The sequence below is a fragment of the Amycolatopsis azurea DSM 43854 genome (assembly GCF_001995215.1).
Classification (GTDB): Bacteria; Actinomycetota; Actinomycetes; order Mycobacteriales; family Pseudonocardiaceae; genus Amycolatopsis; species Amycolatopsis azurea.
In genome coordinates this window covers 1-230,686 of record NZ_MUXN01000001.1, presented here as the reverse complement: position 1 = coordinate 230,686, position 230,686 = coordinate 1, and the positions used below count along the sequence as shown (strand labels likewise).

General features: G+C 68.6%; 216 protein-coding genes, 3 tRNA genes and 1 riboswitch (1 of these 220 cut by a window edge). Of the genes, 97 read left to right on the top strand and 122 right to left on the bottom strand.

All coding sequences use genetic code 11. The annotated features are described in order from the left end of the window. Positions 1–1,137, bottom strand: partial view of an RNA polymerase sigma factor gene (locus tag B0293_RS01105; protein WP_005165197.1) — the 5' portion only. Its footprint begins 132 nt before the window's first position; 1,137 of the gene's 1,269 nt are visible here — the first part of the coding sequence; the start codon lies at positions 1,135–1,137; its stop codon lies beyond the left edge, outside the window. Between the two features lie 30 nt (positions 1,138–1,167). Continuing rightward, positions 1,168–1,584 carry a YciI family protein gene (locus B0293_RS01100; protein ID WP_005165199.1) on the bottom strand — a complete coding sequence of 139 codons (417 nt, stop codon included), beginning with the start codon at positions 1,582–1,584 and terminating at the stop codon, positions 1,168–1,170. Positions 1,585–1,736: 152 nt separating this feature from the next. Here B0293_RS01100 and B0293_RS01095 point away from each other — a divergent pair, with 152 nt between their 5' ends. Next, positions 1,737–2,726, top strand: a complete 990-nt coding sequence (locus tag B0293_RS01095) for a small ribosomal subunit Rsm22 family protein (protein ID WP_005165201.1) — start codon at positions 1,737–1,739, stop codon at positions 2,724–2,726. Here B0293_RS01095 and B0293_RS01090 read toward each other — a convergent pair. The 4 genes from B0293_RS01090 to B0293_RS01075 form a co-directional block, all read right to left on the bottom strand. Then, entirely contained in the window at positions 2,708–3,622 is a 915-nt protein-coding gene (locus B0293_RS01090; RefSeq protein ID WP_005165203.1) for a LysR family transcriptional regulator, read from the bottom strand. The genes B0293_RS01095 and B0293_RS01090 overlap by 19 nt on opposite strands. A gap of 53 nt (positions 3,623–3,675) precedes the next feature. After that, positions 3,676–4,389, bottom strand: coding sequence for a GAF and ANTAR domain-containing protein (locus B0293_RS01085; protein ID WP_005165205.1), 714 nt, complete (start codon positions 4,387–4,389; stop codon positions 3,676–3,678). 31 nt (positions 4,390–4,420) lie between these two features. Beyond that, positions 4,421–5,167 carry a GAF and ANTAR domain-containing protein gene (locus B0293_RS01080; RefSeq protein ID WP_245192079.1) on the bottom strand — a complete coding sequence of 249 codons (747 nt, stop codon included), beginning with the start codon at positions 5,165–5,167 and terminating at the stop codon, positions 4,421–4,423. 346 nt (positions 5,168–5,513) lie between these two features. Continuing rightward, positions 5,514–6,137, bottom strand: coding sequence for a sigma-70 family RNA polymerase sigma factor (locus B0293_RS01075; protein WP_005165209.1), 624 nt, complete (start codon positions 6,135–6,137; stop codon positions 5,514–5,516). A gap of 302 nt (positions 6,138–6,439) precedes the next feature. On the opposite strand from B0293_RS01075, the gene B0293_RS01070 reads away from it, so the two are divergent. Then, positions 6,440–7,627: a beta-1,3-glucanase family protein gene (locus B0293_RS01070; protein WP_005165211.1), complete on the top strand. Its 1,188-nt coding sequence runs from the start codon at positions 6,440–6,442 to the stop codon at positions 7,625–7,627. 8 nt (positions 7,628–7,635) lie between these two features. Here the strand turns inward: B0293_RS01070 and B0293_RS01065 are convergent, their stop codons facing one another. The 4 genes from B0293_RS01065 to B0293_RS01050 form a co-directional block, all read right to left on the bottom strand. Further along, positions 7,636–9,792: a terpene synthase family protein gene (locus B0293_RS01065; RefSeq protein WP_005165213.1), complete on the bottom strand. Its 2,157-nt coding sequence runs from the start codon at positions 9,790–9,792 to the stop codon at positions 7,636–7,638. A 104-nt stretch (positions 9,793–9,896) separates the two neighbouring features. After that, positions 9,897–10,682: a DUF3800 domain-containing protein gene (locus B0293_RS01060; RefSeq protein ID WP_005165215.1), complete on the bottom strand. Its 786-nt coding sequence runs from the start codon at positions 10,680–10,682 to the stop codon at positions 9,897–9,899. A 41-nt stretch (positions 10,683–10,723) separates the two neighbouring features. Further along, on the bottom strand, positions 10,724–11,515 hold the full coding sequence (locus tag B0293_RS01055; RefSeq protein ID WP_005165216.1) for an ArsR/SmtB family transcription factor: 792 nt from the start codon (positions 11,513–11,515) through the stop codon (positions 10,724–10,726). 71 nt (positions 11,516–11,586) lie between these two features. Next, positions 11,587–11,994 (bottom strand): MarR family winged helix-turn-helix transcriptional regulator, encoded by a 408-nt coding sequence (locus B0293_RS01050; protein ID WP_005165218.1) that lies wholly within the window; start codon positions 11,992–11,994, stop codon positions 11,587–11,589. An 89-nt stretch (positions 11,995–12,083) separates the two neighbouring features. Between B0293_RS01050 and B0293_RS01045 the strand changes: the two genes are divergently transcribed. The 6 genes from B0293_RS01045 to B0293_RS01020 all read left to right on the top strand — a co-directional run bounded on the left by B0293_RS01045 (position 12,084) and on the right by B0293_RS01020 (position 15,684). Continuing rightward, on the top strand, positions 12,084–12,833 hold the full coding sequence (locus tag B0293_RS01045; protein ID WP_245192081.1) for an alpha/beta fold hydrolase: 750 nt from the start codon (positions 12,084–12,086) through the stop codon (positions 12,831–12,833). Between the two features lie 122 nt (positions 12,834–12,955). Next, positions 12,956–13,309 (top strand): hypothetical protein, encoded by a 354-nt coding sequence (locus tag B0293_RS01040; RefSeq protein ID WP_005165222.1) that lies wholly within the window; start codon positions 12,956–12,958, stop codon positions 13,307–13,309. Further along, positions 13,302–14,477, top strand: a complete 1,176-nt coding sequence (locus B0293_RS01035; RefSeq protein ID WP_039919365.1) for a putative T7SS-secreted protein — start codon at positions 13,302–13,304, stop codon at positions 14,475–14,477. Before B0293_RS01040 ends, B0293_RS01035 begins: the two co-directional genes overlap by 8 nt. A gap of 35 nt (positions 14,478–14,512) precedes the next feature. Beyond that, the gene (locus tag B0293_RS01030) at positions 14,513–14,944 is read left to right on the top strand and encodes a contact-dependent growth inhibition system immunity protein (RefSeq protein WP_039919366.1); all 432 of its coding nucleotides are present in this window, start codon (positions 14,513–14,515) and stop codon (positions 14,942–14,944) included. 116 nt (positions 14,945–15,060) lie between these two features. After that, on the top strand, positions 15,061–15,183 hold the full coding sequence (locus tag B0293_RS01025; protein WP_005165227.1) for a divalent-cation tolerance protein CutA: 123 nt from the start codon (positions 15,061–15,063) through the stop codon (positions 15,181–15,183). A gap of 129 nt (positions 15,184–15,312) precedes the next feature. Continuing rightward, entirely contained in the window at positions 15,313–15,684 is a 372-nt protein-coding gene (locus tag B0293_RS01020; RefSeq protein ID WP_005165229.1) for a hypothetical protein, read from the top strand. 106 nt (positions 15,685–15,790) lie between these two features. Here the strand turns inward: B0293_RS01020 and B0293_RS01015 are convergent, their stop codons facing one another. Next, a complete protein-coding gene (locus B0293_RS01015; protein WP_245192082.1) occupies positions 15,791–18,028 on the bottom strand; it encodes a DEAD/DEAH box helicase family protein in 2,238 nt (745 codons plus the stop codon). Between the two features lie 391 nt (positions 18,029–18,419). Next, entirely contained in the window at positions 18,420–19,985 is a 1,566-nt protein-coding gene (locus tag B0293_RS42855) for a hypothetical protein (RefSeq protein WP_005165233.1), read from the bottom strand. 549 nt (positions 19,986–20,534) lie between these two features. Here B0293_RS42855 and B0293_RS00995 point away from each other — a divergent pair. Next, positions 20,535–21,194, top strand: coding sequence for a hypothetical protein (locus B0293_RS00995; RefSeq protein ID WP_143254454.1), 660 nt, complete (start codon positions 20,535–20,537; stop codon positions 21,192–21,194). 382 nt (positions 21,195–21,576) lie between these two features. Here the strand turns inward: B0293_RS00995 and B0293_RS00990 are convergent, their stop codons facing one another. The 3 genes from B0293_RS00990 to B0293_RS00980 all read right to left on the bottom strand — a co-directional run bounded on the left by B0293_RS00990 (position 21,577) and on the right by B0293_RS00980 (position 28,034). Then, positions 21,577–25,308 carry a KAP family P-loop NTPase fold protein gene (locus B0293_RS00990; protein ID WP_245192083.1) on the bottom strand — a complete coding sequence of 1,244 codons (3,732 nt, stop codon included), beginning with the start codon at positions 25,306–25,308 and terminating at the stop codon, positions 21,577–21,579. 1,028 nt (positions 25,309–26,336) lie between these two features. Next, positions 26,337–26,409 (bottom strand) — tRNA-Thr (locus B0293_RS00985). A gap of 44 nt (positions 26,410–26,453) precedes the next feature. Further along, entirely contained in the window at positions 26,454–28,034 is a 1,581-nt protein-coding gene (locus tag B0293_RS00980; protein ID WP_039919371.1) for an alkaline phosphatase D family protein, read from the bottom strand. A gap of 150 nt (positions 28,035–28,184) precedes the next feature. Here B0293_RS00980 and B0293_RS00975 point away from each other — a divergent pair, with 150 nt between their 5' ends. From B0293_RS00975 to otsB, 3 genes are all read left to right on the top strand, one after another. Beyond that, positions 28,185–29,750, top strand: coding sequence for a threonine/serine exporter family protein (locus tag B0293_RS00975; protein ID WP_005165240.1), 1,566 nt, complete (start codon positions 28,185–28,187; stop codon positions 29,748–29,750). Positions 29,751–29,844: 94 nt separating this feature from the next. Next, entirely contained in the window at positions 29,845–31,284 is a 1,440-nt protein-coding gene (locus B0293_RS00970) for an alpha,alpha-trehalose-phosphate synthase (UDP-forming) (protein WP_052014574.1), read from the top strand. Between the two features lie 39 nt (positions 31,285–31,323). Further along, entirely contained in the window at positions 31,324–33,852 is a 2,529-nt protein-coding gene (otsB, locus tag B0293_RS00965; RefSeq protein WP_005165243.1) for a trehalose-phosphatase, read from the top strand. A gap of 440 nt (positions 33,853–34,292) precedes the next feature. Here otsB and B0293_RS00960 read toward each other — a convergent pair whose 3' ends face one another. Together B0293_RS00960 and B0293_RS00955 are read right to left on the bottom strand one after the other, a co-directional pair. Beyond that, on the bottom strand, positions 34,293–35,249 hold the full coding sequence (locus B0293_RS00960; protein ID WP_039919394.1) for a glycoside hydrolase family 6 protein: 957 nt from the start codon (positions 35,247–35,249) through the stop codon (positions 34,293–34,295). Between the two features lie 115 nt (positions 35,250–35,364). Next, complete coding sequence (locus B0293_RS00955; RefSeq protein ID WP_005165246.1) at positions 35,365–36,030, bottom strand: C39 family peptidase; 666 nt, start codon at positions 36,028–36,030, stop codon at positions 35,365–35,367. Between the two features lie 158 nt (positions 36,031–36,188). On the opposite strand from B0293_RS00955, the gene B0293_RS00950 reads away from it, so the two are divergent. Together B0293_RS00950 and B0293_RS00945 are read left to right on the top strand one after the other, a co-directional pair. Beyond that, positions 36,189–36,830, top strand: coding sequence for an RNA polymerase sigma factor (locus B0293_RS00950; RefSeq protein WP_005165247.1), 642 nt, complete (start codon positions 36,189–36,191; stop codon positions 36,828–36,830). Between the two features lie 10 nt (positions 36,831–36,840). Beyond that, complete coding sequence (locus B0293_RS00945; RefSeq protein ID WP_005165248.1) at positions 36,841–37,971, top strand: CU044_5270 family protein; 1,131 nt, start codon at positions 36,841–36,843, stop codon at positions 37,969–37,971. On the opposite strand, the gene radA is transcribed toward B0293_RS00945, so the two are convergent. Next, positions 37,968–39,326, bottom strand: a complete 1,359-nt coding sequence (gene radA, locus B0293_RS00940) for a DNA repair protein RadA (protein ID WP_005165249.1) — start codon at positions 39,324–39,326, stop codon at positions 37,968–37,970. The genes B0293_RS00945 and radA overlap by 4 nt on opposite strands. A gap of 136 nt (positions 39,327–39,462) precedes the next feature. After that, on the bottom strand, positions 39,463–40,194 hold the full coding sequence (locus tag B0293_RS00935; protein WP_005165250.1) for a copper chaperone PCu(A)C: 732 nt from the start codon (positions 40,192–40,194) through the stop codon (positions 39,463–39,465). A gap of 297 nt (positions 40,195–40,491) precedes the next feature. Between B0293_RS00935 and B0293_RS00930 the strand changes: the two genes are divergently transcribed. The 10 genes from B0293_RS00930 to B0293_RS00885 all read left to right on the top strand — a co-directional run bounded on the left by B0293_RS00930 (position 40,492) and on the right by B0293_RS00885 (position 48,129). Further along, the gene (locus B0293_RS00930) at positions 40,492–40,983 is read left to right on the top strand and encodes a CarD family transcriptional regulator (protein WP_005165253.1); all 492 of its coding nucleotides are present in this window, start codon (positions 40,492–40,494) and stop codon (positions 40,981–40,983) included. A 59-nt stretch (positions 40,984–41,042) separates the two neighbouring features. Beyond that, a complete protein-coding gene (locus tag B0293_RS00925) occupies positions 41,043–41,705 on the top strand; it encodes an IspD/TarI family cytidylyltransferase (RefSeq protein ID WP_407640091.1) in 663 nt (220 codons plus the stop codon). Then, positions 41,702–42,172, top strand: a complete 471-nt coding sequence (ispF, locus tag B0293_RS00920) for a 2-C-methyl-D-erythritol 2,4-cyclodiphosphate synthase (protein ID WP_005165257.1) — start codon at positions 41,702–41,704, stop codon at positions 42,170–42,172. The genes B0293_RS00925 and ispF overlap by 4 nt, the downstream gene beginning before the upstream one ends. Positions 42,173–42,200: 28 nt before the next feature. Continuing rightward, positions 42,201–42,596 carry a PPOX class F420-dependent oxidoreductase gene (locus B0293_RS00915; protein WP_005165259.1) on the top strand — a complete coding sequence of 132 codons (396 nt, stop codon included), beginning with the start codon at positions 42,201–42,203 and terminating at the stop codon, positions 42,594–42,596. A 22-nt stretch (positions 42,597–42,618) separates the two neighbouring features. Then, positions 42,619–43,014, top strand: a complete 396-nt coding sequence (locus B0293_RS00910) for a PPOX class F420-dependent oxidoreductase (RefSeq protein ID WP_005165261.1) — start codon at positions 42,619–42,621, stop codon at positions 43,012–43,014. 107 nt (positions 43,015–43,121) lie between these two features. Continuing rightward, entirely contained in the window at positions 43,122–43,808 is a 687-nt protein-coding gene (locus B0293_RS00905) for an HAD family hydrolase (RefSeq protein ID WP_039919396.1), read from the top strand. Between the two features lie 46 nt (positions 43,809–43,854). Continuing rightward, complete coding sequence (gene cysS, locus B0293_RS00900) at positions 43,855–45,246, top strand: cysteine--tRNA ligase (protein WP_039919374.1); 1,392 nt, start codon at positions 43,855–43,857, stop codon at positions 45,244–45,246. Between the two features lie 35 nt (positions 45,247–45,281). Continuing rightward, on the top strand, positions 45,282–46,238 hold the full coding sequence (gene rlmB / locus B0293_RS00895; protein WP_005165266.1) for a 23S rRNA (guanosine(2251)-2'-O)-methyltransferase RlmB: 957 nt from the start codon (positions 45,282–45,284) through the stop codon (positions 46,236–46,238). Between the two features lie 100 nt (positions 46,239–46,338). After that, positions 46,339–47,772 (top strand): MBOAT family O-acyltransferase, encoded by a 1,434-nt coding sequence (locus B0293_RS00890; protein ID WP_005165267.1) that lies wholly within the window; start codon positions 46,339–46,341, stop codon positions 47,770–47,772. 12 nt (positions 47,773–47,784) lie between these two features. Continuing rightward, positions 47,785–48,129 carry a hypothetical protein gene (locus B0293_RS00885; RefSeq protein WP_005165269.1) on the top strand — a complete coding sequence of 115 codons (345 nt, stop codon included), beginning with the start codon at positions 47,785–47,787 and terminating at the stop codon, positions 48,127–48,129. A gap of 44 nt (positions 48,130–48,173) precedes the next feature. On the opposite strand, the gene B0293_RS00880 is transcribed toward B0293_RS00885, so the two are convergent. Both B0293_RS00880 and B0293_RS00875 read right to left on the bottom strand, forming a co-directional pair. Further along, complete coding sequence (locus tag B0293_RS00880) at positions 48,174–49,037, bottom strand: alpha/beta hydrolase (protein WP_039919375.1); 864 nt, start codon at positions 49,035–49,037, stop codon at positions 48,174–48,176. A 136-nt stretch (positions 49,038–49,173) separates the two neighbouring features. Next, a complete protein-coding gene (locus B0293_RS00875) occupies positions 49,174–49,902 on the bottom strand; it encodes an alpha/beta fold hydrolase (RefSeq protein WP_005165276.1) in 729 nt (242 codons plus the stop codon). An 87-nt stretch (positions 49,903–49,989) separates the two neighbouring features. Here B0293_RS00875 and B0293_RS00870 point away from each other — a divergent pair, with 87 nt between their 5' ends. The 5 genes from B0293_RS00870 to B0293_RS00850 all read left to right on the top strand — a co-directional run bounded on the left by B0293_RS00870 (position 49,990) and on the right by B0293_RS00850 (position 53,768). Further along, positions 49,990–50,550 carry a TetR/AcrR family transcriptional regulator gene (locus B0293_RS00870; protein WP_005165277.1) on the top strand — a complete coding sequence of 187 codons (561 nt, stop codon included), beginning with the start codon at positions 49,990–49,992 and terminating at the stop codon, positions 50,548–50,550. Next, complete coding sequence (locus tag B0293_RS00865; protein WP_039919376.1) at positions 50,547–51,134, top strand: transglutaminase-like domain-containing protein; 588 nt, start codon at positions 50,547–50,549, stop codon at positions 51,132–51,134. Before B0293_RS00870 ends, B0293_RS00865 begins: the two co-directional genes overlap by 4 nt. 149 nt (positions 51,135–51,283) lie before the next feature. Then, positions 51,284–52,330, top strand: a complete 1,047-nt coding sequence (locus B0293_RS00860) for a hypothetical protein (RefSeq protein ID WP_005165281.1) — start codon at positions 51,284–51,286, stop codon at positions 52,328–52,330. A 40-nt stretch (positions 52,331–52,370) separates the two neighbouring features. Next, entirely contained in the window at positions 52,371–53,009 is a 639-nt protein-coding gene (locus B0293_RS00855; RefSeq protein ID WP_005165283.1) for a hypothetical protein, read from the top strand. 66 nt (positions 53,010–53,075) lie between these two features. After that, complete coding sequence (locus B0293_RS00850; RefSeq protein ID WP_005165285.1) at positions 53,076–53,768, top strand: HD domain-containing protein; 693 nt, start codon at positions 53,076–53,078, stop codon at positions 53,766–53,768. 11 nt (positions 53,769–53,779) lie between these two features. On the opposite strand, the gene B0293_RS00845 is transcribed toward B0293_RS00850, so the two are convergent. Genes B0293_RS00845 through B0293_RS00820 form a run of 6 tightly spaced genes read right to left on the bottom strand, consistent with a single transcriptional unit; the run spans position 53,780 to position 59,774 of the window. After that, positions 53,780–54,430 carry a class II aldolase/adducin family protein gene (locus B0293_RS00845; protein ID WP_005165287.1) on the bottom strand — a complete coding sequence of 217 codons (651 nt, stop codon included), beginning with the start codon at positions 54,428–54,430 and terminating at the stop codon, positions 53,780–53,782. Positions 54,431–54,432: 2 nt separating this feature from the next. Then, on the bottom strand, positions 54,433–55,881 hold the full coding sequence (locus B0293_RS00840; protein ID WP_005165288.1) for an FGGY-family carbohydrate kinase: 1,449 nt from the start codon (positions 55,879–55,881) through the stop codon (positions 54,433–54,435). Next, entirely contained in the window at positions 55,878–56,912 is a 1,035-nt protein-coding gene (locus tag B0293_RS00835; protein WP_005165290.1) for a 2-hydroxyacid dehydrogenase, read from the bottom strand. Before B0293_RS00835 ends, B0293_RS00840 begins: the two co-directional genes overlap by 4 nt. Positions 56,913–56,949: 37 nt before the next feature. Next, complete coding sequence (locus tag B0293_RS00830; RefSeq protein WP_005165292.1) at positions 56,950–57,405, bottom strand: ribose-5-phosphate isomerase; 456 nt, start codon at positions 57,403–57,405, stop codon at positions 56,950–56,952. After that, on the bottom strand, positions 57,406–59,091 hold the full coding sequence (locus tag B0293_RS00825) for a dihydroxyacetone kinase family protein (RefSeq protein WP_005165293.1): 1,686 nt from the start codon (positions 59,089–59,091) through the stop codon (positions 57,406–57,408). Further along, entirely contained in the window at positions 59,088–59,774 is a 687-nt protein-coding gene (locus B0293_RS00820) for an HAD family hydrolase (protein WP_005165295.1), read from the bottom strand. The genes B0293_RS00825 and B0293_RS00820 overlap by 4 nt, the downstream gene beginning before the upstream one ends. 77 nt (positions 59,775–59,851) lie before the next feature. On the opposite strand from B0293_RS00820, the gene B0293_RS00815 reads away from it, so the two are divergent. From B0293_RS00815 to B0293_RS00800, 4 genes are all read left to right on the top strand, one after another. Further along, positions 59,852–60,469, top strand: a complete 618-nt coding sequence (locus B0293_RS00815) for a histidine phosphatase family protein (protein ID WP_005165298.1) — start codon at positions 59,852–59,854, stop codon at positions 60,467–60,469. A 5-nt stretch (positions 60,470–60,474) separates the two neighbouring features. Beyond that, a complete protein-coding gene (locus B0293_RS00810) occupies positions 60,475–61,269 on the top strand; it encodes a DeoR/GlpR family DNA-binding transcription regulator (RefSeq protein WP_005165299.1) in 795 nt (264 codons plus the stop codon). A gap of 339 nt (positions 61,270–61,608) precedes the next feature. Then, the gene (locus B0293_RS00805) at positions 61,609–62,943 is read left to right on the top strand and encodes an MFS transporter (RefSeq protein WP_039919377.1); all 1,335 of its coding nucleotides are present in this window, start codon (positions 61,609–61,611) and stop codon (positions 62,941–62,943) included. Further along, on the top strand, positions 62,940–64,379 hold the full coding sequence (locus B0293_RS00800; protein WP_005165302.1) for an FGGY-family carbohydrate kinase: 1,440 nt from the start codon (positions 62,940–62,942) through the stop codon (positions 64,377–64,379). The genes B0293_RS00805 and B0293_RS00800 overlap by 4 nt, the downstream gene beginning before the upstream one ends. Positions 64,380–64,397: 18 nt before the next feature. Here the strand turns inward: B0293_RS00800 and B0293_RS00795 are convergent, their stop codons facing one another. Continuing rightward, on the bottom strand, positions 64,398–65,393 hold the full coding sequence (locus B0293_RS00795; protein ID WP_005165303.1) for a coiled-coil domain-containing protein: 996 nt from the start codon (positions 65,391–65,393) through the stop codon (positions 64,398–64,400). Positions 65,394–65,516: 123 nt separating this feature from the next. Here B0293_RS00795 and B0293_RS00790 point away from each other — a divergent pair, with 123 nt between their 5' ends. The 4 genes from B0293_RS00790 (at position 65,517) to B0293_RS00775 (ending at position 70,738) form a co-directional block, all read left to right on the top strand. Then, positions 65,517–66,746 carry a DUF445 domain-containing protein gene (locus tag B0293_RS00790; RefSeq protein ID WP_005165304.1) on the top strand — a complete coding sequence of 410 codons (1,230 nt, stop codon included), beginning with the start codon at positions 65,517–65,519 and terminating at the stop codon, positions 66,744–66,746. Between the two features lie 48 nt (positions 66,747–66,794). Next, the gene (locus tag B0293_RS00785; RefSeq protein ID WP_005165305.1) at positions 66,795–68,021 is read left to right on the top strand and encodes a DUF445 domain-containing protein; all 1,227 of its coding nucleotides are present in this window, start codon (positions 66,795–66,797) and stop codon (positions 68,019–68,021) included. Positions 68,022–68,071: 50 nt separating this feature from the next. Beyond that, positions 68,072–69,295 carry a DUF445 domain-containing protein gene (locus tag B0293_RS00780; protein WP_005165306.1) on the top strand — a complete coding sequence of 408 codons (1,224 nt, stop codon included), beginning with the start codon at positions 68,072–68,074 and terminating at the stop codon, positions 69,293–69,295. Between the two features lie 129 nt (positions 69,296–69,424). After that, positions 69,425–70,738 (top strand): alginate O-acetyltransferase AlgX-related protein, encoded by a 1,314-nt coding sequence (locus B0293_RS00775; protein WP_039919379.1) that lies wholly within the window; start codon positions 69,425–69,427, stop codon positions 70,736–70,738. Here the strand turns inward: B0293_RS00775 and B0293_RS00770 are convergent. The 3 genes from B0293_RS00770 to B0293_RS00760 are packed head-to-tail and all read right to left on the bottom strand — an operon-like array spanning position 70,735 to position 73,383. Further along, positions 70,735–71,616: a metal ABC transporter permease gene (locus B0293_RS00770; protein WP_005165312.1), complete on the bottom strand. Its 882-nt coding sequence runs from the start codon at positions 71,614–71,616 to the stop codon at positions 70,735–70,737. The two genes, B0293_RS00775 and B0293_RS00770, sit on opposite strands and share 4 nt — an antisense overlap. Positions 71,617–71,620: 4 nt before the next feature. Further along, on the bottom strand, positions 71,621–72,454 hold the full coding sequence (locus tag B0293_RS00765) for a metal ABC transporter ATP-binding protein (RefSeq protein WP_005165313.1): 834 nt from the start codon (positions 72,452–72,454) through the stop codon (positions 71,621–71,623). Continuing rightward, positions 72,454–73,383: a metal ABC transporter solute-binding protein, Zn/Mn family gene (locus B0293_RS00760; protein ID WP_005165315.1), complete on the bottom strand. Its 930-nt coding sequence runs from the start codon at positions 73,381–73,383 to the stop codon at positions 72,454–72,456. Before B0293_RS00760 ends, B0293_RS00765 begins: the two co-directional genes overlap by 1 nt. 200 nt (positions 73,384–73,583) lie before the next feature. On the opposite strand from B0293_RS00760, the gene B0293_RS00755 reads away from it, so the two are divergent. The 4 genes from B0293_RS00755 (at position 73,584) to B0293_RS00740 (ending at position 77,179) form a co-directional block, all read left to right on the top strand. Beyond that, complete coding sequence (locus B0293_RS00755) at positions 73,584–74,684, top strand: LacI family DNA-binding transcriptional regulator (RefSeq protein ID WP_005165317.1); 1,101 nt, start codon at positions 73,584–73,586, stop codon at positions 74,682–74,684. 51 nt (positions 74,685–74,735) lie between these two features. Then, positions 74,736–75,227 (top strand): beta-class carbonic anhydrase, encoded by a 492-nt coding sequence (locus B0293_RS00750; protein WP_039919380.1) that lies wholly within the window; start codon positions 74,736–74,738, stop codon positions 75,225–75,227. A 22-nt stretch (positions 75,228–75,249) separates the two neighbouring features. Continuing rightward, on the top strand, positions 75,250–76,125 hold the full coding sequence (locus B0293_RS00745) for an HhH-GPD family protein (protein ID WP_005165321.1): 876 nt from the start codon (positions 75,250–75,252) through the stop codon (positions 76,123–76,125). A gap of 88 nt (positions 76,126–76,213) precedes the next feature. Continuing rightward, on the top strand, positions 76,214–77,179 hold the full coding sequence (locus B0293_RS00740) for a peptidoglycan recognition protein family protein (RefSeq protein WP_085939736.1): 966 nt from the start codon (positions 76,214–76,216) through the stop codon (positions 77,177–77,179). Here B0293_RS00740 and B0293_RS00735 read toward each other — a convergent pair. Continuing rightward, entirely contained in the window at positions 77,124–78,278 is a 1,155-nt protein-coding gene (locus B0293_RS00735) for an MFS transporter (RefSeq protein WP_005165325.1), read from the bottom strand. The genes B0293_RS00740 and B0293_RS00735 overlap by 56 nt on opposite strands. 166 nt (positions 78,279–78,444) lie before the next feature. Here B0293_RS00735 and B0293_RS00730 point away from each other — a divergent pair, with 166 nt between their 5' ends. Next, positions 78,445–79,884 (top strand): M1 family metallopeptidase, encoded by a 1,440-nt coding sequence (locus tag B0293_RS00730; RefSeq protein ID WP_005165327.1) that lies wholly within the window; start codon positions 78,445–78,447, stop codon positions 79,882–79,884. A 244-nt stretch (positions 79,885–80,128) separates the two neighbouring features. On the opposite strand, the gene B0293_RS00725 is transcribed toward B0293_RS00730, so the two are convergent. The 3 genes from B0293_RS00725 to B0293_RS00715 are packed head-to-tail and all read right to left on the bottom strand — an operon-like array spanning position 80,129 to position 83,124. Next, positions 80,129–81,109, bottom strand: a complete 981-nt coding sequence (locus B0293_RS00725) for a LysR family transcriptional regulator (protein ID WP_005165329.1) — start codon at positions 81,107–81,109, stop codon at positions 80,129–80,131. Then, positions 81,106–82,419 carry a purine-cytosine permease family protein gene (locus tag B0293_RS00720; protein ID WP_005165331.1) on the bottom strand — a complete coding sequence of 438 codons (1,314 nt, stop codon included), beginning with the start codon at positions 82,417–82,419 and terminating at the stop codon, positions 81,106–81,108. Before B0293_RS00720 ends, B0293_RS00725 begins: the two co-directional genes overlap by 4 nt. 3 nt (positions 82,420–82,422) lie before the next feature. Further along, a complete protein-coding gene (locus tag B0293_RS00715) occupies positions 82,423–83,124 on the bottom strand; it encodes a tRNA-dependent cyclodipeptide synthase (RefSeq protein WP_039919381.1) in 702 nt (233 codons plus the stop codon). 226 nt (positions 83,125–83,350) lie between these two features. Here B0293_RS00715 and B0293_RS00710 point away from each other — a divergent pair, with 226 nt between their 5' ends. From B0293_RS00710 to B0293_RS00700, 3 genes are all read left to right on the top strand, one after another. Continuing rightward, positions 83,351–84,277 (top strand): LysR family transcriptional regulator, encoded by a 927-nt coding sequence (locus tag B0293_RS00710; protein ID WP_245192084.1) that lies wholly within the window; start codon positions 83,351–83,353, stop codon positions 84,275–84,277. Positions 84,278–84,368: 91 nt separating this feature from the next. Next, positions 84,369–84,719 (top strand): rhodanese-like domain-containing protein, encoded by a 351-nt coding sequence (locus B0293_RS00705; protein WP_039919383.1) that lies wholly within the window; start codon positions 84,369–84,371, stop codon positions 84,717–84,719. Positions 84,720–84,746: 27 nt separating this feature from the next. Next, positions 84,747–85,187: a thioredoxin family protein gene (locus tag B0293_RS00700; protein ID WP_039919399.1), complete on the top strand. Its 441-nt coding sequence runs from the start codon at positions 84,747–84,749 to the stop codon at positions 85,185–85,187. Here the strand turns inward: B0293_RS00700 and B0293_RS00695 are convergent. Continuing rightward, the gene (locus B0293_RS00695) at positions 85,169–85,966 is read right to left on the bottom strand and encodes an alpha/beta fold hydrolase (RefSeq protein WP_085939737.1); all 798 of its coding nucleotides are present in this window, start codon (positions 85,964–85,966) and stop codon (positions 85,169–85,171) included. The genes B0293_RS00700 and B0293_RS00695 overlap by 19 nt on opposite strands. Here B0293_RS00695 and B0293_RS00690 point away from each other — a divergent pair. Further along, positions 85,965–87,407 (top strand): M1 family metallopeptidase, encoded by a 1,443-nt coding sequence (locus B0293_RS00690; RefSeq protein WP_039919385.1) that lies wholly within the window; start codon positions 85,965–85,967, stop codon positions 87,405–87,407. The two genes, B0293_RS00695 and B0293_RS00690, sit on opposite strands and share 2 nt — an antisense overlap. 111 nt (positions 87,408–87,518) lie before the next feature. On the opposite strand, the gene B0293_RS00685 is transcribed toward B0293_RS00690, so the two are convergent. Then, positions 87,519–88,721 (bottom strand): FAD-dependent monooxygenase, encoded by a 1,203-nt coding sequence (locus B0293_RS00685; RefSeq protein ID WP_005165347.1) that lies wholly within the window; start codon positions 88,719–88,721, stop codon positions 87,519–87,521. Between the two features lie 62 nt (positions 88,722–88,783). Here B0293_RS00685 and B0293_RS00680 point away from each other — a divergent pair, with 62 nt between their 5' ends. Continuing rightward, a complete protein-coding gene (locus B0293_RS00680; RefSeq protein ID WP_005165349.1) occupies positions 88,784–89,092 on the top strand; it encodes an antibiotic biosynthesis monooxygenase family protein in 309 nt (102 codons plus the stop codon). Beyond that, entirely contained in the window at positions 89,085–89,897 is an 813-nt protein-coding gene (locus B0293_RS00675) for an SIR2 family NAD-dependent protein deacylase (protein WP_005165351.1), read from the top strand. Before B0293_RS00680 ends, B0293_RS00675 begins: the two co-directional genes overlap by 8 nt. On the opposite strand, the gene B0293_RS00670 is transcribed toward B0293_RS00675, so the two are convergent. Continuing rightward, positions 89,894–90,721, bottom strand: a complete 828-nt coding sequence (locus B0293_RS00670; protein ID WP_039919386.1) for a hypothetical protein — start codon at positions 90,719–90,721, stop codon at positions 89,894–89,896. The two genes, B0293_RS00675 and B0293_RS00670, sit on opposite strands and share 4 nt — an antisense overlap. Before the next feature lie 25 nt (positions 90,722–90,746). Next, positions 90,747–91,772: an endonuclease/exonuclease/phosphatase family protein gene (locus tag B0293_RS00665; RefSeq protein WP_005165354.1), complete on the bottom strand. Its 1,026-nt coding sequence runs from the start codon at positions 91,770–91,772 to the stop codon at positions 90,747–90,749. A 126-nt stretch (positions 91,773–91,898) separates the two neighbouring features. Between B0293_RS00665 and B0293_RS00660 the strand changes: the two genes are divergently transcribed. Both B0293_RS00660 and B0293_RS00655 read left to right on the top strand, forming a co-directional pair. Then, a complete protein-coding gene (locus B0293_RS00660) occupies positions 91,899–92,873 on the top strand; it encodes a daunorubicin resistance protein DrrA family ABC transporter ATP-binding protein (RefSeq protein ID WP_005165355.1) in 975 nt (324 codons plus the stop codon). Further along, on the top strand, positions 92,870–93,670 hold the full coding sequence (locus tag B0293_RS00655; RefSeq protein WP_005165356.1) for an ABC transporter permease: 801 nt from the start codon (positions 92,870–92,872) through the stop codon (positions 93,668–93,670). The genes B0293_RS00660 and B0293_RS00655 overlap by 4 nt, the downstream gene beginning before the upstream one ends. Before the next feature lie 62 nt (positions 93,671–93,732). On the opposite strand, the gene B0293_RS00650 is transcribed toward B0293_RS00655, so the two are convergent. Continuing rightward, positions 93,733–96,918 (bottom strand): BTAD domain-containing putative transcriptional regulator, encoded by a 3,186-nt coding sequence (locus B0293_RS00650; RefSeq protein WP_005165357.1) that lies wholly within the window; start codon positions 96,916–96,918, stop codon positions 93,733–93,735. A 195-nt stretch (positions 96,919–97,113) separates the two neighbouring features. On the opposite strand from B0293_RS00650, the gene B0293_RS00645 reads away from it, so the two are divergent. Next, positions 97,114–98,529 carry a M1 family metallopeptidase gene (locus B0293_RS00645; RefSeq protein WP_005165358.1) on the top strand — a complete coding sequence of 472 codons (1,416 nt, stop codon included), beginning with the start codon at positions 97,114–97,116 and terminating at the stop codon, positions 98,527–98,529. Between the two features lie 27 nt (positions 98,530–98,556). Continuing rightward, entirely contained in the window at positions 98,557–99,192 is a 636-nt protein-coding gene (pcp, locus tag B0293_RS00640) for a pyroglutamyl-peptidase I (protein ID WP_005165360.1), read from the top strand. On the opposite strand, the gene B0293_RS00635 is transcribed toward pcp, so the two are convergent. From B0293_RS00635 to B0293_RS00620, 4 genes are all read right to left on the bottom strand, one after another. Continuing rightward, a complete protein-coding gene (locus tag B0293_RS00635; RefSeq protein ID WP_005165362.1) occupies positions 99,193–100,989 on the bottom strand; it encodes an Hsp70 family protein in 1,797 nt (598 codons plus the stop codon). A gap of 60 nt (positions 100,990–101,049) precedes the next feature. Beyond that, a complete protein-coding gene (locus B0293_RS00630) occupies positions 101,050–101,388 on the bottom strand; it encodes a helix-turn-helix domain-containing protein (protein ID WP_005165365.1) in 339 nt (112 codons plus the stop codon). Position 101,389: 1 nt separating this feature from the next. After that, positions 101,390–101,755: a type II toxin-antitoxin system RelE/ParE family toxin gene (locus B0293_RS00625; protein ID WP_005165368.1), complete on the bottom strand. Its 366-nt coding sequence runs from the start codon at positions 101,753–101,755 to the stop codon at positions 101,390–101,392. 348 nt (positions 101,756–102,103) lie between these two features. Then, entirely contained in the window at positions 102,104–104,662 is a 2,559-nt protein-coding gene (locus B0293_RS00620) for an ATP-dependent Clp protease ATP-binding subunit (protein ID WP_005165370.1), read from the bottom strand. 359 nt (positions 104,663–105,021) lie between these two features. On the opposite strand from B0293_RS00620, the gene B0293_RS00615 reads away from it, so the two are divergent. Next, entirely contained in the window at positions 105,022–105,840 is an 819-nt protein-coding gene (locus B0293_RS00615) for a (2Fe-2S)-binding protein (RefSeq protein WP_039919387.1), read from the top strand. Here the strand turns inward: B0293_RS00615 and B0293_RS00610 are convergent. After that, the gene (locus tag B0293_RS00610) at positions 105,837–106,418 is read right to left on the bottom strand and encodes a TIGR03086 family metal-binding protein (RefSeq protein WP_005165375.1); all 582 of its coding nucleotides are present in this window, start codon (positions 106,416–106,418) and stop codon (positions 105,837–105,839) included. The genes B0293_RS00615 and B0293_RS00610 overlap by 4 nt on opposite strands. A 66-nt stretch (positions 106,419–106,484) precedes the next feature. On the opposite strand from B0293_RS00610, the gene B0293_RS00605 reads away from it, so the two are divergent. After that, positions 106,485–107,330: an AraC family transcriptional regulator gene (locus B0293_RS00605; protein WP_005165377.1), complete on the top strand. Its 846-nt coding sequence runs from the start codon at positions 106,485–106,487 to the stop codon at positions 107,328–107,330. A gap of 6 nt (positions 107,331–107,336) precedes the next feature. Here the strand turns inward: B0293_RS00605 and B0293_RS00600 are convergent, their stop codons facing one another. After that, the gene (locus B0293_RS00600) at positions 107,337–107,690 is read right to left on the bottom strand and encodes a histone-like nucleoid-structuring protein Lsr2 (RefSeq protein ID WP_005165380.1); all 354 of its coding nucleotides are present in this window, start codon (positions 107,688–107,690) and stop codon (positions 107,337–107,339) included. Positions 107,691–107,841: 151 nt separating this feature from the next. Continuing rightward, complete coding sequence (lysS, locus tag B0293_RS00595) at positions 107,842–109,353, bottom strand: lysine--tRNA ligase (RefSeq protein ID WP_039919389.1); 1,512 nt, start codon at positions 109,351–109,353, stop codon at positions 107,842–107,844. 95 nt (positions 109,354–109,448) lie between these two features. Here lysS and B0293_RS00590 point away from each other — a divergent pair, with 95 nt between their 5' ends. Together B0293_RS00590 and B0293_RS00585 are read left to right on the top strand one after the other, a co-directional pair. After that, positions 109,449–110,222, top strand: a complete 774-nt coding sequence (locus B0293_RS00590) for a class I SAM-dependent methyltransferase (protein ID WP_005165384.1) — start codon at positions 109,449–109,451, stop codon at positions 110,220–110,222. Beyond that, complete coding sequence (locus tag B0293_RS00585) at positions 110,219–110,980, top strand: class I SAM-dependent methyltransferase (protein ID WP_005165387.1); 762 nt, start codon at positions 110,219–110,221, stop codon at positions 110,978–110,980. Before B0293_RS00590 ends, B0293_RS00585 begins: the two co-directional genes overlap by 4 nt. Positions 110,981–111,254: 274 nt before the next feature. On the opposite strand, the gene B0293_RS00580 is transcribed toward B0293_RS00585, so the two are convergent. The 7 genes from B0293_RS00580 to B0293_RS00550 form a co-directional block, all read right to left on the bottom strand. Further along, complete coding sequence (locus tag B0293_RS00580) at positions 111,255–112,034, bottom strand: type III pantothenate kinase (RefSeq protein ID WP_005168053.1); 780 nt, start codon at positions 112,032–112,034, stop codon at positions 111,255–111,257. A 4-nt stretch (positions 112,035–112,038) separates the two neighbouring features. Then, positions 112,039–112,533, bottom strand: a complete 495-nt coding sequence (gene panD / locus B0293_RS00575; RefSeq protein WP_005168051.1) for an aspartate 1-decarboxylase — start codon at positions 112,531–112,533, stop codon at positions 112,039–112,041. Positions 112,534–112,545: 12 nt separating this feature from the next. Further along, a complete protein-coding gene (gene panC / locus B0293_RS00570; protein ID WP_005168050.1) occupies positions 112,546–113,454 on the bottom strand; it encodes a pantoate--beta-alanine ligase in 909 nt (302 codons plus the stop codon). Continuing rightward, positions 113,451–114,386: a Rossmann-like and DUF2520 domain-containing protein gene (locus B0293_RS00565; protein ID WP_407640093.1), complete on the bottom strand. Its 936-nt coding sequence runs from the start codon at positions 114,384–114,386 to the stop codon at positions 113,451–113,453. Before B0293_RS00565 ends, panC begins: the two co-directional genes overlap by 4 nt. A gap of 134 nt (positions 114,387–114,520) precedes the next feature. After that, positions 114,521–115,690 carry a PrsW family intramembrane metalloprotease gene (locus tag B0293_RS00560; protein WP_005168047.1) on the bottom strand — a complete coding sequence of 390 codons (1,170 nt, stop codon included), beginning with the start codon at positions 115,688–115,690 and terminating at the stop codon, positions 114,521–114,523. Between the two features lie 28 nt (positions 115,691–115,718). After that, positions 115,719–117,797, bottom strand: a complete 2,079-nt coding sequence (locus tag B0293_RS00555) for a DUF6779 domain-containing protein (RefSeq protein WP_039920002.1) — start codon at positions 117,795–117,797, stop codon at positions 115,719–115,721. 69 nt (positions 117,798–117,866) lie between these two features. Continuing rightward, positions 117,867–118,328 (bottom strand): DUF3180 domain-containing protein, encoded by a 462-nt coding sequence (locus B0293_RS00550; protein WP_005168043.1) that lies wholly within the window; start codon positions 118,326–118,328, stop codon positions 117,867–117,869. 60 nt (positions 118,329–118,388) lie between these two features. Between B0293_RS00550 and B0293_RS00545 the strand changes: the two genes are divergently transcribed. Beyond that, entirely contained in the window at positions 118,389–119,330 is a 942-nt protein-coding gene (locus B0293_RS00545) for a MerR family transcriptional regulator (RefSeq protein ID WP_005168041.1), read from the top strand. Positions 119,331–119,436: 106 nt separating this feature from the next. On the opposite strand, the gene folK is transcribed toward B0293_RS00545, so the two are convergent. The 13 genes from folK to dacB form a co-directional block, all read right to left on the bottom strand. Continuing rightward, positions 119,437–119,928: a 2-amino-4-hydroxy-6-hydroxymethyldihydropteridine diphosphokinase gene (gene folK / locus B0293_RS00540; protein ID WP_005168039.1), complete on the bottom strand. Its 492-nt coding sequence runs from the start codon at positions 119,926–119,928 to the stop codon at positions 119,437–119,439. After that, a complete protein-coding gene (gene folB / locus B0293_RS00535) occupies positions 119,925–120,284 on the bottom strand; it encodes a dihydroneopterin aldolase (protein WP_005168036.1) in 360 nt (119 codons plus the stop codon). Before folB ends, folK begins: the two co-directional genes overlap by 4 nt. Then, on the bottom strand, positions 120,277–121,119 hold the full coding sequence (folP, locus tag B0293_RS00530; protein WP_005168035.1) for a dihydropteroate synthase: 843 nt from the start codon (positions 121,117–121,119) through the stop codon (positions 120,277–120,279). Before folP ends, folB begins: the two co-directional genes overlap by 8 nt. Beyond that, positions 121,116–121,730 carry a GTP cyclohydrolase I FolE gene (gene folE / locus B0293_RS00525; RefSeq protein ID WP_005168033.1) on the bottom strand — a complete coding sequence of 205 codons (615 nt, stop codon included), beginning with the start codon at positions 121,728–121,730 and terminating at the stop codon, positions 121,116–121,118. Before folE ends, folP begins: the two co-directional genes overlap by 4 nt. Then, complete coding sequence (ftsH, locus tag B0293_RS00520; protein ID WP_039920001.1) at positions 121,699–124,116, bottom strand: ATP-dependent zinc metalloprotease FtsH; 2,418 nt, start codon at positions 124,114–124,116, stop codon at positions 121,699–121,701. The genes folE and ftsH overlap by 32 nt, the downstream gene beginning before the upstream one ends. Before the next feature lie 201 nt (positions 124,117–124,317). Next, positions 124,318–125,151: an ESX secretion-associated protein EspG gene (locus B0293_RS00515; RefSeq protein ID WP_005168030.1), complete on the bottom strand. Its 834-nt coding sequence runs from the start codon at positions 125,149–125,151 to the stop codon at positions 124,318–124,320. Between the two features lie 119 nt (positions 125,152–125,270). Further along, positions 125,271–126,065: an ESX secretion-associated protein EspG gene (locus tag B0293_RS00510; protein WP_005168029.1), complete on the bottom strand. Its 795-nt coding sequence runs from the start codon at positions 126,063–126,065 to the stop codon at positions 125,271–125,273. A 237-nt stretch (positions 126,066–126,302) separates the two neighbouring features. Further along, positions 126,303–127,700, bottom strand: a complete 1,398-nt coding sequence (locus B0293_RS00505; RefSeq protein ID WP_005160134.1) for a WXG100 family type VII secretion target — start codon at positions 127,698–127,700, stop codon at positions 126,303–126,305. A gap of 17 nt (positions 127,701–127,717) precedes the next feature. After that, positions 127,718–128,083 carry a hypothetical protein gene (locus tag B0293_RS00500; RefSeq protein ID WP_005160136.1) on the bottom strand — a complete coding sequence of 122 codons (366 nt, stop codon included), beginning with the start codon at positions 128,081–128,083 and terminating at the stop codon, positions 127,718–127,720. Positions 128,084–128,227: 144 nt separating this feature from the next. Next, complete coding sequence (hpt, locus tag B0293_RS00495) at positions 128,228–128,791, bottom strand: hypoxanthine phosphoribosyltransferase (RefSeq protein ID WP_005160138.1); 564 nt, start codon at positions 128,789–128,791, stop codon at positions 128,228–128,230. A gap of 13 nt (positions 128,792–128,804) precedes the next feature. Beyond that, entirely contained in the window at positions 128,805–129,779 is a 975-nt protein-coding gene (gene tilS / locus B0293_RS00490; RefSeq protein ID WP_005160142.1) for a tRNA lysidine(34) synthetase TilS, read from the bottom strand. After that, complete coding sequence (locus tag B0293_RS00485; RefSeq protein ID WP_039918822.1) at positions 129,776–130,804, bottom strand: zinc-dependent metalloprotease; 1,029 nt, start codon at positions 130,802–130,804, stop codon at positions 129,776–129,778. The genes tilS and B0293_RS00485 overlap by 4 nt, the downstream gene beginning before the upstream one ends. A gap of 109 nt (positions 130,805–130,913) precedes the next feature. After that, the gene (dacB, locus tag B0293_RS00480) at positions 130,914–132,992 is read right to left on the bottom strand and encodes a D-alanyl-D-alanine carboxypeptidase/D-alanyl-D-alanine endopeptidase (protein ID WP_085939690.1); all 2,079 of its coding nucleotides are present in this window, start codon (positions 132,990–132,992) and stop codon (positions 130,914–130,916) included. 151 nt (positions 132,993–133,143) lie between these two features. On the opposite strand from dacB, the gene B0293_RS00475 reads away from it, so the two are divergent. Continuing rightward, positions 133,144–133,662 (top strand): inorganic diphosphatase, encoded by a 519-nt coding sequence (locus tag B0293_RS00475; RefSeq protein ID WP_005160148.1) that lies wholly within the window; start codon positions 133,144–133,146, stop codon positions 133,660–133,662. A gap of 103 nt (positions 133,663–133,765) precedes the next feature. Here B0293_RS00475 and B0293_RS00470 read toward each other — a convergent pair whose 3' ends face one another. The 4 genes from B0293_RS00470 to B0293_RS00455 all read right to left on the bottom strand — a co-directional run bounded on the left by B0293_RS00470 (position 133,766) and on the right by B0293_RS00455 (position 137,736). Continuing rightward, positions 133,766–135,034: a serine hydroxymethyltransferase gene (locus B0293_RS00470; protein WP_005160151.1), complete on the bottom strand. Its 1,269-nt coding sequence runs from the start codon at positions 135,032–135,034 to the stop codon at positions 133,766–133,768. 21 nt (positions 135,035–135,055) lie between these two features. Continuing rightward, positions 135,056–135,134: riboswitch (ZMP/ZTP riboswitch) on the bottom strand. Between the two features lie 68 nt (positions 135,135–135,202). Continuing rightward, entirely contained in the window at positions 135,203–135,724 is a 522-nt protein-coding gene (locus B0293_RS00465; protein ID WP_005160154.1) for a gamma carbonic anhydrase family protein, read from the bottom strand. A gap of 82 nt (positions 135,725–135,806) precedes the next feature. Further along, a complete protein-coding gene (locus B0293_RS00460) occupies positions 135,807–137,033 on the bottom strand; it encodes a M14 family metallopeptidase (protein ID WP_039918826.1) in 1,227 nt (408 codons plus the stop codon). Positions 137,034–137,148: 115 nt separating this feature from the next. After that, positions 137,149–137,736 carry a TetR/AcrR family transcriptional regulator gene (locus B0293_RS00455; RefSeq protein ID WP_005160156.1) on the bottom strand — a complete coding sequence of 196 codons (588 nt, stop codon included), beginning with the start codon at positions 137,734–137,736 and terminating at the stop codon, positions 137,149–137,151. A 123-nt stretch (positions 137,737–137,859) separates the two neighbouring features. On the opposite strand from B0293_RS00455, the gene B0293_RS00450 reads away from it, so the two are divergent. Then, on the top strand, positions 137,860–138,324 hold the full coding sequence (locus B0293_RS00450) for a GreA/GreB family elongation factor (RefSeq protein ID WP_005160157.1): 465 nt from the start codon (positions 137,860–137,862) through the stop codon (positions 138,322–138,324). A 489-nt stretch (positions 138,325–138,813) separates the two neighbouring features. Here B0293_RS00450 and B0293_RS00445 read toward each other — a convergent pair whose 3' ends face one another. The 6 genes from B0293_RS00445 to B0293_RS00420 all read right to left on the bottom strand — a co-directional run bounded on the left by B0293_RS00445 (position 138,814) and on the right by B0293_RS00420 (position 145,052). Next, entirely contained in the window at positions 138,814–140,346 is a 1,533-nt protein-coding gene (locus B0293_RS00445) for a PstS family phosphate ABC transporter substrate-binding protein (protein WP_005160159.1), read from the bottom strand. Positions 140,347–140,418: 72 nt separating this feature from the next. Further along, a complete protein-coding gene (locus tag B0293_RS00440) occupies positions 140,419–141,906 on the bottom strand; it encodes a flavin-containing monooxygenase (protein WP_005160160.1) in 1,488 nt (495 codons plus the stop codon). Beyond that, a complete protein-coding gene (locus B0293_RS00435; RefSeq protein ID WP_005160162.1) occupies positions 141,903–142,388 on the bottom strand; it encodes an NAD(P)/FAD-dependent oxidoreductase in 486 nt (161 codons plus the stop codon). The genes B0293_RS00440 and B0293_RS00435 overlap by 4 nt, the downstream gene beginning before the upstream one ends. Then, entirely contained in the window at positions 142,385–143,314 is a 930-nt protein-coding gene (locus B0293_RS00430) for a hypothetical protein (protein WP_005160164.1), read from the bottom strand. Before B0293_RS00430 ends, B0293_RS00435 begins: the two co-directional genes overlap by 4 nt. Further along, positions 143,314–144,129, bottom strand: coding sequence for an SDR family NAD(P)-dependent oxidoreductase (locus B0293_RS00425; protein ID WP_005160166.1), 816 nt, complete (start codon positions 144,127–144,129; stop codon positions 143,314–143,316). The genes B0293_RS00430 and B0293_RS00425 overlap by 1 nt, the downstream gene beginning before the upstream one ends. Then, a complete protein-coding gene (locus B0293_RS00420; RefSeq protein WP_245191993.1) occupies positions 144,126–145,052 on the bottom strand; it encodes an alpha/beta hydrolase in 927 nt (308 codons plus the stop codon). Before B0293_RS00420 ends, B0293_RS00425 begins: the two co-directional genes overlap by 4 nt. 44 nt (positions 145,053–145,096) lie before the next feature. Here B0293_RS00420 and B0293_RS00415 point away from each other — a divergent pair, with 44 nt between their 5' ends. Further along, on the top strand, positions 145,097–145,723 hold the full coding sequence (locus tag B0293_RS00415) for a TetR/AcrR family transcriptional regulator (protein ID WP_005160170.1): 627 nt from the start codon (positions 145,097–145,099) through the stop codon (positions 145,721–145,723). 95 nt (positions 145,724–145,818) lie between these two features. Here the strand turns inward: B0293_RS00415 and B0293_RS00410 are convergent. Continuing rightward, positions 145,819–145,892, bottom strand: a tRNA-Thr gene (locus B0293_RS00410). 141 nt (positions 145,893–146,033) lie between these two features. On the opposite strand from B0293_RS00410, the gene B0293_RS00405 reads away from it, so the two are divergent. After that, positions 146,034–147,731 (top strand): hypothetical protein, encoded by a 1,698-nt coding sequence (locus tag B0293_RS00405; protein ID WP_085939691.1) that lies wholly within the window; start codon positions 146,034–146,036, stop codon positions 147,729–147,731. Between the two features lie 494 nt (positions 147,732–148,225). Here B0293_RS00405 and B0293_RS00400 read toward each other — a convergent pair whose 3' ends face one another. From B0293_RS00400 to B0293_RS00375, 6 genes are all read right to left on the bottom strand, one after another. Then, positions 148,226–149,437, bottom strand: a complete 1,212-nt coding sequence (locus B0293_RS00400; RefSeq protein WP_039918828.1) for a DNA polymerase III subunit delta' — start codon at positions 149,435–149,437, stop codon at positions 148,226–148,228. Continuing rightward, on the bottom strand, positions 149,434–151,488 hold the full coding sequence (locus B0293_RS00395) for a bifunctional MFS transporter/dTMP kinase (protein WP_039918829.1): 2,055 nt from the start codon (positions 151,486–151,488) through the stop codon (positions 149,434–149,436). The genes B0293_RS00400 and B0293_RS00395 overlap by 4 nt, the downstream gene beginning before the upstream one ends. Before the next feature lie 144 nt (positions 151,489–151,632). After that, positions 151,633–152,247, bottom strand: a complete 615-nt coding sequence (locus B0293_RS00390; RefSeq protein ID WP_245191994.1) for a hypothetical protein — start codon at positions 152,245–152,247, stop codon at positions 151,633–151,635. Between the two features lie 13 nt (positions 152,248–152,260). Further along, positions 152,261–153,481, bottom strand: a complete 1,221-nt coding sequence (locus B0293_RS00385) for a hypothetical protein (RefSeq protein WP_005160185.1) — start codon at positions 153,479–153,481, stop codon at positions 152,261–152,263. Positions 153,482–153,502: 21 nt separating this feature from the next. Beyond that, the gene (locus tag B0293_RS00380; protein ID WP_005160187.1) at positions 153,503–154,276 is read right to left on the bottom strand and encodes an ESX secretion-associated protein EspG; all 774 of its coding nucleotides are present in this window, start codon (positions 154,274–154,276) and stop codon (positions 153,503–153,505) included. Then, on the bottom strand, positions 154,269–155,060 hold the full coding sequence (locus tag B0293_RS00375; RefSeq protein ID WP_039918832.1) for an ESX secretion-associated protein EspG: 792 nt from the start codon (positions 155,058–155,060) through the stop codon (positions 154,269–154,271). The genes B0293_RS00380 and B0293_RS00375 overlap by 8 nt, the downstream gene beginning before the upstream one ends. A gap of 112 nt (positions 155,061–155,172) precedes the next feature. Between B0293_RS00375 and B0293_RS00370 the strand changes: the two genes are divergently transcribed. Genes B0293_RS00370 through B0293_RS00360 form a run of 3 tightly spaced genes read left to right on the top strand, consistent with a single transcriptional unit; the run spans position 155,173 to position 157,924 of the window. Continuing rightward, complete coding sequence (locus B0293_RS00370; RefSeq protein ID WP_039918834.1) at positions 155,173–155,766, top strand: TetR/AcrR family transcriptional regulator; 594 nt, start codon at positions 155,173–155,175, stop codon at positions 155,764–155,766. Next, complete coding sequence (locus tag B0293_RS00365; RefSeq protein WP_005160208.1) at positions 155,763–156,398, top strand: VC0807 family protein; 636 nt, start codon at positions 155,763–155,765, stop codon at positions 156,396–156,398. The genes B0293_RS00370 and B0293_RS00365 overlap by 4 nt, the downstream gene beginning before the upstream one ends. Before the next feature lie 11 nt (positions 156,399–156,409). Next, positions 156,410–157,924: a carboxylesterase/lipase family protein gene (locus B0293_RS00360; protein ID WP_005160210.1), complete on the top strand. Its 1,515-nt coding sequence runs from the start codon at positions 156,410–156,412 to the stop codon at positions 157,922–157,924. A 66-nt stretch (positions 157,925–157,990) separates the two neighbouring features. On the opposite strand, the gene topA is transcribed toward B0293_RS00360, so the two are convergent. After that, complete coding sequence (topA, locus tag B0293_RS00355; protein WP_209437306.1) at positions 157,991–160,888, bottom strand: type I DNA topoisomerase; 2,898 nt, start codon at positions 160,886–160,888, stop codon at positions 157,991–157,993. 268 nt (positions 160,889–161,156) lie between these two features. Here topA and B0293_RS00350 point away from each other — a divergent pair, with 268 nt between their 5' ends. Next, on the top strand, positions 161,157–161,969 hold the full coding sequence (locus tag B0293_RS00350; protein WP_005160215.1) for a S1 family peptidase: 813 nt from the start codon (positions 161,157–161,159) through the stop codon (positions 161,967–161,969). A gap of 450 nt (positions 161,970–162,419) precedes the next feature. On the opposite strand, the gene B0293_RS00345 is transcribed toward B0293_RS00350, so the two are convergent. The 4 genes from B0293_RS00345 to B0293_RS00330 all read right to left on the bottom strand — a co-directional run bounded on the left by B0293_RS00345 (position 162,420) and on the right by B0293_RS00330 (position 166,725). After that, positions 162,420–163,031, bottom strand: coding sequence for a hypothetical protein (locus B0293_RS00345; RefSeq protein WP_005160216.1), 612 nt, complete (start codon positions 163,029–163,031; stop codon positions 162,420–162,422). 34 nt (positions 163,032–163,065) lie between these two features. After that, on the bottom strand, positions 163,066–163,650 hold the full coding sequence (locus tag B0293_RS00340) for a hypothetical protein (protein ID WP_005160218.1): 585 nt from the start codon (positions 163,648–163,650) through the stop codon (positions 163,066–163,068). 103 nt (positions 163,651–163,753) lie between these two features. Then, entirely contained in the window at positions 163,754–164,317 is a 564-nt protein-coding gene (locus B0293_RS00335; RefSeq protein WP_245191995.1) for a hypothetical protein, read from the bottom strand. A gap of 113 nt (positions 164,318–164,430) precedes the next feature. After that, on the bottom strand, positions 164,431–166,725 hold the full coding sequence (locus tag B0293_RS00330; RefSeq protein WP_005160222.1) for a sodium-translocating pyrophosphatase: 2,295 nt from the start codon (positions 166,723–166,725) through the stop codon (positions 164,431–164,433). A 319-nt stretch (positions 166,726–167,044) separates the two neighbouring features. On the opposite strand from B0293_RS00330, the gene B0293_RS00325 reads away from it, so the two are divergent. Beyond that, on the top strand, positions 167,045–169,507 hold the full coding sequence (locus B0293_RS00325) for a DEAD/DEAH box helicase (protein ID WP_077241202.1): 2,463 nt from the start codon (positions 167,045–167,047) through the stop codon (positions 169,505–169,507). A 54-nt stretch (positions 169,508–169,561) separates the two neighbouring features. Here the strand turns inward: B0293_RS00325 and B0293_RS00320 are convergent, their stop codons facing one another. The 8 genes from B0293_RS00320 to ssd all read right to left on the bottom strand — a co-directional run bounded on the left by B0293_RS00320 (position 169,562) and on the right by ssd (position 175,013). Beyond that, on the bottom strand, positions 169,562–170,188 hold the full coding sequence (locus B0293_RS00320) for a bifunctional DNA primase/polymerase (RefSeq protein WP_005168552.1): 627 nt from the start codon (positions 170,186–170,188) through the stop codon (positions 169,562–169,564). A gap of 414 nt (positions 170,189–170,602) precedes the next feature. Then, the gene (locus B0293_RS00315; protein WP_005168551.1) at positions 170,603–170,959 is read right to left on the bottom strand and encodes an Rv3654c family TadE-like protein; all 357 of its coding nucleotides are present in this window, start codon (positions 170,957–170,959) and stop codon (positions 170,603–170,605) included. Next, complete coding sequence (locus B0293_RS00310) at positions 170,956–171,300, bottom strand: TadE family type IV pilus minor pilin (protein WP_039920146.1); 345 nt, start codon at positions 171,298–171,300, stop codon at positions 170,956–170,958. The genes B0293_RS00315 and B0293_RS00310 overlap by 4 nt, the downstream gene beginning before the upstream one ends. Further along, positions 171,300–171,473 (bottom strand): DUF4244 domain-containing protein, encoded by a 174-nt coding sequence (locus B0293_RS00305; protein WP_005168547.1) that lies wholly within the window; start codon positions 171,471–171,473, stop codon positions 171,300–171,302. Before B0293_RS00305 ends, B0293_RS00310 begins: the two co-directional genes overlap by 1 nt. Positions 171,474–171,491: 18 nt before the next feature. Continuing rightward, positions 171,492–172,100 carry a type II secretion system F family protein gene (locus B0293_RS00300; RefSeq protein WP_005168545.1) on the bottom strand — a complete coding sequence of 203 codons (609 nt, stop codon included), beginning with the start codon at positions 172,098–172,100 and terminating at the stop codon, positions 171,492–171,494. Further along, positions 172,064–172,804, bottom strand: coding sequence for a type II secretion system F family protein (locus B0293_RS00295; protein ID WP_005168543.1), 741 nt, complete (start codon positions 172,802–172,804; stop codon positions 172,064–172,066). Before B0293_RS00295 ends, B0293_RS00300 begins: the two co-directional genes overlap by 37 nt. Continuing rightward, positions 172,801–173,943 (bottom strand): TadA family conjugal transfer-associated ATPase, encoded by a 1,143-nt coding sequence (locus B0293_RS00290; RefSeq protein WP_005168542.1) that lies wholly within the window; start codon positions 173,941–173,943, stop codon positions 172,801–172,803. Before B0293_RS00290 ends, B0293_RS00295 begins: the two co-directional genes overlap by 4 nt. Beyond that, a complete protein-coding gene (gene ssd, locus B0293_RS00285; RefSeq protein WP_039920143.1) occupies positions 173,940–175,013 on the bottom strand; it encodes a septum site-determining protein Ssd in 1,074 nt (357 codons plus the stop codon). Before ssd ends, B0293_RS00290 begins: the two co-directional genes overlap by 4 nt. Before the next feature lie 596 nt (positions 175,014–175,609). Here ssd and B0293_RS00280 point away from each other — a divergent pair. The 7 genes from B0293_RS00280 to nicT all read left to right on the top strand — a co-directional run bounded on the left by B0293_RS00280 (position 175,610) and on the right by nicT (position 185,279). After that, the gene (locus B0293_RS00280; protein ID WP_005168538.1) at positions 175,610–176,407 is read left to right on the top strand and encodes an HAD family hydrolase; all 798 of its coding nucleotides are present in this window, start codon (positions 175,610–175,612) and stop codon (positions 176,405–176,407) included. A 576-nt stretch (positions 176,408–176,983) separates the two neighbouring features. Further along, on the top strand, positions 176,984–178,798 hold the full coding sequence (locus B0293_RS00275; protein ID WP_039919724.1) for a glycoside hydrolase family 3 protein: 1,815 nt from the start codon (positions 176,984–176,986) through the stop codon (positions 178,796–178,798). Next, entirely contained in the window at positions 178,795–180,063 is a 1,269-nt protein-coding gene (locus tag B0293_RS00270; RefSeq protein WP_005166878.1) for an exo-beta-N-acetylmuramidase NamZ family protein, read from the top strand. Before B0293_RS00275 ends, B0293_RS00270 begins: the two co-directional genes overlap by 4 nt. 139 nt (positions 180,064–180,202) lie before the next feature. Further along, the gene (locus B0293_RS00265) at positions 180,203–182,011 is read left to right on the top strand and encodes a serine hydrolase (RefSeq protein ID WP_407640092.1); all 1,809 of its coding nucleotides are present in this window, start codon (positions 180,203–180,205) and stop codon (positions 182,009–182,011) included. 210 nt (positions 182,012–182,221) lie between these two features. Then, the gene (locus B0293_RS00260; protein ID WP_378245008.1) at positions 182,222–183,220 is read left to right on the top strand and encodes a MurR/RpiR family transcriptional regulator; all 999 of its coding nucleotides are present in this window, start codon (positions 182,222–182,224) and stop codon (positions 183,218–183,220) included. Between the two features lie 17 nt (positions 183,221–183,237). Further along, a complete protein-coding gene (locus tag B0293_RS00255) occupies positions 183,238–184,167 on the top strand; it encodes an N-acetylmuramic acid 6-phosphate etherase (RefSeq protein WP_005166885.1) in 930 nt (309 codons plus the stop codon). Positions 184,168–184,175: 8 nt separating this feature from the next. After that, a complete protein-coding gene (gene nicT, locus B0293_RS00250) occupies positions 184,176–185,279 on the top strand; it encodes a Nickel transporter NicT (RefSeq protein WP_039919725.1) in 1,104 nt (367 codons plus the stop codon). 137 nt (positions 185,280–185,416) lie between these two features. Here the strand turns inward: nicT and B0293_RS00245 are convergent, their stop codons facing one another. Then, positions 185,417–186,586 (bottom strand): MFS transporter, encoded by a 1,170-nt coding sequence (locus B0293_RS00245; protein ID WP_005166889.1) that lies wholly within the window; start codon positions 186,584–186,586, stop codon positions 185,417–185,419. 52 nt (positions 186,587–186,638) lie between these two features. On the opposite strand from B0293_RS00245, the gene B0293_RS00240 reads away from it, so the two are divergent. Next, complete coding sequence (locus B0293_RS00240; RefSeq protein WP_005166891.1) at positions 186,639–186,944, top strand: ArsR/SmtB family transcription factor; 306 nt, start codon at positions 186,639–186,641, stop codon at positions 186,942–186,944. On the opposite strand, the gene B0293_RS00235 is transcribed toward B0293_RS00240, so the two are convergent. Then, a complete protein-coding gene (locus B0293_RS00235; protein WP_039919726.1) occupies positions 186,921–187,775 on the bottom strand; it encodes an extracellular catalytic domain type 1 short-chain-length polyhydroxyalkanoate depolymerase in 855 nt (284 codons plus the stop codon). The genes B0293_RS00240 and B0293_RS00235 overlap by 24 nt on opposite strands. 118 nt (positions 187,776–187,893) lie before the next feature. Between B0293_RS00235 and B0293_RS00230 the strand changes: the two genes are divergently transcribed. Both B0293_RS00230 and B0293_RS00225 read left to right on the top strand, forming a co-directional pair. Beyond that, positions 187,894–189,165 (top strand): tannase/feruloyl esterase family alpha/beta hydrolase, encoded by a 1,272-nt coding sequence (locus B0293_RS00230; protein ID WP_209437362.1) that lies wholly within the window; start codon positions 187,894–187,896, stop codon positions 189,163–189,165. A 4-nt stretch (positions 189,166–189,169) separates the two neighbouring features. Next, positions 189,170–189,754, top strand: a complete 585-nt coding sequence (locus tag B0293_RS00225; protein WP_005166896.1) for a nitroreductase family protein — start codon at positions 189,170–189,172, stop codon at positions 189,752–189,754. On the opposite strand, the gene B0293_RS00220 is transcribed toward B0293_RS00225, so the two are convergent. The 5 genes from B0293_RS00220 to B0293_RS00200 all read right to left on the bottom strand — a co-directional run bounded on the left by B0293_RS00220 (position 189,732) and on the right by B0293_RS00200 (position 195,061). Next, positions 189,732–191,576 carry a helix-turn-helix domain-containing protein gene (locus B0293_RS00220; RefSeq protein ID WP_005166898.1) on the bottom strand — a complete coding sequence of 615 codons (1,845 nt, stop codon included), beginning with the start codon at positions 191,574–191,576 and terminating at the stop codon, positions 189,732–189,734. The two genes, B0293_RS00225 and B0293_RS00220, sit on opposite strands and share 23 nt — an antisense overlap. Further along, complete coding sequence (locus B0293_RS00215) at positions 191,573–192,901, bottom strand: MFS transporter (RefSeq protein WP_407640090.1); 1,329 nt, start codon at positions 192,899–192,901, stop codon at positions 191,573–191,575. Before B0293_RS00215 ends, B0293_RS00220 begins: the two co-directional genes overlap by 4 nt. Positions 192,902–192,918: 17 nt before the next feature. After that, positions 192,919–193,677, bottom strand: a complete 759-nt coding sequence (locus tag B0293_RS00210; protein ID WP_005166901.1) for a 3-hydroxybutyrate dehydrogenase — start codon at positions 193,675–193,677, stop codon at positions 192,919–192,921. A 158-nt stretch (positions 193,678–193,835) separates the two neighbouring features. After that, the gene (locus B0293_RS00205) at positions 193,836–194,567 is read right to left on the bottom strand and encodes a Fic family protein (RefSeq protein WP_005166904.1); all 732 of its coding nucleotides are present in this window, start codon (positions 194,565–194,567) and stop codon (positions 193,836–193,838) included. Next, the gene (locus tag B0293_RS00200; protein ID WP_005166906.1) at positions 194,564–195,061 is read right to left on the bottom strand and encodes a phosphoribosyltransferase; all 498 of its coding nucleotides are present in this window, start codon (positions 195,059–195,061) and stop codon (positions 194,564–194,566) included. The genes B0293_RS00205 and B0293_RS00200 overlap by 4 nt, the downstream gene beginning before the upstream one ends. A 115-nt stretch (positions 195,062–195,176) precedes the next feature. Between B0293_RS00200 and B0293_RS00195 the strand changes: the two genes are divergently transcribed. From B0293_RS00195 to B0293_RS00185, 3 genes are all read left to right on the top strand, one after another. Continuing rightward, on the top strand, positions 195,177–195,755 hold the full coding sequence (locus tag B0293_RS00195; protein ID WP_005166908.1) for a GNAT family N-acetyltransferase: 579 nt from the start codon (positions 195,177–195,179) through the stop codon (positions 195,753–195,755). A gap of 100 nt (positions 195,756–195,855) precedes the next feature. Further along, the gene (gene acs / locus B0293_RS00190) at positions 195,856–197,826 is read left to right on the top strand and encodes an acetate--CoA ligase (protein WP_005166909.1); all 1,971 of its coding nucleotides are present in this window, start codon (positions 195,856–195,858) and stop codon (positions 197,824–197,826) included. Between the two features lie 165 nt (positions 197,827–197,991). Next, positions 197,992–198,486 carry a DUF6319 family protein gene (locus B0293_RS00185; protein ID WP_005166911.1) on the top strand — a complete coding sequence of 165 codons (495 nt, stop codon included), beginning with the start codon at positions 197,992–197,994 and terminating at the stop codon, positions 198,484–198,486. A 56-nt stretch (positions 198,487–198,542) separates the two neighbouring features. Here the strand turns inward: B0293_RS00185 and B0293_RS00180 are convergent, their stop codons facing one another. After that, complete coding sequence (locus tag B0293_RS00180) at positions 198,543–198,878, bottom strand: cupin domain-containing protein (protein WP_005166913.1); 336 nt, start codon at positions 198,876–198,878, stop codon at positions 198,543–198,545. Continuing rightward, a complete protein-coding gene (locus B0293_RS00175; RefSeq protein WP_005166915.1) occupies positions 198,875–200,182 on the bottom strand; it encodes an MFS transporter in 1,308 nt (435 codons plus the stop codon). Before B0293_RS00175 ends, B0293_RS00180 begins: the two co-directional genes overlap by 4 nt. A 107-nt stretch (positions 200,183–200,289) precedes the next feature. Here B0293_RS00175 and B0293_RS00170 point away from each other — a divergent pair, with 107 nt between their 5' ends. Beyond that, positions 200,290–200,970, top strand: coding sequence for a DUF2848 domain-containing protein (locus B0293_RS00170; RefSeq protein WP_005166917.1), 681 nt, complete (start codon positions 200,290–200,292; stop codon positions 200,968–200,970). On the opposite strand, the gene B0293_RS00165 is transcribed toward B0293_RS00170, so the two are convergent. Beyond that, the gene (locus tag B0293_RS00165; protein WP_005166919.1) at positions 200,967–201,710 is read right to left on the bottom strand and encodes a tRNA(His) guanylyltransferase Thg1 family protein; all 744 of its coding nucleotides are present in this window, start codon (positions 201,708–201,710) and stop codon (positions 200,967–200,969) included. The two genes, B0293_RS00170 and B0293_RS00165, sit on opposite strands and share 4 nt — an antisense overlap. Then, the gene (locus tag B0293_RS00160) at positions 201,697–202,164 is read right to left on the bottom strand and encodes an ATP-binding protein (protein WP_005166920.1); all 468 of its coding nucleotides are present in this window, start codon (positions 202,162–202,164) and stop codon (positions 201,697–201,699) included. Before B0293_RS00160 ends, B0293_RS00165 begins: the two co-directional genes overlap by 14 nt. A 112-nt stretch (positions 202,165–202,276) precedes the next feature. On the opposite strand from B0293_RS00160, the gene B0293_RS00155 reads away from it, so the two are divergent. Next, positions 202,277–202,996 carry a VIT1/CCC1 transporter family protein gene (locus B0293_RS00155; RefSeq protein ID WP_005166922.1) on the top strand — a complete coding sequence of 240 codons (720 nt, stop codon included), beginning with the start codon at positions 202,277–202,279 and terminating at the stop codon, positions 202,994–202,996. 85 nt (positions 202,997–203,081) lie between these two features. Here the strand turns inward: B0293_RS00155 and B0293_RS00150 are convergent, their stop codons facing one another. Continuing rightward, positions 203,082–204,542: a peptide MFS transporter gene (locus tag B0293_RS00150; RefSeq protein ID WP_005166924.1), complete on the bottom strand. Its 1,461-nt coding sequence runs from the start codon at positions 204,540–204,542 to the stop codon at positions 203,082–203,084. Between the two features lie 206 nt (positions 204,543–204,748). Here B0293_RS00150 and nhaA point away from each other — a divergent pair, with 206 nt between their 5' ends. Genes nhaA through B0293_RS00130 form a run of 4 tightly spaced genes read left to right on the top strand, consistent with a single transcriptional unit; the run spans position 204,749 to position 207,822 of the window. Next, a complete protein-coding gene (gene nhaA / locus B0293_RS00145) occupies positions 204,749–205,951 on the top strand; it encodes a Na+/H+ antiporter NhaA (RefSeq protein ID WP_005166926.1) in 1,203 nt (400 codons plus the stop codon). Between the two features lie 48 nt (positions 205,952–205,999). Then, on the top strand, positions 206,000–206,488 hold the full coding sequence (locus tag B0293_RS00140; protein ID WP_085939762.1) for a phage holin family protein: 489 nt from the start codon (positions 206,000–206,002) through the stop codon (positions 206,486–206,488). Next, positions 206,489–207,412 carry an alpha/beta fold hydrolase gene (locus B0293_RS00135; RefSeq protein ID WP_005166930.1) on the top strand — a complete coding sequence of 308 codons (924 nt, stop codon included), beginning with the start codon at positions 206,489–206,491 and terminating at the stop codon, positions 207,410–207,412. Further along, entirely contained in the window at positions 207,409–207,822 is a 414-nt protein-coding gene (locus B0293_RS00130; RefSeq protein WP_005166932.1) for a DnaJ family domain-containing protein, read from the top strand. Before B0293_RS00135 ends, B0293_RS00130 begins: the two co-directional genes overlap by 4 nt. 40 nt (positions 207,823–207,862) lie before the next feature. On the opposite strand, the gene B0293_RS00125 is transcribed toward B0293_RS00130, so the two are convergent. From B0293_RS00125 to nth, 4 genes are read right to left on the bottom strand one after another with little or no spacing between them, the layout of a single operon-like run. Continuing rightward, positions 207,863–209,047 carry a MarP family serine protease gene (locus B0293_RS00125; RefSeq protein WP_005166934.1) on the bottom strand — a complete coding sequence of 395 codons (1,185 nt, stop codon included), beginning with the start codon at positions 209,045–209,047 and terminating at the stop codon, positions 207,863–207,865. A 6-nt stretch (positions 209,048–209,053) separates the two neighbouring features. Then, complete coding sequence (locus tag B0293_RS00120) at positions 209,054–209,761, bottom strand: NUDIX hydrolase (protein WP_005166936.1); 708 nt, start codon at positions 209,759–209,761, stop codon at positions 209,054–209,056. Continuing rightward, complete coding sequence (locus B0293_RS00115; protein WP_005166938.1) at positions 209,758–210,354, bottom strand: TlpA family protein disulfide reductase; 597 nt, start codon at positions 210,352–210,354, stop codon at positions 209,758–209,760. The genes B0293_RS00120 and B0293_RS00115 overlap by 4 nt, the downstream gene beginning before the upstream one ends. Then, positions 210,351–211,034, bottom strand: a complete 684-nt coding sequence (gene nth / locus B0293_RS00110; RefSeq protein ID WP_005166940.1) for an endonuclease III — start codon at positions 211,032–211,034, stop codon at positions 210,351–210,353. The genes B0293_RS00115 and nth overlap by 4 nt, the downstream gene beginning before the upstream one ends. A 237-nt stretch (positions 211,035–211,271) precedes the next feature. Here nth and B0293_RS00105 point away from each other — a divergent pair, with 237 nt between their 5' ends. The 4 genes from B0293_RS00105 to dnaN all read left to right on the top strand — a co-directional run bounded on the left by B0293_RS00105 (position 211,272) and on the right by dnaN (position 215,357). Beyond that, complete coding sequence (locus B0293_RS00105) at positions 211,272–211,523, top strand: hypothetical protein (protein ID WP_005166943.1); 252 nt, start codon at positions 211,272–211,274, stop codon at positions 211,521–211,523. Positions 211,524–211,682: 159 nt separating this feature from the next. Further along, complete coding sequence (locus B0293_RS00100) at positions 211,683–212,357, top strand: Crp/Fnr family transcriptional regulator (protein WP_003081747.1); 675 nt, start codon at positions 211,683–211,685, stop codon at positions 212,355–212,357. 663 nt (positions 212,358–213,020) lie between these two features. Then, a complete protein-coding gene (locus B0293_RS00095; protein WP_209437364.1) occupies positions 213,021–214,283 on the top strand; it encodes an MFS transporter in 1,263 nt (420 codons plus the stop codon). Between the two features lie 9 nt (positions 214,284–214,292). After that, positions 214,293–215,357 carry a DNA polymerase III subunit beta gene (gene dnaN, locus B0293_RS00090; RefSeq protein WP_005166959.1) on the top strand — a complete coding sequence of 355 codons (1,065 nt, stop codon included), beginning with the start codon at positions 214,293–214,295 and terminating at the stop codon, positions 215,355–215,357. Between the two features lie 140 nt (positions 215,358–215,497). Here the strand turns inward: dnaN and B0293_RS00085 are convergent, their stop codons facing one another. From B0293_RS00085 to B0293_RS00055, 7 genes are all read right to left on the bottom strand, one after another. Beyond that, entirely contained in the window at positions 215,498–215,749 is a 252-nt protein-coding gene (locus B0293_RS00085) for a glutaredoxin family protein (RefSeq protein WP_005166961.1), read from the bottom strand. Further along, entirely contained in the window at positions 215,746–216,516 is a 771-nt protein-coding gene (locus B0293_RS00080; protein WP_005166962.1) for an MBL fold metallo-hydrolase, read from the bottom strand. Before B0293_RS00080 ends, B0293_RS00085 begins: the two co-directional genes overlap by 4 nt. Then, positions 216,513–217,325, bottom strand: a complete 813-nt coding sequence (locus B0293_RS00075; RefSeq protein WP_005166964.1) for an NUDIX hydrolase — start codon at positions 217,323–217,325, stop codon at positions 216,513–216,515. The genes B0293_RS00080 and B0293_RS00075 overlap by 4 nt, the downstream gene beginning before the upstream one ends. Before the next feature lie 89 nt (positions 217,326–217,414). Beyond that, a complete protein-coding gene (locus B0293_RS00070) occupies positions 217,415–218,575 on the bottom strand; it encodes a hypothetical protein (protein ID WP_039919729.1) in 1,161 nt (386 codons plus the stop codon). Between the two features lie 38 nt (positions 218,576–218,613). Next, entirely contained in the window at positions 218,614–219,243 is a 630-nt protein-coding gene (locus B0293_RS00065; protein WP_005166968.1) for a hypothetical protein, read from the bottom strand. Next, the gene (locus B0293_RS00060; RefSeq protein WP_005166969.1) at positions 219,244–219,699 is read right to left on the bottom strand and encodes a RidA family protein; all 456 of its coding nucleotides are present in this window, start codon (positions 219,697–219,699) and stop codon (positions 219,244–219,246) included. It abuts the gene before it with no gap. Between the two features lie 12 nt (positions 219,700–219,711). After that, complete coding sequence (locus tag B0293_RS00055) at positions 219,712–219,873, bottom strand: DUF4177 domain-containing protein (RefSeq protein WP_005166970.1); 162 nt, start codon at positions 219,871–219,873, stop codon at positions 219,712–219,714. Between the two features lie 129 nt (positions 219,874–220,002). On the opposite strand from B0293_RS00055, the gene B0293_RS00050 reads away from it, so the two are divergent. The 4 genes from B0293_RS00050 to B0293_RS00035 are packed head-to-tail and all read left to right on the top strand — an operon-like array spanning position 220,003 to position 223,379. Beyond that, the gene (locus B0293_RS00050; protein ID WP_005166971.1) at positions 220,003–220,947 is read left to right on the top strand and encodes an esterase/lipase family protein; all 945 of its coding nucleotides are present in this window, start codon (positions 220,003–220,005) and stop codon (positions 220,945–220,947) included. 23 nt (positions 220,948–220,970) lie between these two features. Beyond that, positions 220,971–221,219 carry a hypothetical protein gene (locus tag B0293_RS00045; protein WP_039919730.1) on the top strand — a complete coding sequence of 83 codons (249 nt, stop codon included), beginning with the start codon at positions 220,971–220,973 and terminating at the stop codon, positions 221,217–221,219. A gap of 22 nt (positions 221,220–221,241) precedes the next feature. After that, positions 221,242–222,246: an ArsA-related P-loop ATPase gene (locus tag B0293_RS00040; protein ID WP_005166973.1), complete on the top strand. Its 1,005-nt coding sequence runs from the start codon at positions 221,242–221,244 to the stop codon at positions 222,244–222,246. Then, the gene (locus B0293_RS00035; protein WP_039919732.1) at positions 222,246–223,379 is read left to right on the top strand and encodes an ArsA family ATPase; all 1,134 of its coding nucleotides are present in this window, start codon (positions 222,246–222,248) and stop codon (positions 223,377–223,379) included. Before B0293_RS00040 ends, B0293_RS00035 begins: the two co-directional genes overlap by 1 nt. Before the next feature lie 64 nt (positions 223,380–223,443). Here the strand turns inward: B0293_RS00035 and B0293_RS00030 are convergent, their stop codons facing one another. After that, positions 223,444–223,761: a WhiB family transcriptional regulator gene (locus B0293_RS00030; RefSeq protein WP_005166974.1), complete on the bottom strand. Its 318-nt coding sequence runs from the start codon at positions 223,759–223,761 to the stop codon at positions 223,444–223,446. A gap of 351 nt (positions 223,762–224,112) precedes the next feature. Here B0293_RS00030 and B0293_RS00025 point away from each other — a divergent pair, with 351 nt between their 5' ends. The 3 genes from B0293_RS00025 (at position 224,113) to B0293_RS00015 (ending at position 227,616) form a co-directional block, all read left to right on the top strand. After that, positions 224,113–226,290, top strand: coding sequence for a transglycosylase domain-containing protein (locus tag B0293_RS00025; RefSeq protein WP_005166975.1), 2,178 nt, complete (start codon positions 224,113–224,115; stop codon positions 226,288–226,290). Positions 226,291–226,572: 282 nt separating this feature from the next. Then, a complete protein-coding gene (locus B0293_RS00020) occupies positions 226,573–227,514 on the top strand; it encodes a metallophosphoesterase (protein ID WP_039919733.1) in 942 nt (313 codons plus the stop codon). A 28-nt stretch (positions 227,515–227,542) separates the two neighbouring features. Then, a tRNA-Pro gene (locus tag B0293_RS00015) sits at positions 227,543–227,616 on the top strand. Positions 227,617–227,944: 328 nt separating this feature from the next. On the opposite strand, the gene B0293_RS00010 is transcribed toward B0293_RS00015, so the two are convergent. Next, a complete protein-coding gene (locus tag B0293_RS00010; protein WP_039919735.1) occupies positions 227,945–228,637 on the bottom strand; it encodes a methyltransferase domain-containing protein in 693 nt (230 codons plus the stop codon). Between the two features lie 39 nt (positions 228,638–228,676). On the opposite strand from B0293_RS00010, the gene B0293_RS00005 reads away from it, so the two are divergent. Next, positions 228,677–230,521: a prolyl oligopeptidase family serine peptidase gene (locus B0293_RS00005; protein WP_005166978.1), complete on the top strand. Its 1,845-nt coding sequence runs from the start codon at positions 228,677–228,679 to the stop codon at positions 230,519–230,521. Positions 230,522–230,686 lie beyond the last annotated feature (165 nt).

Genomic DNA, 230,686 nt, shown 5'->3' with positions numbered 1-230,686 from the left:
CACGCTCGGCAGCAGGTGATACGCCTTCAGCGCGGGCTCCGACGTCAGCTTGTCGACGACCTCCAGCCCCGCCTCCGGCCCGACGGCCATCGACAGCGCCACCGCGCGGTTCAGTTCGATCACCGGCGACGGGTTCAGCTTCCCGAGCCCTTCGTACAGGACGGCGATGCGTCCCCAGTCGGTCTCCTCGCCCGTCCGCGCCCGCGCGTGGCAGGCGGCGATCGCGGCCTGTGCCGCGTACACCCCGAAGGCCCCGCCGGTGAGCGACTCGGCGAGTTCCAGTGCGGCGAGGCCGCGGCCGATCAGGAGCCGGTTCCATTTGGTCCGGTCCTGGTCCATCAGCAGCACGGGTTCGCCGTTCGGCCCGACGCGCGCGGCGGACCGCGAGGCCTGGATCTCCATCAGCGCGACGAGCCCGTGCACCTCGGGTTCCTTCGGCATGAGCCCGGCCAGGATCCGGCCGAGCCGCAGCGCCTCCTCGCACAACGCCGGCCGCATCCAGTCCTCGCCCGCTGTCGCCGAATACCCCTCGTTGAAGATCAGGTAGATGACTTCGAGCACCGACGAGAGGCGCGCGACCCGGTCCTCGCCCTCAGGCACCTCGAACGGCACCTTGGCGTCGCCGAGCGTCTTCTTCGCCCGGACGATCCGCTGCGCGATGGCGGTTTCCTTGGCGAGGAACGCCCGCGCGATCTCGTGGGTCTGCAGCCCGCCGATCATCTTCAGCGTCAGCGCCACCCTGGCCTCGGTCGAAAGCACCGGGTGGCAGGCGGTGAACACCAGCCTCAGCAGATCGTCCTCGATGTGGTCGTCGAGGCCCGCGGTGAAGTCGGGCTCCTCCTCGGTCTCCTGCTCGCGGCCGATCTCGCCGAGCTTCTTCTCGTACCGCTCGTTGCGCCGGAAGGTGTCGACGGCCCGGCGTTTGGCCGTGGTCATGAGCCAGGCTCCCGGATTCCTCGGGACGCCCGACTCAGGCCACTGTTCGAGCGCGGCGACCAGCGCGTCCTGCGCCAGCTCCTCCGCGAGTCCGACGTCGCGCGTCATCCGCGCGAGGCCGGCGATGAGGCGGGCCGATTCGATCCGCCACACCGCGTCGATCGCCGAACGAGGGTCTGCTGTAGCCGTCACGCCGACCAATCAACCTCGTCGGCGCGACGACCGCAACCACTAGTTGGCCTCGGCCTGTTCCCGCAGCTTCTTCTCGTGCTCGACGATCTCCGGGGTGGCGTTGTCGAAGTCCTCCATCTCGGCGATCTGGCGGATCTCGATCTCCCCCTCGCGGAACGGCGCGCGCTTCATCCACTCGACGACCTCAGCCCGGTCCTTGACCTGCAGGATCCAGAAACCCGCGATGAGTTCCTTGCTCTCGGCGAAGGGACCGTCGACGACCCTGGCCTCGGTGTCGCCGGAGTACTGGATACGGAAGCCCTGGGCGCTCGGGAGCAGACCTTCACCCGCGAGCATGACGCCGGCCTTCACCAGTTCCTCGTTGAACTTCCCCATCTCCTGGAGGTCCTCGGCGCTCGGCTGCGCGCCGGCCACGTCGGTCTTCTCATCGCTCTTGACGATCACCATGAACCGCATCTGAAGTCTCCGTTCCCGGCGGGGCTCGTCCCTGCCACATCTACGCGTCGAACGGGCTCCCCCGGTTTCGACACGCTCCCAGAAGTTTTTTCCGCGAATATTCGAGCAGCCGGAAAACCCCAGGTCAACCACCCGTGGAAGAATCCTGAGCCGTGTCCGCTCTCCCCGAAACCCTCCGCTCAGCCCTCGACGAGGAGCTGGGCAGGTATCCGCAGAACAGGCTGACCCAGTCCGTCGAGCGGCTCAGCACGCGCTACCGCGAAAACTCCCCCGCGAGCGCGCCCATCCTCGCCTCCGAGGCCGACATCGCGGCGTACGCGGGCTACCGGATGCCTGCCACCTACGCGGCCGTACACGCCGTTCTCGCCGAAGCCGCTCTCCGTACCCCCGGGTTCGCTCCGCGCACGCAGATCGACATCGGCGGCGGGACCGGGGCCGCGATCTGGGCGGCGGCCGGCGTCTGGCCGTCGCTGGAGGAGAGCACCGTCGTCGAGCAGGTCCCGGGCGCGATCGAGCTGGGACGGCGGCTCGCGGGCAGCGCCGCCGAGCGGGCGGTCCGGACCTCGACCTGGCGGCGCGGCCTGATCGACCCGGCCGCCCCGGCGCCGGACGCCGATCTGGTGACCCTCTCCTATGTCCTGGGAGAGTTGCCCGAGGCCCGCCGGGCCGACGTCGTCCACTGGCTGTCGGCGAAGGCCGGGATGCTGGTGCTGATCGAGCCCGGCACACCCGCCGGCTACGAACGGATCGTCGAAGCGCGGGACCGGCTCGTCGAGCTCGGCCTCTCCCTGGTCGCGCCCTGTCCGCACGAAGGCGCCTGCCCGATCCCTCGCGGCAAGGACTGGTGTCACTTCTCCGCGCGGCTCCCGCGTACGGGCCTGCACCGCCAGCTCAAGTCCGGGACGCTCGGCTTCGAGGACGAGAAGTTCTCCTACGTCGTCGCCTCGCGCACGGTGCCGGAACGGGCCGGGAGCCGGATCCTGCGGCATCCGGCCAAACGCAAGGGCATGGTCAGCCTGTCCCTGTGCGCCGGCTCCGGGCTCACCGAAGCGATCGTCACCAAACGGCATGGCACGGCCTACCGCGACGCCCGCGACGCCGAATGGGGCGACGCCTGGCCCGCTCAGTCCACAGTGGACTGACGGGCCCGCCGCGCCAGATTGCCGATGACGGTGAGCAACGCGCCGAGCGCCGGATTGTCGTTGCCCCGCCGCCACATCAGTTCGAGTTCCACCGGACGGCTCTCGACCCCGTCCACCGGACGGAGCACGACACCCTCGAACCGCAGCGCGGCGGCCGCGGCGGGCACCAGCGCGACCCCGAGGTCCGCCTTGACCAGCGCGAGAACGGTATGCGCCTGACTGGCGTACTGCGTGTAGTCCGGCAGCACCCGGGCCGTCCGGAAGACCGCGACCAGCACATCGTGGAAATACCGGCACTCCGACGGCGAGTACATGATGAACCGCTCGCCGTCGAAGTCGCGGACGTCGGGATTCTTCTTGCGCCGTGCCAAAGGATGCGCCGACGGCAACGCCGCCAGGAGCGGTTCCCGCCACAGCGGCAGGGTCACGATGTCGCCACCGGTCACCGGCGGCCGGACCATGCCGAGGTCGACCCCGCCGGCCAGCAGCTCCTCCACCTGCGCCGCGGTCACCATTTCCCGCAGCACCAGATCGATGCCGGGCACTTCGGCGTTCGCCGCGGCGAGGACGCGTTCGAGGTAGGAATACGCCGCCGTGGCGGTGAACCCGAGCGTGACCGCGCCGACCTCACCCTTCTTCGCCCTTCGGACATACAGCGTCGCCTCTTGCGACGAACGCAGTATTTTCCTTGCCTCGGCGAGAAAAACCCGCCCGGCGGGAGTCAGCCTGACCGTGCGGTGCGTACGGTCGAAAAGCTCGACGCCCAGTTCGCGCTCCAGCAACTGGATCCGCCTGCTCAACGGCGGCTGGGTCATCGAGAGCCGCTCCGCCGCCCGGCCGTAGTGCAGTTCCTCGGCCACCGCGACGAAACTCACCAGCTGTTCCAGGGAGAACACCCACCCAGTTTTGGGTATCGCCGGAGGGCGGACAAGCGCCGAAGCGGTATCGTTCAGCGCGGGATTTCCACTGTGCGGTCTATGATCCCGGTCGCGACGACGAGGATCCTGAGGTTGTTGCTCCGCGCGTGGGCGCGCAGTACGCCGAACGCTTCGTCCACCGAAATCCGGAGACGTTCGGCGAGCACACCCTTCGCCTGCTCGATGACCACCCTGCTGTTCAACGCGGTCTGCAGCTGCGCGGTGATTGTTTCCTGCCGCTGCAACAGACGGTTGTGCAGGATGCCGATCGTGGCGACGTCCGCGAGCGCCTGCCCCAGGCGCACCCCGTCGTCGTCGAGCAGGGCGGGCCGGCTGCCGAACAGGTTCAGCGCGCCGATCACCTCCTCCCGCAGCCGCATCGGCAAGGCGTAGACGGAACGGAATCCCGCGTCCTCCGCCTCTCGCGTGAACTTCGGCCATCTTCCGCGCGCACGCACCAGATCCGGGCAGACCACCGGTTCGACATTCCGGTAGCAGTCCAGGCAGGGTCCCTCGGAGTTCTGCAACTGGAACAACTCGAGCAGCCGGGTCGGTTCGTCGGACGCGGCCGCCATGGTGAGCGTGCCGCGCGCGTCGGCGAGCAACAGCCCGGCGGTGCAGACGCCGAGCAGTTCGACACACCGGAGCACGAGCTGGTCGAGGAACTCGATGAGATCGAAATCGTCCACAAGAGTGTCCGCCAGCTGTACGAAGGTTTCCCGCAAGCCGGTCGCCGGATCGGTCATCGTTCTTGGATCTCCTTCGGCACACGTCCCGTCAAGCGTCGGGCCGGAACGTTAACCGGCGTAGCACCACGTCTCTCGCGACCTCGTTGAGCTTCCGATCGCTGGCGTAGGCGTGGGCACGCAGACGGGCGAACGCTTCCGGAAGCCCGACGTCGAGCTGAACCGACACGATGCCCGTCGCCTGATGGACCTGGGCACGGTGCTCGGTGAATTCGAGATCGATCAGTTCGGCCAGCCCAGGCCTCCCGGTGTCGGCGACGGCGAGCGCGATCGCGGTTTCGGCGCAGACGAGCGCTTCCGCCTGGCCCTCCTTGGAAGGGAATCCGGCGAGCTCGCGATAGCAGTCGACAACGCCCATTTTGATCGCACCGGCCTGAATCGGCACCGCGATGATCGATTTCACGCCTCGGTCGATCGCCTCTGGCGTGAACATCGGCCAGCGAAGTGTCGCCTCCGAACTGGTCACATCGGTAACGACGACGAGCATACCGCCGTGAAGCACCTCCAACGCAGGTCCTTCGCCGAAAGTGAATTGCAGATCCTCCAATTCCCGGCTGCGTTCGTCGGTGGCGAAGACCGGCTCGACGTCACCGCCGTGCGTGGCCAGCGTGAGCCCGGCACCGGCGGCTTCGAGCACGTCACCGCAAACGACACAGACATGTTCGACGGTCACCACCGAATCGGTTTCCGACGCGACGGAACGCAGTTTTTCCCAGATACGTGCTATGCGATCGAGCCGCTGTGGCCTCATGGTGTGCCTTCCGGCTTTGTCCGGCATCGGACGAGCCCGCCGGGGCCAGGGCGAACAGCGCGGCCAGCTCGGCCGGGCCGTCGTTCATTGTCGCACGCTCGCGCCCCTTCGCCATGACCACAACGACTTCTTTGGCACCAATGCGGTAGCCCGAAAAGCGGAGCGGTGATCGTCGGAACGGCTCACCCGATCGCCGATCGGCCGTTCAGCCGGTTCCCGGTCCCCGTTCCGCGCCTAGGGTGGAACCCGCGACCGCTCGCTCTGGCCCTCGGTGACGGCGCTCGTCGGCGAACTCTGGAGGGGCCATGTGCGTTCGCATTCTCGAGACCCGGGCCAAGCGGGAGAATCCTTTACTCCGGCTGCTGGTCCGTATTCAGCTGAAAGCGTCCTGGCGCTGAGCGCAGGCGCGCAGCCTGCTGATAGCCCGGTGTTTGGTCACCCGCACGCGTGACGACGTGGTCCCGAGCGCCGCCGCGGTCTCGTTCGACGTCAGTTCGCCGATCACCCGCATTCCCAGCACTTCCCGGTGGGACACCGGCAACATCCGCATCAGCCTGCCGAGCCGGACCCCGAGATCGGTCCGCAGCGCGCGCTGCTCCGGTTCTTCCGCGGCCACCGCGGGGCGCTCGGGGAGTTCACCGGTCAGCACCTGCTTGTTCCGCGCCGCCTTCCGGTAGACGTCGGCGACCTTGTTCGCCGCGATCGCGCGCATGAGGAACAGGAAGGACCCGCCGCGCAGGCCGTAACCGGGGACCGCGACGAAGACCGCGAGGCAGATCTCCTGCGCGACGTCCGCCGGTTCGAGATAGGTGAGGTCACGGCCGCCGAGGCGGGCTTCGGCGTACTGCCGCGCCCACGGCACGAGGGCGGCCATGAGGTCGTCCATGCCGTGCGGCGCGCCGTCGGCCGCCGCCATGGCCAAGTCGTCCCAGCAGGCAGGGGAAATCCACGTCTCACCACCGCCGGTTCTTCGCACCGGAAACCCGTCGCCGTCCATGCCCCGCTCCCCACGGATGAAAAAACCCGGCCGCCGGGGTCCAGGACGGAACGCGGACAACGGTAGTCGAGAAATCCGGCCACCTCAATCACGAAGGTCCGTCACGAAGTGTCCATACGGGCAAGAAATCGGACAGATTCCCACCAGTGGTCTGGACACGTTGTCGGCCGGGACGTAACTTCCCGTGCTGAGACCCCTCGCCAAGGTCACGTCCAGGCCGGGAACGCGCCCCCGGCCGACATCCGCAAGCATCGCCGCGGCGCGTTCGCGTTCCGCGGCGGGATTCCGCCGAGGAGACAACTGTGCGCATCCGTAGGAAAGTCCGGCGCGTTTTGACCGCGTTGGCGGTCACCCTCCCCCTGGTCACCGGGGTTTCGGCGCTTTCGGCGCCCACCGCCGTCGCCGCCGGCCCCGATCCGCTGCCGCTGACCGTCACCAACAATTCGGGCCGCTCGGACGCGGTCCACCTCTACGTGCTGGGCACGAACCTCAACACCGGCAAGCTCGGCTACGTCAACGCAGGCGGTGCCTTCACCGCGTGGCCGCCGGGCGCGAACCCGCCGAGCCCCGCGCCCGACGTCTCGATCGCGGGCCCCGGCAACGGTGGTTCGACCACGCTGAAGATCCCGCGGATGCTTTCGGGCCGCGTCTACATGTCGTTCGGGCAGAAGATCAAGTTCTTCCTGACCCCGGACGGCCTGGTGCAGCCGGCGCCGTGGGCCGACGGCGACCCGAACCGGAACATCCTGTTCGACTGGAGCGAATTCACCTACGACAACGGCGGGCTGTTCATCAACAGCTCTCAGGTGGACATGTTCAGCGTGCCGCACGCCGTCGGGCTGACCAACGGCGCCGGTGCGAACAAGGAAGCGGGACGCCTCAAGCCGGGCGGCCGGGCGAACATCTTCAACGGTGTCAAGGGACAGTCCGGGTTCTCGAACCTGGTGTACAACGACCTGCGGGTCCTCGCGCCGGGCAAGGGGCTCGACACCGGCAAGTTCAGCGGGAGCTACCTCGACGGCTACGTCACGAGCGCCTGGAACACCTACAAGTCGACGCCGTTGACCGTGGTCCCGTTCGAGGCCGAACCCGGCAAGAAGTTCACCGGCAAGACCGGCGGGGACGACGTCATGCGGTTCACGAACACGTCGGGCGCCGAGGTGGCGTCGTTCAGCAAGCCGAGCACCCGCGACGTCTTCAACTGCGATGGGCGGCTTCAGGCACCGAACGACCAGGTCGTCGGCCCGATCGCGCGGACGCTGTGCGCGGCGCTGCACCGGTCGACCCTCGGCACCCTCCACACGCAGCCGACCTACGACGCGGGCCCGTTCTACAAGCAGCCGGTGACCGACCACTACTCGCGGATCGTGCACGAGCAGATGGTCGACGGGAAGGCGTACGGCTTCGCGTTCGACGACGTCGGGCACTTCGAGTCGCTGGTGCACGATGGCGACCCGAAGACCGCGAAGATCACCCTGACGGCTTTCTAGGCCGCTGCTCAGCGCGCCCCGCTCCCGATCCGCCACGCCGACATCCCGAGCCCACTCGGCTCCAGGGAGAACGACGGCGGCTCGGGAGTGCGGGCGCGCTCCAGTTCCTCCGGCGTGTATCGCGCGCACTTCCGGTGCCATTCCAGGATTCCGGCCATCCAGTCCTTCAGGTGATCCGCGTACCTCGTGACGACCGCGCGGACCTCGTCGTCGAGCCCGAGGTCGTCGCACATCCGCGGCAGGTCCTCGTCGGCGAGTTGCTCGAACTGGTCCATCCGCGCGTTCATCAGCCGGGCGGTGATGTCGCGGGCCTCGATCCGGTCCACGGCGAGGAACCGCTCGGCGACGTGGACGAGGTTGTGCGTCTCGCCCTCGTACTCGATCTCCTTTTGGTAGGAGAACAGGTCGTTGGCGAAGGCCGCGCAGTCCTGGGCGGCGGTGTCGAGCTCGAACAGCACACGGTTCTGGAACAGCTCCGGCGGCACGACATCGCCGAGTTCCAGGAGGGCGAGGCTCTTCGTCAGGTCCGACCCGAACGTCCGCCGTCGCATCTCCACGTAGTCGACCGGGTCGGGGACACGGTTCTGCGCCCGGTTCGCCACCTCCCAGACCCAGCTCGCGGTCATGCTCTCGATCGCCCGCCGGAGCCCGGCCCGCGCGTACGGGGTCAGCGGTCCGGCGGTGCGGTTCCACAGGTCCACGAGCCCCCGCTCGATCGGACCGGCGGGCTCGGGCACCGGCTCGCCGTCGAGCGGCATGAAGAGGGAAAGGCGGTCATTGCACAGCTTCGCGGCCACTGGGTCGCGCTTCGTCCCGAACACCAGCGGGAAATAGTCGTCGGCGTAGGTGCCCCAGGTGAGCCAATCGGTCGACAGTTTCAACCGCTCGAAGTCCGCGTCCGCGTCGATCATCGCGGCGCAGTACGCCAGGTCGATGCCGCGGAACAGGCGTTCGTCCCAGATCCCCTCCTCGAACATCCCCCTTTCCCGCGCCCATCCCGGCGCGTACTCGCGGGCGGCGGCGAGGTGCGGACTGGTGCGAACGGGGTAGGGCATCCGGAATTCCGGCAGCGGCAGCGGTCCCACCTTCGCGAACGGCGCGGGCGCCTGCTGCCGGATCCGCTGGACCAGCCCCAGCCGGTTCGGGGAAAGCCGCGGCGACTCGGTGCCCTCTTTCATGTACCGGCTCGACCGCCGGTGCCATTCGTGACCGCCGGACTGCCAGTCCTGCAGGCCCTTGACGTACAGGCCGACCGCGACCTGCTCGGACAGCGAGACGTCGTACTCGGCCAGCAACGCGGGCACCTCGACGAGCGCGGTGTTCTCGAACTGCTGCAACCGCGACGTCAGCAGGTCGTTGGTGAGCTCGGCGGCGTCCTGCGTCGAACGGTCGAGGAACTTCTCGAAGACGAGGACGGCGTTGGAGTTCTCGCCTTCCTCACGTACTTCACGTTGGTAGGAAAAGAGATCGTTGCGCAGGTGGACGGCGTCGGCGAAGGTGTCGCGCAGCACCTCCATCGGCCTGGTCGCCGCGATCCTGTCCGGCACTTCGGCGCCGACGGCGTACTCGATCAGGTTCGCCGACCACGGTGCCCCGCCGACGCGACGGCGCATCTGGATGTACTCGATGGGGTTCGCGATCCGGCCGCGGTCGATGTTGTCCAGTTCCCAGAGCGATTCGACCATCAGATTGTGCGTGCTGGTGACGAAACGCCGTCGCCAGGCTTCCGACATCGAAGGAATGGTGCGCGCCCAAAGGTCCTTGAGCCCGGCTTCGGCGGGATTCCCCGGTTCCGGCGACGTTTCCCCGGGCCCGGTCATGAACAGTTCCAGCCGGTCCAGATAAGCCTTCGCGCCCTCGGTGTTCCGCGTGTATTTGAATTGCGCCAGGAAATCGTCGTCGAAGAAGAACACCCACACGTACCAATCCGTGACCAGATCGAGGGACGGCCTGTCACAGTCCGGATGGGTGTGCGCGCAGAGCAGCGCGTAATCCATTTTCGCCAGCGCCTGCTCGGTCCAGACGACGTCACCGGACGGAGCCGGCGAATCGAGCATGCCCATCTTCCTCGCCCAAGCCATACTGTGCGCCCGCGCCGCTTCGAGGTGCGGATTCATCCTGGCCGGATGCGGCACGTAGAACTCGGGCAAGATGAAAGCCTGCATCTGCGATTGCCTCCCGGGCCGGCGTCGGATACGTCTCGACGTTTCCAGCCCGCCGCCGCGCGGGGCTACGGCCACCCGAGCGATTCGGTGTGCCAAAGGGTGAATCAGTCCCAGAGCGACGCCGGGTCGACATACGGTGCGAGCAATGCGGTCAATACCTCGTCACCGTTTCCGTTCAATTCGTCCTCGGCGATGCGCCGCGCGACGCCGACCAGGAAATCGGCGACCTGCACCCGCGGATCCGTTCGCGAATCCACGAATTTCAGCCCGGCCAGCCCCGGGCTCGATTCGATCCGGGCGAGCCGTTCTCCCTTGAGCGACGGTTGTTCGTCGTGGACGAGGAAGACCTGCTCCCCGCCCGCGCTCCAGTACGCGACGGCGCGGAGGATCGCGGGCACGAGCGGATCGAGGACCTTGGCCTCGCGCACCTCGGCGACCCTCGCCCGCAGCTCCGCAGTGTCCCCGGCGATCGTGTCCGCGGCCATCGCGAAGAACGACCCCGCCGCCGGATCCCGGCGATTGCGGGTCCGCAACACGTCGTTGAACGCGGCCAGGGTCGCGTCGTCCGGCCGGGCCTCCGGACCGAGGAGCGCGCGGAGCTCGTTCGCCAGCAGCAGTTTCTTGTCCACGAGGTGTACGTGCGCACGACCGTGGACCGGACCGCGCGGGCCGAGGAACCATTCGAGGACCCGGCGGTGTTTCGTGCGGAGCAGATGGTTCGCCTTGTACTCGACCGCCGGCGAGCGGATCCTGCGCCGCAGTTCCGTCAGGCAGCCCGCGGCCTCTTCGACGCTCAGCCGGACCCCCGCGTGCGCGAAGACGTCCGTCTGCCCGCCGATCAGTTTCTCGCCCTCGGACCCGGACTCGTCACAGGCGATCTCCAGGGGCACATGGGAGATCGTGCCCGATCAAGGCGGCGCGGTCGACCTGGTTACGCGGGTTCGGACAGCGGCTCGCCGGTCTCGAGCAGCGTCTTGAGGCTCGACAGGATCGACGGCCAGCCGCCCTTGACCATCTCCAGCGCCGTGCTGCCCTCGTCGAAACCGTCGTGGACCACGGTGAGCTTCACCGTGTCGCCGACGGGTTCGAGGTCGAACGTCACCTTCGACCGCGACTCGGCCTGGAGCTTCGCCGACACGTCGTCGTCGAGCCCGACCGACTTGCCGAACTCCGGGGTGAAGGTGTGCCACGTGTAGGACAGCCGCCGGTACGGGTCGGATTCGAGCACGACCTGCTCGGCGTCCTCCAGCCGCACGCCGAGCTGGTCCCAGGCCATCGTCGACCCGGGCTTCCAGTCCGAAGTGAACTCGCAGCCCCAGTACCGCTTGGTGAAGACCGGATCGGTCAACGCCTTCCAGAGCCGCTCGGGCGTCGTCCTGATGTAGCTGGTGTAGACGAATTCGTTGGTACCCATGGGTTCCTGCTCCAATGCGTGCTTGAGATCGGCGAGCGCGTCGACCCGGCCCTGGTGGTACCGGTCGATCCAGCGCTCGGCGATCGCGTTGATCGGCTCCGCGTTCACGTAGTGCAACTTCTCGCGGCCACGCCACACCGTGGTCACCAGATTGGCGGCCTCCAGCACGGCCAGATGCTTGCTGACCGACTGCCGCGCCATTTCCAGCCCCGCACACAGCTCGCGCAGGGTCTGCCCGTTGCGGGCGTTCAGGTCGTCGAGCAACCTGCGGCGGCTGGCGTCGGCCAGCGCCTTGAACACCTCGTCCATGTCGCTCTCCCCGATATGCAGCCTCTTGGCTGCCTTTGTAGATTAGGCAGCCCGATGGCTGCATGTCAAGTTCAGCGCAGGACGACGTCCAGCAACTCACCCAGTTGATCGACCTGAGCGGCCGACAACGACCCGAACGAGGCCTCGACGACACCGTCGACAAGGCTCTGACCAGCGGCCCGCAGCCGCTCGCCTTCGCCGGTGAGCCGGTGGCGCACGGCCCGCCCCGGCCCCGGAACGCGTTCGATCAGCCCGCGGTCGACCATCCGCGAGGCCAGCGACCCGAAGGACTGGTCGGTCTGGAAGGTCAGCATCGCGAGGTCGTGCAGCGACGCCTCCGGCACACGATGCAGATGCCGCAACGTGTCCCACTGCACCAACGAGATCCCCAGCGGTGTCAGCGCCTGGGTCAGAGCGCGGTGGTGGCGATGTTGCAGGCGCTTCACGGCCAGGGCGACGTCGGCGGGGCGGTGACTCATGTCCGGCAGCCTACCTCCCCAAGACAGCTTGCTTACCTAAGGATACTTATCTAAGGTTCCTTAGATAGATGCGACGAGAGAAGGTCCCGATGCCTCACACCCTGCGAGTCGGCCCGGCCGAAATCACGTTCCAAGACCGCGGCGGCGCCCGCCCGTTCCTGCTCCTGCACGGCGGAGGCGGCGTCGCGACGATGACCGGCTTCGCCGACCTGCTCGCCGAACGCACGTCCTCCCGAGTGCTGCTGCCCACCCACCCCGGCTTCGGCGGCACACCGAAAGCCGTCGAACTCACCGATGTCCGCGCCTTGGCCGAGACCTACGTCGCGATGCTGGACCAGCTCGACCTCGTGGATGTCACCGTGCTCGGCAACTCCTTCGGCGGCTGGCTCGCCGCCGAAATCGCCCTGCTGGGCAGCCCTCGCGTCAGCGGCGCGGTGATCGTGAACGGAATCGGCGTCGTCGTGCCGAACCACCCGCTGACCGATGTCAGCCGCCTTTCCCGCGCCGAACTCCTGGCGCACTCGTATCACGACCCGAGCAAGGCCCCCGTGCCGCCGGCGGGCGCCACCGGCCCGAGCCCGGACATCCGCGCGCTGATCGGGTACACCGGTCCGGCCATGGAGGACCCGACGTTGCCCGATCGGCTGAACGGCCTCGATCTGCCCGTCCACGTCGTCTGGGGCGAGAGCGACCACGTCGCCGATCTGGAGTACGGCAAGGCCTTTGCCGCGGCCATCCCGGCGTCGACGTTCACCGCGCTTCCCCGGAGCGGCCGCCTGCCGCAGCTCGAAACGCCCGAGGAGCTACTCAGCACTTTGCTCGACGTCGGCGTTCGTTGATCTCCGGCCGGATATGACACGGCCTTGAAGTAATCCATTGCCAGGCCTTTCGTTGTTCCCTTTGAAGCAAGTCCACTCCATATCGGCGATTGCCCCGCGACCGGTCCTCGGGGACCATGTCAGTGTCGACCGTGGCCGAGGGGACGGGATCCGCGATGGATGGACCGGGTTTTCACGTCGATGTCGGCAAGCTCGAGGAGGCCGCGTCCGGAATCACGAAAAGTGTGGACGATCAGTCGAATTTCGAGCTGCGTGACTTATGCGGAGATTCGGCACAGTACGGACATAACGGCATACATGACGCGTTGATGAATTTCTGCGTCCGCTGGAGTGACGGCCTTGACACACTGACCGATGACGCCGATTCAATCGGCGAGGTACTGACCAAAGCGGTCGCCGCGTACCGGGCTGTCGATGAAGCCGCGGCCAAGACCCTCACCAGCGATCCGGCTGAGCACGTGGTCGAGGATGACTGAACTCGGGGAGAGCTCCGACCCTACGGCACTGATTCCGGGGAAACCCGAGGCGATCCACGAAAATGCCCGGGTATTGAAGAGCCGCGGTGATTCGGCCGCCGCGGCGGCCGAGGGGTTGCGCGCCATCGACACAGGGGCTTGGGAAGGCCCTGCCGGCCAGGCCTTCCACGAGAAGTTCAGCTACGAGCCGAACAAATGGTTCGATGCTGCCGATGCGCTGCACCGGGCGAATGAGCTTGTCGTCGGCTTCGCCGGCACCCTGCAATGGGCCCAGGGGCAGGCCCGTGAGGCGATCGCGGCATGGGACAGGGCACAGCAGGTCAGTCAACGAGCGAAGGCCGAGCATGAGGCAGCCGCGAAGGCCGCGGCGGAGAACCAGCAGCCGATACCGCCCTTCTCCGACCCTGGCGAGGCAGGTCGCCAAGCGGCTCGTGACATCCTGAACGCCGCGCGAGCCCAGCTCGATAGCGCGGGCACCAGTGTGAGCGGCTTTCTCAACGGGGAAGCCGAGGGTGCGCCGCAATCGTCGAGCTGGCTGGACGATGCGGGCAACTTTCTCGCGGACATGGGCGGGCACGCGGTGAACGCCTTGGCTTCGTTCGGGAACGCGATGCTGAACAACCCGGCTGACGTGGCGCTCGCCGCCGCGGGCGCGGGCCTGACCTACATCAGCGCGGCAGGCGAAGGCCTGGGCATCGCCTTGGACGCGACGGGCATCGGCGCTGTCGCCGGCGTACCGTTGAATGCCGTTTCGGCCGCAGGCATGGCCGTGGGCGGCACCATGGTCGTCGGCGCGGTGGGTGACCTTGCCAAGCACGCCATGACGGATGACAAAGCCACCCCGGTGAAGGCGAGGACGAGCCCGTCCAAGCCCACCAAAACCGATCGCATGAAAGAACACCTCACAGAGAAGGACCTCGATGGCGCCAAACGGGAGTTGAACGGCGAGGTCGTGGCCCGGAAATCCAGTGGCCAGCCGTGGGACCACGTCGACGAAGTGAGCAACGCTCAAAAGGGCTTGGTGAACCAGATCAATCGTCTCAAACGCCAACTCGGCGACTCACGACTCAGCGCCGAAGATCGCCCTGGCATTGAAGCCGAGTTGTCCGAAGCCAGTAAAATCCTTGACTACACTGTTCAGCGTGTCGGCCGGCTATGGGACCGGTAAGACGTGGCCGGACGACGACCAAAGAGAGAGAACCTGTGCCCACCCCGAGTTCACCGGAAGCATCGTCGCTGGAGCAGATCGAAAACAGCTACTGGGGCGATGCTCCCGCCGACGCGACTCGCCTTGTCGCGACCGCACACGAGCTCAGGCGCAAGCCTGTCGGCACGCTGGACGTCGAAGACTTGCGTTTGCTGTTGGGTCAACAGGAAGGCGTCGAAGTACTCACCCCCTTGGCACTGACCAAGCTCGAAGCCGATCCTCTGGCGGAGGGCGACTACTACCCTGGCGACTTGTTCGAGGCAGTCCTCAAGAACCCGGCCCAGTACTGGCTCGACCATCCGGACCAGCGCGCGCGGGTGGCGCGAATCATCGAGGGCATCAAAACGCTGGGAAACCTCGAAGATCACGATGCGCCGCATGATTCCATCTGGAAGACGATCAATCGTTTCTTGTCTGCCACCGAGTGACGAGGTCAAGCGGCGCCGCCGAACGATGAACTGGTTCGAGTAAGGGAGGTCACGCAGTCCTCCGCGATGCGGCCCGACGAGGCCGAACTGGGCGACCAGGTCGGACCCATTTGAAAGTGATTGGAAGCGCACGCATCGAGCAGCATCCGTGGGACAAGCCCGAAGTGACTGCCGTCGAGCTGGTCCGCGGCTCGGCCGCCTACCTGGCGTGGGCGGGGGAGTCGACCCGGCCCCGCTAGACCTTCCGCTGGACTCCCGTGCCCGTGGGCGGTCTTCGATACCGCTGCGGTTTGGTCCTCGTTGTTCGCTGTCACCTTTCCGGCGGCTCCCTCGTCGAAGTGGTGACACGATCACAGAAGGAGCTTCACATGCCGATCCCCCTGCGCATCGCGATCGCCGTGCAGACCGTCGCCGTCTTCCTCACCCCGATCACCGCCGGTCTCCTGCTGACCGTGCCGAACGGCCACACACTGCACAGCGCCACGGCCTACACGCTGTTCGTCGTGGCGATGCTGCACGTGGTCACCGCGATCCTCGTGTGGCGACCGGGCGGCGCCTCACCCAAGCCGATCCTGCCCGCCGTCGTCTTCCTCGGACTCACGCTGGCGCAGGTATTTCTCGGCATCGCGCACGTGTCGGCGGTCCACGTTCCGCTCGGCGTCCTGCTGTTCGGCTTCAGCCTCTTGCAGCTGAGCCGAATTCGCCCGGCTCGGGAAGTGGCTGACACAGCGGCGGCCTGACTGTCCTTTCGGGCCGCTGGGCGCGAGGGCCTGGCGGGCGCTCGCGCATCGCGGGTTCCAGTACGGATCAAGTTGATCAACGGTCTGTCCCGATAGTCGCTGTACTTCAGCCGAGAGGCCGTCCATCCCGTCGCGAGCGGCCGAACAAGCCACCCGCGATCTTGCGGAGCCTACCGCCCTGTTCTGGTTGTTCCGGTTGTCGCTCTGTTGCCTGGAACGCCCGGTAGTGCTGTTTGGTAACGCACAAGATGACGGCGTGCATGAACCTTTCGCGGTCCGGCACTTGCACCGCCCAGCGTTCGTCGGTGCGCGTGTTCCATAGCACCCCCGTTTGGTGGCCGCTCATGACAAGGTAGAGCGCCAACTGGAGGAACATGGGACGGTCGAGTTCGGAGACAAACTTGAGCTCGAAGACCTGGCCGTCGTGCACGGCGTCGGCGACACCCACGAACGTGATCGGTGTCGCTACCGGCGATGCGACAGCCGTGCCGGACAGGTCCATCGGCACCTGCGCCGCGCAGTCGCGGGGAAGCTGTGTCGCCAGTCGTCTGGTCAGTGCGTCGCGAACGTCGCCGCTGACTTTCCGGGTAACCTGTTCCGCGTAGCGCATCTGGTCTGTGTCGACGGCGGTCAGCAGCAGCGAGTTGTGCCAGGGGTCCTCGGTCAGCTTGCCACTCAGCTGCTTCGCGATCGGTTTGGGGTTCAGTATCACCTCGAGGGTGGGGTTGTACCTGTCGAAGAACACTGCTTCCTGGTAGTGCCCCACCACGGGAGAAAGGTCGATCAACCCGTCGACGCGGTCGATGTTGATCTCCTCGCCCGCGCCATCGTCGAGGCGTCGCCTGTCGAGCAGGTCGACACAGGCCTGGAGGTTCTCCGCGTATGTGAAGTCGAAGCAGTCCGATGCCAGCATCGGTTTGTCGTATTTAGGTTGTTCATCAGCCGCAAGTTGCGTGAACCGCTGCACAGGGATGAAGCCGATACTCTTGGGTTGCCGCTGAGCATTTCCTGATCGTACGAAGACGACTTCGTGCTTCCCGCGGGAAGCTGCCACCAGGAACACGTTGCGCATGACGGTTGTGTCCACGTTCGGAAAGCTGCAGCGCATGTCCCACATGTCTTCGTCGTAGTCGAACACCACGCTCGCTGGTCGTTCGAGCCCCTTGCTGGAGTCGAACGTCGTGAACACCGCGGTGTCGTCGCTGTAGGTCACCGAGGTGTCGCTGTCACGAATGGAGGCGTAGACGGTTTCCTTGTTGAAGACGTCACCATGATGGCGTTCCAGGTGATTCAAGGCCTCGGCCATCTGGCCGTTGCGTCTCCCCAGGCACAGGAGGTCGCCGGGATTCTTCGCTCTCATGAAGTCGAGCGCCTCGTTGTAGGAGACGTACCGAATCGTCTGGGCGGGATTGGCGCCCATCACCGGCTTGTTCCATGCCTCGCTGAGCAGCGCGCCGAGTTCCTGACCGGCACGGAAGGACTGCGTGAAGGGCATCAGTTCGGCTTGCCGGGTGATCTCTCTGGTGAACCGCTGCACGTCCAGCGTGGTGTTCGAGTGCACTTTCTGAGCCAGGTCACCGACCAATACGGTCTGCATGGACGGGTTCAATGACTTGATGTTGCGCAGCAGCTGCGCGTACTCCTCGTTGATGTCCTGGTACTCATCGACCACGAGCAGGTCAAACCTGGGGAACTGTGCAGAGAGGCTGGTGAACGCCGCGTTGAACCGTCTGATGGATTCATCAAGACCGCACTTGATTCCCGCCTTGATCAACGAGGGATACACGATGCCGTGGTAGTTCTGCACTTTCGCGTGTTTCACACGGCGTTGTGCATCGGCTTTCAACAGCTTGCTGTAGGTCAGATACAGCACCCGCCGGTCCCGGCCCACTTCGGTGCACAGCGCCTGAATCGCCGTGGTCTTGCCCGATCCCACCGTCGCATCGACGATCACATCCTGCCCCGACCGCACCGCGTCAATCATCCGCCGCTGTTCGCCACTCAACGACACAGGTGACACCGTGGCGTCACGGACACGACTCCCGCGTCGGCCTGATGTTTGGCTCGGGCTCGTGGCGGCAGCGAAATTTGGGTCGACCGCTAACTGCCGGCGCAACACCGCCTCAGCATCAGCGCGCAACGCCGGGCGAAGATGCGACGGCAGCAAGACCTTGCACCGCGCCTGCAGCGCACCGGGAGTGCGCTGCAACGTCCCTGCCAGCGCTTCAAGCCCGACACCGCGCCGGAGCCCGTCCAGCAGCGTCGCGGTGTCCGTCTCCGACCAAGCCGCGCCCGCACGGCGCGGTGCGGATCCAGCACCCTCGTTTCGGCTCTCAGTAGTCACCTCGTCACGTTATCGACAACCAGCGACAAAATTTGCCGGTTTCGCGAACAGATGGCCCACCGCGCTATGCGTCAAAGCGACAACGAGTCCTGAGGCGAGGGATCGCCGCGAGTTCGCCTGGTCGAACACAAGTCCTCCACCGACGGGCGCGGCGTGCTAGCGCTTTACCTCAGAAAGTGTGGAGGAGTCGTTCCGCGGACGTCACAGCCTGAACAGTACGGACGTGAGGTGGCGTATTCCCGTGTCGCCCCCGGACACCTTCATGATGGCGCGAAGGTTTGACCCATGCGGCGGCACGAGCTTGTGATCAACTCTGAGGCCCTCGAACACGTCCCGGAGCTCCACGTCTAGCGAAAGCACACCAAGGCTTCCGCTAGACGTGAAGCCCTTCCTAGTCTTTTCTCCCAAAGACGCGCATCAGATCAGCGGCATGAAGGGCCCGCGAATACCGAATCAAGCTGCTGTTCACAGGCATGAACTCGGCCCTCAGGTAGCGTTCCGCTTCGGCAAGCTCATCCTCGTCCAGCGGAGTTGCAGCCATTGCCGAGAGCATGGCGCGCATCTCCGCCACCACCTTGTCCGCAGTCGGCTCCGAAAAGTCCTTGCCTCGTCGCCGCGGAGTCAGTGGCGACCGTACGTGTTCCGGCCCGAACATGCGGTAATAACGGTTCGTGCCGTGAGGTGGTTCGCTTTCACCTGACCAGATCCTGTAGCGATTTCGCACCGCGTCCCCCTCCCGCGGAAGCAGCGAAACCCGCGAGAAGACATCACCGCTGGCCAGCTTGAGTACCCTGGCGAACCGCTCGTCCGCGCCGTGATCCACCAGCAGCAGGCGTCGCCGCCCAACAACGCCCTGGGCGGCCGGCTCACTAGCCCACGCCGGCAGGTTGTGTTGCGCGTCCATCTCCGGGTCATACGTTAACTCGGGGATGTCCGCAGCGGCGAGGCGCTGGTCGAGAATGACGGCGCCGCGAACGTCCTCGACACGGACTACCAAGTCCTCGCGACGCACGTCCAACAACACGACCAGCACGGTCTCCGGGTCGTCGAGGACATGTCGAGCCCAAACGGCACTCACCGCGCGGCCCCGGGCTTGTTCGGCTCGCTTCACACGTTCGACAGCGGCGTCGAGATGCGCATCGCAGTAGTAGTGGCCGTCGCGAGCCGTGCGGAACGGTTCAGGCGAAATTGCATTACAGGTCGAGCACGTTCGCGAACGTTGGATAGCCTTGGCCTGCCGCGGCGACGCCGCCTGGATAGGGACAGCGTCAGCCGTAGCGTAGAGAGGCGCCGACCGCCCTGAACTCGATCGCAGAGTCGCGATTGGCGCCTGGCCAAGTGCCGGGAGCAGTCGCCGGCGACGTAGTTCAGGGACCGGAGCAAGGATCTCGACCGGCAGGCTCTGTTCCGCGTATATCGGTCGCCCCGCGGTGCAGCGCGTCCGCCGCGACATCGTGGCCTCTAGTTGGCCGGGGCTCGGGTCGATGTTCCACCGGCGCATATCCAAGGTCACAACCTCCCCGGGTTTCCGACCGCGGGCCGACGCGGTCAAGGCAATGCGCAACCGGTAGTCAGGCTGGCCGGCCACAGGAGTAAGGACAAGTCCGGTCAAAGACCTGGCAAGGTCGCCACAGTGACGTTCGCACCTCACGTGGACACCATGCAGGAGGGACCAGGCACTGTCATCGGCATGCTGACAAGGGAAGGCGTTGTCGCCGGGGAGCAGTTCGCGGTCAAGCAGCACGCTTTCCTTGGCCGACCGCACAGACTGGCCGGTCTTCATCGCGCGTTCACGAGCGGCTTGATGAAGTTCCTCAACGATGCGACGCGCCTCGTCCGCGAGGTCAGTATCGCCGACTCCCGCCAGGCGTTTAGAGGCTTCGCTGTATGAGAGATCCGCGAGTAGAACCAGGTGGTGCACGTCCTGGCGTCGCGCGGAGTGGCCGTTCTTGGGCATAATCGTCGCCTGTTCCCGCAGGGCTTCCCACGCACACCCTGCCGTGACGAGACCCGTACGGACATGAGGTGTTCAACAACTTCTACGCGGGACCGCAGGGCCCTTTGGTCGACATCGTCACCAAGCCGACGTGGGCGGCGGTGACAGCGACGGAGAACGTACGCGCCTTGACTCGGCACTAACAGTAGTCGAACCGCACCCGCGGTGACAATTCGGGGCACCACCTTGGCCGTGGAGGGCGTTCGGCCCCCGTTCCGCTCTACCTGGCCGCCGACGGAGACATCCTGAACGGGACATGGGATCTCCCCGCGCTCCGCCGGCTCACGCGTCGGTCCGGCCTTCTCGATCGCGCCGTGGTACGCGCCTTGACCAGACGGCACCACTATAGCAACGACACCCTGTTCACCGTCACGGCGATGCTGACCGAACGAGCGACGGACCCGAAGTTTCACCGCCGGTTCACCGAGCTGCGGCTCCAAGAACGGCTAGCGTCGTGCTCGTATGCTGTTCTGTTCAGCTCCGCTCTACCTGGAGCAGAAAGGAACCTTTGTGAGTACAGACGCCACGGCGCAGCCTCTGGATGACAAAACGCGTGCGGCCATCACCAGACATCTGGTTGATGTACCGGCTGTGAACGGCCGACAGTACCGCTCGAGTTTCAATGCCCTCCTTCAAGACGCCCGGCACGCAGCCGGTCGAGACGCCTCGGGAAGGCTAGTGGGGCTAAGCGCAACGTTGTGGCTGGGAGCAACGGCCTACCTGGTGCTGCTTGACCAGGTAGGCAAGACCTTCACGCTCATCGACTTTTCGATCGACCAGACGCGTCCGGCCATCCATCAGGCCCTTACTTGCTTCACCAGTCTTGACTCGGCTTCCATCGAAGCTCTATACGCGCTGCGATGCTCGCTGGCGCACGACTACTCGCTGGCGAGTCCGTCCGGACATCCAGAGCGAACCCATCTCTTCAGGCTTGCCCACGACGAGCACACACCGCTGATCTCGTTCCCGCAGGAACAATGGCCAATCGACTACAGCGTCATCCAAGGCCACGAAACCTTAGTCAACCTGCGGAAAATCGGTGATCTCGTTGAAGGCGTCGTCGATCGCCTGCGTCGCGAACACGCGTCCGATCGATTGCGGCTGTACCCTCGATTGAGCATCGTCGAGTTCGAGACACGTTACGGGCTTTACTATCAGATCAACACCTGATCGCCACCAGCGGTCGGCCCCGTTCGCAGACCGAACGGGCCGAGACGAATGAATAGGCTACGTCGTCCCGCGCCGGGCCTGGTGGTGGTTAACGTGGCGCGTAGCGCACCCAGATCTCCACCGTCCATCGAACCTGGCAACTCGACAATGGCACCAGTATGAACCCCGTGGCGGCATCTGCGGGAGTCGAATCAACGCCAGCCTATCTCGACGAGGTTCTACTTGGACGGGAGCGCGAAACCATCACCACGGCGCGCTGCTGGACCTGCAACGCGCCATAGACACCGGCGGTCGGCGCTAGCACCCAACCTATACAGGTACGCCATATGAACATGGGCATCGAGTCCGACGTGAAGTCGTCGGCATTCCGCCTACTCTGACATTACTTGGTGAAGTCAATCACTTGGCGGGCGGTGAAGCGGCCAGCCAATTTCGTCGCGTACCCCAGCGGTTTGAGGCCTTGAAGAGCAGCATTTTCCAGATCTTTTTTACCGTCGACCGCTCGTTGTGCTGCGGTGTTGAAGGCGCTGCGTACTTTTCTCGGCGGGGGCCCGATCTGTGGCATGACGCGGAAGACAGCTTTGATCGCTTCGGCGTTGGGGCTGCCGTTGGACCTCAGCTCCAGCATGACGATCGCTACTTGCTTGAAAAGCTCGACTCGTTCGGGATCCTTCCTGATCGAGGCGGCCGCCCATAAGTTCAGCACCGCGATGCGCATGGAGTTGTTTGTGCTCGCGTTGTATCGCTCGACCAGTGTTTCGACGACACCGCCTTCGTTCGCTCCGGTGAGGTCGATCGCGGTGATTATCTTCGTGTCCGGTATCGATGACTCAGGCTTGCCCACAAATGCCCGAACGAACTCGAGGTGCTCTTCGTCGTTCCAGCCGGCGGTGATCTGCTTGAAAGCCGCCACGACGTCCGGTGTTAGGAGCGGTGTCCCGGCTGCGGTCGAGAGTAACGCCCGGGCGTCGGCTGGAGTGACCATCGCGAGCCGCAGCCAGGAGGCCAGCGGCTCCGCGGAGCGGTCTACGAGCTCGTCGGCCAATGTCGTCATTGTGTCGGCAGTGGGCAGCAGCAGGGAAAACGCGGGCAGATGTTGTCCGGCGTGGTCCAGTGACCGGAGCAGGAGGTGCACGCGGCCGAAACGCGTCATCCAGTGTTCTTCGGTCAGGGCGGTCATCAAGTCGATCGCCGGCGTGGTGGCGCCGTCTCGCTCGACCTCGTTCTTGAACACTTCCGGAACGGTCTCGAAGAGGTACAACCTCAGGGCGTCTCCGCGGTCGTCCTCGGCGATGTCAGCGCGTAGGGTCTTCGTCAACGAGTCCATCAAGGTTGTGGTCAACAATGTGGCGTCCACGAATCCGTGTGCAGCCAGCACGTGCGCGGCAATGACGGCGGGCTGCCTTGAGGCCGCATCGGAGTTGGTCTCGACCGTTTCTCCGACGGTCTTCACGACCTCATCGGTGATGTCGGGCCGAGCTTGAGGTAGCGGCTCGATCTGGGTGAGCAGTGCCGATGCGGCGCGCTCGACGTCGGCGACGCCTGGTGACTGTTTGCTCGTGGCGCTGTTCCACAGCGTGGTGACGAGTCTTGCCCAGAGCTGATCGGCGTCGGTGACGCGGCAGCCGGGAGTGATCGCCGCCAACCATCGGGGCCATGCCTTCACGGAACGGAGCTCAACCGAACGGAGTATCTGTCCGGCCAAATCACTGTCCGATGTGGGTGGCAGGTCAGAGATGATCTTGTCGATCTGCGTGCGTCCGTACTGGTTATCGATGGCGAGAACCAGCTCCACGATCGCGTAGGCCGAGTTTGGGTCGTCACTGCGCAGGTCGTGAGCCAGAACTGCGAGGCTTTCAATGGCCTGCTTTGCGACTGTCGCCTGCTTGGATTCGACCGGCTGAGGCACTGCGGTCGCAGTGGAAGCCGTAGTCGCGGGGGCGGCAGCAGTGGCGGGTTGGGCTGGTTCCGTGTCAGGCGGGGTGTTCAGCGCCTCGGCCAGCAGACTCGGCAACGTCCGGACAAGCCGCAACAACTCAAGCCTGGCGGAGGCGTCCAATGCGCGAAGCGTCGCGAGTGTCGTCTCGCGGTCCGGGCTGCACAAACCACGGACCAGAAGTGCGCTGGTACCCGCGCCATCGGCGGCTGCGGCCCGTGGCTCCTGCAGGATGAACTGGGCATCCGCGTCCTTATCATCTCGGGCGATCTGGATGATCCGCCGTCGAAGCCTGTCCGTGTCGCCTGTCGCGCACAGCGCCAGATGCCAGGCACCCGAAGCGTTGCTCGCCGTCAAGATGTCGGTGCCGGACTGTGCGAGGTTGGAGATCGAGGCGAGGACCTCGTCTGCCACGATCTGGTATGACAGGTCAGGCCGCTGTTTGACCAGGTCGACGAGGACGCTGGCGATATTCTGCTCCGCGACACCGAAGGAATGACGCATACGCGTCGTGAGATAGCGCAACGCGGCGTCACACTGGTCCTGAGGCACGTCCTCCGCGCCGACCGTATCCACAACCGCCTTGGTGTCACCATCCTCGGCGGACGCCACGAGCCGCTTCGCGGACGCGGTCTCGAGACCGAACAGACTCTCCTCGCTCCGCAGGAATACAAGATCGCGGGACGGCCCCTCGACGGTGCGCGTCCGCCGCAGGTAGTTGAGCAGCTGGCGATGATGGGTATGACGGGTGTCAGTGACCCGTTTGTCTCCGGCACCATCCACGCCTTCGCCGTTTTCGTCACCCTCCCCGACCATCAGCGGCGCTAGCTTGGCCTCCGGCTTGTTGTAACCCTGGGCGAGCTCTTTCACGTCAGGGGCGAGGTTCTCCGGCAGGGATCTGGAATCCTGTAACTCCAGCACATGCGAGGGAAGGTCTGGGTCGATGATCAGGTCCCGGCCGAACAGGGGGAACTCCACTCGAAGGCACACCAGTTTCGCCAGCGCGGTCGCCGACTGCACGGGGTTCTCGTGGAGATGCCCGGTCCGGTGTCGATCCTCGGCGAGCCGGTAGGTCAGGGCGAACGTGTTGAGCAGGTGCTTCACCCGGCGCGGGCTGGTCACGTGGCTGGGAATCAGGACTGAGATGACGAGCGGAAGGTTGGTCAGTTCCTTCCAGACGCCGGACTCACGAGTCTGCACCAGGTTCAGGGCGAACTCGCCGATATTGGGAGCAAGCAGGGCGGGCAGGCTGATCTGGTACTGGAAGACCTTGTCGAGGTAGGCGCTTCCGGTGCTGTAGTAGGGATTGTGTGCCGTCACGGGGGTGGGTTGCTGCGATTTCCGTGACAGGGCCTCTTCGAGTACCTGCTGATCAGCTGCAACTATGAAGACACACTGGTTGGTTCCGAGGAAGGTTCGCACGGCATCCAACGTGGCGACTACATCTTCCGAGCTGCATCGATCGAGCTCGTCGACGAAGATCACCACACGGTCCGCTTTCGAGTCCTTCACCAGATCGGCGAGGAGAGCTTCGAACTGCTCGTCGCTGTCCGGCTTGGACAGGCTGCGTTCGGCCGCGAGGTTCTTGCCGACTAGTGCGATCAACCCCGACAGGAGCGTCGCAGGCACCAGTCCAGCCGTGACGGCGGTGCCGGACATTTTAGCGAAGTTCTCACCGAAAGGACCGGCCTGGAACAGGGCGATGACGGCAATGGCGCCCACGATAAGGGCTACCATGACGACAAGCAGTATGGCGAAAACCTCGACAAGCTTCCGGATACTCGTGGCAGGGACACGAATGTCGGTGCGGGTACGACCCGAGTACAAGTCTTCATGATACTTCGCATCGGTCACACCGAGCTCTTTCGCCGCGGCTGTCACGAAGTTCCGACGTAGGGGATTTTCCGCGTACTTGAACGCGTCGAAACGAATAAACCGCACCCCTTTAACCTGCTGAAGCTTACCTTTCACGAGATTCGCGATACCAGACTTCCCCGAACCCCAAGGACCGTATAAAGCGATGTTCGTCGGAGCCTCCACGCTCGTCGCGAGCTCGACAAGTTGATCGGCTATGCGCTGATGCTCGAACCGATCCTCGTTGGCATCAGTGAGTTCTCGATCCTCAATCAAGTCCTCGTGTCCGAGCAGTCCGGATCTCACCGCGACATCTGCATCCAAATTAACCACCCCTGCCGCCTACCGTCCACACTGCACCCCTCAGCGCACAGCAGACAGTCCAACTGACACTTTAGACCTAAAACAATGACTTTCGCTCATAGCGATATCCACCAGTGATCTGAAAAGCCTTCCACTTAATACGGTAAATGGTTGCAAAATAACAACTGCGCCGCGGGTCTGGGCAGCGCGTCGGAGACACGTCCTCCGAAGTCGAGTCGCGCAAAGTTGCCACCAAGGAGCGCCTGAAGCTCACGCAGTGAGCAGCAGCACCGAACACCGCCTTAGGCATCCACAAAGGACAACAGCTAGCTGCGACCGGGCCTCCGACCTGAGGATCGCCGGTGCCATCGAGTGAAGACATGGAGACCACCTGAAAGCTCGGACGACCCACAAAACGGTCCGCCGGCCCCACTGCGCCGCGCGCGGGCTTACCCCTGCCGCAGCGGCAGACCGCTCCGGCGCTATGCCGGACTGTTAAGCGCGTTTCCGGACGACGACGCCGACGTCTACAACTTCGACAAGTCGCCGACACAACGCGAGACGCTGCACTATGTCTATCGACTGGCCCGATTCGAGCATGGGAGCGAATTGCCTCGAAACAGACAGAAGGGATCAAGAGGAGGCCGTAGCAGTTCACGTCCGGCGGACACCTGGCGACGCCCCCAGGCGGCGCCACCTCGGGTTCTCCGTCGAACCGCTGTTCCAGCCACACGGCAACGAAGGCTGGTCCCGACAGAGACGCGGTCAGACGACGACCCTCAAGGCAGCCTGCGTTACGGCGGCGACGCACCGAAGGGAACGCTGGCAACGGCGGGGGACCGCACGTCCAGCCCCTGAGCAGAAACCTCAAAACCGACAGATCCCGACGAACCGAATGAAGTCATCACCCGACTCGACGCCCCAGTGCACGCAGACTTCGGCACAGCAGTGAAAACGGAGACGAAACGGAGCCCAACCAGCCCAAACCGAACATGAATCCTGATCGCATTTCATGTCATATCAGCAGGTCAAAGGCTATTTTGATCTTGAGCCGCCAAGGGGGCTCGAACCCCTGACCTTCTGTTTACAAGACAGATGCTCTACCAGCTGAGCTATAGCGGCCTTGCCCAGGGCAGCCCGGGCGAGCCCAGTATATCGGCGCCCCCTCAGCCGTCCGCAGGCCGCACCCAGGGCTCCCCTGCCACCGTCCGGAAGGCGTGCGCGAACGTCACGGCGGTCGCCGGGTCTCGGCGGTCGGCGACGTAGTGCCAGTTCATCCGGACGGCGTCCGGGGTCACTTCGAGGACGCAGGGGCCGTGCGAGTCGAGTTCCACGAAGCGCACGTGCGGGTTCAGCGCGCGGAGCGCCGCCTCGACCTTGAGCGAGCCGGTCCGCGGCGGGACGCCGAGCTGTTCGTCGATGTTGTCGGAGGTGACCGACGGGCAGACGAACTCCACCGCGACGCTCGTCCCGTCCCGCGGCACGTCGTTCGCCCAGGACGAGTGGACGTCGCCGGTCAGGAACACCGTGTTGCCCCGCCCTTGCGCGGCGATGGTGTCGAGGACCTGGCGGCGGTCGGCGGTGTAGCCGTCCCACTGGTCCGTGTTCACCGTGGTCGGCTGGCCGTCGAGCAGGCCGTCCAGCGCGAGTTTTTCGCGGCTGGGCAGCGCGGGAATCTTGATCGGCGTGACCATCACCGAATTCCCGATCAGGTTCCACGACGCCGTCCCGCGCGCCAGGCCCTCAAGGAACCATCGCCGCTGCTCGTCGCCGAGGATCGTGCCCTCCCCGGAGGCCGCAGCCGGACCCGGACCCGGCTGCTGGGTCCGGTAAGTCCGCAGGTCCAGCATGGTGAGGTCGGCCAGCTTCCCGAACTTCAGCCGCCGGTACAGCCGGTCACCGCGATGCCGCACGGGCATCCATTCGAAGTACGCCTGATGCGCCGCCCGCATCCGGTCGAGCCAGCCGCCCTCGGTCGCCGGGGCGTGTGACGGCGAGCCGCCGGACCAGGCGTTGTCGGCCGCCTCGTGGTCGTCCCAGGTGGCGATCATCGGATGCCGGGCGTGCAGCCGCCGCAGCCGCTCGTCGGTCTTGTACATCGCGTGACGTTGCCGGTAATCCGCGAGGGTGATCAACTCGTTGGGCGGTACCGAGGGCCGAAGATCACCAGCAGGGTTGGGATTTCCCTCGTAGAGGTAGTCACCCAGGTGAATGAAGGCGTCCAGATCGTCGCGGCCGGACAGATAGCCGTAGGGGGCGAAGTGACCGACAGCCCAGTTCGCACACGAGACCACGCCGAACCGCAGCCTCGCGACGTCGTCGTCGTGCGCAGGCGCCGTCCGCGTGCGCCCGGTCGGCGAGACCGCCCCTTGGGACGTGAACCGGTACCAATACGCGGCCGACGGGCACAGCCCGCCGGCCGTCACCTTCACCGTGTGGTCGCGTTCCGGTCCGGTCCGGAGGTGACCGCGAGCGACGACGTCCGCGAATCCGGCGTCCTTCGCCACCTCCCACCGGACGTCGACCGCCAGGCCTTTTCCGGATCCCGGAACGGCCTCGGCCGAGGGCGTGACCCGGGTCCAGAGGAGCACCGAATCGGGCATCGGGTCACCCGAGGCGACGCCGTGCCCGAAAACCGGGGTCCCCGCCCCGCTCGATGCCCCCGAAAGGGTGAATGTCGCCGCTGTACCGGCTGCGGTGACACCGGCCGCGCGAAGGATGGATCGCCTGCTCACAGAGGACGCCATGCCCTGCAGTGTGCCGCAGATCGACGACGTCGCGATGATCTTCCCCGGACGTGGCGGACGCCACTTCGGGTTTCCTGCAACAGTCGGGGCGCCGGCCCCGATGGTCCTCGGGAAAGTCCCTCGAACCAAGAGTGAGGAGGTGGATCGATCATGAAGATCAACGAGCACACCAAGAGGGCCCAGCGCGGCGAACGCGGTGTCGGAAAGAACCAGGACGAAACACCCGAACGTGGCGAATGGCTGCTGGAAGCGCCGCGCCAACGTGACGGAGAGCGATCGATCCACCAGGCTCGGTCGCACCGGCCGAACCTCCTGCGCCGGCGCGCCTGGCAGATCCTCGAAGCCCCGACGGCCGAGCAGCCCGCCGTCGACGGCGAAGAGACGATGGGCCCGAAGCCGCCCGACGACACGACGGTCAACTTCGTCCTGGATCTCGTCCTGCGCATCGGCGAGGTCCAGATGTCCAGCGGCGCCGGCGCCTCCGACGTCACGGCGACGATCATCGCGCTGACCTCCGCGCTCGGTCTCCCGCACTGCGAGGTCGACGTGATCTTCACGTCGATCACGGTGACCTGCCACCGCGGCACCGACATGGCGCCGGTGACGGCGCTGCGCGTGGTCCGCTCACGCAGCCTCGACTACACGCGGCTCACCCAGACGGAGACGCTGGTCCGACGGATCGTGCGCGGGAACATCGGGGCCGAAGAGGCCCAGCAGGAACTCCAGCGGATCACCACCGCGCCGCACCCGTACCCCCGCTGGGTGGCCACGGCCGCCTGGGGCGGGCTGGCCGGGTTCATCACCCTGATCCTCGGCGGCAGCATCGACGTCGCGCTGGTCGCGATGGTGATCAGCGCCGTCATCGACCGGCTCGGCCGCTTCCTGAACCGCTACGCGCTGCCGTTCTTCTTCCAGCAGGTGATCGGCGGCCTGGTCGCGACCCTGTCCGCGATGGCGATAGTCAGCAGCGGCCTGCTCACCACGGACAAACCCACGCTGGTCGTCGCCGCGGCCGTCACCGTGCTGTTGTCCGGGCTTTCCACGGTTTCGGCCGTGCAGGACGCCATCACCGGCTACTACGTCACGGCGGCCGGGCGCACGATGGAAACCGCGCTGATGAGTGCCGGGCTGATCGCGGGCGTCGTCCTCGCCCTGAAGATCGCGAAGCTGATCAAGATGCCGCTCACCCCGCTGCCCGAGGTCGTCTCCTCCACGCCGCAGGACCTGCCGATCATCATCATCGGCAGCATCGGCGCTTCGGCCTGCTTCGCGTTCGCCTCGTATTCGACGATGCGCGCGATGATCGTCGCGGGAGCGGCGGGCGCGGTCGGCGGCGCGGTCTACGGCGCCTTGATGGTGACCGGCTTCGAAGGCGTGAGCTCGTCGGCGATCGCCGCCACGCTGGTCGGTTTCTGCGGCGGCGTGCTCGCCAGGCGGCTCAAGGTGACGCCGCTCGTGGTGGCTGTGTCCGGCATCACGCCCCTGCTCCCCGGTCTCTCCACCTATCGTGGTCTATACCAATTGGGTGTCGAGCCCGGAGGCAACATCTCGACGCTCATGACCGCGGTCGCGATCGGGCTTGCCCTGGCCGCGGGTGTGGTACTCGGCGAATACCTCGCGCAACCGGTGCGCACGGGCCTCGGGAGGCTCGAACGCAAATTCGCCGGACCGCGGATGGCGGGTCCGATGGAACCCGCCGAACGACGCTTGGAGTGATCGCTCGGCGACCGGCCGCGACCTCCTCGCGCGATAGGGTTTCCCCTTAGGGCAGCGACCCGCGAGTTTGAGGGAGCGGCTGGTGGACGAAGCAATGGCCGAGACGAGCAGAACGGCCTCCGCGGATTTCGTGGTGGTGGCGAACCGGCTTCCGGTGGACCTCGAACGGACCGCCGACGGGAGCAGGCGCTGGACGGCGAGCCCCGGTGGCCTGGTGTCGGCGCTCGAACCGTTCCTCCGGTCCCGCAAGGGCGCCTGGGTCGGGTGGCCGGGTGTGCCCGACGTCGAAGTCGAGGAATTCGACGACGACGGTCTGGTCCTGCACCCGGTCTCCCTGACCTCGGACGACGTCCGCGACTACTACGAAGGCTTCTCCAACGCGACGCTCTGGCCGCTGTACCACGACGTGGTGGCGCGGCCGGTGTTCGACCGGAGCTGGTGGGAGTCCTACGTCCGGGTGAACAAGCGCTTCGCCGAGGCGAGCGCGCAGGTCGCCGCCGAGGGCGCGACCGTGTGGATCCAGGACTACCAGCTTCAGCTGGTCCCGGCGATGCTCCGCGAACTGCGCCCGGATCTCCGGATCGGGTTCTTCCTGCACATCCCGTTTCCCCCGGTCGAGTTGTTCATGCAGATGCCGTGGCGGACCGAGATCGTCCGCGGCCTGGTCGGCGCCGACCTCGTCGGGTTCCACCGGCCGGGTGGCGCGCAGAACTTCCTCTGGCTGGCGCGGCAGCTGGCCGGTCTCGAGTCCAGCCGCGGCGCGGTCGGCATCCGCACCCGCCCCGGCCTGATGCAGGTCGGCGACCGCACGGTCCGGGTCGGCGCGTTCCCGATCTCCATCGACGCCATCGGCCTCGACAAACTCGCCAAGACCAAGGGTGTCGCCGAACGCGCCGCCCAGCTGCGGCGTGACCTGGGCAATCCGAAGAAGGTCCTGCTCGGCGTCGACAGGCTCGATTACACCAAGGGCATCGACCTGCGGTTGCAGGCGTTGCACGAGTTGCTGCACGAGGGCCGCGTCCGTCCGGAGGACGTCACGTTCGTCCAGCTGGCCACGCCGAGCCGCGAGCGCGTCGAGCACTACCAGCGAATGCGCGGCGACATCGAGCAGATGGTCGGAAGAATCAACGGTGAATTCGCCCGCGTGGGTCACCCGGTCGTGCATTATCTGCACCAGTCCGTGAACCGGACCGAACTGGCCGCGTTCTTTTCGGCGGCCGATGTCATGGTGGTGACCCCCCTGCGTGACGGGATGAACCTCGTCTGCAAGGAGTACGTCGCCTGCCGCCACGATCTCGGCGGCTCGCTCGTGCTTTCGGAGTTCGCCGGCGCCGCGGCGGAGCTGACCAGTGCGCTACTGGTCAACCCACATGATCTGGACGGGGTGAAGAACGCCTTGGAGACAGCCATTACGCTCGACCCCGCAGAGGGCCGCCGCCGTATGCGCGCCATGCGTCGCCAAGTCCTCACGCACGACGTCGACCGCTGGGCGCGCTCGTTCCTCCAGGCGCTCGGTGCCGAACCGGCCGACTGAGACTTCCCCCATACCCCGCATAGCTCTCGAGGAGAATCGTTGACCGCCGAGGCACTGCCCGCCGAGCTGCGGCGAGCGATCGTTCAGGTCGCCCGCACGCCGCGGCTGCTGGTCGCCTGCGACTACGACGGCACGCTGGCTCCGATCACGGCCAACCCGGACGAAGCCCGGCCGCTGCCCGAATCGGTAGGCGCACTCAGGTCGCTGGCCGGCCTGCACGAGACGACCACCGCGGTCATCTCCGGCCGCGCGTTGCGCGATCTCGCCACCCTGTCCCGTCTCCCGGCCGAGGTGAACCTCGTCGGCAGCCACGGGTCCGAGTTCGACATCGGCTTCATCCACGCTCTCGACGACAAGGCCCGCGAGCTCCACAGACGGCTCGAGGCCGAGCTCGAGAACCTGGTGCTCGACGTGCCGGGTGTCTCGCTCGAGGTCAAGCCCGCGAGCATCGCGGTGCACGTCCGTCGTGCCGAGCACGAGGCGGGCCGCCGGGTCCTGCGCGATGTCCACAATGGACCTTCGAAGTGGGAGGGCGTGTCCACGACCGACGGCAAGGAGGTCGTCGAGCTCGCGGTCGTCCAGACGGACAAGGGCCGCGCGCTGGACACCCTGCGCCACCAGGTCGGCGCGACCGCGGCGATCTTCCTCGGCGACGACGTCACCGACGAGAAGGCGTTCGCCCGGATCTCCGGTCCGGACCTCGGGGTGAAGGTCGGCGAGGGCGAAAGCCTCGCGCAGTACCGGGTCCCGGACACCGTCGACGTCGCGATGGCGCTCGCCTTCCTGCTCGAAGAGCGGCGCAACTGGCTCTACGGCGAGCAGGCGCCGCCGATCGAGCGGCTTTCCCTGCTGGCCAACGAACGTTCGGTCGCGCTCGTCACGCCGGACGCCCGGCTGACCTGGCTGTGCCACCCCGGCCCCGACGCGCCCGCGGTGTTCGCGGACCTGCTCGGCGGCGCCGGCGCGGGACACTTCTCGATCAAGCCGCACCGCAACGGCCTGCCGCTCGGGCAGCGCTATCTGCCGAACACGATGACGGTCGAGACCCGCTGGTCCCGGCTGCTCGTCACCGACTACCTCGAACCGGAGAGCCCCGCGCACCGCACGGATCTCGTCCGGGTGATCTCGGGCGAGACGGCGGCGGAGATCGTGTTCGCGCCGCGGCCCGAATTCGGTGGCGTGCCGGTGAAACTGGTCGCCGAGGGCGACGGCATCCTGGTGCAGGGCACCTCGGAACCGTTCGCGCTGCGCTCGCCCGGCGTGCAGTGGGAGATCACCTCCGACGGCATGAACGACACCGCGTCGGCGCTCGTCACGCCCACCCCGGAGAACCCGGTGGTGCTCGAACTCCGTTGCGGCACCTCGGATCTCGGCGCGCACGAACTGTCCGAAGTGGAGCGACGCTCCCGGGCGGGCGACTACTGGAGCACCTGGGCGCAGACGCTCAAACTGCCCAGCGTCCAGACCGACCTAGTCGGCCGCTCGGCGCTGACGCTGCGCGGGCTGGTCAACACCGACACCGGCGGCGTGCTCGCGGCGGCGACGTCGTCGCTGCCGGAGGAGATCGGCGGCGTCCGCAACTGGGACTACCGGTACTGCTGGATCCGTGACGCGGCCATGACCGTGCGCGAGCTGGTCCACCTCGGCTCGACCGAGGAGGCGGAGGGCTACCTCCGCTGGCTGCACGGCGTGCTGTCCACTTTGGCCGGTCCGGAACGGCTGCACCCGCTGTACACCTTGGCGGGCAGCGTGATCGGCGCCGAAGCGGTCATCGAATCGCTGCCCGGGTACGCCGGTTCGCGGCCGGTCCGCGTCGGCAACCTGGCGAACCACCAGGTGCAGCTGGACGTCTTCGGCCCGGTCGTCGAACTCGTGCAGACGCTGGCGGAGGCGCGCGGCGAGCTGCGCGACGAGGACTGGCAGCTGGTGCGCGCGATGGCCGAGGCCGTCACGCGGCGCTGGAACGAGCCGGACCACGGCATCTGGGAGGAGCGGCACGTGCCGCGCCACCGGGTGTACTCGCGGGTGATGTGCTGGGTGACCATCGACAGGGCGATCAAGCTCGGCGACGTCTACGGCCGGGCGGTGCCGGGCGCGTGGCCGTCGCTGCGGGACGAGATCGCCGCCGACGTGCTGGAGAAGGGCTGGAACGAAGAGGTCCAGGCCTTCACCACCGCCTACGACGGGACGGACCTCGACGCCGCGTCGCTGTTCGTCGGGCTGACCGGGCTGATCGATCCGGCCGACCCGCGTTTCCAGTCGACGGTGACCGCGATCGAGGCGGAACTGCGCAGCGGGTCCACCGTGTACCGGTACCGCCGCGACGACGGCCTTCCCGGTGGCGAGGGCGGTTTCCACATCTGCGCGGCCTGGCTCATCGAGGCGTACCTGCTCACCGGGCGGCGCACCGAGGCCGAGGAACTGTTCACGCAGATCGTCGACGCCGCGGGCCCGACCGGCCTGCTGCCCGAGCAGTACGACCCGATCGCGGAGCGCTCGCTGGGCAACCACCCGCAGGCGTACTCGCACATCGGGCTGATCCGCTGCGCGAACCTGCTCGCTCAGTAGAGAAGTACAGGAAGGCCCCCTTGCTCGCGCCTGACGCGAGCAAGGGGGCCTTCACGCGTGGCGGAGTGTGGCGGGGGCGTCGCGCCGGTCCGGCGGTCTCAAGTGTTGCGAAAGTGGCTTTCACAACGGTCAAGGTTGCGAAAGTGGCTTTCACAACGCGACCCGGCCGGCCTCTGACTCCCCAGCACCCCCTCTACCGGCACCACCGCATGCCGTGAAAGCCACTTTCGCGACGTCTGACGTCCCGAAAGTGCCTTTCGCGACACCGCGACCTCTCGGGGCCGCACCGAAGGGGCCCTTCACCGCATCGCATGCGATGAAGGGCCCCTTCGCTGTCGTGGAGGCGTCGCGCCGGCTGCTGTCCAAGGGGTCGTGGCCTTCGCCTTCTCGGGAGAACGAAAGTCACAGACGAACAGCCGGCGCGACGGGCCTGGGGCGGGTCAGGTCCCGCTGATCAGGCGCAGGGCCAGATCGGAGCTGAACTGACCGGCTTCGACGTTCGGCGCGATCCCGCACTTGCCGTCGGAGTCACCGGGCACCTTGACCCACAGCAGCATCTCGGCGCCGCCACCGGTCTGCGAGGGCGTCCCGAGCTTGCGACCGGCCGGGTTGCACCACTCGGAACCCTTGGGGCCGTTGCCGTTGCGGCTCGTGTCGATGACGAACGGCTTGGTGTAGCCGTACTTGCTCGACAGCGCGGCGCTGACCGCCTTGCCGTAGTTCGCCGAGTCGGTGGTGGTCTTGTAGTTCGACACGTTGATCGCGAGACCGCGGATCGACTTCACCCCGACGGCGTTGAGCCGGTCGGCCATGGTGGCGGCGGGGATCCAGGTCGAGTTGCCGCCGTCCATGTACGCCCAGGTGTTCGGGGCCTTGGCGGCGAACTGCTCGGCGGCGTACTTGAGCAGGTCGAGGCGGGTCTGACGCTCACCGGTGGGCAGGCAGTCGACCTGCGCGAGCGCGTCCGGCTCGATGACGACGACCGCGGGCTTGCCGCCGATGCCGTCGGCGAAGTTCGAGATCCAGGTGCGGTACGCCTCCGGGCTGCCCGCGCCGCCACCGGAGTGACCGCCGCAGTCGCGGCCGGGGATGTTGTAGGCGACCAGGATCGGCAGCTTGTCGGCGACGTCGGCGGCGTAGGTGTAGCCGTCGACGGCCTTCTTGACGTCGCCGCTCCAGTTGCCGAACCAGCGCGCGCCCGCCTTCGTGGAGATGGCGGCCTTGATCTTGTCGGCGGTGCCGCCCGGGTGGTCCTTCACCCAGACCGCGGGGTTGGAGTTCGGGTCGACGTAGAAGCCGTTGGTCTTCTCGAGGGGGTTGCCGTCGGCTGCCTGGGCCGGCGTGGCGACCAGCGCCAGCAGCGAGGCGGCCAGCAGACCGAGCGTCTTGATGCGCATGCCCGCCAGCTTCTCGATCATTTGTACAAGATTCGTACAACTCACGCGTTTCGTCCTCTGCTTGCGGTCCTTGCGCGTGCAAGGACCGCAAGCAGAGGACTAAACGCGAAGCGGATCAGGCCGAGTAGCCCTTCGGCGGGATCAGCGTGGCGAGCTGGTTGAAGGTGAGCCAGTAGATCTGGTTGCCGCCGAAGTTGGCCGGGTCGGCGATCTTCACGGTCATGTTGTCGCTGTTGTAGCCGATGATCGTGAAGTAGTGGTAGATGGTGTAGTTCGGGTAGCCCGGCGGGTGGTTGTTCGCCGGGGCGACGATGTTCGCGACGAGCGCGTAGCCCTTGTCGACGTCCAGCACGATGTCGCGCCAGAGAAGGTCACGCTGCGCCTGGGTCGGCGGGTCGTTCGGCATCTCCTTGGTCTCGTACCAGCCGCCGCCGATGTGGGCGTTGAGGACGCGGGTGACCTGGCCGATCCAGTCGGTGCCGTTGGTGGTGGTCGGGAGCTCGTTCGCGAGCTGCTGCTGGCTCGGCGGGTTGCCGTTCTTGGCGGAGATGGCGATCCGGGTGGCGGCCGGGCCGCACCAGTACCCGGTCTCCTGGATCTGGTACTGGATGTTGAGTTCGGCGGCCGCCCGGACCCCTTCGACCTTGGCGGGTGGCGCCATCGACTTCACGAAGTCGGGCGCGGGTACTACGTTCTCGGATTGAGCGACGGCCACCGCCGGAGCGGTGATCAGTGCGGACACCGCCAGCGCGGCGACGACCGCGGTCCTGAGTCGACGCATGGTAATCCTTCCCCAGTTTCACTTTTCAATGGTGAATACTGAACAGAATTGCCCGTCCGGCCGCTTTTGTCTTGATCTCGACCTGCGTCTTCCCCGATCGGCCCACGACGAAAGTAGGATCCAATGAACGCACCGGGCGTCTTCGGCCAATAGAGATCGTGCAGGTGATGAAAGACGATCACGAGCAGGCCGGCTCGCGCGGGCCGGACAGACCGGATCTCGGCGGACCCGACCCCGCGCCCGTCTTCGGCATGCTCTTCGACGCCCACGCGGCCCCGCTCCAGCGCTACCTCGCGCGCCGCGTCGGCACCGAGACCGCGCACGACCTCGTCGCCGAGACGTTCCTCGTGGCACTCCGGCGGCGGGAGACGTACCGCCCGGACGCCGGGACGGCGCGGGCGTGGCTCTACGGCATCGCGACCAACCTGCTCCGCCACCACGTCCGCACCGAGACCCGCGCGCTCAGCGCGACGGCCCGGCTCGCGGCCGCCGACCAGGTGGTCTCGGCCGGGCACGACGGCCGCGTCGTCGAACGGGTCGACGCGCAGTCCCGCGCGGCCCAGCTGGCGGGCGCGCTGGCCGAACTGAGCGTCGCGGACCGCGACACCCTGCTCCTGGTCTCCTGGGCGGGCCTGGATCCCGGCGAGGTGGCCGAGGCGCTGGGGATCCCGGCCGGAACCGTCAGATCCCGGCTACACCGGATCAGAAGATGGTTGCGCGCCAACGCACCGGAGATCACCACAGAGTCCACAAAGGACGATTCGAGGCATCAGGAGGAGGGCGAAAGTGCACGGCGATAGCATCAGGAAGGTGTGGTCCGAAGCCGAACTCGACGAGGCCCTCGCCGACCTCCATTCCGGACCGGAAACCCGGCAGGACGAACTGTCCCGGGCAAGGGCCGCGCTCCTGCGCGCGGCGGGCGAGGTCGAGGACGACCTCCTCCCGGCGACGGCTCCACCGGTAAAAAAACGCCCGGCCGCGTGGCGATGGATCGCGGCCGCGGCCGCCGCGGCGCTGGTGTCCGGCGGCGGGATCGTGGCGACGAACGTCTTCACCGGCGACAACGGCCCGGCCCCGGCCGCCCCCGTGACACTCGCCCCGGCCGATGACGTGCTCAAGGACCTCCACAGCTCCGATCTCCCCTTGGCGGGCAGGCAGTACTGGCTCTCCACCGAGTCGGTCTGGACGACGCGGATCGGCAAGAAGAGCGGGGTGATCTACCAGACGCACGAGATCCACGAGCGATGGTTGCCCTCGGACTGGTCCCTCCGGCACATGACGCGGTTCAGGAGGACCGGCGAGGTCCGCTGGATCAAGGGTGACTACGAGACGGCCAGGTCAGCAGGCGACCTGATCCCCGGCGCGGAGGTCGTCACCGGTTGGGAAGGCGCCCACCCGCCGCCGGTGGGTGGACCGGCTTCGACCTCGGAAGCCCCGCCCAAGCCGAGTTCGACCACGACGAGTTCGCCGCCGGAAGCACCTGTCTCGACCCAACGGGACAACCCTACGGGGACCAGCTGGATGATTCTGGACAAGGAATTCCTCGACGCGCTTCCCACCGACCCGGCGAAGCTGCTCGAACGGCTGCGCGGCGACAACCCGGACGGCGAGGCGAACACTGCGCCCGAGATGTTCCGCATGGCACTCAGCGTCCTGCGTTCGTCGCACGGCTACGGCGATCTTCGAGTGGCACTGTGCAAGGCGCTCGCGAAGGTCCCGGGGATCACGGTCGAGACGAACGTGATCACCCCCGACCGCCGTCCGGCCATCTCGTTCTCGGTGCGGGAGCCGGACCAGATCAAGACATTCGTCGTGGACCTGGCCACAGCACACCTCACGAGCTACGGCGCCGCCCGGAACCGGACCGACCCCGACTTCCCGGGGCTGACGCTGTTCGACACGACGGTGACCACCCAGGTCACCGACCGAGAAGGGCCCTAACGCGCGTGCTTGGCGGCGTTGAGCGCGCTTCCGACGTCGCCGACCTCCAGCACCCGGATGCCCGGCGGGATCTTGCCGGAGTCCGGCGGCACCAGCGCGTAGGTGAAGCCGAGCCGGGCGGCCTCCGCGAGCCGCCGCCCGACGCTCGGTACCCGCCGGACCTCGCCCGACAGCCCGACCTCGCCCATCGCGACGAGCTTGGGTGAGAGCGGGGTGTCCCTGGCGGACGAGATCAGGGCCAGCACGACCGCGAGGTCGATGCCGGGTTCGGTGATCTTCATGCCGCCGACGGTCGCGACGTAGACGTCCTTGTCCCCGACCTTGATGTTCGCCCGCTTCTCGACCACGGCCAGCACCATCGCCACTCGCGCCGAATCGAGACCGCTCACCGCGCGCCGGGGCTGCGGTGACTGGGTCGCCGAAACCAGCGCCTGGACCTCGCCCAGCAGCGGGCGCTTGCCCTCCATGGTCACCGTGACGGCGGTGCCCGCGACCGGCTCGGAGGTGTGACTGAGGAACAGGCCCGACGGGTCGGGCACGCCGACGATGCCCTCTTCGACGAGTTCGAAGCAGCCGATCTCGTCGGCGGCGCCGAAGCGGTTCTTGATCCCGCGCAGCATCCGCAGCGTCGAATGCTTGTCGCCTTCGAACTGGAGGACGACGTCGACCAGGTGCTCCAGCACGCGCGGCCCGGCGACCGAGCCGTCCTTCGTGACGTGACCGACCAGCACGATCGGCAGCCCGCGTTCCTTGGCCAGCGCGACCAGCCCGGAGGTGACCGCGCGGACCTGGGTGACCCCGCCCGGCGCGCCCTCCACCTGCGGCGAGGCCATGGTCTGGACCGAGTCGACGATCAGCACACCCGGTTTGACCGCGTCGACGTGGCCGAGGATCGCGGACAGGTCGCTCTCGGCCGCGAGGAACATCTCGTCGTGGACGTTGCCGGTGCGTTCGGCGCGCAGGCGCACCTGCCCAGCCGACTCCTCGCCGGTGACGTACAGCGCGCGGCCCGCGGTGGCCGCCCATTGATAGGCGACCTCCAGCAGGAGGGTCGATTTGCCGACACCGGGCTCCCCGGCGAGCAGGATGACCGCGCCCGGCACGAACCCGCCGCCGAGCACCCGGTCCAGTTCGGAGACTCCGGTGGGCTTGGCCCGCGCCGTCTCGACGTCGACCTGGCCGATCGGGCGCGCGGGAGCGCTGGGCGCGCCGGCGGCGACCCTGGCTATCGCGGGGCGGGCGTCGCCGCGTTCTTCGAGGGTTCCCCACGCCTGACATTCGGGGCAGCGCCCGACCCACTTCGGCGCCTCGTACCCGCACTCGCCGCAGCGGTAGGTACTGCCTTTCTTGACCACTCCGCGAGGCTAGCGGCCACCACCGACAAACCCCGGCAGCCCTGCCGAAGGGAACTTTCCCCGCATCGGACGCAGCGAAGGGGCCCTTCACCGCATCGCATGCGGTGAAGGGCCCCTTCAGCCCGTCTATGGAAGCTTAGTGCCCGCCGCCCTCGGCCTTGGGCTTCTCCGGCGCCGGGGCCCGGCTGCCCGGGTGCGACGGCGCGGCGACCGGCAGTTCCAGCGTGACCGAGCCGGAGTTCTTGAAGACGAAGGTGACCTTGATCGTCTGACCCGCCCACACCGGCTGCTTCAGGCCCTGCAGCACGATCGTGGCCTTGCCGACCTCGCCCGGCGCGGCGGACGACTCCGGGCCGGCGGACGGCGTGACCGTCCCGGCGACCTCCGACGACGACGGGGCGCCGGACTGGCTGCTCGAAGGAGCGCCCGAGGAAGACGGGGTACCCGAAGACGGCGGCGCGGACGAGGGGGCGCTCGTCGGAGCGGCCTCCTTCGTCGACTCGACCGAGTCGGACGGGCCGATCACGAGAGCGTGGCTCGCGACGACGGTCTTGGCGCCGGTGATCTTGGCGTCACCGGTGGCGGCCTCGGAGGAGACGGAGACGAGCTCGTCGTCCTGCTTGCCCTGGTTCACGATGGTCAGCGTCAGCGGCACGGCGGCACCGGCCGGGTACGCCTGGCCTTCGGTCGGGAACTGGAGCGCGGCGTTCCGCAGCACCAGCTCCTTAGCCTGCGCGTACGTCCCGTTGACCGCGGGCTGCTGCGAGTCGGTCTGGGTGATCTGACCAGCACCGCAGCCGGCGAGCACGAGCGCGGCGCCGAGCGCCAGCACACCTGCGCCGAACACGCGACGATTCTGCAGCCTCACGTCGGAGTCCTTCCATCTCACGGCCTCTTCACCGCGAAGACTAGCCGGGCGGCTTCGCGGGCGGAGAACCCGGTGCGTGTTGACACGCCACCAATGCGGTGACGTGCCCAAGATCAACCGTCCACAAAGGATTTGGAAAACGTTCGCTTCTCACCTGCATGAGCACGGGCGAATTGGGTTTGTCAACCCCCGGGCGGACCACCGTCAGGCCGCTGACCTGCGACGACGATCGCGGGCCGCTAGGTGGGCCTCGTCGGCACGTGCTAAGATGAATTCAGCGAAAGGGGCAGAGGACACATGGTTTTCAAGGTCGGAGAGACCGTCGTCTACCCGCACCACGGTGCCGCACTCATCGAAGCCATCGAGACCCGCGTGATCAAGGGCGAGGAGAAGAAGTACCTCGTCCTCAAAGTCGCGCAAGGGGATCTTACGGTTCGCGTGCCCGCTGACAACGCCGAGATCGTCGGTGTTCGTGATGTCGTCGGGCAAGAAGGACTGGACAAGGTTTTCGACGTTCTGCGTGCTCCGCACACCGAAGAGCCCACCAACTGGTCTCGTCGGTACAAGGCCAACCTCGAGAAGCTCGCCTCCGGCGATGTGAACAAGGTGGCTGAAGTGGTGCGCGACCTCTGGCGGCGAGAGAAGGACCGCGGACTTTCAGCCGGCGAGAAACGCATGCTGGCGAAGGCGCGGCAAATTCTGGTCAGCGAGCTCGCGCTCGCGGAGGGCACCGACGAGGACAAGGCTGAAGTCCTCCTCGACGAAGTTCTGGAAACCGCGGCAGTCTGAACCGGCGGATCTCCCACGCCAGGTGAGGCTGCGCGGGATACCACTACGATCGCGCACATATGAGCACCGTCCATATGAGCACAATCGTGTTCGTCACTGTCGTTCGACACCATGCCTCCGACGCGGAGCTCGCTCTCGCGCCGGTCAATGGTGAAGCTCTACTCACGCACACTGTGCGGGGGCTGCTCGCTCTGCCGGATCTCGATCTGGTGGTCGTGGCGGCCCCCGAGCGGTGTGCTGATTTGTTTTCGGCCGCTCTCGGCGGCTTGGAGAACAGCGGTTCCGATCGGCGATGCCGGATAGTACCCGGGCGGTCACTCAAACACGCATTCGACACCGTCGAAAGGGAAATCGCCGGGAATCCGGTCTTCCTCGTGCACGACGCCTTGCGCGCTTTCACTCCCGCGGACACGGTCCGTGCCGTCGCGGACGCGGTCCGTGCGGGTTCGTCTTTCGTGGTTCCCGTACTGCCGATGGCGGACACCGTGAAGGTGACCGATGCGGCGAAGGTGATCACCGGAACCGAAGACCGCGCACACCTGCGTACGGCGCAAACCCCGCTCGGCTTCACCCGTGAGACTTTTCTCTCGTATGCCGATAAACCGTCTCTGGACGGCGCGCACACCATCGCCGGGCACCCCGACGCGATGCGCGTCACCACTTCGTTCGAACTGACGCTCGCGGAAGCGATCGCAGTGGCAGGAAAAGAGGATGTGCTTTGAGGATCGGCAACGGCGTCGACGTCCATCCGATCGAGGCGGGCCGCGAGTGCTGGATCGCCGGTCTCCTCTGGCCCGGCGTCGACGGGTGCGCGGGCCATTCCGACGGCGACGTCGCGGCGCACGCGTTGTGCGACGCGCTGCTGTCCGCGGCCGGGCTCGGCGATCTCGGCGCGGTGTTCGGCACGGGCGATCCGCGCTGGGCGGGCAAGCACGGTGTCGAGTTCCTCGCGGAAGCACGGCGCCTGGTCGAGGCGGGCGGCTGGACCGTCGGGAACGCGACCGTTCAGATCGTGGGCAACGCGCCGCGCGTCGGCAAGCGCCGCGAAGAGGCGCAGAAGGTGCTGAGCGAGGCTGTCGGCGGACCGGTGAGCGTCTCCGGGACGACGACCGACGGGCTCGGCCTGACCGGACGCGGCGAGGGCATCGCGGCGTTCGCGACGGCGTTGCTGCTGCCGTCACAGGAATAGCCCGGGCCGGGAGCCGGTTCGGGCTGTCATGGCAGTCACACTTCCCGAACCGGTCCGCGAACTGGTGGACGGCAAGAACTTCGCGACCGTGGCCACACTGGACGCCGACGGCGGCCCGCAGACCTCGGTCATCTGGGTGGGCCTCGACGACGGCGATCTGGTCTTCAGCGCCACCGAAGACAGGTTGAAGGTGCGAAACCTCCGTCGCGATCCTCGCGCGAGCGTGTCGATCACCGACGCGGAGAACCCGTACCGGCACACGCAACTGCGCGGCACGGTCACGATCACCCCGGATCCCGGAAAGACGTTGCCGAAGACGCTCAGCCACAAGTACCTCGGCAAGGACGCCCCGCCGGAGGGCCCGGAGGTCGAACGGGTGATCGTCCGCCTGCGGGTCGATCGGATCGCCGGGAACGTTCGTTGATCAGGCCGATTAGGATTCGGACATGGGTGTGACCTTCAACGACGCGACCAAGAAACTCCTCGACGGCAACAACTTCCCGGTCCTCGCGACCATCAACGCCGACGGCTCCGCGCAGACGTCCGTGCTGTGGGCGAAGCGGGACGGCGACACGCTGATCTTCGCGACCGTCCGCGGCCGTCTCAAGGAGCGGAACATGGCCAGGGACCCGCGGGTGTCCGTCTCGGTCTTCGAGCAGGAGAACCCGTACAACTACGTCGAGATCCGCGGGACCGTGGAGATGACCGACGAGGGCGGGCGCGAGCTGATCAACGAGCTCTCGCACAAGTACCTCGGCAAGGACTACCCGGACGAGCCGGCGGAGGTCGTCCGCGTGCTGGTCCGCGTCACGCCCACCAAGATCACCGGCAACGCCGCCTGACCCGTTCCGCGAAAGGTCCTTTCCCCGCGAAACCCGCCGGGAAAGGACCTTTCATCTCACACGCGGAGAGAGGCGAGAACCCCCCGATCGTGGCTAATGTGGACCACGTGACCTTTCGCGCTGTGTTGTTCGACTTCTCCGGCACGGTCTTCCGGCTCGAGCAGGACGAGACCTGGCTCGCCGATCTCACCGACCACGACGGCGAAAGCCTCGACCTCGAAGCCCAGACCGAACTGATGCGCCGGATGACCGCGCCGGTCGGCCAGGTCGTCGATCTCGACGAGGAACACCTGCACGCCTGGCACAACCGCGACCGCGACCCGGTGCTCCACCGCAAGGTGTACCTCGAGGTCCTCAAGCAGTCCGGGGTGCCGCACGCCGACCAGGCCGTCGCGCTCTACAACCGGCTGATCGATCCCACCCAGTGGACGCCGTACCCGGACACCGAAGCCGTCCTCAAGGGAGTCTCGGGCAAAGGCGTGAAGCTCGGGGTGCTGAGCAACATCGCCTTCGACATCCGGCCGGCCTTCGGCATCCGGGGCTGGGACGCCTTCGTCGACGAGTTCATTCTGTCGTTCGAGGTCGGAGCGGTGAAGCCGGAGCCGGAGATCTTCCGCACCGCGATCGAGCGGCTCGGCGTCGACCCGGCGGAGACGCTGATGGTCGGCGACAGCGAGGAGGCCGACGGCGCCGCACGCGAGATCGGCTGCGCGTTCGCGCTGGTAGAGCCGCTGCCGACGACCGAGCGGCCAGATGCCCTGCTGAGCGCCCTGCGTACCCATAACCTGCTGTAATACGGTCACTGCGACACCGCTCACGCCGACCCCGTACCCTTTTAGGGTGGCACTACACCTCTATGACACCGCGACCCGAAGCGTGCGGGAGTTCCATCCTGCCCGTAGCGGAACGGCGTCCATGTACGTGTGTGGTGCCACCGTGCAGGGCATCCCGCATATCGGCCACGTCCGCGGCGCGCTGAACTACGACGTCCTCCGTCGCTGGCTCGTCCACAGTGGACTCGACGTGCTGATGGTCCGCAACGTCACCGACATCGACGACAAGATCCTCACCAAGGCCGCCGCGGCGGATCGTCCCTGGTGGGAGTGGGCGGCCACGCACGAGCGCGCCTTCGAGTCGGCGTACGAGTCGCTGGGCTGCTTGCCGCCTTCGATCGCCCCGCGGGCGACGGGCCACGTGACGCAGATGGTCGAGCTGATGCAACGGCTGATCGACGGCGGCCACGCGTACGCCTCGGGCGGCGACGTGTACTTCTCGGTCAAGGCGTTCGACGGCTACGGCGATCTGTCCGGCCAGAAGCTCGACGAGGTCCAGCAGGGCGAGAGCCTCGGCGAGGGCAAGCGCGACCCGCGCGACTTCACGCTGTGGAAGAGCGCGAAGCCGGGCGAGCCGTCGTGGCCGACGCCGTGGGGCTCCGGTCGTCCCGGCTGGCATCTCGAATGCTCGGCGATGGCGACGGCGTACCTCGGCGCGGAGTTCGACATCCACGGCGGCGGCGTCGACCTGGTGTTCCCGCACCACGAGAACGAGCGCGCCCAGTCCAACGCGGCGGGCGATCCGTTCGCGCGATTCTGGCTGCACAACGCGTGGGTGACCATGTCCGGCGAAAAGATGTCGAAATCGCTGGGCAACACGGTGTCGATCCCGGAGATGATCAAGAACTACCGGGCGCCCGAACTGCGGTATTACCTGGTCCAGCCGCATTACCGGTCGACGATCGAGTACTCCGACGGAGCGCTCACCGAGGCCGCACAGGGCTACCGGAGGATCGAGCAGTTCCTCCGGCGCACGGCGGGCATCGCGGGCGAGGTGCGGATCGGCGAGGTCCCGGCCGGATTCGCCGCCGCCCTCGACGACGACCTGGCCACCCCGCAGGCGTTCGCAGTGCTGCACAACACGGTCCGCGACGGTAACGCGGCCCTCGACGCGGCCGACAATTCCAAGGCACTCGAAATCGCCGCCTCCGTGCGCGCGATGACCGACGTGCTCGGCCTCGACCCGCTCTCCGCGCGCTGGTCCGAGGCGGGCGGCAATGAGACGCCCACCCGGCAGGCGCTGTCCGATCTCGTGGAAGGGCTGCTCACCGAACGGCAGCAGGCCCGCGCCGAGAAGGACTTCGCCCGTGCGGACGCCGCGCGTGACCGCCTCCAGCAGGCGGGCATCGTGGTGGAAGACACCCCGAACGGTCCACAGTGGACCGTCAAGGACGTCTGACACTTACTCGGTTTCTAGCTCAAGGATTCTCACTCATGGCAGGCAACTCCCGGCGCCAGGGCGCTATTCGCAAGCCCGGCACGAAGAAGGGTCAGGTCGTCGGCTCCGGCGGCCAGCGCCGGAAGGGCCTCGAAGGCAAGGGCCCGACGCCCAAGGCCGAAGACCGGCCCGGGCACAAGGCGTACCGGATCTCGAACGCGCGTGACCGCAAGGAACAGGCCCGGCAGAAGAAGGCCGACAAGCCGGAGCTGATCGCCGGGCGCAACCCGGTGGTCGAGGCGCTGCGCGCCGACGTCCCGGCCACCGCGCTGTACGTCGCGATCAACATCGAGATCGACGACCGCGTCAACGAGGCCGTCCGGCTCGCCGGCGACAAGGGCATCTCGATCCTGGAGATCCCGCGCGAGGAGCTCGACCGCAAGACCAACCGGGCCATGCACCAGGGCCTCGGGCTGCAGGTCCCGCCGTTCGTCTACGCCGACCCGCGCGACCTGATGTCGGTGGCGAAGGACTCGGGCCAGACCCCGCTGTTCGTCGCGCTCGACGGCGTCACCGACCCGCGCAACCTCGGCGCGGTGATCCGGTCGGCCGCCGCGTTCGGCGCGCAGGGCGTCCTGCTGCCGGAGCGGCGCAGCGCGGGCATGACCGCGGTCGCGTGGCGGACCTCCGCCGGTACCGCCGCCAAGCTGCCGATCGCCGTCGCGACCAACCTGACCCGTCAGCTGAAGGCGTGGAAGGACGACGGCCTGATGGTCGTCGGCCTCGACGCGGACGGCTCGGTCGACATCGACGAACTGGACCTCGCGGCGGACCCGCTGGTCATCGTGCTCGGCTCGGAGGGCCGCGGCCTGTCCCGGCTCGTGCGCGAGACCTGCGACGCGACCGTGTCGATCCCGATGTCCGCCGGTGTCGAGTCGCTCAACGCCTCGGTCGCCGCCGGGGTGCTGCTGGCCGAGGTGGCGCGCCGCCGCCGTATCGCGGGACGTGTCTGACCCCGCACTTCGTCACACGTAGTTCATCGACACCGGGCGGGGCTCGCAGGCTAAGGTCACCAGCGGATAACGCGTAACCGCCCTGGGGGACCCCGCACCGATGTCGTTCATTTCGCCACTGTTCCTGTGGTACTTCATGCCGGCGGTACTGCTCGCCGTGCTGCTGTGCCCGCGCAGCTGGCGGAACGGCATCGTCGCGGTCGGCAGCCTGGTCTTCTACGCCACCGGCGCCGGGCCGTACACGCTGGTCCTGCTCGGCTGCATGGTGGTCAACTTCCTGGCCGGGCCCGCGCTGGAGCCGAACGCGTGGGACCTGCAGAACAAGCGGCGCAAGCGGCTGCTGCTCGGGGTCATCGGCCTCAACGTCGGCATGCTGCTGATCTGGAAGTACGCGGGCTTCGCGACGCAGCAGATCGCGGCCGTGACGCATTGGTTCGGCGGCGGCTTCCCGGTCGCCGACCTGGTCATCCCGATCGGCATCTCGTTCTACACGTTCCACCACATCTCGTACGTGGTGGACATCTACCGCGGTGAACGCCGCGCGCTGCGCAACCCGGTGTCGTTCGCCGCGTACATCGCGATGTTCCCGCAGCTGGTGGCCGGGCCGATCGTGCGGTACCGCGAGATCGCCGACCAGCTGCCGCAGCAGCGGTCGCACCGCCTCGACGACATCGCCGCCGGCTTCCCGCGCTTCGCGCTCGGGCTGTGCAAGAAGACGATCATCGCGGACTCGCTCAGCCCGATGGTGGACGCCTGCTTCAACACGCCATCGGACCAGATGACCTTCGCGATCGCCTGGCTCGGCGCGATCGGGTACACGCTTCAGCTGTTCTTCGACTTCTCCGGGTACTCCGACATGGCGATCGGGCTCGGGCGGATGCTCGGCTTCCGGCTCCCGGAGAACTTCGCGCGGCCGTATTCGTCGGTGACCATCACCGAGTTCTGGCGGCGCTGGCACATGTCGCTGTCGCGCTGGTTCCGCGACTACGTCTACATCCCGCTGGGCGGCAACCGGACCGGCGCCGGGCACACGTACCGGAACCTGTGCATCGTGTTCGTGCTGACCGGGTTCTGGCACGGCGCGCAGTGGACGTTCCTGATCTGGGGCATCTACCACGGCGCGCTGCTGATCGTGGAACGCGCCTTCGGCTACGACGTCACGCCGAAGACCCAGGTCGCCCGCATCGGCCGCCGCGTGCTGACGCTCGTGCTGGTGGTGTTCGGCTGGGTGTTCTTCCGCGCCAAGGACCTGCCGCACGCGCTCGGCATGATCGGGCACATGGTGCTGCCGGACTTCACCGGCCTCACCGACGTCGTCGAAAGCGCGGTGACCAACCAGCGGCTGCTCATCCTGCTGTGCGCGCTGGCGATCGTGTTCCTGCCCGCGCATCCGGTGACCGGGCCGCTGCTGGAGTCGTCACGCAGCCGCCCGGCGACGGCGCTGCGGATCGGCGTGATGACCGTCGGGCTGGTGTACGCGGCCATCCTGATCGCGACCGGCACGTTCAGCCCGTTCCTCTACTACCAGTTCTGAGGGAGCCCGCGAATGAGCGATCTGGCCAGCCGGCCCGGGGTGATCCCCTACGTCGACAACCACGACGGCCCGCGCCGCCTGCTCACCGTCGAGATACGCCCGTTCGGCACGTTGGCAAGGATCTACGTGCCTTTCGTGAGCATCGACGGCAGGCAGTACGTGGTCTCGTGGGGTGCGATCACGTTCGAGGTCCCCGCCGACCGGAACGTCCACGTCAGCGCGCACCTGAGCACCAACTACGGGGACGGCGTGTCCGCCAGCCCGTACGCTTCGATCGTCTTGGCTCCCCACCACGGTCCGGTCCGGCTGGACACCCAGTTCACCTCGACCGGCGGTTCGATGTTCCCGGTCGGCTAGCTCGCGGTAGTGCCCTGGCGCCGGGAGGGCGCCAGGGCACCAACTCAGACGAGACCTGTCAGCAGGTCGGCGAAGTCCCGCGGCCTACTGAAGTAGCCGACGTGTGACGAGGCCAGGGTGTGCACCTCGAACGGGTTGTCCGGCGTCAACTCGTCGGCCTTGCGGATCATGTAGTCCTGGACCGCCGGGGTGATGCTGCGATCCGAGGCGAGGCGCACGTAGGTGTGCGGGACACGCCCCCATCCGTCAGCCTGAACCAACGCCCCCGGTTCGAGCACCGTGTAGCTCTCATCCGGGTCCAGGGAGTCAAGCAGCAGCCGGAACTGGTGGTCGGTCGAGTCGGCCATGATGGCGGCCTTCAACTCGGCGAACAACGCCGGGTCGCCGTGGGCGCCGCGCCAGTTCAGCCGGGCCACACCGGGTTCGTCCACGTCCGGCACGGTGATCCGCGCCGCCAGGTCGTCCAGCAGGTTGTCGTCGACCACGTCCCATGGCTCGGTGAGCATGGCCGGGTCACTGAGACAGAGTGCGGAGAGGTATACGACACGGTCGAGAAGTTCCGGCGCGGCATTGGCGACGGCACTGATCGTCAACCCTCCGAGACTGTTGCCCACCAGGACGAGCGGTCCCCCGTCGGCAAGCAGTCGCAGGGTGTCCACCACGTGCTTCACGTTGTCCTGCAACGTGACCCCGCGCAGTGGGGAAGGCGCGGCCGCCAGTGCCGCGAGATCCTGGGGTTGCCGGTAGTAGGCGGACGGGCTGTCCGCACGGTCGCCGTGACCGGGCAGGTCCACGGCGTGCGAGCGGTACCCGAGCAGAGCCAGTTCGTTCTGCAACGGGCCCCATGCCCGTGCGTTACTGGAGCCGCCGTGAACGAAGACGAAAATGGGGCGCGAAAGTGCGCGCATAGTGAAGTTCCTTGTCATCCCTTGGTGAACGGTGGACGAGGACCTTGACGTCGGCGAGAGCCGGCACCAGGGTCAGCGCGTCGACCGCAGGCGAAAGGCCTGCCAGGTGTGGATGACAGAACACATGGCGATCAGCTTAGCGAACAACACCGCCGGACGCCCCTGGTTTACCGGTGCCCGAGATCGACAGGCTGCGGGCCGCGTCGAGCACCAGCTGAGCGAATTCCTCGCCGCGCGTCATCGGCAGGTAGTGACCCGCCTTGGGAACATTGATCAGCCTGCCGTCGGCGCAGGCGTCGAGGAAGCGGCGTTCGTGGCGGCGGAAGTGGTCGCGTGAGCCGTTGATCAGCCAGGCCGGGCCCGGATAGCCGCCGAGTTCCGCGAGCACGTCGAAGCCGGCGAGGGCCTTGGCGACGTCCGGGATCACCTCGGTCGCGATGCCACCGCCGAGCACGGCCTCGGCGACCTTCCGCGGCAGCACGGTCCGGAACTGGCGGCGGCTGAGCCCTTCGCCGCGATCCGGAAGCCGCATCAGGATCCTGTGTGCGAGCCTGAAGAGACCCTCCAGCGCCCTGTCCGGCAGGTAGGTGGAGCCCGCGACGACGAGCCCGGCCACGCTTTCCGGGTGCCGCGCGGCCGCGGCCGTCGCGACGTACCCGCCGAGAGAGTGCCCGACGACCAGAGCGGGCTCGTCGATGGCGTCGACGACGGCGTCCACCGCGCCCTTCAGGGTGAAGCGCTCGCCGCGGCGGCTGCCGTGGCCGGGAAGATCGACCGCTTTCGCGGGAGGGCCCAGCAGGTCGAGTTGCTCGGACCAGGCGGCACCGCTGAGCCGGATGCCGTGGACGAAGACGACGGGGACCATGGACTACCTCCAGAATGCAACGCACCGTTGCGTTGCAAATTACCTCCACTTTCGACGCAACGCAACGGTGCGTTGTATTCTCTGGCCGTGAGCACGCAGACCGGCCCGCGCAAGGCCGAGGCGATCTTCGCCGCCACTCTCGAACTACTGGCCGAGCACGGCTACGACAGGCTCGCCATCGAGGCGGTCGCGGCCCGGTCCGGTGTCAACAAGACGACCCTGTACCGGTGGTGGCCGTCGAAGGACGCGCTCCTGGCGGCGGCGCTGCGCGATTCGGGACTGTTCGCGCTCGAAGTCCCGGACACCGGCAGCCTGCGCGGCGATCTTCTCGCCGTGGCGACCCACATCCTCCGGCTGCTCACCTCGGAGCGCACCTCGCCCGCCGTGATCGCGACGCTCACCGCCGGGCCACGCCGTCCGGAACTCGGCGAGGTCGCCCGGAGTTTCTTCGCCGATCGCATGACACGAGAGGAACCGATCTTCGAGCGAGCGGTCGCGCGGGGCGAGCTGCGCGACGACGTCGATCCGGTCCTGGTGATGGATCTGCTCGCGGGGGCGATCTGGTTCCGGCTGCTGCTGCGCGGCGGCGAAGCCGATCCGGAATTCCTCGAACAAGCCGTCGACACCGTACTGGCCGGTGCCGCGTGAAAATCCCGCTGAAGATCGAATCCGAACGGCTCGAAGATTATCTCGTCGCCGACGCGGTGATCGATCACGATCATCCGCTGATCCGCGAAACCGCTGACGGACTGTCACCGACCGGCGGCACCGAAGTCGACGTGATTCGTTCGATGTTTCACTTCGTGCGCGACGAGATCGCCCATACGGTGGACGCCGCCGATCCCCGGGTCACTCTTATGGCCTCGGAAGTCCTCAGCGAGCGGGTCGGCCTCTGCTATGCGAAGTCGCATCTGCTGGCCGCTTTGCTGCGCAGCCAAGGCATCCCGGCCGGGTTCTGCTATCAGCGGATCGGCGTCCTGCACGGGCTCAACGGCGTGTACCTCGCCGGCCTCGGCCGGTGGATCCGACTCGACTCGAGAGGCAACAAAAACGGTGCGGACGCCCACTTTTGCCTCGATGATGAACGACTCGCGTGGACACTGGACCCCGCCAGGGGCGAGATCGACTTCCCCGTCGTGTACACCGCACCGTCTTCGGCCGTCGTCGCATCACTGTCGTCGGCGACGCCCGGACCCGCTTGGTACGAAGGGATACTTCCGCACTCTCCGTGAGCGGTTTTACCGTGTTCCAGGAAAACCCCGGCACCGAATAAGGTATAGCCGTGCGTTACGTTCGCTGTTGGTACCTTTCCCCCGAATTTCTTATTTCGGCATTGTCACGATGCGCGTAGAGTAACTCCCCGCACTCGAACAGATACGCAATGCGTTCGTCCGTTCGGGTGCGGATCAAGGAGGTGAACCCCGTGCCCGCGGAAGCCGACCGGCTCCGCCGTACCCCACTGCAAGAGATCTTCTGGACCAGGACGAGCCTGCTGCTCACCGTACTGGTCGTCGTGGCGGGCCTCAGCCTGTGGATCTCCAGCAAGATGGACCCCGGTGCCGGAAAGACACTGCTCACTTCACTGGGCACCGGCACCCTGATCTCCGCGGTGGTCGGCTTCGGCCAGACCCTGATCACGGCCACCGCGTCACAACGCGCGATGGTGACCCCGGTGATCGAGGAAAGCCGCCGCGCGCTGGAAGCGCTCAGCGCCGAATACCGGTCGCTCAACAAGGAATTCTTTCCCACCCACGTCTTCGAGGCGACCACCGAACCGGATCCGATGTTCAACCGGATCCTGACCGAGGACCTCGACGTGACCCGGCACTACTTCTTCCGCGGGTTCTCCGGCAGGCACGCCGCGGCCCGTTTGCTGTTGTCCCGCACCGAAAGAGAGCTTCGCGTGGTCATCGCCGACCCGCGCGACGAGGGCGCCATCAGTGGCAGGGCGCGCTATCTCCTTCGCAGCGAAGAAGCGGGAATGGACTACGAGACGATCCAAGCCAGGCTCGACGACGAGATCAGCATCGGCCTGGTCGGGCTGTTCCTGGCCCGCGTCCGCTGCTCGCTGGTGGACATCACCGTCGTCGCCGACCCACCGCTGGACCGGCTCGAAGTGTTCGACGAGAGCGTTTGGGTGACCTTGTACAGCGACATCCGCGGAGCGACCACGCTGTATCCGCGAACGCTGCGGTTCAGCGAAGGTTCCTTTCTGTACAACAAGGAACGCTCCGAGTTCCTGCGCGTGTCCCAGTCCCGTTCCGGACGACACTTCCGCATCTCCGCCACCACGACGAGGGCCGATTTCCTCGCCCTGTACGAAAAGATCACCGGATCCCCACTGTCCGAAGAAAACTTCCTGGAGCTGGAAGGGAAATTCCACGCCTTCCGGAAGGAGTTCACCAAACTCGCCGAGTTGAACCCCTGACCTCTCGGCGTCGCAGAGCACTAGATTTGAGGAGCTGAAGTTGCTCACTCGCTTGTCCCCCCTCACCCGGCTCTCCGCGCTGCTCCGGACCACGGACCTGCCGCTGGCGCAGCACTGGCAGATCGTCGACGAGATCTTCCGTGACTGGACGTGCAGACCCGGCCTGCGCGACGATCTCCGCCGGCATCTGGATTCGCTGAGCCCGGACGAGGCGAGCGCGGTACTCGAACGGTCCCGGGAGACCACCACCCATTTCGCCTGGTGCCTGCTCGATTCCCCGACCGACCCCTTCTCGGTCTGGTTGCACGAGTACAAGGCACCCGAAGACTGGCGTGAGGGCTACGCCGATTCCGTGCACAACCACAGATATCACTTCTGCACCACGATCCTCCGTGGCAACTACGTCCACGAACGGTATTCGACCCTGCGCGACCAACTCTCCGGATTGATCACATCAGTTCGGTTACGACGTAGCACGCTGTGTCAGACGGGGTCGGTAGGCGTCATGTACGCGGACGAGTTCCATCGGATTCCCGAAGCCACCGAAGGGACTATGACGTTTTTGGTGAAATCACGCCCTGTAAGCGAGTTCAGTCTTTCCTATGACCCGAAGACCGGAATAGGGCACCGTCACGTTCCGGTGGAGGTCCGATTGGGGGACCTGGCAGGCCGCATCTAACTACACACCGCCGTCGAAGGCGCATACCATTACTCCACCCGTCTGTAAACGGGATCGGAGAGGTGTATGCGCGCGCGAAAGAGCACGATTCCTTCCCAGACCATCGACGCCGTCGAGCATCGTGTCCGGCAACTGTGCTGGCGCTATGCGGACAAACTACAGTTCCACGGCTGGCACCACGTGAGTTTCGTCCGGGCCAAGGCCGCGGGGTTCGCCGAGCACAACGGTGCGGATCGCACCGTCGTCGAGGTGGCGGCACTGGTGCACGACGTGAACTACATCGTGCTCCGGAACTCCCCCGCGGCCGCCGGGCGAGACCTCCGGATGGACATCCTGCGGGAATGCGGGGTCGAGGAGACCGTCGCCCGGTGGATCGACGAACTCGTCGACGAAGCCGAAATGGCCACCAGGGGCCGGCACATCTCGCTCGAGGCACAGGCCTTGAGCGACGCCGACACGCTGTTCAAGGCATTGCCGGTGACGCCCGTCGTACTCGCCCACCGTTATCTGCGGGAGAACGGGTTGAGCCTCCGCGAACTGGCGCACAAGATCGTCGGCGAACAACGCGACGTCCACGACAGCGGCTATTACTTCTACAACCCCAAGGCCGCGGAGAACTACTCCCGGTGGGCGTTGGCGAATCTTCAGTTGTGGCAGTGCATCAAGGAAGCCGTCGACGATCCGACGGTCGTCGAACTCCTCGACGCGGTGCACGCCGTGGACGTCACGGACTTCGAAGCCGAGCCCGCGGCCTCCTAGTCGTCGGTGTCTCAGCGTTGTCCGTAGCCGCGGAGTTTCTCCACGACGTGCTCGATCTCGGTGGGCGGGAGCAGATTCGGTGTTCCCGCCGCCCGTGCCGTCAGCCAGACCTGACAGACCCATTCGAGCTGCTGTGCCCGGCTGTACGCGGCGCCGAGACTGTCGCCGAAGGTGGTGGTGCCGTGGTTGGCCAGCAGGCAGCCTCGGCGGCCCTCCAAGGCCTCCAGCATGGCTTTGGCGAGTTCTTCGGTGCCGTACGTCGCGTAGGGCGCGACGCGGGCTGTCGGGCCGATCGCGGCGAGCATGTAGTGGATCGGCGGCACCTCGGTGACGAGAGTGGAGACGGCCGTGGCGTGCACGGAATGCGTGTGCACCACGGCCGAGATCGCCTTGCCGTCCGGATCCGCCCCCTGCCGGTACACCGTGAGGTGCATCGGGAGTTCGCTGGTGGGTTTGAGGGAGCCCTCGACGATCTCGCCGTCGAGGCGGACCACCGGTACGTCCTCCGGCCGCAGCCCGGCGTAGTCGACCCCGGTCGGAGTCACCGCGATCAGCTCGCCTTGCCTCGCGGAGACGTTCCCGGACGTGCCGACCACGAGTCCGTCGGCGGTCATCCGACGAGCGAATTCGCAGACCGCCAGGCGTTCTTTGGCCAGGATCACCCTTACAACCTCCACAGTCCACGAGCCGCGGCCAGTGAGGCCTGGTAGTCGGCGTAGCCCTGCTCGTAGAAACTTACGTTCTCGGGGCGGACCTCGACGACGCGGGCGCTCTCCGCCCACAGTTCCCTGTCGACCGGTTCACCGAGCGCGTCCGCCGCGACGATCACCGCTCCCCGGGCGCCGACCCCGGGATCACCGGGGATCACGATGGGCCGCCCGAGAACGTCGGCGAAGATGCGGGTCCACTCGAGTGAGCGGACTCCGCCGCCACAGGCGTACAACGTGCCGGTGAGCCCGGCCGCGTCGAAGCAGTGCTTTGCCGCGTACGCGATCGACTCGCACAGCGCGCGGACGACGTCACCACGTTCGCTCTCCAGGCTCAGTCCGGAGAACTGAGCCCTCGCCGAGGCGTCGACGAACGGCGCTCGCTCACCCGACGCGGAGAGGAACGGCAGCGCGCGAACGCCACCCGCGCCCGGTTCGCTCGCGTCGAGCAGAGCGCCGATCTCCTCGACCGCGATACCGAACAGACGGCACACCCAGTCGATTCCCGCGGTGCCGACCATCGCGGGCATCGCCCGCAGGAACTCGCCTTCTTCCGGGGTGCAGAGGAACATCCCCGCGGGCTCGCCCTCCGGATCGAACACCGCCGAATCCGTCAGGACCTGGCAGGCGAGCGTGGTCCCGGCGGTGAGGATGCCGTCACCCGCCCGTCGCACACCGGCGCCGATGGCACTCGCGGGCAGATCGAACGGCCCCGCCGTGACCGGCAGCCCGACGGGAAGACCGAGTAGCGCGGCCCCGCGCTCGTCCAAGCGGAACACGGTCTTCGGCGCCGCCGGCTCCGCGAAGAGGTTTCGGCGATGGGAGAGACCGACGGCCGCGATGGCGTCTTCGTCGTAGTGGCGGGTGGCCGGGTTCAGGAACGGCAGGGATGCGTCCGACGCGTCGACGGTGATCTCGCCGGTCAGTCGTTGAAGTACCGCGTCGACGCAGTAGCCCGCCACCGCCGCCTTGTCGAGCGAATCCGGTTCACGAATGTCCAAAAAGGACATGATCGCGGCGGCGCTGCCCGGGAACATGCCCGACGCGGTCCGGCGGAACACTTCTCTGGTCACTCCGGCGGCCTGCCACTCGGCCAGCAGCGAGTTCGCCCGCCCGTCGAGCCAGGAGATCGCGGGACGCACGGCCTCTCCGGCTTCGTCGCGCAGCCACAGTCCATCGCCCTGACCGGTGAGCGCCAGCGCGGTGACCGGACCGTCGAGTCCGGCGGCGACCTCGCGCACCACCGTCGCCACGGTGCCGAGCACCTGGTCGAGGTCTTGTTCGACCAGCCCGCCCGGCAGGTGGTGCACCTCGGACGTGGTGCACGCGCTCGCCACGGACATCCCGGCCTTGTCGAAGACGACCGCCTTGGTCAGTGACGTGCCGATGTCGACGCCGATGATCATGGCCGCGGAACCTCGGGATTCGCCAGGTTCGCGAGTGCCTCCCCGCGGGCGTACCGGCCGACCTCGGCGGCGACGATGCTCGCCGCCCGCTCCGCGGTCTGCCTGCTGGCTCCGGCGAGATGCGGGGTCGCGATCACGTTCGGCGCGTCCCGCAAGGCCCAGTCCGCGGGCGGCGGCTCGACGTCGTACACGTCGAGCGCGAGCGCGCCGAGCCGTCCCGAGCGCAGTGCCTCCGGCAGCGGGGAGTAGTCCAGGAGGCCACCGCGCGCGGTGTTGACCAACACGGCACCCTGCGGCAGCAGCGCGAGCTTGTCGGCGTCGATCAGGTGGCGGGTCTCTTCGGTGAGCCGGGCGTGCAGGCTCACCACGAAACTGCGGCGCAGCAGATCGTCCAGCTCGACGAGCTCCGCACCGTCGGCGGCGATCCGGGCGGGGTCGGCGAACGGGTCCGCGACCAGCACCTTCGCGCCGAACGCGACGAGCACCTTGGCCACTCGCGCACCGATCGCGCCGTAGCCGACCAGTCCGACGGTGGTCCCGTCGAGTTCGAGACCGGTCTGGTCGTAGGCGTAGTAGTCGCCGCGCCAGGTCCCGCCCAGCAGTTCGGCCGACGAGGTCGAGATCCGGCGCATCGCGGCCAGGATCATCCCGACCGCGAATTCGGCGGCGGCGCCGGCGTTGCGACCGGGTGCGTAGGTCACCGCGACACCGGCCTCGGTGGCCGCGGCGAGGTCGACGTTGACCGGACCTCCCCGGCACACCGACACGAGCTTGAGGCCCGGCGCGGCCGCGAACACCTGTTTGGTGAAGGGCGCCATCTGGGTCACCGCGACCTCGGCGCCGGCCAGCGCCTCGATCACCTGCTCCTCGGTGCCGCTGGCCTCGTGCACGTTCGCGACCGGGCCGAACGGCTCCACCGGCCACGGCAACGTCAGTTCCGAGAACTCGTGCCCGGCGCCGATCTCGGCACGGACGGCGTCGGCCAGCAGGTCGGTGCCGACGAAATGGTCTCCCGCAGCGAGTATCCGCAACTCTGCGTCCTCTCTCCGTGCCCGGATGGGGGCATGTTCAGTGAGCTTGCTCGTATTCGGTGATGTGCGCGACCTTGCTCGCGCTGGCCGAGGCCGGGTCGAAGCGGTAGCCGACCCATTCGGCGACGATCTTCTTCGCCAGTTCCGGGCCGATCGCCCGCGCACCGAAGGTGATCACCTGGCAGTCGTTCGACTTGACCGAACGCTCGGCCGAGTACGAGTCGTGCGCGACCGTGGCCCGGACACCGGGGACCTTGTTCGCCGAGATGGCCATGCCGATCCCGGTGCCGCAGACCAGGACGCCGCGATCCGCCTCGCCCCGCGCGATCGTCTCCGCCGCCGCGAGTCCGAGCAACGGGTACGCCTTGTCGTCCGATCCGTCGGCCACGCCGAGGTCGGTGACCTCGTCCACCCTGTCGTCGGCGAGGAGCAGGTCACGCAGCTGGTCCTTGAGCGCCACCCCGGCGTTGTCCGCCGCCACCACGATCCGCATTCAGTCTTCCTTTCCCAGCGCCTGGCCGACCGCGGTGACGAGCAGCGCGAACGAGGTGGCCCCGGGATCGGGGTGCCCTTTGCTCCGCTGTGCCAACCGCGCCGCCCGTCCCTTGGCGGGCAGCAGGTCCGCCGTGGCCTCGGCCGCGCTCACCGCGACCTGGGCCGCCTTCTGCCAGGCCTGCGGGACGTCGGCGCCCGCCTCGGCCTGTTCGCGCAACGCCAGCCGGAACGGCTCGATGGCGTCGAGCATGGTCTTCTCACCGGGCTCGGCCTTGCCCAGTTCGACGAACGCCGTCACGGCGCCGTCGACGGCGTCCGCGAGGACTTCCGCGGTGACCTCGTCGCCGGACCGGCCCTGGACTCCGGCGCCGGTTTCGGCCAGCAGGACTCCGTACAGCGCCCCGGACGCGCCGCCCGCCGCGTCGGCGAAGGCCGTCCCCGCCGCCAGAAGCGCGGTGGACAGCGAATCCCCGGCACGCCTCGCGGCGGCCACCGCGGCTCGCATTCCCCTGGTCATGCCCAGGCCGTGGTCACCGTCGGCGGCGACCGCGTCCAACCTGCCGAGTTCGGCTTCGTTGGCTTCGATGACGTGCAGAGCCGCCGTCAGCGCGCGGTCCACGATGCCTTGCCCCGGCTCGGTCTCCGCCAGCAGTGAGTCCACTGTGGACTCCAGCGGCACCTGGGCCAGTTCGGCGCCGGTGCTCCGGTAGCCCGGGGTGTCGCAAGGTGCGGCGTAGAGCTCGGCGAGTTCGTCGTCGAGCACCAGGATCGACAGCGAGACACCGGCCATGTCGAGCGACGTGACGAATTCGCCGACCTCGGTGTGCAGCGGGCTGAGCCCCGCCTCGGCGAGCCGTTCGTGCACCCGGGTGTAGGTCGCGAACATCTCTTCGTATTTGGTGCGGCCCAGCCCGTTCAGCAGGACCACGACGCGGCCGTCGCCCTCCGGCAGTTCCGGCAGGAGGCCGTCGACCAGTTCGTCGGCCAGTTCCCGGGCACTCAGCCTGCCGGCGGTGCGCACGCCGGGCTCGCCGTGGATGCCGAGCCCCAGTTCCATCTCGCTCTCGCCGACGGTGAACAGCGGGGCGGACGCACCGGGCAAAGTGCAGCCGCCGAAGGCCACCCCGAACGTCCGGGTGTTCGCGTTCGCCTTCTCCGCGAGCGCGTGCACGGCGGCCAGGTCGTCACCGCGTTCGGCGGCGGCGCCCGCGACCTTGAAGACCAGGAAGTCGCCCGCGACCCCGCGACGCCGTTCCGGTGCGTCGGCGGGACCGCTGGCGATGTCGTCGGTGACCAGGATGGTGCGGCTCTCGACGCCCTCGGCCGCCAGCCTGCGCGCGGCGAGCCCGAAGTGCAGGACGTCGCCCTGATAGTTGCCGTAGCCGAAGAGCACTCCAGCACCGCTCTCCGCCGCCCGCGCCGTGCGGTAGACCTGCTCGGCGCTCGGGCTGGTGAACACGTCGCCCACCACCGCACCGTCGGCGAGGCCGGGACCGACCAGTCCGGCGAACGCGGGATAGTGCCCGCAGCCACCGCCGATCACCACCGCGACCTTGCGCTCGGTCTCTTCCCGGCGCAGCACGCCATAGGCGCCGGGAACCTTGCGCACCGAACGCCCGTAGGCGGTGACGAACCCGTCCAGCCAGTCGCGTTTGAACGTCTCCGCGGCACCCAGGACCGTCATCGCCCGCTCGCCTCCGCGAACTCACCGGACAAGTAGGCGAGCAGCTTGCGGCGCACGTCGTCATTGTTCTCCGCGACCGCGGCGGCCAGTTCGAGCGCGTCCGGCTTCGGCGGGTACACCGGGTTCGGCAGCGCGATCACGGTGAGCCCGGCCGCGGCGGCGGCGCGGATGCCGTTGCTGGAGTCTTCGACGCCGAGGCATTCCTCTCCGGACCGGCCGAGCCTGGCGGCCGCCTCGAGGTAGACGTCCGGACTCGGTTTGCCCCTGGCGACCTCGGCACTGGAAACGGTCGCGCTGAACTCACCGGTGAGACCGTGCTTGTCCAGGACCGCGTCGATCACGCGGCGGGCGGCCGACGACGCCAGCGCGACCGGCACCTTCGCGCTCACCTCGCGGACCATTTCGCCGGCGCCCGGCAGCAGGGGCGCCTCTCCCGCCTCGATCGCGGCGATCATGCCGTCCACCACGGCACGCTCGACCTCGGCCGCGCTTTCCGGGGTGCCGGACCGCTTCGCGAGGTAAGCGGCCCATTCGGGCGCGCTCATCCCCTGTACGGACGCGGTGTCCTCAGCGGTCCACTCGGTCCGGTGCCGGGCGGCGTACGCCACCCAGTTCTCCTCCCAGAGGTGTTCACTGTCGACGAGGACACCGTCCAGGTCGAACACCACCGCGGCGAGTGCCATCCGGCGTCTCCTTTCACATCGATGCTGTTAAATTAACATCGATGATGTGATCTGAGCAAGCTTCGAGGAGGGACCCCGTGGTCACACGGTTGTTGTTGGCTCGGCACGGCCAGACCGAATGGCATGCCGAGAACAGGTACGCGGGCAGCAGCGACGTCGCGCTGACCGAGGAGGGACTCAGGCAGGCGGACGAGCTCGCCGGGTTCGCCGCGGCGGCCGGGCCGACGGCCGTGTTCTGCTCGCCGCAGAGCCGGGCACGTCGCACCGCGGAGCCGTCGGCCGAGGCGCTGTTCCTGCCGCTTCGAGTGGTCGACGAACTGCGTGAAGTCCACTTCGGACTAATGGAGGGCCGCACCAGGGACGAGCTGGCGGCGACGGATCCCGATGCGGTCACGAGGTTTCTCGCCGATCCCGTGACCGGCGCCTTCCCCGGCTCGGAGCCTCCAGCGGACGCGGCCGCCCGCGGCGCGAAGGCCCTGCGCGGGATCGCCGCCGAGGCGCCGGGCGAGACGGTGCTTGTCGTCGCGCACAACACCCTGATCAGGCTGACCTTGTGCGCACTGCTCGGAATCCCGGTCGAGACCTATCGGACGGTGTTCCCGCGACTGGACAACGCGGCCGTCACCGAGATCGCGATCGACGGCGCACGCACCGGCCTGCTGCGCCTCAATCAGCCGGCCCGCACGCGATACTGAACCCCATGAGCGATGAGAAGACGGCCGGTGCGAGCGCACACTCTCGTAACACGCGGCAGCGGCAGATCACCGAACACGTCTTCGCGTCCGGCTCCGCCACCATCTCCGACCTGGTGGAACTCACCGGTGTCAGCACCATGACCGTGCACCGGGACGTCGACGAACTGGCCAGGCAGGGCCTGCTGCGGAAGTACCGGGGCGGCGTCTCGGCCATGCCGTCGACGGTGTTCGAAAGCAACGCCGACTACCGGATGAACGTGCATTCGGAGGAGAAGGCGGCGATCGCCGCGCACGCGCTCGCGCGCGTCGAACCGGGGATGTCGATCCTGCTCGACGACTCCACGAGCGCGCTCGCGCTGGCGAAGATGCTGCACCGCGTCACACCGCTGACCGTCGCGACGAACTACCTCGGCGCCATCGAACTCCTCAAAGGCGTTCCCGACCTGCGGCTCATCTGCATCGGCGGCGACTACTCGGCGACTCACGACTCGTTCCTCGGCATGCAGAGCCTCGAAGCGATCGAACGGATCACCGTCGACGCGACCTTCGTTTCGACCTCGGCGATGAACACGCGGATGACCTTCCACCAGGAGCCGGAGATCGTGATGCTGAAGCGCGCGATGCTGGCCAGCGCCCGGACGAAGGTGCTGCTGATGGACCACAGCAAGACCGAACGCGCGGCGCTGCACCGGCTGGCGCCGCTGAGCGATTTCGACGTGCTGATCGTCGACGACGGGGTCGAGGACCACCTGGCCGAGGAGATGCGGAGCCAGGTGGAAGTGGACATCGCGGAAGCCTGAGGCACGAGCCCGAGTACATGAAGGCCCCCTTCCTTGCGTCTAGCGCAAGGAAGGGGGCCTTCATGTACCGCAAGCGGCCGAGGCAGCGATGAACGGCGGGCTGGGTTGGTCGTGCCGAGCCGGGCTTTCGTGTGACCGAGTGGACGGCACGTGTGATCAGACGGACGACACGCGTGACTGGCCGGACGACACGCTTGGCTCAAACCCGAATCGCCACTCACGACCAACCCAGCCCCGTCCAAGCGCGCGAGGCTAACACGAAAACCCATCGATGTAACATCTTGAAAGTTAAGTTAACACGATCCATGATACGCTGAACACGACGTCATGGAGGCGTGCATGAACCAGGTAACACCGCCGTTATCGCGATCCGGGAGCGGGTTCGCCCGTGTATTGAACCGCTGGGGCCTGCCCGCCCCGCTGTTCCTCGGCTACGCCGGGCTGCTGCTGTTCATGATCGGCGACGGGGTCGAGTCGGGCTTCATCGCGCCGTTCATGGCGGACAACGGAGCGGGCACGGAGATCAAGGCCTCGTACGTGATCACGGTGTACGGCGTCGCCGTGATGCTGGCTTCGTGGCTGTCGGGCGCGCTGTCGGACCTCTGGGGCCCGCGTCGCGTGATGATGATCGGCCTGGCCATCTGGCTGACGTTCGACGTGCTGTTCCTCGCGATCGCGGTATCCGGTGAGAACTACCCGCTGATGCTGGTGTTCTACGGTCTCCGCGGGTTCGGCTACCCGATGTTCGCGTTCGGTTTCCTGGTCTGGATCACCGCGGTGGCGCCGGTCGCCAGGCTCGGCGCGGCCGTGGGCTGGTTCTACTTCGCCTTCACCGGCGGGCTTCCGACGCTGGGCGCGCTGGTCGCGAGCTTCACGAACCCGGTGCTGGGCCAGTACGGCACGCTCTGGGCGTCGGTGGCGCTGCTCGCGCTCGGCGGGTTGCTGGCGATCTTCGGGGTCCGGCAGCGGACGGGGTACACCCGGCTCGCGCCGCCGGACGTGAAACCGGTGCAGAGCCTGGTCTCCAGCGTGTCGATCGCGTGGAAGAAACCCCGCGTCGGCGTCGGGATGCTCGTCCGTGTCATCAACACCGCGCCCGAGTTCGGCATGCTCGTGTTCTTCCCGACGATCTTCATCGAGGGCATCGGATTCGGGGAGAGCCGCTGGCTGCTGCTGGTCTCGGTCATCTACGGCACGAACATCTTCTTCAACCTGATCTTCGGCGTACTGAGCGACCGGATCGGCTGGCGCACCACGATCTTCTGGTTCGGCGCGATCGGCTGCGCGATCTCGATCCTGTTGCTCTACTTCGTCCCGGTCGCGATGGGCGCCGAGTACTACTGGCTCGCCCTGCTCGTCGGCGCGCTGTACGGCGCCACGCTCGCCGGATTCGTGCCGATCTCGGCGCTGCTCCCCTCGCTCGCCCCGGAGAACAAGGGCGGCGCGATGGCCCTGCTGAACCTGGGCGCGGGCGCGGCGGCGTTCGTCGGGCCGGCGATCGTCAGTGTGTTCCTGGGTCCGCTGGGCGCGGCCGGCGTGGTGATCGTCTTCGCCGCGCTGTACCTGGTGGCGGCGGTCATGGTGCGCTACCTGAAGTTGCCCGAAGAGACGGCGAAGGCGATCGAAGAGGACAAAAGCCTGCAGGAAGTCGGAGAGAAGGTCGTCACCACGTGAACCAACCCGTCACGATCGGCATCGACGTCGCCACCGCGGGGGTCCGTGCCCTCGCGGTACGCGGCGGCACCGTCCTCGCTTTGGCTGCCGAGCCACTGCCCGCACCGGTCCGCGACGAACGCGGGCACAGCGAGCAGGACGCCGGGTCCTGGTGGCCCGCGGTGAAGACGGTGCTGGCGAAGGTCACCGGCGAGCTGCCGGGCAGGGGCGGCGAGGTCGCCGCAGTGGCCGTCGCCGCGACGTCGGGGACGATCGTCGGGGTCGACACCTCGGGTGAGCCGGTCACGCCCGCGCTGATGTACGACGACAGGCGCGGAGCGGAGCTCAACCGCAAGGCCACCGAACTCGGCGAGGATCGCTGGCGGCGACTCGGTTTCGGCGTGTCCGCCACGGCCGCGCTCGGCCGGATCGCCTGGCTGTCCGAGCACGTCCCCGACGTCGCCGGGGTCCGGCACACACCCGATCTGATCGCCGCGAAGCTCACCGGCGGACAAGTGGCGAGCGACTGGTCGCACGCCTTGAAGAGCGGGTACGACCCGCTCGCCCGCGAATGGTCACACGAGGTCTTCGAGGCCTTGGCGGTGCCTGAGGCCCTGCTCCCGGCGGTGGTCGCGCCGGCCACCGTGCTGGGCACGGTGGCCGAGCCGATCGCCGGGCTCCCGGTGGGCTGCGCGGTCGTGGCAGGGATGACCGACGGCTGCGCGGGCCAGCTCGCGGCCGGGGCGGTCACCCCTGGGAGCTTCGTCGGGATCCTCGGCACGACGTACGTGCTCAAAGGGGTCACCGAAGAACTCGTGCCGGATCCGACAGGGGCGGTGTACAGCCATCGCCATCCGGACGGCTGGTGGCTGCCCGGTGGCGCGTCGAACACCGGCGGCGAGGCCGTCGCCGGGCAACGGAACCTTCCCGAACTCGACGCGGCGGCGGCCGCGCTGGGGCCGGCGAAGGTGATCGCGTATCCGTTGCGTCGCAAAGGCGAACGTTTCCCGTTCGCCAACGCGGACGCCGCGGGTTTCGTGTCCGGCGAAGCCGACGAGGTGGAACTGCACCGGGCCAGGCTGGAGGGGGTCGCGTTCCTCGAGCGGCTGGCACTGGACCATCTGCGCCGGCTCGGCGTCACGATCACCGAACCGCTCCTGGCGGCGGGCGGCGGCAGCAAGAGTCCTTTGTGGACGCGGATCAGGGCGACCGTCACCGGTCTCGGTCTGCGAGTGTCACCGCAGGCCGAAACGGGGTACGGCGCCGCTCTGCTCGCCGCGGCGGGGGTCTTGCCGGGAGGGCTCGGCGAGGCGTCCGAAGGGCTCGGCAGGGGAACGCTGGTCGAACCCGACGAGCGCGAAAGTGCCGCGCTCACCGAGTCCTACCTGCGGTTCTGCACCGAGCTGCACACCAGGGGCTGGATCGACGACGAGCTGTTCGCCGTCGTCCGGCGTTGAGAGATCAAGACCGAGAGATCAGGAAGGACGTGGGCCGTTGGACTTGGTAGGAGCCGGCTTCGGCGCGGCCTCCGGTTTGGCCGCTTCCGGTTTGGCCGCCCCGGCATCAGGACCGGCAACAGGACCAGCGTCGGGCGCGGGAGCCAACAGCCGGATGGCCTCCTGGACGGCGACGTCCGTGGCGGAAAGCCGATCGGCGACCTTCGACCGGAGTTCCAGCGCGAGCTTCCGGGCCTGCTGAGCCTCGGCCTGCTGAGTCTTCGTGTCGGTGAGAGCCTCCGCGACCTGCTCCTGCTTCGCGGCGATGTCCTCCGCCGAAGACTTCTCCGACTTGGCGATCTTCTCCGCGGAGATCCGCTCGGCTTCGGCGCGTTTGTCCGCCGAGACCCGGTCGGCTTCCGCGATCTTGTCCGCGGACGCCTTCTCCGCTTCCGCACGACGGGCGGCCGAAGCCTCCTCGGCCTTCTTGTCCGCGGCGGCGCGGGTCCGGACGCTCTCCATGTCCAGTTCCTTGCGCTTCTGCGCCGCCTCGGAGTTCAGCCGCTCGATCTCGGCTTTGGCGTCCGCGAGCAGCTTCTCCCGCTCGGCCTGCGCGTCCTTGGCCGCTTTTTCGGTCGCGCGCTGCGTCTCGTGGGCGTACTTGTCCGCTTCGGTCCGAGTCGACTTGGCGTCGGCCTCCGCGGCGGCCTTGAGGTCGGCGATCTCCTCTTCGGCGAGCTGCATCATCATGCGGACGCGTTCGGCCATCGCGCCGGCGCCGGACGGGCTCGCACTCATCCGCACGAGGGCGGCCTTGGTCTCGTCCAGTTCCTTCTGGGCGTGGCCGAGCGCCTTGGTGAGTTCACCGGCGGTTGCCACGGCCTCGTCGCGGTTGCGTGAGGCCTGCTTGAGTTCGGTCGACAGCTCGGCGAGCCGCTCGTCGACCTGACGCTTGTCGTAACCGCGGACAGCGCCCGCGAACTGGGACGATTTCGCTGAGGGCGCCTGAGGCGCCGTCTTCTCAGGAGCGACCATGGCGGACACCTTAATGAGCTTGGGCCCGTCAGGCAGTACCGCCAAACGGCTGCACTCGGCGTGCGGTGGGCCGGTCACATGGCATCCTGCATTGTTGACAGGTGGTAAGCAGAGGAGGACCGGTTGGACATCTCGGCGATCCTCGAAGACATCCGCGAGCATTGGCACGTCTACGCCACGATGCCCTTCATCGCGGCGCTCATCGGCTACATCACGAAACGCGTCGCCATCGAGATGATGTTCCGGCCGCTGGAGTTCGTCGGGATCAAGCCGTTCCTCGGCTGGCAGGGGGTCATCCCGGCCAACTCGCGCCGGATGGCGACCACCGCCGTCGACCTGCTCACCAAGAACCTCGTCGATCCGCAGGAGATCTTCTCCCGGCTCGATCCCGACGAGGTGGTCAAGGAACTCGAAGAGCCGCTCCTCAAGGCCGTCGAGGACGTCACCCGCGAGGTGATGGAGCAGTACCAGCCCCGGCTGTGGGAGCTGCTGCCGACGCGGGCGCAGCGGATGCTGGTCGACCAGGTCCGCGCGCAGGCGCCGAAGGTCGTCGCGCGGCTGATGCGCGAGGTGTCGACGAACATCGACGAGGTCCTCGACGTCAACGAGATGCTGATCAACGCGATGGTCCGGGACAAATCGCTGACCTGCCGCCTGATCAAGGAGGTCGCGACCCCGGAACTCCGCTTCATCGCCCGGTCCGGCATCTGGTTCGGCTTCGTGATCGGCCTGGTCCAGTTCGTCGCGTGGGCGTTGACGAAACAGCCGTTGATCATGCCGGTCTTCGGTTTCGTCACAGGGTTCGTCACGGACTGGCTGGCCCTGAAGATGATCTTCTACCCGCGTGAGCCCCGCCGGTTCCTGTTCTTCAGCTGGCAGGGCATGTTCCAGAAACGCCGCAAGGCGGTCGCCAAGGACTACGGCGCGCTGATCGCGGACGAGGTCCTCACCGTGCGGAACGTGATGGAGGCCGTGCTCACCGGGCCCAAGTCGGACAAGCTGTTCGCGATGATCACCCGCGAGGTGCAGCGGACCATCGACGCGCAGGCGAGCATCGCGAAACCGTTGGTGGCGCTCACCGTCGGCGGCGTGCAGTACCAGGAGATGAAGAAGGCCGCGGCGGAGAAGGCGATCGCGTATCTCCCCGAAACGGTGAAACACGTGGAGAGCTACGCCACCGACGCGCTCGACGTCCGCAACACCATCGTCACGAAGATGCAGCAGCTGACCCCGCTCGAGTTCGAGGGGATCCTGCGTCCCGCGTTCCAGCAGGACGAATGGAAGCTGATCGCCGTCGGCGCGGTGATCGGCGGGCTCGTGGGTGAACTTCAGGTCCTGCTCCTCCTCCATTGAGGACCTGCGACTAGGTTCCCCTCAAGCGAGACGCGGGAGGGGCTGCGAGTGGACGCCGTCATCGCCGACCTCGGCGAGCACTGGCCGGTGTACGTCAGCATGCCGTTCATCGCCGCGCTGATCGGCTACGTCACCAAACGCGTCGCCATCGAGATGATGTTCAAGCCGCTGGAATTCGTCGGTGTCAAACCGTTCCTCGGCTGGCAGGGGGTGCTGCCGGCGAACGCCGAGCGGATGGCGGCCACCGCCACCGAGATGCTGACGAACAACCTCGTCGACCCGAAGGAGATCTTCGCCAGGCTCGACCCGGCGCAGGTCGCGAAGGAGATCGAGCAACCGCTGCTGCGGATCGTCGAGGACGTCACCCGCGAGGTGATGGAGCAGTACCAGCCCAGACTCTGGGAAGTACTGCCGAACACCGCCCAGCAACTGCTGCTCAAACGAGTGCAGGCCGAGGCGCCGCGCGCGATCACGAAGATCATGGGCGAGATCGCGGAGAACATCGAGGACGTGCTCGACCTCAAGCACATGGTCGTGACGAACCTCGTGCGCGACAAAGCCTTGCTGAACCGGCTGATCCGCGACATCTCGCGACCGGAGATGCGGTTCATCGCGCGGTCGGGGATCGTGTTCGGGTTCTCGCTCGGCTGTGTGCAGCTGCTCGTGTGGGCGCTGACGAAATCGCCGATCGTGCTGCCGCTGTTCGGTATCGGCATCGGCTGGTTCACCGACTGGATCGCCCTGAAGATGATCTTCCTGCCGCGCGAGCCGAAACGGTTCTTCGGGTTCTACACCTGGCAAGGCGTGTTCCAGAAACGGAAAGACCAGGTCTCCGCCGACTACGGCGACATGATCGCGCGCGAGATCATCACCATCCCGAACCTCCTAGAGGCCGTGCTGAGCGGGCCGAAATCGGACAAGCTGTTCACGATGATCACCCGTGAGGTGCAGCGGACCATCGACGCGCAGGCGAGCGTCGTGAAGCCGTTCGTCGCGCTCGCCGTCGGGAGCAGGAAGTTCCAGGAGATGAAGCAGACCGCGGCGGCGAAGGCGGCGGCACGGATCCCGGAGACGATCCGGCACGCCGAGGGTTACGCCGTCAACGCGCTCGACGTCCGGAACACCATTGTGGACAGAATGCGACGGCTGAACCCGCTCGAATTCGAGCAGTTGCTGCGTCCGGCGTTCCGGCAGGACGAGTGGAAGCTGATCGCCGTCGGCGCGGTGATCGGCGGCCTCGTCGGTGAACTTCAGGTGCTTCTGCTGCTTCACTGACGGTCAACCGATACGGTTTCCCATCCCCGGGGTTCGAGCGAGGAGGTCGTGTGGACGCTGTCCTCGACGACCTCGCGCGGCACTGGTGGCTGTACGCCGCGATCCCGTTCGTCGCCGCGCTGATCGGCTACGTCACCAAACGCGTCGCCATCGAGATGATGTTCAAGCCGCTCGACTTCGTCGGGATCAAACCGTTCCTCGGCTGGCAGGGCGTGGTGCCCAAGCACGGCGGGCGGATGGCCGCCGTCGCGACCGAGTTGCTGACGTCGAACCTGCTGGACGTCAAAGAGGTCTTCCGCCGGATCGACCCGGCGATCATCACGCGCGAGATCGAGCAGCCGCTGTTGCGGGCCGTGGACGAGGTCGCCCGCGAAGTGCTCGAAAAGCACCATCCCAGGCTCTGGGAGGTCATGCCGACGATGGCGCAGGAGCTGCTGATCAAGCAGGTCCAGGCGTCGACGCCGCGGCTGGTGCGCGAGTTCATGGCGGAGATGACCGAGAACCTCGACGAGGTGCTCGACTTCCAGCACATGACCGTGCAGCGGCTCACCAGGGACAAGAAGCTGCTCGTCCGGCTGATCCGCGAGACGTCGCGGCCGGAGATGGCGTTCATCGCGCGCACGGGGATCTACTTCGGCTTCGGGCTCGGCGTCGTGCAGGCGATCGTCTGGGCGGTGACGAAGGAGCCGTGGGTGCTGCCGATCTTCGGCGGCTGCATCGGGCTGCTCACCGACTGGCTGGCGATCAAGCTGATCTTCGTGCCGCGCGAGCCGGTGCGGGTCGGCCGGGTGATCCTCCAGGGCAAGTTCCAGCGGCGGCGGGCCGAGGTCGCGCACCAGTACGGCGAGATGATCGCGAACGAGATCCTGACCGTGCCGAACCTGCTCGACGCCGTCCTGCGCGGGCCGCGGTCGGATCGGCTGTACGCGCTGGTCGAGCGGCTCGTGGCCCACGCCGTCGACGAACAGGCGAGCGTCGCGAAACCGATGGTCGCGATGGCCGTCGGCGGGCAGCGGCTGCAGGAGATCAAGCAGGCGGCCGCGCGGAAGGCCCTGGAACGGCTGCCGCCGACGATCCGCCACGCCGAGGGCTACCTGACCGAGGCGATGGACGTCGCGAAGATCGTCGAGCGGCGGATGCTCGGGCTGACGCCGCTGGAGTTCGAGGGACTGCTGCGCCCGGCGTTCCGGCAGGACGAGTGGAAGCTCATCGCGGTGGGCGGGCTCATCGGCTTCCTGGTCGGGGAGCTCCAGGTCCTTCTCATGCTCCACTGACGCCGGATCGCGATTAGGGGGCTAAACGCAAGTGCGCGCCGACCTGCGTTTAGCGGGCTAAACGCGATCCGGTGGGCGGAAGTGAGGCGTTCTCACATGCGGGAGACACGGGGTGATTACGGTGGAGGGGTGGCGTCCGAACCCCAGCAGCTGCCAGCCGTCCACGAGGCGTGGCTTCCGCGTGAGCACGCGTTGCACCGTCCCCGCCACGGTGGCAGGCAGCTGACCGCGCTGATCAGCGCGTTGCTGTTCTTCACCACCCCGGCCCTGCTGTGGGTGTTCGGCGTGCGGCCGGGCGAGATCGAGAACCACAAGCTCGCGAGCTTCCCCGGTCTGGACAAGGGCTGGGGCTTCTTCACCGACATGCCAGCCTGGGCCATCGACCAGCTGTCGTTCCGGCCCGGCGCGATCGCCGCCGCCGACGCGATCAGCCGCGGCGTCTTCGGCGAGGGCGCCCCGCTCGATCAGCCGCCACCGCAGCAGCAGGCGGGCCCGATCCCCGCGCCGCCGGCGCCCACGCCGTCCAAGACCGCGCCCACCCAGGGTCCGACGCCGAACGCCGCGTCCGGCTACCGCCGCGTCGTCCAGGGTCGTGACGGCTGGCTGTACTACGGCTACGACGCCGACGCGAAATGCGATCCGTCCCGTCCGCTGCCCGAGACGATCGACAAGATCAACGAGCTGCGGCGCGCGGTCGAGCAGTCCGGGCGGCGGTTCGAGTTCGTCGTCGCGCCGGACAAGTCGACGATGGTGCCGCAGTTCCTGCCCGACACCTACCCCGGCAAGGACTGCTCGCGTTCGGCCGAGGCGGTCACCTGGCACCGGATGCTCAAGGACGCCCGCGCGATCGACCTGCGTCCCGAGCTGCGCGCTTCCGAGGGCCGGGTGCAGCGGCCGGTCTACCCGCCCAACGACACCCACTGGGCCGACGAAGGCGCGCTGGTGATGACGCGCGCCATCGCGAACGCGATCAAACCGGGTGTCACGCGGACCTGGGTGAGCGTGCCTGTCGGCCAGTACGACACCGTCGCGGACCTGCCCCCGCTGATCAGCAAGCAGGGCACGAAGACGAACACGCTCTACAGCCTTCGCCCGGACGGCGTGGTCGAGCGCGCGGGAGAGCCGAACGGCGACATCGACAAGCCGGTGTACCGCACGGCGAGCCCGCTGATCGGGACCGTGGACGAGAAGATCCTGATCTACGGCGACTCGTTCACGAAGGCGTCTTCGCGGTATCTCTCGGGCGCGTTCACGAACCTGACGATGCTGGCGCACTTCACCCAGAAGACGTCGCAGGCCGAGGCCGTCGACGCTTTCGTGAACGCGAACGTCGTGGTCCTCGAAGCCGTGGAACGCAGTGTGGCCGGCGGTCAGCTCGCGTTCATCGACCCCGGTTTCCTCGAAGCGGTCAAGAAGGCGCTCGCCGAGCACCCGATCCGCTAGCGCACGGCGGGTTGCGCGGTCGCCGTCGGCTCGACGCGGACCCGCGAACTCCGGCCGCGCAGCCACGCGATGAGGCGGCAGACCAGGTAGATCACGAACGAGATCGCCGTGACGAACGCGCTCACCGGCTTCCCGGGCGCGAGCGACAGGATGATCCCGCCGAGCGCCGCGGTCTCCGCGAACACGATCGACAGCACGGTCGCCTTCCACGGGCTCGCCGTGACCCGCGCGGCCGCCGCGGCCGGGGTCACCATCAGCGAGACGACCAGCAGCGCGCCGACGATCTGCACGCCGAGCGCGCTCGAAATCCCGACCAGCACCGCGAAGATCAGCGAAAGCAGCCGAACCGGGACACCACGCGCCGCCGCGACCGCGGGGTCGACCGTGGCGAACAGCAGCGGCCGGTAGATCACCGCGAGCACCACCAGCACGACGACCGAGGCGCCGAGGAGCAGGTTCAGGTTGGTCGAGTCGATGGTGATGATCTGCCCGACGAGGATGCCGAACTTGTTGGCGCTGCGGCCTTCGTAGAACGACAGCAGCAGGACGCCCATGCCGAGGCCGAAGGCGAGGATCACGCCGATGACGGAGTCGCGTTCGGACTCCCGGCCGCCGAGGATCCCGATCAGCAGGGCGGCGATGACCGCGCCCGCGAGACCGCCGAGTTCGACGCCGACACCGAGCAGCAGCGCGCCCGCCGCGCCGGTGAAGGCCAGTTCGGCGGTGCCGTGCACGGCGAACGACATCCGCCGCATGACCACCAGCGGGCCGAGCACGCCCGCGACCAGGCCGAGGACGGCGGCCGCGAGCAGCGCGGTCTGTACGAAGTCGAGGCCGAGAAGTTCGCCGGTCAGGGCGAAATCGAACATCTTGTCCACGGTCTTACGAAACCTGTTCGTCGATGTGGTGGGGTTCGTCCTCGCACAGCGCGCTCTGCGCCCCGGCGACGTGGATCTGCCCGCCGACCTTGAGCACCTCGATCCGCGTGCCGTACAGCTCGGACAGCGTCTCCGAGTTCATCACCTCGTCCGGCTTGCCGACCCGGAACTGGCCGTTCACCAGATACAGCACCCTGTCCACATAGGACAGGATCGGGTTGATCTCGTGGGTGACGAACAGGACGGCGGTCTCGGCGGACCGCCGCCGCTCGTCGATCAGCTCACTGACCGCGCGCTGGTGGGCGAGGTCGAGGGAGAGCAGTGGCTCGTCGCACAGCAAGACCGCGGGGTCGCCGACCAGCGACTGCGCGACGCGGAGCCGCTGCTGCTCGCCGCCGGAAAGCCGCCCCACCGGCCGTTTCGCGTACGCCTGGGCGCCGACGGCCTCGATCGCCCGCGCCACCAGCTGACGTCGTTTCGAAATCCCGAACAGCCCGGTGCCCCACCGGTGCCCGTCCAGGCCGAGGCCGACCAGGTCCACCCCGCGCATCGTCAGGCCCTCGTCGAGGGCGCGCTGCTGCGGGATGTAGCCGATCCGCCGGTTCTGCCCACCGGGGCGCCGCCCCGCGATCTCGACCGTGCCCTCCGGCAGTCCCTGCTGGCCGAGCAGCACCTTGAGCAGGCTGCTCTTCCCGGAACCGTTCGGCCCGAGGATCGCGAGGAACTCGCCGGGCTCGACGTCGAGGTCGAGCCCGGACCAGAGGGTCCTGGTGCCGAACGCGAGGCTCGCCCCGCGGACACGGACCGCGGGGCGCGCTTCGGCAGGTACGGAGCTCACTACTTCAGCGCTCCCGCCAGCCCGTCGACTGCCTTGGTCATCCATGCAATGTAGTCGGTCACACCCTGGGGAAGCGTTTCGGTGACGTCGACGACCGCGATCCCGGCGGTCTTGGCGTCGCCGACGACCTGCTGGGTGACCGGGGTGGTGGTCTGCGCGTTGTTGATCAGGGCCTTGACCTGCTTGCCGGAGATCAGCTGCTTGACCTGGTTGAGCGCGGCGGCGGGCACGTCCTGCTCGGCTTCGACGGCCGCGGCGAAGGCGGGCGGGGTCGAGTCGGTGACCTTGGCGCTTTCCAGGAGGTAGTGCGCGACGGGTTCGGTGGCGACGACCTTGCCGCCCGAGGCGCCCAGCCCGGAGACCTTCGTCAGCAGCTCCTGGGTCTTGCCCTTGAACGCGGTCGCGTTGGCGGTGAAGGCGTCCTTCGACGCGGGCTGGATCTCGCCGAGCTTCGCGGCGACCTGGTCGGCGATCTTCTCGACGCCGGGCAGGCTGTACCAGACGTGCTCGTTCTCGTTGCCGGTCGCGGCGATGTCGACGGCGACCAGTTTCTGCGCGCCGGAGGCCTGGTCGGCGAGCTTCGAGAAGAACTCGTCGTAGCCGCCGCCGTTGGACAGCGTCAGCTTCGCGTTCTTCGCGGCGATGGCGTCGCTCGCGGTGGTCTCGTAGGAGTGCGGGTCGGCCGAGGGGTCGTGGATGATCGAGGTGACCTCTACCTTGTCGCCGCCGACGGCGGTCACGACGCTGCCCCAGACGTCGGTCGAGGCGACGACCTTGATCTTCTCGCCGCCCGGGTCCGCGGCGGAGGCGTTCTGCGAACCGGAACCCGCGGACGCCTTGTCGCTCGACGCGCAAGCCGTCGCGCCGAGCGCGAGGACGGCCAAGGCCGACACGGCCGCGAAAACACTCTTAGTACGGCGGGAATTCATTTACTGCACTCCTGCGGATGCCCAGGCCAGGTGTCCCAGATGCCGGGTAATGGAAACCGTTGTCAGATTCAACTGTACCCCATACGGCTGACAGAACCCGCTGTCCTGGTCCGAGCTGTACCCAGGGTCACTCTGAATCGAGACCTGCCACACGTCGGGTGATGCTTCTGCAAAACGTTCTGAACCGTTACGGTTTGCGGATGGGCCGTCCTATCCGCACCAGGAGGCAGGCGACACTGGCGTCGTTGGCCGCAGAGCTCGGTGTGTCGAGGACCACCGTCTCCAACGCCTACAACCGACCCGACCAGCTGTCCCCTGAGCTGCGCCGTCGTGTTCTCGAGACCGCGCGGCGCCTCGGTTATCCGGGCCCGGACCCGGTCGCCCGATCACTGCGGACGCGCAAGGCCGGCGCTGTCGGTCTTTTGCTCACCGAAAACCTCTCCTACGCTTTCCGCGATCCGGCAGCCGTCGGCGTGCTCGAGGGGCTCGCGCTGGCGTGCGAGGACGCGGGCGTCGGCCTGCACCTGGTCCCGGCGAGCCCGGGCCGCGAGGACGTCGCGGCCGTGCACCGCGCCGGCGTCGACGGTTTCGTCGTCTATTCGGTGCCCGACGACGACCCGCATCTGGGCGCCGTGCTGGAGCGCCCGGTGCCGACGGTGATCGTCGACCAGCCCCGTGTGGACGGCGTCGACCGGGTCGGCCCCGACGACGCGGCCGCGGTCACCGCCATGGCCGAACACCTCATCTCCCTGGGGCACCGGCAGATCGGCGTGCTGTGCATGCGGCTGGCCCGCGAGCGCAACGACGACTTCGTCTCCATCCAGCGGCAGAGCGCCGCGCACTTCCACGTCCAGCGGATCCGGCTGGAGGCGCTGGCCGCCGCGTTCTCGGCGGCCGGGGTCGACTGGGCGACGGTGCCGGTGGTCGAGCGCTTCGACCACACCGTCGACGACGGCGCGTCCGCCGCGCGCCAGCTGCTCGACGCGTATCCGCAGGTCACCGCCGTGATCTGCACTTCGGACATTCTCGCCCTCGGCGCACTGGCCGAGGCGGAACGCCGCGGGCTGCGCGTACCGCAGGATCTGACGGTCACCGGGTTCGACGGCATCACCGAGGCCGAACGCTCCGGGCTCACCACGGTCCACCAGCCGGTGCTCGAAAAGGGCAAGGCGGCGGGCAAGCTGCTGCTCAGCTCCGCCGACCGGGTCGGGCCGAAGGTCATCACCCTGCAGACGGAACTGCGGGTCGGCCGCACCTCCGCGCCGCCCCGGACGGCCGAGGAGCGCTGGTTCGGTCCGTGACGTACCCCGTAAAGCGTTGCTCTCACGGGGTGTGTCCGTTCAAATGGTCACGTGACCTCCATAGACGTACTTCTCAAGCGAAACCAGGAGCTCGGCGACGTCACTCCTGGTGACCGTTCGTCCCCGAGGCCATCACTCCAGGTGGCGGTGCTGACCTGCATGGACGCCCGGATCCGGGTGTTCGAGATCTTCGGCCTGCTGCAGGGTGAGTCCCACGTCCTACGCAACGCCGGCGGCGTCGTCACCGACGACATGATCCGCTCGCTCGCGCTGAGCCAGCGGAAACTGGGCACGCGTGAGGTGCTGATCGTCCAGCACACCGAATGCGGTCTTTCGATGGTGACCGAGGACGACTTCAAGGACGAACTCGAAGAGGCCTCCGGACTGCGTCCGACGTGGGCCGTCGAGGCGTTCCGCGAGGTCGAGGACAGCGTGCGCCGGTCGGTGCAGCGCGTCCGGCGCAGTGACTTCCTGCCGCACACCGACAACGTGCGCGGCTTCGTCTACGACGTGAAGACGGGCCACCTCACGGAGATCGCGTAATCCGCTTCCCTAAGCTGACCGGGTGGGCGTCGACGCGGATGTACTGACCGGATGGTTCGACGAAGTCGGGCGCGACCTGCCCTGGCGTGAGCCGGAATGCACCGCCTGGGGCGTGCTGGTCAGCGAGATCATGTTGCAGCAGACGCCGGTCGCGCGCGTCCAGCCGATCTGGCTGGAATGGATGGCGCGCTGGCCGGTCCCGTCGGCGCTGGCGGCGTCTTCACAGGGCGAGGTCGTGCGCGCCTGGGGCAAGCTCGGCTACCCGCGGCGCGCGTTGCGGCTGCACGCCGCGGCGGCCGTCATCGCCGCGGAACACGGCGACGTCGTACCGTCCGATGTGGACACTCTGCTCGCGTTGCCGGGCATCGGCGCGTACACCGCGCGCGCGGTCGCGGCCTTCGCCTACGGCAAGCGGGCGCCGGTGGTGGACACGAACGTCCGGCGCGTGGTGGCCAGGGCGGTGCACGGCGCGGGTGACGCCGGGCCGCCGTCGAACACCCGCGACATGGCCGACGTCGAGGCGCTGCTGCCGCCCGCCGACGCGCCCGCCGCGAAACTCTCGGCCGCGCTGATGGAACTGGGCGCGCTCGTCTGCACCGCTCGCTCGCCACGCTGCGCGGACTGCCCGATCTACGACGACTGCGCCTGGCAGCGCGCGGGCAAACCCGCCTACGCCGGTCCCGCGAAACAGGTCCAGAAATTCGCCGGCACCGATCGCCAGGTGCGAGGACTACTGCTCGACGTCCTGCGCGGCAGCGAAGGCCCGGTCGAGAAGGCGCGGCTCGATCTCGTCTGGCACGAATCCGGGCAGCGCGACCGGTGCCTCGACTCCCTGCTGGTCGACGGCCTGCTCGAACAGACCGGGGACGGTCTGTTCGCACTCCCCGGCGAACACTAACGCATTACGACAAAAGTTGGTCAATGGTTGTCATCGGCGCGATGGCGGGTTAGTTTTCCGGCCAACGCGCATGATGGGAGTTACGCCCGTGGCCGACTTCGACCGACGTACCGCGCTCAAGGGCGGCCTGACGGTAAGCGCCGTCGGGCTACTGGGGACGACGACAGTTTCCGCCGCAGTCGCGGCGCCTGGGGCAGTGCAGGAACCGACGATCCACGACACGGCTGCCTGGGGTGCCCGGCCGCCGAACGGGGCGATCGAGGTGCAGGACCACAAACCGACGTACATCGTCGTGCACCACACGGTCGATCCGGGAAACGTCACCGACTACACACTCGAACACGCCTACTGGGCGTCGCGCTCGATCCAGAATTTCCACATGGACACCCGGGGCTGGGTGGACAGCGGCCAGCAGTTCACGAACAGCCGCGGCGGGCACATCACCGAGGGGCGGCATCGCAGCCTGGAGATCCTGCGCGGCGGCAAGCAGCACGTGCTGGGCGCCAACGTGGGCAACAACAACAGCACCTGCATCGGGATCGAGAACGAGGGTCTCTACAGCAAGGAAGACGTCACGCCCGCGCTCTGGGACTCGCTGGTGAAGATGGTCGCGTACATCGCTTCGCAGTACGGGATCTCGCCGGAATTCATCAAGGGGCACCGGGACTTCAACTCGACCGAATGCCCGGGGACCGTGCTGTACAACCGGCTTCCGGAGCTGCGCACCGCGGTCGGGAAACTCCTGGGTTCCGCTTCGCCGAAGGCCGATCTACCGGAGTGGCCGCTGCTCAAGCCCGGCGACGCCGGGCCGAGGGTGCGGGTGGCCCAGGAGCTCCTGCGGGGACGCGGTTTCGCCGTTCCCGTCGATGGCGTGTTCGGCCAGTCCACAAAGGACGCCGTCGCCGCGGTGGCGGCACGGAACGGACTGGAACGCGACGCCTGTGGTGCGACCATGGCGACCGACGAGACCGGGTTCCTCGGCTCCGACGTCTGGCCGCTCATCGTCGGGTCGGGCACTGATCTGCGGGCACTGAAAGCACGACTCGCCGGCTGAACAGCAAGGGCGAGAGGACCAGAAGGGCGGCGCACCAAGGGAGCAGGGATGTCCCCAGCGGAAGCAGCAAGCCGCCGACGAGGGCTCCACCGGCGACGGCGCCGTTCCAGGCCGCGATCGTGAGCGACTGGGCGGCGTCGGCGGTGGGGCCCGCGATCAGCGCGGTGACCGCCTGGAACGCCGTCGGCGCGCCGCCGAACGCCAGTCCCCACAGGCAGGCGGCGGCCAGTACCAGACCGTGGAGGCCGTCGCTGAGTCCTGTCAGGACGATTCCGGCGGCGGTCAGGGCGGTGCAGGACACCAGGACGGCGCGCGGATGCCGGTCGAGCGCGGAGCCGACGGCCAGCAGCCCGCCGACCGCGGCACAGCCGAACATCAGCAGCGCCGTGCCCAGCATCGAAGCCGCGTCGAGGCCCACGAGCACCGGGCCGATGTAGGTGTAAGCCACGTTGTGCCCCAACGAGAACAGCGCCACCGTCGCCAGCACGGGACGCATCCCGGGCAGTCTCGACGCGGCCCGCGGCCGGGTGTGCCCCGACGGGTCCGCGGGCACGGCGGGCACCGCGACGAACACCCACACCAGCAGCGGCACGGTGATCAGCGCCATCACGGCGAACGCCCAGCGCCAGCCCGCCAGTTCGCCGAGCGCGGTCCCGGCCGGGACGCCGAGCGCGAAGCCGATCGGGGTACCGGACATGGCCACGGCCAGCGCGCGTCCGGTGAGTCCCGGCGGGGCGAGGCGCATCGCGTATCCGGCGACGAGCGACCACATCACCCCGGTCAGCGCCCCGGAAACGACCCGCGTGGCGAGGATCAGCGGGTACGACGAGGACACCGCGATCACCAGGTTGGTGACCAGGAAGCCGGTGATCAGCGCGAGGAGCAAGCGTTTGCGCGGCACCCGAAGGGTCGCGGTGGTGAGCGGGATGGCGGTGAGCGCGGTGGTGATGGCGTAGACCGTCACCAGCTGCCCGGTCACCGACGGGGAAACACCCAGATCCGCGGACATGCCCAGCAGCAGCCCGGCGGGCAGCACTTCGGTGAGGCAGCCGAGGAAGACCGTCGTCGTCAGCGCGAACAGCGCCGGGAAGGGCAGCATGCCTCGACGATCTCTTCCCCGCCCCGGCGCGGATAGTCCCCGGCGGTCATGCCACCGCGTTATCGGCCCGGATAACCCCGCGGCATGACCGGCTGACACTGCCGCGCGCGGCGCGGGCGTACGCACGATGGCCGGGCATCCTCCCCCGTAGAGAGAAGGCCCGTTCATGACCGTGCGGATTCGGTGGCAGGAGCCACTGTGCACCGCGTTGCTCGCCACCACGATGATCGGCACCTGCCAGGCTTCGACGGCGGCGCCGGCACCCGGCAGCGACGGGTACGTGCACGTCTCGCCCGACGGCACCGTCCTCGGCCCCGATACCTACTACCCGAAGGACGGCAACGGCGGCTACGACGTCGACAAGTACTCGCTCGCGCTGGACTACGCGCCGTACGCGATGCTGTTGAGCGGCAAGGCGACGATCACCGCGACGGCCACCCAGGACCTGAGCCGGTTCGACCTCGACCTGCGCGGTCTCACCGTGCGCTCGGTCTCCGTCGACGGAGTCGCCGCGACGTTCCGGCGGGTGGGCGAACACGAGCTGGTGATCACCCCGAAGACCCCGCTGGCGTCGGGTCAGCGGTTCACCGTGGTGGTCGGTTACGACGGGCGGCCGGAGCCGCTCACCACGGCGCGGGGCCGGGTCGGCTGGCTGGCCACCGCCGGTGATTCCGCCGTGGCCACCGGCCAGCCGCGGTCGGCGATGACCTGGTTCCCCGTCAACGGCACCGAAGTCGACAAGGCGACCTTGCGCGTCTCCGTCACCGTCCTGGACGAGTTCTCCGTGATGGGCAACGGTTTCCAGGTCTCCGACGTGCCGGCGGGCGCCGGACGGCACACCGTCACCTGGTCCGAGGAAACCGCCCTCGCGCCGAGCACCGCGATGCTCGGCATCGGGCGCTGGGAGGTCGAGCGGATCACGCTTCCCGGTGGCCGGACCGCGATCAACGCCTACCACCCGTGCGCCGTCGACAAGCGCAAGATCGGCGGGAAACTGCCGGAGGTGCTGGAGTTCCTCACCGGGAAGTTCGGCGACTATCCGCAGTCGGCGGCGGGCGGGCTGTTCCTCGACCGCTCCCTCGGCTACACGCACGGCGCCCAGACCCGGCCGGTGTACGGCCGCACGGCGACCGTCGCCGATCTGGTGTACGCCACCGCGTACCAATGGTGGGGAGCCGGGTTGAGCGGCAAGATGTGGCGCGACACGCTGATGCCCGAGTCCGTCGCGCAGTACGCGGTGTGGCTGTGGGACGAGGCGAAGAACGGCGTCGACCTGGACCGTCGATATCGCGACACGGTGACCAAGGTGGGCGACGACGCGGCTTTCTGGGCGCCCAAGCTCACCGATCCGGGCAAGGGCGCCGAATTCGCGCCCACCACCAAGGCGGTGCTGATGGTGCACGCGCTGCGGCGGCTGATCGGTGACGACGCGTTCTTCCAGATCATGGCGGGCTTCCCGGCGATCAACCCGCAGGGGAACCAGAACTGGCACGACTTCGAGCTCTACGTCTCCGCGATGACGCAGCGCGACCTCGGCGAGTTCAACGCCGCGTGGCTGGACGGCACGGTCCGGCCGCCGGACGCGCTCCTCTACCCCGGGCGGTAACCGGCGATCTCGCGTGACTGGATGGACGACACGCGTGACGGGATGGACGACACGCGTGATCGGACGGACGACTCGCGTCAGGCCCCGGCCGGGCTCGTGTCGTCCATTCAGTCACGCGTGTCGTCCGTCTGATCACACGTGGCGTCCCGGCAGGAGGGCGTTGTGAAAGCCACTTTCGCAACACTGGGCGCCGGGCGGCACTGGGTCGAGGGGTCGTGAGCGGTAAGGACGGTTAGAACCGTCCTTACCGCTCACGGGTCCTGTCCAGGTAGGCGGCATAGACCGGAGCGGTCCTCGCCTCGGCCCAGTACGTCTCGACGACGGCGGAGATCAGCTCGTCCTGCCGCCCCGCCACGAAGGTCTCCCGGTTCCAGGCCAGAATGTGCCTGCGCGGCAACACACCCCCGCGCAGCGGCCGGGTCACGATGCCGTCGTCGCACGGATCGCAGATCGGCTGCGACAGGCCGATCGCGCCGGCCTTGACCACCAAGAGCGCCACCTGCTGCGAAGTCACCTGATGAGTGACCGTCGGGCTGAAGCCGTGCCGCGCGCAGGTGTCGGCGAAGTACTTCGTGAACGTGGCCGCCGAGGAGTCGGACACCATCACCCACGATTCGTCCCGCAGCTCTCGCAGGTCGATGCTTTCCCGGCTCGCCAGCGGATGGTCTTTCGGCAGCAGGACGAAGGTCGGCTCGGTCGCGACCACCGCGGTGTCCACGCTCGCCGGGATTTCGAGCTCGTAGCCCGGATAGTCCTTGACCAGCCCCACTTCCGCGCGCCGCTGGGCGAGCAGTGGCAGCAGCCGCTCGGGATGGTCGTCGTGCACGACCTGCACCTCGGAGACCTCCGGCCAGAGCCGGGTCACCAGCGACGGCAGATACGCGACCAGCGCGCTGGCCACCGCCACCACCCGGACGACGTCGGGCGGGCCGCTGGGACAGACGCGTTGCTCGATGTCTTCGAGCAGTTTGTCCAGCTGTGGCAGCAAAGCGGCGGTCCGGCGCAGCAAGAGTTCGCCCATCGGCGTCGGTTTGGCACTGCCCTCGCTCCGGTCGAACAGCTGGTAGCCCAGCATGTTCTCGAGCCGTTTGAGTTGTGCGGACACCGCGGGCTGGGTGACACCGAGAGCGATCGCGGCACGGGAAAGGCTTCCCGTGTCCGCGATCGCCCGGATCACCCTCAGGTGGTGGACATCCAGCTGTACGACGTCGAACTCCTTTGTCACGAACGGGTTTTCGACCCGCCGGAAGAAGTCATCACCGCGGGAACCGCCGCGGTCGTGGTCCGTCTGCCGATAAGAATATACAGGAGAAAAGCACCGAGAACGGAGTTAACCGTGGCTATTCCCCACGGCAGCCAGATTCCCACCGCGGCCCCGGCAGCCCAGCAGATCAGCGCGGCCGGAACCCAGGCCGGGCAATTCGACGGCAGTTCGCCGGACGCGCGGGTGCTCTCCAAGTCCGGTTTCCAGCGCCGCACCACGTAGTACTCGGCGATCACCACTCCCGCCACCGGCGGCGTGAGCACACCGACCCAGGTCAGGAAAGTGGTGAAGTGATCGAGAATTCCGATCGCCGAAAGAACCGTCCCGAGTCCGCCGAGCAAAAGGGTCGCGGTGGTGCGGTCCAGCCGCCGGGACAGCAGCACCTGCACGGTGTTCACCAGCCCGAGCGAGGACGAGTAGAGGTTCCAGTCGTTGATCTTCAGGATCGCGGTGACCAGGATCAGCGTGCCGAGCACCCCGGACGACGACGTGATGATGCCGACCACGTCGGCGCTTTTCGCCGCGTGCGCGAGCAGCACGCCGATCAGGCCGATCAGGTACTGGCCGAGGGTGACGCTGACCAGGGTCTGCTTCACGACGTCGGACGCGGTCCGGTTGTAGCGGGTCATGTCCGGGGTCATGATCGCGCCCATGATGAACGCGCCCGCCACCAGTGTGGTGCCCTGCGCCAGGGACATCGACGGCCCCGGCGGCGGTTCGGTCGTCAACGCGGACAGCGAATGGCCGCCGAGCGCGGAGATGATCGAGTACCCCGCCAGCGCGAGGAAGGCGGGCACCGTGAGGTACGCCGTCCAGGCCATCGCGTGGAAGCCGAACACGACGATCGCGGTGACCAGCGCGCCGCCCGCGAGCGCCCACACCCACACCGGCGGGCCGCCCATCAAGGAGTGGAGGCCGTGGGCGAACACGTCGTTCTGCACCCCGAACCAGCCTGCGAGGCTCAGCGTCATGAGGAGCCCGACCAGCGAGGATCCGCCGGTGCCGAAGCCGGCCCAGCGCGCGAGCACCGACGTCGACAGCCCCTCCCGGGTGCCGGCGATGCCCATCAGGATGGTGATGATCTCCAGCAGCACCGAGCCGATGGTGATGGCGAGGACCGCGTCCCAGAAGGTCATGCCGAAGCCGAGGACGGCGCCCAGCAGGAACTGGTGGAACGAGGAAACCTGCCCGAACCGTTGCAGCGCGACGGAAACCCACGAGTAGCGGCGTTCGGCGGGTACCCGGCGCAGGGAGAAGTCGTCGTGTTCCACGCCTCACTCCGCCCGTTCCGCTACGGCTTGTTCCGGGACGGCCTGTTCGAGGACGACGAAGCCTTGACCCGGCAGCGGCCGCCACGAGAGTTCGCCGCGGTAGAGCCGTTCGAGGAACGGGACCCGCTGGTGATAGGCGAACACGGAACTGCCGACGCCCGCCACGGCGACGGTGCCGACGAACATCGGCAACTCGGCCAGGAAGTACCGGACCGCGCTGCGCAGCTGGTCACGCGTGGGGTGCTGGCCTTCGGGCAGCCGCCGGTCCAGCACCCAGCCCGTGGCGCCGAGACAGTGTTCGGCGAACTCCGGGTCCAGGGCGAAGCGCAGGTGCGCCTCGGAAAGCAGGCCGAGATACGCGGGATCGGTTTCGAGCACCGTGGCGTCCAGGATCAGCGTGTGCGGATCCGAAGGGCAGACCTGCTGCAGCGCGCGGACGATCTTGTTGCGCGTGTAGTTGCCCTGCCGCTGCGCCTTCTGCGCGGCGCGGATCGGATCGTAACCGAGCGCCTCGAGGGTGAACGCGGACGGACCGTCCGGGACGAAGAAATGAAAACCGGTGAATGCCGACATGGCCCAGCGGGCGAGATCGGCGATCCGGTCCACCGTGAAATAGCTGTTGAACGGACTGATGCCGATGCAGACGTGCTCGGCTCGCGCCAGTGGGTCAGCGCAATGCTCCGTGAGCGGCAGTGGTCGTAGCAAGACGGCTCCTGATTCGCGGATAATGCGGGGAGAAGAGGCGTCGACCGAAGGTAGCCACGGCGAGTGACCACCGGTATTGCCGACCGTGGTTGTCATCGCGTTATAGGAATTCGAAAATCTTTCGTATGTGCGCCACAACGGTGAAAGCGGCGCGACCTTCGGAGGTGCCGGACAACGGCGGGGCGCGGTATACGAAGTCATGGAGATTCAGGTTCGGCATCTTCGCGTGATTTGTGAGATCGCTGCCTCCGGAAGCCTCAACCGTGCCGCCGCCGGATTGGGGCTCGGGCAGCCGGCGCTCAGCCACCAGTTGCGCCGGATCGAGCGGATGGTCGGCGGCTCGCTGTTCCACCGCGACCAGCACGGGGTGCGGCCCACCGAACTCGGCGCCCTGATCCTGCGGCGCGCCAAGGCGATCGTGCTCACCTTCGACGAACTGGAGCACGACTTCCACCGTCAGGAGCCCGAGACGGGCGAATCGATGAGGATCGGCTGGAACGACAGCGCCATCACGGGTTCGCTGCTCGCCGGGCTGCGCGATCTGAGACCCGGGGAACCGTTTCGCACCCGCGCCGACACCTCACGCACGCGACTGCTCGCCCAGGTCGCGAACCGGGGCATCGACCTCGCGCTGATCATGATCTGCGGCCGCCGCGGCCTCCCGGTGCCGCCGGAGGTGCGGACCCTGACCCTGGTCGAGGAACCGTCGTTCGTCGCGGTCCCCGCGGAACACCCGCTCGCCGGCGAAGAGGAGATCGAACTCGCCGAACTGGCCGGGGAGGACTGGATCGTGTCGAGCGGCGGCGACGGTTGCCGCGTGGTGTTCCGCGAAATGTGTCTGGCGCACGGTTTCGACCCCAGGATCACTCACGACGTCGACATCGACACCGCGCGGGAAGACCTGGTCAGCGGCGGGCACGGCGTCGGGCTCGTCCAGCCGACCCGGCCACCGTCGGACGGCCTGTCCATCCGGCCGCTGGCGGGGGCGCCGATGTGCGTGCGGCACGTGCTCGCCTGGCGGGAGGACGGCCCGTGCGCGCCCGGCGTCGCGGAACTCGCCGACGAGGCCACGGCGGGCTACTGGCGGCTGGCCGAACGGACGGCGCCGTACCATGCCTGGCTGCACCGCCACGGCAGGCTGGCCGCCGGATAACGCTTCGGCATGGACGTGCGGCACTAGAGCGTGTCCCGGGAGACGGCCGACGATGGGAATCGTCAATCGAGGTCGTCTGAGAAGGGGCACCATGCTGCCGTTGATCACTCGTACGGAACTGCTCTCCCGAATGGAGGCCGGCACGGTGGTCGTGGTCGACACGATGCCGGTCGCCTATTTCGAAAAGGAACATCTTCCCGAAGCACGCAACATTCCGGGGTTCCCGTACGAACAGGCCGCCGAATTCACCGATCACCTGGCACCGACGGTGCTTCCGGACAAGACCGCCGAGATCGTCGTCTATTGCGCGAACACGCCGTGCCGCAACAGTGAATTCGTCGGACGGCGCCTGCTGGAGCTCGGATACACGAACGTCCGCAAGTACCGCGAAGGCATCGAAGACTGGGTCGGCGGCGGACTGCCGACCCAGTCTTCGTCCTGAGTGGACTTCCCCGCGAAGGAGATCGTCTTGTCCAAGACCAAACGGATCGTCTGCGTGCTGGCCGGTGTGCTGGCGCTGATCACCGGTTTCGGCAACGGCGCGGCCTCGGCCGCACCGTCGCCGGCGGCCGAGAACGTGATGACGGTGACCTCGGGCAACTACGCCGAGGTCATGAACATCTCGAAGCAGAAGCTGGTCATCATGGACTTCGGCGCGACCTGGTGCCCGCCGTGCCGTCAGATGAAGCCGGTGATCGAACGGCTCGCCGGCGAGTACGGCGGCAAGTTCCTGCTCGGCGAGGTCGACGTCGACCAGAGCAAGGACCTGTCCACGAAGTACAACATCCGGTACCTGCCGACGCTGGTCGGTGTCCGCAACTCCGCCGAACTCCCGTCCGCGCGGAACATCGGCTACCCGGGTGAGACGAAGCTGCGCGCCTGGATCGACGCTCAGCTGAAGAAGGGCTGACCGAGGACGTCGGAGAGAAACGCCTCGACGGCACCGAGGTAGGTCTCCGGCGCTTCGTCGTGCACCACGTGCCCGGCGCCTTGGACGACGATGTGCCGTCCGAGGCCGCCGGGCACGCGCGCGGCCAGCTCGGCCTGCTGGCCGGGCGGCATCGCCGTCCGCTCGCCTTCGATGGCGAGCAACGGGCATTTGACGCGCTCGACGAACTCCCAGAAATCCCGCCGCCCCCATTCCGCCGCGATCTCGTACAGATCGGATAGCGACGCGATCAGGTGGTAACCGTCTTCCCGTTCCTCGACGCATTCGATGAAGTAGTCGCCGGTGTCGCCGAAGAATTCACGCACGTGGGCCAGGGAGCGGAACGGGACCGGCCAGGAGTCGAAGTAGCCGCGCCAGGTGTCCACGGTCCGGCCGCGCTGGTCCGGCGCGAAGTCCTCGCAGACCACGGCGCGGACCAGTCCGGGATGCGTGGCCGCGGTCACCCACGCGTGCAGGCCGCCCATGGAATGTCCGATCAGGATCGCGGGTTCGCCGAAGGTCCGCAGCACCTCGGCGACGTCGTCGGCGAACCGTTCGGTGCGCCAGGGCCCGCCGCGTGGCCCACGGCCGTGACCACGCGCGTCGAGGCCGTGGACACGCCCGTACGGTTCGAGCCTTCGCGCGACCCGCCACCACGTCGTCGCCCTGCCCATCAGGCCGTGCAGGAGGACGATCGGCGGTCCGTCACCGCCGAAAGTGATCAACCCGTCGCGCTGAATCACCACTAAGCTCCCCTCCATGCGCAGCCGTGTCCCCGCCGCCGGTCTGGTCCTGGGGGTCGTCTGCGCCCTGATTATCGGGTGCAGTGCCGATCCTCCCCCGGCGGCGCCCCCTCCGCCGCCGCCGATGAACCCGGCGCCGGGCGCTTCGGGCGCGGGCGACCCGTACTACCCGATGGACGGAAACGGCGGCTACGACGCCGTCGAATACCAGGTCGGGATCACCTATGACCCCGCGAAAGGGCGTCTCGACGGCGACACCACGGTGATCGCGAAAGCGACCCAGGACCTCGATCGGTACAACTTGGACTTACGCGGCCTGACCGTCCACTCCGTCGAAGTGGACGGGAAACCGGCCAAGTTCGCCCGCGAAGGCGACTTCGAGCTGGTGGTGACGCCCGCCGAGCCGATCCGGAACGGGACCACCTTCCACACGAAGGTCCTCTACGGCGGCGACCCGTCGGTGACCCCCAAGGCGGGCGGCAGCGAGAACGGCTGGCAAAAGTCGAAGGACGGCGGCGCGTTCATCGTCGGCGAGCCGCATTCGGCGTCGTTCTGGTACCCGGTCAACGAAACCCCGCGCGACAAGGCGATGTTCACCCTCACCGCCCGGGTGCCGGACGGCTGGACCGTCATCTCGAACGGCCGCGAGATCCAGAAGACCTCGGCGAACGGCTGGTCCACGACGTCCTGGCAGGAGCGAACGCCGGTGGCGCCGTATCTGACCACGGTGGCGATCGACAAGTTCACCGTCGACCGGATGGCGCTCCCGGACGGGACGCCGCTGGTGAACGCGTACGCGCCGGGCGCGGAGGACCGGCGCGACACCGGCAGGCGGCTGCCGGAGATCATCGGCTTCCTGACCTCGAAGTTCGGGCCGTACCCGGTGGACGCGGCCGGCGGGATCTACCTCGACGAGGACATCCACTTCTCGCTGGAGACGCAGACCAGGCCGACGTACGCGAAATGGGCCGACCTGATCACCGTCGTGCACGAAACCGCACACCAGTGGTTCGGCGATTCGGTGACGCTGAATTCGTGGTCCGACATCTGTCTCAACGAATGTCTCGCGTCCTACGCGCAATGGCTGTGGCAGGAATCGCGGGACGACGAGAACCTCGACGACCGCTACCGCGCCGCGCTCGAGATCATGCGGAACAGCCCGGATTTCTGGACGCCGAAACTGGTCGGCATGGGGGCCGGGCAGGAATTCCACGGCGTCTACGACAAGGGGATCCTGGCCATCCACGCGCTGCGGCGGAAGATCGGCGAAGGCGCTTTCGCGCGGCTGCTGAAGGAATGGCCGGCGGCGCACCGGAACGCCAACGCGTCGTGGGCGGATTTCGAGGCGTTCACCATCAAGCTTTCGGAGCAGAACCTGCGGCCGTTCTTCGACGCGTGGTTCCACGGCACGACGATCCCGCCGGACGCCGAACTCCTGCCGGGCACCCTCCGCGGCTGAGACCAGCGCATTTAGCAGACGAAATGCGGCAGTTGTGAAAGTGGCTTTCACAACACTCGAAGCCGGCAGTTGCCACTCACGACCCACTCGAGGGGTCCGAGACCGGCGCGTTTAGTCGGCTAATTGCGGCGTGGGGTAGTCCGGCAGGTCGATGCCGTTCACCACGTCCCGCATCTTCCGCGACGCCAGCGCGGCGACCGGCTTGAGCCGCATCAACCGCATCATCAGGTACCGCATCCGCAGCGCGGCCCGCGACTTCGCGAAGATCGACGCCGCGTTGTCCCGCCCCATCTCCTGCGTCTTCTCGACGAACTCGCGCATGACCGCTTCGTAGCGCTTGAGCCCCGTGTCGAGGCCGGCCGCGAGTTCCCCGGCGAGGACGTACGCGCCGACGAACGCCAGGCTCGTCCCCTGCCCCGAGAGCGGTGAAGGGCAGAAGGCGGCGTCGCCCAGCAGCCCGATCCGGCCGCGCGACCACGACTCCATGATCACCTGCGCGCACGAGTCGAAATAGAAGTCGGGGGCGTCGTCCAGCCGTTCCAGCAGCCAGGGCGCCTCCCATTCCATCCCGGCAGCGAAGCCCCGGACCAGCTCCTTCTGCGCTTCGACGTCGCGATAGTCGTAGTCGACCTTCTCCGAAGCGAACCCGAAGTAGGCCATCGCCTCGTCGCCGTCGCGGATGCCGCGGATCCCGGCGGACCGGCCGACGTCGTCGTAGCCGATCGCCCAGTTCCGCAGGCCGAGCCGGTTCGGCACGGTGAAGAACGCCAGGTACGAGCCCAGGTGCCGGACGTGTCGGGACTCCTCGCCGAAGGCCAGCGCCCGCACTCCCGAATGCAGCCCGTCCGCCCCGATGACCATGTCGAACGTCCTCCGCGCACCACTCGCGAAGGTGACGTCGACGCCGTCGGCCCGCTCGTCCAGCGCGGTGATCCGGTCGCCGAAGACGTACTCCGTCCGCTCCTTGGTCGCCTCGTACAGCACCTCGGTCAGGTCGCCGCGGAGGATCTCGATCTCGGCGACGACGCCGTCTCCGTCGAAGTCGTCGGCCCGGATGGTGGCCTTCGTGCGGTTCTTCCGGTCGACGAGGGTCTCGCCCTTCGTGTCCGTGCACGCCTCGCGGATCCGTTCGGCCAGGCCCATCCGCCGGACGACCTCCTTGGCCGTTCCGCGCAGATCGACGGCCTGGCCGCCGGGGCGCAGCGAAGGCGCGCGCTCCACGACGGTCACTTCGAAGCCGTACCGGGTGAGCCAGAAGGCCAGGGCCGGGCCGGCCACGCTCGCTCCGGAGATGAGGATCTTCGTGTCAGCCATCCCTGGGAAGGTCCCACGCATCACATCGCGGCGCAAAAGAGTTTCACCGTAGGGTGGACGGCATGGCTGTCGTGAAGATCAACGCGATCGAGGTCCCCGAAGGCGCAGGCCCCGAGCTGGAGAAGCGGTTCGCCGCGCGGCTGCACGCCGTCGACAACCAGCCCGGTTTCCTCGGCTTCGAACTGCTCCGCCCGGTCTCCGGCGAAAGCCGCTACTTCGTCTACACGAAGTGGGAGTCCGAAGAGGCCTATCAGGCGTGGGCGTCCGGCCCGGCGCGTGAGGCGCACGCGGGCGAGCGCGCGAAGCCGGTCTCCAGCGGCGCGAACCTGCTGGAATTCGAGGTCGTCCAGGCTTCGAAGCCGGGTGAGTGAGCTCGAACGAGCCGCGGAACTGATCGACGGCGCCGGCGCGCTGCTCGTCTGCGCCGGCGCCGGGATGGGCGTCGACTCCGGCCTGCCCGATTTCCGGGGCGACGAGGGTTTCTGGAAGGCGTATCCGCCCTACGAGCGGCTGGGCATCAGCTTCGTCGAACTCGCCGACCCGCGTCATTTCGCCGAAGATCCCGAGCTCGCCTGGGGTTTCTACGGGCACCGGCTCGCGCTGTACCGCGCGACGGTCCCGCACGAGGGGTTCCGGCTCCTGCTTTCCTGGGGAGCGCGCAAACCCGGCGGCGTCCGGACGTTCACGTCCAATGTGGACGGACAGTTCCAGAAGGCGGCGTACCCGCACGTCGCCGAAGCGCACGGGTCCATCCACCATCTCCAGTGCCTCGACCGGTGTACCGGCGAGATCTGGCCCGCCGTCGACGTCGAGGTCCCGATCGACGAGGACACGATGCGCGCGCTGGCGCCGCTGCCGTCGTGCCCGCGCTGCGGCGGCCTCGCCCGGCCCAACATCCTGATGTTCGGCGACTACGACTGGCTCGGGCAGCGCAGTCAGGCGCAGCTCGACGAGCTGACCGCGTGGCGCCGCCGGCATCGCGACCTCGTGGTCGTGGAACTCGGCGCCGGGCAGGCGGTGCCGACGGTGCGGCGCTACTCGGAGCTGGCCAGCGCCGCGACCGGCGCGCTGGTCCGGATCAACCCGCGCGAGCCGGGGATCCGGCACGGGCGCGGTGTCTCGCTCGCGAGCAACAGCCTCGAAACACTCAAGGCACTGGACGCGCTGCTGGCCTAAGGCCGGACCCACAGGTCGCGGCTGCTCGCCAGAACCACCCGTCCGTCCTCTTGGGTCTCCGCGGTGGTGATCCGCTCGGCCGGGCAGCCCAGCTCGCCCCGCTGCCAGCCACCGCCGCCGGGAACCCACACCACCGAGCACGACCGGTTCGAGGTCTGGGACCGGTTCCACTCGGTACGGTCCCCGAACAGCACCGCCCGGCCGGCCTTGTCCGCCGTCCCGCCGAGGATCCGGCCGTCCCCGATGGACGCGGTCTCCCAGGCGCCGGGCGCGCCGGTCACGACCAGCGCGCCGGCCGCGGAACCCCCGGCCAGCAGCCATTTCCCTTCCGTCCGGAGCACGGTGGAGAACCACATGTCGCTCGCCCGAACCTGAACCTGAGACACCGTCCAGGTCGCGCCCGCGTCGCCGGAGGCCCACACCCGCACGTCTCCGCCGAGGGCACCGGCCACGAGGACCTGATCGCCGTCGGCCGCGATCGCGGTCGGCGCCCAGTAGCCCGGTCTGTCCTGGGGCAGCACGATCTCGCGCTCGCGGCCCCCGAGCACCCACGCGATCGGCTCCGACCGGTTTTCACCGGGGAACTCCCGGACGCCGACGCCGATCAGGTTCCGGCCCGTGTCGGCCAGCGCCACCGGTTTCCGGTCGGGCCCCGGCTGGAACAGCCGCTCGACCTCGTCGACCGGGTCCCGCTGGAGGAAGGTCCGCCCGGCACCGGGCTGGGCGACGAAGCCCAGCGCGCTCTTCGCTTCACTCGGCGGCAGGTTTCCCGGAACGCAGCCAGTGAGCAGCGACAACGCGAGAACTCCCCAGAGCTTCCTCATGCGCGAGAAGCCTGCCAGCGGAAGGTCACTTTCCGGGCAGGACGATTTCCGCGTATACCGCGTCGTGATCGCTGCCGGGCGTCTCCAGCACCTTGAAGTCCGCGATGGCCGTCCGCTTGTCCGCCAGCACGTGGTCGATCGGCACCGGCGGCACCGCCCCGTTCGTCCAGGTGCCTTGCAGCGCCTTCCCCAGCTGATCGGCGGCGTCCACGTATCCCCTGGTCAGCAGCTCACGGAAGAGCGAGTGATCGAAGCTGGCGTTGAAGTCGCCCGCCAGGATCCGGATGTCGTGCTCGGCGTCGGCGTAGGGCAGGTCCTTGGCCTCGTCGACCCACGCGTGCCGGTCCCACATCGGCGCCGCCGGATGGACCGCGACGACCTCGATCCGGACGCCGTCGCCGAGGTCGATGCTCGCGCTCGGCTGCTTGTAGTCCGAGTCGCCGCTGAGCTTCAGGGGCGTGAGCGGGTACTTCGACACCAGTCCGGAGCCCGACGCCCACTCCGCCGGGTGCAGCACGTGGTACGGCAGAAGCTGGAACAGCCCGGCCCGGTCGAGCCCGGTGATCGCCTCGGGTGTCATCTCGGTCAGGCTCAGGACGTCGACCTGGTGTTCCTTCACGTAGCCGACGATCCTGGCCGGATCCGCCTGCCCGCCGAGCATGTTCGACGCGAGGACGCGGACGTGCTTGCCGCCGAGCGCCTTCTGCTCACCTCCGAACGCGCGGGGCAGCACCAGCGCGGCGATCGTGCAGGTCAGCACCAGTGCGACGGCCGCGGTCCACCAGCGGCGGAGCCCCAGCGCGAGGACGCCGAGCACGAGGGTCGCGATCCCCGCGTAGGGCGTCAGCGCGAGCGCGGCGATCGTGTACGTGTTGCCGTCGTAACCCACCAGCCGCATCGCCGTCAGCACCGCGAACGGCACGACCGCCGCGACGAGCAGCCCGCTGACCAGCTTCCGCCCGGAACCCCGACGCGCCGCGGGACGGACCCGTTCTTCGATCACCATGACGTCGAGTATGCCGATCACGGACGCTGTGACGGCGGTCTCCACAAGACCTTCACAACCTCCTCACACCGCGTCTACCAGCACGTATCAGCCGCTGCCAGCGCGCTGTGCGCGGTCTGCCAGGCCAGGGGTGCACCTTTGTCCGCGGGGCGAGATCCACAGGAGGAAACGATGACTCACGCGATCAGGGCCGAGGGCCTGGTCAAACACTATGGGGAGACGAAGGCGCTCGACGGGGTCGATCTGGAGGTCCCGGCGGGCAAGGTGGTCGGGGTGCTGGGGCCGAACGGCGCGGGGAAGACGACCGCCGTCCGGATCCTGGCCACCTTGATCCGGCCGGACCGCGGCCACGCGAGCGTCTTCGGGTACGACGTCGTCAAGAACCCGATGGCGGTCCGCGGCATGATCGGGCTGACCGGGCAGTACGCGTCGGTCGACGAGGACCTCTCCGGTACGGAGAACCTGGTCCTGATCGGCAGGCTGCTGGAGTTCTCGAGGGCGGACGCGAAGAAGCGCGCGGCCGATCTGCTGGAGCGGTTCGAGCTGACCGACGCCGCCGGCCGCGCGATCAAGACCTACTCGGGCGGCATGCGGCGGCGGCTCGACCTCGCCGCGAGCCTCGTCGGCCGTCCCAAGGTGCTGTACCTGGACGAGCCGACCACCGGCCTCGACCCGCACGCCCGCAACGAGGTCTGGGCCGTGGTCCGGACGCTGGTCGCGGACGGGACCACGGTGCTGCTCACCACGCAGTACCTGGAGGAGGCCGACCAGCTGGCCGACACGATCACCGTGTTCGACCACGGGCACGTCGTGGCGAACGGGCGGGCCGACGAGCTCAAGCGGCGGACCGGCGGCCAGACGCTGCAGGTCCGGCCGACCGCGCTCGCCGACCTCGACGCCGTCGAGCGCATCCTGGCCGGCCTCACCGGGGTCCGGCCGAACCGGGACGACGACACCGGGCTGCTCACCGCGCCCGTCGCCGACCCGGTCCTGCTGTCCACTCTGGTCCGCAAGCTGGACGAAGCCGGGATCACCGCGGACGAGCTGGCGCTGCGGCTGCCCAGCCTCGACGAGGTGTTCCTCGCGCTGACCGGCAAGAACACTCAGTCCACAAAGGACACGACTCCGGAAGGGAGCCTGGTATGACGACCATCGCCGCGCCCGCACCACCACGGCGCGTTTCACTCTCCAGCAGCGTTCAGCACGGGCTTTCCCTTGCCTGGCGCGGCGTCCTGAAGATCCGCAAGAACCCGGAGCAGCTGGCCGACGTCACGCTCGCGCCGATCATCTTCCTGGTCATGTTCGTCTACCTGTTCGGTGGCGCGATCATGGGCAGCACCGAGGGCTACCTCCAGATGATCGTGCCCGGCATCATGGTGTTCAACATCCTGCAGGCCAGCATGACCGTCGGCGTCCAGCTCAACACCGACGTCACCAAGGGCGTGTTCGACCGGTTCCGCGCGATGCCGATCGCGCGGTCCGCACCACTGATCGGCGCCGTGCTGGCCGACATCGTGCGGTACGTGGTGTGCCTCGTCGTCCTGATGGTCGTCGCGACGATCATGGGCTACCGGATCCAGACCGGACCGGCGGAGTTCGCGCTGGCGATCGTGCTGGTGATCGCGTTCGCGCTGTCGTTCTGCTGGGCCTCGGTGTTCGTCGGGATGCTGCTGAAGAGCCCCGGCGCGGTGCAGGGCCTGATGTTCGTGGTGCTGATGCCGCTGACCTTCGGCAGCAACGTGTTCGTGGGGACGAGCACGATGCCCGGCTGGCTGAAGGCGTGGGCCGACATCAGCCCGGTGACGCAGATGTCCGACGTCCTGCGCGGGTTGATGAACGGCGGGCCGATCGCCGGCCCGCTGACCGGCTCGCTGATCTGGATGGCGGCCGCGATCGCGGTCTTCTTCCCGCTCGCCACTTGGGCTTACCGGAAGCGCGTCTGACGGGGGTCAGGGGGAACGCGCGTGAAGGGCTCCTTGCCTCATCCGAGGCGAGGGGCCCTTCTTCACGCGCCCATTTCCTGGCTGATCCAGGCGACCAGCTCGGGCCGGGAACTCCCGGCGTCCTGTGCGAGCAGCTCCTCGTAGCGCTCCTCGCCGAAGTGCGCGCGGAGGCTGTCGATCAACGCCCGGATGCCGGGCTCGCCGAGATCCAGCCTGCCCCTGAGGAGTTTCGCCGCGCCGAGCAGCCGGACCGCGGGCTCGGGCCGTCCCTGCCGGAACCGGATCAGGCCGCAGACCTCGACGATCCGCCCGAGATCGGGCATGTCGCCCCGGTCCGCGGTGGACTTCACGACGATCGCGGCGCCACGCTCGGCCCCGGCCAGATCCCCGGCGGCCAGCGCCACCTCCGTGTCGATGTACCCGCCGAACTCCTCGCCGAACATGCCCGGCATCGGCACGGTGGCCATCAGCTCACGGAACCGGGCGGCGACCGCCCGCGCCTCGTCGATCCGGCCGGCGCGGCTGAACAGGTCGGCCTTGCCCACCAGCACCATCACCGCGAGCTGGTCGTTGCCGGTGTCGACCGCGTAGCGTTCGGCGTCGCCTATCTCGCGCAGGCCCGTTTCGATGTCACCGGCCCGCGCGTACTCCGTCGCGAGCCGCCAGCGCTGCTGGATCACGTCGTCCTGCGAACCCAGTTCGAGCGCGAGGGCGAGCCCCTGCCGGTACAGCGCGAGCGCGGTCTCGTGATCGCCGGACATCGAGATGTCGCTCGCCTTCATGCCCACCGCCATCGCGGTGCCCCAGCGGTCTCCGATGGCGAGGAATCCTTCGTAAGCCCTGTCCCTGGCCCGTTCGGCCCCTTCGGTGTCGCCGTCGTCGGTGAGGATGAAGCTCTGCGCCCAGGCTCCCGCGGACCTCGCCCACGGGTCAGGGTTCGCCAGCGCCCTTTCCACCTCGCGGTGCGCGAGTTCCTTGTCCTGGCTGAAGAAGGCCAGCATGGGCAGGCCGATGGCCAGCCCGGTGAACCTGGTGTGCGCGTTCGTCCGCACGCATTCTTCGATGAGTTCCCGCACGACTTCGGGGTCGCCGACCCCGGGGATCATCGTGGTGATCTCGCGCATCGCCACGAACGCGGCCGCGAAGTCCTCGTCCAGGCGGTCGCCGAAAGTGAGCACCTCGGCGACGAAGGACTCGACCCGACCGCTGTCGCCCTTGATCAGCCAGTACCAGAAAGTGCTGCCGAACAGGTGCATCGCCATCTCCGCGTCACCCGCGTCGATGGCCTGACGGAGCGCCGTCACGATGTTGCCGTGCTCGGCGTCGTACCGCGAGATGGCCGTGAGCTGGTCCCTCGTCCGCAGCAACGGCTCCAGCCGCTCGGCGAGTTCGGCGTAGTAGCGGTGATACGCCTTCGTCAGCCGTGGCCGTTCTTCGGCCTCGTCGAGACGCTCCGCCCCGTACGCCCGGATGGTCTCCAGCATGCGGTAGCGCGGCTCGCCGTGATCACCGGCCGTCGCGTCCACAATGGACTTCTCGACGAGCGAGCCGAGGACGTACATGACGTCTTCGGCGGGCAGGCCGTCCCCGGCGCAGACGCTTTCGACCGCTTCGACCTCGGCACCCGCCCCGAAAACCGAAAGCCGTCTCGCCAGGACGCGTTCGGCGTCGTCCAGGAGATCCCAGCTCCACTCGACGACGGCGCGCAGTGTGCGCTGCCTCGGCAAAGCCGTCCGGCTGCCGGAGGTCAGCAGGCGGAAGCGGTCGTCGAGGCGCCGCGAGATCTGCGCGACGGTCATCGACCGCAGCCGTGCGGCGGCCAGTTCCAGCGCCAACGGCATCCCGTCCAGCCGTCGGCAGATCTGCGCGACGTCGTCCACAGTGGACTCGTCGAGGACGAAGTCCGGCCGCACGGCCGCCGCCCGGTCGACGAACAGCCGGATCGCGCCCGCCTCGGCGGCCTGCGGGACCGTCGGCTTCCCTTCCGGCACGGACAACGGGCCGAGCGGGCACAGCGTCTCGCCGTCGATGGCCAGCGCCTCGCGGCTCGTCGCGAGGATCCGCAGGGTCGGCACGCGGCGCAGCAGGGTGTTCGCCAGCTCCGCGGCCGCGTCGACCAGATGCTCGCAGTTGTCCAGCACCAGCACCGATTCGCCGGCGCCGAGCGTCTCCACGACCCGGACCAGCGCCTCCACCGGCCGCCGCATCGGGTCGCCACTGTGCGAGAGGCCGAGGTCCCACAGCTCCAGCGCGGCGAAGACCGCGCCGGGCAGGTCACCAGGGTCGCGGACACCGGCGAGCGGCACGAACCAGACGCGTCCGCGCGTATGCGCCGGGTGCCGCGTCGCGACCTCGGTGGCCAGCCGCGTCTTCCCCGCGCCGCCGGGCCCGACGAGCGTCACCAGCCGCGCGCCGGCGAGGAGTTCGGCGATCAGTTTCAGCTCGTCGTCACGGCCGACGAAGCTGGTCAGCCGCACCGGGAGGTGATCGGCCGCCGCGGGTGGTGGGCCGAGTTCGCCGCGCAGTGCGGAGAGGTGGATCTCCTGGAGTTCGGCCGAGGGATCGACGCCCAGTTCGTCGGCCAGCGCCGCCCGGACCTCCTCGTAGAAGGCGAGGGCGTCGGACTGCCGGTCCGCCGCGCACAACGCCCGGATCCACAGCCCGGCGAGCCGTTCGCGCAGCGGGTGCCGCGCGGCCGCCTCCTTGAGATCGGCCAGGACCCGGTCGTGCCCGCCGAGCCGGATCTCGGCCTCGAAGCGGTCTTCGGCGGCTTCGAGGCGCAGGTCCTCCAGCCGAGTCGCGGGCGCCTGCGCGAAGGGGGCGTCGAGGACATCGGACAGCGCCTGACCACGCCAGAGTCCGAGCGCTTCGGCGAGGATCACGGCCGCACCGGCGTCCCGGCCCGCCGCCAGTTCCGCGCGGCCCTCGGCGGCCAGCCGCTCGAAGCGGCACGCGTCGACGTCCTCGCGGGCGACGTCCAGCCGGTAGCCGCCCGGCCCCGAGTCGAGGGCGACGTCGTCGGCGCGCAGGACCTTGCGCAACCGCGAGACCAGGGATTGCAGCGCGTTCGCGGCGTCGGCAGGCGGTTCCGCGCCCCAGAGACCGTCGATGAGGGCCGCCGCCGGGACGGCGCGGCCGGGCTCCAGCGCGAGCCTGGCCAAGAGCATGCGGAGGCGGGCACCGCCGATGTCGACCGGGATGCCGTCACCGGCCTCCGCTCCGACCGGGCCCAGCAGCGTCACACGCACGCCCCCAGCTTTCCAGAAGGCGCCACTCAATACCCCGACCAGGCTGTGTCTCTCGAAGCGCGCGGCCGGGTCCCGTAGCTCTTCCAGGCGACGGAAGGCGGGATTTTCCGGGCACGAAGGAGCTTTCCGGGCGGACGACCGAGGTCACGGCGTTAGGTTCGGGGCCAAATGACAGCCGATCGACTGGGAGCGTGAATGAGGTACCGGAGCGCGGCGGTCATCGCCGCCGTCCTGGCCGCGAGTGTCCTCGGCGGCGGGACCGCCCTCGCCGACACCGGCAAACCCGGCGCCGACGGCGCGGGCGACAGCTACTACCCGCAGGACGGCAACGGCGGCTACGACGTCGCCGACTACAACCTGAAAGTCGGCTACGAGCCCGCCACCAAACAGCTCACCGGCCTGGCGACGATCACCGGCCGGACGACGCAGTCGCTGAGCTCGTTCAACCTCGACCTGCACGGGCTCACCGTCGACTCGGTCAAGGTCAACGGGCGGAAGGCGACCTTCACGCGGACCGGTGACCACGAGCTGGTCATCACCCCGGCCCGTCCGCTGCGGAACCACGAGCGGTTCGCCGCCGAGATCGCCTACCACGGCTCCCCGCAGCCGATCGAGGATCCGTCGCTGGGCGCGAACGGCTGGCAGTACGCGAAATCCGGCGGCGCTTTCGTCGCGGGCGAGCCGAAATCCGCGACGACCTGGTACCCGGTCAACGACACCCCGCGCGACAAGGCGACCTTCCACCTCGCGATCACCGTTCCCTCGGAATGGAGCGTGATCTCGAACGGCGTCGAGCGCGGGCAGGTCAAGAACGGCAAGGACACCACCTACTCCTGGGCCGAAGAGACCCCCGCCGTGCCGTACATGACGACGGTCGCGATCGACAAGTGGGAGTTCGAGCGGACGAAGCTGTCCGACGGCACCCCGGTCGTCAACGCCTACGCCCCCGGCACCCCGGCCGCGACCAAGCAGGCCGAGGCGCGGCTGCCGGAGATCATCGACTTCCTGGCGTCGAAGTTCGGGCGGTACCCGGTGGACGCGGCGGGCGGCATCTTCCTCGCCGAGCCGATCGGGTTCTCGCTGGAGACGCTGAGCAGGCCGATCTACTCGGGCGCGGCGGGCAACGTGCCGACGATCGTGCACGAGAACGCCCACCAGTGGTGGGGTGACTCGGTCGCCGTCGACAAGTGGAAGGACGTCTGCCTCAACGAATGCTTCGCCTCGTACGCGGAGTGGATGTGGTCCGAGGCGAAGACGGGCCAGGACCTGAAGGCGCGCTACCTGACCGCCGTGCAGAAGGCGACGGACCGGTTCTGGGCCGGGAAGCTCTACGACATGGGCCCCGGCAACGAGTTCACCTACGTGTACTCGAAGGGCCCGGTGGCGCTGCACGCGCTGAAGAACTACATCGGCGCGGCGCCGTTCGACCGCATCCTGAGGACGTGGCCCGCCCTGCATCGCGACGGCAACGCGAGCCTGCCGGAGTTCCAGAAGTTCGCCGAGCGCATCGCGCACAAGAACCTCCAGGGCTTCTTCGACGCGTGGTTCTACGGCAACACCAAGCCGGCGCCCGAGTTCCTCTATCCCGGGGACCTCAAGCCGGCTGCCTAGCGGGCGTCACACGTTAGGGTGAGGGGCATGACGTCTGTGCTCCTCACCGGCTTCGAACCGTTCGGCGGTGAGCGGGTGAACCCGTCGTGGCAGGCGGTTTCCCTGCTCACCGGCCGGCGGCACGACACGGTGGCCGTCGAACTGCCGTGCGTGTTCTCGCGCTCGCTGGTCACCTTGCGCGACGCGATCGACGAATACCGCCCGGACCTGGTGATCTGCGTCGGACAGGCGGGCGGCCGCGCCGACGTCACCCCGGAACGGGTCGCGATCAACCTGATCGACGCCCGCATCCCGGACAACGCGGGCTCACAGCCCGTCGACGTCCCGGTGATCCCCGGCGGGCCCAACGCCTACTTCACGACACTGCCGGTGAAGGCGAGTGTCGCGGGGATCAAGAACGCGGGACTTCCCGCGTCGGTCTCGCACACCGCCGGGACGTACGTGTGCAATCAGGTCTTCTACGGGCTGATGCACTTGCTGGACAACGATTTTCCCGGCGTGCGCGGCGGTTTCGTGCACATTCCCTACACGCCGGAGCAGGCCGCGCGGACGACGGCGCCGAGCCTGGCCACGCATCGCGCGGCGGAGGCGCTGGAGATCATCGTGGACACCGCGCTCACGGTGACCGAGGACCTCTCGACCCCGGCGGGCAGCCTGCACTGATCAGGGCTTGAGCTGCGCGGTGAAGAACTCGACCATCTCCGCGGTCGTCCGTGCGCTGCCGTCGCTGCGGGTCGAGACGAGCATCGCGGTCAAGGGCGCGTCTTCGGTCCCGAAAAGCACGATGCCGCTTCGCTTGCCGACGCCCGCCAGGTAGCGCCCTCGCAGCCCGTCTGCGGCCCAGGTGCCCTCCACGGGCTTGCCCTTGGTCATCTGCGCCCGGACTCCGGCCTCCAGACCGGTCATCGGGACACCTTGGTAGTAGTTGATCGCGTTCGACGCCTTGTCGTCCTGGAACACACAGGTGACCGCGACCGCCGCACCCACCGTGGCGGCCGCGTCCGGCGCGTCGTGGCAGTCGTCGCGCTGCGGGATGACGGCGGCGATCCGGCGGAGACAGTCCGTGAACCCCTGCGCATCCTTCGGCCCCGGCTGATCGCAAGCCGGCTTCGGCACTGCTGGGACCTGCGCGGCCACGGGCTCGTCCTTGCCGCCGCCGAGCAGGACGATCGTCGTCACGATCGCCGCGAGGGCGACCACGATGACGCCGTACGTCGTGGGTCGCTGCCAGTTCCGGCCCGGCGGCGGAGGCGGCGTGGGCGGTGTCCAGCGCGGCGGCTGCGGGCGCCTCGCCGGGGGTGGCGGCTGCTGCTGCTGGACGGGCGGCTGGTGGACGGGCGGCTGCCGCACCGGCGGTGAGACCGGCGCGAAAGCGGGCACGGTCAGCTGGGAGTCCTCGCCGCCCGCGGGCACGTGGTGCAGCCCGAACGCGACCGCCGTCTCAGGCTGGTCCTGCGTCGTCGGCGCGATCCTGAGCTGGTTCGCCAGCAGGCTGGCCAGCAGCGGCATCCGGCTCGGCCCGCCGACGAGGTAGACGCCGCCGAGCCGGTCCGGGGACAGTCCGGCGCGATGGATCGTGGCGGCCAGGAGCTCGCCACTGCGCAGGAAACTCGGCCGGACGAGCGCCTCCAGCTCCATCCGCGTCACCCGCACGTCGCCGAACGGCTCCGGCATCGGGATCTCGGTCTGCTGGTGCCGGGACAGGCTTTCCTTGGCGTCACGGACATCCTGCAGCAACGACCGGCGGGTGCGGCGGTCGCTGACCGACTGCGGGCGCAGGATCCGTTGCCACCGCGCGGGTTCGGAATGCGACACCTCGCGGCCGATGTGCACCAGCAGCGCCTGGTCGATGTCGAGACTGCCGAGATCGGGCAGGCCGTCCTCGGCGAGCACGGCGAACCCCTGGGCGCTGACACCGACGACAGCGCAGTCGAACGTGCCCGCCCCGAGGTCGTAGACCGCGATCGGACCGGGCGGCCGGTGACCGTTGTTCAGGGAGGCGTAGTGCGCGGCGGCGGCGACCGGCTCGGGGATGAGCACCGTCGTCCCGAATCCGGCCTTGAGCGCGGCCTCGTGGAGGATCTGCTTGCGATCCGGGCCCCAGCCCGCGGGATGGGAAATGCGCACCTGCGCGGGCGGGCGCTGCAGGAGCAGCTCGGCCTCTTCGCCGACGCGGCGCAGGACCGCGGCGAAGGCGTCGGCGATGGGGAGCGTGACGTCACCGAGCTGGAGCGCGCCCTCGTCGATGCGCCGCTTCGGGTTCGCCTCGAACCGGCTCGGATCCAGTCTGGCCCGGCGTTCGGCGTCGCGGCCGACGAAGACGGTGCCGTCCTTGTCGACGTAGATCGCGGACGACATCGTCACCGACCCGTCGATCTCGACGACCTGCGTCCCCCTGCCGTGGATCGAAAGCACCCCCACCGTGCTGGAGGTACCGAAATCGATCGCCAGAACGTCCACCTGACCCCCTCCCGGACCCGAGGGCATCGTCTCACGCGATCATCGCGGGACCGGGACGGGTCAGACAGCGGTGGAAATGGTGACGTCGTGATCGTCGAAATCGGCCACCACCCGCATCCGGCCGCCCAAGGCGACGATGTACCTGCGAAGCGTGTCCAATTCCATCTGGCTCGGATCGCCCTGCTCGAGCTGGCTGATCCGCGGCTGGCTCACGCCCATCCGCTTGGCGACCTCGGTCTGGCTCAGCCCGACATCTTCGCGAAGTTCCGACAGGCGAAAACCGAGAACATAGGCTTGCGTGGCTTCTCGCGCCTCTGCCCGCACTGCTTCGACGTCGCGGCCCGCGGCCAGATCCGCAGCGAGCTTTTCCGCCTTGACCTCTTTCCAGGACCGACCCATTTCAGCCTTCCTCCAACGCGTCCAGATGCCGCCGGTATCGCTCCTCCGCGATCGGGATGTTGATGTCGTACCACCGTTTCCAGTTTCCGGCCTTGTCACCGGCCACCAGCAGCACGGCCTTCCTGACCGGATCGAAGACGAACAAGATCCTGATCTCGGACCGCCCCGCCGACGCCGGACGCAACTCTTTCAAGTGGTGCCTGCGCGAGCCACTGATCCGATCCACCAGTGGCCGCCCGAGCTGCGGTCCTTCACGAGCGAGCATGTCGATCGCCTCTTCGACCCTGTCGGCCGTACACGGCTCTTCCCGGCACAGCGCCGTGAACCAGCGATCCACTTCGTCGTGAAGTTCGATCTCCCACGTCATCAGCCGACCATAATGTAGACCTTATATCTACCGGGGCCCGAAGGCCAGAGTTCCCACGAAAGCGCGCTCACGTCCCCCGATCACGCGAGTCGCGCCTCCAAGCACGCGTGTCGTCCGTCCAAGCACGCGTGTCGTCCGTCCAAGCACGCGTGTCGCGCCTCTGATCACACGTGTCGTCCATCCACGCCCGCAGGCCATCCGTGCCGAAAAGGCGAACTCGCGTGATCAGAAGGCGAACTCGCGTGATTGGAGGCGTAACTCGCGTGATCAGACGGACGACACGACCCCGGAGCGCGAAAGTGCCCGCCGCGGCGAACCCGCGACGGGCACTTTCAGAACCAGAGAGCCTTACTCGCCCTCGGCTTCACCGTTCTCTTCGGTCGAGCCGGCGCCGATGCTGACCGGCGGGGCGTCCGGGACCGACGAGGGACGGGCTTCGCCGCGGAAGACGAAGTGCGCCTTGTCGTCCTTCTCGCCCTCTTCGTCGTTCCAGCCTTCGACGTCGACCAGGATGATCTGCCCGGCCTGGACCTCGCCGAACAGGATCTTCTCCGACAGCTGGTCCTCGATCTCGCGCTGGATCGTGCGACGCAGCGGCCGCGCGCCCAGCACCGGGTCGAAGCCGCGCTTGGCGAGCAGCGACTTGGCCTTGGGCGTGAGCTCGAGCTCCATGTCCTTGGCCTTGAGCTGCGTCTCGACCCGGGCGATCATCAGATCGACCATCTCGATGATCTGTTCCTTGGTCAGCTGGTGGAAGACGATGATGTCGTCGATCCGGTTCAGGAACTCGGGCCGGAAATGCTTCTTCATTTCCTCGTTGACCTTTTGCTTCATCTTCTCGTACCGGTTGGTGCTGTCACCGCCGGACGAGAACCCGAGCGAGACGGACTTGGAGATGTCCGAGGTACCCAGGTTCGAGGTGAAGATGAGCACGGTGTTCTTGAAGTCGACCGTACGACCCTGGCCGTCGGTGAGACGACCGTCTTCGAGGACCTGCAGGAGCGTGTTGTAGATCTCCTGGTGGGCCTTCTCGATCTCGTCGAACAGCACCACCGAGAACGGCTTGCGTCGCACCTTCTCGGTCAGCTGGCCGCCCTCTTCGTAGCCGACGTAGCCCGGAGGGGCACCGAAGAGCCGCGAAGCGGTGTAGCGGTCGTGGAACTCGCCCATGTCGATCTGGATGAGCGCGTCGTCCTCGCCGAAGAGGAACGCCGCCAGCGCCTTGGACAGCTCGGTCTTACCGACACCGGACGGACCGGCGAAGATGAACGAGCCGGAGGGGCGCTTCGGGTCCTTCAGACCGGCGCGGGTACGGCGGATCGCCTGGGAGACGGCCTTGACCGCGTCCTCCTGGCCGATGATCCGCTTGTGCAGCTCGTCCTCCATGCGGAGCAGACGCGTGGTCTCCTCCTCGGTGAGCTTGAACACCGGGATGCCGGTCCAGTTGGCGAGGACCTCGGCGATCTGCTCCTCGTCGACCTCGGCGACGACGTCGAGGTCGCCGTCCTTCCACTGCTTCTCCCGCTCGCCCTTCTGGCCGAGGAGGGTCTTCTCCTCGTCACGGAGGCGGGCGGCGCGCTCGAAGTCCTGCGCGTCTATCGCGGACTCCTTGTCCCGGCGCACGTCGGCGATCTTCTCGTCGAACTCGCGCAGGTCCGGCGGCGCGGTCATGCGGCGGATGCGCATCCGGGCGCCGGCCTCGTCGATCAGGTCGATCGCCTTGTCCGGGAGGAACCGGTCGTTGATGTAGCGGTCCGCCAGGGTGGCCGCCTGCACCAGCGCGCCGTCGGTGATCGAGACGCGGTGGTGCGCCTCGTACCGGTCGCGAAGACCCTTGAGGATCTCGATCGTGTGCTCGAGCGACGGCTCGCCGACCTGGATCGGCTGGAAGCGGCGCTCCAGCGCGGCGTCCTTCTCGATGTACTTGCGGTACTCCTCGAGGGTGGTCGCGCCGATCGTCTGCAGCTCACCACGGGCCAGCATCGGCTTCAGGATGGAGGCGGCGTCGATCGCGCCCTCGGCGGCACCCGCGCCGACGAGCGTGTGCAGCTCGTCGATGAACAGGATGATGTCGCCGCGGGTCTTGATCTCCTTGAGCACCTTCTTGAGGCGCTCTTCGAAGTCACCGCGGTACCGGGAACCGGCGACCAGGGAGCCGAGGTCGAGGGTGTAGAGCTGCTTGTCCTTCAGCGTCTCCGGGACCTCGCCCTTGACGATGTTCTGCGCGAGCCCTTCGACGACGGCGGTCTTGCCGACGCCGGGCTCACCGATCAGGACCGGGTTGTTCTTGGTGCGCCGCGACAGCACCTGCATGACCCGCTCGATCTCCTTGCCGCGGCCGATGACCGGGTCGAGCTTGCCTTCGCGGGCCTGGACGGTCAGGTTGCGGCCGAACTGGTCGAGCACCAGCGACGACGACGGGGTGCCTTCACCGCGTCCGGAGCCGGTCTCGGTCGACTCCTTGCCACCCTGGTAGCCCGACAGCAGCTGCAGGACCTGCTGACGCACCCGGTTGAGGTCCGCGCCGAGCTTGACGAGCACCTGCGCGGCGACGCCTTCTCCTTCGCGGATCAGCCCGAGCAGGATGTGCTCGGTGCCGATGTAGTTGTGGCCGAGCTGCAGCGCTTCGCGCAGCGACAGCTCCAGCACCTTCTTGGCCCGCGGGGTGAAGGGGATGTGCCCGCTCGGGGCCTGCTGCCCCTGGCCGATGATCTCCTCGACCTGCTGGCGGACGCCCTCCAGCGCGATGCCCAGCGATTCCAGCGCCTTGGCGGCGACACCTTCACCCTCGTGGATCAGACCCAGGAGGATGTGCTCGGTGCCGATGTAGTTGTGGTTGAGCATCCTGGCCTCTTCTTGGGCCAGGACGACCACCCGCCTCGCGCGGTCGGTGAACCTCTCAAACATGTGCACTCCCTCGACTGCTGCGACGGCGGCCCGTTTCCATCGTGCTTTCACCGCGATGGATTCAGCACCGTGAGACCACTCTAGTAGCCATGCGGTCGCGCTGGCGTACCACTACGGCTGATTGCGGCCCGTTCGCGCCCTGGCCGTTCTCCGGCCGTGCGCTCTTTCATCTTCCGGTTGCCCTGCACCTTTACGTCAAGCACAACGTGCGAACGCGTGCCCGGATTCCGCCGGATGCGCGTTGTCCGCTGAGCGCGAACACGGTCCGCGAACGCGAGTCCGCCCAGTGGATGGACACCCGTCCGGAGTAGTCACGGATCGTATGTAAGGTTAGGCGTACCTAATGACGGGAGGACGGCGTGTCGCATCCCCGTGTGCTCGCGTCACCCGGAGACGGGCTCCGAGCCTCCCTCTCACGGCTTCCCGGGGACGCCCGGATCCGCGGCGAGGTGCCGGAGGGCGAGCCGGACTGGGTCAGTTGTGCCGATCTGCTCGGCGAACCGGCCCGTCTCGTGCGCTGGCGGGAGCGGCTCGGCGGCTGGCTGGCGGAGACGTACCCGGAAGCGCCCGGCATCCCCGAGCGAATCCCGGCGAGCTGGATCCTGTCCTGGTACCTGCACGTCCCGGCGTTCGCCGGCGCGACGCTGCTGCACCACGCCCGTCGCGTCCCGTCGCTGGCGCCGTCCGCGCTGGCGTTCCGGATCGGCGCCGACCGGCCGCATCCCGGCTCCGTCGCCGTCCTCGGCGGCGGCTTCCACTGCTTGCCGACCGACCCGGGCTCGGCGCGCCCGGAGGCCGTCGTCGTCCCTGACGAGCGGGCGCTGGCGACCGTGCTGCGAGGCAGGTTCGTCGCGCACGCGAGCCGGTTCATCGACGTCTACGGGCCGCTGACGAGGCTCGGGCGGCGGCAGCTGTGGGCGGCGGCCACGGACGCGCTCGACAACGCGCTGTGGTCGGCGGGACTGCTGGGCGGGACCCCGGAGGCCGAGGGCGCCGGGGTCGCGGACGCCGCGCTGGTCCTCGAATCGCGGTTCCCGCCGCTGACGTCGGCGTCGAAGCTGACGCTGGCCACGGGAGCCGACGGACGCCGCGAGTGGACGAGAAACCGCGAAAGCTGCTGTTACTCCTATCTGCTGCCCGCGGAATCGGAATGCGGCGGCTGTCCGCGAATCCGTTAAGCGGTCCAGGCGGGATTCCGTCCCGTCGCGCCCAAAGCGCGTTCGAACGTCGTTGCGCCTTCCGCAACAGTCACTTCTTCGCCGTACACCTTCATAGAGCGCGCCTGCTCGCCCATCGCGACGGCGGAGTCGTACACGGCCTCAGCCGCTTCGGGCGCGACGTCGACGGTGCGGCCGATCGCGCGAGCGAGATCCCAGCCGTGGAGGACGAACTCGCCGAGCACCATGTCACCGACGAACGAGGCGGGCATCTCCGCCGTGCCGAGCGCCGTCATGCCTTGCCAAGCTTCGGGTGCCCCGAAGACTTCCACGAGCCGGGCGGTCTGCCGCTCGGCCGCGTCGAGCCACTCGGCGCCGACGAGACCCGCTTCCGCTTCGCCAGTGGCCACTTCGGGCGGCGGCGCCTTGCGTCCGGCGGCTTCGAGCCAGGGACCCCAGTAGAGAAGGTGGTTCAGCAGCGCGCGGACGTCGTACTCGGCGCACGGGGTGCGGGCGGTGAGTTCGGCCTCGCCGATCCCGCGCAGGATTCCGGCGAATTCCGCGGCGGCGGGGGCGATCAGGGCAGCGTGTTCGGCCATGAGGGCATGAGCTCACGGGAACCGGTGTGCTGTCTTGAAGAAACGCGACACGATTAGGTTGATCCGGTGAGCGGGCACCGGATCCCGGCGGGGATCGTCAATGCGCGAGAGGCGAGCGCGGCGTTCGAGCTCGTCCGCCACCGGCCGTCGCCGGAGCTGCGGCCGTTCGTCGACCATCACTGGGTGCTGCGCTGGGATCTGACCGGCCGCGGCCCCCATGAACAGGTGGTCCTGCCCAATCTCGCGGTCAACGTCACGTTCTTCAGCGACGTGGCGGGCGCCTTCGGTCCGGGGAAACGACCTTTCCGCTACGTCGTCGCCGGGAAGGACCACGGTATCGGCGTGCGATTCCGGCCGGGGGCTTTCCGGGCATTCCTCACCGGTCCGGTCACGATGATCTCCGGCGGTTCCGTTCCGCTCGCCGATCTCTTCCCCGGCACCGGACCGGTGACGGAATCGGTACGGAATGCGACGGGCGACTTCGAAATGATCCGGGCGGTGGAGGAACTGCTCCTGGCGAAACAGCCGGTGCTCACCGACGCGGCCAGGACGGCCATCGAAGCGGTGGAAACAATCGCCGCCGAACCGGCCATTACCCGGGTCGGCGAGCTGTCAAGCCGGACGGGCCTGTCTCAGCGGAGCCTGCAACGACTGTTCGCCGACCACGTCGGCGCCGCCCCCAAATGGGCGATTCAGGTATACCGATTGAACGAAGCGGCGGCACGGATCGCAGCCGAGGAACGGCCGGACTACGCGAAACTGGCGTTCACGCTGGGCTATAGCGACCAAGCGCACTTCATCCGGGATTTCCGCTCCGTGACCGGATGGGCGCCCACGGAGTACGCTCGCTTGAACCGTGTACAAGAACAAGAAAGCCGCCGGGAAAAGTTTCCCGGCGGCCGTCAGGTCTGAAAGACCTCAGTTCTTCTTGTGGTAGGCCTCCACGACCTCGGACGGGATACGTCCGCGGTCGGAAACCTGGAAGCCGTTCTTGCGGGCCCAGGCGCGAATGGCCTGGTTCTGCTCGCGGTCCACGGTCGCGGGGCGGGCGGCGGCCTTCACGCCGGCGACCGGACGAATGGCGGTGCGCTTACGGCCACCCGCGCGACGGGCGTGCTCCACATACTGGGCGAGCGCGTCGCGAAGCTCTTCCGCGTTTTCCGCGGAAAGGTCGATCTGGTAGCTCACACCGTCCAAACCGAACTCGACGGTCTCTTCCGCCTCAGTGCCGTCGAGGTCGTCGACGAGCGAGACGAGCACCTTCTGTGCCATCTGTTTCCTCCTGCTGGGGGCTTACACGAATGATCTGGTACGGGGCATGCCCCGGACAGAAGACTTTGTCTAGCGACATTAATACCCGCTACCGAGACATAACGCAAATCTTGTTTACGAGAACGATCGAGGTATCTGTCACGCGGACGGGTTATTCGGGTCGGACGAGCGGGAACAGGATGGTCTCCCGGATACCAAGGCCGGTCAGCGCCATCAGCAACCGGTCGATCCCCATTCCGACACCACCGCTCGGCGGCATTCCGTACTCCAGCGCACGGAGGAAATCCTCATCGAGGTTCATGGCCTCACTATCACCCTGCGCACCCAGCCGAGCCTGTTCCACCAGACGCTGACGCTCTACCACGGGATCGACCAGCTCGGAGTATCCGGTGGCCAGTTCGAATCCGCGCACGTACAGATCCCACTTCTCGGCCACCCCCGGCTTGCTGCGGTGTTGCCTGGTCAGCGGGGATGTCTCGACCGGAAAATCACGGACAAAAGTAGGTTCGTGGAGATGATCGCCGACGAGATGTTCCCAAAGTTCTTCGATGATTTTGCCGTGGCCTAACTTTGGGTCGAGCTCCAGCTCTCGCGCTTCGGCATAGGAACGGAGCTTGTCCGCCGATGTCTCGGGAGTGACCTCTTCCGACAACGCCTCGGACAACGACTCGTACATTCCGAGCGTGGTCCACTCGCCGGACAGGTCGTACTCCGAACCGTCGGCGAGAGTGACCACCTGAGTACCGAGAACGTTCTGCGCCGCCTCCTGGATGAGCTGACGCGTCATCACCGCGTTGGAGTCATAGGTCGCATACGCTTCGTAGTACTCGAGCATGGCGAACTCGGGCGAGTGGGACGAGTCGCTGCCCTCGTTCCGGAAGTTCCGGTTGATCTCGAAGACCTTCTCGATACCGCCGACCACGCAACGCTTGAGGTAGAGCTCCGGAGCGATCCTCAGGTACAGATCGAGGTCGAAGGCATTCGAATGTGTGACGAATGGGCGCGCCGCGGCGCCGCCGTGCAGCGTTTGCAGCATCGGGGTCTCGACCTCGAGGAATCCCCGGCCGTGAAACGAGTCACGCAGGGAACGCAGCACACCGGCACGGGTACGGACCACGTCCCGCGCCTTGGGACGCACGATCAGATCGACATAACGCTGCCGGATCCGCGTTTCCTCGGCCAGGTCTTTGTGCGCCACGGGCAACGGACGCAATGCTTTCGACGTGATCCGCCATGAGTCGGCCATCACGGAAAGCTCACCGCGCTTGGAGGTGATGACCTCGCCCTGGACGAATACGTGATCACCGAGATCGACATCGGACTTCCACGCCGCGAGAGCGTCCTCGCCGACCTTCGCGAGGCTGAGCATCGCCTGCAACTCGGTGCCGTCGCCTTCACGGAGGCTCGCGAAACACAGTTTGCCGGTATTGCGCATGTACATGACCCGGCCGGTGATGCCGACGGTCTCGCCGGTGGCCGTGTCGACAGGAAGGCCGGAATGCTTCTCGCGCACTTCGGCCAGCGAGTGCGTCCGAGGCACCTCGACCGGATACGGATCGATACCCTCCGCGATTATCCGGTCGCGCTTGTCCCGGCGCACCCGCATCTGTTCCGGCAGGTCTTCGTCGGGGCTCACGCCCTCGGATGCGGGGATTTCAGTCATGCGCACAGCGTACGAACCCACCGCTTCCCTACGCCAACCGGATTACCTTTTCCACGTCCGGGCCGGTGGGTTTTCTCTCCATTAACCTGGATCACGTGAACTCATCCACTCCCGGCATCGAACCCGAACTGCACGCACGCCGCGCCGCCTCGTTCGGCGCGGAGGCCGCCGCCTATGCCGCGCACCGGCCCGACTATCCGGAAAAGGCACTGGCCTGGGGGCTGGCCGGCGCGAAGGGAACACCGGAACGGGTCCTCGACCTCGCCGCGGGAACCGGCAAGGTCAGCGAGGGCCTGCTCGCGCTGGGCGTCGCGGTCACCGCGGTGGAACCGGACGCCGAAATGCTGGAAGAACTCATCAAGACGCTGCCCGCCGTGACCCCGCTCATCGGGACGGCCGAAGCGATCCCGCTGCCGGACGGGTCGGTGGACGCCGTGGTCGTCGGCCAGGCCGTCCACTGGTTCGACCTCGACCGGGCCTATCCGGAGATGGCCAGGGTGCTGAAACCGGGCGGAGTCGTTGCCGCGCTGTGGAACCACGACGACGAATCGGCGGGCTGGTTGGCCGAGTTGAACAAGCTGATCAAGACCTCCATGAGCAGGCGCTGGCTCAGCGACTACGAATCGCTTCCGGAACACGAGGCTTTCGCGCCGTTCGAGAAGAAGACTTTCGGTCACAAACAACCCAGGACGGCCGAAACCCTGGTGGCGACTCTCGCCACGCATTCACACATGCTGGTGGCCACGGCGGAGGAACGCGAAGCCAAACTTCGCGCGGCCCGGGAATTCCTCGACCGGAACCCGGAAACCGCCTCCGGCGAATTCGACCTGCCGATCACCACCACGGTCTTCCGGGCGGGTAAACGTTGACCGACTGGAAGGCGGCGTTCACGGCGACGTTCCGCGCGCCCGCCTCCGCGGTGTCCGCGCGGATCTGGGCCGAGGTGTACGGCGACGAGTACCCGGCCGAACTGGACACCTACAGCTTCGTGACCCGGTCCGACCTGCACCACATCGCCCGCGAGGCACGGCTCGCACCGGGCGGGCGCCTGGCCGACATCGGCTGCGGCAGGGGCGGGCCGGGGCTGTGGGTCGCCGCGCACACCCGCGCGACGCTCACCGGCGTCGACATCGCGGAGACCGCGCTGGCTTCGGCCCGGCGTCGCGCGGAGAGCATGGACGTCGAGCCTGCCGGATTCCGCGTCGGCAGCTTCGAGGACACCGGACTGGACGACGCCTCCTTCGAGGCGGTGATGAGCATCGACGCGCTGCTGTTCGCCCCGGACAAGCCTCGCGCCTGCGCGGAGTTCGCCCGGATCCTGGCTCCCGGCGGACGGCTGCTCGTCACGACCTGGGACTTCGAAGGACAGCCGGTGAACCGGCCGCCGCAGGTGGCCGACCACCGGCCGCTGCTGGAGGAAGCCGGATTCGACGTCCTCTCCTACGAGGTGACGCCGGATTGGCGGGAGCGGCAGCGGCGGACCATGGAGCTGTCACTGGAGCGTGTGGCGGATCTGGCGGCCGAATCGGGGGATGATCCGGACAGGCTGTGCACAAGCTTCGAACAGACGCTGCGGAACCAGGATCTGATGACGCGTCGGGTACTGATCGTCGCTTCGCTCCGCTGACCCCGCCGCAATTAGTCCTCTGGATGCGGTGGTTGGGCCGGCGGGTGTTGTGAAAGCCACTTTCGCAACGTTGAAGGTTGCGAAAGTGGCTTTCACNNTGTGAAAGCCACTTTCGCAACGTTGAAGGTTGCGAAAGTGGCTTTCACAACCCGCCCCGCCCCACCCCAAGGACTATGTGAGCGCCGGGTGCTGATGGTCGCCTCACGCCGCTGAACCCACCGCAATTAGTCCTCTGGATGCGGTCCTTGCGTGTGCAAGGACCGCATTCAGAGGACTAATTGCGGTGGTTTCGTTCGTAGACCAGCCGCAGGCCCAGCAGCGTCAGATCCGGCACGTGCTCGGTGATGGTCTCGGACTCCTCCAGCACCAGCGGCGCCAGGCCGCCGGTCGCGATCACCGCGACCGGATCGGTCCCGCCCGGGGAGAGCTCGCGTTCGATCCGCTTCACCAGGCCGTCGACCTGGCCCGCGAAGCCGTAGAGGATGCCGGATTGCAGGCATTCCACGGTGTTCTTCCCGATCACCGACCGCGGCGGCGCGAGTTCCACCTTGCGCAGCGCCGCGGCCCGCGCGGCCAGGGCGTCGACCGAGATCTCGATACCGGGCGCGAACGCGCCGCCGAGGAACTCGCCCTTGGCGGAGATGGCGTCCACATTGGTCGAAGTGCCGAAATCCACCACCACACAGGCGCTGGCAGGGTGCAGATGGTGCGCGGCCAGGGTGTTCACCAGCCTGTCCGCGCCCACCTCCTTGGGGTTGTCGACCAGGAGCGGCACGCCGGTGCGCACTCCCGGCTCGATGACGATCTTCGGCAGTTTGGCGTAATACCGCGAAAGCATCACGCGAAGTTCGCGCAGCACGGCGGGAACCGTCGACAGCGCGCTGATCCCGGTCACCGCGTCGGCGTGCCGTCCGAGGAGCCCGCGCATGGTCAGCGCGAGCTCGTCGGCGGTGATCCGCGCGTCGGTGCGCATACGCCAGTCACCGACCAGCTCCCGGCCGGAGTACAGCCCCAGAACGATATTGGTGTTGCCGACGTCGACCGTGAGCAGCAAGGACTCAGCTTTCGGCGTGCAGTAGCGCGTCGAGACGGCGTGCGTCGGCGGTTTCGGCGACCGGGAAGGTCATCGTGTCGTCGTCGGCCAGCGTCACGGTGCCGCTCATCAGCCCGGAACCCTCCGGCGCGTGCCCGGGGTTGACGCCCTTCTCGACGATCCGGTTGTCCGCGTCGACGAAGACGACCCGCGGCCGGAACGCGGCCGCCTCGGCGTTCTCCATCTGCGCGTACGAAATCAGGATCACCAGGTCGCCCGGGTGCACCAGATGCGCCGCGGCGCCGTTGATGCCGAGCACCCCGCTGCCGCGCTCGCCGGCGATCACGTAGGTCTCGAGCCGCGCGCCGTTGGTGACGTCCACAATGGACACCTGTTCGCCCGGCAGCAGATCCGCCGCGTCCATCAGGTCCTCGTCGACGGTCACCGACCCGACGTAGTGGAGATCGGCCTGGGTGACCGTCGCCCGGTGAATCTTCGATTTCAGCATGGTGCGGTACATCGTGGACTCTCCCTATTCCCCTGCGTCCAGCGCGTGTTCCGGATGGTCCGCGGCCGCGCCGAGCACCACACCGACGTTGTCGATCAGCCGGGTACTCCCCACCCGGGCCGCGATCAGCAACCGCGCTTCACCGTCGACGGGCGCGGGCCCGAGGTCGGTTCCCCTCAATTCCAGATAGTCGATCTCGACCGCGGGCCGCGCGGCGAGGGTCTGCCTGGCGGTCGCCAGCACGGCTTCCGCGCCGTCGCGCCCGACGAAGGCACCCGCGGTGAGTGCCGCCGACAACACGATCGCGTCCTCGCGCTGTTCAGGGGTCAGGTAGACGTTGCGCGAGGACAACGCCAGCCCGTCGCGTTCCCGGACCGTCGGCACCCCGATGACGCGGGTTTCGAAGTTCAGGTCACGCACCATCTTCTTGATCAGCACCAGCTGCTGGTAGTCCTTCTCCCCGAAGAAGGCGTAGTCCGGCCGCACGATGTTGAACAGTTTCGCCACCACGGTGAGCACGCCGGCGAAATGCCCCGGCCGCACCGCTCCCTCCAGCTCGTCGCCGAGCTCGCCCGGGTGCACCGTGACGGCGGCGCCCTCGGGGTAAAGATCCGACGCCTTGGGCAGGAAGCCCAGTTCGACGCCGTCCTCCTTCAGTACTTCGAGGTCCTTGTCCAGCGGACGCGGGTACGCCTCGAAGTCCTCGCCCTCCCCGAACTGCAAGGGATTCACGAAGATCGACGTCGCGACGACGGTGTTCGGCAGCCGCTTCGCCCGGCGGATCAGCTCGCGGTGTCCCGCGTGCAGGGCGCCCATCGTGGGCACCAGCGCGACCTTGCGGCCGACCCCGTGCAGGGCGCGCGTCACCTGGCTGACCTGCTCCGGCGGCTGGAAGGTGTGCAGCGTGCCTCGGGCGAATTTCGGTGTGGTCACTGCTTTTGCTGCCCTTCGGCGGGATCTGCGGGATCGGCTGGATCACTGAGGAGTTCGGTGAGCTCGGCGGCGGCCGAGGAGTCCAAGAGCCCGGCGGCGTCGCCGCGCGCCAGCGTGCGCTTGGCCAGCGCGCGATAGCTCGGGACGATGTCGGGGCCACGTTCGGCCAGCACCGTGAGGTGCTTGCGCACGGTGCCGAGATCACCACGGGCCACCGGCCCGGTCAGCGCCCGGTCCCCGTGTCGCAGAACATTATCCAATGCCGCCGACAACAACGGAGCCACCACGCGTTCGGGCTGGGCGATTCCCGCCTCCCGCAACAGTTCCGCGCAGTCGGCGACCAGTGTCATCAGGTGGTTCGCGCCATGCGCCAACGCCGCGTGATAGAGCGCTCGCGCTTCGTCAGGGACCCGGACGGGCTCCGCGCCCATCTCCACGGTCAGCGCCTCACCGACGTTCCACGCGGCTTCGTCACCCTCAGCGGCGGTGACGCCGACGCTGCACGCGGCCAGCCTGTCGAGGTCTTCGGCGCGGCCGGTGAAGGTCATCACGGGATGCAGGGCCAGCGGCAGTGCCCCGGCCTCGGCGGCGGGCGCGAGGACGTCGATGCCGTGTGCCCCGGAAGTGTGCACGACGATCTGTCCCGGGCGCAGCGAACCGGTGGCGACGAAACCGCGCACCATCCCGGCGAGCGCGTCGTCGGGCAGGGCCAGCAGGACGAGATCGGCGCGGCGGGCGACTTCGTCGGGCGGCAGGAGAGGCACGTCGGGAAGCAGTTGCTCCGCCCGGCGTACCGAAGCGCTGGAAAGGCCCGAAGCCGCGACGACCGTATGGCCGGCCCTGCTGAGGGCGGCGCCGACGACGCTGCCGACCCGGCCGGCGGAAACGACGCCGACGGCCAGGCGAGCGGGCCTCATCATGGCGTGCGCCAGTGGACGCTCATGGTCGAAACTCCTCAACTCGTTCCAGTCCCGCTCGGCAATCGCGGGTACCAGACGACGGCGCGAGGGTAACCCTCCGGCACGCGTCTGAAACGGCCCTCGTGACCAGCTTCACCTGACAGTGGTCACCCGCGCGGTGCGCCGTCGGCCAGCCGGACGGCCTCGGCCCGCGACGTCTTCAGCACCTGGAGCAGCTCACGCTGCCGCTGTTTCGCCTCGTCGGTGAGCTTCCGGCCGCGCCGCAGGAACGCGAGCTCGGTCACGCTGGCCTGGTACCGGCCGACGGCCTTCGCCGCTTCCCGGCCCGACTGCTTCCGCGCCTGTTTCCGCCACGACCGCCGTCCGGACAGGCTGGCCAGCAACGCGACCTCGGAGGGGGCGATCCAGCGCGCGTCGACCATCATCGGCAGCGCCGCCGCGACGATCCGCTGCTCCCGGCGGCGCTGCATGACCACCACCGAGAAGACCCCGATGAACAGCGGCACCATGATCAGGAAATAGACGTTCAGGAAGGTCTTGGCGCCGCCGAGCAGCGCGGCGCCGTTCCACAGGGCGTGCAGCAGCACGGCGACGATGTAGCCGCCGATCGGCGCCAGGATCCGCAGCGAGCGGACCTTGGTGCTCGCGGCGACCCCGAGCCCGATCCCGGTCATCACGGCGAACAGCGGATGCGTGAACGGCGAAAGCACGCCGCGGAGGAAGAAGGCCGCGAGCACACCCGCGCTCGTGCCGTCGCCGAATCCGTGCTCGGCGAAGGCGCGGCCGAAGTAATAGATGTTCTCGGTGAACGCGAAGCCCGCGGCGGTGAACCCGGCGTAGACGATGCCGTCCACGACGCCGTCGAACTCGGCCGGGCGGCGCCACCAGAGCAGCAGGATGAAAGCGGCCTTCGCGGCCTCCTCGACCAGCGGCGCGGAGACCAGGCCGCTGATCTTGCCGCCTCCGCCGCTGCCGAGCAGCAGGTCACCGACGGCTTCGGCGCCGCTGTTGAGCAGTAGCGCGATGATCGTCGCGACGCACGCGCCCCAGACGAACGACAGCAGCAGGAGCTTCGGCGGTTCCGGTTCCCAGCGGTCGACCCACAGGAACGCGGTGACCACCACGGCGACCGGGACGAGCGCCGCGAGCACGCCGATCGTCACCGCGGGCAGGCCGACCTTCTCGGTCACCGTGCCGAAGACGAACAGCCCGCAGAGCGCGACGGCGATCAGCCCGAGCACCGGCAGCAGCACGGTGATCGACCGGGACCGGCGGGCCCGGTCGGGACCGGGCGCCGGGGAGGAAGGCTCGCTCACAGCGGGTCACCCTACCGTCGGTACGGGCTCAGTCTTCGGCACGCCGCCTGCGCCGCGGGGTGGACTCGTTCGCGCCGTTGGCGGCGAGCAGGTCCATCACCGACCGGCCGGACGCGTGCGAGCCCGCCGCGGGAGTCTCGGAATGGCTGTGCGAAGACCCGTTGCGGGACGGCGCCTCGTCTTCCTCCGGCTTCGCCCGCCTGCCGCCGTGGCGGCCGCCCGGCTCGGCGCCGTTCTGCCAAGCCGGGGGTTCGCCGTCCGGACGGCGGCGACGGCCGCCTCCGGTGGGCTCGGGGACGCTCGGGGCCGGAGTGAGCGAGACCGAGGAGTCCTCCGACGCCCGGCGACGGCGTCCGCCGCCGTTCTGCGTCATGCGGATCTCTTCGGGCAGCGTCGGGTTGACCGCGGGCGGCTCCTCGACGGGCGAACTGTGCCGCGACGGCGCCTCTGCGGCCGGACGGCGCACCGGCTCGGGCTCCGGGCGCCGCACGGGCTCGGCCCGGCGAACGGGCTCCGACACGACCGGTATCGACAGCGGGGTCGGCGGCTCCGGGTCGCGACGCGGTTCCGGCCTCGGTTCGGGGCGCGGGTCCGGCCTCGGCAGGGAAGCCGACTGCTGGGGCTGAGGCTTGGGCTGGGGCGGCGGCGTGGGCCGCAGCCGGTCCTGGAAGTCGTCCTTCCGGGGGAACGCGGCGCTCAGGTCGGAGACCGGGCGCTCCTGCGTCCACGACGGCTTCCACTCGCCGGTGGCCTCCATCGGCTCCTGCGCGGCGGGCTTGTTCGCGGGCGCCGGCGTGCCACCGGCCGGACGGGAACGCTCCACCGGCTTCATACCCGGCCGGGTCAGGCCGAGCTCACGGTTCGGGCGGGGACGGTCCGGCTCGACCTTCTTGACCGGCTTCGCCTGCGCGGCGGGCTTCACCGGCGGCGTCTGCGTGCGGGTCGGTTCCTCCGGCCGCGTGGCGGGCGGACGCTGCACGGTGCCCGCGTCGAGCCGCTGCTGCAGCGAAGCCTGCTGCGGGCGGCGGGCCGGTTCGGCGCGCTGGGGCTCCGGACGCGGTTCGGGGCGCTGTGTTTCAGGGCGTTGGGGCTGCCGGGCGACGGTGGGCATCGACGGCTGCGAGACCTCGGCGCGCGAGACACCCGGCATGGACGGGCGGGACACCTCGGCGGGGGTCACCGGCGGCGGGGTCTTGCGCCGGTCATCGACCCTCGGCATCGGCCGGGAGATCTCGGCGGGCGACATACCGGGGGTGGACATTTCGAGCCGCTCGCGACGGGCGGCCTCGGCGGCGAGGGCTTCAGCCGCCTTGGAAGCGCGGGCGTCCGCCTTGCGCATACTGCGGCGAGTCGATTCGTCGGCCGGTTTCGGCCGCTGGACCTGATTGCTCTGGCCGTAGCCGCCGGTGCCGTTGACACCATTAACGCCGTTGACGCCGTTGACCTGGCCGTTCGCCGGTTTGCGGCGGGCGGCGGGCGGGGTCCCGGCGCGGGCGGCCGCGGGTTCGAGGACGCGGTCGATCATCTCGGTCGGGCGCTCGCGTTCGCGTTCACGCTCGTCGACGTCGATCGTGGTGCTCTTGGCCGCCATCAGCTGGGGTTTGCCGTTGCCGTTCTCGGCCCCCGCGCTCATGAGCTGCTTGTTGTCGAGGGACCGCATCCGGGTTGCCTGCGCGGTGAGCGCGACGCGTTCGAGAAGGACTTCGCCGCCGAAGAGCGACTGGAGGCTTTCACGCAAGGCGCTCACCTCGGCTCTGAGCGCTTCGAGCTCGTCATGGGAGCGGGTCTCGGCGGCCTGCCGGTTCTCCGCTTCCATCTCCAGCTCGAACTCGCGGCGGGCGGCGATCTCGCGTTCCAGTTCCAGCTCGTAGACGGCCTGCGCCTCGGCGACGGCGTCCTCGCTGTGGGAAACGTGCTTCCGGTAGCGGACTGCCAGGAACGCACCGATCAAGGCGGCCCACAGCGCCGCGACGATCCCCAGCCGCAAGTAGCGGAGGTCGTCGGAAAGCACCAATGCGAGAGTCGCGCCGACGGCGAGAACCAAGCCGACGACAAGCCACGGCCTACCCGCAAGGCGGCCGCGCGAGTCGTCACCCACCCCGGTCATGCCCAACACCGTACCTTCTAGTAATCCGAACGAGACCTAGTCGGTACTTCGAGCGGTGGCTCTCGAGCGTTAACCGGTCGGCTCGGGATCGCGGTCCCGATCACTGCCCTCAGGGGTCCGGCAGCAGTGTTCGAGCCACAAAGCCGCAGCTACCAGCGCCACCGAGCTGACGATCCCCACCGTCGCCGAACGGAGATCACCGGCCGCCGCGAGGAGTTCGTCACGTCGCGGAAAAAGATACGCGAAAGCCGCCAGCCAGACCCCCGTCATGGCGGATCCGGCGAGAGAAGAGGCCTTCGCGAGGGCCACCGATCGGGCGACGGAGATCGCGGACAGCACCCGCCCCTCCTTGATCCGCGAACGGATGATGAAGGCGAGCACGACCTCGCAGAGCGCGAGGACGAGCAACGTGATCCCGGCGAAGAGCGGGAGCGCGGGGATGGATCCGTACGCGACCTGGAAGACGAGATAGGCCAGGACCAATCCCAGGAGGCCGGCCACCGCCAGCTCACGGGGCCGGGTGAAGTGCATGGTCCAACGCTACCTGGCAGGCTTGACTCTCCACCAACTGGAGAGTCGACGATGAAACACATGGGCACCGCAGCGGTCTTCACCATCGGGGAGCTGGCCAAACGAACCGGCCTGCCGGTGAAGACCATCCGCTTCTACTCCGACGAAGGGCTCCTGCCGCCGACCGACCGCACCGATTCCGGCTACCGCCTCTACGACGCCACCGCGATGGCGCGCCTGGAGCTGGTCCGGACGCTGCGAGAGCTCGGCCTGGGACTCGCGGACGTGGAGCGGGCGCTGACCAGGGAAGCGACCATCGGGGACCTCGCGGTCCAGCACGTCGCCGCCCTGGACGAGCAGATCCGGCGGCTGGAACTGCGCCGCGCGGTCCTGCGAGCGGTGGCCAAACGGGACTCACCACTGGAGGAGGTCGAACTGATGAACAAACTCGCGTCGATGTCGGACGAGGACCGCAAACGCTTGCTCGACGAGTTCTGGGCGGACATGGTCGAAGGGCTCGAACTGGATCCGCAGTTCTACGAGCGGATGATCTCGGCGAAACCGGAACTGCCCGACGACCCGACGCCCGAGCAGCTGGAGGCGTGGATCGAGTTCGCCGAGCTCGTGCAGGACGAGGAGTTCCGCGCGTCGATCCGGCGGATGAGCGAGTGGCACTCGCAGCTGCGGAAGCAGGACGGGGCGGACTTCGGCTCGCAGCAGCAAGAGCTGTGGATGGCGTGGAGCGCGAAGGCGAGCGAAGCGCTTGAAGCCGGTATCCCGCCGGACTCGCCCGAAGGCCGGGAACTGGCGGAGACGATCTTCACGCAGTCTTCGCGGAACGGGCGGGACCCGGCCGACCCGGCCTGGCGGAAGCGACTGGCCGACGGGATGGCGATCAGCACCGACCCGAAGGCCGAGCGGTACTGGATGCTGCTCGGGAAGATGAACGGCTGGCCGTCGTTCCCCACGCAGATGCCGCAGGCCGAGTGGGTCGTCGCCGCCCTCCGCTCCGCACTGGGGTAGCAAGGGACCTTTGGTATCGCCCTGGCCCTTCGCGCATTTCGTCCTCTGGATGCGGTAGTTGGCGGTACGAACTACCGCGTTCAGAGGACGAAACGTGGGGCTGGGGTCAGGCGAGGGGGAAAGACGTCAGCCGGACGGAGTCGCGGTCCGAAGCGGGGCGGGCGGCGACGAGGTCGGCGATCCGACCGTGGCCGGGGAGCACCGCGGCGGGCTCGATCTCCAGCCAGGGGATCAGCACGCTCGCCCGCTCCGGCGTGCCGGGATGGGGAAGCAGCAACTGGGGGTCGTCGGAGCGGACCCCGGCCACGGTCACTATGTCGACATCCAGCGTGCGCGGTCCCCACCGGACCTCGCGCACGCGTCCGGCGGCCTGCTCGGCGGCCTGCCCGGTGCGCAGCCAGTCCCAGTGATCGCGCGCCGGGTCGTCGACGAGGACGACAGCGTTGAGGAAGTCCGGCTGGTCCTCAACACCCCACGCCTTCGTCTCGTACACCGACGACACCGCGACGACCGCCGGGCGCATGGCGTCGACGGCCGACTGAAGGAACGCGAGCCGGTCCCCCAGGTTCGACCCGAGCGAAAGCAGCGCGCGGCTCATCGCTCCCGCCGCACCGTGACGGCGACGTCGTCGAAGTTCAGCGGGATCGGCGCGGACGGCTTGTGCACCGTCACCTCGACGGCGGTCAGCCGCTCGTCGCGCAGCACCTCGTCGGCGATCTTCCCGGCGACACTCTCGATGAGGTCGTACGGCTCGCCCGCCACGATCCCGGCGGCGAGTTCGGCGAGTTCGCCGTAGTGCAGCGTCTTGGTCAGGTCGTCGGACGCGGCGGCCGGGCCGAGGTCCAGCCACGCCACGATGTCGACGACGAACTCCTGCCCGTCGCGCTTTTCGTGGTCGAAGACCCCGTGCCTGCCGAAGACCCTCAAGCCGGTCAACGTGATCCGGTCAGACACCGGGACTCCCCTTCCGCCAAGCCGCCGCGACGGTCACGGCGTCGATACTCGCGCCGACCTCGTGCACCCGGACCCCCCACGCGCCGGCCGCGGCGGCGAGCGCGGACACGGCCGCGGTCGCGTTCTCACGACCGTCCGGCGGGGCTGGTTTCCCGTCCTCTCCGGACAAGAGGCGTCCGAGGAACCGTTTGCGCGAGGCGCCGACGAGAACCGGGAAACCCAGTGACAGGAAGGAATCCAGGCCGTTCAACAGCGCCCAGTCGTGTTCGGCGTTCTTCGCGAACCCGAGCCCCGGGTCGAGCACGATCGCGCCGGTGTCGACACCGTCGGCGACCGCTTCATCCACTCGGGACAGTAGTTCGGCGCGCACGTCGGCGACGACGTCCTCATAGGACGCCAGCGCGTTCATGTCCTTGCTGTGCCCGCGCCAGTGCATCAGCACATACGGGACCCCGGTCTCGGCGGCGACCTTCGCCATGTTCGGGTCGGCCAGCCCACCGGAGACATCGTTGATCACGGACGCGCCCGCCTCGACGGCCGCGAGGGCGACCTCGGCGCGCGTGGTGTCCACCGACATCGCGACACCGTCGGCGGCGAGCGAGCGGATCACCGGCATGATCCGGGAGTTCTCGGTGTCGGCGTCCACCCGGGACGCCCCCGGCCGCGTCGACTCCCCGCCGACGTCGATCAGGTCCGCGCCGCGCGCCCACATCTCGTGCGCGTGCTCCAGCGCCTGGTCGACGTCGAGATAGCGGCCACCGTCCGAAAAGGAATCGGGCGTGACGTTGAGGATGCCCATCACCGCGCACCGGCCCGGCCGGGGCAGGGCGGTCATCGGCGGCCCTTGATCAGGTCCAGCGCCTCCGCCCGCGAGGACGCCGAAGACTGCAGCAGCCCGCGCACGGCCGACGTCGTCGTCCGGGCGCCGGGTTTGCGGATACCGCGCATGGCCATGCAGAGGTGCTCGGCCTCGACCACGACGATCGCGCCCCGGGGCGCGAGTTTGCGCATGAGCGCGTCGGCGACCTGGGAGGTGAGCCGCTCCTGGACCTGGGGGCGCTTGGCGTAGAGGTCGACGAGGCGGGCCAGTTTGGACAGGCCGGTGACCTTGCCGTGACCGTTCGGGATGTAGCCGACGTGGGCGACACCGTGGAAGGGGACCAAGTGGTGTTCACATACCGAAAACATCGGGATGTCCGTCACGAGGACGAGTTCTTCGTGCGCCTCGTCGAACGTGCGGTCCAGGACGTGGTCCGGTTCGGTGTAGAGCCCGGCGAACATTTCCCGGTAAGCGCGAGCGACCCGGGCCGGGGTCTCCAAGAGACCGTCCCGGTCCGGGTCCTCACCACAGGCGAGCAGGAGTTCGCGTACGGCTTTCTCGGCCCGATCCTGGTCGAAGACCGGGCCGGCGCCGTTACCGCTTGGTGTCGTCCTGTCCGTCGTCACGCCGTTGCTGTCCTTCGTCCTGCTGACCGCCGGGCTGGTCAGGGGACCAGCTGTCACGCGGGCGGTCTTCGGCGGGACGCCAGGGCTGGTTCGGCTGGCCGCCCGGCTGAGTCGCCGGGGTCCATCCGGGAGGAGCCCCGTAGTTCGGCGGGCCGCCGACGGGCCCACCCTGGTAACCACCTGCCGGTCCGCCCGGCTGCTGCCCACCATATGCCTGGGGCCAGTGGCCGGTGCCGTTCGGCCCACCGTTCGGGCGGCCCCCGTTGGGGTAGGCGCCCGGCTGCGGCGGAGCGTACGGGTTCGCGTTCGGGTCCGGCGGCGGGACCGGGGCCGCGTACGGCGGGCCACCGGGAAGGTCGCCGCCACCCTGCGCGGTGCCGACCGGGGTCGGCGCCGGCTGGAGCACCCGCTGCTCCTTCTTCTCCTCCGGCGGCGGCCACGGCTCGCCGCGTTCCATCGCCAGCTCGCCGGGGGTCTTGATCGGCGGCTTGTCGGACGGCTTGCGGTCGCCGAACTCGTTGAAGATGGTGATGTGCGGGCGCTTCTCGACGGTCGCGAAGATCCGCTCGAGGTCCTTGCGGGTCAGCGTCTCCTTTTCGAGGAGCTCGATGACCAGCTCGTCCAGCACGTCACGGTAGGTGCTCAGCACGTGCCACGCCTCGGTGTGCGCGGTCTCGATGAGCTTGCGCACCTCCTCGTCGATCTCGTGCGCGACCTCCAGCGAGTAGTCCGCCTGGCGGCCCGCCGAGCGGCCGAGGAACGGGTCGCCCTGCTCCTGGCCGTACTTGACCGCGCCGAGCCGGGCGCTCATGCCGTATTCGGTGACCATCGCGCGGGCGATCTTGGTCGCCTGCTCGATGTCGGAGGAGGCACCGGTGGTGGGCTCGTGGAAGACGAGCTCCTCCGCGGTGCGGCCGCCCATCGCGAAGACCAGGCGCCCGATCATCTCCGAACGGGTCATCAACTCCTTGTCGTCCTCCGGGACGAGCAGGGCGTGACCGCCGGTGCGCCCGCGCGGCAGGATCGTCAGCTTGTAGACCGGTTCGATGTCCGGCATCGCCCACGCGGCGAGCGCGTGCCCGCCCTCGTGGTAGGCCGTGATCTTCTTCTCCTTCTCGGAGATGATCCGGCTCTTGCGGGCGGGGCCGCCGACGACGCGGTCGACCGACTCCTCCAGCGCGGCGTCGGTGATGACGTGCCCGTTCTGGCGGGCGGTGAGCAGCGCGGCCTCGTTGAGCACGTTCGCCAGGTCGGCGCCGGACATGCCGACGGTCCGCTTGGCGAGGCTGCTCAGGTCGGTGCCCTGCGCGATCGGCTTGCCCTTGGCGTGCACCTCGAGGATCGCCTTGCGGCCGCGCATGTCCGGTGCGGACACCGGGATCTGGCGGTCGAACCGGCCGGGACGCAGGAGCGCCGGGTCGAGGATGTCGGGACGGTTGGTCGCGGCGATCAGGATGATGCCGCCGCGCGCGTCGAAGCCGTCCATCTCGACGAGGAGCTGGTTCAGCGTCTGCTCGCGTTCGTCGTGACCGCCGCCGAGGCCGGCGCCGCGCTGGCGGCCGACCGCGTCGATCTCGTCGACGAAGATGATGCAGGGCGCGTTCTGCTTGGCCTGCTCGAACAGGTCGCGGACCCGCGAGGCACCGACACCGACGAACATCTCGACGAAGTCGGAACCGGAGATCGTGTAGAACGGCACGCCCGCCTCGCCGGCGACGGCTCGCGCGAGCAGCGTCTTACCGGTACCGGGCGGCCCGTAGAGCAGGACGCCCTTGGGGATCTTCGCGCCGAGTGCCTGGTAGCGCGCCGGGTTCTGCAGGAAGTCCTTGATCTCGTACAGCTCTTCGACGGCCTCGTCGGCGCCCGCGACGTCCCCGAAGGTCGTCTTGGGCATGTCCTTGTTGAGCTGCTTGGCCTTCGACTTGCCGAAGTTGAGGACGCGGTTCCCGCCGCCCTGGGCGTTGTTCATCATCCACATCAGCAGGCCCAGCACCAGCGCCAGCGGAATGGCGAAGATCAGGATCTGGGTGAGGACGTTCTGCTGGGTGACCTTGGTGGTGAACTTGACCGGGTTGTCACCGCTCTTGAGGCCGATGAGCTGGCCGTAGATGGTGCCCGCGACGTTCGCCGGGTACTGCGCGATGATCTGGTCGACCTGCTGGCCGTCGACCTCGATCTTCTTGTTCAGCAGCAGCTTGACCTGCTGCTCCTTGTCCTCTTGCGAGGCTTCCTTGACGTTGTTCGCGGTGATCTGCTGGTTCGCGACCGAGATCGGCACCTGGGTGTAGCCACGATCACTGTCGAAGATCGTGTTGTATGCGAGAAACGCCAGTACCGCCGCGAGAATCCAGAGCACTGGGTTCCTGAGCACGCTCTTCCGGTTCATACGACTCGGCCCTGGTGGCCTCGACCCTTCCTGGTTGGGCGGCTCCTGTGATACCCGCCATCACGATCTTGACGACCCATGGTGCTCCGACACCCGCCCCTCAGGATACCGCCCGCCTGGAAGGACGAGGGTGGTGAGCCTCTCGGACGTCAACGGCGGACGCCGCGCGAGGGTTCCCGGAGCGTGAACGCGACGGCCGCCCTAACGTGTGTCGACCGCCACACCGGCGGCCATTTCGCCGAGTCGCATGCGGAGTGTCTTGACGTCGGCGGGCGAGACGGTGACCCATTCGCGTCCGTCCGGCCCGGCCTGCGACGTGCTGAGGTAGCGGCCGCTGGCGGTGTCGAACCAGCCGAGGACCCGCGACCGCTGCTTGGCGCCCACGTGGGACCGGCTGTTCGCGGCGAGCTGACCGCCGCGCAGCCGCGGCTGGCCGGTGAGCTTGCCGAACGCCTCGCGCGGATCCGCGGTGACGCGTTCACTGAGTGAGACGCGGGACTTCTCCTTGCGGCGGGTCTTCGCCGCTTCGGGTTCCTCGGCCTGCTTCGTCGGGTTGATCGCGCCGCGGATCGGCTCGGTACGGCGGGCGTCGTCGATCGGCAGCGTGATGGACGCCTCCGAGCCGCGCTGCCCCGGGGGCAGCAGGTCGACGACCGCGGTGGGGAGCCCGTCGGCGGGCGCCTCGCGCAGCCAGATCCCGGACTGGTCCTGGATGGCGATCACGCCGTCACGGCCGTCGGTGGCGCCGAGCACGGCGATCGTCGGGGCCTGGAACTCGGGGATGTGCAGCGCGTCGATGGTCAGCGAGCCGCGGGCGAGGAGGTACAGCCAGTCCTCGATCCTCCGCTCGAGCCGTCCCCGGCCGTCGCGGAGGCCGCGGGCCTGGAGTTCGCCGTCGACGCGCTGGCGCAGCGCCCGGCGCTCGAGTTCGGTCGCGCCGTGGGAACGCACGCGCAGCGGGTACGGCAGGTCGCCGAGCTCGGCGGACTCCCAGAGGAAGTCGAACGCCAACGGCGTGAAATGTTCCTGATGCATTGCTTCGTGCCCTCCCGGCACCTTGGCTTCTGGGCCTCGGGACACCCAGACGGTTCACGATAGCGAAGGGGTACGACAGTCGTCGGCCGGATGCGGGAAGTGACGTTCGAGAGCCGGGGTCAGCGCGCGACAGATACGTCAGCCGCGATCTTTCCCAGCATTTCCGTGAGCCGCTGCCGCAGCGTCGCCGGATCCGCGGGCGCGATGCTGATCCAGTCCCGGCCGTCGGAGCCGCGGGTGGCTTGGGTGAAGTACCGGCCGGACTGCGTGTCGAACCAGCTCAGCACCGAAGACCGGCTCCGCGTGCCGTGTTTGCTGCGCGCGTTGGCGCCGAACTGGCCACCGCGAAGCCGCGGCTGCGCCTGGAGCCGCGAGAGGGCTTTTCGGTCCTCGTCGGACGTCGCCGAGCCGTCGACCTGCGGCTGACGGCGCTGGAGGAAGTCCGCGCCCGAGGCGCCGACGAGCCCGTCCAGCGGGAGGGTGATCGACTTCTCCGTACCGCGCGAACCCGGCGGCAGGAGGGAGACGATCGCGCTCGCGAGGCCGTCCGGGGCGATCGGATGGAAGTGGAAACCGCGCTGGTCCTGCACCGTCAGGAGGCCTTGGCCACCGAGCAGCGACGCGACCGCGAGCAGCGGTTCGGTGTTGGGGTTGTTGAGCTGGACGCAGTCCAGGCTCAGTTCCGGCAGTGCGAGAACGCCGAAATAGTCTTCGATGTGGGGTTCGGGACGCCCGCGCTCGTCGGCGAGACGGCGCTGGTACAGCGACTGGAGCGTCTGCGTCCGCAGCGCGCCGCGTTCGTCCATGGTCGCCCCGTGCGAACGGAGCCGCAGCGGATACGGCAGCTCGCCGGCGTTCGCGCTCTCCCACAGGAAGTCCAGCTCGACCCCGGTGAACAGCTCACCGTTCGCCATACAAGCCCCTAGTGTCTGTTGGTGAACCCGCGTCCGCGATCGGCGTCGGCAGGACGCTGCCTGGTCATCTACCTCACGACTGCGGACAAGGCGTCCTGCCACCGCGATAGCGGGGCCTTCGGCCGGGGCGGGTTCACGCGTGGTCGCTTTTCGACATCCGACTTCAGCTCCGCCGACAGGCTCGTACAAGTCAGCGGGCGCGCGGCCGATTCGGCCGCGCGCCCGGTGAAAACCGCTCTAGCGATCGTCGTCTTCGGTCCAGGCACCGATGACCGGCGGCGGGGTCGCCTCGTTGGCGCCGAAGGCGTCGTCCGGGTCCGGCTCGATGAGGAACGACGCGTGCGTGTGCTCCTCTTCCTGCTCGGCCTGCGCACCGTGGGCGCCCATGCCCATGCCGCCGCCCATGCCCTGCATCGGCGGGGTGGGGCCGCCACCGATGGTGCCGCTGGAGGACACGATGCCCTGCTGCGGCACGGCCTGGGACGCTGCGCTCTGCGCGGGCGCGGCGTTGTCCGTCGCCGCGGCGTCGGTGCTGTCGGTGTCCTTGGAGCCGGACTTGTTGCCCTGTCCGAGCGCCTTGGCACCGGCGTAGCCGAGGCCGCCGCCGAGACCGGCCGCGGTGAGCGCCTGGCCGAGCCCGTTGCCACCGCTCGCCGCGGGGGCGTGCGGGGCGATCGGGGCACCGGCACCGGACGCGACACCGGCACCCGGCGCGACGCCCGAAACCGGGGCGTTCCCGGTGGCGGGGTTGTAGCCGGCCTGCGAGAACACGCCCGAGTCCGGACCGGCGTGGATCGGAGCGGCCGTGGGGCCGCCCTGCGCGCCGCCGTAGCCGTGCGTGCCGGCGAAGACCGGGGTGCCGGAGACGGCACCGGAGTTGAGGCCGCCGCCACCGACGTTGCCGACACCGCTGAACCCGACGCTGTTGTGCGTGGCCGTCGGCTTCATGCCGAGGGATTCGGGGCCGAAGCTCGGGGTCGAGCTGTCGACCTCGCTCATCTCCTTGGTGTAGGCCTCGAGGAACCTGGCCTGCTCCGCCCGCACTTCCTTGTCCTGGTCGGCGAGGGGCTTCTGGTCGGTGATCATGCCGACCGGTCCCGCGGCGAGGGCCTGGCCCATCGCGCCTTCAGGGGTGTAGTTGGTCGGCTTCGGCATCAGCTTGACCTTGGTGGCCGCGTCGGCCTGCTTCTGCAGCCTGTCCGCCATGGTGCTCGCGGCCTCGGAGGCCTGCGAACCCGAGTTCGCGATGGCCACCAGCGAACCCTGGGCGCTCGCCGCGCCCTGGCCGATCCAGGCGGCGCCCAGTTCGGAGATCGCGTTGTAGAGGTCGTTCGACGCCTGGCTCAGCTTGCTGCTGTGCGAGGTCCACGACTGGCCGATCGCCGTCGCGGTGCTGGGGTCGTTGCCGATGTTGGCCTGGTTCCACAGGTCCTGACTGCTCGGCGCGCTCTCCCAGTTCGGCGGGTTCGTGATGGCGCGGTCGGCGCCGATGTCGAACCCGTCCGACCGGCCCCGGGCGCTCGAGACGATGCCCGCGGCCTGCGAGTTGTCGCCGAGCTGGACCGGGGTGCCGCTGCTGCTCGCGCTGCTGGTGTTGCTCTCGCCGTAAGAGTCGGCGCTGTGCTTCGGTGGCATGGCTTTCTGACTCCCCCTCAGACGTTCCGGAACGGCTCGGCCGCGGCCTGGTCGATCTCGTGGTAACGGGCCATCGCGGTGACGATGCCGGACTCGGCCGCCTCGTACTGCTGGTAAAGGTTCTGGAGGGCGGCGGTGTACGAGTCACCACCGCCGTCGGCGCGGTTCGCGACCTTCGCGGCGATGGCGTTGCCGACCGGGTTGTTGCCCAGCTTCGGCGCCTGCCCGAGGTCGCCGGCGCCGTGGAGCAGCGCCTCGACGGCGTCCTTGCCGGTCCGGATCTTGTTCAGTGCGGTCTGGGCCGCGTCCGGGTCGATCCCGACCTGGCCCTGGGCCGCGGCGTTCTTGAACGCGTTCGCGTCCGCCAAGCTGCTGTTCCCCATCTGAGCTCTCTCCGTTTCCCCCGGGCCAGGCCACGACGGATTCGTGGCGAAGGTCTTCGCATAGGTTAACGCACGTGATCGCTGCCTATGACGCGTTCACCGCGCTCAGGGTTCCGTATTCCGCCATGAGCGGGCAAGCGGTTCTCAGGACGTGTAGACGTGCGGATCCAGCGTGCCGATGTAAGGCAGGTCCCGGTAACGCTCCGCGTAGTCCAGGCCGTATCCCACTACGAATTCGTTGGGAATGTCGAACCCGATGTACTTGACCGGTACATCGACCTTGACCGCCTCCGGCTTGCGCAGGAGCGAGACGACCTCGAGCGAGGCCGGGTTGCGGCTCGCCAGGTTCTTCAACAGCCAGGACAGCGTGAGCCCGGAGTCGACGATGTCCTCGACGATGAGGACGTCGCGGCCGGCGATGTCGCGGTCGAGGTCCTTGAGGATCCGCACCACGCCGGACGACGACGTCGCCGAGCCGTAGGAGGAGACCGCCATGAACTCGAGCTGGGATGGAAGAGGGAGCGCCCTGGCGAAGTCCGTCATGAACATCACCGCGCCTTTGAGCACGCCGACGAGCAGGAGGTCTCCCTGCCCGGCGCCGGGGCCGTCGGCCGGGTAGTCCGCGGCGACCTTCGCGGCCAGCTCGGCGATCTTTTCGTTGATCTGCTGCTCGGTGACGAGCACGGAGGCGATCTCGCCTTCGTACACGGGACGTTCCCCTCTAGGTGGTGGACTGGGGTGCTTCGAGCAAGAGCCTGCCATGCGCCCGCGCGGCCACCAAGTCGCCGGGTAGCCAGACGCCGCCCTGACCCCGCCAGTTCCCCACCAGCGCGTCGACCGAACGCAGATGGGCGTCGGTGAGTTCGCGGACCCCGGAGTCCAGCAGCCACCTGCGGAGGACGCGCCGTCGCAGCGCGGGCGGTTCGGTCGCGAGCACCGCGACGTCGAGCCCTTCCTCGATGAAGGCACGCAGGTGGACGGCGTCCGCGAGTGTGTCCAACGCCTCGGTGTCCTCGCGCAGTTGCGCCGCCGTGCGGGCGAGCGAGGCCGCGACACCACCGGCCAGCACATCCTCCAGAAGGGGCAGTACTTCCGTCCGTAACCGGACACGCGTGAACCGCGGGTCCTCGTTGTGCGGGTCCTGCCAGGGGTCGACGCCGAGCGCCCGGCAGGCCTTCCGGGTGGTGGCGCGGGTGACGCCGAGCAGCGGCCGTCCCCACGGCGGGTCGTGCGGCCGCATCCCGGCCAGCGACCGCGGTCCCGAACCCCGGCCGAGGCCGAGCAGGACGGTTTCGGCCTGGTCGTCGAGGGTGTGGCCGAGCAGGACGACGCCGTGCCCGTCTCCGAGCGCGGAACGCAGGGCTCGGTAGCGGGCCCGGCGGGCCGCGGCTTCCGGTCCGCCCGCGCCCTCGACCCGCACCTTCAGGACCTCGGCGCTGTGGACGCCCAGCTCCCGTGCGGTGTCCGCGGCGCGGGCGGCGGTTTCGGCGGAGCCGTCCTGGAGGCCGTGGTCGACGACGAGCGCCCGCACCGTCAGGCCCGCGCGGGTGCCGGTGAACGCGGCCGCTTCGGCCAGCGCGAGCGAGTCCGCGCCGCCGGAGACGGCGACGCACAGCTCGCCGGGTTTCCCCGAAACGGCCAGGAAGTCCCGCACGGCCGTGCGGACGGCCGCGATCGCCGGATCCGGTCCGTTCACCCGTGCAGTCGCCGCACCCAGGCCGCCGGATCGGTGATCTCAGCGCGGGTCGGCAGCGTGTTCGGCGATGTCCAGACGGCGTTGAAACCGTCCATGCCGACAGCCTCGACGACGTGTTTCGTGAACTTCGCGCCCTGCTCGTACTGGCGCATCTTCGCGTCGACACCGAGCAGGCTGCGCAGCACGCGGTCGATCAGGCCGCCGCCCTTGCGCCGGGCGGTGAACCGCGACCGGATCAGGTCGACACTCGGCACGACCCGCGGCCCGACGGCGTCCATCACGAAGTCCGCGTGCCCCTCCAGCAGGGTGGAGAGGGCGAGCAGCCGGTCGAACACCGCGCGTTCGCTCGGCGACTGGAGGAGTTCGGCGAGACCGGCGCCGCCCGCCTTGCCCTTGCCGATCTGCTTGATGGTGTCCGGCAGGCGGCCGACCAGATCGCTCAGCCCGTCCGCGTCCCGTCCGGCGAGCCCGCCGATCAGGCGCTCGACCTCGTCGGCGAAGTAGTCGCGCAGCCAGGTGACGGCGGTGAACTGCAACCGGTGGGTGCATTCGTGCAGGCAGACCCAGAGCCGGAAGTCGTGCCCCGGCACGTCCATCGCGCGCTGGGCGGCGACCACGTTCGGCGCGACGAGCACGAGCTGTCCCTGGCGTTCCGGCCCACCGAACGGGTCGTACTGGCCGAGTACGCGGGAAGCCAGGAACGCGAGCACCAGACCGGTCTGGACACCGGCGCCACCGGCCAGCACGGGCGCCAGCGGCCCGCCTTGGGCCTCCGGCAGCGCGCGGCCGGTGAGCGCGTCGAGTCCCGCGGCGGCCGAGCGGACCCAGCCTGGCCTGTCGACGACTTCGGCGGGCAGCAGCGGCAGATCGAGGCCGAGCCCGGTCAGCTCGCGGACATGCCCCTCGGCCTCGCTGGTCAGGTCGCGTAGCTCGGCGACGGCCGCGTCGGCCTCTTCGCGGTCGACGACCGGACCGCCACGCACCAGGAGTGCGCCCGTCGTGGCGGCCAGGGACCAGTCGACCATCGAACGTGTCTTGGTCGGCGCTTCCTCAGTCACTCTTACGACGCTACCCGCTGGAAGGCCGAATTCCGCCCTGACTTCCTCACGCTCCGATTCCGGTCGCTCACCGGATTCAGCGACAGCCGCACTTGTGCAGGGTCGCCGCGACGACGTCGAGCGCGGCCCGGCCCTTGTTCTGGTCCGAACCGGACGACATCAGCGCGAACACCAGCATCCGGCCGTCGGTGTCCAGCACCACGCCCGCCAGGGTGTTCACGCCGGACAGCGTCCCGGTCTTGCCGCGCACCCAGCCGCGGCCCGCCGACGAAGCCGGGTCGCCGTAGCGCTTCTCCAGCGTCCCGCTGCCGCCCGCGACGGGAAGACCCGCCAGCAGGGGCCGCAGTTTGGCCGTCCTCGGATCCTTGCCGTCCGGCGCCGCCGCGACCGCGAGGATCTCGCTGAGCACCTTGGCCGGGATCTTGTTCTGGTCGGACAGTCCGCTGCCGTCGTTGATCTGGACGCCGGTCAGGTCGAAGCCGGCCTGCTTGAGCACGTCCATCGTCGCGGTCGCGCCGCCGACGAAGGACGCTTCGGCGCCCTTCGCGAGCGCGAGCTGGCGGGCGAGGACGTCGGCCATCAGGTTGTCCGAAAGCTGGAGCAGCGAGTTGGCGAACTCGGTGAGCGGCTGCGACTTGACCTCGCCGAGCACCTTCGCGTCCTTCGGCGCCGTCGTCGTGCCGCCTGCCTGGGCTTCGAGCTTCCCGGCGATCTTCTGGGTCAGCGCGGCGGCGGGGTTCGCGACGCGGGGCGCGTGGTCGTTCTTCGGGTCGTTGCGGCCGCCGTCGGCCATCACGGGGAGGACCGGCGCCATGTAGGTGTTCCCGGCGGCGGTGTCCTCCGGGTCCCAGCCCTTCGCGGACGTCGGGCCCTTGAACAGGCTGATGTCCAGCAGGACCTTGGTGATCTTGCCGCCGCTCGCCTTCTTGACCTGGGCGACGAGGTCGTCGACGTGCGCGGCTCCCGGGTACAGCGGCGAGTCGGTGCCCAGCGGCAGCGAGGTCAGCGACGGGTCGCCGCCCGCGACGAGGATGGCCGTGCCGGGGTCGGCGCCCTGGACGACCTTCGTGGAGAACTGCGTCCCGTGGTCCATCGACAGCAAGGCGGCGGCCACGACGAGGATCTTCGTGGTCGAGGCCGGGGTCAGCGGGGTGCCGGAGTTCTTGTCCCAGAGGACGTCGCCGGTCGACGCGTCCACGACGGTGCCGGTGAGCGTGCCGAGGTCCGGGGCGCCGGCGGGGCCGGACAGCGCGGCCGCGAGCCCTTCCTTCGTCGGCCCGGCGCCGTTGATGTCCGGCCCGTGCAGGACGCGCGTGACACCGGCGGGCTTGGGGATGTCGCCCTTCGGCGCGTTCGGCGCCCAGGGCAGGCCGAACCGGTTCGACACCTTCGGCATCGCGGCGGCGCCACCCATCCCGGCCAGCAGCAGGACGACGACCAGGGTCGTGATCAGCAGGGCCTTGCGCTTGCGCTTCGGCTTCGGCGCGGGTGCCGCCGCGGCCTCGTCGGCCGGGGGTTCCTGGGACGGCGGCTCGGGCCGCTGGATCCCGACGGTCGCTTCGGAGTCGAAGCGCTCTTCGGCGGGCTCGATGCGGACCGGACGCGCGTGCATGGTCGCGGACGGGACCGGCGCGGGAGGCGGCGGCTCGACCCGGTTCTGCTCGGGACGGCGCGGCGGATCCTGCGGGAAGCTCTGCGGCGGTTCCTGGCGCTGAGGCTCGGGTCTCGCCAGTTCGTGGTCACGCGTGGGTGCCGCGGCGCCCTGGTCGAACTGATCCCAATCCGGTTCGTCCGTTTGCCGCGGCTGGACGGGCTGGACGAAGACGGTCTTCGGGGCTTCGGGCCGCTCGGGTTCGGCTGTCTCGGCCGGCTCGACCGGCGTCACCGGCTCGAAGGCGGACCACTTCGGCGAGGGGGTGTCCGCGACGTCCGGTTCTTCGTCGACCTCGACGACCGGCTGGAACCAGGAATCACTTTCGGGTGTGACCTTCGGCACTGCCAGCTCTTCGGTCTTGCCGTTCGCCAGTCCCGACATCGGCAGCCAGACGGTGGCCTCGCCCGCCCCCTTCGTGCCCTTGGGCTCGGCGGATGAGGTGTCCTTGTCGTCCGACGGCCACCGCGGGACATCGTTTTCCGGCACGTAACGCTCCTTCATCCACCGTCCGGGGAAGGGGCCAAGCTCACATACGACCACATCGATGCGACCGCCCGAGCCCCCGTGGTCCACACTAGTGAAGACAAGACGATGATTTCGGTGAGCCGTCCGCGAGGCGGGGCGTACCAAAGACGAGAGCAGCGAGGCCGGCGTGGAATTCGACGTCACTATCGAAATCCCCAAGGGGGAGCGCAACAAGTACGAGGTGGACCACAAGACCGGTCGGATCAAACTCGACCGGACCCTGTTCACCGCCACCCAGTACCCCGCCGACTACGGGTTCATCGACGACACCCTCGGCCAGGACGGCGACCCGCTCGACGTGCTGGTGCTCGTCCAGGAGCCGACCTTCCCGGGCTGCCTGATCCGCTGCCGCGCGATCGGCATGTTCCGGATGACCGACGAGAAGGGCCCGGACGACAAGGTCCTCGCGGTCCCGACGAACGACCCGCGCCTCGAGCACCTGCGCGACATCCACCACCTGAACGAGTTCCACAAGCTCGAGATCCAGCACTTCTTCGAGGTGTACAAGGACCTGGAGCCGGGCAAGAGCGTCGAAGGTTCGACCTGGGTCGGGCGTACCGACGCCGAGGCCGAGATCAAGCGTTCGTACGAGCGTGAGACCGACAGGCTGGCCAAGGAAGCCGTCGACGGTCCCGCGGCTCACTAGTTTCGCTCGCAGGGCTGAAGGGGCCCTTCACCGCATGACATGCGGTGAAGGGCCCCTTCGCTGCGTCTTATGCGGGTATGGCGTCCTTCAGCCCCCCGCTGGACTAGGCCGAGTAGCCCGGGATCGGGAACGGCGCCAGGAACTCGCGGATCTCGGCGGCGATGGTGTCCAAAGCGGACTGTTCCTCGCCCGCCGCCGCGGTGATCGTGCGGTCGATCCAGTCCGCCACCTGCACCTGGTGCTCCGGCTTGAGCCCGCGGGTGGTGATCGCGGAGGTGCCGAGCCGGATGCCGGACGGGTCGAACGGCTTGCGCGGGTCGAACGGCACGGTGTTGTAGTTCAGTTCGATGCCCGCGCGGTCCAGCGCCTGCGCGGCGGGCTTGCCCGGCACGTTCTTGTTCGTCAGGTCGATCAGCAGCAGGTGGTTGTCCGTGCCGCCGGACACGAGGTCGTAGCCGCGCTCGACCAGCGCTTCGGCCAAGGCGCGGGCGTTGGCGACGATCGTGTGCGCGTACTCGGCGAACTCCGGCTTCTGAGCCTCGCCCAGCGCGACGGCGATCGCGGCGGTCGTGTGGTTGTGCGGACCGCCCTGCAAACCGGGGAAGACCGCCTTGTCGACGGCCTTCGCGTGGTCGGCGTCGGAGAGGATCATCGCGCCACGCGGGCCGCGCAGGGTCTTGTGCGTGGTCGTGGTGATGACCTGGGCGTGCCCGACCGGCGACGGATGCGCGCCACCGGCGACCAGTCCGGCGATGTGCGCGATGTCGGCGACCAGGACGGCGTCGACCTCGCGGGCGATCTCCGCGAACGCCGGGAAGTCGATGGTGCGCGGGATCGCGGTGCCGCCCGCGAAGATCAGCTTCGGCCGGTGCTTCAGCGCGAGTTCGCGGACCTGGTCGAGGTCGACGCGGCCGGTCTCCTTGCGGACGCCGTAACGGACCGGGGTGAACCATTTGCCGGTCGCGGACACGCCCCAGCCGTGCGTGAGGTGACCGCCGTCCGGCAGCGCCATGCCGAGGACGGTGTCGCCCGGCTTCGCGAAAGCGAGGTACACCGCCAGGTTCGCCGGGGAACCGGAGTACGGCTGGACGTTGGCGTGGTCGGCGCCGAAGACGGCCTTCGCGCGCTCGATGGCCAGGTTCTCGACCTGGTCGATGAGCTGCTGGCCCTCGTAGTACCGCTTGCCGGCGTAGCCCTCGGAGTACTTGTTGGTGAGGACGGTGCCGGTCGCCTCCAGGACGGCCTGGGAGACGTAGTTCTCGGACGCGATCAAGCGGATCTTGTCGTGCTGCCGCTTCGCCTCGTCCTCGACGAACCCCGCGATCTCCGGATCGGCGGCGGCGAGCGCGGAAAGTGCTGGCTGGTGTGTCATGGCGTACTCCCGCTCAGGAGTGGCCTTCACCCAGGCGCGCGGTGCCGGCCCGAATTCGCTTCCCGGTGGTGCTCCACCTCAAATGCGCCAGTCGCTGGTGCCCCCGGAGCCTAGTGCACGCCGGTGGACCGGCTCTCCGCGTGCGGAGGGTCTCCAGTCACTTAAGAGTCAATCGATCGGCTTGACGCTTTCCGCGTGCCGTCGCGCCAGTTCCTGGTAGATCACCGCGTTGTGCTCGACCCAGCCGCGGGCGGTGCCGTCGAGCGGGACGTGCTTCTTCGCCGGGCTGCCCATGGCGACGGTCTCCGGCGGGATGACCATTCCGGGTGTCACCGTGGCGCCGGCCGCGACCAGGGCCTTCGCGCCGATCTGGGCCTTGTCGAGCACGGTCGAGCCGTTCCCGATGAGCGCCTGCTCGCCGATCGTGCAGTCGTGCACGAGGCACTGGTGCCCGACGGTGACGTTCCTGCCGACCTCGGTCACGCCGCCGTTGACGTGGATGACCGAGTTGTCCTGGATGTTGGCGCCTTCGCGGATGAGGATCTTCCCGAAGTCGGCGCGCAGCACGGCGCCGTACCAGACGGAAGCGCCCTTTTCGACGACGACGTCGCCGATCAGGGTGGCGGTGGGGGCGATCCACGCTTCGGGATCCACCTGGGGGCGGTGCCCCTCGAATTCGAACATCGGCATGCCCCGCACCCTATGCGCAAAGTCCGTGAAGGCCTCCTTGAGAGATCCAGAGTCCCTCAAGGAGGCCTTCACGGAACGTCGCTCAGCCGATGGCGGTGTTCAGCAGGATGTCCACGGCCTTGTCGTTACGCGTGGTCTCCCGGACGATCACCTCGTCGGGCGGGTAGAAACCGGGGTTGGAACCCCGCGGGTACATCTCGAAGGTGAAGCTCAGGATCTTGTGGGTGCCCCACATCCAGTCGTCGATCGTCCCGTCCGTGATGTACAGGTCGCTCGACTGCTGCGGCGTGTAGCCGTTGGTCGCCGCCAGCTGCCTGCCCAGCGTCTGGAAACGCTGCGCTTCGGCCTGCGTCATACCCGGCGCGGTGTCGTTGTACGTGAAGCCGAACGGCCACAGGACGAGCTCCGAATAGGTGTGGAAGTCGATGCTCGCCTTGATCTGCTGGACGCCGCCGATCTTGCGCGAGTTCACGAAGTTGGACACGGCCTTGGTCTCCGGGGCGGAGAACGCCGACGGGCCGCGGTAGGTCTCGCTGCTCGTCGAGCCCGAGGAACCGCCGCAGCAGCCCCAGTTGTAGCCCCAGTTCCGGTTGGGGTCGGTGCCGTTGCCCTGGCGGTTCTTGCGCCAGTACTTGTAGCTGCCGCCGGAGATGTCGTACTCGGAGCCGTCGGGGTTGACGTTGGGGATCACGTAGATCTCGGTGCTGTCGACGAACCGCTTGATCGCCGGGTCGGAGGCGTAGCCCTGGGTGAACCGGTTCACGATCCGCAGGCACATCTCGGTGGTGAGGTGCTCGCGCGCGTGCTGGTTGCACGTGAACATGACCTCGGGCTCGTTCTCGTCGGTGCCGACGTTGTCGCTGATCTTGAGCATGTTCAGCGCGCGGCCCTGGTAGGAGTTGCCGACGCTGCTCAGCTTCGCGATCGAGCCGTAGTTCGCCTGCACGTTGCGCAGTTCCGTGGTGACCTCGGCGTAGTTGTGGTAGCCGGAGTCCGCGGGCGGGAAGTCGTTGATCGCGTTCGTGCCGACCTTCTCCGACCTGTCGACGACGCCGCGCTGCTCGACGCGGAAGCCGAGCGAGCGGATCTTCGCCGCGTCACGCGCTTCGCCGATCACCGTGGTCGTGGAGCCGGAGGTGCCGAGGACGTCGACGCCCAGCCGGGAGATCTGGGTGCGCTGCTGTGACGTGCCGGTGCCGAAGACCTCGTAGATCTGGACCTGCGCGTCTTCGGCCTGCTGGTCGGCGGTCGCCGGACTCGCGGCGACCGGGATGGTGAACGCCGCGACGGCCGCTATCGCCACGGCCATGCACCGTCTTATGCGCATCGTCGTCTCCTAGCTCTGGGGCAGGGAAGGGGAACCCCACCATGGCCGCAGCCGGGAGACCGAACAATCCGTAACGGTACGGATCTAATGCGTATTGCTAGCCGTAGTTCGCGAAGCAGAGCGCTTCGATGTCGCCGCGCAGTGCGGCGAACGGCCGACGCCGGACACGCTGCTGGACGATCGCGCCGAGCAGGTAGGACAGCAGCGCGCGAGCCCGCGCGCGGGGGTCTTCCACGTCGAGCGGGGCGAGCAGCTCCGCGAGCAGTTCGGTGATCGACGTCAGCATGACGTCGATGGCCTGCGGGTGCTGCGCGCGGCCCGCGGCGATCCAGTACTCGAACCAGAGGAAGGCCGCGTTCGGGCGGCCGGAGAACTCGGCGAGGAAGGCCTCCAGCGCCGCGAACAGCCGCTCGTCCGGGTGATCGTGTTTCTCCGAAATTTTGCGCAAATCCGCCGTGAACGTTGTGATGTGCGCCGCCATCGCGCGATCGATCAGGACGTCGATGTCCGCGAAGTAGTAATGAATCGCACTCTTCGTGAGCGGCCCGGCGTCCGCGATCGCACGCACGGTGCAGCCCGCGAGCCCGTCCCTGGCGAGCACGACACGCGCCGCTTCGACGATCTGCTCCTGTTTTTGCAGCTGATTGGGGGAGAGCCGCGCGCTGCGGCCGGGAACGGCGGTCACGAAGTTCCTTACACCAAGTAGTCAGGACGGGAGCCCTGAAGCTTAGGGCAACCGTCCTGGCCGATCACAGCGGGTGAAAAATCTAGGTGGCTAGCGATCGATCCGTAGCGGACAATGCGCGGCATGGTGACCTCAGGGGACAACGGGTTCAGCCCGGCCGCACGACGGCAGCTGGAGAAGGAACTCGCCGATCTGCGAGCGCAGCGCGAGGCGATGGCGCCGAGGATCGGCGAGCAGGAGCGGACCGGCGACGCGGCCGATCAGGCCGAGGTGCTGGACCGCGCGGAGGCCGCCGCCTACCTCGACCGGCGCATCGCCGACGTCGCGGCGAAACTGGAGCACGGCGGGCGCGACAGCAAGGGCCTGCTCCCCGACGGCACCTCCGTCACCATCAGGTACGCCGACGGCGACGAGGAAGAGCTCCACATCGTCACGATCCCGGGCGAGGACGCCGACGCGTTCACGGTCACCTCGGACAGCCCGCTCGGTCTCGCGCTCGTGGGCGCCAAGGAGGGCGACGAGATCAAGTACCGGACGCCGCGCGGCGAGACCAGCGCCACCGTCGTCACCCTGAAGCCGCCTGCCTGACCCATCGTTCCGTTCCGTTCCGTGAAGGCCCCCTTCATGTACTCGCTTGAAGTACATGAAGGGGGCCTTCACGTACTTCAGGGATCGTGAGGGGCCATTCGAGCGGGCCTGGTTGCGAGAGCGGGCCGCACCGTGTCGCCCAGTTCTCGGACATCAGACGTCGCAGAAAGGCGAAGGTGTCCTGTCAGGTGCCAAGTCCGTGAAGGCCTCCTTGAGGGACTCTGGGTCCCTCAAGGAGGCCTTCACGGACCGGCGTTCGGTGGCGACCAGCGTGGTGAAGGGGACTTTCCCCTCATCGCATGAGCGGAAAGTCCCCTTCACCCCGGGTCATCCGTCCTCGTGGGCGGCGGAGTCCCCGAGCGTTGCGAAAGCCACTTTCACAACCTTCAACGTTACGAAAGTGGCTTTCGCAACACCCGAGGCCGGCGGGCGGGCGAGCGAAGGAACACGCCACATTTGCCTTACCCCTCAATAGAACACGAATCGCCCTCAGGTACCCGGACGGCAGAGGACCGGATTCACCAGTTCCGCGCACGGCCGGTGCCCGTGGGACCGGACGACGTCCTTGCCGACCTGGTTGGTCAGGTATCGCAGGAAGCTCGCGACGAGCGAGTCGGCCTTCGGCTCGCCGTACGTGTACGCGTACTCGGTCTCCCAGAACGGGTACGCCGCGTGGATCGCGCCCTCCAGGGTCGCCTGGTGGCCGTCGATCCGGACCGGCAGCACGTCCTCGCGTTTCGTGGCGGCGCCCAGTTCGCTGTAACCCAGCGCGCCCGGCACGCGCGAGACGGCTTCGAGGACGTCGTTCGTGGACGGCTTCGCGCAGCGCACCACGCCCGGCTGGGCGCCCGGCGCCTGCTTGAGGCAGTCGTCGGAGTTGTCGCCGGGTTCCCGCTTGCCCGCCAGGATCTGGCCCTCGAACGTCCGCCGCGTCCCGGAGTCGGAATGGCGGTCGACGAGCCGGACCGGCTGGTCCTTGCCGCCGATCTCCTTCCAGTTCGCGATCTTGCCGTCGTAGACGTCGCGGATCTGCGCGAGCGACAGATCCTGTACGCCGGCTTCCTTGTTGACCACCAGTGTGAACAGCGAGAAGGCGACCGGACGCGGCAGCAGCTGAGGGAAGCCCTCCCCCTTGGCGCCGTCGGAGAACGCCAGCACGCCGTCGTTCGCGGCCTGGTTCAGACTGCCGAGCCCTTCCGCGCTCCCCCGGCTGTCGAAAGTGAACGACGCGCCCGGGCACGTCTTCGCGTACGAGGCCGTCGCTTCCTTCAGCACCGGCGCGAAAGCCGTCGATCCGGTGATCGTCAGCTTCCCGGCCGCGCAGTCCAGCGGCGGCGGCTTGTCGTCGAAGACCAGCGACCTGGTCAGCTGGAAGATGCTGATCACCACGAGGAACAGGATCAGCGCCATCACCGAGGTGGTCGGTCCGGTGCGGCTCTTGGTCTCCCGGAGGCTGCCGCCCTTGATCTCGCCGATGACCTGAGGATCGTCGAAATCCTCGGGGGTGCCATTGGGGATCCGGTCGAGGACGGCGAGGATCTTGTAGTGCGCGCCGCGGTTCAGCGGCACCCGCGGCAGGTCGATGACCCCCGCCGGACGTTCCGGATTCTCGTCCCGCGCGCCGAAACCGGAGTCGTCGCCGAAGCATTCGTGCAGATGCGGCGAGCTGAGCTCGGTCACCACCATCCCGGCCACGGTCCGGCCGGGGAACTTCACGCGGATACCGACGCGGTCGTTCTCGTTGACCGCGTAATCGTCGGTGTCGATGTCGGTGGTGCCGCTGTTCTCGATGCGCAGCAGTACGAACGACGGGTCGACGAGCCGCTCGCCGTTCTCGTGCTGCAGCTGCGCCAGCGCGTCGGCCGTCGGCGCGAACCCGCGCCCGGACGCCGTCGGGGTGTCCATCTGCACGCGGTAGCCGAGCCGTTTGCGGCCGACGAGCACGAACTCCCACAGGAAAGCGACGGCCGGGACGGCGATCCCGACCACCGCCAGCAGGACGTCCCAGGGAAAGCCTTCCAAGACCAGCCTCCAGGTTCGGGGAATCGAACCTACGGCTCCTCCCGGCCCGGGACGGCGGACTTCAGCGAGTGTTCATCGGGCGTCCGCGAAGGCGTAGTCGTCGAGGTCGAAGAACCGGCTCGTCACCATCGTTTCCAGCGTCGGCGACGCCCGGAACGGCACGTCCCCGTTCACGTCGAAGTAGTAGCTGTTGGCCAGTGAGCAGCTGTCCTGGAAGAACACCTGATGCTTGCGCCGGTCGAGCATGCTCCGGAAATACCGGTCGTTGGCCTCGCTGGTGACCTCCACCCGCGTCGCGCCGGTCTTGCGCGCGTTGCGCAGGCACCGGACGATGTGCGCGGTCTGCGTCTCGATCAGGTTGAAGTACGAGGAACCGTTGTAGCCGTAGGGACCGAGAATGGTGAACAGGTTCGGGAAACCGGGCACGCTGACGCCCTGATAGGCCTGGAACCGATTCTCCTCCCAGAACTTCTCCAGGTCGGCGCCGTCCGTCCCGCGGACGGTGAACGCGGGCATGTTGCCCTTCTCGAACACCTTGAACCCGGTCGCGAGCACCAGGACATCGACAGGGTGCTCAACGCCGTCAGCGGTGCGGACACCGGACTCGGTGATCGTATCGATGCCCGTGGTCTCCAGCGTGACGTTCTCGCGGTTGAACGTCTGGAGGTATTCGTTCGAGAAACTCGGCCGCTTGCAGCCCAGCGCGTAACGCGGAGTGAGCTTTTCGCGGGTCTCGGGATCCTTGACCGCGCGGCGCAGATGCGCGAGCCCGATCCGCTCGCCCGCGCCCGCGGTCGGCAGGAGGTTGTGGAAGTGCGCGGCCAGCGGGAAAGTCAGTTCGACGAGTGCCTGACTGGCCAAGCGGGACACCAGCTTCGCGCCCGGCAGCCGTCGCAGCGCTAGCCGCGCCGGTCGCGGCAGGGCGGCGTCCGGTTTGGGCAGGCACCAGATCGGCGTGCGCTGGAACACCGTGAGATGTCCGGCTTCCGGCGCGATGGACGGGATCACCTGGACCGCCGAGGCCCCGGTCCCGACGACGGCGACGCGTTTGCCGCCCAGGTCGACGCCGTGGTCCCAGCGCGCGGTGTGCATGACCGTGCCGCGGAAGCCGTCGAGCCCGTCGATGTCCGGCGGCTTCGGCTGGGTGAGCACGCCGGTGGCGCCGACGACGAACCGTGCCGTCATCGACCAGCCGTCGGCGGTTTCGAGACGCCACAAGTGCTTTTCGTCGTCGAAGGTCGCGGAGACGACCTTGCTGCCGAGGCGGGTGCGGCGGCGGATGTCGTATTTGTCGACGCAGTAGTCGGCGTAGGCCTTCAGTTCGCGGCCGGGCGCGTAGACCCGCGACCAGCCGGAGATCTGCTCGAACGAGAACTGGTAGCTGAACGACGGGATGTCGACGGCGACACCGGGATAGGTGTTCCAGTGCCAGGCGCCGCCGACGCCGTCACCCTCCTCCAGCACGAGGAAATCGCCGAAACCGGCCTTGTCGAGCAGGATCGCGGCCCCGATGCCGGAGAAGCCCCCGCCGATGATCGCGATCTCGTGGTCCGGCGTCATGCGGGAAGTCCTTCCGTGGCGAAAAGCGAACTGGCGCCGAGCACGACGACGTCGGCCTGGTGCTCGATCCCTTCGGCAGTGCGGATTCCGTGGGGCGCGAAGGCGTAGACCGGCCAGGTGATGAGCTTGCAGCCCGGCCGCCGCAGCGCGCCGTAGTAGCCGAGCCCGGACGCGGTCTTCCGCGAACCGAACCGGCGGTCCGGCGTCAGCAGCCTGCGGATCCAGGGGTCTTTCACCTGCCAGCGCAGGAAAACGCGGGCGACGGCGATGCCGAGGACGTTCGGCCCTGGCACCGGCATCGGCACCACCCAGTCCGGTTCCTCCTGGAACACCTTGACCGACCGCGCGGTGGCCGCCACCTCGGGCACGATCTGCGCCGCCTCGCGGCCGGGCGCGACGACCGCGACCCGCTGCCCGGCGAAGTCGTGGCCGAACCATTCGGTGCCGCGCAGCACCTCTCCCTGGAAGTCGCCCAGCCTCATGACGCGACCGGTTCGTGGGTGATCTCCTCGGTCCACGACTGCGGCTTGCCCAGCAGCCGCGAGGGGATCAGGCGGGTCACCTTCACCATCGGGTCGGCGAGCAGCCGGTGGTAGACGTGTGACCGGTCGACGATCATCGCCGCCTGCGCCTTGAGCACGTGGTACGCGGGGATGCGTTTGGTGAACTCGCCGCGGCCGCCGATGGTGGAGAACCGTTTCACCGCGTTGTACAGCTTCTTCTCCGGCAGGCCCATCGCGACGATGTTGTCCCGCATCTTGTTGATCAGCGGGACGAACACCACGATCAGGCCGAGCACGATCTGCGGTTTGAGCGAGCCGACGGATTCGGTGATCAGCTTGGTGGTGGAGCCGGCGCCGATCAGTTCGAGGACCTCGAAGTCGGCCGTGATGTGCCGGGCCTCGTCGGAGTTGATGTGCCGGAACACCTGGTGGCACACCGGATCGGAGACCTCGTCCAGCAGGAACTTCACCAGGGCGCCGTCCAGCGCGCACTCCAGCAGCGGGATGAGCGTGGCGAGCGCCGTCAGCGGCAGCGTGTCGCCGTAGTCGTCGAGGACCTTGATCGCGAGCTTGACGTTGATGTTCGGCTCGGGCATCGAACCGTGCTCGTCGAGCATGCCCCAGCGTTTCATCAGCGCGAGTTCCGCGTTGGCGTGCTTCTGTTCCTCGGCGTGGAAGTACCGGTAGATCTCCTGGATCACCGGCGTCGGCGCCTTCTTGGCGAGCGACGCGAACCCGCGGGCGCCGACGTGTTCGATCCACACGAGATCGGCCATGAAGGGCCGCATCTTGGCGCGGAGCTCGTCGGTCATCGTCTCGGCGCCGGGCGCGTCCCAGTCGATGTCGGCCAGCGACCACTGCTTGTCCTTGATGGTCTGGAGCATCGCGGCGAAGTCGTAGGCCATCACTTCTCCTTTTCGGCGGGCAGGAACCGGCCGAGCAGACCGGCGATCCGCGTGTACGGGACGGGCACGAACCGCTTGGCGTGCCACAGAAGCTGAGCGTCGGGCTGCGGCACGACGTAGAGGCGTCCGCGATCGTGGGCGTCGAGCGTCATCTTCGCGACCTTCTCGGCGGAGAACCCGACGAGATCGGAGACCTTCCGCGCGAGGCCACGCGCCTCCGCGTCGATGAGTTCGCCGTCGAAGATGTTGGTGCGGACGAAGGTCGGGCACAGCACGGTGACCGCGACGCCGGTGCCGGACAACTCGGCGGCCAGTGTCTCGGAAAGGCTGACGACCCCGGCCTTGCTCACGTTGTAGGCGGCCATTCTCGGCGCGGCGGTGAAGCCGGCGGCCGAGGCGACGTTGATGACGCCGCCCGCCCTGACCGCCCGCATGGCGGGGACGAAGGTGTGGCAGCCGTGGATCACGCCCCAGAGGTTCACGCCGAGGGTGCGGTGCCAATCGGACAGCGGGCTCTCCCCGACGGGTTTGCCGCCGGCGCCGATCCCGGCGTTGTTGACGACGAGGTCCGGCTCGCGACCGAGCCACGACCGCGCCTGGTTCGCCAGTTCGGCGACTTCGTCCACAGTGGACACGTCACAGGCGACGGTGACCGCGTTCTCGAGCATCTTCGCGGTTTCCTCGGCGGCTTCGAGGTCGATGTCGGCGCAGACGACGCGGCTGCCGCGGCGGACGAGTTCGGCCGCGATCGCCCGCCCGATCCCGCTGCCCGCGCCGGTGACGACGGCGTGCGCGCCATGGGTCCGTTTCGTCATGCCGCCCTCACGATCGCCGGGAGATTTTCGGTGAGGAAGCGGCAAGCCCGCTCCATCGCCGGTCCCGCTTCGGGGATGAAACGGGTCAGTGCCTGGAAGACGTGCATCTGGCCGGGGACCACGTCCAGTTCGCAGTGCACCCCCGTGCGGCGCAGTGCCCTGGCCAGTTCGATGGCGTCCGCGGCCAGCATTTCGAGACCGCCCGCCTGGATGATCGTCGGCGGGAAGCCCTTGACGTCGTCGAAGGCGAACCGCAGCCGCGTCGAGCCGAGGTCGGCGTCCACTGTGTACAGACCGACCAGCCGCGCGGCCGCGGCGGCGGAGATCATCGGGTCCGGGCTCATGCGTTCTCTTTGGGCGGCCAGCGAAAACGTCACGTCGAACAGCGGCGAGAACAGCGCGAGCGCGGCAGGAGGTTCTTTCCGTTCCCGGATCAGCTGCGCCGCGAGATCGACCGCGAGATGCCCGCCAGCGGAGTCGCCCGCGACGAGAATCCGGCGATATCCCTGGTCGAGGAGCCTGTCGTAGGCCGCGCGGACGTCGTCGGCGGCGTTCGGGAAGCGATGCCGGGGCGCGAGCCGGTACTCGCAGGCGAAGACCGGCAGCCCGGTGCCGTCGGAAACCCGCGTGGTCAGCCCGCGATGCGTGCGCGCCGAGCAGAGCGCGTAACCGCTGCCGTGGATGTACAGGACGACAGCGTTGCCTTCGGTCACTTCGGGAGCGCGAACCCACTCGCCGCGGATGCCCGGCTCGACGCGGCTTCCCTTCAACGGCGGCGAAGCCAGCCACAGACTGCTCGCGATGAAGGCTCGGGAGAACGCGATTCCGGCCCGGTTCGCCGGAATCGCGTTGGCGATCGGCCGGACGAAGGCGGACGTCAGCGCGGCGGCCAAACCGGGTCGCAGGCCATTCTGCGGTCGCATGCCCTCAGAATGAATCTGACGGCACCTGCTGTCAAGATGGAAGGGTGACCGCGTCCCGCCGCTACAGCGGCAAGACCGCCGACGAACGCCGAGCCGAACGGCGGCTCGCCCTGCTGGGCGCCGCCCTCGACATCTGGCAGGAACAGGGCTGGGCGGCGGTCACCATGCGGGGCGTCTGCGCGCGGGCGAACCTGACCGACCGGTACTTCTACGAGAGCTTCGCCAACCGCGACGCGTTGCTCGCCACGGCTTGGGAACAGGTCCGCGACGAGACCCTGCGGATGGTCCTCGACGCCGTCGCCTCCCGGATCGAGCAACCGGCCTTGGACCAGCTCCGCGCCGCCGTCGACGTCGTCGTGCACCACGTACAGGAAGAGCCGGCGCGGGCGCAGATCCTCTTCGGCGACCACGCGGGCAGCGCCGTCCTGGAGCAGCTGCGGCGGCAGACCGTCCAGGAAACCACCGGCCTGCTGATCGAACTGGCGCGGCCGCATCTGAAGCCGGACGTGGACGGGCTGGAGTTCCGGGTCAACGTCCTGCTGGGGATCGGCGGCTTCGTGGAGATCATGCTCGCGTGGCGCTCCGGCCTGCTCGACGCGGACGCGGACACGCTCGTCGATCACCTCACCGGCGTGGGCACTTCGCTGTCGCGGATGTTCCTCAAGGGGTGACACCAACGGGTGAACTTTCGCGGCGCGTTCGCCACCTGCCCGGAAATGCGTCAGAGCCCCATCCGGAGTGTTCCGAATGGGGCCCTGACCTGCGGAGCCGCCTAGGGGAATCGAACCCCTGACCTATTCATTACGAGTGAATCGCTCTGGCCGACTGAGCTAAGGCGGCAGACGCCGGGCTCTCACCCGGCGACGGGAACCAGTGTAGCGGAGCGGTTGAACGTCACCTTCTCCGGCCACCGTCGTTAGGGTCCTATGACGCCGGTCTCAGTCCCCCAAGATCGGCCCATCCCCACTGGAGGACCTGTTCATGCGGCAACGACTGCCCCGTGTGCTGGCACTTCCGGCCGCCGCGGCCCTGCTTCTGCTGACCGCGGCCCCGGCGCTCGCCCAGGACATCCCGACCACGCCGATCCCCGATCCGGCCAATCCGGGACAGCCGCCGATGTCGGCCCCGATCGGACCGCAGCCGCTGGGCAGGGCGGTCGGTGACGCGGGGGCGGCGCTCGGCGTGCTGCGGCTGCTGCCCAACGCGGTGCCGACGAGCGCGATCCTGCCCGGAGCGGACAAGCTGCTGCCGAAGCAGTCCGCGCTCGAAGCCGGGATGGGGCTTTCCAGCGCGCAGGCCAACTCCGAGGCCTACCTGAACTACGAGAAGTCGATCGCGCAGTCTTCGCCGTTCGGCCTGTCCGCCGCGGGCAACGCGCCGCAGACGCCGGGCAGCCTCGTGCAGACCGCGTTGCCGGACAACCCGAAGCCGATCAGCGGCGGCCTCAACGCGCCGAAGAACCCGCTGTTCAACCTCGGCCTGCTGAACGGCGAGGCGCACGCGCGCTGGAGCCCGACGCTCGGGCCGTGCGTCGGTACGATCGCCGACTCGAGCACGTCGATCGCGAACCTCGCGCTGCTGCCGACCATCCCGAACATCCCGGGCGCCGACCAGCTGACCCAGGCGTCGGACCAGCTCGCGGCCGGACTCAAGGCGCTTCCGGGTCCGCTGGCGAGCCTGGGCGGCCTGCTTTCGGGGAACAGCACCAGTGCCGACGGCAAGGGCGCGGTGCTGAGCCTGCCGAACACGCTGTCGTCGCGTTCGGTCGTGCGACTGGTCGATATCCCCGGCTCCAAGAACAAGGCCGTCGAATCGACGTCGACGCTGCAGGCGGCCAGCATCGAGCTGCTGAAGGGCACGCCGCTCGGGCTGACGATCAAGGTCGCCAGCCAGCCCACGCTGCGCGTCACCTCGACCGGCGACAAGAAGACGTCGAAGGTCGAGTACAGCGCGCCGGTGCTGCAGATCGTCCGCGGCGACAAGGTGCTGTTCACCCTCGACGCGAACAATCCGACCAAGGACATTCCGATCGGCATCCCGCTGCCTTCGCTCAAACAGGTGCCGGGCTTCGATCAACTGAAGAACGTGCCGGTCGTCGGCGGGCTCGTCGAAATGCTCGACGGCGCCACCAAGCAACTCCCGGGCGGCGAGGCCGGGAACGGGCTCACCCTCGACCTCGGGGTGCTGAAGCTGTCGATCGCCGGACTGAACCAGAAGTCGAGCGACACGACCACGCCGTTCAAGGGTTTCCAGCTGGGTGCCTCGGCGCGGCTGCTGGACCTGCAGATCCTGCCGACGACCGCCCTGCAGAAGGCCCTGCCGCCGGACGCCGCGAAGAACCTGCCGTCGTCGCTGGCGCAGATCTCGCTCGGTGAGCAGATCGCCCGTGCGCACGCGCCGGCGGGCGGGGTCGAATGCGGTACGGCGACCCCACCGCCCGCGGGCAACAACGGTGGCGCGGCACCGAAGGGGCCGGTCAAGAACCTGGCTTACACCAACGCCGCCTACGACACCGTGCCCATGTTCTGGTCGGGTACCGCGATGCTGCTGATCGGCGTGGTGCTCGTGGCGGCCATGCCGGGACGGCGCCGGCTCACGGTGGTTCCGGTCCCTGTCCGGAAGAATTCTCCTGGCTCGCCGGGATTCAAGCCCTCGCCGCGGCCGCGCTCGGAGGACTGAGACGGGGCGAGGAGGGTGATGAACGGTCCTTTCACGCCTAGCCCCCGCGTGAGAGGCCCGTTCGTACTCTGACCGCCTGAGGCTTATGGGGACCTTCGCCGCTTCGCGGTGGAGGTCCCCTTCGCTTTTCTTGCCCGCCTCGCCTGCTTCGGCCCGCTCCCGCCCGCTCCCGCTGCTTCGCCCGCTTCCGCCCGCTTCCGCCCGCTCCCGCCGCTTCGCCCCGCCTCGCCGGGCGCTCGTGATGTCCCCAATGCCACATTGGGGACGCTGAGTGTCTCCAATGTGGCATTGGGGACATCACGCCAAACCCGAAGCCGCTTCACTTACCCACAGCACTTGTCCACAACCACCCCCACCTGTGGACAACTCCCCCGACCAGCACTTTTCCACCCCCAACCCCGGTAAACTGGACTCGGGGTCGCCCCCCTGGGACGGGCGGGGGGCTGGGGTAGGGCGATTCGGGGTGTGGTCGAGGGTGGTGGAGGGGGCGGGGGTCAGCCTTGGCGGAGGGTGGTGACCATGGCTTCGACGGCGATCCTCGGCTTCACGTTCAGGTCGATGGCCTCGCGGCATTCCAGGACGGCTTCGAGCCGCCGCAGGATCGAGTCGGGTGCCCAGGCGGAGGCGGCCTGCGAGATTTCCGACGCGTGATCCGGGTGGTTCAGTGTCGCGCCCGCCGCGCCGCTCGCGGTCACCAGCACGTCCCGGTAGAACGCGGCCAGGTCCACCAGCGCGAGATCGAGCGTGTCCCGCTGCGTACGGGTCGCGCGTGACTTCTGGCGCTTCTCGAGCTGCTTCACCGCGGCTTCGGCGGCTCGTTTCGCCCCGGCGACACCCTTCCCGACGCCGTCGCCGCCCATCGCGGTGCGGAGTTCGGAACGTTCGGCCTCGTCGCGGACCTTGCTCTCCTCGCCCGCGTCCGCCTCGGCCGCGCTGATCAGCTGATCGGCACAGGTGAACACATCGGACGGACGCCGCAGGCCCAGCGGGATCCGCAGCACCGTCGCCCGCCGCTGCCGGGCCGCCTCGTCGGTGGCGAGCCGCCGCGCGCGGCCCACATGTCCACTCGAGACCGACGCGGCCCACTGCGCCCGTTCGGGATCGATGCCGTCCCGTTCCACGAGCACCTGCGCGATCGCCTCGGCGGGCGGCGTCCGCAGCGTGACCAGACGGCACCGCGAGCGGATCGTCACCGAGACGTCGTCCGGATGATCGGACGGCGCGCACAACAGGAACACCGTGCGGTCCGGCGGCTCCTCGACGGCCTTCAGCAGCGCGTTCGAAGCGCCTTCGGTCAGCCTGTCGGCGTCCTCGATGATCACCACCTGCCACCGCCCGGTGGTCGGACGGCGCGCGGCGGCCTGGACCAGCGAACGCATTTCGGCGACGGAGATCGAAAGGCCTTCCGGCGCGACGAGCTTGACGTCGGCGTGCGTGCCGGCGACCACGGTCCGGCAGCCGGGGCATTCCCCGCAGCCGGTCCCGGTGCTGCACTGCAACGCCGCCGCGAAAACCCGCGCGGCGGTCGAGCGCCCCGACCCGGGCGGACCGGTGACCAGCCAGGCGTGGGTCATCGCCCCGGGCGCGACAGGCTGGTTCTCGATGATCCTCGCGGCCGCCGCCGACGCCGAAGAAAGGGTGCGCGCGGCGGGCTCCTGGCCGACGAGCTGCTTCCAGACACCGATCAGCACAGGGGCTTCCGTCATCTCGCTTCGACCTTCTCCTCCGCCGGAGCGATCCCGGCGAGCCTGCCGACGAGCACCGCGCGGACCGCGGTCCGCACCCGGTCGCTCACTTCTTCCTCGGTGCCTTCCGCGTCGACCACCACGTACCGCTCCGGGTCCGCGGCGGCCATCTCCGACAGCAGATGCTGCACCCGCCACTGCGCGTCCAGCGACTCCGACTTCCGCATCACCGTGCCGGGATCGGCGTCGAGCAGCACGGTGATGTCGGGCCGCAACCGGCCGGTCGCCCAGTCCGCGAGCCCTTCGAGTTCCTGGCTGTCCAGCCCCGCGACCGCCGACAGATGCGCCAGCGGCGAATCCACGAACCGCTCCATCACGACGACGGAACCGGCGTCGAGCGCGGGCTGGATGTCCCGTTCGACGATGTCCGCCCGCACCGCGGCGGCGGCCAGCGCCTGCGCCCGCGCACCGGACAGCGAAGCGCCGGAGACGAGCTTCGCGAGCCGCTGGTCGTCCAGCGCCGGGTCGGCCGCGAGGACGACCGGACGCGTACCCCCGCGCAGCCATTCGGCCAGCCGCTCGGCCTGCTTCTCGGTGTTGATCGCCCGCGTGCCTTCGAGCGCGATCAGCAGCCCGTTCACGCGGCGCGGGCTGCGGCGCAGGGCGTTGCGGAGGTCGGCCAGGATCGGCTCGGCCCGCCGGTCGTCCATCTGCCGGTACGCGAAGATGCCGGAGAGCAGCGCGAGAACACCGCCGCCGATCATCACCGGCCGCGTGCCGTCGATCGTGATCGTGCCGCCCCACAGCTCGACCTCGGTCGTCTGGACCGCGCTGATCAGCACCGGCACCAGCACCGTCGAGCCGAACAGCACGATCTTCATCAGCGACTGGTAGATCGCGTTGATCCGGCCGCGGATGGAGTCCTCGATCCGCGAACCGATGATCGTGACACCGGTCAGGAACGCCGTCCCGGCCCAGACCCCGACAGCGGCGACAGCGACCAGCGAGACGGCGAGATGCGGCGACAGGGCGACGACGACGAGACACAGACCCGCGGCGACGATCGAGATGCCGAACAGCCGGTCGTGCGCGAGCCGCCGGGCGAGCTTCGGGGCCACCGCCATCCCGGTGGCCAGCCCGAGGAAGACGGCGAGCACGAGCAGGTTGAACGCCGCGTCACCGGCGAGCAGGCTGGACGAGTACGGCTTGGCCGAACCGATCACCGCGCCACCGGCGGCGAAAGCGCCGAAAGCGCCGATCATCAGCCCGCGCACCATCGGCGTCGTCCGCACGAAGCGGGCGCCGTCGGCGATCATCTGCCGGAAGCCGAACTTCTCCTCGTCCGCGGCCTTGACCTTGGGCTTCTCCACCGCGTGGACATTGCGCAGCGAGAGCTCGGGGATCCGGGTGGCGATCACGATCGCGCTGGTCAGGTACAGCAGACCGGTGATGACGACGGCGACCTTCGCGATGCCGAGCTGGGCGTCACCCTGGAAGAAGTGGAACGTGGTGTTGCTGCCGGTGAGCACGGCGTTCGCCCCGGCCGCGGTGATCACCGCGAGGCCGTAGGTCATCACCATGCCGAGCTGGTTGGCCGTCTCGACCTGGTCCGGGCGGCGCAGCAGGTTCGGCACCGCCGCGTCCTTCGACGGGATCCACATCATCGAGCAGCAGCCGACCAGGAAGTTCCCGACGAACACCCACCACGGGGTGCCGACGAACGCGATCGACAGCAGGAAACCGCACCGGCCGAGGTCGCAGAGCACCATCACCTTGCGCCGGTCGAACCGGTCGGCGAGCAGACCGCCGAGCGGGGCGAACAGCAGCCCCGGCAGCAGCGAGGTCAGCACGACCCCGACGAACGCGAAGTTCTGCGCGGCGTAGTTGTCGGTCAGTTTGGTGACCAGACCGGTCAGCGTCAGCAGGTTCAGCCAGTCCGCGACACTGCACAGATACGAGACACCCCAGATCCGGCGGAACGGCTTGATCGCCAGCACCCGCCGCACGCGGTGCATGGTGGAAGCGTCTCGTCCCGCCGGACCACCGGTGCCCGTTTCGGGCACCGACTGCACGCCCTCGCTGATACGCCCACCCCACTAGTCACGCGACGCCGGGAGCGACCCGGGTCAACGCCGAGTCCCCCGACCGTATGGCCAGGGTAGCCCGATGGGTGATGTGGGGGCGGACGGCCCCGTCCGGCGCTACCGCCGGACGGGTTACCCGAAGATCCCCGCGATGCTACTGAACAGGCTGGCCAGCAGCTGGATGGCGAGAACCGCGAAGACGACCATCAGGGCGATCGCGATCATCACCCCGGCGGTGTTCGACGACGGTTTTCCGATCCGCGGCATCTGCATCGATCGCTTGGCACGCTGCACTTCGACCTCGGCCTCTTCGTCGACCTCGACCGGCTCTTCCTGCTTCACCCGGCGAGGCTGACGGATCAGCTGGGACGGCCTCGACGGCCAAGTGCGTTGCTGGGGCAGGATCCCGATCGGCGCAGCGCCTTGCTCACCCACCGTGCTGACGATCTTGGCGGGCGGCTGGTCCACGGTCTGCTCGGGACCCTGGCCATCGGTGGGCCGATCGTCGGCGAGCATGGCCGCGTTGACCATCTTGCTCACCACTTCGGGGTCGTGCTGGACCGGTCCCGGCACCTGCACGCGGACCTCGTCGGCGTCCGCCGACGGATTCGCCTGCGCCGCCGTGCCGGTCGTGACCAGCCCGGACAGGGGATCGGCGAAAGTGTCGGCCGGAGGATCTGCCTGAATGCCATCGCCTTTCACGAAGTCGGGGGCATCGAAGAAGGGGGTTCCGCCCTTCCCGCTCATGGTGACCACCTCACTACGGAATGTCCTCTGCTTCAAGGGTAACCACCTCGGCCCGCCGCACATCCGCCCAATGGGCCAGATAAATGTCACGCGCCGCGAGACTGATCTTCACGTCTTCGAGCAAGGGTTCGAAGAAAGAACGCCGGTAACGGGCATCCGTCGCCGTCGACGCGGCGAAGTACAAACCGGAGAAAACGGCGAGGAAAAGGGAGACGTTCACGAGCGCCGAACTCACCGGAAGAGGGACACCCAGCAGTGTCCCTGGCGCGGATTGCCTGCCGGCGAATTCCGTCACGACCTCCGGCCGGAGGATCAGCACCCCGAACACGATGAAGAAGGCGAACACCAGCACGCCGAACGCCACGATCTGCACCGCCTGGGCGAAGAACAGCACCAAGGCGATGTTCGACCGCTCCGACCTCGACAGTGCCCGGCGCTCCGGGACGGGCGTGCCGTCTTGGAACGGCGTGCCGCGCAGAGCGCTGGTGCCGGGCGCGAGCGTCCAGGACTTCGCCTCCTTCACCTCGTCGGACAGCATCGAAGCCATGAACAACGCGCCGATGACGGTCAAGAACCCGACGACCAGCCACAGCCGCCCCGGGCTCAGCCGCTCGACCGCCTGCCACAACTCCGCGGTGAAGAAACTGAACATGACCACCAGCAGGAGCAGGGGCAACGCGCGTGACGCGAGCGTCCCGATGGCCCGGACCTGCGCGACCGCGCTCTGCGCCGCCCAGCTCAGGATCGAGCCGATCCCGGTCCGGACCAGCAGCGTCAGCACCACCACGGCGGCGAGGTTCGTGAGCACGGCCCTCCACAGCGGGTCCTCCCACGGGACCAGCCCGGTGAGACGCTCACCGACCGGCAGCACCACCACCCAGAAAACGTAGGTCGCCGCCATCACGGCCAGCCGCACGCGGGTGCGATGCAGTACCCGGAGCAGCTTGGCCATCAGGCGGCCGCCCACGATCGGCACGACGATCACGGCGAGCGTCAGCGTCAGCGTGCCGAGCGCGTAGGCCAAGCCGTTGTCGCGCATCCGGGCGTCGAGCACGTCCTGGGGGACGTCGAGCAGTCTCAGCAGCCCGGACAGCAAAAGGTCGAGCAGGCACAGGAACACCAGGCCGGGCGTGGAGCGGCGCAACATGCCCGCTCCACGCCTCCGCCGGTGGATGACCATCGGCAACCCGCGCCGCCGGAACCACGCGTCGGCCGCCCGCCGATCCAGATCCATTCCGCCCCCTCGTCCCAGCGGCTACGTCCGGCTCAGGTCCACCGCCTCGTGCAGCCAGCCCGCCAATGCCCGGCGGTCCATTCCACCGAACATCAGCCACCCTTCGGAAGGGGCCGCGTACAACACGAACCTCCCCAAATCGTTGTCGACGATCACGAATCCGTAGTCCGGGTACTCGGCGTTCAGCCCGCCGAAGGCGACCAGATCGAGGATCGCCGTCCCGGTGCGGGGACGGCCGAGCGTGTCCACGACCAGGCCGACCTCCTCGTCCTGACCGGGTAACGGCACGCCGTGCCCGTCGATCCTGATGCGCATCGGCTCCGTCTCGCCGGCGGGGACGTGCGGGAGCCCGCCGAAGACGCGGGCGCCCAGCTCGCCGAAGTCGCTGAGGCTGAACGTGGTCCGCCGCCCCGACCGCATCCGCCAGACGACGGCCTGCTGCCCGTCGCCGTAGCAATCGACCCGCACCGAGCGGGGCGCGGAGGCGAAGACGCCGGTGAGGACGCCTCGCACCGAACCCCGCAGCATCACCCCGTGCATCCGGACCGCGGCGGGATGGATCTCGCCGTTTTCCATCAGCCCGGCCTCTTCGAGCATCGCCGCCTTGGCCGCGTACCGCTCGGCCTGGGTGACGAGATCCCCCGGCTCGTCGTAGGACGGGCACAGCCGCCGGATCTCGTCGTCGGTGATCTCCGGGTCGTAGCCCAGGTACACGCTCCGGCGCTCGGGCACCGCGCGCAGCACCGGCTCGGCGGCGCGCCTCATCAGTTCCTTCACCGTCGCCGGTTCACGCATGGTTCTGCACCGCCTTCACGATCCATTGCTCGGCCATCGACCGGGTGGCCGGGCCCCAGGTGAGCGTCCAGCGGCCGTCGCCGTTCATCGCCGCGCTGAACTGGTACCGGCCGAGGTCGTTGTCCACCAGGCCGAAGGCGCCGTGCGGGTACTCGGCGAGGATGGAGTTCCGCACCGCGAGATCGACGAGGACCGTGCCGTGACGCGGCCGCGAAGCACCCTCGCGGATCACCTCGACGGCCTCCCGGGCCTTCAGCGGGATCAGCCCGTCCGCGTCCGTCTCGATGCGCACGGTCTCGCCCGGCCCCGGCGGATGGTCGGGCAGCCCGTCGAACACCCAGCCCGGCAGCGCGCTGAGGAAACCGGACCGCAGCCGCGCTCGTTTGCCGAGCTTGTTCAGCACCGTGGTGTAGTCCTCGTCGCCGAAGAACCGGACCTCCCACGGCTCCTCGCGCGACGGGAAGACCCCGGTCACCACACCGCGGATGAACCCGCCGCGCAGCGCGCGATACAGCCCGACGGCCTCGGGCGTGACCTCGCCGCCGGGGGCCAGCCCGATGGTCGCCATCCCGCTCACGAACCGGGTGTACTGCTCCACCTCCTCGGCCAGGGTGAGCCCTGGAGTCGGCTCCTCGTCGGCCAGCACCGGCGGCACGGCGAGTTCCGGGTCGTAGAACTCCATCACCGAGGGACGCTCCGGAACCTCGGCGGCCAGCGGGGCGATGACCTCGTCGATGACGTCGAAGACAGCGGTCGTTGAAATGCTCACCTGACCATTGAACACCCTGGTACCGACAATTTTTAGAACTTTTGTTCGAACGGGTGAGGTGGGTCTGCGAGCGGTCGGTGAGCGGTCGCCGGTCGACAGATTTGCTCGGCTGAGCTATTTTTTGCTCATGCAAGCAAAAGCGAAGACGTTCACCGAGAGTGCGCGACGCGCACAGATCGTGGCCGCGGCCATCGAGACGATCGCGAGCCTCGGCTACGCCAAGGCGTCGTTCGCTCAGATCGCGAAGGAGGCGAAGTTGTCGAGCACCGGGCTGATCTCGTACCACTTCGCGAACAAGGAGGAACTGGTCCGTACGGTCCTCGAAGACGTCTTCCGCGAGATCGGCGCGTTCATGGCGGAGCGGATGAGCGAGCCGTCGTCCGCGGGCGCGGCGCTGCGGACCTACCTCGAGGCGAACCTCGAATTCGCCGCCGCGCAACCGACCCGGATGCGGGCCCTGCTGAACATCTTCCTCGGCGGCGCGCTCGACTTCGACGCGGCGAGCGAGCGGGCGGCGCTCGAACCGGTGGAACGCATCCTGCGCTGGGGCCAGGAAAGCGGCGAGTTCCGCGAGTTCGACGTCCGGGTGATGGCGACGACCGTCCGCCGCTCGGTGGAGGGGCCGGTGTTCCTGCTCGCCGGCGAACCGACGATGGATCTGACCGCGTACGCCGAAGAGCTGGTGACCCTCTTCGACCTCGCGACCCGGCGGCCGACGTGAGTACCGCGATCCGCCAGTGGGGCGTGGTGCTCCTCGAAATCGTTGTGCCGCTCGCCGGCTATTACGTGCTGCGGGGTTTCGGCCTCGAAGCCCTGCCCGCGCTCGCTCTCTGCGCGCTGCCGACCGTGGTCTTCGTGCTGTACCGGGCGATCCGGCGGCGTTCGATCGACACCCTCGCGATCTTCGTGCTGGCGATCTTCGCGGTGAGCGTCGGCGTCTCGTTCGTGACCGGCAGTCCCCGGTTCATGCTGGCGAAAGCCGGCTGGGTCACCGGGGTGATCGGCGCCGGTTTCCTGGTTTCGCTGTTGTTCTCCAGGCCGCTCGCGTTCGGCATGGGGCGCTCCATGGTCGCGAAGAGCCGGTTCGCGGACACCCTGCGCATCACCGAATGGGACGACCTCTGGCCACGGCACGCGTGGTTCCGGCGCGCTTGGCGGGTCGCGACCGTCCTGTGGGGCGTCGCCCTGCTCGCCGACGCCGCCGGGCGGGTCCTGATGGCGTACGTCCTCCCGGTCGACGCCGTGCCCGCTCTCGGCACCGCGTTGTACGTCGTCACCTTCGTCGCCGTTCAGGTCCTGCAACACCTCTACTTCCGCCGTGTCGGCCTGTGGCGCCGTCTCGCCGATCACTGAAAGGACCTCTCATGCATCTCCTGCTGGCTCTCCTGACCGGCCTTCTCACGATCGTCGCGCCCGCGGATCCGCTCGTCGTGCGCACCGACGCGGGCGCCGTCCGCGGCGCGGAGTCCGGACCGGCCCGGACGTTCAGCGGCATCAGGTACGCGGCGCCGCCCGTCGGCGAGCATCGCTGGAAACCGCCGAGGCCACCGGAACCGTGGAAGGGCGTCGCCGACGCGACGAAACCGGGGAACGTCTGCCCTCAGGCCACCGGCGGCGACGAAGACTGTCTCTTCCTCAACGTCACCGCGCCGCGCGACGCGGGGAACCGCAAGCTGCCGGTGATGGTCTGGCTGCACGGCGGCGGCTACACGATGGACGCGGGCAGCCACTACGGCGCGCAACGCCTGGCGGACCAGGGCGACGTCGTCGTGGTGACGGCGAACTACCGCCTCGGCGTCTTCGGCTACTTCGGGCTTCCGGGGCTCGCCGGATCCGGCGATTTCGGCCTGGCGGACCAGATTTCCGCACTGCGCTGGACCCAGCGCAACATCGCGTCGTTCGGCGGCGACCCGCGGAACGTGACCGTGGCGGGGCAGTCCTCGGGCGGGATGAGCACCTGCGCACTGCTCACGTCGCCCGCGTCGGCCGGGCTCATCGGCAAGGCCGCGATCATGTCCGGCTCCTGTCTGCTGGACTGGCCGAACGGCGGCCTGGTTCCGGACCTGCCCGCGCAGACGCCGTACTCCCCGTTGTCCCAGACGGAAGCGGACGGCGTCGCGGCGGCCGCGAGCCACGGCTGCACGGGCCCGGACACCATCGGCTGCCTCCGCCGTCTTCCCGCCGCGGACCTGATGAAGCACACGCAGACGTTCTCCAACCATCTGACGTACGGCACCCCGTTGCTGCCGCTCGATCCCGCGAAAGCGCTGCGGCTGGGCGCTTTTCACCGGGTGCCGGTGATCTCGGGCGGCACGCACGACGAGATGCGGTCGTTCATCGCGGGCGTCGCCCTGTACAAGCCGATCACCGAGGAGCGCTACCAGGGATTCCTGCGCGCGACCTTCGCCGAGCACGCGGACGAGGTCGGCGCGAAGTATCCGTCGCGGGACTACGAATCGCCCGCCATGGCGTGGGCGACGGTCACCACCGACCGCTCCTGGGCGTGCCCGACCACCGAGGGGAACCGGCTGCTGTCGAGGCGGACTCCCGTGTACGCCTACGAGTTCGACGACAAGAACGCGCCCAACGTCAACGGGATCGAGGCGCCGGGCCTGCCGCACGGCGCGGCGCACGCGCTCGACCTGGCCTACCTCTTCGAGCTCCACGGCCAGGAACTGCCGCTGCGCCCGGAGCAGAAACGCTTGTCCGAGCAGATGATCGCGTACTGGACCACCTTCATGCACACGGGTGATCCGAACGCGGCCGGTTCGCCGCGGTGGGATTCGAACGCCGTGCTGTCGCTCGCCCCGGACGCGATCCGGCCGACCGATCACGACACCGATCACCGGTGCGGCTTCTGGGCCGGTCTGCGTTCCTGACCGGACCCGGACGCCATGAAGGGCCCTTTCCTCGCGGAACTCGTGAGGAAAGGGCCCTTCGTGGCGTTACTTCGTCTTCGTCGCCGTCGAACGCGTCGCAGGCTTCTTCGCCGCGGTCGTCTTCGCGGCCGTCGTCTTGGTCGCGGCGGTCTTCTTGGCCGCGGTCGTCTTGGTGGCCGCGGTCTTCGACGCCGCCGGCTTCCGCGCCGGAGCCTTGCGCTTGGGCGCGGGGCCCTTCGCGCGCTTCTCCGCCAGGAGTTCGGCACCGCGCTCGGCGGTCAGCTCCTCGATGCTGTCCGACTTCCGCAGCGTCGCGTTGTACTCGCCGTCGGTCACGTACGGACCGAAGCGCCCGTCCTTGACCACCATCGGCTTACCGGACACCGGGTCGTCGCCCAGTTCCTTGAGCGGCGGCTTCGCGGTCGCGGACCGGCCACGCTGCTTCGGCTCCGAGTAGATCTTCAGCGCCTCTTCGAGCGTGATCGAGAACAGCTGGTCCTCGGTCGTGAGCGAACGCGAGTCCGTGCCCTTCTTCAGGTACGGCCCGTAGCGCCCGTTCTGCGCGGTGATCTCGTCGCCGGATTCCGGGTCCTTGCCGACCACGCGCGGCAGCGAAAGCAGCTTCAGCGCGTCTTCGAGGTTCATCGTCTCGATGGACATCGACTTGAACAGCGACCCCGTACGCGGCTTCGGCTGCTTCGCCTTGGCGGCCTTCTTCTGCGCGGCTGTCGCGCCTTCGGGCAGGGGCTCCGGCTCGGGAAGCAGCTCGGTGACGTACGGGCCGAAGCGGCCTTCCTTCGCCACGATCTCGTGCCCGCTGACCGGGTCCTTGCCGAGCACGCGGCCTTCCTGCGGCGTCGCGAAAAGCTTCTCCGCGATGGCCGGGGTCAGCTCGTCCGGCGGCAGGTCCTCGGGCAGGTTCGCCCGCTGCGACGTCCCGTCGACCTCACGCTCGAGGTACGGGCCGTAGCGGCCGACGCGCACGACGACGGTGTGGCCGTCGGCGTCGCTGAACAGCGGAATCGAGTTGATCTCGCGGGCGTCGATGTCCTCGACGCCCGAGCCGACCAGTTTCTTCAAACCGCCCAGCCTGCCGACGGAACCGTCGACGCCCATGTCACCGCCGAAGTAGAACTTCGACAGCCACTGCGTCCGGTGCTCGTCACCGGCGGCGATGCGGTCGAGCTCGTCCTCCATGCCGGCGGTGAAGTCGTAGTCGACCAGCCGCTCGAAGTGCCGCTCCATCAGCCCGATCACGGCGAACGCGACCCAGGAGGGCACCAGCGCGGAACCCTTCTTCCACACGTAGCCGCGGTCCTGGATGGTCTTGATGATCGACGCGTACGTCGACGGGCGGCCGATGCCCAGCTCTTCGAGCTTGCTGACCAGGCTCGGCTCCGAGTAGCGCGCCGGCGGCGACGTGGTGTGCCCGTCCGGGCTCAGGTCGGTCGCGGTCAGCGCCTGGTCCTTGACCAGCTGCGGGAGACGGCTCTGCTTGTCGTCCGCTTCGCCGCCGCTCTCGGTGTCGACGGCCTCGACGTACGCCTTGAGGAACCCGGCGAAGGTGATCGTGCGCCCCGAAGAGGCGAAGGTGACCTCTTCGCCGCTGGTGGCGGTGCCGACGATGCGCACCGACATCGTGGTGCCCTTCGCGTCCGCCATCTGCGACGCGATCGTGCGCTGCCAGATCATCTCGTAGAGGCGGTACTCGTCGGTGTCCAGATCCTTCGCGACCTGGCCCGGCGTGCGGAAGACCTCGCCCGAGGGACGGATCGCCTCGTGGGCTTCCTGCGCGTTCTTCACCTTGCGGGTGTACTGGCGCGGCGACGGCGAGACGTATTCCTTGCCGTACAGCTGCGTCGCCTGGCTGCGCGCCGCGGAGATCGCCGACTCCGACAGCGTCGTGGAGTCGGTACGCATATAAGTGATGTAACCGTTCTCGTACAGCTTCTGCGCGATCCGCATGGTGCGCTCGGAGGTGAACCGCAGCTTGCGGCCCGCCTCCTGCTGCAGGGTCGAGGTCATGAAGGGCGCGTACGGCTTGCGCGTGTACGGCTTCTCCTCGACGCTCGCGACCTTGAAGTCGCGGTTCTTCAGCGCCTCGGCCAGCCGGACCGCGTCGGCCTCGGCCAGCACGCGGATCTCGTTGTTCGACGCTTTGAGCCGCCCGTCCGACCCGAAGTCCCGGCCGGTGGCCAGGCGCGCGCCGTCGACGGCGATCATCCTGGCCGGGAAGTTACGCGGCGAGGCCTCGGCCCCGGCGTCCATCGTCGCCGAGATGTCCCAGTACGACGCGGAGGTGAAGCGCATGCGCTCGCGCTCCCGCTCGACCACGATCCGGGTCGCCACGGACTGCACGCGGCCCGCCGAGAGCTTCGGCATGACCTTCTTCCACAGCACGGGCGAGACCTCGTAGCCGTAGAGCCGGTCCAGGATGCGGCGGGTCTCCTGCGCGTCGACCAGGTCGCCGTCGAGCTCGCGGGTGCTGTCGGCCGCGGCGCGGATCGCCTGCTCGGTGACCTCGTGGAAGACCATCCGGCGCACCGGGACCTTCGGCTTGAGGGTCTCCAGCAGATGCCACGCGATGGCCTCGCCCTCGCGGTCGGGGTCCGTGGCGAGGTAGAGCTCGTCGACGTCCTTCAGCAGGCCCTTCAGCTCGGTGACCTTGGACTTCTTGTCCGGTGTCACGACGTAAAGCGCCTTGAAGTCGTTGTCGACGTCGACCCCCAGCCGCGCCCACGACTCGCCCTTGTACTGGGCGGGCACGTCGGCCGCGCCGCGGGGAAGGTCGCGGATGTGCCCGACCGAGGACTCCACGACGTAGTTACCGCCGAGGTACGGGGCGATCTTGCGGGCCTTGGTCGGCGACTCGACGATCACCAGCCGACGACGGCCGGCGCCGTCGTCCGACGCCGCGGTCTTCTTCGTCCGTGCTCCTGCCACGCTGTCCTGCTCTCCGCTCATCTTCGGCGCCTTCGCGCCGCCTCTCGACCCGTCAGTGTGCACGCTCGCACCGTCCGGACCCCGGCTAGGTGGCGCAACACGCCGCCGATCGTGTGTCCAGCGCATCGCCGCTGACCTCGTCGATGTTTCCTTTCAACACCTAGCACGTGATGTCGGACACGTCCGCCTGGGGTACCGCGTGACGGGGTGAACACCCTCCGTTCGACGGTGGTGGCTCCCTTCCGCCAACGCTTCACTTGATATCCACGCCGACCCGAAAGGACTCCACGTGACCCGACGACTCCTCGGCACCCTGTTCGCCATGCTGACCGCATCCGCCCTGGTCGGGGCCGCCCCGGCCGAGGCGGCGACGACCACCTTCGCCGGCACCGTGGCGTTGTCGAACTGCTCCGGGTCGGTGGTCAAACCGCCCGAGGCGAGCCTCGACGACCCGGCCCTCGTCCTCTCCAACGGCCATTGCCTGCAAGAAGGTTTCCCGGACCCGGGAGAAGTAATCGTGAACCAGCCTTCGTCACGGACCTTCAGCCTGCTGTCCAGGGACGGCCGCTCGTCGCTGGGCACGCTCAAGGCGAAGAAGCTGCTCTACGCGACGATGACCGACACGGACGTCTCGCTCTACCAGCTCAACACCAGCTACGCCAAGATCCAGTCGAGCTACGGTATCGCCCCGCTGACGCTCTCGCCGACCCGTCCGTCGGCGGGCGTCGCGATGGACGTCGTCTCCGGGTACTGGAAGAAGATCTACTCCTGCAACATCGACGGCTTCGTCCACGAGCTGCACGAGGCGAACTGGGTGTGGAAGGACTCGATCCGGTACACCCCGGCGTGCAAGACGATCGGCGGGACCTCGGGGTCGCCGATCATCGAGACCTCGACCGGCAAGGTCGTCGGCGTCAACAACACCGGCAACGAAAGCGGCCAGCGGTGCACGATGAACAACCCGTGCGAGGTCGACGCCGCCGGGAAGGTGACCGTGCGGAAGGGCATCAACTACGGGGAACAGACCTACCAGCTGACCCCCTGCCTCTCCCACAGTGAACTGAACCTTTCGAACCCGGATTGCAAGGCGCCCAAGCCCTGACCATCGCCTGGTCGCGAGCGGCGGCTCAGGTCGGAGCCGACCGTGTCTCAGTACCTCCAGTCGTGCTGTCTCGCGTGATCAGATGGACGACACAGGTGATTGCGTGGACGACATGCGTGACGGGGCGGACGACACGCGGTGGGCCGCCGCGGCGAGCGTGTCGTCCAGCCAGTCACGCGTGTCGTCCGTCTGATCACGCGTGCCGTCCGTCCCGTTACGCGAGTCCGCAGCCGCAGTGTCGCGAAAGCCACTTTCAGGACGTCCAGTGTCCCGAAAGTGGCTTTCGCGACACTCGATGCCGCCAGGACCACTGGACGGGGTGGTCGTGATGCGAAAGCCACTTTCACAACCTTCACCGTTGCGAAAGTGGCTTTCACAACCTGCGCCGCGCTGATCAAAGCCGCAGCGACCACGTCCAGCGGTAGACGACGTGACGGACCCAGCAGGTATTCAGACGGCGCGCACCACCGGGACCAAGCTGGGCCAAGCGGGCTCCGCACCGGCGGGCGCGTCCCCGATCAGCTCCAGGACGTGCGCGAGCCGCCGGCGTCCGGTGACCCGGAGCAGCGCTTCCTCACCTTTCTGCACCTTCGCTGGCACGCCCAGCTGGGCCAGCGCCGTGATCAGCCGTTCATACGTCTCCGGCGCCTCCGGATCGAGCGCGAGCAGGTAGCCGTTGCCCTGGGGAACGCCGGCCGCCAGTGCCCACATCCTCAGCATCGCCCCGTCGAGCCGGAACCCGTCCGGGAGGACCTTCTCTTCACCACGGGTCCAGCGCTGCTCCAGCGGCAGCAGATCGACCCGGAACGGCGTCCGCACCAGCGGCCGCCCGCATTCGGCGGCCGAGACCTGCGCCTGGACGCCCCGCCGACGGCATTCCCTGGCGAGGGCACCCGCCCGCCAAGGCTCGTCGACCACGGCGGACAGCCTTGCCGCCGTCCGCCCGAAGCCCGCCATCCGCCCGGGCCCGCACAGCACTCCGGCGAGGTCGGCGAGCCCCGGCCCGCTCGCCTCCGCCGAGAAGAGCGAGATCGTCCCGTCCACTCGGACAGAATAGAACACAAGTTCGACTCATGGCCAGTGATGAGCCGGTGACTCAGCGCGGTTGTTTGACCAAATCCTGGCAGACCGGGATCCGGCTGCTGGCCGAAGCGAGCTCAGGCACGTCGTTAAGGCCCCTGAGAAGGTCGAGGCGGTCGAGTTCGTCGAGGGACGTCCTCGCGTCGCGAAGCGCCGTTTTCGTCGTCTCGGAGTCGGCTGAGGAGTCGAGACGGCGACGGACGTCGTCGGCGCGGGCGCGGATGCCGTCGAGCTGCGCGACGGCGGACGTTCGCGAGGCGTCCCCGCCGGCGACCGGAGCCGGACCGAGGCTCGCGAGCGCGGCGGAAGTGCGCTTCAGCCCTTCGGACACCGAAGCCATCAGGTCACCGGACGTCCGGGAGGCCTGCTGCGGCGTGCTCGGGTCGACGCTGGGCAGGGTCGCCAGCGTCCGGACGAGGCCACCCGCCGCGTCGCAGTATCCCTCCGCCCAGGCGGAGGCGGGGTCGGCCTCCGACGCGCTGACCGTCGCGAGACCTTCTTGTCTGGCTTGGGAAGTCACCGCGGGCTGCTGCCCGCACCCGGCGAGGCCGAGCCCGATACCTGTTGCTAGCGCGGCAAGGACGGTGAACCGCGGCCGCACGAAAACACCTCCCGACCTCGACGACTTCCCAGCTGGCCCCCGACGGTACCGATACCGGGAGGCAATGCAAATCGCCGGGCGATCAACACCGCGAAAAGAATGGTCAGGAGGGCAGCTTCTTGCAGTTCGGGGCCTGTGCGGCCAGAGTTTTCAGCGAAGCGTTCGTTTCCAGCTGCTGGAACGGGTCGGGCATGTCGTTGATGTCGGATCCGATCCGCTGGAAACTGACCGCCGCTTCCGCCGCGGCCGTCTTGTCGTCTTTCGGCGCGGCGTCCAGTTTCGCCTTCGCGGCGACGACCTGGTCCCGGATCGGTGTCAGCGCGTCGACGATGCTTTTGCGCGCGTTCTCGGCTTCCGCGCTCGGCGCCTGCCCGAGCCCTTTCAGGCCGGTGACGGCGTTGTCGAAACCGGGCGCGAACACCCCGAAGGCCTCGTCCATCGCCTTCCGCGCGCCGGCGACGTCACCCTGCTCGACGTCGGGCATCTTGAAGTCGCCGATCTTGGCGAAGTCGATCAGCGAGCCGCAGAAGCCGTCCATCCAAGAACCACCGGCCGTGGGAGCGGAAGAAGGAGGAAGAGAAGAAGAAGGCGCGACGGCCGCCGGCTCGGCGCCATTACAGCCCGCCAGCAGGAATGCGGCGGCGAACAAGATGAACGAACGCCTCATGGCGGGCTCCCCGGATCAGGATCGGCGTGACGGGCAGAGATTAGCCTGCCCGGACACGGCACCGGGCCCGCCACGGAAAGATGGCGGGCCCGGCGGGTACTGCTTTTACGGTGTCACGCCTTCGCTTCCGCGGGCGTGTCGGAGAGAACCGACTCGCGGCGCTTGGAAACGACGATCGCCGCGACGATGATCGCGACCGCGACCAGCGAGATCGCGATCCGCACGCCGACGTTGGCGTCCGCACCGATCGAGAACTGCACGATCGCCGGGGCGATCAGCACCGACACCAGGTTCATCACCTTGATCAGCGGGTTGATCGCGGGACCGGCGGTGTCCTTGAACGGGTCACCCACGGTGTCACCGATGATGGTGGCCTCGTGCGCGTCCGAACCCTTGCCGCCGTGACTGCCGTCCTCCACGAGCTTCTTCGCGTTGTCCCAGGCGCCACCGGAGTTGGCGAGGAAGATCGCCATCAGGGTGCCGCTCGCGATCGCGCCCGCCAGGTAGCCGGCGAGCGCGCCGGTGCCGAGGCCGAAACCGACGGCGATGGGCGCGAAGACCGCGAGCAGACCGGGTGTGGTCAGCTCACGCAGCGAGTCACGCGTGACGATGTCGACGACCCGGCCGTACTCGGGACGGGTGGTGCCCTCCATGATCCCCGGGATGTCGCGGAACTGGCGGCGCACTTCGTAGACGACCGCGCCGGCGGCACGGGACACCGCGTTGACCGCGAGACCGGAGAACAGGAACACGACCGCCGCGCCGACGATCACGCCGACGAGGGTGTTCGGGCTGACCACCGTGTTCACGAAGAAGTTCAGCGTCGACATGCTCGCCTCGGCCGCTTCCGGGATCGACTTCAGCGCCTTGCTGATCGCGTCCTGGTAGGAACCGAACAGCGCCGTCGCCGCGAGGACCGCCGTGGCGATCGCGATGCCCTTGGTGATGGCCTTGGTGGTGTTGCCGACCGCGTCGAGCTCCGTGAGGATCTGCGCCGCGTCTTCGTCGACGTCGCCCGACATCTCCGCGATGCCCTGCGCGTTGTCCGAAATCGGGCCGAAGGTGTCCATCGCGACGATGACACCGACGGTGGTGAGAAGACCGGTACCGGCCAGCGCCACGGCGAACAGCGCGACGCCGCCACCGAGCAGGTACGCGCCGAAGACGGCCGCGCCGATGACCAGCGCGGTGTACACGGCGGATTCGAACCCGACCGAGATACCGGCCAGGATCACCGTGGCCGCACCGGTTTCCGACGACTTGCCGACTTCCTTCACCGGCTTGTGCTCGGTGCCGGTGTAGTACCCGGTGAGCTTGAGGATGATCGCCGCGAGCACGATGCCGATGATGACCGAGATGGTCGCGATGAGCGCCGGGCTGCCGGGCTCGCTCGTGGCCCCGCTGGTCAGCTCGGAGAACGAACCGGGCAGGTAGACGAAGGCCGCGATCGTCGAGAGCACCGCGGAAATACCGGCGGAGATGTAGAACGAGCGGTTGATCGTGACCAGACCGCCTTCGCCCGCCTTGGCCTTGGTGATGTAGACACCGATGACCGCGGTGATCACGCCGATGGCGGGAACGATGAGCGGGAAGATCAGGCCGTGCACGCCGAACGCGGTGCTGCCCAGGATCAGCGCCGCCACGAGCATGACCGCGTACGACTCGAAGAGGTCCGCCGCCATCCCGGCGCAGTCGCCCACGTTGTCACCGACGTTGTCGGCGATGGTGGCCGCGTTGCGCGGGTCGTCCTCGGGGATGCCCTGCTCGACCTTGCCGACCAGGTCCGCGCCGACGTCGGCGGCCTTCGTGAAGATACCGCCGCCGACACGCATGAACATCGCGATCAGCGCGGCACCGAAACCGAAGCCCTCCAACACCTTCGGGGCCTGTCCCGTGTAGACGAGGACGACCACCGCGGCACCGAAGAGACCCAGACCGACGGTGATCATGCCGACGACGCCACCGGTGCGGAAGGCCAGGCGCATCGCCTTCTCGCGACCGCCTTCCTCCCGCGACGCGGCCGCGACGCGCAGGTTCGCCTGCGTCGCCAGCCACATGCCGAGGTAGCCGATCGCGAAGGAGAACCCCGCGCCGACCAGGAAGAAGATCGACCTGCCGATCTTTTCGTTCCAGTCATCGGCCGGCAAGGCGAAGAGCAGCAAGAACACGATTCCCCCGAAGATCACGAGGGTGTTGCGCTGCCGTTTCAGATAGGCAGCCGCGCCTTCCTGCACTGCCTTCGCGATGTCCTGCATCTTGGTGGTGCCCTGGCCCGCGGCCAGCACCTCCTTGAGCAGCACGTAGCCGATGACCAGTGCGGCAAGGGCGACCACGGCGATTACACCGACAATGGTGTAACCACCTCCGGTGAGCGTGATTTCGCCCGCCGCGAGGAACTGCCGGGACATTCGTCCTCCTGGAGACGTCGCCGTTGGCCAACGACGATCCGCCGATGGAACCGGCGTGCCGACGTTGGCATGGGATCTGAGCCGAATGTCACGCTAGTCGCACTGCAAGGTACGTCTCACATGACGCTCGCCACAGACGGTGTGGATTGCGGGAGTGTATTGGTAGTGGGATGGCGGGCGGCAAGCCGTCCCTGCCACCGCACGTTCCGTAACCTTGTGAGTCTGATCACTGTATCGATCATCCGGGGGCCTGTTCCGGCGTTCGTTCTCCTCCGGCGGCGGTCCGTTCTTGTCGGTGCGCTGTGCCAAGGTTCCGAAGGTGGACGGCACGGCGGAATCCGGTAAGGGACGGCGGCTTCTCGACCGCGCGACGGCGGGAATCCCGGCTTCGCTGTACCCGGTCACCCATGTGGCCGAGCTGCCCGCGCGGCAGGCGGATTCGGTGGATTGGCCGGAGTGGGCGGCGGACGGAGTGGTCGAAGCACTGAAGGCGAGCGGCGTCAAGGCTCCGTGGCGGCATCAGGCCGAAGCCGCGTCGCTGGCGCGCGAGGGCGAGCACGTCGTGATCTCCACCGGGACAGCGTCGGGCAAGTCGCTCGCGTACCAGCTGCCGGTGCTTTCGGCTCTGGTCGAGGACGAGCGGGCTTCGGCGCTCTACCTTTCCCCGACCAAGGCGCTCGGCGCCGACCAGCTGCGGTCCGTGTCCTCTTTGGACATCAAGAAAGCGCGGCCGGCGTCGTACGACGGCGACACCCCGCTGGAGGAGCGGGACTGGGTCCGCGCACACGCGAACTGGGTGTTCACGAACCCGGACATGCTGCATCGCGGGATCCTCTCGTCGCACTCGCGCTGGTCCCGGTTCTTCCGGCGGCTCTCGTTCGTCGTGGTCGACGAATGCCACAGTTACCGCGGCGTCTTCGGCTCCCACGTCGCGCTGCTGTTGCGCAGGCTGCGGAGGGTCGCGGCGTACTACGGCGCTTCGCCGGTCTTCGTTCTCGCGTCGGCGACGACCGCGGACCCGGCGGCGTTCGCGTCGAAGCTCACCGGGCAGGAATGTGTCCCGGTCACCGAGGACGCTTCGCCGCGCGGCTCCCGCACGGTCGCGTTGTGGGAGCCCCCGCTGCTGTCGGAGATTTCGGGCGAGAACGGGGCGCCGGTGCGGCGATCGGCGGGCGCCGAGGCTTCCCGGATCCTCGCCGAACTGGTCATCGAGGGCGCGCGCTCGCTGGCGTTCGTCCGGTCCCGGCGCGGCGCGGAGCTGACGGCGCTCGGCGCGCGGCGGATTCTGTCCGAAGTGGACGGTTCGCTGGCGGAATCGGTCGCCGCGTACCGCTCCGGGTATCTGCCGGAGGAGCGTCGTGCCCTCGAAGCGGCGTTGCTGTCCGGGCGGCTGCTCGGTGTGGCGACGACGAACGCACTCGAACTCGGCGTCGACATCGCCGGGCTGGACGCGGTGGTGCTGGCCGGTTATCCGGGAACGCTCGCGTCGTTCTGGCAGCAGGCGGGCCGGGCCGGGCGCGCGGGAGACGCGGCGCTGGTCGTCTTCGTGGCCCGCGACGATCCGCTGGACACCTATCTCGTGCACCATCCGGCCGCGATCCTGGACAGGCCGGTGGAAGCCGCCGTCCTCGATCCGTCGAACCCGTATGTGCTGGGTCCGCAGCTGGCCTGCGCCATCGCCGAACTCCCGCTGACCGAACCGGAGGTCGCGGCCTTCGGCGGCGACGCGGCGCGTGCGGTGCTCGCGGATCTGGTCAAGGAGAAGATCATCCGTCGCCGCACGAGCGGCTGGTACTGGACTTCGCGCGACCGGCCGCACTCCGAGGTCGGCATCCGCGGTTCCGGCGGCGAGCAGATCGCCGTGGTGGAGGCCGATTCCGGGCGGATGCTCGGCACGGTCGACCCGGGTTCCGCCTGCTACGCGGTGCATCCCGGTGCGGTGTACCTGCACCAGGGTTCGTCCTATGTGGTCGACGAACTCGATCTGGAGACGGGGCTCGCCCTGGTGCACGCGGAGGATCCGGACTGGAGCACGTCACCGCGCGAGATCGTCGACATCAGTGTGCTGCGCACCGAAGAGACCAGGGTGCACGGCGGGATCACGGTGAACCTCGGCGAGGTTTCGGTGAGTTCGCAAGTCGTCGGCTACTTGCGGAGACGGCCGTCGGGTGAGGTGCTGGACCAGACTCCGCTGGACCTGCCGGAGCAGAGCCTGCACACCCGCGCCGTCTGGTACACGATCTCGGCGGAGCTGCTCGGTTCTTCCGATGGCCTGCCTTCCGATGGCGTGGCGGGGACCGGGGGCCATCGGGTGGGGACCGAAGTTCTGGAGCCGGTGGGGACCGGAGGCTCCAGGGTGGGGACCGAGGAACTTGGCGGAGCACCGGGGACGGGCGCCGGATTGGATCCGGCGCGCGTCCCCGGTGCCCTGCATGCCGCCGAGCACGCGGCGATCGGCCTGCTACCGCTGTTCGCTACTTGCGACCGCTGGGACATTGGCGGGGTGTCTACCGCGTGGCACGAGGACACCGGGGAGGCGACGGTGTTCGTGCACGATGGCCATCCCGGGGGTGCGGGATTCGCCGATCGCGGGTTTGCCGCAATTGTCCCTTGGCTGGCCGCAACGCGGGAGGCGATCGTTTCCTGCGAGTGCCCGGCCGGCTGCCCGTCCTGCGTCCAGTCGCCGAAGTGCGGGAACGGCAACGATCCGCTGGACAAGGCGGGGGCCGTGGCCGTTCTGGACACCGTGCTCGGGGCGTTGCGTCAACACGGGTCCCAGTAAGGCCACTAAGGGTTTATCGGGGTTCTGAAATTGTGGGTTGAGCTGGTGGGTCGATCAGGCGGCGGTGGTCAGGCGCGCCACGGGGGCGGCGGCCTGGTCACCGGCCAGCGCACGGACGAGCACGTCGTGCACCTCGGCGGCCTCGGGCAGCTGCCAGCCCCAGACCTCGGGCTTGACCCGCCAGTGCACGACACCGTGCTGGAACGGCGACGGGGGCAGCGGGATGTAGTCGTTCGCGCCGTGCCACTGGATCGAGGCCTGCTCGGCCAGCTCGCGGGGGATACTCGCGGCGGCGGTGGTGAGGAACAGCCAGCGGCCGTTCGGCATCGCGACGATCGGGGCCGGGTGGCCGGAGGCGCGCAGCAGACGGGCGGCGGCCTTGCCGAGTTCGTCGTCGACCTCGATGGCGTCCAGCACGGTGCCGGTGGCCACGAGCAGGCTGTGCGTGTCGTCGCCGAACCAGGTGGCCACGTCGTGCGGGTGGGCCTCGGTCAGCTCACGCCAGTTGTCCTGGGCGGGGACGGGACGCCGCCAGGTGAGGTCGTCACCTTCCGCGGTGATCGCGGCGGGCTCCGCACCGGGGAGCACCGGCCAGCCACGCCACGCGAGGCCGATCGCCTCCGCCCGCATCTCGATGCGGAAGGCGCCCCGCCAGCTGTCCGGCCAATTCGCGTCCAACATTACTGTCCCTGCCTCAGGTCAACTCTGTCCTGTGTCTTGCCGCTGCCACCCGGCGACCTTCTCGAGGTGGCGCACATCTCAATAAACGGCAAGTTGCACATCGGGAGAAGACCTCACGCGACAACCGGCCGTTACTTAGCGATGAACGCGCGGTAGTCCGACAGGACGGACTGAATGCCGGACGTCCGATTAACGGGCGTGCCCGACCACTTCGGAGCCGTTCGTCGCAGCCGAGCTGGGCATCCTTGCCCTTGTGACCGTGCTCACGGCCAACGGCACACGACCGTTCGGCGGAGCGCTGATCATGACCGCGACCGCTCGCCGCGCGTCAACGACCGCTGCTCGCGCCTGACGGTTACTCACGCGTACTACCGGCCGGTCACCGCCGGTCGACCGTTCACCGTGCGACGCCCGTCACGGTGGCCGGTCGACCGGGCCCGCCCTGGCCCGTGCCTCCGCCCGCCCGGCGGACGCCCAGTGGCCCGACGGCTCGGACCGCACCTCGACCAGGGCATCGCCCCGCTCCCACCGGCAGGTCAGCAGGGTGACCGACATGCGGACGGCGACCTGCCGCGCCCGGTCGCAGGCCGCGCCGGGCCCGCTCGTCGCGTGCGAAGCGGCGGCGAGCGCCGCCAGATCGGCGGCGGCCTCGGTGCGGTGCCGGGTCGTGACGGCGGCGCCGATCCAGAAGACGGACGCCGCGGCGCAGATCAGGACGGCCACGATCGAAGCGGTCCACGCGGTCGCGACGCCGCGATCGTCGGCGTTCACGGCCCGCCACCCGGCTCTGCGATCGCGAAAGCGTGAGAGCGCAGCCGGATGCCCGGCAGCAGCCCGGCCACCGGGTCGGCCTCGACGCCCGCGGTGATGGCGTCGCCTTCGCGGACGACGTCCAGCCGCGCGCCGGGCGGCGCGATCTCCCGCACCGCCTGTTCGGCGCGGGCGGGCTGGCCCCGGGCCAGGAGCCGGGCCGCCTCGCGGGCCGCGTCGGTGCAGCGGAGCTGATCGGCGGCGACGCCGATCCCGGCGAGCAACAGGGCCGAGACGAAGGTCAGCGCACCGATGCCGAGCGCGGCCTCCACCGTGACGGATCCACGGTCGTCGCGCGGCATCAGAACTTCACCGACAGGGCCCGCTCGACGAGCGCGGTGAGCCCGGCGACGACGGCGTCACTGGTGACGATCAGATAGAGGACAGCGGCCAGCGCGGCGGCGGCCAGGGTGCCGATGGCGTACTCGACGGTCGTCATTCCGTCGTCTTCGCGGAAGGTGGGGAGCTTGCGCATGGGAGGACGCCTTTCGTTTCAGAGGATGCCGTCGAGACGGCCGACGAGGCCGAGCACGACGGGCAGGACACCGAGGCAGAGGAACGCGGGGAGGAAGCACAGGCCGATCGGCGCCGCCAGCAGCACTCCGGCCCGTTCAGCGCGTTCCTCGGCTTCGGCGGAGAGCGATTCGCGCAGCCGTCGCGCGAGGTCTTTCGCGTGCTCCGCGAGTGCGGTGCCCGCTCTCGCCGTACGGACGGCGGCGACGGACAGTTCGGTCAGGCCTGGCCGGTCACGAACCGGCGCCCAGGCCTCGGCCGGTCCGACGCCCAAGGCGAGGTGCGACGAGACGGACCGCAGGGCCACCGCGGTCTTCGGTGACGCCGTCGGGACGACCGCTTCCAGTGCGACGGGGACCGGCAGCCCGCCCGCCAGGCAAGCGGCCAGAAGATCGAGGGTGGCCGCCGACCGGAGAAGTTCGGAGCCGCCTGTGTCTTGTGCCGCCCGCCCTCGAAGCCGGGTGAGGAGACGCCCAGGCCGCGCGACGGCTCCTAGGCCGCCACGTGGCCGGCAGAAGACGGCACCGCCCAGCAGGATCAACGCCACTCCGGTCAGCACGACGCCGTCCGTCCGGTGAGTGCCCGGCACCAGGCCGTTCCCGCCCAGATCAGGCCGCTTCCCACGACGAGCAGCGACTGGCCGGCACCGGTCCCGGTGAGGACACCGAGCGGGCTCGCCCCCATCACCTCGCCGAGCGGCAGGCACACCAGCGGGAGGACGGCGAGAACCGCGGCGCTCGCCCGGGGTCCGGCCATCTTCGCCTTGAGACGACGCCGGAAGCCGGCCTCGGCCTCGGCGTCCCGCCGCGCGGCATCGAGCACGCCGGCCATCGGGAGCCCGAACCGGCCCGCGAGCTCCCACGCGTTCACCAGCGCCGGTGGCGCGTCCGGATCGGCCGTCCCGCCACCGAGCCGGGCGGCCGCGATGAGCCCGCGCAGCCGCCCGGACGCGGCGGGAACCGCTTCCGCCACGGCCTCGGCCGCCGCCACCGGATGGGCGCCCGCCCGGAGTTCGCTGATCATCGCCCGCAGTACGGACGCGGTGAGTTCGGCTTCGGCCAGCGCCGCCTTCGCCCGTGCCCGCCACCGGTGCTCCTGACGGACGGTCGAGGTGAGCACCAGCGTCGCCACGGCCCAGCCGATCCCGAGGAACGGCAAGACGAGCAATGCGAGCAGCGGCCACCAGTACGCGCGAGCGGCCTTCGGCAGCCGCCAGGTGAGCGGCAGGCGCACCGCCGTCCTCGGCCAGCAGGCCAGCCCCGCGCCGGAGAAGAGGAGCGACCAGGGGTTCATGCCGCCATCTCCTCGAAGGGTGTCTCGTCGCCGATCCAGTCGCCCTTGCTCCAGACCGGGACGACCTTGGCCTCGCCCCGGAACGACCGGAGGACGCCGACCTCGTCCAGCCGCCGGATCCCGCTCGGCAGGCGGCGCATGTGCAGGACCACCCGCACCGCCGCCGCCAGCTGGCTGTGCAGCGCGTCCCGTTTGAGCCCGCCGAGCGCGGCCAGCGCCTCCATCCGCGCCGGGACCTCCGCCGCCGAATTGGCGTGCAGGGTGCAGGCTCCGCCGTCGTGCCCGGTGTTCATGGCGTTGAGCAAGGCGATGACCTCACCGCCACGCGCCTCGCCGACGACGATGCGGTCCGGACGCATGCGCAGCGCCTGCCGCACCAGTTCGCCGAGCCCGATCTCACCCGCCCCTTCGACGTTGGCCGGACGGGTGACCAGGCTGACGAACTGCGGATGGTCCGGTTTCAGTTCGCCGGCGTCTTCGACACAGACGATGCGTTCGCGCGGCGGTACCGCGCCGAGCAGCGCGGACAGCAGCGTCGTCTTGCCGGTCCCGGTGCCACCGGACACCAGGAACGCGAGCCGGTTCCGGATGATCGAATCGAGCAGGTCCGCGCCGCTGGTGCCGAAAACCCCGCGCAGCCGGAGTTCGGCGAGATCGTGGGTGGCGGGCCGGAGGACCCGGAGCGAGAGGGCGGTCCCGGCGGGCGCGAGCGGCGGGAGCGCCGCGTGCAGCCGGACCCGGCCCTGCGGCCCCACACCCGGCAGCCAGCAGTCGGCGAACGGTTGCGCGTCGTCCAGCCGCCGCCCTCCGGCGAGGGCGAGCCGCTGGGCCAGCCTACGGACGGATTCCTCGTCGGCGAAGCGAACGCCTGTCTTCTCAGGACCTTCCCCGGTGTCGACCCAGACCTCGTCCGGGGCGGTGACGAGAACGTCGGTGACACCGGGTTTCCCGAGGAGCGGCGCGAGCGGACCGGCGCCGACGAACTCGTCACGGGCCTGCCGGACCGCTCCGAGGACCGCCTCCTGACCGAGCGCGCCACCGGCTTCGGCGCGGACCGCCCGCGCCACGCTCACCGGATCCGTCGGGGCGCCCGACGCGGCCAGCCGCCGCCGGACCCGCTCGACCAGTTCCTCGGTCATCGCGAGGCGCCGGTGAGATTTCCGCGCGCGGCGGCGAGGACTTCGGCGGCGGCCGTGGCGAGATGCCCGCGACGCCGCGGCGTGAACTCACCGCGGTCGAGAGCCGCCGGCAAGAACCGTTCGCGGCCCATCGACGTGATGAGCGGCGCGCCGACGGCGTCGGCGATCTCTCGCGGGCCCAGCCCCGACGGCGACGGCCTGCGGACCGCGACGCCGATCCGGGCCGCGTGGGGCTCGAGCCTGGCGAGGACCTGTTTCGCCGCCGCGCAGGCGCGGAGTTCCGCGGGGACGACGACCACGATCAGATCGGCCAGCCCGATCACGGTGGACGTTTCCATGCCGAAATACCTCGGCAGATCGCACACGACCGTCCGGCCCGCCCGGCGACCGGCGCACAGCACGCCTTCGATCGCGTCCGGTCCGGGGCCGGGTCCTTCCCGTCCGTAGGACACAAAGGACAGTGATCCGGTCGTGTATCTCTTCCGTGGCAGGGCTTCGCTCAACGCCGTCATGGTCACCCTGCCGCCGAGGTCGAGTTCCGGCCAGCGCGGCCCGCGATCGCGTTCCGCGGCGAGGAGGACGTCGACCCCGCCGCCGAGCGGATCGCAGTCGACGAGCAGCCCGCCGCCACCTGACTTCTCCGCCCGGTACGCGACGGCGGCCGCCAGCACGGAGGCGCCGGCCCCGCCCCGGCCGCCGATGACCCCGATGACGACGCCGTCGTCACGCGCGGGCCCGTCGACGACGTCGGCGAACTCACCGATGAGGTCGCCTTCCTCGTCCGGCAGCGAAAGGACCTTCTCCGAGCCGGTGTTGAACGCGCGCTCCCAGGTCGCCGGTGTCGGCGCGCCCTTGCAGACGAGCAGGACCTTGTTCCGCCGCAGCAGGCGGTTCGGCGCGCTCGCGGCTTCTTCGTCGAGCACCACGAGGGGCGCCCTGGCCCATCTCCCGCGGGCGGCGTCCAGATCGGGTGCGCGTTCCACCTCGCAGCCCGCGGCCGCCGCCACACGCAGGATCTCGTCGAGCAGGATGTCGTCTCCGGCGACGACGAGCGGATGTTGTTCGGTCATGACTCCCCCGGGGATTCGGTCGGTCTCGGGCTGTGTCTCCACGGTCGCGCCGTATCCGTCCGCGCACAACGCCATCCCGCCCCGCCTGTGGACAACCGGGGTGTTGTGGACAACCCGTCCCCGAGAAACCGGTTTCCCGTGGTTTCCGTCAGACCTTTCCGGCATACTTCCCGGCTTTCCCGGCCGGACGCCCGCGCCCGGCCTTCCGGCCGATCGGTGCCCGAAAAGCGTTGAGAGAAAAGAAAGTTTACGAACATCGGCCGATTCGGCCTTGTCCCACCGAGTTTTCCGCCCACCACGAGGTCCGAACCATTGGCAGTGCGGGAAAATAAAGGGCGGCCCTCGCCAGGGGGGAGGGACGAGGGCCGCCTGAGGGTTCAGCCCCGGGGGGTCGGACTGAACCTGGGTCCGGTTCGACACCGGACAATCTCACTGTAACTCCGATACCTGCCCGTTGCGGGCGAGGACCGTACCCACAATTCGATAACGGCACGACGCGCCGGAGCGGGCACGCGGTCGTGAATTTTCCACCGCCGTATCCCGATCGTGGTCGACCAACGGGCGCGCCGCCGTCCGGCCTCTCCTATCCTTGGCGGGTGGCCCAACCCAGCACGACACCGAGCCCGGTCGCGGCGTTCTTCGATCTCGACAAGACGATCATCGCGTCCTCGAGCGCGCTGGCCTTCAGCAAACCTCTTCTGCGCGAAGGCCTGATCAACCGCCGGGCCGCGCTTCGCAGCGCGTACGCCCAGCTCGTGTTCTCCCTCGCGGGCGCGGACGCGGCGAAAACCGAGCGGATGCGCGCCGAGGTTTCCGCGCTGTGCGCCGGATGGGACGTCGCGCAGGTGTCCGCGATCGTCCGCGAGACGCTGCACGACGTCGTCGACCCGCTCGTCTACGCGGAGGCCGCGGAACTGATCTCCGCGCACCGGGCGGACGGTCACGACGTCGTGGTGCTGTCGGCGACCGGCGAGGAGGTCGTCGCCCCGGTCGCCGAGATGCTCGGCGCGACGCGCAGCGTGGCCACGCGGATGCAGATCGTGGACGGCCGATACTCGGGCGAAGTCGATTTCTATTGCTACGGCGAGAACAAGGCCATCGCCGCGAAGGAACTCGCGGCCACGTACGGCTACGACCTCACCCAGTGCCACGCGTACACCGATTCGAGCACCGACATCCCGCTCCTCGAGGTCGTCGGACGGCCGCACGCGGTCAACCCCGACCGCGTCCTGCGCAAGCACGCGACCGAACAGGGCTGGGAGATCCTGACCTTCGAGCACCCGATGTCACTGCGGACCCGGATCCCGGCCCGGTCGGCGGGCCTGGTCGCGCTCGGCGCCGTCGCCGCGGGGGCCACCTGGTACGGCTTCAACCGGCGCAAACGCACCCGCTGAACGCGTACCCGGACGGCGGTACGGAGCCGGTTTCCGCAGCCAGGACGGCGAATTGTCCGTCGCCCAGCGTACCCGTGTCACTAGATCGAGCCTCTGTACCGGTGCACCCGTCTGCGCACTTGAAGTGACCCGGCTCACGGCGTAGAAAGTAGGTGCGGACGTTCGGTCGGCCAGGGAACAGGTAGAAGAGAAGCCTGTTCCACCCCGGCGAATCTCCGTGTGCGGACACCGGGTACCCACGCGCAGCGCGCCGCGGGAGGCTCGTCGTCTAGGGACTGCGTACCGGGACGCCGGACGCCGAGTCCATGAAGGTACGACCAGAGTTGCACGCTTGGTCGCCCGAGTGGTCCGCACTGACTGGCGGCGCCCGCCGGCTTCTTGCCGACGGGCGCCGCCAGTGTTTTGTCCCTGTTTTCAAGCGTGACAGGCCCCTTCGCGTCCCTTTGTGTATGAACGGACCGTTCGTGCGGGTGGCCGATGGACAAGCAAAGTGCTCGTGGGTAGCTTCCGGATATCAGTGCTTCCAGGTGGACTTCTTTCCACCTGTGAGTCAGGCACGAATCTGGGAGGCTTGAGGTGACGACCCGAATCGCGCACGCCCGTCATCGGAGGATCCATGCGCTCGCCGTGCCCCTCGCGGGTCTGCTCACCCTTGCCGCTGGAGTCGCAGCCGGTGTCCCGGCCACCGCTCAGCCGGTGACCGCGGACGTGGAGGCCCAGCGGACGCTGCGCGGTCTCACCCTGGAGCAGAAGGTCGGCCAGCTGTTCGTCACGTGGGTGAACGGGAAGTCCGCCGACGAGGTCAACGCCAAGAACAAGGCCGACTTCGGAGTGGACACCCCGGCGCAGGTGATCGAGAAGTACCACCTGGGCGGCGTCATCTACTTCAACAACGACAGCCGCGACAACTTCGACGACCCGGTCCAGGTCGCCAAGCTGTCGAACGGGCTCCAGCGGGCCGCGATCCGCAGCGGCGCCCGCATCCCGTTGCAGATCGCGACCGACCAGGAGGGCGGCACGGTCACCCGCATGGGTGCCCCCGCCACCGAGCTGCCGAACGCGATGGCGATCTCGGCGGGCCGGGACACCAAGGCCGCGCAGGAGGCCGCCCGGATCCTCGGGCACGAACTGCGCGCGGTCGGCATCAACCAGGACTTCGCCCCCGACGCGGACGTGAACTCGAACCCGGCGAACCCGGTGATCGGCGTCCGTTCCTTCTCCGGCCGCCCGGATCTGGCGAGTCAGTTCGTCGGGGCCCAGGTCAAGGGCTTCCAGGACTCCGGGCGACGGACGGAAACGGTTTCCGCCGCCGCGAAGCACTTCCCCGGCCACGGCGACGCGGCCACGGACAGTCACCTCGAACTGCCGCGGATCGACCGGAGCGAGGCCAGCTGGCGCGAGACCGACGTCCCGCCGTTCAAGGCCGCCATCAGCGCGGGCATCGACTCGATCATGAGCGCGCACATCCAGTTCCCCAGCCTCGACCCGTCGGGCGAGCCCGCGACGCTGTCGAAGCCGATCCTCACCGGCAAACTGCGCGGCGAGCTGGGCTATCGCGGTGTCGTCGTCACCGACTCGCTCTCCATGGACGCCGTGCGCGAACTGCACACCGACGCGGAGATCCCGGTGCTGGCGCTCAAGGCCGGTATCGACCAGCTGCTCATGCCGGTGAACCTCGACCTGGCGATCAACTCGGTGCTCGACGCGGTCCGCAAGGGTGAGCTGACCGAGAAGCGGATCGACGAGAGCGTCCTGCGGGTGCTCAAGCTCAAGCTGAACCGGGGCATCCTGACCTCGCCGTTCGTCGACCCGGCCAAGGTGATGTCGAAGGTCGGCGTCCCGGCCAACCTCGCGACCGCGCAGGGCATCGCCGACCGGTCGGTCACCGCGATCCGCAACGACGGCGGCGTCCTGCCGCTCGCGCAGCAGCCCGCGAAGACCCTCGTGACCGGCTGGGGCGTCAGCACGACGACCGCGCTGGCCTCGAAACTCACCGCGCACGGAACGCAGGCGACCGCGCTCCAGACCGGCCAGACGCCGACCGACGCGCAGATCGCGCAGGCCGTCGCGGCGGCGAAGTACGTCGACCTGGTCGTGGTGCTGACCAACAACGTCGGCACGTATCCGTTGCAGGGCAAGCTGTTGCAGGCGCTGACCGACACCGGGAAGCCCGTGGTCGCGGTCGCCGCCCAGATCCCCTACGACGCCGGTTACGAGAACCCGGTCAAGACCTGGCTCGCGACGTACGGCTACATCACGCCGTCGCTCGAGGCGCTGGCGAAGGTGATCCTCGGCAAGGTGAAGCCGCAGGGCAAGCTGCCGGTGGACGTCCCCGCCGGCAAGGACGTGGGCACCGTGAAGTACCCGTTCGGCCACGGGCTGACCTGGTGAACCTCAACCGCCGCCACTTCCTCGCCACCGGCGCGCTCGCGGTCCCCGCGCTGACGGCCGGGTCCTCGGTCGCGGGGGCCCAGCCGGAAAGCGAGAGCAAAGGTCCCCCGCTCACCCGCACCGGAGCGGACGTGCTCGCCGCCCGCGGCTGGGCGGCGCTGGCCGGGCGCAAGCTCGGCGTGCTGTCGAATCCGACCGGGGTCCTGGCGAGCGGCGACCACATCGTCGACTCGATGGTCGCCGCCGGGGTCCGGCCGCTCGCCGCGTTCGGGCCGGAACACGGCTTCCGCGGCAGCGCGCAGGCGGGCGGCTCCGAGGGCGACTACACCGACCCGCGCACCGGCGTGCCGGTGTACGACGCGTACGGCGTCGACGCGACGAAGCTCGCCGGGATGTTCACGAAGGCGGGCGTCGACACCATCGTCTTCGACATCGCCGACGTCGGCGCGCGGTTCTACACCTATATCTGGTCGCTCTACACGGCGATGGTCGCGGCGGCGAAGGCCGGCGCGGCGGTCGTCGTGCTGGACCGGCCGAACCCGCTGGGCGGCAAGGCCGCCGGGCCGATGCTGGACCCGGCGTACGCCTCGGGTGTCGGCCGGAAGCCGATCGCGCAGCAGCACGGCATGACCGTCGGCGAGCTCGCGCGGTTCTTCGCGGCGGAGTTCCTTCCCGCCGAGGGCGTCACGCCGGGCAAGCTCGAAATCGTCGAGGTGCGCGACTGGCGGCGTGATCAGCTCTTCGCCCGCACCGGGCTGACCTGGGTCCCGCCGAGCCCGAACATGCCGACGCCGGACACCGCGCTCGTCTATCCCGGCACCGGGATGTTCGAGGGCACCGTGTTCTCCGAAGGCCGCGGCACCACGAGGCCGTTCGAGATCATCGGCGCGCCGGGCCTCGATTGGCGCTGGCGCGAGAAGCTCGGCGAACTCGGGCTTCCCGGCGTGAAGTTCCGCGAGACGTACTTCGTGCCGACGTTCGGCAAGTTCGTCAACGAGCCCTGCGGCGGTGTGCAGGTGACGATCACGGACGCGCGGGCGTTCGACGCCATCCGCACCGCGGTCACCATGTTCGTCACCGCGAAACAGGTGCATCCGGACAAGTTCAAGTGGCGGCCCGACAATTTCCTCGACAAACTCTCGGGCTCCGACAGGCTGCGCACGATGATCGACAAAGGCGCCGGGGCGGACGAGATAGTCGGGTCCTGGCAGGCCGAACTGGCCGAATTCGACCGGAAACGCCGTCGCCATCTCATCTATCACTGAGGGGAGCGGAGCGATGGGAACGCAAGACGCCGCGCCCGACGAGACCCAAGAGCGCGTGTTGGCCGGCAGGCCCCGCTATCGCAGCGGCAGGGCGTCCGCACCGGGTACCGCACCGCCGATGCCAACGTACGCCCTGGCGATGCGATCGCGGTCGCGCGCAAAGCCGCGTCGGCACCGTGCTAGGAAGATCGTGATCGCGGCCGTCTCCGTGCTGGTCGCGGCGACCACGCTGTCGACGGCGGGAGCACAGGCGATTCCGGGTACCGGACAGCAGGAAGACCGCGCGGCGGGCCGGTTCGACAAGCCGCGCGGAGGCTTCGCGCCCGCGTCCACCGTCCTGCGTGACGGCGCGCCCGCCGACGTCGGTCTCGACCCGGAGCCGATCAAGGCGGCCGAACGGTTCGTCGAGAGCTGGACGAAGCCGGACGCCACCGGGCATCCGCACTTCTCCGGCGCGGTCGGCCTGCTCGCGCACGACGGCGTGGTCGTCGAGCGCCAGGCCGTCGGCGGTGCCGTCCGTTACGCCGACGCGAACGGCACCGAACTGCCGCCGGAGCAGCAGGTGCCGATGCGCGCGGACACCATCTTCGACATGGCCTCGATCTCGAAGCTGTTCACCTCCATCGCGGTGATGCAGCTGGCCGAGAAGGGCGAGCTGGACATCTCGGCGCCGGTGGTGCGGTATCTGCCGGAGTTCGGGGTGAACGGCAAGGAGGCCGTCACCGTTCAGCAACTGCTCACCCACGTCTCGGGTTTCGCCGCGACGCCGCTCCCGTCCCTGTGGGAGGGCTACCCGGACATCCCGTCGCGCCGGAAGGCCGTTCTCGACAGTCCGCTGAAGAACCCGCCGGGCAGCACGTACCTCTACTCCGACATCAACCTGCTGACGCTCGGCTTCCTGGTCGAGAAACTGGCCGGGGCGCCGCTGGACAAGGTCGTCCAGGACCGCGTCGCCGGTCCGCTCGGCCTGGCCGACACCGGGTACAACCCGCCGGCGTCGAAACTCGCCAGGGTCGCGGCGACCGAGTACGCCGTGAAGCCGCCGCGAGGTCTCGTACGCGGGGAAGTCCACGACGAGAACGCCTGGTCGCTGGGCGGCGTCGCCGGGCACGCGGGCGTGTTCTCCACGGCCTCGGACATGGCCGTGCTGGCGCAGACGATCCTCAACGGCGGCGCGTACCGCGGTCACCGGATCCTGCGCCCGGAGACCGTGCGGGCGATGCTGACGAACTACAACCACAAGTTCCCCGACAACGCCCACGGACTCGGTTTCGAGCTCGACCAGCCCTGGTACATGGGCGCGCTGTCGGCGCCCTCGACCGCCGGCCACACCGGGTTCACCGGGACCTCGCTGGTGATCGACCCGCTGTCGCGGTCGTTCGCGATCCTGCTCACCAACCGCGTGCATCCGACGCGGAACTGGGGCTCGATCAACCTCGCCAGGGAGACGTGGGCGAGTTCGCTCGCGAAGGCGATGGCCGTCCGCCCGGCCCATGGGCGCGACGCGTGGTTCAGCGGCGCAGGGGACGTCTCCACGGCCACGCTCACGTCGCCGCCGTTACAGACTCGCGGAGGCCCGCTGAAGGTCTCCTTCGACACCTTCGTCGACACCGAGGGACCGTCGGATTCGCTCTTCCTGGAAACAAGTACCGACGGCGGCGCCACCTGGAAAACGATTACTGTGCGTGCCAGCGGGCCTGGCGCCCCCGCCGGGGACCTATCCGGCCTCGGCGGGCACGGCCATCGGGCTTGGTGGAGGGCCGCCGCCGAGGTGTCACAAAGCTCACAAATCACCCTGCGCTGGCGTTACACGACCGACGCTCGTTACACGGGACGCGGAATTTCTTTGGACAGTGTGAAAGTCACTGAACGGGGCCGCATACTGCTGGACAGTGAGCATAATCCCCCTCCTTTCGTCGCTACCGGATGGAAGTTGAGCACTAGGTAACCGGGCCGCTGCATTGCGCTGACCGTACTGCCCCGCTGACCGGGACACAGCCCCTTGCGTCGCGACACTAAGTTGCCAAGTCGTTAGCTCGACCTCGTTAACGGCCTCGACCTGGTTAGCGACTTTCTGGTCAACGATTAATCGCAAATCGAATCCGCAGACACGGATAGGTTGCGATCTTCCCGAAGGGTGTGGGTAGCCTTGTCGCAGATGCCAACGGTTAGTAACTTTCCCACGGTGGGCGATACCGATTCCGTAATCGCGGCCGCACCGTCCGAGGCCGTGCCGGCGCAGCCGACACGGGACGCTGACGCGAGCCCGCTGGTCCGGATTCGCTCCCTCCTGCCCGGGCTCGCCCGGGCCGAGCAGCGCGTCGCGAAGGTCGTCCTGGACGACCCCGCGCAGGTCGCGCGGCGCAGCATCACCGAGGTCGCGCTCGCGGCCAACACCAGCGAGACCACCGTCACGCGGTTCTGCAAGGCGGTCGGCGTCGGTGGATACCCGCAGCTCAGGATCGCCCTGGCGGCCGACACCGCTCGGTCCGAAGCGCGGTCGAGCCGGAACCTCGGTGGCGAGATCGGGCCGGAGGACGACCTGGCCGCGGTCATCGGCAAGGTCAGCTTCGCGGACGCGCGTGCCGTGGAGGAGACCGCCGACCAGCTCGACGTCCCGTCGCTACAGCGCGTGATCGACATCGTGGCGGGCGCGGGCCGCGTGGACGTCTACGGCGTGGGCGCGAGCGCGTTCGTGGCCGCGGATCTCCAGCAGAAGCTGCACCGCATCGGACGGGTCAGCTTCGCCTGGTCGGACACGCACATCATGCTGACCTCGGCCGCCGTGCTGAGCCCCGGAGACGTCGCGATCGGCATCTCCCACACGGGCGCGACCACGGACACCGTCGAGGCGCTGCGTGTGGCCCGTGAGCACGGCGCGATCACCGTCGCCGTGACGAACTTCCCGCGTTCGCCGATCACCGAGGTCGCCGACCACGTGCTGACCACGGCCGCGCGGGAGACGACGTTCCGTTCCGGTGCGACCGCCAGTCGCATCGCGCAGCTGACCGTCATCGACTGCCTGTTCATCGGTGTCGCGCAGCGGCACATGGACGCGTCGGTCAACGCACTCGACGCGACCAGGGACGCGGTTGGCTCGCACCGGCTGGGCGTACGGCCCGACGGCAGGCGGCGGCCGCGGGAAACCGGCAAATGAGCGAAAAAGTGAGGCGCATGATGACCGTCCCACGCCAGGTGGTGCACGTCGATTCGCCAACCGAACAGCGAAATCCACGGACGACCGACATCGACCTGATGTCGACCATGGGCATCCTCGGCGCGATCAACGCCGAGGACCGCAGGGTCCCCGAAGCCGTCGCCGCGGTCTTGCCGCAGGTGGCCCGGGCGGTCGACTTCGCCGTGGAGGCGCTGCGGTCGGGCCACCGCGTGCACTACTTCGGCGCCGGTACCTCCGGCAGGCTGGCGACGTTGGACGCGGCGGAGCTCGTGCCCACGTTCAACGTGCCCTCCGACTGGTTCATCGCGCATCACGCGGGCGGCGCGCGCGCTCTGCGTCAAGCCGTCGAAGACGCCGAGGACAACGCGAAGGCAGGAGCCGCCGAAGTGGCGGACACCGTCGCGCCCGGTGACTTCGTGCTCGGGCTGACGGCTTCCGGCCGGACGCCCTACGTGCTCGGCGCGCTGGCCGCGGCCAGCCGTCGCGGTGCCCGGACCGCGCTGGTCTCGGGCAATCCGGCCGCGGTGACGCCGCCCGGTGTCGATGTCCTCATCGCGGTGGACACCGGCCCCGAGGCGATCGCCGGGTCGACGCGGATGAAGGCGGGCACGGCGCAGAAGATCATCCTCACCGCGTTCTCCACGGCGACGATGATCAAGCTCGGCCGCACGTACTCGAACCTGATGGTCAGCATGCGCGCGACCAACGCGAAGCTGCGCGGGCGGACCATCCGGATCCTGCGCGAGGCCACGGGGATGAGCATGGCGGACTGCTCTGACGCGCTCACCGAGGCCGACGGCGACCTCAAGGTGGCGCTGGTCCATCTGTTGTCCGGCGAGGACGTCGCGAGCGCGGCGAAGGCGCTGACGGCCAGCGATGGCCATGTACGGAAGGCTCTCGACTCCCTGCGGGTGCGCGCGAGCTGAAAGATCAGATGAGCACCGGCGGGCAACCCCGTTCATCCCGACGCCTCGCGCTCACGCGACGCGAACGGGTGTCCGTCGCCGGGATGGCCGGATTCATCCTGTTCCTCAATGTCGTGGGCTGGGGGGTCCTGACGCTTTTCGTGGCGCCGCGCCAATACGAGCTCGGCGCCACGGGCGTGTTCGGGGTCGGCCTCGGCGTGACGGCCTTCGTGCTCGGGATGCGGCACGCGTTCGACGCGGACCACATCGCCGCGATCGACAACACCACCCGCAAGCTGATGGCCGACGGGCAACGGCCGCTGTCGGTCGGTTTCTGGTTCTCGCTGGGACACTCGACGATCGTTTTCGTGCTGTGCCTGTTGCTGTCGCTCGGCGTCCGCGCGCTCGCCGGCGCCGTCGAGGACGACACGTCGGCGTTGCACGAAGCGACCGGGCTGATCGGGACGTCCGTTTCGGCGGTGTTCCTGTACCTCATCGGGATCATGAACCTCGTGGTGCTGGTGGGCATCGTGAAGGTGTTCCGGCGGATGCGGCGGGGCGAGTTCGACGAGGCGGCGCTGGAGCGGCAGCTCGACAACCGCGGGTTCATGAACCGCCTGCTGCGCGGCGCCACCAAGGCGGTGCGGAAGCCTTGGCACATCTACCCGATCGGCGTGCTGTTCGGGCTCGGCTTCGACACCGCGACCGAGATCAGCCTGCTGGTGCTCGCCGGTGGCGCGGCCGCGTTCTCCCTGCCCTGGTACGCGATCCTGGTGCTGCCGATCCTGTTCGCCGCGGGGATGACGCTGTTCGACACCGCCGACGGCTGCTTCATGAACTACGCGTACGGCTGGGCCTTCGCGAAGCCGGTGCGGAAGATCTACTACAACCTGACGGTGACGGCGCTTTCCGTCGCGGTCGCGCTGCTCATCGGGACGATCGAGGTGATCTCGATCGTCACCGAACGGTTCGGCATCACGACCGGACCGCTCGCGGCGATCGGCTCGCTGAGCCTGGACTACGTCGGCTACGCGGTCGTAGCGCTCTTCGTGCTTACGTGGCTCTTCGCGCTCCTCGTATGGCGCTTCGCGCGCATCGAGGAGCGCTGGTCGGCCCGGCTGCCCGCGAAGTAGCCCCTGACCTGCGGGAAGAGAGCAAGGGACCTTTGCTATCACGTTGCCCGGGATACGTGTTCGTTGCCGACCCGCTGCCCCCAATGTGGCATTGGAGACGCTGAGTGTCCCCAATGCCACATTGGGGACACTCTCAGTCAGGCGGACTGAGCCACCGGAGCGCGCGAAGGGACCGAAAGCGCGAAGGCGAGTAGGGCGACGAAGGCGGCAACGGGACCGACCCACCAGACGCCCGCCGAGGACAGGACGATGCCGCCCAGCGCGGCACCGAGGGCGCCACCGCCGTAGATCGCGGACCCGTTGAGTCCCAAGGCGACCGTCGGCGCGTCAGGCGCCAGCGAGAACAGCCGATGCTGCTGCGGCACCATCAGCATCCCGCCGAACACCCCCGAAGCCAGCGCGAGGACCAGCGCGCCGGGCAGGCTCAGCACGGCGACGTCCAGCAGCGCGAACGTCGCGACCGTGCCGATGAGCGAGATCGACCGGACGCGCGCGGGGCCGAGCGAGTCGGTGGCCCGGCCCGCGAAGGCGTTGCCCGCGATCTGCCCGATCCCGAAACCGACGAGCAGCCACGAGATCATCGCGCCCGCCGCCACCGGCGCCACGAGCACCGGCAGGTACACGAAGGCCGCGAAGGCAGCGGCGGTGCCGAGAACGCTGACGCCGAGCACGCGCGCGATCGGCGGCCGCACGACGACGGCGAGCCTGTCGCGCAGGGTCACCGTCGGCATCCGAAGCCCCGGCAGCAGCGGCACGAGCAGCATCACGACCAGCGCCACCGCGCCGATCCCCCACATCACCGCGCGCCAGCCGAACCAGTTCCCGGCGAGTACCCCGATCGGCACGCCGAGCACCATCGACACACTCATCCCGTTGGACACCGTGGCCAGCGCACGGCCGCGGCGCTCGTCGGAGGCCAGCGCCCCGGCGAGGACGTAGGCGTTGGACTGGAACGCGGCGGCGCCCAGGGCGGCCAGCACGCGAGCGACGGCGACCACGGCGAAGGACTCGCCGATCGCCTGACCGGCCATGCCGATCGTGAACAGCACCATCCCCGCGCCGAGCACCCAGCGCCGATCGAGCCGTCCGGTGAAGGCCGCGATGAGCGGCGAAGAGATCGCGTAGGTCACCGCGAAGACCGTGGTCAGCTGCCCTGCGACGGCTTCGGAAACGCGCAGGTCGGCGGCGATGGTGGGCAGCAGCCCGTTCAGGACGAACCCGTCGGTGCCGACGGTGAACGTCCCGACGGCGAGTACCAGCAGAGCCCCCAGGCCGAGCCGATCATTTGATGATCGTCGAATCGTCATGGGAGGTATAGTGGCCGGACTATTCGATGACTGTCAAATAGTTTGGAGCGAAGTGAGCACCACGCTGCCGCAGCCGGCGACCGAGGAGATCGAGATCGTGCCGGTGCTCCAAGCGCTGGCGGACCCGGTGCGCCTGGAGCTCATCCGCGCCCTGCGTAGCAACCCTTCGCCGCGAAGCTGCGCCATCACCGAGTACGACGTCGAGATCAGCGCGCCGACGCTTTCCCACCACTGGAAGGTGCTGCGCGAGGCCGGCCTCACGACGACGTTCGTCGAGGGCCGGACCCGCTGGGTCGAACTACGGACCGAGGACGTCCACAAGCGGTTCCCCGGCTTACTGGACGCCGTCCTCAGCTAGCCGCCATTTCGCCGCGAGTTCCGCCGCGGCGCAGACGCCGACGTCGAGCAGATACGGTCCCGCCTTCCCGCAACCGGACCCGGGCGCGATCGGCTGACCGTGCCCCATCCCGCTGACGGAGTGCGTGTCGACGGCGGCGCCGACGTCCGTCCACTGCTCGGAAAGCTCGCGCAGGTTCATCGGGGCGACCGTGTAATCCGCGGTCCCGTGCCAGACACTGACCGGCGAACGCGCGCCCGTACTCGCGGCCCGCACCTTGTCACCCCACTGCCTCGGCGTCAGATCCTTGCCGGGATTCATGCAGGAGTACGCGTCGATCATCGAGGTCGCGCAGGCGTAGGGCAGCCCCGCCACGACACCGCCGCCCGAGAACAGGTCCGGATACGCCGCCAGCATCACCGAGGTCATCGCGCCACCCGCGGACAGGCCGGTCACGTACGTGCGGCTCCCTGCCGAATACCGCGCCATCTGCGCGATCGATTCGGCTTCCCCGGACCCGCGTTTGCTGTCGCCCAGCTGGAACCAGTTGAAGCATTTGTTGAAGTTGTTCGCCGAAACCTGTTGCGGCAGCACGAGTTTGAACCGCAGCTTGTCCGCGAGCTCGACCCAGCCGGAGCCGTTCGCGTAGCCGGCGGCGTCCTGGGTGCAGCCGTGCAGCACCACCACCGCCGGACGTCCGGACGGCAGCTCGTCGGGAACGTATTCGTACATCTGCAAAGCACCGGGATTGCTCCCGAACCCGGTCACCGGACGGATCGTCGCCGCCTGCGCCGGAGTAGAAAGGAAGAGGACCAATGCCGAAACCACCGCGCCGATGAGGAGTTTTCGCATCACCTCAGGCTAAAACCGCCGACGCCCGGTTCCCACGTGGACGACCACCACAGCGACGGCCCGTTTTATGTGGTCGCGCCGGATACCAGTGCGCGAAAACCGCGCTTACCGTCGGCCGATGCGGCTCATTCTGGTCCTCGCGATGATGCTGGCCCTGGCCACGCCCGCCCAGGCGGCGAGCGGTTGCGGGAACGTGCGCGTTCCCGGCGCCGCCGAGCAAGAACTGTCCTGTTTGGACGATCTGACGACCACCGGAACACTGGTCACCGGGCATACGGTCCAGGCCGACTGGGCCGGGCTGACCTCGGCAGGCCTCCCCGCCCCCCAAGGTGTTCCCGGCATCCAGATCGACGGCTATTTCCCGGACACCTCGACGGCCAACACCGCGCACGGCTGGAACCACGACGCGCAGTTCGTGTTGCGGCTGCCCGACCGCTGGAACGGCGGCCTCGTGATCTCCGGCTCCCCCGGCGTGCGCCGCCAGTACGCGAACGACCGCGCGATCGGCGACCAGGTCCTCGCCGCCGGCTACGCGTTCGCCGCGACCGACAAGGGCAACACCGGCGCTGACTTCCACACCGACGGACGGCGCCCCGGCGACGCGCTCGCCGAGTGGAATTCGCGGGTCACGCAGCTGACCATCGCCGCGAAGGCCGCCGTGGCGCACCGCTACGGACGCCTGCCGAGCCGCACCCTCGCGGCCGGGATGTCGAACGGCGGCTACCTCGTCCGCTGGCAGCTGGAGAACCGGCCGTGGCTCTACGACGGCGGCATCGACTGGGAGGGCACGCTCTGGCACGAGGACGGGCCGAACCTGTTCACGTTCCTGCCGCCCGCGATCGAGGCCTACCCCGCTTACGTCGCCGGTTCGGCACAAGCCCACCGCCAGATTCTCGACGCCGGGTTCGCGCCGGGATCGGAATTCCTCTGGCAGTACCACAACGACGTCTACTGGGGGCTGACCCAACGGATCTACCAAGCCGAATTCGATCCGTCGTTCACCGGGACCGGCTACGACTACGCCACCCGTCCGCCGTCGGTGCACCGTGCGGTCGAACGGATCTCGCTGACCGGCCGGATCGGCAAACCGCTGATCACCCTGCACGGCACCCTCGACACCCTCCTCCCGATCACCCGCGATTCCGACGTCTACCAGCGGATGATCGCCGATCAGGGCCGCGCCGGGCTACAGCGCTATTACCGGATCGTCGACGGCAACCACGTCGACGGGTTGTACGACGCCTTTCCCGGCAAGCTGCGTCCTATCGGCCCATGTTTCCGGACGGCCTTCACCGCTCTCGAAGGCTGGCTCGACGGCGTTCGCCCACCCGCCTCCGCGACCATCCCCCGTGGAGACGGCGACCTGGCGACCGGTTGCGCACTAAGCTGATCGCATGGAATTCCAGGACGTCGTACGACGCCGTCGCATGGTCCGGAAGTTCACCGACGAGCCCGTCGCCGAGGCGAGCCTTCAGCGCATCCTGCGTAACGCGCTGAAGGGTCCCTCGGCCGGTTTCTCACAGGGACAAGGGTTTCTCGTCCTCACCGGCGAAGAACTCGCGAAGTTCTGGGAGTTCGGGGCGAGCTGGGCACCGGAAACCGTGACCACGGCACCGGTCGCGATCGTGCCGCTTTCGGTCAAGAACGCCTACCTCGACCGCTACGCCAAGCCGGACAAGGGTTTCGCCGAAGGTGACGACTCGTGGTGGCGCGTGCCGTATTGGGACGTCGACACCGGGATGGCGGCGCTGCTGATCCTCCAGACGGCCGTAGACGAGGATCTCGGCGCGGTGTTCTTCGGGCTCGCGCCGGAAAGCGTGGAGCGTCTCCACAGCGAGTTCGGCGTGCCCGAGGATCACGACCCGATCGGCGTCGTCGCGCTCGGGCACGGCGCCGAAATCGGCCCGTCGCCCGGTTCTTCGGCGACCAAGATCGCTCGCCGCGAATTCGAGGAGGTCATCCGTTTCGGTCATTGGTGAGGCGGTGCAGCCTGAGCGCGAGCTGGAGTTCCAGCGCGCGCTCGGGCGCCTGCCAGTGTTCGCCCAGCAGTGACGCGATGCGGTCCAGCCGCTGCACGACGGTGTTGACGTGCACGTGAAGCTGATCCTTCGCCTTCGTCAGGTTGCCGCCACAGGCGAAATACGCGCGGAGGGTGCCGATCAGATCCGTGCCGCGGCGTTCGTCGTAGTCGAGCACCGGCCCGATCGTGGCCGTCACGTACGCGCCGAGATCGGCGTGCTCGCCGAGGAGCAGCCCGACGAAGCCGAGGTCGGCCGTGCTCGCGCCTTCGCCCACCCGGCCCAGCGCCAGTAGCGACGCGACGCACCGCGCGGCCTCGGCGTGCGCCACGGCCAGTTCGCGCGGCGAGGCGGCCGGACCCGCCGCGCCCACCGTCACCGGACAGTCCATTGTGGACCCGAGTTCGGCGGCGACAGATCTCGCGAGCGCGCCGGCGTCCGTTCCCCGGACCAGCAGGACGACCTCGTCCGCGTGCACACCGACCAGGGCCGCGTGCCGGGCGGCCGCCGCGGCCAGCCGTCGCCGTGAGACGTCGTCGGAACGCGCGATCAGCACCGCGTGCGATATCGACAAATCGACTCCGAGTCGCCGTCCTCGCGCCAGCAAGGCGGCGGGATTCCGGCCGGGCGCGGTGAGCAGATCCGACAGCAGCTCCCCGCGTACCTCGTCCTCGGCACGCGCGACGGACCGCCGTTGCATGAGCAGGACCGCGGTGACCACGCCCGCCCGCTCGAACAGCCTCCGGTCCGCCTCGCCGAGCGACCGGCCGCCGCCCAGCACGAGACTGCCGAGGAACTCCTGCCCCGCCTGGACCGCGCACAGCCAACCGTCCTCAGTGGACACCGCCCGCCCGCTCGTCCGGGACGCCGACACCGCCGCGCGCGAGAGGCTCAGCTCCCCGTCGGTCCGGGCCAGGACGACACCTTCGGCGTCGTAGACGGCGATGGCGCCGCCGAGCACGTCCGCGACGGCGGCGGCGACCTCGGCCAGGTCACCGCCGCGCAGCACGAGATCCATCAGCCGATCGTGCGCGTCTTCGGCGCGGCGCATCGCGTCGTTGTGCGCGCTGATCGTCGCGTTGGCGTCGTTCAGCTCGGCGACCGCGCGGCGCGTCTCGTCCAGCAGATGCGCGTTGTCCAGCGCGATCGCCGCGTGGTCGGCCAGCGACGACAGCAGCGCGACCTCCTCCGCGCTGAACTCCCGCGCCGCCCGGTCCGAGGCGAACAGCACCCCGATGACCTTGCTGCCGATCGCCAGCGGCACCCCGAGGATCGCGGTCAGCCCCTCGTCGAGCACCCCGGTGTCGATCGACGAGGTGTGGTGGAACCGCTCGTCGTTGAAGTAGTCCGCCGTCGCGTACGGCCGCGCGGTCTGCGCGACCAGTCCGCCGAGCCCTTCGCCCATGCCCAGCACGATGTCCTGGAACAGCGCGGAAACCGAACCGTCGGTGACCCGGACGTAGGTGTTGCCCTCGGCCTCGTTCTTCAGGCTGAGGTACGAGACGTCCACGCCGAGCAGCGCCCGCGCCCGCCGCACGATCGACCGGAGGACGGCGTCCGGATCGTCCAGCCGGGCCAGATCGCTGGCGGTGTCGAACAACGCGGCCAGCTCCGCCTCCCGCCGCCGGTGCTCGGCGACGGTGTCCCGGATCCGCAGCGCCAGCTCGGTGGCCTTCGGATCGACGGGGACGTGCGCCAGCTGCTCGCTGCCCGCCCCGGAGGCGAGCAGCTCGAGCAGCCGGCGCAACGACCTCGCCGTCTCAGCACTGTCCACAACGGTCATGCTGACACGTGACTGCGCTCCGCGAGAACTTCGGAGTGCAGGGACTCGCCCTTGGTCTCCCGCGCGGCGAGCAGCGCGATCACGGTCAGCGCGCACATCGCGACGACGTAGAGCGAGACCGGGACCGTGCTGCCGAACTCCTTGAACAGCGCGACCGCGATGAGCGGCGCCACCGCACCGGCCGCGATCGACGACAGCTGGCCGCCGACCGAAAGTCCGGTGTAGCGCACCCGCGTCGGGAACTGTTCGGAGAAGAACGCGGCCTGCGGGCCGTACATCGCGCCGTGCAGCACCAGCCCGACGGTCGCCGCGAGAATGATGACACCGGAATTCTTCGTGTCGAGCATCGCGAAGAACGCGAAACTCCACACCGCCATGCCGATCGCGCCGAACAGGTAAACGGGACGGCGGCCGATCCGATCGGAAAGAATTCCCCACAAGGGAATCGTCACGAAATGCACGGCGGAACCGATGAGCACCGCGTTGAGTCCCACCGATTTCGGCAGGCTCAGCCCGGTGGTGACGTAAACGAGAATGAACGCGGTGATCACGTAGTAGGAGACGTTCTCCGCCATCCGCGAACCGATCGTGATCAGCACCGCGCGCCAGCTCTTGCGGAACACCTCGACGACGGGGGCGTGCGTGGCCGTGTCGTTCTTCTTCTGCGCGGCGAGGAACACCGGGGATTCACTGACCGCGAGCCGGATCCACAGCCCGATCACCACGAGGATACCGGAAAGCAGGAACGGGATCCGCCAGCCCCAGCTGAGGAACGCCTCGTCCGACTGCGTCGCGGCGAGGATCGCCAAAACCGCCGTCGCGAGCAGGTTCCCGCCGGGCGCACCGCATTGCGGCCACGATGCCCAGAACCCGCGCCGCTTGTCGTCGCCGTGTTCGGAGACGATCAGCACCGCGCCGCCCCACTCGCCGCCGAGCGCGAAACCCTGAACCAGCCGCAGCAACGTCAGCAGAATCGGCGCCAGGACGCCGACGGTGGCGTACGTCGGGAGGACACCCATCAGGCAGGTCGAACCGCCCATCAGCAGCAGGCTCAGCACCAGCAGCTTCTTGCGGCCGACCCGGTCGCCGAAGTGCCCGAACACCAGCCCGCCGATCGGCCGCGCGAGGAAGCCGACGGCGTAGGTCAGGAACGCGAGCAGCGTACCGGTCAGCGGATCGTTGGTGGGGAAGAACAATTTGCCGAACACCAGCGCCGCGGCGGAGGTGTAGAGGAAGAAGTCGTACCACTCGATCGTCGTTCCGATCAGGCTGGCGCTGACGACTTTCGCGATCGAGCCACGGTTCTGCGCGGTCACCGGGGACATCCTTTCCGAGGAGGGGTTCACGCGGCGGTCCAGCCGCCGTCGAGGGGGATCGAGGTGCCGGTGACATGGGCGGCGTGGTCTCCGGAGAGCCAGAGCACGCACGCGGCGACGTCTTCGGGTTCGATGAGCCGCTTGATCGCCGACCGGCGCAGCAGGACCTGTTCGATGACGGCGTCGCGTTCGAGCCCGTGTTCTTCGGCCTGCGCCTGGAGCTGGCCGGTGACCAGCGGGGTCCGGACGTAGCCGGGGTTGACGCAGTTGCTGGTCACCCCGTGCTCCGCGCCTTCGAGCGCGGTGACCTTCGAGAGTCCTTCGAGCGCGTGCTTCGCGGTGACGTACGCGGATTTGAACGGGCTCGCGCGGAGACCGTGGACGCTGGACATGTTGATCACGCGACCGCGGCCGCGGTCGTACATCCACGGCAGCACGCGGCGGATCAGCAGGAACGGCGCGGTGACCATGAGCGCCTGGATGCGGGTGAACGTCTCCGGCGGGAACTCGTGGATCGGTGCGATGTGCTGGAAGCCGGCGTTGTTGACGAGGATGTCGACCTCGGCCGGAAGGGTCTCGATGGCCCGGTCGTCGGTGAGGTCGGCGACGTGCGCGATGCCGTTGACGTCGGCCGCCGCCTTCTCGACGGCGTCGTCGATGTCGACGAGGTGGACCTTGGCCCCGGCCAGCGCCAACGCTTCGGCGCAGGCCAGGCCGATCCCGCTCGCCGCGCCCGTGACCAGCGCGGACTTACCGGCCAGATCGCTGTGATACGCACCACTCATGCCGGACGACGTTAGGTCGCCGGGCGCGCTTAGACCATGTGGTCAGGCACCACACCTACTCAAGATCCCATGTGGGCTCACCCCATTTTCGCATTTCGTCCTCTGAATGCGGTAGTTGCACACGCAAGGACCGCATTCAGAGGACGAAACGCGGGAGGTCAGCCGGCGGCGTCCGAGATGGACTTCGCCTCGCGGGCACCGGCCTCGAAGGCTTCGCAGGAGAAGAGCAGCCAAGCGCGGACGCCGTCGGGCGTCCCGCCGGCGAAGGATGAAGCGGCCTCGATGTACTTCGGCACCCGCCGGAAGTACGCGACCTCCGGCACCGTCAGCGCCTTCGGATCGAGCCCCGTCGCCACCGCCGAAAGCCGCGCCGCCGCCCTCGCGACGACACCGTCCGCGGAGCCGAAAGGCTTCAGCGCCAACAGTTCTCCGTGCACGACGGCGGTCAGCACCGGACCCGGCACCGACGTCGCGCCGGTGACCAGTTGCGCCAGCAGCTCCAGCCGCGGGCCGACGTCGCCGGACGACCGCGGCCGCCCGAGCGCGTCGAGGTCCGTCACCAGGTCCGACGCGGCGAGAACGTGCAAGCGCGCCAACGCCTGCAACGGCGCCCGCCGCCAGGTCGGGAGCAAGCCCTCCAAGGCTTCCGCGACACGCAGCGCGCCTGCCAGCACCGGATCGGTCACCTCGCCGGATTCCGGCAGTTCGGGCGCCGCGCCCTCGATCCCGGCCGACGCCCGCGCCGACCGCACGGACGCCTCGGCGGCCGTCGCCGCGCCGCCGCGCAGGTTGGCGGGCAGCCGGTGGACGGCGAACACCGCGTCCTGGGCCGATTTCGCGGCCGCCGCGACCCCTTCGAGGTCCAGCAGCGGCTTCAGCGGATCCGTCACGCGTCCAGCACCTGACCCTCGCGGCGCACGACCGGCGCCTGCACCGACCACGGGAAGTTGATCCACCGGTCCGTGTGCTTCCACACGTACTCGCATTTGACCTCGGAGCGCGGCTTCTCGTAGACGACGGCGCAGCGCACCTCGGCGACGTGGTCGGCACAGAAGTCGCGAACCAGCTTCAGGGTCGCGCCGGTGTCCGCGACGTCGTCGGCGACGAGCACCTTCTTCTTCGTCAGGTCGACGACGTTCGGCACCGGCGGCAACATCACGGGCAGGTCGAGGCGCTGGTCCACACCGGTATAGAACTCGACGTTCATGACGTGCAGGTTCTTGACGTCCAGCGCGTAGCCGAGGGCACCGGCGACGAACAGCCCGCCGCGCGCGATCGACAGGATCAGGTCCGGCTCGAAGCCGTCGTCGGCGACGGCCTGCGCCAGCTCTCTGCTGGCCGTCCCGAACAACTCCCAGGTGAGTTCTTCCCGCTCCTCGGCCATGCTGCCTCGCCTTCGTCGATCGTTCCCGCGAGCATAGGCAACGCCCCAGTGGCCTTCTCGAATGCTTCGAAACTGGCTATCCAGCAAGGCCATTGCCGTCCGTACCGTCAAGATCGTGACCGACTGGAACACCCATGCGACCTTGACCGGCGAACGCGTCCGCCTCGAACCCCTCACCCGTGACCACGCCAAAGGCCTGTTCGAGGCCGGCTCCGACCCGGCGATCTGGACCTGGCTCAGCCTCCGGCAGCCGTCGGACCTCGCCGCCGCCGAAGCCATGGTCGACGGCATCCTCGCCGACCCCGGCCGCCGCGCCTGGGCGCAGCTCGACGCGCGCACCGGCGAGGTCGCGGGCACGACGTCGTTCTACGCGATGGACGCGCACCACAAGATCATTTCCCTTGGCTACACCTGGATCGGTTCCGCCTGGCAGCGGACCGGGCTCAACCGCGAGTCGAAACTCCTGTTGCTGCGCCACGCTTTCGACGACCTCGGCGCGAACCGTGTGTCATGGGAGACCGACATCCACAACCTGAAGTCACAGAAGGCGATCGAACGCCTCGGCGCGCAACGGGAAGGCGTGCTGCGCGCGCATCGCGTCCGGCCCGACGGAACCGTCCGTGACACCGTTGTCTACTCGGTGACCGGACCAGAATGGCCCGCGGTCCGTACCGCTTTGTCCTCAAGCGTGTGAATGCGGTCCGCAACCGCGATGCAACCTTTTACTTCGCGTCGTAACGTCGATAGCGTGCCAACGGGCGTGAAGACACGCGAAACACAGGAGGCATCGCACCATGACCGAGCAGTCGCCGGCGCTGGACAATTTGCTCACGGAGAGCAGGACCTTCCCCCCGAGTGAGGCTTTCAGCGCGCAAGCGAATGCCACCGCCGACTTCTACGCCGAAGCCGACGCAGACCGGGAAGCGTTCTGGGCCAAGCAGGCCGAGCGCCTGCACTGGGAAACGAAGTGGTCGCAAGTACTGGACTGGACCAATGCGCCGGTGGCGAAGTGGTTCGTGGGCGGGAAGCTGAACGTCGCCTACAACTGTGTCGACCGCCACGTCGACGGCGGGCACGGCGACCAGGTCGCCATCCACTGGGTCGGCGAGCCCGGCGACAACCGTGACATCACCTACGCGCAGCTGAAGGACGAGGTTTCCAAGGCGGCGAACGCCTTCGAGTCCCTCGGCCTCACCGCGGGAGACCGCGTCGCCATCCAGATGCCGATGGTGCCCGAAGCGATCTTCGCGATGCTCGCGTGCGCCCGCATCGGTGTTCTGCACAGTGTCGTCTTCGGTGGTTTTTCCCCGACAGCGCTGCGATCCCGCGTGGACGACCAGGCGGCGCGGATCGTCATCACCACCGACGGCCAGTACCGCCGCGGCAAGGCCGCGCCGATGAAGGTCAATGTCGACGAAGCGCTCGAAGGCGCCGAATCGGTCGAGAAGGTCATCGTCGTCCGCCGCACCGGCGAAGAGGTGCCGATCACCGAGGGCCGCGACCTCTGGTGGCACGAACTGGTCGACGGCCAGTCCGCGGAGCACGCGCCGCAGGCGTTCGACTCCGAGCACCCGCTCTTCATCCTCTACACCTCCGGCACCACCGGTAAGCCGAAGGGCATCCTGCACACCTCCGGCGGATACCTGACCCAGGCGGCGTACACGCATCACAACGTCTTCGACCACAAGGCCGGCGAAGACGTCTACTGGTGCACCGCCGACATCGGCTGGATCACCGGGCACACGTACATCGTGTACGGGCCGCTGGCGAACCGGACGACGCAGGTCGTCTACGAAGGCACGCCGAACACCCCGCACGAGGGCCGCCACTGGGAGATCGTGCAGCAGCACAAGGTCTCCATCTACTACACCGCGCCGACGTTGATCCGCACGTTCATGAAGTGGGGCAACGAGATCCCGGAGAAGTACGACCTCTCCTCGCTGCGCGTGCTCGGCAGCGTCGGCGAGCCGATCAACCCCGAGGCGTGGATCTGGTACCGCGAGAACGTCGGCGCGAACTCGGCGCCGATCGTCGACACCTGGTGGCAGACCGAGACCGGCGGCATCATGATCTCGCCGCTGCCGGGCGTCACCGCCACGAAGCCGGGCTCCGCGCAGAAGGCGCTGCCGGGCATCTCGGCGAAGGTCGTCGACGACCAGGGTGTCGAGGTCGGCAAGGGTGGCGGCGGCTACCTGGTGCTCGACAAGCCGTGGCCGGGGATGCTGCGCGGCATCTGGGGCGACGAGGAGCGGTTCCGCGACACCTACTGGTCGCGGTTCGCCGACCAGGGCTTCTACTTCGCCGGTGACGGCGCGAAGTACGACGCCGACGGCGACGTCTGGCTGCTGGGCCGGGTCGACGACGTGATGAACGTGTCCGGGCACCGCATCTCGACCACCGAGGTCGAGTCCGCGCTGGTCTCGCACCCGACGGTCGCCGAGGCCGCCGTCGTCGGCGCGACCGACCCGACCACCGGCCAGGGCATCGTCGCGTTCGTCATCCTGCGCGGCAACGCGGTGGATGGCGGCGACGCGGCCGTGCAGGAGCTGCGCAACCACGTCGCCAAGGAGATCGGGCCGATCGCGAAGCCGCGGCAGATCCTGGTCGTGCAGGAGCTGCCGAAGACGCGGTCCGGCAAGATCATGCGCCGCCTGCTGCGCGACGTCGCCGAGAACCGCCAGGTCGGCGACGTCACCACGCTGGCCGACTCGTCGGTGATGGACCTGATCTCTTCGGGCCTGAAGTCCGGCAAGTCCGAGGAGTAGTCCCTCGAGAATGTCGCGAAAGGGGTGTTCAGGACACTTTTCGTCCTGAACACCCCTTTCCCGTCACCCGACACGCCTACCACACCCCGGTTCGCCCTACTCGAACGCCTGTTCTAGGATGTGCCGGGTACCACCCCATACCCGGGCAAGGAGACGACACCGACGATGACCGTGGATGCCTTGACACGCACTGACGCCGTGTCCGAAGAAGCGGCTACCGAAGCGCCCGTCGACTCGACGCCGCAGGCGGAGACCACCTCGGAGTCCACCGAGGCCAAGACCGAGGCCCCCGAGGCTTCCGGGACTTCGGAAACCCCCGCCGAAGAGAACACGGCCGAGTCCCCCAAGCCCAAGCGTGGCCGTCCGAAGGTCGCCACCACCGCGAAGAAGACCCGCACCGTCGAGCTGACCCTCACCGTCACCGGCACCGCCGACGGCGAGTGGCAGGCCGAGCTCAAGAACGGCGCCAAGTGGGTCGCGAAGGGCCTGGAGATCCCGGCCGCCGCCGTGTCCCGTGCCGCCAAGGAGCTGCACGCGGACCTGTCGGGCCCGATCGACGAGGTCATCAACGCCGCTCGCGAACTGCAGGCCGCTAAGGTGGCCCAGCTCGAAGCGGAGCTGGAGAAGGCGAAGCTGGCGCTGGCCGAGCTGGACGCCTGAGACTTTCCTCCCGACCGGGGCGGACGCTGGAAACTTCAGTGCCCGCCCCGGTTTTTTCATTCCGCGATCGGTGGCCGCGCGGGCAGCGGCGTCTTGAACTCGACCCACTGACTGTCCACAATGGCCTCGACACTGTGCGGGACGCCGCGCGGGTGGACGATCGTGCCGCCCGCCTCCAGCGTCACTTCCCTGCCGTCGAGCGTGCCGCGCAGCGAACCCGTGTGCAGGTACACGATGCTGTCGTGATCGTGGCTGTGCACGGGAGAAGCGACGCCCGCCGGATAGAAGATCTCGTACGCCAGGCCGCCTTCCGCCGTCGCGAGCGTCCGGAACCGGCCCTGTCCGCCGAGTAGCGGGAGACCCTCCACTGTGGACATTCGCTGCCAGGTCATCGCGCGGGCTCCATGGCCGCGGCCTCCTCTTCGCGGTCCGGGTCGCGGGCGAGCACGACACCGATGATGCTCACCACCGCGGTCGCGAGCAAGTAGACGCCGATCGACACCCAGGTGTCGAAGCCGGCGAGCAGCGCCGTGAACAGCAGCGGCGCGGGCGCCCCGCCGATGACCCCGGCGAGGGTGTACGCCAGCGAGCTGCCGGTGTAGCGCAGGCGCGGCGAGAACTGCTCGGTGACGAGCGCGGCCTGCGGCCCGTAGAGCGCGGCGTGGATGACCAGCGCGAGCACGATCCCGATCGCCAGCATCGCGAACGAGCCGCCGCTGATCATCGGGAAGAACACGAACGGCCAGATCCCGGCGGCGATGGTCGCGACCAGGTACAGCTTGCGCCGCGAGACCCGGTCCGACAGCGCGCCGAACAGCGGCATCAGCACCAGCTGGAACGCCGAACCGATCATCACCGCGGCCAGCCCGGCGCCGCGCGACAGGTCGGTGTGCGTGGTGACGTACGTGAGGACGAAGACGGTGAACAGCGCGTAGAGGACGTCCGGGCAGACCCGGATCAGCACGGCCGCGACGAGCGCGCGGCGTTCGGTGCGGAAGACCTCCGAGATCGGCGCCGACGAACGCTCGCCGCGCTCCTGGATCTTCTTGAAGACCGGCGTCTCCTCCAGCTTGAGCCGGATCCACAGGCCGAACCCGACCAGCGCGCCTGACAGCAGGAACGCGATCCGCCAGCCCCAGCTGTTGAACTGGTCCTCGGTGAGCAGCGCGGCGAGGACGGCGAGGACACCGTTGGCGAGCAGGTTGCCCGCGGGCGGGCCGATCTGCGCGGCCGACGCCCAGAACCCGCGTTTGCCCGGATCCCCGAACTCGCTCGACAGCAGGACGGCGCCGCCCCATTCGCCGCCGATGCCGACCCCCTGAACGAACCGCAGCGCCACGAGCAGGACGGCCGCGAAGCCGCCGATGTTCTCGTACGTGGGCAGGACACCGATGAGGAACGTCGCGACGCCGGTGAGCACGAGGGTCATGACCAGGATGCGCTTGCGGCCGAGCACGTCGCCGAGGCGGCCGAAGAGGAACCCGCCGAGCGGCCGGGCGAGGTAACCGACGGCGTAGGTGGAGAACGCCGCCATCGTGCTCGCGAGCTGGTCTTCCGACGGGAAGAAGAGGTGCCCGAAGATCGTCGCGGCCGCCACCGAGTAGGCCGCGAAGTCGTACCACTCGAGCGCGGTTCCCGAGAGGCTGGCCGCGAAGGCCTTGTGCAACGAGCGCCGGTCACCGGCTGGTGAGGTCATGTCCACATCCGTCCGCAGTAGGTCCGCAACCCCGCCGGGAGGGGTTGAATTGCGGATATACTCCTTGTATACAAGCTGTATGCGCAACCCCCAATCTCGGAGGACAGATGCCTGAGCTGCGTTTCACCCTTCCCGACGGCCAGGAGCGGCGGACCGAGGTCCACACGCTGCTGAACGCCGGATACGCCGGTCGCAGCCAGGAGGACGTCGCCGCCCACGTGGCCGAACTGGCCGAACTCGGCGTCCCCGCGCCTTCGGTGATCCCGGCGCTCTACCCGGTCGCGCCGTACCTGGCGAGCCAGACCGAAGAGGTCCCGGTGCAGCACGAGAAGACCTCCGGCGAGGCCGAGTGGGCCATCGTCATCACCGGACCCGCGCCCGAGGACGTCCTCCTGACCGCCGCCTGCGACCACACCGACCGCGCGCTCGAAGCGCACGGCGTCGCGTGGAGCAAGAACGCCGGCCCCGACGTCCTCGCCGCCAAGGCCTGGCGGCTCGTCGACGTCCAGGACCGGCTCGACGACCTCACGCTGTCCGCCTGGGCGGGGGAAACCCTGATCCAGCAAGGGAAGCTCGCGGAGCTGCTGCCGCCGTCGTACTGGCTGGACGTGCTGCGCGAACGCGACCTGTACGCCCCGGGCACCGTGCTGATCTCGGGCACCATCCCGATGGTGCACGGCGTCGACCAGTTCGCCGACTCCTGGCGCGTGGAACTGGGCGACCCGGCGACCGGCGAGACGATCGAACTCGCCTACGCCGTGCGACGGCTGCCGGAACCGATCGGCTAGAGCAGTCCACCGAGGAAGGCACGGTACTCGGCCTTCATCGGCAACTCCCGATCGACGCGGACGCGGCGGCGGGTCGCGGAGACCTCGATCCCGCGCACCGGGTCGAAACCGGTGCGCTCGAAGGATTCCCAGTACAGCCCGACGCCGCGCCGCTGCCAGGCGGGGACTTCGGCGAAGTTGACGCCGTGCGCGAAAAGCAGTTCGTTCTTCTCGGAGACGCCCGCGCCTTCGAGAGCCGCCCCGGCCTCGCTCGCCGACTTCCCCGCCTTGCGCAGGATCCAGTAGCACCAGCCGTTGAGCGCGCAGCGGGCCGCGTCCGCCTGGCGCCAGGAGAAGTAGTCGACGACGTCGTCCGCCGTCGTGCCGAGCCAGACCCGGCCGTCGAAGTGCGCGGGCACCCCGGCCGCGTGGGTGAACGCGGCCGACGCGACCCCCGCGGAGATCGACACGAGCTTCTCCACGCCCCGGCCGAACAACTCGGCGGAGGGCGGGAGCAGGAGCGAGATCTCGTCGCTTTCCGTGTACACGTAAGGCGAAGCGAACTCCGTCAGCAGGGCGCTCGCCGCCTCGGCCATGCACTCGGCGAAGCGGGGGTCGAACGGTTTCTCGAACCGGGCTTCGGTGAACTTGGAAAAGCCCCGGCCGTCGACGCGGAGCACCGTCCAGGAGCCCGGGGGCACGGTCAGGCCGTGGAACCACTCGCGTTCCCGTTGCCGCGCCTCGAAATCACCGGCGTCCATGGTCACCCCGTTCCACCGCGAACCCGCCTTCACCGTCGAAACCGACGGTGTACAGCTCGTCGAAACCGTCCTCCGCGGCCGGTCGCCGCAGCCGCTTGAGAGTCGCATACAGACCGACGTCGGGCACCCGGGTTTTCCGGTCCCGGCGCGCGTTGCGCTCTTGCGAACCTTCGAGATCCGGCGGGAACCAGTACCCGACGACGCGCGCGCCGTGCCGCCTCGCGACCTCGATCAGCGGCGTCCACTCCTCGGGCGACGGGTTGGTGTTGTCCACGACCACCGAACGGCCGTCCTCGAGCGCCTCGTCCAGCATCCGCAGCTGGCGGCGTTGCCGCTGCTTGGCGTTCGGGAAGTGGTCCTTGCTGAGGTGGACGTGCGTATCCGCGAACTCCCGCCGGAAGAACGTCGTCTTCCCGGACGCCTGGAGCCCGATCAGGATCACCACCTCGGTCATGTCCGGCAACCTATCCGAGGACTTAGGTAAGGCAATAGTCAATAAGGATTGCCTGCATTGACCGAAAAGGTTTCCTCTCGCCGATTCCCGTTCTCCGTGTTTCACTGAAAGGGTGACCGAAACCGTGTCGACCGGACATCCCTACGAACCGCACGCGGATCTGAGCGGCAAACTGAACTGGCTGCGCGCCGGGGTCCTCGGCGCCAACGACGGGATCGTGTCGGTGGCGGGCATCGTGGTCGGTGTCGCGGGCGCGACCACCGACTCCACCGCGATCGCGACCGCGGGAATCGCGGGACTGGTCGCCGGCGCGCTTTCCATGGCGGGCGGCGAATACGTCTCGGTGAGCACACAGCGCGACACCGAACGCGCGCAGTTGCGGCTGGAAAAGCGCGAACTGAAAGAGATGCCCGAAGCCGAAGAACGGGAACTCGCGGAAATCTACGAGGCGAAGGGCCTTTCCCCGGAACTCGCCGCGCAGGTGGCCCGCGAACTGACCGAAAAGGACGCGCTGCAGGCGCACGCGGAGGCCGAACTCGGCATCGATCCGGACAATCTGACCAGCCCGTGGCAGGCGGCCTGGGCCTCGCTGGTGGCGTTCACCGTCGGCGCGCTGCTGCCGCTGCTGTCGATCGTGTGGACATCGACCTCGGCGCGGGTCTGGGCGTGTGCGTCGGCGGTCGTGGTCGGACTGGCGCTGACCGGGTTCGTCAGCGCGAAACTCGGCGACGCCCGCGTCGGCCGCGCGATCGCGCGAAACGTCGGTGTGGGCGCGCTGACGATGCTGGTGACGTACTACGTCGGCGTGCTGTTCGGGACGACCGTCGGGTAGCGAAAGGGCCCTTCACCGCGTGCTACGCGATGAAGGGCCCTTTCAGCACCTCCGGGGGTCGCCCGGCGGCGCGGGAAGAAGAGCGTCAGTGAACGCCCTTCATCAGCTTGCGGATCATCGGCGTCGCCACCAGGAGCGCCACACCGACCACGACGGCCACACCGCCGACGATGCTGAAGTACGGCGCTTCGTCGTCCACCGTGTAGTACTCGGCGAGCTTCCCGGACATCGCCGTGCCGAGCGAGATGGACAGGAAGTTCAGCGCCACCATCTGCGTCCGGAAGGCCTCCGGCGCGAGTTTCGTCGACAGCGAGAGGCCGACCGGCGAAAGCATCAGCTCCGCCATGGTGAACACGAACAGGATGCCCGCCAGCGCGAGCAGCGGGCTGGCGTTCTTGCCGCTGCCGACCATCGGGAGGAACAGCAGGAACGCCACGCCCATGGTGACCGTGCCGAGCACGAACTTGACCGGTGAGGACGGCTGCCGCGAACCGAGTTTCGTCCAGATCGCGGCGATCACCGGCGCGAACAGGATGATGAAGACCGGGTTGATCGAGTTGACCCACGCGACCGGCATCTCCCAGCCGAAGATCGTCCGGTTCAGCCGTTCGTCGGTGTAGGCCGCGACGACGGTGAACTGCTGCTGGTACAGCGAGAAGAACGCGGCGCTCGCGATGAACATCGGGATGAACGAGTACACCCGGCTGCGTTCGTCGGAGGTGATCTTCTTGCTGGTGATGATCACCACGAAGTAGATCACCGAGATGATCGCGACGGCCCAGACGACGACGTCGACCAGGTTCGCCGGGTTGATCACGCCGAACACCACGAGCAGCACGATCGCCGCGACGCCCACGGCGGTGCCGCCGAAGACCAGCGGACGCCGCGAGGCGGGCAGCGGGTTCGGGATCTCGCTCGCCTTCTCGCCGAGGTTCTTGCGGCCGATCGTGTACTGGATCAGGCCGAGCGCCATACCGAACGCGGCGAGCCCGAAGCCGACGTGGAAACCGATCTCGCTCTGCGCGAGCCCGGTCAGCAGCGGCCCGACGAAACCGCCGAGGTTGATTCCCATGTAGAAGATCGTGAAACCACCGTCGCGACGCTCGTCGCCCTTCGCGTACAGCGTCCCGACGATGGTGGTGGCGTTGGACTTCAGCCCGCCGCTGCCGATGGCCACGCACGCGAGGCCGACACCGATGCCCGCCAATCCCGGCAGCACGGCCAGGCTGATGTGGCCGATCATGATCAGGATCGCGCTGTAGAACAGCGTCCGTTCGGAGCCGAGCACGCGGTCCGCGACCCAGGCGCCGATCACCGCCGACAGGTAGACCATGCCGCCGTACGCGCCGACGATGCCGAGCGCGGAGGCCTTCGGCAGCGCGAGGCCGCCCTGACTGACTTCGTAGTAGAGGTAGATCGGGAGGATGCCGAGCATCCCGTAGTACGAGAACCGCTCCCACATCTCGACGCCGAAGAGGTTCGCCAGCCCTCGTGGGTGCCCGAAGAACCTCGTGTCTTGCTGGACCTCGGTAGAGGTACTCACCATGCCGTCCTTATCGAAGACATCGTTGTCGTTTTCCGCTCACATGCTAGAAGTCCAGCATGTGGAACTGACACCGACATCCGGATGGATCTTGTGGTCGCCGTCATGAACGGGAGAAATCCGCAGCTCCAGGCGCTAAAATAATGTCAAGGTGCGCCGGGAAGCCTGGTCGGCAACAGTATTCGTGTTGCCGAAAACCGGAGGATGCCGTGTCCGGCCCCAACCGTCCCGCGAAAGCCGTCGTCGCCGACTTCGCCCGCTATCTCCGCACTGAGACCACCGGCGGGCTGATCCTGCTCGGTGCCACCGCGATAGCCCTCCTGTGGGCGAATTCGCCCATCGACGACATTTACCGCGCGATCCGCGATTTCCGGCTCGGCCCCGAATTCCTCCACCTGAATCTGACGATCGGCGACTGGGCGAAGGACGGCCTGCTCGCGCTGTTCTTCTTCGTCGCGGGGCTCGAACTCAAACGCGAACTCGTGGTCGGCGAACTCTCCCGGTTCAAGCAGGCGATCCTGCCGGTGGTCGCCGCGATCGGCGGCATGATCGTCCCGGCGCTGGTCGCGCTCTGGGTCGGCTGGGGAACGCCGGGCATCGAGCGCGCGTGGGCCATCCCGGTCGCGACGGACATCGCGTTCGCGCTCGGCGTCCTCGCGCTGACCGCGTCGAACCTGCCGAGCAGCGCCCGGGTCTTCCTGCTCTCGCTGGCGGTGGTCGACGACCTCGGCGCGATCCTCGTCATCGCGATCCTGTTCACCGCGAAGTTCGACCTCGTCGCCGCAGGCATCGCCCTCGCCGCTCTCGCGCTGTACGCCTACTTGCAGCACCGCCGCGTCCGCAGCGCCTGGATCTACGTTCCGCTGGCGCTGATCACATGGGTCGCGGTGCACTCGGCGGGTATCCACGCCACCATCGCCGGCGTCGCGCTCGGCCTGCTGACCCGGGTCCGCGCCGACGAGGGCGAGGAGCATTCGCCCGCGATCCGGCTCGAACACCGGCTGCAGCCGTGGTCGGCCGCGGTGGCGGTGCCGTTGTTCGCGCTGTTCGCGGCCGGGATCAAAGTGGACGGCGAGTCGCTCGGCGCGGTGTTCACCACGGCGTTGCCGCTGGCCGTGCTGGTCGGGCTGGTCGGCGGGAAGCTGATCGGGATCTTCGGCGCCAGCCTGCTCGCGGTGAAGTTCAAGCTCGCGGAGAAACCCCGGGGCATGGGCTGGCGTGACATCGGCGCGCTGTCGATGCTCGGCGGCGTCGGGTTCACGGTGAGCCTGCTGATCGCCGACCTCGCGCTCGACGGGGAAGCCGTCGAACTGGCGAAGGCGGCGGTGCTGATCGCCTCGGGCATCGCGTCGCTGACGGCGGCCGCGATGCTGCTGCACCGCAGTCGCGTGCACGCGCGAGAGGATCTCTAGCGCGACACTCCCCGGTCCGCCGCGCCCGGGGTGAGGGCACGTGGCACGATGGCCGGTGTGAGCAGCCCCAAGCACGAACGTACCGGCCCCGACGGCGTGGGGGCCGTGCCCTACCTCCCCCTGTCGAGCGATGACGACGTGGTAGCGAGCGAGCAGTCCCTCGGGAAACTCGTCGGCGATGCCACCCAGCACGTCTCGACGCTGATCCGCGCCGAGGTCGAGCTGGCCAAGTCCGAGGTCGTCGCGGAGGCGAAGAAGGGCCTCAAGGGCGCCATCTTCTTCCTGGTCGCGCTGGTCGTCGGGCTGTACAGCTCGTTCTTCTTCTTTTTCTTCCTCGGCGAGCTGCTGTCGGAGTGGCTGATGCGCTGGGCGGCGTTCGCGATCGTGTTCGGGCTGATGCTCGTCACGACGGCCGTCGCGGGCTTCCTCGGCTACCGCAAGGTGAAGAAGATCAAGGCGCCGGAGCGCACGATCAACAGCTTCAAGGACACCGCCGCCGCCTTCAAACCGCGGCACGGCGCCGAAGACCAAGACTGAGTGCAGGCGACGCCGGATCCGTCGATCGTCCGGATCGACGGTCCGTGGACCCATCGTGACGTCTCGGCGAACGGCATCCGGCTGCACGTCGCCGAACTCGGCGACGGACCGCTCGTCGTGCTGCTGCACGGGTTCGCCGAGTTCTGGTGGACCTGGCACCACCAGCTGACAGCGCTCGCCGACGCCGGTTTCCGCGCGGTCGCGGTGGATCTGCGCGGCTACGGCGACTCGGACAAACCCCCGCGCGGCTACGACGCCTGGACTCTCGCGGGCGACGTCGGCGGGCTGATCAAGTCACTCGGCGCGCGCAAGGCCCATCTCGCCGGACATGCCTGGGGCGGCATGCTCGCGTGGACGGTCGGCGCGCTGCACCCCCGGCTGGTCTCCTCGGTGACGGTGCTGGGCGGCGCGCACCCGCTGGCGTTGCGCACCGCCGTCAAACGGCCGGGACAGCTGAGGGCGTCGGGACATCTGTTCCGCTTCCAGGTACCCATGGCGCCGGAAAAATGGCTGGTCAAGGACGACGCGCTCGCCGTCGAAGAGCTGTTCCGCGACTGGGCCGGTCCACAGTGGACGGACACGCCGGACTTCGAGGAAGCCGTCCGGGCGTTCCGGCAGGCGATGCTCGTACCTGGCGTGCCGCACAGCGCGCTGGAGTACTACCGCTGGGCGTTCCGCGCGCAGTTCCGCGGCGAAGGCCGGCGGTTCAGCGAAGCGCTGCGAGGCCGCTTCGCTCCCCGGGTGCTGCAACTGCACGGCGAGGAAGACCGGTGCGTCCTGCCCGAGACCGCGGCGGCGTCACGACGCTGGGCCCCGGACGCCCGGCTCGAACGCTGGCCCGGCATCGGCCACTTCCCGCATCTGGAGGCCCCGGACCGCACGTCGGCCGCGCTGGTGGAGTTTCTCCGTATCTTGGAGGCATGACCGAGCGCAAACCGACGGGAGTGTCGTTCGAGTCCTGGGTGGATCGGCAGATCAGCGCCGCGGCGGCGAAGGGCGAGTTCGACGACCTTCCCGGCGCGGGGAAGCCGCTGCCGAAGAACGACGGCAAGGACACGGCCCTGGCCTGGGTGGTGAACAAGGTCCGCACGGAGGGGCACGACGTTTCGGCCCTGCTGCCGCCTTCACTGGCGATCGCGAAGGAGCTCGAAGACCTGCCGGCGCGGCTGGCCCGCGTACGCCGGGAGGCTCGGGTGCGGGAGATCGTCGAGGACCTGAACGAACGGATCCGCGAGGAGCACCGGCGTCCGGCGGGCGGTCCGGTGCTGCGGGCCCGCCCGCTGGACGTGGACGAAACGGTGGCCTCGTGGCGCGAGGGCCGGACTTCCTCGTGAGTGGTAAGGACGGTTCTAACCAGCCCTACCACTCACGAGGCTAATTCGCGCAGCGACCGGTCGACGTGTTCGCGCTCAGCGACGGAGCCGTGTCCACCACCGGCCGCACCTGCTCGGAGGTCAGCGTGAAGCCGGTCTCCGGATCCTCGACGGCCGCGCCGAAGACGACCCCGATGACCTCGCCGTCGGGGTTGATCATCGGCCCGCCCGAGTTACCGCTGCGGACCTGCCCGCGCACGGTGAACACGTCGCGCTGCACGGTGTTGGACTCGTAGATGTCCGGTCCGCGCAGGTTGATCCGGCCGCGCACTCTGGCGGGCGAAGCGGTGTACGGGCCGTCGAGCGGGTAGCCGAGCACGATCGCGTTGTCGCCCGCCCGCGCGACCTTCGGTGTGAACGGGAGCACCGGCGCCTGCAGCCTCGGCACCGCGAGCACGGCGACGTCGGCTTCGGGATCGAAGTAGACGACCCGCGCCGGGAACTTGCCCGAGGTCGACTCGATGGCGACCTCGTCGGTCCCCGCGACGACGTGCGCGTTCGTCATCACGCGCTGCGGCGCGATGACGAATCCGCTGCCCTCCAGCGCCCGTGAGCACTTGGTCGCGTTGCCGCGGATCTTCACGACGCTGCCGTGCACCTGCTTGACGATCGCGCTCGCCTGCAGCGCGGTGTCCGGCGGGCTGGTGTCCTCGACGTTCGGCTTCTGGAACGGGTCCACAATGGACGGGAAGCCCGACTTGTCCAGCAGTTTGCGCAGTTCGCTCGGAAAGCCCTGCGCCGCTTCCGGCATGACGTCGTTGACGCCGCCGAGCACCACCGAGCCGTTGATCGACTTCGCCAGCCCAGGCACTCCCGAGACGGCCGTGAGCGGCGTCGCGATCAGCCACGCGACCACGAACACGACGGCGGCCTGCACCACCGCGCCGAGGGTCTTGTCGACGCCGGAAAGCTTGTCAGGGTTGATCTTCTGGCGCAGTTTCCGCCCGGCCCACACGCCGAGGGTCTCGCCGAGCGCGACCAGGAACACCACGGTCGCCACCGCGAAGGCGACCTTCGCCGCCGGATGCTCGAAGAGTTCGACGACCAACGGCGCGATCTTGATCCCCGCCAGCGCGCCCAGCACCACCCCGACCAGTGACGGCAGGGCGATGATCACCCCCTGGAACGCGCCGGACACGCCCGCCAGCAGCGCGAGCAGGATCACCAGTACGTCAACCCAGTTCACCGGCGCCTACTCCTTCTCCGGCACTTGCCGCCCGTCGACCCGCGCCTGATGTTCGGCCAACGCTACGTCAAGGTCCCGGACGTCGCCGTGGTCCCAGTCCCGTTCGAAGCCGCCGAGCGACAGCGTCATCGCCAGCAGACCGCCCGTGAAGCCCCAGACGAACATCCCGCTCACGTCGAACGCGGGCCCCTTCCAGTCGTATCCCTTGCGCACGACCTGGAACCGGTTGACCGGGTCGGTGAGCTCGGCGACCGGCACCCTGGCCACCGCCGCCGTCTCGCCGGGGTCGACGGCGTGCACCGGGGACGGCGTCCGCCAGTGGGCGAGCACCGGCGTCACGGCGAATCCGGAAACCGGCACGAACAGTTCGGGGAAGATCGCCACCGGCTGCACCCCGGAGGGCACGACGCCGGTCTCTTCCTCCGCCTCCCGCAACGCTGTCCCGACCGGGCCGTCGTCGCCGGGCTCGGCGCCGCCGCCGGGGAACGAGACCTGACCGGCGTGCGAGCCGAGGGTGTCGGCGCGGCGCTGGAGGAGGACGTCCGGCCCCTGCGGGCCTTCACCGAAGAGCATCAGGACCGACGCGGACCGGTAGCTCGCGTCCGCGGGCACGCTGAACCGGCTGAAGGTGTCCGCGCCGACTTCGCCGCTGATCTTGACGAGCGGCTGCAGCCAGGCGGGAACGTCCTCCGGGTCCACGAGAGGGCCGGTCATGGTGTCCCTTCCACAGCTGCGCGCACCTGGTCAGTGTTCAGGAAGACGCGTGGGTTCTCGATGAGCCGGACGTCGCCCGCCGCCGTGACCAGGTACGTCGCCGGAAGAGAGGAAGGGACCTTTAGTGCCGTCCGCGCCGGCCCCGACTGCCCGTCACCGTCGAACACGGACGGCAGCCGGACCCCCAGTTCGGACAGCAGCGCCAGCCCGTCGGCGCCGGAGCTCGCGACCTGGACGAGGAGCACGCGCGCGGCACCCGGCAGCGCGGCGTACTCCTGGAGCAGCGGCAGCTCGGCCCGGCACGGCCCGCACCACGACGCCCACAGGTTGACCAGCACGGGACCGCCCGAAAGCACTTTGGCGAGGTCGACCCGGGAGCCGTCGCCGAGGCATTCGACGTCGACCCCGCGCAGTTTCGCGACCTCACCCGGCCCGGGCGGCGGGCAGGGCGCGAGCGCGGCCTTCGCGCGGGCGGCCGTGAGGTCCCCCGACGTCTTGGCCGGCGCCTGGCCGTCACGGGTGGTGAGCAGCGCGACGATCAGGGCCACCACCAGCACGGCGGCACCGAGGGCGATCTTGGTGACTCTCGTCACCGGCGCGCCGCCAGCTCGAGGATGTGGTCGCGTTCTTCGCCCTTGACCAGCTTCGCGGCCTCTTCGAACCCCGTCGGGCCGGTTCCGTACGAGGGGCACATCTTGGCCAGCGGACAGGCGCCACAGGCGGGTTTGCGGGCATGGCAGACGCGGCGGCCGTGGAAGATCGTCCGGTGCGACAGGAGCGTCCACTCCTTGCGCGGGATCAGCTCGCCGACGGCGTGCTCGACCTTGACCGGGTCTTCCTCCTCGGTCCAGCCCCAGCGGCGGACCAGGCGGCCGAAGTGGGTGTCGACGGTGATCCCGGGGACCCCGAAGGCGTCGCCGAGCACGACGTTGGCCGTCTTGCGGCCGACACCGGGCAGCGTGACGAGGTCCTTCAGCTTGCCGGGCACCTCGCCGTCGTAGCGTTCCACCAGCGCGGCACCCAGGCCGAGCACGGAGTTCGCCTTGGCGCGGAAGAAGCCCGTCGGCCGGAGGTACTCCTCGAGTTCGGCGCGATCGGCGCCGGCGTAGTCCGCCGCGGTCCGGTAGCGCGCGAAGAGCGCGGGCGTGACCTGATTCACGCGGACGTCGGTGGTCTGTGCCGAAAGCACGACCGCGACCAGCAATTCGAGCGGAGTGGTGAAGTCAAGCTCACAGTGGGCGTCCGGGAACTCGTCGTCGAGGCAACGCTTCATCCGCCTGGCGCGTCTCACCAATGCGAGCCGGCTTTCACCCTTACCCCCCGCACGGGGGGCATTGGTGAGGGCAGGAGGCACCCCGATAGCCTACGGGCGCCATCGGACGAGCCAGTGGGAGCACCCGCCGGTCGTCGCCCGACACGCCAGAGCACCACCTCGGCGCTTCGATCGAGGACGCCATGAGCGAGGATCTGGAGTAATGCACAAACTTTCGGAATTCCCAGGGCAGGGCTCATGACAGTCTGGTTCGTCATCCTCGTCCCCTTGGTGATCATGTTCTTCGCGCTGTTCATGGAGCGCGTGGAGACCAGGCTCAAGCACGTCGCCGTGCAGGAGAACGAAGTCGAGGAGTTCCTCGAGCAGGCTCAGCCCAACGAGGTCAGGGCCCTCTACGGGCACGGCATCGGGCGCGCGCTCGAGCTGTTCCGGCTGCGCAGGCTGGGCGGGAAGGCGGCCAGGCTTCGCGCGCGACGCGTGCGGAGTTAGGCTCCACGTTCGAGCGAGATCGTTCACGGCCCGCGCGCGCCTGCGGCGTGCCGACGAGCGAACTCGCGCGCACGACCTAGACTGACGCGAAAAGTGATCGACGACACGATCCTCGACCGATGAGGATCGACGTCGTATCTCGATGAGGAGGCACCCGAGGTGGACGAAACCCTGGCCCGAGCGGGCATTTTCCAGGGTGTTGAGCCGGCAGCCGCCGAGGCGCTGGCACAGACCTTGGAATCCGTGGAGTTCCCTCGCGGGCATGTCATCTTCAACGAGGGTGAACCCGGCGACAAGCTTTACATCATCCAGTCCGGCAAGGTGAAGATCGGCCGCAAGTCTCCCGACGGCCGCGAGAACCTGCTCGGCATCTTCGGCCCGTCCGACATGTTCGGCGAACTGTCCATTTTCGACCCGGGCCCGCGGACGTCCAGCGCGACGACCGTGACCGAGGTCCGCGCGGTGACGATGGACCGCCCGGCGCTGCGGCAGTGGATCTCCACCCGCCCGGAGATCGCGGAGCAGTTACTGCGCGTGGTCGCCCGTAGGCTGCGCCGGACGAACAACATGGTCGCCGAGCTGATCTTCACCGACGTCCCGGGCCGCGTGGCGCGTGCGCTGCTGCAGCTCGCGCAGCGTTTCGGCAGCCAGGAAGCCGGTCTGCTGCGGGTCACGCACGACCTGACGCAGGAAGAGATCGCCCAGTACGTCGGCGCTTCGCGCGAGACCGTCAACAAGGCCCTCGCCGACTTCGCGCACCGCGGCTGGCTGCGGCTCGAAGGCAAGAGCGTCCTGATCCTGGACCCGGAGCGCCTGGCCCGCCGCGCCCGCTAGATCTTTCACCGCAACTGCCGCAAGTAGTCCTCTACTTGCGGCAGTTGTGCTTTCAACCACCGCATCCAGAGGACGAACCGCGCCCACCAGGCACCCGACGCGCCCGACAAGGTGACCGGCGGACCGTCTCCCCGGAAGCGCGTCAGCGCGATGGGGAGACTTCACCCCGCGCGCCTCTTTTCGGGCCGAAGGCCCACGGAAACATTTTGCGGGGCGCCCTTCGCGCTGACGGAAGCATTTCGCATGGCTGCGCCCTGCGAAATGTTTCCGTCAGCGCGCGGGCAGGCAAAGAGCCGGGCGCCACCCCCGACGTGGCGCACCGGCTCTTCGCTGTGCGCGGACCATCCCCCGACGATCCGCGCTCCCCGCCCTCCGGAACAAGGCCCCGACCCGTACGCCGGAGGGAGCTGGAGATTTTGTGTTTTGTCGTACAACCATCCACGGCCGTCGGCCGTGGATACAAGTTCTTTCACTCTCAAGGACGCCATCTGCGTCGATTTGTTGCCCCGAACGACTCAAAATCGACTGACTGTTACCTGATCGTGACGAACTTGCGCACTTCAAGGACGCTAGTACCCGAAACCCAGGGGTGACAAACCTTACCGCCGCAGATCTGGTACTCGCGTACCAAAGTAGTTCATACTGGTACGCGTGTCCCAGTCTGTGTCCGCTTCCGCCGAGAGCCACCGCACTTCCCTCGCCGACTACAAGGCCGCGCTGACCGCGCCCGGATCTCGCGGGGCGGTCATCGCGTCCCTGCTCGCCCGCCTGCCGATCGCGATGATCGGCATCTCCGCGCTGCTCTACGTCCAGCGTGAGACGGGCTCCTTCGCCTCGGCCGGACTGGTTTCGGCCGGGTCGCTGGTGGGTGTCTCCGTCGGGGCGGTCGTGCAGGGGCGGCTCATCGACCGCTTCGGCCCGACGCGGCCGCTGCTGGTCACCACGGTGCTCTTCGCGCTGGCGATGACCGGGCTGGTGTTCGCGATCGAGGCGCACGCGCCGACGCTCGTCCTGGTCCCGCTCGCCTTCGGCACCGGCATCACGGAACCGATGGTCGGTTCGGCCTCGCGGGCGCTGTGGACACGGCTGCTGCCCGCCGGGCCGACGCGGAACGCCGCCTTCTCCTACGAAGCGATCAGCATGGAGGTCTTCTTCATCCTCGGTCCCGGGTTCGCCGGGCTGCTGATCGCCGCGCCGTGGGCGGGCACCGGCATCGTGACCGGCTCGCTGACGATGATCGCGGGCGCGGTGCTGTTCGCGCTGAGCCCGACCGTGCGGGCCTGGGGACCGGCGCCGTCGTCGGGCGGGAAGCTGCTCGGCGCGCTGGCCAGCCCCGGGATGCGCACGCTCGCGCTCGCCGCGCTGGGCTTCGGTGCCGTGATCGGGTTCGTCGAGGTCGCCGTCCCGGCGGCCGCCACCGAGGCGGGGAACACCTCGATCGGCGGGCTGCTGCTGTCGGCCTGGTCGGTCAGCTCGGTCGCGTTCGGGGTCGCGTACAGCCTGCGGCCGTGGCCGCGTCAGATGGGCCTGCGGCTGCCGGTGCTGCTGGCCGGGTTCGGCGCGCTGGTGGCGCTGCTCGCGCTGCCGGGGTCGCTCTGGGGCCTCGCGCTCGCCATGCTCGCCGCGGGCGCGCTCATCACGCCGCAGTCGACGACGCATTCGGCGGCCATCGAGATCGCCGCGCCGAAGGGCACGGCGGCCGAGGCGTTCGGCTGGGTGCTCACCGCGGTGACCCTCGGCCTCGCGTTCGGGCAGTCGATCAGCGGTTACCTCGTCGAGCACGCGGGGCACGAAGCGGCCTTCCTCGCCGCCGGCGCCGTCGGGTTCGCACTCGCCGCGGTGGTGTGGCTGCTGCGCGGCACCTTCCGGCCTCAGCCGTCCGGAGCCGTCGCCGAAGCCCCCGAACTTGTCGGTGCCGCCCGCTAGCTTGCGGGCATGGACCTGACTGCCGCCACCCGCTCCCTCTCGTCCGCCGTTTCCGCCGCCGCACGGCTGCTCTCGGCCCGGTCCGGCCTGCTCCTGCGCGCCGGACGGGACGGCCTGACCGTCGGCGGCAACGACAGCGAACGAGCGGTCCGCCTGACCTGTGACGCCGTCGTGCACACCGACGGCGAGGTCCTCGTCCCGGCCGGTCCGCTCGCGGAGACGTTGCGCATGCTCGAAGACGACCTGGTGCGCCTGGTCGTCGAGGGATCGCGGCTGGCCGTGCGAGTGGAAGGCGGCCGGTTCGCGCTGCCGTTGCTGAGCCGCGAACTGCGGCTCCAGGAGATGCCACCCAAGGTGTCCGAAGTGGACGGTGCCGCGCTGGCGACGGCGCTGCGGACGGTCGCGGGCACGGCGGCCAAGGACGACGCGCTTCCGATGTTCACCGGCGTCCGGGTGCAGAGCTTCAGCCGCGAGCTGCGGCTGACGGCGTCCGACAGGTACCGGATGGCCGTGGCCACGCTTCCGCTGCGCGCCGAAGGCGAGCCGATCGACGCGCTCGTCCCGGCCGGCCTGCTCGCCGAGACGGCGAAACAGGCACGCGGCACCGTCGGCCTGCACGGAGACGGGACCAGGTTCGGGCTGAGCTGGGCGGGCGTCACCGTCACCACCGCCGTGCTCGACGCGGGATTCCTGTCCGAGAAGCTGATCGAGTCGTCCACAGTGGACACGACGGTCGAGGTCTCCGCCGACGCGCTGGCCGCCGCGGTGCGCCGGGTGGGCGTCTACGCGGACGAGCGGCGGGTGCTGACGCTGGAGGTCGGCGACTCGCAGCTGCGCCTGGCCAGTTCCAAGCAGGACACCGGGGAGGCCGAGGAGACACTGAAGGCCGAGGTCTCCGGCGGCCGGACGTCGCCCTCGTTCCAGGCGCGCTACCTGCTGGACGCGTTGCAGGGATTCGCCGGGGAACGGGTACGGCTCGACATCCAGCCCGGGATGCGGGCCTGCGTCATCCGCGCGGTGGAGCCGGGCGACGTGGAACTGACGTATTACGTGATGCCGATGCTCCCACGCTGAGACGGCGCCGTGTCGCGAAAGCCACTTTCACAACGTTGAAGGTTGCGAAAGTGGCTTTCGCAACGCTTCGAGGACTTCACCACGCTGATCGCTGACTAACACCAGTCCGTGAAGGAACCGTCCTGGCCACTCACGAGAGGTCAGACGGAAGCGGCCTTCACGGCGGCTTCGATCTCGCCGAACGAAGGGTTCACCATCGCCGTCGAGCCCACGAAAACCGTCGGGACGACCTCGTTGCCGTCCGCCACCGAGCGCACCCGCGCGGCGGCCTCCGGGTCCTCCCAGATGTTGACCCGCTTGACCTTGAAGCCGCTCTTCGACAGCGGCCGCTCCAGCGCGGCGCAGAACCCGCATCCGGGGCGCCAGTAGAACTCGACCTCGACGTCACTCATTCGCCGTCCTCCGACCTCAGGTAGTCCAACTGTGCCTGCACACTCCACTCGGCGGGCGCCCACAAGGCCTTGTCGACGTCGGCGTAGACGACCTCGACGACCTGGCGCGGGGTGGCGTCCGCACCGAGTTCCTTCAGTGCCGAACGCACCTGATCCAGCCGTTCTTCCCGGTGCGCCAGGTACTCGCGCGCGGTCGCGGCGAGGTCGGGCAGTTCCGGGCCGTGCCCGGGCAGGCCGGTGGTGCCCTCGGGCAGTGCGATGAGTTTGCGCAGCGAGCGCAGGTAGTCGCCGAGGTCGTGCAGCACGGTGGTGCCTCGGCCGAGGATGGTGTCACCGGTCAGGATCTGCCCGTCGGACACCAGGCAGATCGAGTCGCCGGTGTGCCCCGGCGTGTGCAGCACCGAGAGCCGCAACCCGGCCGCCTCGATCACCTCACCGTCCACAAGGGACTTCCCGCCGGCGCAGAGCGACTCGTCGAACGCCCGCACCGGAGCACCGGTCCGCTCGGCGAACCAGGGCGCGCCCTCGGCGTGGTCCGGGTGATGGTGGGTCAGGACGATCAGCTCGACGTCGCCGGTTTCCGCCAGCAGGGTCAGGTGCTCGACGTCCTCGTGACCGGGGTCGACGACCACGGAACCGGACGCGCCCGGCCCGCGCAGCACCCAGGAATTGGTGCCCTCCAACGTCATCGAGGACGGGTTGTGCTCCAGCAGCACGGAAGCCGTCGGCGTCACCCGGCGCAGCACGCCGTACGCGGGGGCGCTCATGCCGGGTCCATGACGACGCGGACCTTGTCGCCCTCGCGCACCAGCGTCGGCATGATCTTCACGATCTCGCGTTCGACGGCCTGCGCCGCGGCGGCCGAGCCGAACTCGCCCAGTTCGGCGAGGGTGATCCAGGTCGGTGGCATGAGCATGCGGCGCCCTTCCTTGGCGTCGGCGATGGCCTCTTCCGGTCGCTGCCAGCCGGTGCTGACGGCCTCGGAGGTGGCGCTGTCCGCCTCCTGCCCCTCGGGCAGGACGGCGACGAAGAAGCAGGTGTCGTAGCGGCGCGGTTCCTGCGGCGGGGTGAGCCAGTTCGCCCACGGGTGCAGGAGATCCGCGCGCAGCGTCAGGCCGTTCGCTTCGAGGAACGCGGCGAGGGAGAGTTCACGGGAAACCAGCTTCTCGCGGGCTTCCTGGTAGGGCGTCGTGTCGGTGACGACGGCGTCCCCGATGCTCGCGAGCAGCACCCCGGACTCCTCGAACGTCTCCCGCACGGCCGCGCACACCAGGGCGCGGGCGAGCGATTCCCCGCAGCCGAAGCGTTCCGCCCACCAGGCGGGCTCCGGGCCCGCCCAGCTCACCGAGGCGTCGACATCGCGGGAATCCACGCCGCCGCCGGGGAAGACGGTCATCCCACCCGCGAACGGCATGCCCTTCACCCGGTGCTGCAGGAACACCTCGACGCCTTGCGCGCCGTCGCGGAGGAGGATCACGGTCGCCGCGTCCTTGGGCGTCACCGGCTCGCCGTCGGCGTTGGCGCGGGTGCCCACCCCGGCCCCCACCGGGATGTCGAATGTCAGTTCTTCAGCCACACCCGCAACCTAACATCGCAATTAGTCCTCTGGATGCGGTAGTTGCGCGTGCAACCACCGCATCCAGAGGACGAAATGCGCAGGAATTGCTAGGACCAGCTCGAACCGCTGCTGCGCGAAGCACCGTTCAGCCGGATCTTCGCCGCTTCGGCGCGCTCCCGTTCGGCGAGCTCGGCGTGCAGCTCGCGCAGAAGGGCGCGGTCGCGCTCGCTCAGGCTGGGGTCGTCGAGGTCGAGAGCGGGCAGCTCGACGACCTCGTGCATGCTCGGCTTGCCCGAGGCGATCTCACGGCCCTTTTCCGGGTCCTCCTTGAGCGCCTGGCGCAGCTGCGCCACTTCGGCCGGGGTCAGGTCGGCCGTGCGCTCGGCACGGGTCTCCGCCCGCGACTTGCGCGGCGGTGCCTGCTCCGCCGAAGACACGGCCGAAGACGGCGACGGCGCGGCCGGCGCGGGCGCCTGCTGCACGATCGGCACCACCGGCGCGATCGGCTCGACCGGTTCGTGGCCGCCGCTGCCCACCGGCCGCAGCCCGTGCCTGCTCGGCTGCTCCTTGGACGGCTCGGAAGCCGGGGCGGGAGCGGGCGGCGGGGTCATCGGCTCGGACCGGTAGTCACTGGTGTGGGTGCTCCCGGTGACCCAGACCGGGCTGGCGGCCGACGACGCGGCCTGGTGGTACGCGGACCGCGCGACACCCGGTCCCGCGACCTCGACGACCGAGCGGATGCCCGCGCGGCGAAGCGCGGTGTCCACCCGGAACGCGACCGCGGGCGGATTGCCCTCGGGCCCGATCTCGACCAGGACCACGCGCTGCGGCAGCGCGCCGGGCACGCTGCCGGCGGGTGTGTTCCGCCACACCGCGTGCACCGACCGGACGTCCGGCAGCACCTGCAGGGTGCGGTCGAGCGCCTCGGCGAGGCCGAATTCCGGCTGGTTCTCGCCGGTGAACCGGTGCGTGAGCACCGACTCGTCCTCCTCGACGAGCAGGTCGTTCGCCAGGGTGGCGTCGGACCGGCTCATTTCGAGGACGAGCGCGAGCTCGCGCTGCTCGGACGAGCTCACCGGGATCTTCCCCGCGATCAGGGTCCCGGTGGTGAGCTCCACCGCTTCGTCGATGTGCGCACGCGCGATCAGCTCACGCGCTTCGGTCAAAGCACTGTCGTCGATTCGACCCGCCAGGGCCAGTAACAGGTTGTGCAGGCGCAGGGGCACCGAGAACCCGTCCATGGGCGGGCCGTCGTGGACCTCCACCATTGCTCTGCTCCCTCCCGGCTCGCCTGGTGGTGCGAGCGTTAAGCGGCGACCAGCCGACTTCCGGTGTCCACCGCGCCCACACAGACCAGTTCGGAGCTGGCGAGCGCGGTGCGGTGATAGCCGGTGAGGTCGATGCTCGGCGGGAGAACCTCGACGCCGGGCTCCTCGTCACCCAGCACGCGCAGGACGCGCTGCAGTTCGCCGGTCAGCCTCGGCAGCCCGTTCGTCGCCGTGACCAGGAGGACTCGTTTCGCCCCACCCTCGCCGACCACACCGAGGTGTCGCCAGCTTTGCCGCACTTCACCCACATCCGGCCGCCCCCGCAACGTCGCGTGGATCAATACGGACACAGAGTCGACGGAGTTCACCCATTCGGGCGCACTCTGCGTGAATGTGTACCTGGTCTCGGTGACGTCGTCTACCCCCAGGGTGGAACTCACCTGATGCCAGTCGGCCCCGTGAGGAATGAGCCCGGCGACTAGCAGGCGATACTCGGTTTGGTCCAGGTCGATCCTGTGCTTAAGCAAAGACCGGGGCAGGGTCCGCGCGAGCGTGCCCATCGCGCCCTCGCCCAGCCAGTCGCGGAACCGCCACAGGAGCTGGTCCGGCAGGCGTCCCGCCAGCCGGAGCAGGAGTTCGTGCGAGGACTTCTCGATGTCCGGATCCATCTACTTCACCTCCACGATCAGTTCGATCTCGACCGGCGCCCCGATCGGCAGCTCGGCGACCCCGACGGCCGACCGGGCGTGGATGCCCGCCTCGCCGAAGATCTCCCCGAGCAGCTCGGACGCGCCGTTGATCACCGCGGGCTGACCGGTGAAGCCCTCCGCGGACGCCACGAACCCGACGACCTTGACCACGCGCGCGATGTTGTCGAGCCCGACGACCGAGTCGACCGCGGCGAGGGCGTTGAGGATCGACGTCCGCGCGTACTGCTTCGCCTCTTCGGGGCTGACCTCGGCGCCAACCTTGCCGGTCGCTTCGAGCTCGCCCTTCACGAAGGGCAGCTGCCCGGACGTGTAGACGTACGAACCGGTGCGGACGGCGGGCACGTAGGCCGCCAGCGGTGCGGCGACGCCGGGCAGTTCGATACCGAGCTCGGCGAGTCGATCGGTCCAGGTCATGGCTTCAATCCCTCAGTTCTTGGCTCGTTTGAGGTAGGCGACGTGCTGCTCGCCGGTCGGGTTCGGGAGCACGGTGACAAGCTCCCAGCCGTCCTCGCCCCACTGGTCGAGGATCTGCTTGGTGGCGTGGATCAACAGGGGGACGGTCGCGTACTCCCACTTGGTGGCGCTCATGCCCGGGAGCGTAGCCAAACCGGCAAGGGCGCCCGACACACATGCGGCAAACCCTCTCGTGACCGGCTCGCCGATTTCCCGTCGATGTGTTTCACTTCACACCTACTCGGGAGTAGATAGGACGTTGACATGCGGACAACGAAGTCCCTCGCCGTCGCCTTCCTGGCCGCGGCCCTTGCCCTGATCTGCGTTTCACCGGCGAACGCCGACGAGAAGCTTCCCGTTCCGTGGACTCTCGCGGCGGCGCTGCCCGCGCAGGCGGCGAACCCCGGCGGCCCGCCGCCCGGCGCGAACGACTTCGGCTGCCGTCCGAGTGCCGCGCATCCGAACCCGGTCGTGCTCACCCACGGCCTCGGCGCCAACCAGACGGTGAACTGGCAGACGTACAGCCCCTTGCTCAAGAACAACGGGTACTGCGTCTTCTCCCTGACCTACGGGGTCCCCGGCGAGCCGCTGCCGATCTATCAGCCCGGCGGACTCCTGCCGATGGAACAGAGCGCGAAGGAACTCTCGGCGTTCGTCGACAAGGTGCTCGGCGCGACCGGCGCGTCCAAGGTGGACATCCTCGGGCATTCCGAGGGCACGCTGATGCCTTCCTATTACGTGAAGTTCCTCGGCGGAGCGTCCAAAGTGGACAAGTACGTGAGCCTCACCCCGCTTTGGGACGGCACGACGCTGTTCGGCGCTTCGCAGCTGTACGCGCTCGCGAGCGCGCTGGGCCTGGCGCCCGGGATCAACGGGATCCTCGACCCGGTCTGCGGCTCGTGCCGCCAGTTCCTGCGCGGTTCCGAATTCCTCACGAACCTGCGCTCCGGCAACGGCGTCTTCCAGCCGGGTGTGACGTACACGAACATCCTGACCCGCTACGACGAAGCCGTCGTCCCGTACACGAGCGGGCTCGGGAAGGGGCCGAACGTGAAGAACATCGTCCTGCAGGACGGCTGCCTGCTGGACCTGGCGGAGCACGCCGGGGTCGCCGCCGACCGCAACGCGGCCGGTCACGTCCTCAACGCGCTCGACCCGGCGCACGCGAAGCCGGTGCCGTGCGTGCCCGCGACCCCGATCGGGAGCTGACCGCTCCGCTAACGTGAGGTCCCGTGGAGACCTGGCGTGTGGTCGCGACCGTCCTGCTCGCCGCGGCCGGGCTGCCGCTGGTGCTGGTCCTGATGGCCAAGGCCCGGGACCGCCGGAACAGCTCGGGAGCGGTCGCGATCACCGGCGCGGTGGCCTTCGTGGTGCTCCTGCTGCTCGGTGTGGTGATGCTCACGGTCCTGCCCGGCGTCCTGACCTGGGTCATCGTCGCCGTGGTCGCGGCCGCGCTCGGCGTCATGATGCTGGCAAGCTGACCACTCAATTAGGGTGGGACCGGTGAGCACTCCCCTTGCCGGCTGGACCGACGAACTCGCGAGAGCCAGGCTGCATTTCGTCACCGGTAAGGGCGGGACGGGCAAGACCACGCTCGCCGCCTCCCTGGGCCTCGCGCTCGCCAAGGGCGGGCGCCGTGTCCTGCTGATCGAGGTCGAAGGCCGCCAGGGCATCGCCCAGCTCTTCGACACCGAGCCGCTGCCGTACGCCGAGCAGCGCATCGCGGCCGTCCCCGGCGGCGGTGAGCTGCGCGCGCTGCACATCGACGTCGAGGCCGCGCTGCTCGAATACTTCGAGATGTTCTACAACCTGGGCTTCGCGGGGCGCACGCTGCGGCGGATGGGCGCGATCGAGTTCGCCACCACGCTCGCGCCGGGTCTGCGCGACGTCCTGCTCACCGGGAAGATCAAGGAATGCGTCGGCCGCACCGAATCGGACGGCCGCCACACCTATGACGCCGTCGTCGTCGACTCGCCGCCCACCGGCCGGGTCGTGAAGTTCCTCGACGTCACCAAGGCGCTGACCGATCTCGCCAAGACCGGCCCGATCCGCGGCCAGGCCGACGGCGTCGTCCGGCTGCTGCACTCCGGTGAGACCGCCGTCCACCTGGTCACGCTGCTGGAAGAGATGCCGGTGCGGGAGACCGTCGAAGCGGTCGCCGAACTCGACGGCGCGGATCTGCGCCCCGGCGCGGTCCTGGTCAACCGGGTCCGCCCGCCGCGGCTGCCCGCCCGTTCGGTGACGGCCGCGGCCGACGGCCGTGTCGACGCCTCACGGGTCCGCGCCGGGCTCGCGTCGGCCGGGCTGAACCTGCCCGACAGCACCCTCGACGCGCTGGTCGAAGAGACCGTCGAGCATGCCGTCCGGGTCGCCGCCGAACAACGCGCCCGCGAGCAACTGTCCGAAGCGGATCTTCCCGGCCTCGAACTGCCGGACCTGACCGACGGCGTCGACGTCGCGGCGCTCTACGACCTCGCCGAAGCGCTGACCGAGCAGGGGGTGCGCTGATGCCGGACGACATCCTGGAGATCGACAAGCTGATCGACGATCCGGAGAGCCGGGTCATCGTCTGCTGCGGGTCCGGCGGCGTCGGCAAGACGACCACCGCGGCGGCGTTGGCGTTGCGCGCGGCCGAACGCGGACGGCAGACGGTGGTGCTCACCATCGACCCGGCCCGGCGGCTGGCGCAGGCGCTCGGCCTGCGCGAACTGGGCAATCACCCGAAGCAGGTGCAGGTCGAAGGCTTCGAGCCCAAGGGCGAACTCTGGGCGATGATGCTCGACATGCGCCGCACCTTCGACGACATGGTGCGGGTGCACGCCGGCCCGGAGCGCGCCGAACAGCTCTTGCAGAACCCCTTCTACCAGACCATTTCCACGTCGTTCTCCGGCACGCAGGAGTACATGGCGATGGAGAAGCTGGGGCAGCTCGCGGCCACCGACGAATGGGATCTGATCATCGTCGACACGCCGCCGAGCCGGTCCGCGCTGGACTTCCTCGACGCGCCGACACGGCTTTCGAGCGCGCTCGACGGCAGGATGATCCGGCTGCTCACCGGTCCGGCCAAGGCGGGCGGCTGGGGTCTGCGCAAGGTCGTCAACGCCGGGTTCTCGATGTTCGCGAAGGCCGTCTCGACGATCATCGGCGGCCAGTTGCTGACCGACGCTTCGGCGTTCATGCAGGCCTTCGACAGCATGTTCGGCGGCTTCCGCGAACGCGCGCGCAAGACCTCCGAGCTGCTGCGGTCCGGCGGGACGTCGTTCCTCGTGGTCGCCGCGCCGGAGCCGGACGCGCTGCGCGAGGCGTCCTACTTCGTGGAGCGGCTTTCGGAAGAGAGCATGCCGCTGGCCGGGCTGGTCGCGAACCGGACGCATCCGGTGCTCGCCCCGCTGTCCAGCGCCGAAGCCATCGCGGCCGCCGAACAGCTGGCGAAGGGCGAGACCAGCGCTCCGCTGGCCGAAGCCGTCCTACGCCTGCACGCGGACCGGGTCGCGCTGGCCGATCGGGAGACGCGGCTGCTCGCCAGGTTCACGCGGGCGCATCCCGAGGTCCCGCTGGTGCGGGTGCCCGCGCTCCCCAGTGACGTGCACGATCTCGAAGGCCTGCGCGACATCGGCACACGCCTAGCCACCCAGTCCTGATCCTTCCGTGAAGGACCTCTTCCCTACCTTGGACTCAGGGAAGGGGCCCTTCACGGAATGAAGATCACGAGACTCGGACGCGTACGTCTTCCTCTTCGTCGATCCCGGTGAAACTGCGCTTCGCCGCTTCGAGCAGGTCCGCCCAGCTTGAAACGTCCGGCCGCCGCCTCAGCAGCGCCCGCCGTTCCCGTTCGGTCATACCTCCCCAGATGCCGAAGTTGATCCGGCCATCGAGCGCCTCGGCGAGGCATTCCGTCCTGACCGGGCATCCGAGGCAGACCGCCTTGGCCCGGTTCTGTTCCGCCCCCCGGACGAACAAGCCGTCCGGATCGGTGTCGCGGCACGACGCATTGACTCGCCAGCTCGACTGGTTGGTTTCCATACCCCCAGCTCCCTACCCTGGTGTTCGACACACCACGGGGGGACGAAAAGCCTGCGCTCCTGCCCCCATGAGCGTGTCTCCCTGTGTGCTCACGTCGGTTGAGCCGGCACCTCCCCGGTGCCGGGTGCCTCCGTTCGGTCGAATGCGACTGCCGCTCGCACTCACCCGTCTGTCGGCTTTTTCATACGTGAGACGTTGACGGACTGTAAGGGCCCTCGGTTCCCTCCGCCAAGCCCTAGAATGCCTCCGACTACCAGCTGTCACTCCATGGGGTCGGTTTCGTGACCAAATCCCCACCGACAGCTAGGTGACGTCACGGTGGGCTAACGGGATCCGCGTACCCTGGTCCGCGTGCGCAAAACGGACGGTCTGCTGAAGCTCATTGGCCTGTGTGTGCTCGCTGGGGTGCTGGTCGCGGGGATGTTGTTCCCGGTGGCGGGTGCCGCGGGCGTTCTCTCCAACCAGGCGAGCGAGACCGTCGACAAGACATCTTCGGATCTCGCGGACATTCCGCCGCCCCTGGTGACGACGATCACCGACAACACCGGCAAGCAGATCGCGACGCTGTACAAGCAGTACCGCATCCCCACCAACGAGACGCAGATCAACGACGCCATGAAGTGGGCGCTGATCTCGGTCGAGGACAAGCGCTTCTACGAGCACAACGGGGTGGACTGGAAGGGCACGCTGCGCGCGGCGGTCAGCAACACCACCGGCGGGGACACGCAGGGCGCGTCGACGCTGACCCAGCAGTACGTCAAGAACTACTTGATCAACGTCGTCTACCGGGACGACAAGCCGGGCCAGAAGCGCGCACAGGAGCAGTCGGTCGCCCGGAAGCTGAAGGAAGCCCGGATCGCGATCCAGCTGGAAACCAAGCTGAACAAGATGCAGATCCTGACCGGCTACCTGAACGTCGTCGAGTTCTCGCGTGAGATCTTCGGCGTCGGCGCGGCCGCGAACGCGTACTTCAACACGCCCGTCGAGAAGCTCACGGTGCCGCAGGCCGCGCTGCTGGCCGGTCTGGTGAACAACCCCGCCGTCAACGACCCGTGGAAGAGTCCGGCGAAGGCGACCGAACGTCGGAACCTGGTGCTGGACCGCATGGTCGACAACAAGAAGCTCGCGAAGGCGGACGCGGACCGGTTCAAGGCCGAGCCGCTCGGCGTCGTCGAAGGCGGTCCGCAGAAACCCGCGTCGAACTGCGTCGGCGCCGGGACGGAAAACGGTTTCTTCTGCCAGTACGTCGAGGACTACCTCCTCAAGAACGGCATGACGAAGGACGATCTCTACACCGGCGGCTACCAGATCAAGACCACTTTGGACGAACGGGCGAACCACGAGGCCAAGATGTCGGCCGAAGCCCAGGTCAAGAAGACCCAGGACAACGTCGCGAACACGCTCTCACTGGTGAAGCCGGGCAAGCAGCGGCACGAAGTCGTGGCGCTCGCGGCGAACCGTGACTACGGGCTGCACGAAGACCAGGGCCAGACGACGTTCGCGTTGCCTTCCGGCGTCTACAACACCGCGGGCGCGGGCTCGGCGTACAAGGTCTTCACCAGCGCCGCGGCATTGGAAGCCGGCGTGGCCGGGATCAACAGTTCGCTCCCGGTGCCCGATCTCTACGTCTCCAACGTGTTCGCCGGTGGTCCGAAGAAGTGCCCCGTGGCTCCCCGGCCCCCTGCCGGGCCAGGCGGCAACTGGTACTGCGTCGGCAACGCGGGCGACTACAACCCCGCCGGTGGCGCCATGTCGATGCAGCAGGCGCTGGCGACCTCGCCGAACACGGCGTTCGTGGCCCTGGAGGACCGGCTCGGGAGCACCGGCCCGGTCGTGGAAATGGCGCGCAAGCTCGGCATGCGCGACACCATGGCCAGCAACCGCGGCGGTGGCACCGTCGACCCGAACTCCAAGGACGACGGCGTCAACATCAATCAGCTCCAGGCGTACGGGCCGAGGCCGGGCTGGAACGGATCCGGTGCGTTCACCCTCGGCGTGAGCCCGCTGTCCGGGCTGGAACTGGCGAACGTCGGCGCCACGATCATGAGCGGCGGCGTCTGGTGCCCGCCGACTCCCCTCTCAGGTGTCACCGACCGGGACGGAAAGCCGGTTCCTGTCAAGGAAGCCGCCTGCGAGCAGGTGGTGCCCGAAGGCCTCGCCAACACTCTCGCGGTCGGAATGAGCAGGGACAGCGCGCCCGGCGGCACGTCGTTCGGTGCCGCGAACGGCGCCAGGTGGAACCGGCCGGTGATCGGCAAGACCGGGACCACCCAGAGCAACGGCGCCGGGTCGTACCTCGGGGCCACTCCGCAGCTCGCGGGCGCGGCGATGGTGTTCCGTCCGAAGGGTGGAAGTGGCGGTCTCTGCTACCTCGGCCCGGGCAACGTGTCCACCCGCGGCTGCGAAAACATGTGGGGCGGGAAGACGCCGGCGCAGACCTGGTTCGGGGCGATGTCGAAGATCCTCGAAGGCCAGGAAGCGCTGCCGTTGCCGCAGCCGGACCCGAAGTACATGGGCGGCGGACGCTGACTTCGTTTTCGTGGCCGGCTTCCCTCCCTCAACAGCCGAAACTACCCATAGTCAACAGCATCTCGCATTGTGTAACTGTTGAGCGGCGTTGAGGGGAACACGGGTTGGCGCGTTCGCGGCCAGCGAGTGCGCCACCCGACTCCGACTACTTACAGCGAGCGAAAGAGGCCATTCAAGCGATTCTCAGGCTTCGCCGGAATGGGGGCGGACGATCACCACCGACGAGCACGTAAACTGGACATCGTGAGCACGCTGAGTAACAACAGTACGTCGGGGGCGACGGTGCGGCGCTTGGCCGTGGGAACCGTCGCTCTGGGAGCCGCGACCCTCGGTTACGCAGTCGGTATCGAAAGGCGCCGGTGGACGCTCCGGACCGCGGAGCTTCCGGTCCTCGCCGCAGGGGCGAAACCCTTCACGATCCTCCACATCTCGGATCTGCACATGCTTCCCGGTCACGTGAGCAAGCAACGCTGGGTAGCCGCGCTCGACGAGCTCGAACCGGATCTCGTCGTCAACACCGGTGACAACCTGTCACATCACCAGGCCGTGCCGTCCGTGCTGCGCGCGCTCGGCCCCCTGCTCGACCGGCCCGGCGTGTTCATCTTCGGCAGCAACGACTACTACGCACCGAAGCCGAAGAACCCCGCGCGCTACCTCATGCCGAAGGGCAAGAAGAAGCGGATCCACGGCGAGCACCTGCCCTGGCGCGACCTGCGCGCGGCCTTCGTCGAACACGGCTGGGACGACCTCACGCACGTCCGCCGCACCATCGAGGTCGCCGACCAGTACGTGTTCACCGCCGGCGTCGACGACGCCCACCTCCGCCGCGACCGCTACGCCGACATCGCCGGCCCGGCCGACACCGGCGCGGCCGTCCGCATCGGCGTCACCCACTCCCCGGAGCCCCGTGTCCTCGACGAGTTCGCCGGTGACGGCTACGACCTCGTCCTCGCGGGGCACACCCACGGCGGGCAGCTCCGCGTCCCCGGCTACGGCGCCCTCGTCACCAACTGCGAGCTCGACCGCACCCGTGCCCGCGGCGCGTCCCGTTGGGGCGCCCAGATGTGGCTGCACGTCTCCGCCGGTCTTGGCACGTCGCCGTACGCACCGGCCCGCTTCGCGTGCCCGCCCGAGGCGAGCCTGCTGACCCTCGTCCCACGGGGGACGACCAGCGAGAACCACCGGAAAGCAGCCCCCCGCAAAGCCCGAAACACCGTCCGCTAAACTTCTCCTCGACCCGCTAAGAAGTATCCGGGGTGTGGCGCAGCTTGGTAGCGTGCCTCGTTCGGGTCGAGGAGGTCGTGGGTTCGAATCCCGCCACCCCGACGCTAGATCAAGTAGGCCCCGCTCGCAGCTGATGCGAGCGGGGCCTACTTGCGTCACACCCGAACCCGAACCCGAACCCGACCACGATCCCCTCGCCCCTCCACCCCGCGAAAGCGCCCCCGCGCAGCCCCCGCCACTCCCAGGGGGGCGACCCCGGGTCCAGCGTATCGGCCAGGGGCGTCGGAACAGCAGGAAAGTGGGGGCGACGGGGCTGGTTGTCCACAACGGCGGGCGCGTGTGGACAAACCCGGGCACGTGTCCCCAATGCCACATTGGGGACACTGAGCGACACGAATGTGGCATTGGGGACACGCGAGGCGAGCCCCAGTCAGCGAGTCGCGAGAAGCTCGGTCCAGCACTGCGCGAAATCCCCGTCCCCCGACCGCGCCCAAGACCACGCCGAGCGGGCGGCCGAAGCGAGCTGATCCCGGTCCGGGGTCGTCGCGGTCTCCAGCGCCGTCACCAGACGCGCCTCCACGTACGTCGCCAGCGCCCGGTACGTCACGTCCGCGCGGTAGCGGGTTTTCGTTCGCACGTCAGTGAAACCCGCGGCGGTGACCGCGGCGGAGATCGAGCGCCCGGCGAACGGGTCGCCACCCGCACGACGGCACAACAGATAGTGCCCGCGAAGGGCGGCATCGACGTTCGCCGTCTTCGGCCGCAGCCGCGCCCGGCTCCAGTCCGATGTGGACAGTGCGAGCGCGCCGCCCGGCTTGAGCACCCGCCGGAGCTCCGCCAGCGCGGCACCTGGCTCCCGAAGATGCTCGAAGACGTCATGTGCGAAGACCACGTCCACGGACGCCTCGGCGAACGGCAAGGCACACGCGTCCGCCACCAGAAAGTCCACTGTGGACTTTCTGTGCCCGTTGTCGATACCGAGGGTGATCGAACCCGGCCCGCAGCCGACGTCGACGAACCCCATCCCCGGTCCGAACAGCGGTTGCGCGAACACGGCCCGTTCGACCGCCTGGCGCGCTGACCGCGCGGACACCGCGGCGCGCGGCGCGTTTCCCTCCAGCACCCCGCACACAGTACGGCTCCGGGGTGGCAGGATCGAGGGGTGAGCACGCAGCCAGGCAATGAATATCCGTCCGCGGCGGTCCCGGACCGCCTGTTCGAAGACGCCGAAGCCGAGGCCAAGTGGCGGGCCCGCTTCCACGCGCCGCGCATCTCGGTCCCCGAGTGGGCCATCGACGCCCCGGACGCGAACGTCTACGTCTCCAACGCCAGCGGCGTCTGGGAGGTCTACTCCTGGGACCGCTCGACCGGCGAGCACCGCCGCGTCACCGACCGCCCCAACGGCACGATGCACGCCACACCGTCGCCCGACGGGCGCTGGATCTGGTGGTTCAACGACACCGACGGCGACGAGTTCGGTTCCTGGGTCCGCGAACCGTTCGCGCCGGGGGCCGCCGCCGAACGCGCGGTGCCGGACGTCCACGACGGCTACCCCGCCGGGCTCGAGATCGGCACCCGCGTGATCGCGGTCGGCGTCTCGACCGACGACGGCAGCGAACTCTTCGCCCACATCGGCGGCGAGACCACGAGCTTCTACCGGCACGAGGACGACGCCGGGATCGCCTCGCTTTCCCGCGACGAGTCGCTGCTCGCGATCTCCCACTCCGAGCACGGTGATTCGCGACACCCCGCACTGCGCGTTCTGTCGACAAACGGCTTCACCACGGTTGCCGACAAGTGGGACGGTGAAGGCAAGGGCCTCGGCGCGCTGGAGTTCTCACCGGTCGCGGGCGACCAGCGGTTGCTGGTGCTGCACGAGCGGCGCGGCCGCGAGGAACTGCTGATCTGGGACACCGCCGCGGACACCGAGCGGGAGATCGAACTCGATCTGCCCGGCGAAGTGGTCGCGGGCTGGTACCCGGACGCGCGGGCGCTGCTGGTCGTTCACTTCCACCAGGGCCGCAGTTCCCTTCACCGGTACGACCTCACGAGCGGCGAGCTGTCCTCTTTGGACACTCCGCCCGGCCGGATCGGCGGCGCCGGGGTGCGGCCCGACGGCACCGTCGAGTACTCGTGGTCCAGTGCCGCGCGGCCGACGGCGGTGCGCGCGCGGACCGCGGACGGCGCCGACTCGGTCCTCCTCGAACCGCCGGGCGAGCGGGCGCCGGAGTCCGCGCCCGTCACCGACGCGTTCGTCGACGGGATCGGCGGGCAGATCCACGCGCTGGTCTCGCGCCCGGCCGACGCGCCCGAAGGCCCGCTTCCGACGGTCTTCTCCCTGCACGGCGGGCCGCATTCGGCGGACGAGGACCGGTTCTCCGCGTACCGCGCGGTCTGGCTCGACGCCGGTTTCGCCGTCGTCGAGGTCAATTACCGCGGCTCGACCGGCTACGGCTCGGCCTGGCGCGACGCCATCGAAGGCCGCCCCGGTCTGACCGAACTCGAAGACGTCGCCGCCGTGCACGACTGGGCCGTCCAAAGTGGACTCGCGGATCCGGAGAAGTGCGTGGTGAACGGCGCTTCGTGGGGCGGCTACCTGAGCCTGCTGGCGCTGGGCACCCAGCCCGCGCGGTGGGCGGCGGGGGTCGCGGGAGTGCCCGTCGCGGACTACGTCGCCGCGTACGAGGACGAGATGGAGCAGCTGCGCTCGTTCGACAGGGCGCTGTTCGGCGGTTCGCCGGAGACGGTGCCGGCGGTGTACCGGGAATGCTCGCCGATCACCTACGTCGAGGCCGTGACGGCACCGGTGCTGGTGCTCGCCGGGGACAACGACCCGCGCTGCCCGATCCGGCAGGTCGAGAACTACCTCGGCAGGCTCGCGAAGCGCGAGATCCCGTTCGAGTTCTACCGTTTCGACGCGGGCCACGGGTCGCTGGTGATCGCCGAGACGATCAAACAGACGGCGATCGAGGTGTACTTCGCGCTACGGGCCGTCGGACTCCGCTGACCTTCGGCGTGTTCGCGACCCTCGGCGCTTCGGAGGCTTCAGTGCTTCGGGAGCCTTCGGGCCGGTTGTCCACAGCGGAACCCCGTTGTGGACAACCGGCCCCTCCCGGCCCGCGATCGGCCGGAAACGTCCTACCCCCGCGATACGCTGGGTGCGGGGCCGTCC

Excerpts from the sequence above, each read along its gene's own strand:
- B0293_RS00055 (WP_005166970.1), bottom strand. The coding sequence starts at position 219,873 with ATGAGCGCCACCAAGTGGGAGTACGCGACCGTCCCCCTGTTGATCCAC.
- B0293_RS00180 (WP_005166913.1), bottom strand. The coding sequence starts at position 198,878 with ATGACCTGGCAGCGAATGTCCACAGTGGAGGGTCTCCCGCTACTCGGC.
- B0293_RS00550 (WP_005168043.1), bottom strand. The coding sequence starts at position 118,328 with ATGCACTTCACCCGGCCCCGTGAGCTGGCGGTGGCCGGCCTCCTGGGA.
- B0293_RS01050 (WP_005165218.1), bottom strand. The coding sequence starts at position 11,994 with ATGAGTCACCGCCCCGCCGACGTCGCCCTGGCCGTGAAGCGCCTGCAA.
- B0293_RS01045 (WP_245192081.1), top strand. The coding sequence starts at position 12,084 with ATGCCTCACACCCTGCGAGTCGGCCCGGCCGAAATCACGTTCCAAGAC.
- B0293_RS00070 (WP_039919729.1), bottom strand. The coding sequence starts at position 218,575 with ATGGTGGAGGTCCACGACGGCCCGCCCATGGACGGGTTCTCGGTGCCC.
- ssd (WP_039920143.1), bottom strand. The coding sequence starts at position 175,013 with ATGACCGAACAACATCCGCTCGTCGTCGCCGGAGACGACATCCTGCTC.
- B0293_RS00735 (WP_005165325.1), bottom strand. The coding sequence starts at position 78,278 with ATGCTGCCCTTCCCGGCGCTGTTCGCGCTGACGACGACGGTCTTCCTC.
- B0293_RS00510 (WP_005168029.1), bottom strand. The coding sequence starts at position 126,065 with ATGGCGAACGGTGAGCTGTTCACCGGGGTCGAGCTGGACTTCCTGTGG.
- B0293_RS00820 (WP_005165295.1), bottom strand. The coding sequence starts at position 59,774 with ATGGCACTCGCCGCGGTGGTGTTCGACCTGGACGGTGTCCTCGTCGAC.
- B0293_RS00435 (WP_005160162.1), bottom strand. The coding sequence starts at position 142,388 with ATGAGGCTGGGCGACTTCCAGGGAGAGGTGCTGCGCGGCACCGAATGG.
- B0293_RS00625 (WP_005165368.1), bottom strand. The coding sequence starts at position 101,755 with ATGACGTGGGAGATCGAACTTCACGACGAAGTGGATCGCTGGTTCACG.
- folK (WP_005168039.1), bottom strand. The coding sequence starts at position 119,928 with ATGAGCCGCGCGCTGCTTTCGCTCGGGTCGAACCTGGGGGACCGGCTC.
- B0293_RS00440 (WP_005160160.1), bottom strand. The coding sequence starts at position 141,906 with ATGACGCCGGACCACGAGATCGCGATCATCGGCGGGGGCTTCTCCGGC.
- B0293_RS00980 (WP_039919371.1), bottom strand. The coding sequence starts at position 28,034 with ATGGCGTCCTCTGTGAGCAGGCGATCCATCCTTCGCGCGGCCGGTGTC.
- B0293_RS00085 (WP_005166961.1), bottom strand. The coding sequence starts at position 215,749 with ATGAGTGACGTCGAGGTCGAGTTCTACTGGCGCCCCGGATGCGGGTTC.
- B0293_RS00600 (WP_005165380.1), bottom strand. The coding sequence starts at position 107,690 with ATGGCACAGAAGGTGCTCGTCTCGCTCGTCGACGACCTCGACGGCACT.
- B0293_RS00685 (WP_005165347.1), bottom strand. The coding sequence starts at position 88,721 with ATGGCTGACACGAAGATCCTCATCTCCGGAGCGAGCGTGGCCGGCCCG.
- B0293_RS00975 (WP_005165240.1), top strand. The coding sequence starts at position 28,185 with ATGAAGATCAACGAGCACACCAAGAGGGCCCAGCGCGGCGAACGCGGT.
- B0293_RS00220 (WP_005166898.1), bottom strand. The coding sequence starts at position 191,576 with ATGACCGTTGTGGACAGTGCTGAGACGGCGAGGTCGTTGCGCCGGCTG.
- B0293_RS00330 (WP_005160222.1), bottom strand. The coding sequence starts at position 166,725 with ATGTCCCGGCAGTTCCTCGCGGCGGGCGAAATCACGCTCACCGGAGGT.
- folP (WP_005168035.1), bottom strand. The coding sequence starts at position 121,119 with ATGACCGCCCTGCCCCGGCCGGGCCGGTGCGCGGTGATGGGCATCCTC.
- B0293_RS00305 (WP_005168547.1), bottom strand. The coding sequence starts at position 171,473 with ATGCGCAAGCTCCCCACCTTCCGCGAAGACGACGGAATGACGACCGTC.
- B0293_RS00160 (WP_005166920.1), bottom strand. The coding sequence starts at position 202,164 with ATGACCGAGGTGGTGATCCTGATCGGGCTCCAGGCGTCCGGGAAGACG.
- panD (WP_005168051.1), bottom strand. The coding sequence starts at position 112,533 with ATGTACCGCACCATGCTGAAATCGAAGATTCACCGGGCGACGGTCACC.
- B0293_RS00370 (WP_039918834.1), top strand. The coding sequence starts at position 155,173 with ATGCAAGCAAAAGCGAAGACGTTCACCGAGAGTGCGCGACGCGCACAG.
- B0293_RS00805 (WP_039919377.1), top strand. The coding sequence starts at position 61,609 with ATGAACCAGGTAACACCGCCGTTATCGCGATCCGGGAGCGGGTTCGCC.
- B0293_RS00405 (WP_085939691.1), top strand. The coding sequence starts at position 146,034 with ATGCGGCAACGACTGCCCCGTGTGCTGGCACTTCCGGCCGCCGCGGCC.
- B0293_RS00880 (WP_039919375.1), bottom strand. The coding sequence starts at position 49,037 with ATGCGCGCACTTTCGCGCCCCATTTTCGTCTTCGTTCACGGCGGCTCC.
- B0293_RS00955 (WP_005165246.1), bottom strand. The coding sequence starts at position 36,030 with ATGCGTCGACTCAGGACCGCGGTCGTCGCCGCGCTGGCGGTGTCCGCA.
- B0293_RS00265 (WP_407640092.1), top strand. The coding sequence starts at position 180,203 with ATGCGATCGCGGTCGCGCGCAAAGCCGCGTCGGCACCGTGCTAGGAAG.
- B0293_RS00225 (WP_005166896.1), top strand. The coding sequence starts at position 189,170 with ATGGAATTCCAGGACGTCGTACGACGCCGTCGCATGGTCCGGAAGTTC.
- B0293_RS00080 (WP_005166962.1), bottom strand. The coding sequence starts at position 216,516 with ATGAGCGCCCCCGCGTACGGCGTGCTGCGCCGGGTGACGCCGACGGCT.
- B0293_RS00465 (WP_005160154.1), bottom strand. The coding sequence starts at position 135,724 with ATGCCGATGTTCGAATTCGAGGGGCACCGCCCCCAGGTGGATCCCGAA.
- B0293_RS00065 (WP_005166968.1), bottom strand. The coding sequence starts at position 219,243 with ATGGATCCGGACATCGAGAAGTCCTCGCACGAACTCCTGCTCCGGCTG.
- B0293_RS00850 (WP_005165285.1), top strand. The coding sequence starts at position 53,076 with ATGCGCGCGCGAAAGAGCACGATTCCTTCCCAGACCATCGACGCCGTC.
- B0293_RS00050 (WP_005166971.1), top strand. The coding sequence starts at position 220,003 with ATGCGGACAACGAAGTCCCTCGCCGTCGCCTTCCTGGCCGCGGCCCTT.
- B0293_RS00030 (WP_005166974.1), bottom strand. The coding sequence starts at position 223,761 with ATGGAAACCAACCAGTCGAGCTGGCGAGTCAATGCGTCGTGCCGCGAC.
- B0293_RS00140 (WP_085939762.1), top strand. The coding sequence starts at position 206,000 with ATGGCCGGTGTGAGCAGCCCCAAGCACGAACGTACCGGCCCCGACGGC.
- B0293_RS00555 (WP_039920002.1), bottom strand. The coding sequence starts at position 117,797 with ATGACCGGGGTGGGTGACGACTCGCGCGGCCGCCTTGCGGGTAGGCCG.
- B0293_RS00335 (WP_245191995.1), bottom strand. The coding sequence starts at position 164,317 with ATGAGGCGTTCGTTCATCTTGTTCGCCGCCGCATTCCTGCTGGCGGGC.
- B0293_RS00165 (WP_005166919.1), bottom strand. The coding sequence starts at position 201,710 with ATGGACGCCGGTGATTTCGAGGCGCGGCAACGGGAACGCGAGTGGTTC.
- B0293_RS00630 (WP_005165365.1), bottom strand. The coding sequence starts at position 101,388 with ATGGGTCGGTCCTGGAAAGAGGTCAAGGCGGAAAAGCTCGCTGCGGAT.
- B0293_RS00310 (WP_039920146.1), bottom strand. The coding sequence starts at position 171,300 with ATGCCGCGCGACGACCGTGGATCCGTCACGGTGGAGGCCGCGCTCGGC.
- B0293_RS00890 (WP_005165267.1), top strand. The coding sequence starts at position 46,339 with ATGTCGTTCATTTCGCCACTGTTCCTGTGGTACTTCATGCCGGCGGTA.
- ftsH (WP_039920001.1), bottom strand. The coding sequence starts at position 124,116 with ATGAACCGGAAGAGCGTGCTCAGGAACCCAGTGCTCTGGATTCTCGCG.
- rlmB (WP_005165266.1), top strand. The coding sequence starts at position 45,282 with ATGGCAGGCAACTCCCGGCGCCAGGGCGCTATTCGCAAGCCCGGCACG.
- B0293_RS00390 (WP_245191994.1), bottom strand. The coding sequence starts at position 152,247 with ATGAGCGGGAAGGGCGGAACCCCCTTCTTCGATGCCCCCGACTTCGTG.
- B0293_RS00760 (WP_005165315.1), bottom strand. The coding sequence starts at position 73,383 with ATGAATTCCCGCCGTACTAAGAGTGTTTTCGCGGCCGTGTCGGCCTTG.
- B0293_RS00485 (WP_039918822.1), bottom strand. The coding sequence starts at position 130,804 with ATGGTCGACTGGTCCCTGGCCGCCACGACGGGCGCACTCCTGGTGCGT.
- B0293_RS00210 (WP_005166901.1), bottom strand. The coding sequence starts at position 193,677 with ATGAGTGGTGCGTATCACAGCGATCTGGCCGGTAAGTCCGCGCTGGTC.
- B0293_RS00470 (WP_005160151.1), bottom strand. The coding sequence starts at position 135,034 with ATGACACACCAGCCAGCACTTTCCGCGCTCGCCGCCGCCGATCCGGAG.
- B0293_RS00290 (WP_005168542.1), bottom strand. The coding sequence starts at position 173,943 with ATGACCGAGGAACTGGTCGAGCGGGTCCGGCGGCGGCTGGCCGCGTCG.
- B0293_RS00235 (WP_039919726.1), bottom strand. The coding sequence starts at position 187,775 with ATGCGAAAACTCCTCATCGGCGCGGTGGTTTCGGCATTGGTCCTCTTC.
- B0293_RS00840 (WP_005165288.1), bottom strand. The coding sequence starts at position 55,881 with ATGATCATCGGCGTCGACATCGGCACGTCACTGACCAAGGCGGTCGTC.
- B0293_RS00875 (WP_005165276.1), bottom strand. The coding sequence starts at position 49,902 with ATGGTCCCCGTCGTCTTCGTCCACGGCATCCGGCTCAGCGGTGCCGCC.
- B0293_RS00295 (WP_005168543.1), bottom strand. The coding sequence starts at position 172,804 with ATGAACCCCTGGTCGCTCCTCTTCTCCGGCGCGGGGCTGGCCTGCTGG.
- B0293_RS00660 (WP_005165355.1), top strand. The coding sequence starts at position 91,899 with ATGACTCACGCGATCAGGGCCGAGGGCCTGGTCAAACACTATGGGGAG.
- B0293_RS00170 (WP_005166917.1), top strand. The coding sequence starts at position 200,290 with ATGCCTGAGCTGCGTTTCACCCTTCCCGACGGCCAGGAGCGGCGGACC.
- B0293_RS00860 (WP_005165281.1), top strand. The coding sequence starts at position 51,284 with ATGCGTTCGTCCGTTCGGGTGCGGATCAAGGAGGTGAACCCCGTGCCC.
- nth (WP_005166940.1), bottom strand. The coding sequence starts at position 211,034 with ATGAAGCGTTGCCTCGACGACGAGTTCCCGGACGCCCACTGTGAGCTT.
- B0293_RS01075 (WP_005165209.1), bottom strand. The coding sequence starts at position 6,137 with ATGGACGGCGACGGGTTTCCGGTGCGAAGAACCGGCGGTGGTGAGACG.
- B0293_RS00175 (WP_005166915.1), bottom strand. The coding sequence starts at position 200,182 with ATGACCTCACCAGCCGGTGACCGGCGCTCGTTGCACAAGGCCTTCGCG.
- B0293_RS01085 (WP_005165205.1), bottom strand. The coding sequence starts at position 4,389 with ATGACCGATCCGGCGACCGGCTTGCGGGAAACCTTCGTACAGCTGGCG.
- B0293_RS00200 (WP_005166906.1), bottom strand. The coding sequence starts at position 195,061 with ATGGCCGAGGAGCGGGAAGAACTCACCTGGGAGTTGTTCGGGACGGCC.
- B0293_RS00130 (WP_005166932.1), top strand. The coding sequence starts at position 207,409 with ATGACCGAGCGCAAACCGACGGGAGTGTCGTTCGAGTCCTGGGTGGAT.
- B0293_RS00825 (WP_005165293.1), bottom strand. The coding sequence starts at position 59,091 with ATGACGGTCCTGGGTGCCGCGGAGACGTTCAAACGCGACTGGCTGGAC.
- B0293_RS00620 (WP_005165370.1), bottom strand. The coding sequence starts at position 104,662 with ATGTTTGAGAGGTTCACCGACCGCGCGAGGCGGGTGGTCGTCCTGGCC.
- B0293_RS00185 (WP_005166911.1), top strand. The coding sequence starts at position 197,992 with ATGACCGTGGATGCCTTGACACGCACTGACGCCGTGTCCGAAGAAGCG.
- B0293_RS00060 (WP_005166969.1), bottom strand. The coding sequence starts at position 219,699 with ATGACCTGGACCGATCGACTCGCCGAGCTCGGTATCGAACTGCCCGGC.
- pcp (WP_005165360.1), top strand. The coding sequence starts at position 98,557 with ATGACGTCTGTGCTCCTCACCGGCTTCGAACCGTTCGGCGGTGAGCGG.
- B0293_RS00885 (WP_005165269.1), top strand. The coding sequence starts at position 47,785 with ATGAGCGATCTGGCCAGCCGGCCCGGGGTGATCCCCTACGTCGACAAC.
- B0293_RS00930 (WP_005165253.1), top strand. The coding sequence starts at position 40,492 with ATGGTTTTCAAGGTCGGAGAGACCGTCGTCTACCCGCACCACGGTGCC.
- B0293_RS01035 (WP_039919365.1), top strand. The coding sequence starts at position 13,302 with ATGACTGAACTCGGGGAGAGCTCCGACCCTACGGCACTGATTCCGGGG.
- B0293_RS00420 (WP_245191993.1), bottom strand. The coding sequence starts at position 145,052 with ATGCGACCGCAGAATGGCCTGCGACCCGGTTTGGCCGCCGCGCTGACG.
- nicT (WP_039919725.1), top strand. The coding sequence starts at position 184,176 with ATGAGCACCGGCGGGCAACCCCGTTCATCCCGACGCCTCGCGCTCACG.
- B0293_RS00795 (WP_005165303.1), bottom strand. The coding sequence starts at position 65,393 with ATGGTCGCTCCTGAGAAGACGGCGCCTCAGGCGCCCTCAGCGAAATCG.
- B0293_RS00960 (WP_039919394.1), bottom strand. The coding sequence starts at position 35,249 with ATGCGCATCAAGACGCTCGGTCTGCTGGCCGCCTCGCTGCTGGCGCTG.
- B0293_RS01055 (WP_005165216.1), bottom strand. The coding sequence starts at position 11,515 with ATGGACGAGGTGTTCAAGGCGCTGGCCGACGCCAGCCGCCGCAGGTTG.
- B0293_RS00035 (WP_039919732.1), top strand. The coding sequence starts at position 222,246 with ATGCCGGACGACATCCTGGAGATCGACAAGCTGATCGACGATCCGGAG.
- B0293_RS00755 (WP_005165317.1), top strand. The coding sequence starts at position 73,584 with ATGGGCCGTCCTATCCGCACCAGGAGGCAGGCGACACTGGCGTCGTTG.
- B0293_RS00705 (WP_039919383.1), top strand. The coding sequence starts at position 84,369 with ATGCTGCCGTTGATCACTCGTACGGAACTGCTCTCCCGAATGGAGGCC.
- B0293_RS00500 (WP_005160136.1), bottom strand. The coding sequence starts at position 128,083 with ATGGGGAACAGCAGCTTGGCGGACGCGAACGCGTTCAAGAACGCCGCG.
- B0293_RS00830 (WP_005165292.1), bottom strand. The coding sequence starts at position 57,405 with ATGCGGATCGTGGTGGCGGCGGACAACGCCGGGGTGGCGCTCAAGGAC.
- B0293_RS00730 (WP_005165327.1), top strand. The coding sequence starts at position 78,445 with ATGACCGTGCGGATTCGGTGGCAGGAGCCACTGTGCACCGCGTTGCTC.
- B0293_RS00430 (WP_005160164.1), bottom strand. The coding sequence starts at position 143,314 with ATGGCCTACGACTTCGCCGCGATGCTCCAGACCATCAAGGACAAGCAG.
- lysS (WP_039919389.1), bottom strand. The coding sequence starts at position 109,353 with ATGACTGAAATCCCCGCATCCGAGGGCGTGAGCCCCGACGAAGACCTG.
- B0293_RS00400 (WP_039918828.1), bottom strand. The coding sequence starts at position 149,437 with ATGACGGAAGCCCCTGTGCTGATCGGTGTCTGGAAGCAGCTCGTCGGC.
- B0293_RS00610 (WP_005165375.1), bottom strand. The coding sequence starts at position 106,418 with ATGGCCGAACACGCTGCCCTGATCGCCCCCGCCGCCGCGGAATTCGCC.
- dacB (WP_085939690.1), bottom strand. The coding sequence starts at position 132,992 with ATGAAGGAGCGTTACGTGCCGGAAAACGATGTCCCGCGGTGGCCGTCG.
- topA (WP_209437306.1), bottom strand. The coding sequence starts at position 160,888 with ATGAGCGGAGAGCAGGACAGCGTGGCAGGAGCACGGACGAAGAAGACC.
- B0293_RS00380 (WP_005160187.1), bottom strand. The coding sequence starts at position 154,276 with ATGCGTGAACCGGCGACGGTGAAGGAACTGATGAGGCGCGCCGCCGAG.
- B0293_RS00120 (WP_005166936.1), bottom strand. The coding sequence starts at position 209,761 with ATGACCGGCCCTCTCGTGGACCCGGAGGACGTTCCCGCCTGGCTGCAG.
- B0293_RS00695 (WP_085939737.1), bottom strand. The coding sequence starts at position 85,966 with ATGGAGGGGAGCTTAGTGGTGATTCAGCGCGACGGGTTGATCACTTTC.
- B0293_RS00460 (WP_039918826.1), bottom strand. The coding sequence starts at position 137,033 with ATGGCCGTGGCGATAGCGGCCGTCGCGGCGTTCACCATCCCGGTCGCC.
- B0293_RS00810 (WP_005165299.1), top strand. The coding sequence starts at position 60,475 with ATGAGCGATGAGAAGACGGCCGGTGCGAGCGCACACTCTCGTAACACG.
- B0293_RS01080 (WP_245192079.1), bottom strand. The coding sequence starts at position 5,167 with ATGCCGGACAAAGCCGGAAGGCACACCATGAGGCCACAGCGGCTCGAT.
- B0293_RS00255 (WP_005166885.1), top strand. The coding sequence starts at position 183,238 with ATGATGACCGTCCCACGCCAGGTGGTGCACGTCGATTCGCCAACCGAA.
- B0293_RS42855 (WP_005165233.1), bottom strand. The coding sequence starts at position 19,985 with ATGCCCAAGAACGGCCACTCCGCGCGACGCCAGGACGTGCACCACCTG.
- B0293_RS00505 (WP_005160134.1), bottom strand. The coding sequence starts at position 127,700 with ATGCCACCGAAGCACAGCGCCGACTCTTACGGCGAGAGCAACACCAGC.
- B0293_RS00910 (WP_005165261.1), top strand. The coding sequence starts at position 42,619 with ATGGGTGTGACCTTCAACGACGCGACCAAGAAACTCCTCGACGGCAAC.
- B0293_RS00690 (WP_039919385.1), top strand. The coding sequence starts at position 85,965 with ATGCGCAGCCGTGTCCCCGCCGCCGGTCTGGTCCTGGGGGTCGTCTGC.
- B0293_RS00645 (WP_005165358.1), top strand. The coding sequence starts at position 97,114 with ATGAGGTACCGGAGCGCGGCGGTCATCGCCGCCGTCCTGGCCGCGAGT.
- dnaN (WP_005166959.1), top strand. The coding sequence starts at position 214,293 with ATGGACCTGACTGCCGCCACCCGCTCCCTCTCGTCCGCCGTTTCCGCC.
- B0293_RS00545 (WP_005168041.1), top strand. The coding sequence starts at position 118,389 with ATGGGCACCGCAGCGGTCTTCACCATCGGGGAGCTGGCCAAACGAACC.
- B0293_RS01100 (WP_005165199.1), bottom strand. The coding sequence starts at position 1,584 with ATGCGGTTCATGGTGATCGTCAAGAGCGATGAGAAGACCGACGTGGCC.
- B0293_RS00915 (WP_005165259.1), top strand. The coding sequence starts at position 42,201 with ATGGCAGTCACACTTCCCGAACCGGTCCGCGAACTGGTGGACGGCAAG.
- B0293_RS00655 (WP_005165356.1), top strand. The coding sequence starts at position 92,870 with ATGACGACCATCGCCGCGCCCGCACCACCACGGCGCGTTTCACTCTCC.
- B0293_RS00925 (WP_407640091.1), top strand. The coding sequence starts at position 41,043 with ATGAGCACCGTCCATATGAGCACAATCGTGTTCGTCACTGTCGTTCGA.
- B0293_RS01020 (WP_005165229.1), top strand. The coding sequence starts at position 15,313 with ATGCCGATCCCCCTGCGCATCGCGATCGCCGTGCAGACCGTCGCCGTC.
- B0293_RS00670 (WP_039919386.1), bottom strand. The coding sequence starts at position 90,721 with ATGAGGAAGCTCTGGGGAGTTCTCGCGTTGTCGCTGCTCACTGGCTGC.
- B0293_RS00515 (WP_005168030.1), bottom strand. The coding sequence starts at position 125,151 with ATGCATCAGGAACATTTCACGCCGTTGGCGTTCGACTTCCTCTGGGAG.
- B0293_RS00245 (WP_005166889.1), bottom strand. The coding sequence starts at position 186,586 with ATGACGATTCGACGATCATCAAATGATCGGCTCGGCCTGGGGGCTCTG.
- B0293_RS00360 (WP_005160210.1), top strand. The coding sequence starts at position 156,410 with ATGCATCTCCTGCTGGCTCTCCTGACCGGCCTTCTCACGATCGTCGCG.
- B0293_RS00150 (WP_005166924.1), bottom strand. The coding sequence starts at position 204,542 with ATGGTGAGTACCTCTACCGAGGTCCAGCAAGACACGAGGTTCTTCGGG.
- B0293_RS00215 (WP_407640090.1), bottom strand. The coding sequence starts at position 192,901 with ATGTCCCCGGTGACCGCGCAGAACCGTGGCTCGATCGCGAAAGTCGTC.
- B0293_RS01065 (WP_005165213.1), bottom strand. The coding sequence starts at position 9,792 with ATGCAGGCTTTCATCTTGCCCGAGTTCTACGTGCCGCATCCGGCCAGG.
- B0293_RS00260 (WP_378245008.1), top strand. The coding sequence starts at position 182,222 with ATGCCAACGGTTAGTAACTTTCCCACGGTGGGCGATACCGATTCCGTA.
- acs (WP_005166909.1), top strand. The coding sequence starts at position 195,856 with ATGACCGAGCAGTCGCCGGCGCTGGACAATTTGCTCACGGAGAGCAGG.
- B0293_RS00105 (WP_005166943.1), top strand. The coding sequence starts at position 211,272 with ATGACAGTCTGGTTCGTCATCCTCGTCCCCTTGGTGATCATGTTCTTC.
- B0293_RS00425 (WP_005160166.1), bottom strand. The coding sequence starts at position 144,129 with ATGACGAAACGGACCCATGGCGCGCACGCCGTCGTCACCGGCGCGGGC.
- B0293_RS00450 (WP_005160157.1), top strand. The coding sequence starts at position 137,860 with ATGGTGACCTCAGGGGACAACGGGTTCAGCCCGGCCGCACGACGGCAG.
- B0293_RS00385 (WP_005160185.1), bottom strand. The coding sequence starts at position 153,481 with ATGGATCTGGATCGGCGGGCGGCCGACGCGTGGTTCCGGCGGCGCGGG.
- B0293_RS00320 (WP_005168552.1), bottom strand. The coding sequence starts at position 170,188 with ATGTTGGACGCGAATTGGCCGGACAGCTGGCGGGGCGCCTTCCGCATC.
- B0293_RS00970 (WP_052014574.1), top strand. The coding sequence starts at position 29,845 with ATGGCCGAGACGAGCAGAACGGCCTCCGCGGATTTCGTGGTGGTGGCG.
- B0293_RS00680 (WP_005165349.1), top strand. The coding sequence starts at position 88,784 with ATGGCTGTCGTGAAGATCAACGCGATCGAGGTCCCCGAAGGCGCAGGC.
- B0293_RS00230 (WP_209437362.1), top strand. The coding sequence starts at position 187,894 with ATGCGGCTCATTCTGGTCCTCGCGATGATGCTGGCCCTGGCCACGCCC.